200 protein-coding genes, 1 other RNA gene and 4 pseudogenes (2 of these 205 running past the window's edge) are annotated in these 230,686 nt (G+C 55.9%); 95 read left to right on the forward strand and 110 right to left on the reverse strand.

The window, feature by feature from the left end; all coding sequences use genetic code 11:
• Positions 1-663, forward strand: the 3' portion of a protein-coding gene (locus PGH32_RS12140; protein ID WP_337894148.1) for a bile acid:sodium symporter family protein. It extends 351 nt beyond the left edge of the window; the window shows 663 of its 1,014 coding nt (coding positions 352-1,014); its start codon lies beyond the left edge, outside the window; it ends in the stop codon at positions 661-663.
• Positions 664-1,717: 1,054 nt separating this feature from the next.
• Here PGH32_RS12140 and PGH32_RS12145 read toward each other — a convergent pair.
• The 3 genes from PGH32_RS12145 to zipA all read right to left on the reverse strand — a co-directional run bounded on the left by PGH32_RS12145 (position 1,718) and on the right by zipA (position 4,996).
• Positions 1,718-1,933 carry a DUF3820 family protein gene (locus PGH32_RS12145; protein ID WP_314423126.1) on the reverse strand — a complete coding sequence of 72 codons (216 nt, stop codon included), beginning with the start codon at positions 1,931-1,933 and terminating at the stop codon, positions 1,718-1,720.
• A 1-nt stretch (position 1,934) separates the two neighbouring features.
• Positions 1,935-3,947, reverse strand: coding sequence for an NAD-dependent DNA ligase LigA (ligA, locus tag PGH32_RS12150; protein ID WP_337894149.1), 2,013 nt, complete (start codon positions 3,945-3,947; stop codon positions 1,935-1,937).
• A 68-nt stretch (positions 3,948-4,015) separates the two neighbouring features.
• Entirely contained in the window at positions 4,016-4,996 is a 981-nt protein-coding gene (gene zipA, locus PGH32_RS12155) for a cell division protein ZipA (protein WP_337894150.1), read from the reverse strand.
• Between the two features lie 221 nt (positions 4,997-5,217).
• Between zipA and cysZ the strand changes: the two genes are divergently transcribed.
• The 5 genes from cysZ to crr all read left to right on the forward strand — a co-directional run bounded on the left by cysZ (position 5,218) and on the right by crr (position 10,340).
• The gene (gene cysZ / locus PGH32_RS12160; RefSeq protein ID WP_337894151.1) at positions 5,218-5,979 is read left to right on the forward strand and encodes a sulfate transporter CysZ; all 762 of its coding nucleotides are present in this window, start codon (positions 5,218-5,220) and stop codon (positions 5,977-5,979) included.
• A 194-nt stretch (positions 5,980-6,173) separates the two neighbouring features.
• Entirely contained in the window at positions 6,174-7,145 is a 972-nt protein-coding gene (gene cysK / locus PGH32_RS12165) for a cysteine synthase A (RefSeq protein ID WP_105593309.1), read from the forward strand.
• A 393-nt stretch (positions 7,146-7,538) separates the two neighbouring features.
• The gene (gene ptsH, locus PGH32_RS12170) at positions 7,539-7,796 is read left to right on the forward strand and encodes a phosphocarrier protein Hpr (protein ID WP_048915267.1); all 258 of its coding nucleotides are present in this window, start codon (positions 7,539-7,541) and stop codon (positions 7,794-7,796) included.
• 268 nt (positions 7,797-8,064) lie between these two features.
• Entirely contained in the window at positions 8,065-9,792 is a 1,728-nt protein-coding gene (gene ptsI / locus PGH32_RS12175) for a phosphoenolpyruvate-protein phosphotransferase PtsI (protein ID WP_337894152.1), read from the forward strand.
• A gap of 44 nt (positions 9,793-9,836) precedes the next feature.
• On the forward strand, positions 9,837-10,340 hold the full coding sequence (gene crr, locus PGH32_RS12180; RefSeq protein WP_105593306.1) for a PTS glucose transporter subunit IIA: 504 nt from the start codon (positions 9,837-9,839) through the stop codon (positions 10,338-10,340).
• A 47-nt stretch (positions 10,341-10,387) separates the two neighbouring features.
• Here the strand turns inward: crr and PGH32_RS12185 are convergent, their stop codons facing one another.
• From PGH32_RS12185 to PGH32_RS12240, 12 genes are all read right to left on the reverse strand, one after another.
• The gene (locus PGH32_RS12185; protein ID WP_337894153.1) at positions 10,388-11,086 is read right to left on the reverse strand and encodes a GntR family transcriptional regulator; all 699 of its coding nucleotides are present in this window, start codon (positions 11,084-11,086) and stop codon (positions 10,388-10,390) included.
• Between the two features lie 56 nt (positions 11,087-11,142).
• Complete coding sequence (locus PGH32_RS12190; RefSeq protein ID WP_314423101.1) at positions 11,143-12,492, reverse strand: ATP-binding protein; 1,350 nt, start codon at positions 12,490-12,492, stop codon at positions 11,143-11,145.
• On the reverse strand, positions 12,489-13,169 hold the full coding sequence (locus PGH32_RS12195) for a response regulator transcription factor (protein ID WP_314423099.1): 681 nt from the start codon (positions 13,167-13,169) through the stop codon (positions 12,489-12,491). The genes PGH32_RS12190 and PGH32_RS12195 overlap by 4 nt, the downstream gene beginning before the upstream one ends.
• A 166-nt stretch (positions 13,170-13,335) precedes the next feature.
• A complete protein-coding gene (cysM, locus tag PGH32_RS12200; RefSeq protein ID WP_314423096.1) occupies positions 13,336-14,214 on the reverse strand; it encodes a cysteine synthase CysM in 879 nt (292 codons plus the stop codon).
• 78 nt (positions 14,215-14,292) lie between these two features.
• A complete protein-coding gene (cysA, locus tag PGH32_RS12205) occupies positions 14,293-15,381 on the reverse strand; it encodes a sulfate/thiosulfate ABC transporter ATP-binding protein CysA (protein ID WP_314423094.1) in 1,089 nt (362 codons plus the stop codon).
• Positions 15,371-16,246, reverse strand: coding sequence for a sulfate/thiosulfate ABC transporter permease CysW (gene cysW / locus PGH32_RS12210; protein ID WP_123337667.1), 876 nt, complete (start codon positions 16,244-16,246; stop codon positions 15,371-15,373). The genes cysA and cysW overlap by 11 nt, the downstream gene beginning before the upstream one ends.
• On the reverse strand, positions 16,246-17,076 hold the full coding sequence (cysT, locus tag PGH32_RS12215; RefSeq protein WP_314423090.1) for a sulfate/thiosulfate ABC transporter permease CysT: 831 nt from the start codon (positions 17,074-17,076) through the stop codon (positions 16,246-16,248). Before cysT ends, cysW begins: the two co-directional genes overlap by 1 nt.
• A gap of 4 nt (positions 17,077-17,080) precedes the next feature.
• On the reverse strand, positions 17,081-18,094 hold the full coding sequence (locus tag PGH32_RS12220; RefSeq protein WP_314423087.1) for a sulfate ABC transporter substrate-binding protein: 1,014 nt from the start codon (positions 18,092-18,094) through the stop codon (positions 17,081-17,083).
• A gap of 347 nt (positions 18,095-18,441) precedes the next feature.
• A complete protein-coding gene (locus PGH32_RS12225) occupies positions 18,442-19,338 on the reverse strand; it encodes a Dyp-type peroxidase (RefSeq protein WP_337894154.1) in 897 nt (298 codons plus the stop codon).
• 105 nt (positions 19,339-19,443) lie between these two features.
• Positions 19,444-20,076, reverse strand: a complete 633-nt coding sequence (locus tag PGH32_RS12230) for an RpoE-regulated lipoprotein (protein WP_337894155.1) — start codon at positions 20,074-20,076, stop codon at positions 19,444-19,446.
• A gap of 85 nt (positions 20,077-20,161) precedes the next feature.
• Positions 20,162-20,611: a DUF2919 domain-containing protein gene (locus PGH32_RS12235; protein ID WP_337894156.1), complete on the reverse strand. Its 450-nt coding sequence runs from the start codon at positions 20,609-20,611 to the stop codon at positions 20,162-20,164.
• Between the two features lie 14 nt (positions 20,612-20,625).
• A complete protein-coding gene (locus PGH32_RS12240) occupies positions 20,626-21,051 on the reverse strand; it encodes a GNAT family acetyltransferase (RefSeq protein WP_314423075.1) in 426 nt (141 codons plus the stop codon).
• A 207-nt stretch (positions 21,052-21,258) separates the two neighbouring features.
• On the opposite strand from PGH32_RS12240, the gene amiA reads away from it, so the two are divergent.
• Both amiA and hemF read left to right on the forward strand, forming a co-directional pair.
• Positions 21,259-22,140 (forward strand): N-acetylmuramoyl-L-alanine amidase AmiA, encoded by an 882-nt coding sequence (gene amiA, locus PGH32_RS12245; RefSeq protein WP_314423072.1) that lies wholly within the window; start codon positions 21,259-21,261, stop codon positions 22,138-22,140.
• 38 nt (positions 22,141-22,178) lie between these two features.
• Entirely contained in the window at positions 22,179-23,096 is a 918-nt protein-coding gene (gene hemF, locus PGH32_RS12250; protein ID WP_337894157.1) for an oxygen-dependent coproporphyrinogen oxidase, read from the forward strand.
• Between the two features lie 109 nt (positions 23,097-23,205).
• Here the strand turns inward: hemF and maeB are convergent, their stop codons facing one another.
• The 7 genes from maeB to PGH32_RS12285 form a co-directional block, all read right to left on the reverse strand.
• Positions 23,206-25,485: an NADP-dependent oxaloacetate-decarboxylating malate dehydrogenase gene (gene maeB, locus PGH32_RS12255; RefSeq protein ID WP_314423066.1), complete on the reverse strand. Its 2,280-nt coding sequence runs from the start codon at positions 25,483-25,485 to the stop codon at positions 23,206-23,208.
• A gap of 174 nt (positions 25,486-25,659) precedes the next feature.
• On the reverse strand, positions 25,660-26,622 hold the full coding sequence (locus tag PGH32_RS12260) for a sugar-binding transcriptional regulator (RefSeq protein ID WP_314423065.1): 963 nt from the start codon (positions 26,620-26,622) through the stop codon (positions 25,660-25,662).
• A 174-nt stretch (positions 26,623-26,796) separates the two neighbouring features.
• Positions 26,797-27,444: a dihydroxyacetone kinase subunit DhaL gene (dhaL, locus tag PGH32_RS12265; protein WP_337894158.1), complete on the reverse strand. Its 648-nt coding sequence runs from the start codon at positions 27,442-27,444 to the stop codon at positions 26,797-26,799.
• 1 nt (position 27,445) lies between these two features.
• Positions 27,446-28,447: a dihydroxyacetone kinase subunit DhaK gene (locus tag PGH32_RS12270; protein WP_337894159.1), complete on the reverse strand. Its 1,002-nt coding sequence runs from the start codon at positions 28,445-28,447 to the stop codon at positions 27,446-27,448.
• Positions 28,448-28,476: 29 nt separating this feature from the next.
• Entirely contained in the window at positions 28,477-29,223 is a 747-nt protein-coding gene (locus tag PGH32_RS12275) for an SDR family oxidoreductase (protein ID WP_443112754.1), read from the reverse strand.
• Positions 29,220-30,491, reverse strand: coding sequence for an MFS transporter (locus PGH32_RS12280; RefSeq protein ID WP_337894161.1), 1,272 nt, complete (start codon positions 30,489-30,491; stop codon positions 29,220-29,222). Before PGH32_RS12280 ends, PGH32_RS12275 begins: the two co-directional genes overlap by 4 nt.
• Before the next feature lie 73 nt (positions 30,492-30,564).
• A complete protein-coding gene (locus PGH32_RS12285; protein WP_314423052.1) occupies positions 30,565-31,677 on the reverse strand; it encodes an MDR/zinc-dependent alcohol dehydrogenase-like family protein in 1,113 nt (370 codons plus the stop codon).
• A 314-nt stretch (positions 31,678-31,991) separates the two neighbouring features.
• Between PGH32_RS12285 and rpiB the strand changes: the two genes are divergently transcribed.
• The 3 genes from rpiB (at position 31,992) to tkt (ending at position 35,703) form a co-directional block, all read left to right on the forward strand.
• Positions 31,992-32,450 (forward strand): ribose 5-phosphate isomerase B, encoded by a 459-nt coding sequence (gene rpiB / locus PGH32_RS12290; protein WP_314423049.1) that lies wholly within the window; start codon positions 31,992-31,994, stop codon positions 32,448-32,450.
• 233 nt (positions 32,451-32,683) lie between these two features.
• Positions 32,684-33,634 carry a transaldolase gene (gene tal / locus PGH32_RS12295; protein WP_314423046.1) on the forward strand — a complete coding sequence of 317 codons (951 nt, stop codon included), beginning with the start codon at positions 32,684-32,686 and terminating at the stop codon, positions 33,632-33,634.
• 68 nt (positions 33,635-33,702) lie between these two features.
• Positions 33,703-35,703: a transketolase gene (gene tkt, locus PGH32_RS12300; RefSeq protein ID WP_314423042.1), complete on the forward strand. Its 2,001-nt coding sequence runs from the start codon at positions 33,703-33,705 to the stop codon at positions 35,701-35,703.
• Positions 35,704-36,350: 647 nt separating this feature from the next.
• Here tkt and PGH32_RS12305 read toward each other — a convergent pair.
• Positions 36,351-37,439, reverse strand: coding sequence for a DUF1176 domain-containing protein (locus tag PGH32_RS12305; protein WP_337894162.1), 1,089 nt, complete (start codon positions 37,437-37,439; stop codon positions 36,351-36,353).
• 898 nt (positions 37,440-38,337) lie between these two features.
• On the opposite strand from PGH32_RS12305, the gene PGH32_RS12310 reads away from it, so the two are divergent.
• Genes PGH32_RS12310 through PGH32_RS12335 form a run of 6 tightly spaced genes read left to right on the forward strand, consistent with a single transcriptional unit; the run spans position 38,338 to position 44,158 of the window.
• Positions 38,338-38,904 (forward strand): response regulator transcription factor, encoded by a 567-nt coding sequence (locus tag PGH32_RS12310; protein ID WP_337894163.1) that lies wholly within the window; start codon positions 38,338-38,340, stop codon positions 38,902-38,904.
• 50 nt (positions 38,905-38,954) lie between these two features.
• Entirely contained in the window at positions 38,955-39,518 is a 564-nt protein-coding gene (locus tag PGH32_RS12315) for a Csu type fimbrial protein (RefSeq protein WP_314423036.1), read from the forward strand.
• Positions 39,519-39,523: 5 nt separating this feature from the next.
• Positions 39,524-40,033, forward strand: a complete 510-nt coding sequence (locus PGH32_RS12320; protein ID WP_337894164.1) for a Csu type fimbrial protein — start codon at positions 39,524-39,526, stop codon at positions 40,031-40,033.
• A gap of 5 nt (positions 40,034-40,038) precedes the next feature.
• Positions 40,039-40,824: a fimbrial biogenesis chaperone gene (locus tag PGH32_RS12325; RefSeq protein WP_337894165.1), complete on the forward strand. Its 786-nt coding sequence runs from the start codon at positions 40,039-40,041 to the stop codon at positions 40,822-40,824.
• 2 nt (positions 40,825-40,826) lie between these two features.
• A complete protein-coding gene (locus PGH32_RS12330; protein ID WP_337894166.1) occupies positions 40,827-43,211 on the forward strand; it encodes a fimbria/pilus outer membrane usher protein in 2,385 nt (794 codons plus the stop codon).
• Positions 43,208-44,158 (forward strand): Csu type fimbrial protein, encoded by a 951-nt coding sequence (locus PGH32_RS12335; protein WP_314423024.1) that lies wholly within the window; start codon positions 43,208-43,210, stop codon positions 44,156-44,158. The genes PGH32_RS12330 and PGH32_RS12335 overlap by 4 nt, the downstream gene beginning before the upstream one ends.
• 27 nt (positions 44,159-44,185) lie before the next feature.
• On the opposite strand, the gene nudK is transcribed toward PGH32_RS12335, so the two are convergent.
• The 3 genes from nudK to PGH32_RS12350 form a co-directional block, all read right to left on the reverse strand.
• A complete protein-coding gene (nudK, locus tag PGH32_RS12340) occupies positions 44,186-44,764 on the reverse strand; it encodes a GDP-mannose pyrophosphatase NudK (protein ID WP_314423021.1) in 579 nt (192 codons plus the stop codon).
• 110 nt (positions 44,765-44,874) lie between these two features.
• A complete protein-coding gene (ansP, locus tag PGH32_RS12345) occupies positions 44,875-46,341 on the reverse strand; it encodes an L-asparagine permease (RefSeq protein ID WP_314423018.1) in 1,467 nt (488 codons plus the stop codon).
• Positions 46,342-46,689: 348 nt separating this feature from the next.
• Positions 46,690-46,965: a DUF1471 domain-containing protein gene (locus PGH32_RS12350; RefSeq protein WP_123337623.1), complete on the reverse strand. Its 276-nt coding sequence runs from the start codon at positions 46,963-46,965 to the stop codon at positions 46,690-46,692.
• 245 nt (positions 46,966-47,210) lie between these two features.
• Here PGH32_RS12350 and narQ point away from each other — a divergent pair, with 245 nt between their 5' ends.
• The 3 genes from narQ to acrD all read left to right on the forward strand — a co-directional run bounded on the left by narQ (position 47,211) and on the right by acrD (position 52,934).
• Positions 47,211-48,962 carry a nitrate/nitrite two-component system sensor histidine kinase NarQ gene (narQ, locus tag PGH32_RS12355; protein WP_337894167.1) on the forward strand — a complete coding sequence of 584 codons (1,752 nt, stop codon included), beginning with the start codon at positions 47,211-47,213 and terminating at the stop codon, positions 48,960-48,962.
• Positions 48,959-49,588 (forward strand): response regulator, encoded by a 630-nt coding sequence (locus tag PGH32_RS12360; RefSeq protein ID WP_314423009.1) that lies wholly within the window; start codon positions 48,959-48,961, stop codon positions 49,586-49,588. The genes narQ and PGH32_RS12360 overlap by 4 nt, the downstream gene beginning before the upstream one ends.
• A 232-nt stretch (positions 49,589-49,820) precedes the next feature.
• Complete coding sequence (gene acrD / locus PGH32_RS12365) at positions 49,821-52,934, forward strand: multidrug efflux RND transporter permease AcrD (protein WP_314423006.1); 3,114 nt, start codon at positions 49,821-49,823, stop codon at positions 52,932-52,934.
• 93 nt (positions 52,935-53,027) lie between these two features.
• Here acrD and ypfM read toward each other — a convergent pair whose 3' ends face one another.
• Positions 53,028-53,087, reverse strand: a complete 60-nt coding sequence (ypfM, locus tag PGH32_RS12370) for a protein YpfM (protein ID WP_101505280.1) — start codon at positions 53,085-53,087, stop codon at positions 53,028-53,030.
• 175 nt (positions 53,088-53,262) lie between these two features.
• On the reverse strand, positions 53,263-53,457 hold the full coding sequence (locus PGH32_RS12375; protein WP_314423004.1) for a hypothetical protein: 195 nt from the start codon (positions 53,455-53,457) through the stop codon (positions 53,263-53,265).
• A 390-nt stretch (positions 53,458-53,847) separates the two neighbouring features.
• On the opposite strand from PGH32_RS12375, the gene PGH32_RS12380 reads away from it, so the two are divergent.
• From PGH32_RS12380 to PGH32_RS12400, 5 genes are all read left to right on the forward strand, one after another.
• A complete protein-coding gene (locus tag PGH32_RS12380; RefSeq protein WP_314423001.1) occupies positions 53,848-54,231 on the forward strand; it encodes an ArsC family reductase in 384 nt (127 codons plus the stop codon).
• A 2-nt stretch (positions 54,232-54,233) separates the two neighbouring features.
• Positions 54,234-55,361, forward strand: coding sequence for a succinyl-diaminopimelate desuccinylase (gene dapE, locus PGH32_RS12385; RefSeq protein WP_337894168.1), 1,128 nt, complete (start codon positions 54,234-54,236; stop codon positions 55,359-55,361).
• An 18-nt stretch (positions 55,362-55,379) separates the two neighbouring features.
• Positions 55,380-55,568: a YpfN family protein gene (locus tag PGH32_RS12390; protein WP_314422995.1), complete on the forward strand. Its 189-nt coding sequence runs from the start codon at positions 55,380-55,382 to the stop codon at positions 55,566-55,568.
• Between the two features lie 129 nt (positions 55,569-55,697).
• Positions 55,698-55,997 (forward strand): BrnT family toxin, encoded by a 300-nt coding sequence (locus PGH32_RS12395; protein ID WP_337894169.1) that lies wholly within the window; start codon positions 55,698-55,700, stop codon positions 55,995-55,997.
• Positions 55,991-56,245 carry a BrnA antitoxin family protein gene (locus PGH32_RS12400; RefSeq protein WP_314422989.1) on the forward strand — a complete coding sequence of 85 codons (255 nt, stop codon included), beginning with the start codon at positions 55,991-55,993 and terminating at the stop codon, positions 56,243-56,245. Before PGH32_RS12395 ends, PGH32_RS12400 begins: the two co-directional genes overlap by 7 nt.
• 37 nt (positions 56,246-56,282) lie before the next feature.
• On the opposite strand, the gene ypfH is transcribed toward PGH32_RS12400, so the two are convergent.
• The 6 genes from ypfH to dapA all read right to left on the reverse strand — a co-directional run bounded on the left by ypfH (position 56,283) and on the right by dapA (position 62,889).
• Positions 56,283-56,957, reverse strand: coding sequence for an esterase (ypfH, locus tag PGH32_RS12405; RefSeq protein WP_337894170.1), 675 nt, complete (start codon positions 56,955-56,957; stop codon positions 56,283-56,285).
• An 81-nt stretch (positions 56,958-57,038) separates the two neighbouring features.
• Positions 57,039-59,030 carry a tRNA(Met) cytidine acetyltransferase TmcA gene (locus PGH32_RS12410; protein WP_337894171.1) on the reverse strand — a complete coding sequence of 664 codons (1,992 nt, stop codon included), beginning with the start codon at positions 59,028-59,030 and terminating at the stop codon, positions 57,039-57,041.
• A 6-nt stretch (positions 59,031-59,036) separates the two neighbouring features.
• Positions 59,037-59,894 carry a KPN_02809 family neutral zinc metallopeptidase gene (gene ypfJ / locus PGH32_RS12415; RefSeq protein WP_314422980.1) on the reverse strand — a complete coding sequence of 286 codons (858 nt, stop codon included), beginning with the start codon at positions 59,892-59,894 and terminating at the stop codon, positions 59,037-59,039.
• Positions 59,895-60,063: 169 nt separating this feature from the next.
• The gene (gene purC, locus PGH32_RS12420; protein WP_314422978.1) at positions 60,064-60,777 is read right to left on the reverse strand and encodes a phosphoribosylaminoimidazolesuccinocarboxamide synthase; all 714 of its coding nucleotides are present in this window, start codon (positions 60,775-60,777) and stop codon (positions 60,064-60,066) included.
• Positions 60,778-60,966: 189 nt separating this feature from the next.
• Positions 60,967-61,995 (reverse strand): outer membrane protein assembly factor BamC, encoded by a 1,029-nt coding sequence (bamC, locus tag PGH32_RS12425; protein ID WP_337894172.1) that lies wholly within the window; start codon positions 61,993-61,995, stop codon positions 60,967-60,969.
• Positions 61,996-62,010: 15 nt separating this feature from the next.
• Positions 62,011-62,889 carry a 4-hydroxy-tetrahydrodipicolinate synthase gene (dapA, locus tag PGH32_RS12430; RefSeq protein ID WP_314422973.1) on the reverse strand — a complete coding sequence of 293 codons (879 nt, stop codon included), beginning with the start codon at positions 62,887-62,889 and terminating at the stop codon, positions 62,011-62,013.
• A 137-nt stretch (positions 62,890-63,026) separates the two neighbouring features.
• Between dapA and PGH32_RS12435 the strand changes: the two genes are divergently transcribed.
• Positions 63,027-63,584, forward strand: a complete 558-nt coding sequence (locus PGH32_RS12435; protein ID WP_314422970.1) for a glycine cleavage system transcriptional repressor — start codon at positions 63,027-63,029, stop codon at positions 63,582-63,584.
• A gap of 76 nt (positions 63,585-63,660) precedes the next feature.
• Positions 63,661-64,128 (forward strand): thioredoxin-dependent thiol peroxidase, encoded by a 468-nt coding sequence (gene bcp / locus PGH32_RS12440; protein ID WP_314422967.1) that lies wholly within the window; start codon positions 63,661-63,663, stop codon positions 64,126-64,128.
• A gap of 75 nt (positions 64,129-64,203) precedes the next feature.
• Here bcp and PGH32_RS12445 read toward each other — a convergent pair whose 3' ends face one another.
• Complete coding sequence (locus tag PGH32_RS12445) at positions 64,204-65,262, reverse strand: AI-2E family transporter (RefSeq protein WP_337894173.1); 1,059 nt, start codon at positions 65,260-65,262, stop codon at positions 64,204-64,206.
• A gap of 81 nt (positions 65,263-65,343) precedes the next feature.
• The gene (locus PGH32_RS12450) at positions 65,344-66,951 is read right to left on the reverse strand and encodes a sensor domain-containing diguanylate cyclase (protein ID WP_337894174.1); all 1,608 of its coding nucleotides are present in this window, start codon (positions 66,949-66,951) and stop codon (positions 65,344-65,346) included.
• Positions 66,952-67,295: 344 nt separating this feature from the next.
• Between PGH32_RS12450 and PGH32_RS12455 the strand changes: the two genes are divergently transcribed.
• Both PGH32_RS12455 and arsC read left to right on the forward strand, forming a co-directional pair.
• Positions 67,296-68,759 (forward strand): beta-barrel assembly-enhancing protease, encoded by a 1,464-nt coding sequence (locus PGH32_RS12455; RefSeq protein WP_337894175.1) that lies wholly within the window; start codon positions 67,296-67,298, stop codon positions 68,757-68,759.
• A 37-nt stretch (positions 68,760-68,796) separates the two neighbouring features.
• Positions 68,797-69,150: an arsenate reductase (glutaredoxin) gene (gene arsC / locus PGH32_RS12460; RefSeq protein WP_337894176.1), complete on the forward strand. Its 354-nt coding sequence runs from the start codon at positions 68,797-68,799 to the stop codon at positions 69,148-69,150.
• A gap of 102 nt (positions 69,151-69,252) precedes the next feature.
• On the opposite strand, the gene hda is transcribed toward arsC, so the two are convergent.
• Positions 69,253-69,960, reverse strand: coding sequence for a DnaA inactivator Hda (gene hda / locus PGH32_RS12465; protein WP_123335939.1), 708 nt, complete (start codon positions 69,958-69,960; stop codon positions 69,253-69,255).
• A gap of 186 nt (positions 69,961-70,146) precedes the next feature.
• Here hda and PGH32_RS12470 point away from each other — a divergent pair, with 186 nt between their 5' ends.
• Entirely contained in the window at positions 70,147-71,214 is a 1,068-nt protein-coding gene (locus tag PGH32_RS12470) for a haloacid dehalogenase-like hydrolase (protein WP_337894177.1), read from the forward strand.
• Positions 71,215-71,291: 77 nt separating this feature from the next.
• Here the strand turns inward: PGH32_RS12470 and uraA are convergent, their stop codons facing one another.
• Positions 71,292-72,581 carry a uracil permease gene (gene uraA, locus PGH32_RS12475; RefSeq protein WP_314422948.1) on the reverse strand — a complete coding sequence of 430 codons (1,290 nt, stop codon included), beginning with the start codon at positions 72,579-72,581 and terminating at the stop codon, positions 71,292-71,294.
• 61 nt (positions 72,582-72,642) lie between these two features.
• Positions 72,643-73,269, reverse strand: a complete 627-nt coding sequence (gene upp, locus PGH32_RS12480) for a uracil phosphoribosyltransferase (RefSeq protein ID WP_314422946.1) — start codon at positions 73,267-73,269, stop codon at positions 72,643-72,645.
• Between the two features lie 248 nt (positions 73,270-73,517).
• Here upp and purM point away from each other — a divergent pair, with 248 nt between their 5' ends.
• Positions 73,518-74,558 (forward strand): phosphoribosylformylglycinamidine cyclo-ligase, encoded by a 1,041-nt coding sequence (gene purM / locus PGH32_RS12485; RefSeq protein WP_200545580.1) that lies wholly within the window; start codon positions 73,518-73,520, stop codon positions 74,556-74,558.
• Positions 74,555-75,193, forward strand: a complete 639-nt coding sequence (gene purN, locus PGH32_RS12490) for a phosphoribosylglycinamide formyltransferase (protein WP_337894178.1) — start codon at positions 74,555-74,557, stop codon at positions 75,191-75,193. The genes purM and purN overlap by 4 nt, the downstream gene beginning before the upstream one ends.
• Before the next feature lie 34 nt (positions 75,194-75,227).
• Here the strand turns inward: purN and pstB are convergent, their stop codons facing one another.
• Genes pstB through PGH32_RS12505 form a run of 3 tightly spaced genes read right to left on the reverse strand, consistent with a single transcriptional unit; the run spans position 75,228 to position 79,885 of the window.
• Positions 75,228-76,004 carry a phosphate ABC transporter ATP-binding protein PstB gene (pstB, locus tag PGH32_RS12495; RefSeq protein WP_314422938.1) on the reverse strand — a complete coding sequence of 259 codons (777 nt, stop codon included), beginning with the start codon at positions 76,002-76,004 and terminating at the stop codon, positions 75,228-75,230.
• 12 nt (positions 76,005-76,016) lie between these two features.
• Positions 76,017-77,663 carry a phosphate ABC transporter permease PstA gene (pstA, locus tag PGH32_RS12500; protein WP_337894293.1) on the reverse strand — a complete coding sequence of 549 codons (1,647 nt, stop codon included), beginning with the start codon at positions 77,661-77,663 and terminating at the stop codon, positions 76,017-76,019.
• Complete coding sequence (locus tag PGH32_RS12505; RefSeq protein WP_443112755.1) at positions 77,663-79,885, reverse strand: ABC transporter permease subunit; 2,223 nt, start codon at positions 79,883-79,885, stop codon at positions 77,663-77,665. The genes pstA and PGH32_RS12505 overlap by 1 nt, the downstream gene beginning before the upstream one ends.
• A 212-nt stretch (positions 79,886-80,097) precedes the next feature.
• Between PGH32_RS12505 and ppk1 the strand changes: the two genes are divergently transcribed.
• The 3 genes from ppk1 to tehB all read left to right on the forward strand — a co-directional run bounded on the left by ppk1 (position 80,098) and on the right by tehB (position 84,369).
• Entirely contained in the window at positions 80,098-82,158 is a 2,061-nt protein-coding gene (ppk1, locus tag PGH32_RS12510) for a polyphosphate kinase 1 (RefSeq protein ID WP_314422932.1), read from the forward strand.
• A 9-nt stretch (positions 82,159-82,167) separates the two neighbouring features.
• Entirely contained in the window at positions 82,168-83,694 is a 1,527-nt protein-coding gene (gene ppx / locus PGH32_RS12515) for an exopolyphosphatase (protein ID WP_105593246.1), read from the forward strand.
• Positions 83,695-83,766: 72 nt separating this feature from the next.
• Positions 83,767-84,369 (forward strand): tellurite resistance methyltransferase TehB, encoded by a 603-nt coding sequence (gene tehB, locus PGH32_RS12520; protein WP_337894180.1) that lies wholly within the window; start codon positions 83,767-83,769, stop codon positions 84,367-84,369.
• Here the strand turns inward: tehB and PGH32_RS12525 are convergent, their stop codons facing one another.
• Positions 84,370-86,601: an EAL domain-containing protein gene (locus PGH32_RS12525; protein ID WP_314422922.1), complete on the reverse strand. Its 2,232-nt coding sequence runs from the start codon at positions 86,599-86,601 to the stop codon at positions 84,370-84,372. It lies immediately after the preceding gene.
• Positions 86,602-87,204: 603 nt separating this feature from the next.
• On the opposite strand from PGH32_RS12525, the gene mgtE reads away from it, so the two are divergent.
• The 3 genes from mgtE (at position 87,205) to denD (ending at position 91,215) form a co-directional block, all read left to right on the forward strand.
• Complete coding sequence (gene mgtE, locus PGH32_RS12535; protein ID WP_314422919.1) at positions 87,205-88,638, forward strand: magnesium transporter; 1,434 nt, start codon at positions 87,205-87,207, stop codon at positions 88,636-88,638.
• Between the two features lie 268 nt (positions 88,639-88,906).
• Positions 88,907-90,220, forward strand: a complete 1,314-nt coding sequence (locus PGH32_RS12540) for an MFS transporter (RefSeq protein WP_443112775.1) — start codon at positions 88,907-88,909, stop codon at positions 90,218-90,220.
• A gap of 17 nt (positions 90,221-90,237) precedes the next feature.
• Entirely contained in the window at positions 90,238-91,215 is a 978-nt protein-coding gene (denD, locus tag PGH32_RS12545; RefSeq protein ID WP_337894182.1) for a D-erythronate dehydrogenase, read from the forward strand.
• 37 nt (positions 91,216-91,252) lie between these two features.
• Here the strand turns inward: denD and PGH32_RS12550 are convergent, their stop codons facing one another.
• The gene (locus tag PGH32_RS12550; RefSeq protein ID WP_337894183.1) at positions 91,253-91,747 is read right to left on the reverse strand and encodes a helix-turn-helix transcriptional regulator; all 495 of its coding nucleotides are present in this window, start codon (positions 91,745-91,747) and stop codon (positions 91,253-91,255) included.
• 496 nt (positions 91,748-92,243) lie between these two features.
• A complete protein-coding gene (locus PGH32_RS12560; RefSeq protein ID WP_314422907.1) occupies positions 92,244-93,020 on the reverse strand; it encodes a DUF3750 domain-containing protein in 777 nt (258 codons plus the stop codon).
• Positions 93,021-93,346: 326 nt separating this feature from the next.
• On the opposite strand from PGH32_RS12560, the gene PGH32_RS12565 reads away from it, so the two are divergent.
• Positions 93,347-94,216 carry an AraC family transcriptional regulator gene (locus tag PGH32_RS12565; protein ID WP_314422904.1) on the forward strand — a complete coding sequence of 290 codons (870 nt, stop codon included), beginning with the start codon at positions 93,347-93,349 and terminating at the stop codon, positions 94,214-94,216.
• A 41-nt stretch (positions 94,217-94,257) separates the two neighbouring features.
• Entirely contained in the window at positions 94,258-94,665 is a 408-nt protein-coding gene (locus PGH32_RS12570; protein ID WP_314422902.1) for a DUF2000 domain-containing protein, read from the forward strand.
• Positions 94,666-94,875: 210 nt separating this feature from the next.
• Here the strand turns inward: PGH32_RS12570 and PGH32_RS12575 are convergent, their stop codons facing one another.
• Positions 94,876-96,291 carry an NAD(P)/FAD-dependent oxidoreductase gene (locus PGH32_RS12575; protein ID WP_314422899.1) on the reverse strand — a complete coding sequence of 472 codons (1,416 nt, stop codon included), beginning with the start codon at positions 96,289-96,291 and terminating at the stop codon, positions 94,876-94,878.
• Between the two features lie 1,199 nt (positions 96,292-97,490).
• Here PGH32_RS12575 and murP point away from each other — a divergent pair.
• The 3 genes from murP to PGH32_RS12590 all read left to right on the forward strand — a co-directional run bounded on the left by murP (position 97,491) and on the right by PGH32_RS12590 (position 99,680).
• Positions 97,491-98,933 carry a PTS N-acetylmuramic acid transporter subunit IIBC gene (gene murP, locus PGH32_RS12580; RefSeq protein WP_337894184.1) on the forward strand — a complete coding sequence of 481 codons (1,443 nt, stop codon included), beginning with the start codon at positions 97,491-97,493 and terminating at the stop codon, positions 98,931-98,933.
• A 131-nt stretch (positions 98,934-99,064) separates the two neighbouring features.
• Positions 99,065-99,328 carry a type II toxin-antitoxin system RelE/ParE family toxin gene (locus PGH32_RS12585; RefSeq protein WP_337894185.1) on the forward strand — a complete coding sequence of 88 codons (264 nt, stop codon included), beginning with the start codon at positions 99,065-99,067 and terminating at the stop codon, positions 99,326-99,328.
• A 4-nt stretch (positions 99,329-99,332) separates the two neighbouring features.
• On the forward strand, positions 99,333-99,680 hold the full coding sequence (locus PGH32_RS12590; protein ID WP_314422892.1) for an addiction module antidote protein: 348 nt from the start codon (positions 99,333-99,335) through the stop codon (positions 99,678-99,680).
• Between the two features lie 225 nt (positions 99,681-99,905).
• Here the strand turns inward: PGH32_RS12590 and guaA are convergent, their stop codons facing one another.
• Together guaA and guaB are read right to left on the reverse strand one after the other, a co-directional pair.
• Complete coding sequence (gene guaA / locus PGH32_RS12595; protein WP_314422889.1) at positions 99,906-101,486, reverse strand: glutamine-hydrolyzing GMP synthase; 1,581 nt, start codon at positions 101,484-101,486, stop codon at positions 99,906-99,908.
• 78 nt (positions 101,487-101,564) lie between these two features.
• Positions 101,565-103,031 carry an IMP dehydrogenase gene (gene guaB / locus PGH32_RS12600; protein WP_314422887.1) on the reverse strand — a complete coding sequence of 489 codons (1,467 nt, stop codon included), beginning with the start codon at positions 103,029-103,031 and terminating at the stop codon, positions 101,565-101,567.
• Positions 103,032-103,201: 170 nt separating this feature from the next.
• On the opposite strand from guaB, the gene xseA reads away from it, so the two are divergent.
• Positions 103,202-104,584, forward strand: coding sequence for an exodeoxyribonuclease VII large subunit (gene xseA / locus PGH32_RS12605; protein ID WP_314422884.1), 1,383 nt, complete (start codon positions 103,202-103,204; stop codon positions 104,582-104,584).
• Positions 104,585-105,442: 858 nt separating this feature from the next.
• Here xseA and PGH32_RS12610 read toward each other — a convergent pair.
• On the reverse strand, positions 105,443-107,875 hold the full coding sequence (locus PGH32_RS12610) for a glucose/quinate/shikimate family membrane-bound PQQ-dependent dehydrogenase (protein ID WP_314422881.1): 2,433 nt from the start codon (positions 107,873-107,875) through the stop codon (positions 105,443-105,445).
• A 305-nt stretch (positions 107,876-108,180) separates the two neighbouring features.
• A complete protein-coding gene (locus PGH32_RS12615) occupies positions 108,181-110,076 on the reverse strand; it encodes an ATP phosphoribosyltransferase regulatory subunit (protein WP_337894186.1) in 1,896 nt (631 codons plus the stop codon).
• Between the two features lie 369 nt (positions 110,077-110,445).
• Between PGH32_RS12615 and hdcC the strand changes: the two genes are divergently transcribed.
• The 3 genes from hdcC to hisS (PGH32_RS12630) are packed head-to-tail and all read left to right on the forward strand — an operon-like array spanning position 110,446 to position 114,275.
• Entirely contained in the window at positions 110,446-111,798 is a 1,353-nt protein-coding gene (gene hdcC / locus PGH32_RS12620) for a histidine-histamine antiporter (RefSeq protein WP_314422876.1), read from the forward strand.
• A 38-nt stretch (positions 111,799-111,836) separates the two neighbouring features.
• Entirely contained in the window at positions 111,837-112,973 is a 1,137-nt protein-coding gene (locus PGH32_RS12625) for a histidine decarboxylase (protein ID WP_314422874.1), read from the forward strand.
• 27 nt (positions 112,974-113,000) lie between these two features.
• Positions 113,001-114,275 (forward strand): histidine--tRNA ligase, encoded by a 1,275-nt coding sequence (gene hisS / locus PGH32_RS12630; protein WP_314422871.1) that lies wholly within the window; start codon positions 113,001-113,003, stop codon positions 114,273-114,275.
• A 30-nt stretch (positions 114,276-114,305) separates the two neighbouring features.
• Here the strand turns inward: hisS (PGH32_RS12630) and der are convergent, their stop codons facing one another.
• The 11 genes from der to PGH32_RS12685 form a co-directional block, all read right to left on the reverse strand.
• Complete coding sequence (gene der, locus PGH32_RS12635) at positions 114,306-115,811, reverse strand: ribosome biogenesis GTPase Der (RefSeq protein ID WP_314422870.1); 1,506 nt, start codon at positions 115,809-115,811, stop codon at positions 114,306-114,308.
• Between the two features lie 171 nt (positions 115,812-115,982).
• A complete protein-coding gene (bamB, locus tag PGH32_RS12640; protein WP_314422869.1) occupies positions 115,983-117,164 on the reverse strand; it encodes an outer membrane protein assembly factor BamB in 1,182 nt (393 codons plus the stop codon).
• A 103-nt stretch (positions 117,165-117,267) separates the two neighbouring features.
• Positions 117,268-117,888 (reverse strand): YfgM family protein, encoded by a 621-nt coding sequence (locus PGH32_RS12645; RefSeq protein WP_314422866.1) that lies wholly within the window; start codon positions 117,886-117,888, stop codon positions 117,268-117,270.
• Positions 117,889-117,925: 37 nt separating this feature from the next.
• On the reverse strand, positions 117,926-119,203 hold the full coding sequence (hisS, locus tag PGH32_RS12650) for a histidine--tRNA ligase (RefSeq protein WP_337894187.1): 1,278 nt from the start codon (positions 119,201-119,203) through the stop codon (positions 117,926-117,928).
• 84 nt (positions 119,204-119,287) lie between these two features.
• A complete protein-coding gene (gene ispG, locus PGH32_RS12655) occupies positions 119,288-120,409 on the reverse strand; it encodes a flavodoxin-dependent (E)-4-hydroxy-3-methylbut-2-enyl-diphosphate synthase (RefSeq protein ID WP_314422860.1) in 1,122 nt (373 codons plus the stop codon).
• 39 nt (positions 120,410-120,448) lie between these two features.
• Entirely contained in the window at positions 120,449-121,462 is a 1,014-nt protein-coding gene (rodZ, locus tag PGH32_RS12660) for a cytoskeleton protein RodZ (RefSeq protein WP_314422857.1), read from the reverse strand.
• Entirely contained in the window at positions 121,452-122,180 is a 729-nt protein-coding gene (gene pilW, locus PGH32_RS12665) for a type IV pilus biogenesis/stability protein PilW (RefSeq protein ID WP_314422854.1), read from the reverse strand. The genes rodZ and pilW overlap by 11 nt, the downstream gene beginning before the upstream one ends.
• A gap of 98 nt (positions 122,181-122,278) precedes the next feature.
• Entirely contained in the window at positions 122,279-123,448 is a 1,170-nt protein-coding gene (locus tag PGH32_RS12670) for a bifunctional tRNA (adenosine(37)-C2)-methyltransferase TrmG/ribosomal RNA large subunit methyltransferase RlmN (protein ID WP_314422852.1), read from the reverse strand.
• 203 nt (positions 123,449-123,651) lie between these two features.
• Positions 123,652-124,083: a nucleoside-diphosphate kinase gene (gene ndk / locus PGH32_RS12675; RefSeq protein ID WP_062744669.1), complete on the reverse strand. Its 432-nt coding sequence runs from the start codon at positions 124,081-124,083 to the stop codon at positions 123,652-123,654.
• A gap of 216 nt (positions 124,084-124,299) precedes the next feature.
• Positions 124,300-126,639: a penicillin-binding protein 1C gene (gene pbpC / locus PGH32_RS12680; RefSeq protein WP_337894188.1), complete on the reverse strand. Its 2,340-nt coding sequence runs from the start codon at positions 126,637-126,639 to the stop codon at positions 124,300-124,302.
• 8 nt (positions 126,640-126,647) lie between these two features.
• Positions 126,648-132,617, reverse strand: a complete 5,970-nt coding sequence (locus PGH32_RS12685; RefSeq protein ID WP_337894189.1) for an alpha-2-macroglobulin family protein — start codon at positions 132,615-132,617, stop codon at positions 126,648-126,650.
• A gap of 240 nt (positions 132,618-132,857) precedes the next feature.
• On the opposite strand from PGH32_RS12685, the gene sseA reads away from it, so the two are divergent.
• The gene (gene sseA / locus PGH32_RS12690; protein ID WP_314422841.1) at positions 132,858-133,715 is read left to right on the forward strand and encodes a 3-mercaptopyruvate sulfurtransferase; all 858 of its coding nucleotides are present in this window, start codon (positions 132,858-132,860) and stop codon (positions 133,713-133,715) included.
• Positions 133,716-133,772: 57 nt separating this feature from the next.
• Here sseA and sseB read toward each other — a convergent pair whose 3' ends face one another.
• From sseB to trmJ, 5 genes are all read right to left on the reverse strand, one after another.
• Positions 133,773-134,549, reverse strand: a complete 777-nt coding sequence (gene sseB, locus PGH32_RS12695) for an enhanced serine sensitivity protein SseB (RefSeq protein WP_337894190.1) — start codon at positions 134,547-134,549, stop codon at positions 133,773-133,775.
• Positions 134,550-134,616: 67 nt separating this feature from the next.
• The gene (gene pepB, locus PGH32_RS12700) at positions 134,617-135,909 is read right to left on the reverse strand and encodes an aminopeptidase PepB (RefSeq protein WP_314422835.1); all 1,293 of its coding nucleotides are present in this window, start codon (positions 135,907-135,909) and stop codon (positions 134,617-134,619) included.
• 221 nt (positions 135,910-136,130) lie between these two features.
• Positions 136,131-137,330 (reverse strand): IscS subfamily cysteine desulfurase, encoded by a 1,200-nt coding sequence (locus PGH32_RS12705; RefSeq protein WP_337894191.1) that lies wholly within the window; start codon positions 137,328-137,330, stop codon positions 136,131-136,133.
• A gap of 121 nt (positions 137,331-137,451) precedes the next feature.
• The gene (gene iscR, locus PGH32_RS12710) at positions 137,452-137,949 is read right to left on the reverse strand and encodes a Fe-S cluster assembly transcriptional regulator IscR (protein WP_123336820.1); all 498 of its coding nucleotides are present in this window, start codon (positions 137,947-137,949) and stop codon (positions 137,452-137,454) included.
• Between the two features lie 162 nt (positions 137,950-138,111).
• On the reverse strand, positions 138,112-138,837 hold the full coding sequence (gene trmJ / locus PGH32_RS12715; RefSeq protein WP_314422828.1) for a tRNA (cytosine(32)/uridine(32)-2'-O)-methyltransferase TrmJ: 726 nt from the start codon (positions 138,835-138,837) through the stop codon (positions 138,112-138,114).
• A gap of 174 nt (positions 138,838-139,011) precedes the next feature.
• Between trmJ and suhB the strand changes: the two genes are divergently transcribed.
• On the forward strand, positions 139,012-139,815 hold the full coding sequence (gene suhB / locus PGH32_RS12720) for an inositol-1-monophosphatase (protein ID WP_123336824.1): 804 nt from the start codon (positions 139,012-139,014) through the stop codon (positions 139,813-139,815).
• Between the two features lie 54 nt (positions 139,816-139,869).
• Here suhB and PGH32_RS12725 read toward each other — a convergent pair whose 3' ends face one another.
• Entirely contained in the window at positions 139,870-140,880 is a 1,011-nt protein-coding gene (locus PGH32_RS12725) for a nickel/cobalt transporter (protein ID WP_337894192.1), read from the reverse strand.
• Positions 140,871-141,512, reverse strand: coding sequence for a DUF1007 family protein (locus tag PGH32_RS12730; protein WP_443112756.1), 642 nt, complete (start codon positions 141,510-141,512; stop codon positions 140,871-140,873). The genes PGH32_RS12725 and PGH32_RS12730 overlap by 10 nt, the downstream gene beginning before the upstream one ends.
• Positions 141,513-141,648: 136 nt before the next feature.
• Between PGH32_RS12730 and csiE the strand changes: the two genes are divergently transcribed.
• Positions 141,649-142,920 carry a stationary phase inducible protein CsiE gene (gene csiE / locus PGH32_RS12735; RefSeq protein ID WP_337894194.1) on the forward strand — a complete coding sequence of 424 codons (1,272 nt, stop codon included), beginning with the start codon at positions 141,649-141,651 and terminating at the stop codon, positions 142,918-142,920.
• On the opposite strand, the gene PGH32_RS12740 is transcribed toward csiE, so the two are convergent.
• Together PGH32_RS12740 and glyA are read right to left on the reverse strand one after the other, a co-directional pair.
• Positions 142,921-144,057, reverse strand: a complete 1,137-nt coding sequence (locus tag PGH32_RS12740; RefSeq protein ID WP_337894195.1) for a 3-phenylpropionate MFS transporter — start codon at positions 144,055-144,057, stop codon at positions 142,921-142,923. It abuts the gene before it with no gap.
• A 122-nt stretch (positions 144,058-144,179) separates the two neighbouring features.
• Positions 144,180-145,433 (reverse strand): serine hydroxymethyltransferase, encoded by a 1,254-nt coding sequence (gene glyA / locus PGH32_RS12745; RefSeq protein ID WP_314422812.1) that lies wholly within the window; start codon positions 145,431-145,433, stop codon positions 144,180-144,182.
• Between the two features lie 9 nt (positions 145,434-145,442).
• On the opposite strand from glyA, the gene PGH32_RS24705 reads away from it, so the two are divergent.
• Positions 145,443-145,514 carry a hypothetical protein gene (locus tag PGH32_RS24705; RefSeq protein ID WP_370348342.1) on the forward strand — a complete coding sequence of 24 codons (72 nt, stop codon included), beginning with the start codon at positions 145,443-145,445 and terminating at the stop codon, positions 145,512-145,514.
• Here PGH32_RS24705 and PGH32_RS12750 read toward each other — a convergent pair.
• On the reverse strand, positions 145,492-145,635 hold the full coding sequence (locus tag PGH32_RS12750; RefSeq protein WP_314422808.1) for a hypothetical protein: 144 nt from the start codon (positions 145,633-145,635) through the stop codon (positions 145,492-145,494). The genes PGH32_RS24705 and PGH32_RS12750 overlap by 23 nt on opposite strands.
• 117 nt (positions 145,636-145,752) lie before the next feature.
• On the opposite strand from PGH32_RS12750, the gene hmpA reads away from it, so the two are divergent.
• On the forward strand, positions 145,753-146,934 hold the full coding sequence (gene hmpA / locus PGH32_RS12755) for an NO-inducible flavohemoprotein (protein WP_337894196.1): 1,182 nt from the start codon (positions 145,753-145,755) through the stop codon (positions 146,932-146,934).
• Between the two features lie 80 nt (positions 146,935-147,014).
• Here the strand turns inward: hmpA and glnB are convergent, their stop codons facing one another.
• The 4 genes from glnB to PGH32_RS12775 form a co-directional block, all read right to left on the reverse strand.
• A complete protein-coding gene (gene glnB, locus PGH32_RS12760) occupies positions 147,015-147,353 on the reverse strand; it encodes a nitrogen regulatory protein P-II (protein ID WP_056238873.1) in 339 nt (112 codons plus the stop codon).
• Positions 147,354-147,490: 137 nt separating this feature from the next.
• On the reverse strand, positions 147,491-148,825 hold the full coding sequence (gene glrR / locus PGH32_RS12765) for a two-component system response regulator GlrR (protein ID WP_314422799.1): 1,335 nt from the start codon (positions 148,823-148,825) through the stop codon (positions 147,491-147,493).
• Entirely contained in the window at positions 148,822-149,562 is a 741-nt protein-coding gene (qseG, locus tag PGH32_RS12770; RefSeq protein WP_337894198.1) for a two-component system QseEF-associated lipoprotein QseG, read from the reverse strand. The genes glrR and qseG overlap by 4 nt, the downstream gene beginning before the upstream one ends.
• A 2-nt stretch (positions 149,563-149,564) precedes the next feature.
• Complete coding sequence (locus PGH32_RS12775) at positions 149,565-150,992, reverse strand: sensor histidine kinase (protein WP_314422793.1); 1,428 nt, start codon at positions 150,990-150,992, stop codon at positions 149,565-149,567.
• Positions 150,993-152,020: 1,028 nt separating this feature from the next.
• Here PGH32_RS12775 and PGH32_RS12780 point away from each other — a divergent pair.
• Entirely contained in the window at positions 152,021-152,476 is a 456-nt protein-coding gene (locus PGH32_RS12780; RefSeq protein ID WP_337894199.1) for a hypothetical protein, read from the forward strand.
• A gap of 26 nt (positions 152,477-152,502) precedes the next feature.
• On the opposite strand, the gene purL is transcribed toward PGH32_RS12780, so the two are convergent.
• A complete protein-coding gene (gene purL / locus PGH32_RS12785) occupies positions 152,503-156,387 on the reverse strand; it encodes a phosphoribosylformylglycinamidine synthase (RefSeq protein ID WP_314422790.1) in 3,885 nt (1,294 codons plus the stop codon).
• 269 nt (positions 156,388-156,656) lie between these two features.
• Here purL and mltF point away from each other — a divergent pair, with 269 nt between their 5' ends.
• Complete coding sequence (gene mltF / locus PGH32_RS12790) at positions 156,657-158,114, forward strand: membrane-bound lytic murein transglycosylase MltF (RefSeq protein ID WP_337894200.1); 1,458 nt, start codon at positions 156,657-156,659, stop codon at positions 158,112-158,114.
• 2 nt (positions 158,115-158,116) lie between these two features.
• Here mltF and tadA read toward each other — a convergent pair whose 3' ends face one another.
• From tadA to murQ, 3 genes are all read right to left on the reverse strand, one after another.
• A complete protein-coding gene (tadA, locus tag PGH32_RS12795; protein WP_314422785.1) occupies positions 158,117-158,611 on the reverse strand; it encodes a tRNA adenosine(34) deaminase TadA in 495 nt (164 codons plus the stop codon).
• Positions 158,612-158,671: 60 nt separating this feature from the next.
• Positions 158,672-159,310 carry a phosphatidylglycerophosphatase C gene (gene yfhb / locus PGH32_RS12800; protein ID WP_337894201.1) on the reverse strand — a complete coding sequence of 213 codons (639 nt, stop codon included), beginning with the start codon at positions 159,308-159,310 and terminating at the stop codon, positions 158,672-158,674.
• Between the two features lie 183 nt (positions 159,311-159,493).
• Positions 159,494-160,393: an N-acetylmuramic acid 6-phosphate etherase gene (gene murQ / locus PGH32_RS12805; protein WP_337894202.1), complete on the reverse strand. Its 900-nt coding sequence runs from the start codon at positions 160,391-160,393 to the stop codon at positions 159,494-159,496.
• Between the two features lie 276 nt (positions 160,394-160,669).
• Here murQ and PGH32_RS12810 point away from each other — a divergent pair, with 276 nt between their 5' ends.
• Together PGH32_RS12810 and PGH32_RS12815 are read left to right on the forward strand one after the other, a co-directional pair.
• Complete coding sequence (locus PGH32_RS12810) at positions 160,670-161,509, forward strand: MurR/RpiR family transcriptional regulator (protein ID WP_314422779.1); 840 nt, start codon at positions 160,670-160,672, stop codon at positions 161,507-161,509.
• A 187-nt stretch (positions 161,510-161,696) separates the two neighbouring features.
• Positions 161,697-161,945: a YfhL family 4Fe-4S dicluster ferredoxin gene (locus tag PGH32_RS12815; RefSeq protein ID WP_314422776.1), complete on the forward strand. Its 249-nt coding sequence runs from the start codon at positions 161,697-161,699 to the stop codon at positions 161,943-161,945.
• Between the two features lie 95 nt (positions 161,946-162,040).
• On the opposite strand, the gene acpS is transcribed toward PGH32_RS12815, so the two are convergent.
• The 11 genes from acpS to rpoE all read right to left on the reverse strand — a co-directional run bounded on the left by acpS (position 162,041) and on the right by rpoE (position 171,381).
• Positions 162,041-162,421, reverse strand: coding sequence for a holo-ACP synthase (gene acpS, locus PGH32_RS12820; RefSeq protein ID WP_337894203.1), 381 nt, complete (start codon positions 162,419-162,421; stop codon positions 162,041-162,043).
• Positions 162,421-163,152: a pyridoxine 5'-phosphate synthase gene (pdxJ, locus tag PGH32_RS12825; protein ID WP_337894204.1), complete on the reverse strand. Its 732-nt coding sequence runs from the start codon at positions 163,150-163,152 to the stop codon at positions 162,421-162,423. Before pdxJ ends, acpS begins: the two co-directional genes overlap by 1 nt.
• Before the next feature lie 72 nt (positions 163,153-163,224).
• The gene (gene recO, locus PGH32_RS12830; protein WP_337894205.1) at positions 163,225-163,962 is read right to left on the reverse strand and encodes a DNA repair protein RecO; all 738 of its coding nucleotides are present in this window, start codon (positions 163,960-163,962) and stop codon (positions 163,225-163,227) included.
• Positions 163,963-163,967: 5 nt separating this feature from the next.
• Complete coding sequence (gene era / locus PGH32_RS12835) at positions 163,968-164,873, reverse strand: GTPase Era (protein ID WP_314422767.1); 906 nt, start codon at positions 164,871-164,873, stop codon at positions 163,968-163,970.
• On the reverse strand, positions 164,870-165,550 hold the full coding sequence (rnc, locus tag PGH32_RS12840) for a ribonuclease III (RefSeq protein WP_123336864.1): 681 nt from the start codon (positions 165,548-165,550) through the stop codon (positions 164,870-164,872). The genes era and rnc overlap by 4 nt, the downstream gene beginning before the upstream one ends.
• A gap of 139 nt (positions 165,551-165,689) precedes the next feature.
• Entirely contained in the window at positions 165,690-166,643 is a 954-nt protein-coding gene (gene lepB, locus PGH32_RS12845; protein ID WP_314422764.1) for a signal peptidase I, read from the reverse strand.
• A gap of 29 nt (positions 166,644-166,672) precedes the next feature.
• Entirely contained in the window at positions 166,673-168,472 is a 1,800-nt protein-coding gene (gene lepA, locus PGH32_RS12850; RefSeq protein ID WP_314422762.1) for a translation elongation factor 4, read from the reverse strand.
• Positions 168,473-168,710: 238 nt separating this feature from the next.
• Positions 168,711-169,175 carry a SoxR-reducing system protein RseC gene (gene rseC, locus PGH32_RS12855; protein WP_314422760.1) on the reverse strand — a complete coding sequence of 155 codons (465 nt, stop codon included), beginning with the start codon at positions 169,173-169,175 and terminating at the stop codon, positions 168,711-168,713.
• Positions 169,172-170,125 carry a sigma-E factor regulatory protein RseB gene (gene rseB / locus PGH32_RS12860; protein ID WP_314422759.1) on the reverse strand — a complete coding sequence of 318 codons (954 nt, stop codon included), beginning with the start codon at positions 170,123-170,125 and terminating at the stop codon, positions 169,172-169,174. Before rseB ends, rseC begins: the two co-directional genes overlap by 4 nt.
• A complete protein-coding gene (rseA, locus tag PGH32_RS12865) occupies positions 170,125-170,775 on the reverse strand; it encodes an anti-sigma-E factor RseA (RefSeq protein ID WP_337894206.1) in 651 nt (216 codons plus the stop codon). Before rseA ends, rseB begins: the two co-directional genes overlap by 1 nt.
• A 30-nt stretch (positions 170,776-170,805) precedes the next feature.
• A complete protein-coding gene (gene rpoE, locus PGH32_RS12870) occupies positions 170,806-171,381 on the reverse strand; it encodes an RNA polymerase sigma factor RpoE (RefSeq protein WP_105593184.1) in 576 nt (191 codons plus the stop codon).
• A gap of 472 nt (positions 171,382-171,853) precedes the next feature.
• Here rpoE and nadB point away from each other — a divergent pair, with 472 nt between their 5' ends.
• Entirely contained in the window at positions 171,854-173,467 is a 1,614-nt protein-coding gene (gene nadB / locus PGH32_RS12875; protein ID WP_337894207.1) for an L-aspartate oxidase, read from the forward strand.
• Here the strand turns inward: nadB and trmN are convergent.
• Positions 173,456-174,193 carry a tRNA(1)(Val) (adenine(37)-N(6))-methyltransferase TrmN gene (gene trmN / locus PGH32_RS12880; protein WP_337894208.1) on the reverse strand — a complete coding sequence of 246 codons (738 nt, stop codon included), beginning with the start codon at positions 174,191-174,193 and terminating at the stop codon, positions 173,456-173,458. The genes nadB and trmN overlap by 12 nt on opposite strands.
• 132 nt (positions 174,194-174,325) lie before the next feature.
• Between trmN and srmB the strand changes: the two genes are divergently transcribed.
• Positions 174,326-175,654, forward strand: coding sequence for an ATP-dependent RNA helicase SrmB (gene srmB / locus PGH32_RS12885; protein ID WP_314422752.1), 1,329 nt, complete (start codon positions 174,326-174,328; stop codon positions 175,652-175,654).
• A 228-nt stretch (positions 175,655-175,882) separates the two neighbouring features.
• Here srmB and grcA read toward each other — a convergent pair whose 3' ends face one another.
• Entirely contained in the window at positions 175,883-176,266 is a 384-nt protein-coding gene (gene grcA / locus PGH32_RS12890; protein ID WP_200561566.1) for an autonomous glycyl radical cofactor GrcA, read from the reverse strand.
• Between the two features lie 276 nt (positions 176,267-176,542).
• Between grcA and ung the strand changes: the two genes are divergently transcribed.
• Positions 176,543-177,223 (forward strand): uracil-DNA glycosylase, encoded by a 681-nt coding sequence (gene ung, locus PGH32_RS12895; RefSeq protein ID WP_337894209.1) that lies wholly within the window; start codon positions 176,543-176,545, stop codon positions 177,221-177,223.
• A 48-nt stretch (positions 177,224-177,271) separates the two neighbouring features.
• On the opposite strand, the gene grpE is transcribed toward ung, so the two are convergent.
• On the reverse strand, positions 177,272-177,853 hold the full coding sequence (grpE, locus tag PGH32_RS12900) for a nucleotide exchange factor GrpE (protein ID WP_337894210.1): 582 nt from the start codon (positions 177,851-177,853) through the stop codon (positions 177,272-177,274).
• A 122-nt stretch (positions 177,854-177,975) separates the two neighbouring features.
• Here grpE and nadK point away from each other — a divergent pair, with 122 nt between their 5' ends.
• The 3 genes from nadK to bamE all read left to right on the forward strand — a co-directional run bounded on the left by nadK (position 177,976) and on the right by bamE (position 181,136).
• Entirely contained in the window at positions 177,976-178,854 is an 879-nt protein-coding gene (gene nadK, locus PGH32_RS12905) for an NAD(+) kinase (protein WP_314422744.1), read from the forward strand.
• A gap of 86 nt (positions 178,855-178,940) precedes the next feature.
• Entirely contained in the window at positions 178,941-180,602 is a 1,662-nt protein-coding gene (recN, locus tag PGH32_RS12910; protein ID WP_337894211.1) for a DNA repair protein RecN, read from the forward strand.
• Positions 180,603-180,788: 186 nt separating this feature from the next.
• Positions 180,789-181,136 (forward strand): outer membrane protein assembly factor BamE, encoded by a 348-nt coding sequence (bamE, locus tag PGH32_RS12915; RefSeq protein WP_314422739.1) that lies wholly within the window; start codon positions 180,789-180,791, stop codon positions 181,134-181,136.
• 54 nt (positions 181,137-181,190) lie between these two features.
• On the opposite strand, the gene PGH32_RS12920 is transcribed toward bamE, so the two are convergent.
• Positions 181,191-181,478 carry an RnfH family protein gene (locus tag PGH32_RS12920; RefSeq protein ID WP_337894212.1) on the reverse strand — a complete coding sequence of 96 codons (288 nt, stop codon included), beginning with the start codon at positions 181,476-181,478 and terminating at the stop codon, positions 181,191-181,193.
• The gene (locus PGH32_RS12925; protein ID WP_314422734.1) at positions 181,471-181,905 is read right to left on the reverse strand and encodes a type II toxin-antitoxin system RatA family toxin; all 435 of its coding nucleotides are present in this window, start codon (positions 181,903-181,905) and stop codon (positions 181,471-181,473) included. Before PGH32_RS12925 ends, PGH32_RS12920 begins: the two co-directional genes overlap by 8 nt.
• A 160-nt stretch (positions 181,906-182,065) precedes the next feature.
• Between PGH32_RS12925 and smpB the strand changes: the two genes are divergently transcribed.
• The 5 genes and pseudogenes from smpB (at position 182,066) to PGH32_RS12950 (ending at position 185,463) form a co-directional block, all read left to right on the forward strand.
• Complete coding sequence (smpB, locus tag PGH32_RS12930; protein ID WP_200545635.1) at positions 182,066-182,548, forward strand: SsrA-binding protein SmpB; 483 nt, start codon at positions 182,066-182,068, stop codon at positions 182,546-182,548.
• Between the two features lie 47 nt (positions 182,549-182,595).
• Positions 182,596-182,960: a transfer-messenger RNA gene (gene ssrA, locus PGH32_RS12935) on the forward strand.
• 204 nt (positions 182,961-183,164) lie between these two features.
• A pseudogene (locus PGH32_RS12940) lies at positions 183,165-183,362 on the forward strand (integrase); the annotation flags it as partial.
• 46 nt (positions 183,363-183,408) lie between these two features.
• On the forward strand, positions 183,409-184,698 hold the full coding sequence (locus PGH32_RS12945) for a hypothetical protein (RefSeq protein ID WP_337894213.1): 1,290 nt from the start codon (positions 183,409-183,411) through the stop codon (positions 184,696-184,698).
• A 48-nt stretch (positions 184,699-184,746) separates the two neighbouring features.
• Entirely contained in the window at positions 184,747-185,463 is a 717-nt protein-coding gene (locus PGH32_RS12950) for a hypothetical protein (protein ID WP_337894214.1), read from the forward strand.
• 153 nt (positions 185,464-185,616) lie between these two features.
• Here the strand turns inward: PGH32_RS12950 and PGH32_RS12955 are convergent.
• Positions 185,617-186,728 (reverse strand): annotated as a pseudogene (locus PGH32_RS12955) (IS3 family transposase).
• 111 nt (positions 186,729-186,839) lie between these two features.
• Positions 186,840-187,096 (reverse strand): annotated as a pseudogene (locus tag PGH32_RS12960) (transposase); the annotation flags it as partial.
• A gap of 68 nt (positions 187,097-187,164) precedes the next feature.
• Here PGH32_RS12960 and PGH32_RS12965 point away from each other — a divergent pair.
• A pseudogene (locus PGH32_RS12965) lies at positions 187,165-187,560 on the forward strand (tyrosine-type recombinase/integrase); the annotation flags it as partial.
• Between the two features lie 139 nt (positions 187,561-187,699).
• Positions 187,700-189,661, forward strand: a complete 1,962-nt coding sequence (locus PGH32_RS12970) for an AAA family ATPase (RefSeq protein WP_337894215.1) — start codon at positions 187,700-187,702, stop codon at positions 189,659-189,661.
• A gap of 482 nt (positions 189,662-190,143) precedes the next feature.
• Here PGH32_RS12970 and PGH32_RS24710 read toward each other — a convergent pair whose 3' ends face one another.
• The 4 genes from PGH32_RS24710 to PGH32_RS12985 form a co-directional block, all read right to left on the reverse strand.
• Complete coding sequence (locus PGH32_RS24710) at positions 190,144-190,275, reverse strand: ogr/Delta-like zinc finger family protein (protein WP_443112776.1); 132 nt, start codon at positions 190,273-190,275, stop codon at positions 190,144-190,146.
• A 91-nt stretch (positions 190,276-190,366) separates the two neighbouring features.
• A complete protein-coding gene (locus PGH32_RS12975; RefSeq protein ID WP_314422723.1) occupies positions 190,367-190,714 on the reverse strand; it encodes a DUF6404 family protein in 348 nt (115 codons plus the stop codon).
• A 107-nt stretch (positions 190,715-190,821) separates the two neighbouring features.
• Positions 190,822-191,526, reverse strand: coding sequence for an MBL fold metallo-hydrolase (locus PGH32_RS12980; RefSeq protein WP_337894216.1), 705 nt, complete (start codon positions 191,524-191,526; stop codon positions 190,822-190,824).
• Between the two features lie 5 nt (positions 191,527-191,531).
• The gene (locus tag PGH32_RS12985) at positions 191,532-193,142 is read right to left on the reverse strand and encodes a PTS transporter subunit EIIC (protein ID WP_337894217.1); all 1,611 of its coding nucleotides are present in this window, start codon (positions 193,140-193,142) and stop codon (positions 191,532-191,534) included.
• Positions 193,143-193,315: 173 nt separating this feature from the next.
• Here PGH32_RS12985 and PGH32_RS12990 point away from each other — a divergent pair, with 173 nt between their 5' ends.
• The 6 genes from PGH32_RS12990 (at position 193,316) to PGH32_RS13015 (ending at position 199,745) form a co-directional block, all read left to right on the forward strand.
• Positions 193,316-194,083 carry a DeoR/GlpR family DNA-binding transcription regulator gene (locus PGH32_RS12990; RefSeq protein ID WP_337894218.1) on the forward strand — a complete coding sequence of 256 codons (768 nt, stop codon included), beginning with the start codon at positions 193,316-193,318 and terminating at the stop codon, positions 194,081-194,083.
• Positions 194,084-194,091: 8 nt separating this feature from the next.
• Positions 194,092-195,480: a M24 family metallopeptidase gene (locus tag PGH32_RS12995; RefSeq protein ID WP_337894219.1), complete on the forward strand. Its 1,389-nt coding sequence runs from the start codon at positions 194,092-194,094 to the stop codon at positions 195,478-195,480.
• A gap of 275 nt (positions 195,481-195,755) precedes the next feature.
• Positions 195,756-196,706, forward strand: a complete 951-nt coding sequence (locus PGH32_RS13000; RefSeq protein WP_337894220.1) for a 2-keto-3-deoxygluconate permease — start codon at positions 195,756-195,758, stop codon at positions 196,704-196,706.
• A complete protein-coding gene (dtnK, locus tag PGH32_RS13005) occupies positions 196,703-197,980 on the forward strand; it encodes a D-threonate kinase (RefSeq protein ID WP_337894221.1) in 1,278 nt (425 codons plus the stop codon). The genes PGH32_RS13000 and dtnK overlap by 4 nt, the downstream gene beginning before the upstream one ends.
• A 19-nt stretch (positions 197,981-197,999) precedes the next feature.
• Positions 198,000-198,956 (forward strand): D-threonate 4-phosphate dehydrogenase, encoded by a 957-nt coding sequence (locus tag PGH32_RS13010; RefSeq protein ID WP_443112777.1) that lies wholly within the window; start codon positions 198,000-198,002, stop codon positions 198,954-198,956.
• A gap of 9 nt (positions 198,957-198,965) precedes the next feature.
• The gene (locus tag PGH32_RS13015) at positions 198,966-199,745 is read left to right on the forward strand and encodes a DeoR/GlpR family DNA-binding transcription regulator (protein ID WP_314423146.1); all 780 of its coding nucleotides are present in this window, start codon (positions 198,966-198,968) and stop codon (positions 199,743-199,745) included.
• 1 nt (position 199,746) lies between these two features.
• Here PGH32_RS13015 and PGH32_RS13020 read toward each other — a convergent pair whose 3' ends face one another.
• The 3 genes from PGH32_RS13020 to PGH32_RS13030 all read right to left on the reverse strand — a co-directional run bounded on the left by PGH32_RS13020 (position 199,747) and on the right by PGH32_RS13030 (position 203,151).
• Positions 199,747-200,418, reverse strand: a complete 672-nt coding sequence (locus PGH32_RS13020) for a GntR family transcriptional regulator (RefSeq protein ID WP_337894223.1) — start codon at positions 200,416-200,418, stop codon at positions 199,747-199,749.
• A gap of 327 nt (positions 200,419-200,745) precedes the next feature.
• A complete protein-coding gene (locus PGH32_RS13025) occupies positions 200,746-202,242 on the reverse strand; it encodes an aldehyde dehydrogenase (protein ID WP_337894224.1) in 1,497 nt (498 codons plus the stop codon).
• Positions 202,243-202,251: 9 nt separating this feature from the next.
• On the reverse strand, positions 202,252-203,151 hold the full coding sequence (locus tag PGH32_RS13030; RefSeq protein ID WP_314422701.1) for a dihydrodipicolinate synthase family protein: 900 nt from the start codon (positions 203,149-203,151) through the stop codon (positions 202,252-202,254).
• 391 nt (positions 203,152-203,542) lie between these two features.
• Here PGH32_RS13030 and yddG point away from each other — a divergent pair, with 391 nt between their 5' ends.
• Positions 203,543-204,454, forward strand: a complete 912-nt coding sequence (gene yddG / locus PGH32_RS13035) for an aromatic amino acid DMT transporter YddG (RefSeq protein WP_337894225.1) — start codon at positions 203,543-203,545, stop codon at positions 204,452-204,454.
• A gap of 328 nt (positions 204,455-204,782) precedes the next feature.
• The gene (locus PGH32_RS13040; protein WP_337894226.1) at positions 204,783-206,162 is read left to right on the forward strand and encodes an MFS transporter; all 1,380 of its coding nucleotides are present in this window, start codon (positions 204,783-204,785) and stop codon (positions 206,160-206,162) included.
• Between the two features lie 36 nt (positions 206,163-206,198).
• On the opposite strand, the gene PGH32_RS13045 is transcribed toward PGH32_RS13040, so the two are convergent.
• Positions 206,199-207,227, reverse strand: coding sequence for a GlxA family transcriptional regulator (locus PGH32_RS13045; RefSeq protein ID WP_314422683.1), 1,029 nt, complete (start codon positions 207,225-207,227; stop codon positions 206,199-206,201).
• A 5-nt stretch (positions 207,228-207,232) separates the two neighbouring features.
• Positions 207,233-207,694, reverse strand: a complete 462-nt coding sequence (locus PGH32_RS13050; RefSeq protein WP_314422681.1) for a MarR family winged helix-turn-helix transcriptional regulator — start codon at positions 207,692-207,694, stop codon at positions 207,233-207,235.
• Between the two features lie 96 nt (positions 207,695-207,790).
• Here PGH32_RS13050 and PGH32_RS13055 point away from each other — a divergent pair, with 96 nt between their 5' ends.
• Together PGH32_RS13055 and PGH32_RS13060 are read left to right on the forward strand one after the other, a co-directional pair.
• Complete coding sequence (locus PGH32_RS13055; protein WP_314422674.1) at positions 207,791-208,342, forward strand: non-oxidative hydroxyarylic acid decarboxylases subunit B; 552 nt, start codon at positions 207,791-207,793, stop codon at positions 208,340-208,342.
• Between the two features lie 36 nt (positions 208,343-208,378).
• Positions 208,379-209,833, forward strand: a complete 1,455-nt coding sequence (locus tag PGH32_RS13060; protein WP_337894227.1) for a UbiD family decarboxylase — start codon at positions 208,379-208,381, stop codon at positions 209,831-209,833.
• A gap of 93 nt (positions 209,834-209,926) precedes the next feature.
• Here PGH32_RS13060 and PGH32_RS13065 read toward each other — a convergent pair whose 3' ends face one another.
• The 3 genes from PGH32_RS13065 to PGH32_RS13075 form a co-directional block, all read right to left on the reverse strand.
• Positions 209,927-212,041: a peptidase domain-containing ABC transporter gene (locus tag PGH32_RS13065; protein ID WP_337894228.1), complete on the reverse strand. Its 2,115-nt coding sequence runs from the start codon at positions 212,039-212,041 to the stop codon at positions 209,927-209,929.
• The gene (locus PGH32_RS13070; RefSeq protein WP_314422654.1) at positions 212,034-213,317 is read right to left on the reverse strand and encodes an HlyD family secretion protein; all 1,284 of its coding nucleotides are present in this window, start codon (positions 213,315-213,317) and stop codon (positions 212,034-212,036) included. Before PGH32_RS13070 ends, PGH32_RS13065 begins: the two co-directional genes overlap by 8 nt.
• Positions 213,318-213,613: 296 nt before the next feature.
• A complete protein-coding gene (locus tag PGH32_RS13075) occupies positions 213,614-215,050 on the reverse strand; it encodes a VasL domain-containing protein (protein WP_337894229.1) in 1,437 nt (478 codons plus the stop codon).
• A 403-nt stretch (positions 215,051-215,453) separates the two neighbouring features.
• On the opposite strand from PGH32_RS13075, the gene PGH32_RS13080 reads away from it, so the two are divergent.
• From PGH32_RS13080 to speG, 10 genes are all read left to right on the forward strand, one after another.
• Positions 215,454-216,119 (forward strand): haloacid dehalogenase type II, encoded by a 666-nt coding sequence (locus PGH32_RS13080; RefSeq protein WP_337894230.1) that lies wholly within the window; start codon positions 215,454-215,456, stop codon positions 216,117-216,119.
• A 37-nt stretch (positions 216,120-216,156) separates the two neighbouring features.
• Positions 216,157-217,221, forward strand: a complete 1,065-nt coding sequence (locus tag PGH32_RS13085; RefSeq protein ID WP_337894231.1) for a phosphotransferase — start codon at positions 216,157-216,159, stop codon at positions 217,219-217,221.
• Positions 217,218-218,588 (forward strand): aspartate aminotransferase family protein, encoded by a 1,371-nt coding sequence (locus tag PGH32_RS13090; RefSeq protein WP_337894232.1) that lies wholly within the window; start codon positions 217,218-217,220, stop codon positions 218,586-218,588. The genes PGH32_RS13085 and PGH32_RS13090 overlap by 4 nt, the downstream gene beginning before the upstream one ends.
• Before the next feature lie 7 nt (positions 218,589-218,595).
• Positions 218,596-219,099 carry an Lrp/AsnC family transcriptional regulator gene (locus PGH32_RS13095; RefSeq protein WP_314422628.1) on the forward strand — a complete coding sequence of 168 codons (504 nt, stop codon included), beginning with the start codon at positions 218,596-218,598 and terminating at the stop codon, positions 219,097-219,099.
• A gap of 60 nt (positions 219,100-219,159) precedes the next feature.
• Positions 219,160-219,726: an RBBP9/YdeN family alpha/beta hydrolase gene (locus tag PGH32_RS13100; RefSeq protein WP_337894233.1), complete on the forward strand. Its 567-nt coding sequence runs from the start codon at positions 219,160-219,162 to the stop codon at positions 219,724-219,726.
• 325 nt (positions 219,727-220,051) lie between these two features.
• Positions 220,052-221,038, forward strand: coding sequence for a hypothetical protein (locus PGH32_RS13105; RefSeq protein WP_314422616.1), 987 nt, complete (start codon positions 220,052-220,054; stop codon positions 221,036-221,038).
• Between the two features lie 50 nt (positions 221,039-221,088).
• The gene (locus PGH32_RS13110) at positions 221,089-222,177 is read left to right on the forward strand and encodes a BamA/TamA family outer membrane protein (protein ID WP_337894234.1); all 1,089 of its coding nucleotides are present in this window, start codon (positions 221,089-221,091) and stop codon (positions 222,175-222,177) included.
• Between the two features lie 20 nt (positions 222,178-222,197).
• The gene (locus PGH32_RS13115) at positions 222,198-223,331 is read left to right on the forward strand and encodes a DUF4056 domain-containing protein (RefSeq protein WP_337894235.1); all 1,134 of its coding nucleotides are present in this window, start codon (positions 222,198-222,200) and stop codon (positions 223,329-223,331) included.
• Between the two features lie 413 nt (positions 223,332-223,744).
• The gene (locus PGH32_RS13120) at positions 223,745-224,614 is read left to right on the forward strand and encodes a nucleoside-specific channel-forming protein Tsx (RefSeq protein WP_314422593.1); all 870 of its coding nucleotides are present in this window, start codon (positions 223,745-223,747) and stop codon (positions 224,612-224,614) included.
• 119 nt (positions 224,615-224,733) lie between these two features.
• Complete coding sequence (gene speG / locus PGH32_RS13125) at positions 224,734-225,297, forward strand: spermidine N1-acetyltransferase (RefSeq protein ID WP_314423144.1); 564 nt, start codon at positions 224,734-224,736, stop codon at positions 225,295-225,297.
• Between the two features lie 27 nt (positions 225,298-225,324).
• Here the strand turns inward: speG and PGH32_RS13130 are convergent, their stop codons facing one another.
• A complete protein-coding gene (locus tag PGH32_RS13130) occupies positions 225,325-225,660 on the reverse strand; it encodes a DUF2002 family protein (protein WP_314422590.1) in 336 nt (111 codons plus the stop codon).
• A 149-nt stretch (positions 225,661-225,809) separates the two neighbouring features.
• Here PGH32_RS13130 and PGH32_RS13135 point away from each other — a divergent pair, with 149 nt between their 5' ends.
• The 6 genes from PGH32_RS13135 to proV all read left to right on the forward strand — a co-directional run.
• The gene (locus tag PGH32_RS13135; protein WP_337894236.1) at positions 225,810-226,133 is read left to right on the forward strand and encodes a DUF883 family protein; all 324 of its coding nucleotides are present in this window, start codon (positions 225,810-225,812) and stop codon (positions 226,131-226,133) included.
• Between the two features lie 267 nt (positions 226,134-226,400).
• Entirely contained in the window at positions 226,401-226,643 is a 243-nt protein-coding gene (nrdH, locus tag PGH32_RS13140; RefSeq protein WP_105593143.1) for a glutaredoxin-like protein NrdH, read from the forward strand.
• A gap of 4 nt (positions 226,644-226,647) precedes the next feature.
• Positions 226,648-227,058: a class Ib ribonucleoside-diphosphate reductase assembly flavoprotein NrdI gene (nrdI, locus tag PGH32_RS13145; RefSeq protein ID WP_314422573.1), complete on the forward strand. Its 411-nt coding sequence runs from the start codon at positions 226,648-226,650 to the stop codon at positions 227,056-227,058.
• Positions 227,055-229,181, forward strand: a complete 2,127-nt coding sequence (gene nrdE / locus PGH32_RS13150; protein ID WP_443112778.1) for a class 1b ribonucleoside-diphosphate reductase subunit alpha — start codon at positions 227,055-227,057, stop codon at positions 229,179-229,181. Before nrdI ends, nrdE begins: the two co-directional genes overlap by 4 nt.
• A gap of 90 nt (positions 229,182-229,271) precedes the next feature.
• Positions 229,272-230,231, forward strand: a complete 960-nt coding sequence (nrdF, locus tag PGH32_RS13155) for a class 1b ribonucleoside-diphosphate reductase subunit beta (RefSeq protein WP_314422556.1) — start codon at positions 229,272-229,274, stop codon at positions 230,229-230,231.
• A gap of 391 nt (positions 230,232-230,622) precedes the next feature.
• On the forward strand, positions 230,623-230,686 hold the beginning of the coding sequence (proV, locus tag PGH32_RS13160) for a glycine betaine/L-proline ABC transporter ATP-binding protein ProV (protein WP_314422553.1). The gene runs 1,133 nt beyond the window's last position; 64 of the gene's 1,197 nt are visible here — the first part of the coding sequence; the start codon lies at positions 230,623-230,625; its stop codon lies beyond the right edge, outside the window.

A 230,686-nucleotide genomic window follows, 5' to 3' on the forward strand; every position in this document is an offset into this window, starting at 1 on the left:
ACCTCACTGGCGGGCGGCAACGTGGCCGCTGCCGTCTGTAGCGCGTCGGCATCCAGCCTGCTGGGGGTGTTTATCTCTCCGCTGCTGGTTGGTCTGCTGATGAATGTTCACAGCGATGCCGCGACCGGTCATTTTGAGCAGATCGGTAAGATTATGCTGCAGCTGCTGGTGCCGTTTATTGTCGGGCATATTTCCCGCCGCTGGATTGGCGCATGGGTGGAGAGAAACCGTAAGCTCATCGGCCAGACGGATCAGGCATCGATTCTGCTGGTTGTCTATTCCGCATTCAGCGAAGCGGTGGTAAACGGCATCTGGACACGCGTTGGGGTCAGCACCCTGCTGTGGATCGTGGTCGGCAGCCTGGTTCTGCTGTTCCTGATTCTGGCTATCAACCTTGCGGCTGCACGTCTGTTTGGCTTTAACCGGGCGGATGAAATTACCATTCTGTTCTGCGGCTCGAAAAAGAGCCTGGCGAACGGGGTACCGATGGCGAACATCCTGTTCCCGTCATCGGCGGTGGGGATTATCGTACTGCCGTTGATGATTTTCCACCAGGTGCAGCTGATGGTGTGTTCGATGCTGGCGCAGCGTTATAAAAAGTCTGGCGAGAAGCTGGCTGCGCAGCCTGCAGCGGGTAAGACGCTGGTGGAGTCGCAGAAGTAAATCCATAGGACAGTGCCTGGGGAACAGCCTCTGCGGCTGCCGGGCGGTCCTCGCGCCGCTTTGCGGTACCTTCGGTATCGGCATCGGGTCGATGATACTGACTTTTTGCTTGATGGCTGGCGCATCGAGGACAGGGGAACAGCCTCTGCGGCTGCCGGGCGGTCCTCGCGCCGCTTTGCGGTGCCTTCGGTTTCGGCATCGGGCCTTTCGGACCGGCCTGGAGCGGGCGTCCTGCCCGCGCCACGCCTGATGTCAGCATCCCTGCTGCCATCTCCGGCCCCGCTGCCTACTCCTCAGCGCTGCGGATTGCCCTTCAGCCGCAGAGGCTGTTCCCCGTTAAGCATTGTGCTCGCTGTTTCTCACAGGCAGGTAAGCTGAAAGGCAGGTAAGCTGAAAGTTTTTCAACAGACAGAAAAGTTTCTTGTGCGGATAATCGGCAAAGGTGGTCGCAAAGAGTAATTCAGTCAAAGCCCAGGCTTCGCGCTCTAATCATCAATCATCGCGCTCGCTTTCAACAATTCAGAACTGAATAATCATCCGTGTGGAATCGCACATCTCAAATCAGGGCGTTTGACAGACGACACAAATATTCGGCAGCGGGCTGGCTGTTCCCCCGATTGAGTCATCCGCAGCGCTGAACGCAGAAAGGAAGCCAGGATTCGCCAGCAGGGAAGCTGGCGAAAGGCACAGCCGGGCAGGACGCCCGTCTGTGTCGGTCCGCCCGGCTGACGCACGTAGTGAGGGTACCGCAAAGCGGCGCGAGGACCAGACCGAACGGGGGAACGGCCAGCCAGCGCATTCTCCGAACCTGCAGGCAACAGACATGACCCGCCATCCATACCGCAATTTCGGTCTGTAAACAGCGAAGCCGATAATCGCCAGTAGGGAAGCTGGCGAAAGGCACAGCCGGGCAGGACGCCCGTCTGTGTCGGTCCGCCCGGCTGACGCACGTAGTGAGGGTACCGCAAAGCGGCGCGAGGACCAGACCGAACGGGGGAACGGCCAGCCAGCGCATTCACCGAACCCGCGGGCAACAGACATCACTCCCCAACCGTTATCCCCGCTTCAGCGGCTTAACCAGCCCTTCCAGCCCCTCAATCTTGATCGCCAGCGTAATCTGCATCAGCTCGCCGAGCTTGCCCTGCGGAAACTCATCCTTGCGGGCAAACCACAGCAGATACTCCTCGGGCAGGTCGATCAGCACCCGCCCTTTGTACTTGCCAAACGGCATCACCGTATTGGCAATCTCAACCAGCTGTTCCTTTTCCATATTACTCACCGAGTAGACGAATCATTTCCGCTTCGTCGATCACCGCAATGCCCAGCTCGATCGCCTTGGCCAGCTTGGAGCCTGCGGCCTCGCCGGCAATCACCAGATCGGTTTTCTTCGACACGCTGCCGCTTACCTTCGCGCCCAGCGCCGTTAAGCGATCTTTGGCTTCATCGCGCGACAGCACGCTCAACGACCCGGTCAGCACCACGGTTTTACCGGCGAACGGGCTGTCTATCTCTTCTGCCTTCACCACCACCACTTCGGGCCAGTGAATGCCGGCTTTCTCAACCAGCAGGCGGATAACCTCGCGGTTGCTTTCTTCATCCATAAAATTGCGCACGTGGCTGGCCACCACTTTACCTACGTCCGGCACGGCAATCAGCGCGTCGATATCGGCCGCCATCAGCGCCTCCAGCGTACCGAAATGCGCGGCGAGGTTAGCGGCGGTGGCTTCACCCACTTCGCTGATCCCCAGCGAGTAGAGGAAGCGGGCAAAGGTGGTTTGCTTCGCTTTCGCCAGCGCATCAACCACATTCTGCGCCGATTTCGGCCCCATGCGATCCAGCCCGGTGAGCTTTCCGGCGGTAAGATCGAAGAGATCCGCCGCGTTAAGCACGTACTCTTTATCGACCAGCTGATCGATGATTTTCTCGCCCATGCCGTCGATATCCATCGCCCGGCGGGAGACGAAATGCTTCAGCGCGCCTTTTCGCTGCGCACCGCAGATCAGACCGCCGGTACAGCGCGCCACCACCTCGCCCTCTACGCGCTCAACGTCCGAGCCGCAGACCGGGCAGTGGGTAGGGAACGCGATGTCTCGCGCATCTTCAGCGGATTCGACAACGCTGACCACCTGCGGGATAACGTCCCCGGCACGGCGGATCACCACGCGGTCGCCAATTTTCAGGCCCAGACGCTCGATTTCATCGGCATTATGCAGCGTGGCATTGCTGACCATCACGCCGGCAACCAGCACCGGCTCCAGCCGCGCGACGGGCGTGATAGCACCGGTACGCCCCACCTGGAACTCAACGTCACGCACGGTGGTGATCTGCTCCTGCGCCGGGAATTTAAAGGCCACCGCCCAGCGCGGCGCGCGGGCAACGAAGCCGAGCTGCTCCTGCAGATCCAGTGAATCCACCTTGATAACCACGCCGTCGATATCAAATCCCAGCGCAGGACGATCGGCCTCGACCTGACGGTAGAAGGCCAGCACCTCGTCGGCGCTGTGGCAAAGACGGACGCGATCGCTGACCGGCAGCCCCCAGGCTTTAAACTGCTTCAGGCGCTCAATATGACTGCGCGGCATGTCACCGCCTTCCAGCAGCCCCACACCGTAGCAGAAAAAGGTCAGCGGGCGTTTTGCGGTAATGCGGGGGTCCAGCTGGCGCAGCGATCCCGCCGCGGCGTTGCGCGGATTGGCAAACACTTTCCCGCCGGTGCGCCGCGCTTCGTCATTCATTTTTTCGAAACCGGCCTGCGGCATAAAGACTTCGCCACGCACTTCCACTCTGGCCGGGATATTGTCCCCCTTCAGCCGCAGCGGAATGGCATGAATGGTACGCACGTTAGAAGTGATGTTCTCGCCGGTGGTGCCATCGCCGCGGGTTGCCGCGCGGACCAGCAGCCCGTCTTCATACAGCAGGCTGACCGCCAGACCGTCCAGCTTGAGCTCACAGCAGAAGAGAATTTCATCGCTGCTTTTCAGACGATCCTGCACGCGCTTGTTAAAGGCCAGGTAGCTCTCTTCATCAAAGGCGTTATCCAGAGACAGCATCGGCACTTCGTGGCGAACCTGCTCGAACGCCGCCAGCGGGGCGGCGCCCACGCGCTGGGTCGGCGAATCGGAAGTAATCAGCTCCGGATGTTCGGTTTCCAGTTCGCGCAGTTCACGCATCAGGCGGTCGTACTCCGCATCCGGGATTTCCGGTGCGTCCAGCACGTGATACTGGTACTCATGGTGGTGAAGCAGCGCTTTCAGATGGGTGAGTTTGTCTTGTACGGATTGCATTGGCGGCACCATCAGAGATAAAAAACCCCCGAAATCGGGGGTCAGGTAAGCAGGATTAGGAAAAAATTTTAGTGGCTGTTGGCGTCGACGACTTCGCGGATGCGCCCTTTGTACGATTCCAGCTTCTGCGGCGTCATCATACGGCGTTCATCGTCCAGAACCACGCCGCCCACGTCATCGGCAATGCGCTGCGCGGATTGCAGCATCAGCTTAAAGTTCTGATTCGCATCGCCATAGGAAGGCACCATCATAAAGATGGAAACGCCAGGGGTTGAGAAGTCCGACATGTTATCCGGATTAAAGGAACCCGGTTTCACCATGTTTGCCAGACTGAACAACACCGGGCCGCTGCCCGCCGGATTAAGGTGGCGGTGGAAAATATTCATCTCGCCGAACTGGAAACCGGCCTGCAGAACGCCCTGCAGCAGGGCTTCTCCGCTGATGCTGCCGCCGGCGTGAGCCGATACGTGCAGAACCAGAACGGTTTCCTTCGGTGCCGCTTCACGCGGTGCCTCAACGTGCGTATGAGCAGGTGCCTGCTGCTGCGCGGGTTCGGCTCTGTGCGGCTCGTCGGCAGAAGCAGAGTGCGGTTTGATTACCGGCTCTGCAGCCCGTTCCACCGGTTCGGGCACCAGTACTGGCTCAGCCCGACGTGGCGGAACCTCGTCCTGGTGTGGCTCAGGCTGAACGCTCTGGCGCACATCACCGCCGAACAACGGATCCTGTTCAGGCTGCTCCTCATTGACCGAAGGCGCGTGACGAACCGGCTCCGGACGAGGTTTAGGCTGACGCGGCGGTTCATCCCCGGCATGGAATCCACCCAGGGAAGGGTCCGACGGTTCAGGAGGGCTGCGCGTGGCACGCACGTCATCCATACCTTCTTCGTCATCCTCGAAAGCTTCTTCTCTGTCCTGCTTTAAACGCTTGTGCGGACGGTCGCGAAAAACTGATGAACGCTCTTTACGGCTGGTCCACAGGCCGTGCAGTAATAGCGCTATAATTGCGACCGCGCCAACAACGATTAATATCAGACGCAAATCCTGCATCATTGTATTCTCTGTTGTTCCAATACCTTGCCACCGCGGCAAACTTTATCCTCTAACTGTATTTGCCCAAGTACACAAGTGCAAGTCTGTGCAGTATTTTCTGACAAATATCCCGAGTCGAGGACGCTTTTTTGCTGTATTTTCGCGCAATCTTGCCCTGGAAAGCGCAAACAGCTGGGTTATGATAGCCGAAACCGGCATGTGAATAGGAGATAAAGCATTACATGGTACTAAATAATTCCAACAATGGTCATAACGGTGCCCACTACTTTGCGCGGGGTTGGCAGCTGATCCGCCTGCCCGGCATTCGCCGCTACGTCATTTTACCGCTGCTGGTCAATATCCTCCTGATGGGAGGCGCTTTTATCTGGCTGTTCACCCGTCTGAGTCACTGGATACCCGAGCTAATGGCCATGGTACCCGGCTGGCTGCAGTGGCTAAGCTACCTGCTGTGGCCACTGACCGTTCTCTCTATTATTCTAGTCTTTAGCTATTTTTTCTCCACTATCGCCAACTGGATAGCGGCACCTTTTTGCGGCCTGCTGGCGGAGCAGCTTGAAGCGCGCCTGACCGGTCAACCGCTTCCCGATAGCGGCTGGTCAGCCATCGTGAAGGACTTACCGCGCATCATGAAGCGCGAGTGGCAGAAGCTGGCTTACTATCTGCCGCGCGCCATCGTGCTGCTGCTGCTTTATTTTATCCCGGGCTTTGGCCAGACGGTGGCCCCCGTGCTGTGGTTCCTGTTCAGCGCCTGGATGCTGTCTATTCAGTACTGCGACTATCCTTTTGATAATCACAAGGTCAGCTTCGCCCGGATGCGTTCGGCGCTGCGCCAGAACAGAACGGATAATTTACAATTCGGTGCGCTGATCAGTTTGTTTACGCTAATCCCCATCCTTAATCTGGCCATCATGCCGGTGGCCGTCTGCGGCGCAACGGCGATGTGGGTGGACCGCTACCGCGCCACGCTGGGACTGCATCGCTAAAATCAGGGCTGGCTCACCTGCCGCTGCGCAAGGATGTGAACCCGTCCTGCGCAGCGGCGGTTTTGTCTATATGCCGTTTCGACAGGGCTTATTTCGGCAGAACATATATATATACGATTTCTTCACTTCCTTGATAAATTGAACACGGTATGCTCTAAACCGTTCCCAATATTTCATACAGTTAAGGACAGGCTATGAGTAAGATCTATGAAGACAACTCGTTAACAATCGGTCATACGCCGCTGGTTCGACTGAACCGCATCGGTAATGGACGCATTCTGGCGAAAGTTGAGTCACGCAACCCAAGCTTCAGCGTCAAATGCCGTATCGGTGCCAATATGATTTGGGACGCAGAAAAACGTGGCATTCTTAAACCCGGCATTGAACTGGTTGAACCTACCAGCGGCAATACCGGTATTGCTCTGGCCTATGTCGCCGCGGCGCGCGGTTACAAGCTGACGCTGACCATGCCGGAAACCATGAGCGTGGAGCGCCGCAAGCTGCTGAAGGCTCTGGGTGCTAACCTTGTGCTGACCGAAGGCGCGAAAGGCATGAAAGGGGCTATTGCTAAAGCCGAAGAGATTGTCGCCAGCAACCCGGACAAGTTCGTGCTGCTGCAGCAGTTCAGCAACCCGGCCAACCCGGAAATTCACGAAAAAACCACCGGCCCGGAAATCTGGGAAGATACCGATGGTGAAGTCGATGTGTTTATCGCGGGCGTGGGTACCGGCGGTACGCTGACCGGCGTCAGCCGCTACATCAAAAACACCAAAGGCAAGAAAGAGCTGATTACCGTTGCGGTTGAGCCAACCGACTCCCCGGTAATCGCTCAGGCGCTGGCCGGTGATGAAATCAAACCCGGCCCGCACAAGATTCAGGGTATCGGTGCAGGTTTCATTCCGGGCAACCTCGATCTGAACCTGGTTGACCGCGTTGTTGCCATCTCCAATGAAGAAGCGATTTCTACCGCACGTCGCCTGATGGAAGACGAAGGTATTCTGGCCGGAATCTCCTCCGGTGCTGCGGTGGCCGCGGCGCTGAAACTGCAGGAAGATGAAGCCTTCGCCAATAAAAACATTGTGGTGATCCTGCCGTCTTCCGGCGAGCGTTATCTCTCCACCGCGCTGTTCGCCGATCTGTTCACTGAAAAAGAGCTGCAACAGTAACCAGCGACGTGCAGATTTGCTTAAAAAAGCACCCGATCGGGTGCTTTTTTGTGGAGTCCGTCAAACTTTTACCATCCTGCAGATTGCTTTTACCCTCCAGTGTCTGGTATTTAAGCTGCCAATTATTTTGATCCGTAAAATTAATCGCCGCGTGACCTGGATCGTGCTGAATCGTTTTACTGATTTGGCGCACTGCGGTAAATAGCGGCATAATGTAACGTGGAAAGGCGAGATGTGAATCGCGGATTTTCTCTCTGTCTGGCTTCCACTTTACCAGCGCATTTTTTGGCGAGTCTTTGTACCAGGCCAGCGCGACTCATACCGGCTAAGGTTCCGGCTTTCGCCTGAACTTTAGGCCTACAACACCAAACCAAATTAAGTTGGGGAAATATAATGTTCCAGCAAGAAGTTACCATCACTGCACCAAACGGCCTTCACACCCGCCCTGCTGCTCAGTTCGTTAAAGAAGCGAAAGCGTTCTCTTCTGAGATCACCGTGACCTCTAACGGCAAATCTGCCAGCGCGAAAAGCCTGTTCAAGCTGCAGACTCTGGGTCTGACTCAGGGTACTGTTGTAACCCTGTCTGCTGAAGGTGAAGATGAGCAGAAAGCGGTTGAGCATCTGGTTAAACTGATGGCCGAGCTCGAGTAATCACGGTCGTTTTTCCATCATCCAGCGTAACGCTCTGGCTGAATATATCCGCGTTGCTCCCTGCCACACAGCGGCAGGATAAAAGTAAACGGATATACTGTAGGTATCTTGATCGCGGACAGCATGTCCGCGTTATCGCTTTAATAAAATATCCAGAAGCTGACAAGACAGGCCACAGGCACAGCCAGGCTCGCTGAGTGAATTAACCGATGCAGTCATCAGCGGTTCATCGCCTTCGATGATTATCAGAGACAGGAAAGGTAGGGTTATGATTTCAGGCATTTTAGCATCACCGGGTATCGCTTTCGGCAAGGCTCTTCTGTTGAAAGAAAATGAAATTGTCATCAACCGGAAAAAGATTTCTGCCGATCAGTGCGATCAGGAAGTTCAGCGTTTTCTTGATGGTCGTAAAAAAGCTGCCGTGCAGCTGGAAGCGATCAAAATCAAAGCCGGGGAAACCTTCGGTGAAGAGAAAGAAGCGATCTTCGAAGGCCACATTATGTTGCTGGAAGATGAAGAGCTTGAGCAGGAAATCATTACCCTGATCAAAGACGAGCACGCTACCGCTGATGCTGCCGCCTATTCCGTCATTGAAGGCCAGGCTAAAGCCCTGGAAGAGCTCGACGATGAATACCTGAAAGAGCGTGCCGCAGACGTCCGCGACATCGGTAAACGCCTGCTGCAGAATATCCTGGGCCTGCACATCGTTGATCTGAGTGCAATCAATGAAGAAGTGCTGCTGATTGCCAAAGATCTGACCCCGTCAGAAACCGCACAGCTGAACCTGAACAAGGTGCTGGGCTTTATCACCGATATCGGTGGCCGTACCTCACACACCTCCATCATGGCGCGCTCTCTGGAGCTGCCGGCCATCGTGGGTACCGGTGATGTGACCAGCCAGATTAAAAACGACGACTTCGTGATTCTGGATGGTGTAAACAACAAAGTTTACATCAACCCAACGGCTGACGTGATTGATGAACTGAAGGCGGTTGCCCATCAGTACACGTCTGAAAAGAACGAGCTGGCCAAGCTGAAAGACCTGCCGGCGATCACCCTTGATGGTCATCAGGTTGAAGTCTGCGCCAACATCGGGACCGTGCGTGACGTTGCCGGTGCCGAGCGTAACGGTGCTGAAGGCGTGGGCCTGTACCGTACCGAATTCCTGTTTATGGACCGCGACTCGCTGCCGTCTGAAGACGAGCAGTTCCAGGCGTACAAAGCCGTAGCCGAAGCCGTCGGCGCGCAGGCGGTGATTGTGCGTACCATGGATATCGGCGGTGACAAAGATCTGCCGTATATGAACCTGCCGAAAGAGGACAACCCGTTCCTCGGCTGGCGCGCGATCCGTATCGCCATGGACCGTACCGAAATTCTGCATGCGCAGCTGCGTGCCATTCTGCGGGCTTCCGCGTTTGGTAAACTGCGCATCATGTTCCCGATGGTGATTTCCGTTGAGGAAGTGCGCTTCCTGAAGAACGAACTGGAAACCCTGAAAGCCCAGCTGCGTGAAGAAGGCAAAGCCTTCGACGAGAGCATTGAAGTGGGTATCATGGTGGAAACACCAGCGTCCGCGGTGATTGCGCACCATCTGGCAAAAGAAGTTGATTTCTTTAGTATTGGGACAAACGATCTGACGCAGTATACTCTGGCTGTCGATCGTGGTAACGATCTAATCTCCCATCTCTACAATCCGATGTCTCCATCCGTTCTGACGCTGATCAAGCAGGTTATTGATGCTTCTCACGCAGAAGGTAAGTGGACCGGTATGTGCGGTGAGCTGGCAGGCGATGAACGTGCTACACTACTGCTATTGGGAATGGGGCTGGATGAATTCAGCATGAGTTCCATTTCTATTCCACGCATCAAAAAAATTATTCGTAATACGAATTTTGAAGACGCGAAGGCGCTAGCAGAGCAGGCTCTGGCACAACCAACAGCGGACGAGTTGATGAACCTGGTCAACAAGTTCATTGAAGAAAAGACACTCTGCTAAGGCCCGGAGACGGCTGGCCCAATATTACTGCTTAGGAGAAGAACATGGGTTTGTTTTCAAAACTTTTTGGCGATAAGTCAGATTCTGCATCCGGCGCGATTGAAATCGTTGCCCCCCTGTCAGGTGAAATCGTCAATATCGAAGACGTACCGGACGTAGTGTTTGCAGAGAAAATTGTTGGCGACGGTATCGCTATCAAACCTTCTGGCAATAAAATGGTGGCTCCCGTTGATGGCACCATCGGTAAAATTTTCGAAACCAATCATGCGTTTTCCATCGAGTCCGACAGCGGTATTGAGCTGTTCGTTCACTTTGGTATTGATACGGTAGAGCTGAAAGGCGAAGGCTTTAAGCGCATCGCTGAAGAAGGTCAGAAAGTGAAGAAAGGTGACGTGGTCATCGAATTCGACCTGCCTTTACTGGAAGAGAAAGCGAAATCAACGCTGACCCCGGTTGTCATCTCAAACATGGACGAAATCAAAGAGCTGACCAAGCTGACCGGCAGCGTGACCGTCGGTGAGACACCGGTTATCCGTATCAAGAAGTAAGACACAGATACCACCAGAAAGCCCCCTGAGCAATCAGGGGGCTTTTTTTATGGCTGGCTGTCGGTGAGTGCGTCGCGCAGCGTCAGCGACACGGCAGGTGAATCCATTAAGTCCAGCTGCTGCTCCAGATGGAGTAAGTGTTCTAGCATCAGCGCGCGGGCAGCATCACCCTGCCCCGCCCTCAGCGCATCCAGCACGGCACAGTGCTCATCACACTGCGATGCCGGCGTGTCATTGCGCTGATAAAGCGCGACAATCAGTGAACTGCGCACCATCAGGTTCGCCAGAATTTCACTCAGTACCTGGTTATCGCTGATTTTTGCCAGCAGCAGATGAAAAGCGCTCAGCTCGCGAATGATATTGCGGCGATCTCCGCTGACCAGCGCACGCTGTTCCGCCTGCTGATGCGCCTCAATCTCCGCACTGAACTGCGCCAGTTTCTCCACGCTGATCCCGGCGATAATCGCATCCTCTACCGCCCGACGGGCGATAAACACCTCACGCGCCTCTCTGGCACAGGGCTGCGACACCTTTGCACCGCGATTCGGCGAGATCGTGACGATATGCTGCAGGGCCAGGCGCTGCAGCGCCGCCTGAACATGATTACGGTTTGCTGAAAGGACCTCGACAATCTGGGCCTCAATCAACCGTGTACCGGGCCTGAGCCGGTGCTGGGCGATAGCAATCGATAATGCGTCAACGATACGTTGAACTTCCTGCTGCCTGCCGCTGGCCAAACTGCTCATGCCTTAACCTCAAATCTGAAATATCATCCATCGCCGTCACGAAACAGGCGCAGGGTTTAAACCACCCAGTGCGGCAGCCGAAGCGTCAGCTCCAGCCCCCCTTCGCGGGCATTGATGGCTTTGACTTCGCCCTGATGCGCCATCACCACCTTGCGGACAATCGACAGGCCAAGGCCATATCCCTTACCGGAAAGCGGCGAACTGACGCGCACAAACGGGTCGAAAATACTGGAAAGCTTATCCGGCTCCACGCCTGGCCCCTGATCGCGCACGATAATCGTCAGCCATGCCCCCTCCTGGCGCAGCGTAATGGTCACCTGCTGCCCCTGAATGGAGAAGCGCAGCGCGTTACGCACTACGTTCTCGACGGCAGAGCGAATCAGGTTCGCATCCCCTTTCACCGTGTAATCCTGCTGCGAATCCGCATTGAGCAGAATTTCCACGCCGGGGACCTGGGCCTCATAGCGCGCATCGTTGGTGACCGCTTCCAGCAGGCCGAGCAGGTCAAAATACTGCTCATCGGGGATCTTCTGCTGCTCGGCGCGGGAGAGCGACAGCAGCTCGCCGATCATTTTGTCCAGCCGCCGGGCCTCTTCATCAATGCGGTCCAGCGAGCTTTCCACCGAGGCGGGCGTCTGCCGCGCCAGTCCGGTTGCCAGCTGCAGTCTGGCCAGCGGCGATCTCAGCTCGTGGGAGACATCATGCAGCAGCTCCTCGCGGGCGCTGACCAGCACCGACAGGCGTTCAACCATTGCATCAAAATCGCTGGCCACCGCCGACAGTTCATCGTGACGGCGGCGCATTTTAGGGTACAGCCGCACCGAAAGATCGCCGGTCGATACCCGGGCAAAACCCTCCCGCAGCTGTCGCATCGGGCGCGTCAGGTTCCAGGCAAGAAACAGGCTGAACAGCAGCCCGCAGAAACCACCGACGATAAACAGCGGCTCGGGCATATTGAGAATACTGCGGGGATGGCGGTTCATCTGGCTGTCGCGGCGCAGCCCGGCCACGTCGTAACGTAGCTGGTAGTAGTTGCCGTCGGCTCCGGTTACCCATTCCACCACCTGCTGGGGAAACTCACGGGAGGCCATATCGCGGCTCAGCTCATCCTTGGGCACATTCAGCGGCAGGGCGTCGACCTGCTGAACCGAGAAGAAGCGGCGATCGCTGTCGGGCCAGTCGATCATCATATCCCGCAATGCCTCCGGCCCGCCGTTTTGCAGCACCGATACAGCCGAGGTCATTTGCAGATTAACGATGCGGCGGGCTGCCAGGTTTTCCGGCGGCTCGCGATGATTGCCATACAGGCTGAAACCCAGCCACATCAGCTGGGTAATCGCAATGTAGGTCAGCCAGAAACCCAGCAGGATCTTCCAGAACAGGAAACCGCGAAATCGCGAGGTCATCGGATGCGGTAGCCGATGCTGCGTACCGTTTCGATATTGATCGTATCGTTAGTCAGTGCAGCCAGCTTCTGGCGAATATTGCTGATATGAACGTCCACGCTGCGGTCATAGGCTTCACGCGGGCGGCCCAGGCCTTTCTCAGACAGCTCATCTTTTGACACCACGCGGTCCGGCGCACGCAGCAGTAAATCAAGCAGGTTGAATTCAGAGGCGGTGAGATCGAACGGCTTATTCTGCCATTCGCTGATGCGGGTGGCCGGATTGAGCGTCAGCGCTCCCCAGCTAATCACGTCCTTGTTTTCCACCGCGGCGGGCTGCTCTTCAACGCGGCGCAGTACCGCGCGCAGGCGGGCGACCAGCTCACGGGGATAGCAGGGCTTCGGCATGTAGTCATCGGCACCCATTTCCAGGCCGATCACGCGATCGATGTTGTCCCCTTTCGCCGTCAGCATAATCACCGGCAGGCGGCTGTTCTGCCGCACCTGGCGCAGCACGTCAATCCCGCTCATATCGGGCAGCATAATATCGAGGATCATCGCGCTGTATTCGCCGGACAGCGCACCGGTTACGCCCGCTTTACCGGTCAGCACCAGCGAGGCATCAAACCCTTCGGCAATAAGATACTGACTGAGCATGGTGCCCAGCTCAAGGTCGTCATCAACGAGTAAAATTTTCATCGGGGATCTCTTAGTGATACAGCCGCTATTTTCGCCTGTCCGAAAATAATCCGCAGCCGGTTTTACCTAATCCTTACAGTATGGCAAATCCGGCAGTGAACGTACGGCGGGTTTTGAGCCCCCGAATGGCAAAAAATTCCGCACGGTGAAAAAAATCGTCGCGAAATCAGTACACGCCGGTGGAGAGATAACGGTCGCCGCGATCGCAAACGATCGCCACCACCACACTGCCGGGGTTCGCCTGAGCAATACGCAGCGCACCAGCCACCGCGCCGCCGGAGCTGACGCCGCAGAATACACCCTCGCGCCGGGCCAGCTGCCGCATGGTATCTTCCGCTTCCCGCTGCGACATATCCATGACGTCATCGACCAGCTCCGGGCGAAAAATACCGGGTAAATAGGCCTGCGGCCAGCGGCGGATACCGGGGATACTGCTGCCCTCGGAAGGCTGCAGGCCGATGATTTGTACACTTTCACTCTGCTCTTTCAGGAAGCGGCTGACGCCGGTAATCGTACCGGTGGTCCCCATGCTGGAGACGAAATGCGTGACCCGGCCTTCAGTCTGCTGCCAGATTTCCGGGCCGGTGGTGCGATAGTGGCCCAGCGGATTATCGGCGTTATTAAACTGATCGAGCACCTTACCCTCGCCGCGTGCCGCCATTTCACTGGCGAGATCGCGTGCGCCCTCCATGCCCTGCTCGCGGCTGACCAGAATCAGCTCGGCGCCGTAGGCGCGCATCGCCGCCTGGCGCTCAATGCTCATATTATCCGGCATCAGCAGCTTGAGAACGTAGCCTTTCATCGCCGCGATCATCGCCAGCGCAATGCCGGTATTGCCGCTGGTCGCTTCAATCAGCACATCGCCTGGCTGGATCTCCCCGCGCAGCTCGGCCTGCTGGATCATCGACAGCGCCGCACGATCCTTCACCGATCCGGCGGGATTATTGCCTTCCAGCTTCAGCCAGATTTCGCTGCCGTTATCCGGGCCAAGGCGCTGAAGCTTAATCAGCGGAGTGTTACCAATGGTCTGTTCGAGAGTGGTCAATGTCCGGTTCCAGGCATGAAATGACAGGGGCCGGAAAAATCCAGCCCCTGTGGGTAAAAGAGTCAGCTAAGAAAAATATCAGGCGCTTTGCGCAAAGGCAACGGGTCTCAGCGGCGTATCACCATTATACAGGCGCGCCTGCTGCAGTCCGACAAACAGGCGCTCGCCGCGAACGGGCGTCGACTGCTCGCCTTCCAGCACCACGGTGACCGGCTCGCTGCTCCAGCCCGCAGGCTGAACCACCAACTGCCAGTAGTGGCCGCGCGGGCTGACTTCCAGAATCTGCACCGGCAGCGGCGTTTGCAGGCTGCTCTGGCGGCTGACGTCGATTTCCCACGGGCGCAGGAACAGCTCCACTTTGCCCTGATGCGCAGAGGCGTAGCCCAGCGGCCACTGATGTGCGCCGACGTGGAACTGCGAACCGTGAATTTCACCGTCAAAGCGGTTCACTTCGCCGAGGAACTCCAGCACAAAGCGGGTGGCAGGGTCGCGCCACACTTCGTCCGGCGTGCCCACCTGCTCGATATTGCCCTGGCTCATCACCACCACGCGATCGGCGACTTCCATCGCTTCTTCCTGGTCGTGGGTCACAAAGACGCTGGTGAACTTCAGCTCTTCATGCAGCTGACGCAGCCAGCGGCGCAGCTCTTTACGTACCTGCGCATCCAGCGCGCCGAACGGCTCATCCAGCAGCAGAATCTGTGGTTCAACCGCCAGCGCACGGGCCAGCGCCACGCGCTGTTTCTGACCGCCGGAGAGCTGTGCCGGGAAGCGCCCGGCAAGATGGGACAGCTGCACCATCTCCAGCAGGCGGGTGACTTTCTGTTTAATTTCCGCCGCCGACGGGCGCTCGCGGCGTGGCAGCACCGTCAGGCCAAAGGCGATGTTGTCGAACACCGTCATATGGCGGAACAGCGCGTAGTGCTGGAAAACGAAGCCTACCTGGCGATCGCGCGCGTGTACGCGGCTGACGTCTTTGCCGTGGAAGCTCAGGCGGCCGCTGTTCTGATTCTCCAGCCCGGCGATAATGCGCAGCAGGGTGGTTTTTCCCGAGCCGGACGGCCCCAACAGCGCCACCATCTGCCCGGAAGGGATATCCAGGGAAATATCGTTCAGGACTTTCGTCTTACCGAAGGATTTATTGATGTTACCGATTTCAATGCTCATTATTCCCCTCCTGTTGCAGGCGGTGCTGCTGGCTTTCTAAGCGCCACTGCAGCGCACCTTTCAGAAACAGTGTGACTATCGCCATCAGGGTCAGCAGTCCGGCGGCGGTAAATGCCCCCACGGTGTTGTAATCCTGATGCAGTAATTCTACCTGTAGCGGCAGCGTGTAGGTTTCGCCGCGCACAGAGCCCGAGACGACCGACACGGCACCAAATTCACCGATGGCGCGGGCGTTGGTCAGCACCACGCCGTAGAGCAGCGCCCAGCGGATATTGGGTAGTGTGACGCGCCAGAACATTTTCCAGCCGGATGCGCCCAGCAGCACCGCCGCCTCATCTTCATGGCTGCCCTGGCTCAGCATTACCGGCACCAGCTCGCGAACCACGAATGGACAGGTGACAAAAATGGTGACCATTGCCATCCCCTGCCAGGAGAACATCAGCTGAATGCTGTGAGCATCCAGCCAGCCGCCGACGGGGCCGTTCACGCCCCAGAACAGCAGATACATCAGACCGGCAACCACCGGCGAAACGGCAAACGGGATATCAAACAGCGTCAGCAGCAGCTGGCGGCCCGGGAAGTTAAAACGCGTCACCAGCCAGGCCAGCAGCGTGCCGAATACCAGGTTGACCGGCACGACGATCAGCGCAATCAGCACCGTCAGCCAGATCGAGTGCAGCATATCGCTATCCTGCAGGTTGCTGAACGTCGCCATCAGCCCGCTGGAGAGCGCTTCGGTAAAGATGGCAATCAGCGGCACCACCAGCAGCAGCAGAGAAATCAGCATGCCGAGGCCAATCAGGATCCACTTGCCCCACTGAATGCGTGCGCGACCCACGCCTTTAAATTCGCTGACATCCGCCATTAGTGGCCTCCCAGACGACGGCCAAAGCGGCTTTGTAAGGTGTTAATCGCAAACAGCAGCAGCAGCGACGCGGCAAGGATCACCGAGGCGATGGCGCTGGCCGCCGGATAATCAAATTCCTGCAGGCGGACAAAAATCATCAGCGAGGTCACTTCCGTTTTCCACGCGATGTTGCCGGCGATAAAGATCACCGCGCCAAACTCGCCGAGGCTGCGGGTAAATGACAGCGCGGTTCCCGCCAGCAGTGCCGGAGCGACCTCCGGCAGCACCACGCGGCGGAAGCTCTGCCACGGGGTTGCGCCCAGCGTTTCGGCCGCCTCTTCGTATTCCGGGCCTAACTCTTCCAGCACCGGCTGCACCGTGCGCACCACAAACGGGATGCTGGTAAAGGCCATCGCCACCGCGATACCCAGCCAGGTATAAGAGACTTTAATTCCAAACTGCCCGAGCCACTCGCCGTACCAGCCGTTCACCGAGAACAGGCCCGCCAGCGTCAGGCCCGCCACCGCCGTCGGCAGCGCAAACGGTAAATCCATCAGGCCGTCGAGAATGGCACGCCCCGGAAAGCGATAGCGCGTCAGGATCCACGCCATCAGCATGCCAAAGGCGGCATTGAAAAGGGATGCGACCCCCGCGGCAAGCAGCGTCACTTCATAGGCCGCCACCACCTGGGGATTGGTGATCACTTCCCAGTACTGTGCCAGCGTCATCTGCGACAGCTGCATCAGCAGCGCGCTGATGGGCAGCAGCAAAATTAAACAGGTGAAAAACAGGCTGCTGCCGAGGCTGATGCCAAATCCGGGCAGCACGCGCTTACTGGTTGCAAACATCCGGTTACCGCCCTGCCGCTAACAGCTTGTCCAGCTCGCCGCCGTTGGCGAAGTGAACTTTCATCACCTCTTCCCAGCTGCCGAACGCATCGGAGACGCGGAACAGATCGGTTTGCGGGAAGCGGTCTTTATGCTCGGCCATCAGCTGCGGATTGTTCACCCGATAGTAGAACTGGGTAATAATCTGCTGCGCCGCAGGCGTGTAGAGATAGTTCAGATAGGCTTTCGCCGCATCGGTGGTTTTGTTGCTTTCGGTATTTTTATCGACCCACGCCACCGGGAATTCAGCCAGGATATTGGTTTTTGGCACGATCACTTCGTAACCGTCCTTTTCGTACTGATTACGGATAGTGTTCACTTCCGACTCAAAGCTGATCAGCACGTCACCCAGGCCGCGATCGACGAAGCTGGTCGTGGCTCCACGGCCGCCGGTATCAAACACCTCGACGTTTTTCAGGAACTGGGTCATGAATTTTTCGGTTTTGGCTTTATCTTTGCCGTCGGCACGATCCGCCGCGCCCCATGCCGCCAGATAGGTATAGCGTGCATTACCCGAGGTTTTCGGATTAGGGAAGATCAGCTTAACGTCGTCACGCACCAGATCGTTCCAGTCGTGGATATTCTTAGGGTTTCCCTTACGCACCAGGAAGGCCATGGTGGAATAGAACGGTGAGCTACTGTTCGGCAGGCGCTGCTGCCAGTCAGCCGGGATCAGCTTGCCTTTATCGTGCAGTACCTGCACGTCGGTCACCTGGTTGTAGGTCACCACATCGGCTTTCAGCCCCTGCAGGATAGCCAGCGCCTGGCGGGAAGAACCGGCGTGGGACTGCTTGATGGTCAGCTTGTCGCCCGGATGCTGTTCATCCCACTGTTTTTCAAACGGTGCATTCAGGGCGGTAAACAACTCGCGAGAGACATCATAAGAGCTGTTCAACAGCTCCGTGGCCTGCGCGGCACCGGCAAGCAGTAACGAGAAAGCAGTCGCGCTGACTAATTTTTTCACCGTCGGTAACGTCATGTAGCACCCTGAAGAGAGATGGAAAGGCTTACGCCTGAAGTGCCTTCAGTTTATTTATAACCCGGGTAAAAGCTGTAACGGTTTTATATACCGTTTGGTGATTTGCAAGCAGAAAACGCTATAAGGGTGTGGAATTGATTATGCAGTGGGCGGGAATGCTCTGCCGAAAATGAGACTGGTGAGCACTGCGGTGAGTTGCATAAGCTCCTGCTTTAAAACGCCGGGACAGGAATCTCCCCGGCATCTGATAAAACGCGGTAGCCGATGCTTGCGCGGCGGCTGCAAACAACATGACAACAGTCTTTATCCGGCCCAGCGGAAAGCAACAGCGCCGGAGGCAACACGGCTTACAGCGCGGCCAGCTGCGACAGCGACGGCGCGTAAAAGTAGCTGCCGGTGAGGGGTTTAGTAAAGCGCAGCATCGCATCATATTTGCCGTCCGCTTCCCCAAACATGCTCAGCAGCTGCTGCTCGATGTTATACAGCGTCGCGCAGTAGGCGAGGAAGAACAGGCCGTTAACGCCGCTGGCGGTGCCGTAAGGCAGACTCTGGCGCAAAATCTTCAGCCCTTTCCCCTCTTCTTTCAGATCGACGCGGGCCACGTGCGAGGTGGCCGGGCGGGCATCGCCTTCCAGCTCTTCGTTGCTCTCTTTGGTGCGGCCCATAATCTGCTCCTGCTTTTCCACCGCCAGGCGGTTAAACATTTTCAGATTGTGCTGCCAGCGCTGGCTGAGCACATAGCTGCCGCCCGCGTTCTCGCCGCTGGCAATAATCGCTACCGCTTCACGCTGCTCGCCCTGCGGATTTTCCGTGCCGTCAACGAAGCCGCTGAGATCGCGTTCCTCCACCCAGCGGAAGCCGTGAGTTTCCTCTTCAATACGGATGGCGTCGCCAAAGGCAGCCAGCGCGGCCTGAGCCAGGCTGAAATTCACATCGTGGCGCAATGACTGAATATGAATAAGCAGATCGCGCTGGGTAGCGGGGGCGATGCCTTTGCCCAGCGGCTGGAAGTCTTTCAGCTCTGCGGTGCTGTTAGCCGGGCTGAGGTCGTTCCACAGGCCGCTGCCGAAGGCAATCACCGCGCCCAGCCCCGCATCGGAATAACGCTCCTGCAGCAGTGAAAGCTGCTGAAGGAAAAGGTGGCAGCCGCTACGTATCGCGGCAATATCACCCTGGCACATGGCTTCAAGATAAATAGCAAAACGGCGGTGTTCTAACAAAATCCCGCTCTGGAAATCTGACATGCTGTTAGCTCCTGGCTTTCAGGTTATATCTGGTCGGTTTTTAGGCCAGTATGATACCTGAAGGCAGCGCCAGGAGCCTGCTTAAGCGCAAGATAAATGTGGTTTTTAGTCGGCGTTCTGGCTGTGCCAGATAATTTTACTCACCGTCCAGTTTTTCAGCGTGTCATCCGCCGGCATCAGCCCCTCAGGCCCGTGCCAGTCGCCGCTGAACACATAGCTGATATGCTGGCTGTTCGGTGCGCGGCACTCTACGTTCTGGCGATCCGAGCCGGTGCCCTTTTTACAGGACTCAAACGCCTTGCTGAACAGATCGCTGAAGCGGGTGCCAATTTTCACGCCGCTGTCGGTTGCCACATCCTTATCCATTACCTCAATGCGGCTGACGGTAGTGCGACCGCTCAGCTCCATCTGAACCTGCTTGCTGTCATCCAGCGCCTGCCAGAAGGAAACTACGCTACCGTCGACCATGCGCATACCGTTACGCAGCGTATACTGTCCCTTCAGCCCCTCCTCGATCGCTTTCTGCTGCAGCGGCGTGCTGCCGTTTACGCCGCCCACGCCCTGCTCGGTCACCTGAAGCGAGGAGCCAAACCAGTTAACGGGATTCAGGCCGGACCAGGACCAGGATACCGGGTTCCACCAGGTGGACTGGCTGGCGCCGCCCGTCTGACTGCCGGATCCGGCGCAGCCCGCCAGTAAAAGAGTGGCGATCAGTAGCGCCGGGCGAAGATTATTCATTACAACTCCTGGATTCAGTAGCAAAACGTCCGAACTGCTTTGAGTCGCGGATTGCCAAAAAGTTTAACCGGCGGGACGGATGTCGCTAGTGATTTTGCGTTGGATCAAAACAATCCGCCAGCCGCCGCTGACGCCACAGGGCAAGCAGGCCCAGCACATCAAGCAGAGAGACAAACATCACCAGCGGTGAGCTGAGATCGTCCTGCTGCCAAAGCGACACGCCCTGCAGAAGCAGCATCACCGCCAGCGTGGCCATCAGCACCCAGCGCAACGCCTGCCAGAGCCGAGGCAGCCGCTGGCGATAGCCGGTCAGCAACAGGCCGACTGCCGCCGGCACACCCAGCCCCAGGCCGAGCCAGAAGGTGTGCGTATCGGGATAGAACAGCTCAAGCAGCGCAGTACCCTGCTGACGCGAAGCGCCGGCCATCACGAACAGCACCCAGGTGCGCGCCTGCAATAATAGAATCGCCCAGAAGCTCAGCGGCAGGCGCAGCTGGCCACGAGCGTCGTAGTCATCGGGGGTGTATTTCAGCATAAAGATCGGGGGAATCAGTACTCGCGATCTTCAATAAGCCGCTTACCCAGCAGCACGCTGTCAACGGTTTCATAGTCCAGCTTCTCGTAAAAGCCCTGCACCGCGTCGTTCTCTTCCCGCACCATCACGTGGATCTTCGGGCAACCCCGTGCAATCAGCTTTTTCTCCAGCCGGTTAATCAGCGCGTTGGCAAAGCCACGGCCCTGATAGTCGGGATGAACGCCAAGATAATAGGCCGAACCGCGGTGACCATCGTAGCCGCCCATAATCGAGCCAACGATTTCGCCACCGACGACAGCCACCAGGAACAGGTCAGGATCGTGGTTCTGTTTGCGTTCAATATCCATCTCAGGATCGTTCCAGGGACGTAACAAATCGCAACGCTCCCAAAGGGTAATCACTTCTTCAAAATCATCCTGCCGAAATACGCGGATTTCCATGGGAATAGACCTAAGGTTAAGCATAATCTGCTGATTATCACGCATTCTTCTGCTGGTGCAAGCCTGACGATTGCGTACGGATAAAAAAATAATAAAAACGTCATTAGCATGCTGAAATAAAAAGTAAAAAGATGAAATAGCTCACTTCTCGCCGCCCGGGCATTGTTACGATATAACAATAAGCACTTTTTGCTTCAGGATTATCTTATGAAAAAGATTGTTCAGCTCCGGCCACTCAGCTCGCGTCGGCAGTTTATCCTTTCCAGCCTGGCACTGATGCTGATGGCACGCAAATCAGTACAGGCTAAGGAGGAGGATGTCACCCTCAGGGTCACCTCCCACCCGCAGCAGGCGCCAGTTTCACCGCATCCTCCGCGCCCTGCCAGCGGCAAAAAAATTGTGATGATCGATCCCGGGCACGGCGGTATTGATTCCGGTGCGGTGGGGCAGGAAGGATCGGAAGAGAAGCATATCGTTCTGGAAATCGCTAACCATATCCGCCATCTGCTGAGCGAGCATCCGCATATTGATGTGCGCCTGACGCGTGAGACCGACCATTTCATCCCGCTCGGCGAGCGCGTGGAGATTGCCCACCAGCACGGCGCGGATCTGTTTATGTCAGTACATGCCGACGGCTTTACCAGCCCCGCCGCTAACGGCGCTTCGGTGTTTGCGCTTTCCAATCGCGGCGCCAGCAGCACCATGGCGAAGTATCTGTCAGAAAAAGAGAATGCCGCCGATAACGTGGGCGGCGTGGAAGTGGCCACCAAAGACCGCTATTTGCAGCAGGTGCTGTTCGATCTGGTGCAGACCGACACCATTAAAAACAGCCTGACGTTGGGCAGGCACGTGCTCAATCAGATCCGTCCGATGCATCACCTGCACAGCCAGCACACCGAACAGGCGGCATTTGCCGTGCTGAAGTCGCCCTCCATTCCTTCCGTACTGGTTGAAACCTCGTTTATTACCAATCCGCAGGAGGAAAAGCTGCTGGGAACCACCGCGTTTCGTCAGAAGATAGCCGGGGCGATCGCTGACGGCATTGTCAGCTTTTTTAATGAGTATGATACGGGCAGGCGCATGGGCTGAGGTATACTCCGTCGGTCTTTATGCTAAAAGGTTAACTCATGAACGTACCTGATATCGCCGTGGTCAAACGGTTCCTGCTGGAACTGCAGGATAACATTTGCCAGCAGCTGTCCCTGGCGGACGGCAGCGCCAGCTTTACCGAAGACGGCTGGGAGCGCCCCGGCGGCGGCGGCGGGCGCAGTCGTGTTCTGCGTAACGGCAGCGTTTTTGAGCAGGCCGGGGTCAACTTTTCACACGTTCATGGCGACGCGATGCCCGCTTCGGCCACCGCCCATCGTCCCGAGCTGGCCGGCCGCAGCTTCCAGGCGTTAGGCGTGTCGCTGGTGATCCACCCTGAAAATCCTTATGTACCGACCAGCCACGCCAACGTGCGCTTCTTTATTGCCGAAAAACCCGGCGCGGATCCGGTCTGGTGGTTTGGCGGCGGTTTCGATCTGACACCGTTCTACGGTTTCGAAGAGGATGCGGTGCACTGGCATCAGACCGCTTTCGATCTGTGCCAGCCGTTCGGCAAAGACGTCTATCCCCGCTACAAGAAGTGGTGTGACGATTACTTCTATCTGAAGCACCGCGACGAACAACGCGGCATCGGCGGCCTGTTTTTTGACGATCTCAATACGCCGGACTTTGACAACGGCTTCTGCTTTATGCAGGCGGTGGGCAACGGCTTCCTGGACGCCTATCTGCCGATTGTCGCACGCCGTAAAGCGCTGGTATGGGGCGATCGCGAGCGTCAGTTCCAGCTTTATCGCCGTGGCCGCTATGTTGAATTTAATCTGGTGTGGGATCGCGGCACGCTGTTTGGCCTGCAAACCGGTGGCCGTACCGAATCCATTCTGATGTCGATGCCGCCGCTGGTCCGCTGGGAATATGATTACCAGCCGGAAGAAGGCAGCCCGGAAGCCGCGCTTTATCGCGACTTCCTGCCGGTGAAAGACTGGCTTAAACGTGATTGAATGACTGAGTGATTGCGATAGTGGAAGGCCGACAGAATTACCGCGAATTCCATCGGCCTCCACTTTTGCTCCGCAACTAAATGAACCTACGGACGCCCTGATTTACCACTTACAGCGGTGCCGTCTGCGCTTCCACTACCGCCAGCGCCACCATATTCACAATGCGCCGCACCGATGAGATAGGCGTCAGCACGTGTACCGGTTTGGCAATGCCCATCAGTACCGGCCCCACCGTCACCCCGTCCGAGCAGGAAACGCGCAGCAGGTTATAGCTGATCCGCGCCGCCTCGACGTTCGGCATAATCAGAATATTGGCCGCCCCTTTCAGCGGGCTGTCCGGCATCAGGTCATTGCGGATACTCTCCACCAGTGCCGCATCACCGTGCATTTCCCCATCGATTTCCAGATCGGGCGCACGCGCCTTCACCAGCGCAAGGGTTTGACGCATTTTGCAGGCCGCCGGCGCGTCAGAAGCCCCGAAGCTGGAGTGGGACAGCAATGCCACCTTAGGCTCAATACCGAAGCGGCGCACGGTTTCCGCCGCCATCAGCGTCAGTTCGGCAAGCTGCTCCGGCGTCGGGTCTTCATTGACGTAGGTATCGGCAATAAACGTGTTTCCGCTCGGCAGCTCCAGCGCGTTCATCGCCCCGGCAACCTTTACGTCACCGCGGAAGCCAAAAATCTTCTCAACCACGGCATAATGCTCTTTATAGTCGCCGATGGTGCCGCAGATCATCGCGTCCGCCTCGCCGCGGTGAACCATAATGGCCCCGATCAGCGTTGGATTACCGATAACCGCGCGCTGTGCCTGCTGAGGGGAGACACCGCGGCGTTTCATAATCTGATAATACTCGCCCCAGTACTCTTTAAAGCGCGGATCCGATTCATTGTTGACCACCTCAAAATCTTTCCCCAGCTCGATTTTCAGCCCCAGCTTCTGCAGGCGCATTTCGATCACGCTCGGGCGACCAATCAGAATCGGTTTCGCCAGCCCCAGCGTGACCAGCTCCTGGGTCGCGTGCAGCACCCGGGCTTCTTCACCTTCGGCCAGCACCACGCGTTTGGGATCCTTGCGCGCCTGTGAGAACACCGGCTTCATAAACAGATTGGTTTTATAGACAAACTCGGTGAGTTTTTCGCGATAGGCGTCAAAGTCGGTAATCGGCCTGCGCGCCACGCCGGAATCCATCGCCGCTTTGGCCACTGCCGGTGCAATCTGCACAATCAGGCGCGGGTCGAACGGTTTTGGGATCAGATATTCCGGCCCGAAGGAGAGTTCCTGATCGCCGTAGGCTGACGCCACGACATCGCTTTGCTCGGCCAGCGCCAGGTCGGCAATGGCGTGCACTGCCGCCAGCTTCATCTCTTCATTAATCGCCGTGGCACCCACATCCAGCGCACCGCGGAAGATAAACGGGAAGCATAAAACGTTGTTCACCTGGTTTGGGTAATCAGAACGACCGGTGCAGATGATCGCGTCCGGACGCACTTCCTTCGCCAGCGGCGGCAGAATTTCCGGCTCCGGGTTAGCCAGCGCGAGGATCAGCGGATCGCGCGCCATTTTTTTCACCATCTCCGGGGTCATCACTTTCGGCCCGGAGCAGCCAAGGAAAATATCGGCATCGGCAATCACATCATCCAGCGTGCGCTTGCCGCTATCCACCACCGCATAGGCCGCTTTGGTTTCTGCCATATTGGCTTCGCGCCCCTGATAGATCACGCCTTTCGAATCACAGACCACGATATTGTGCTTCTGCATCCCCAGCGCCACCAGCAGGTTCATACAGGCAATAGCCGATGCACCGGCACCGGAAACCACCAGCCGCACGTCGGAAATTGTCTTCTTCACCACGCGCAGGCCGTTCAGCACTGCAGCGGTACAGATAATCGCGGTGCCGTGCTGATCGTCATGGAACACCGGAATTTTCATCCGCTCGCGTAGCTTCTGCTCAATATAGAAACACTCCGGCGCTTTAATGTCTTCCAGGTTAATGCCGCCAAAAGTGGGTTCCAGCGCCGCCACAACATCGATAAGCTTGTCCGGATCCAGCTCATCGACTTCGATATCAAACACATCAATCCCGGCGAACTTTTTAAACAGCACGCCTTTGCCTTCCATCACCGGCTTACTGGCCAGCGCGCCAATATTACCCAGCCCCAGCACCGCGGTACCGTTAGAAATTACCGCAACCAGGTTCGCACGGGCGGTGTATTTATCCGCCGCCTGCGGATCCTCAGCGATTTCAAGGCAGGGTGCCGCCACGCCGGGAGAATAGGCCAGGGCCAAATCGCGCTGCGTGGCCAGCGGCTTGGTAGGGGAAACCTGAATTTTGCCCGGAACGGGAAACTGATGAAAATCGAGCGCACTCTGTTTTAACTGGTCGTCCATTAACGCGTTCCTTTTTCTGTAGGTACAAACGTCCCAGTATAGAAGTGGCAAAGCAGTGAAAAACTTGAGGCAGCCCACATCGTTGATACCGCGTGGGCGGAAAAACAGGCAGTTCGTGCGTTAAATGTGATGAGTGAGAGCGGACCGTCTGGTTCAGTCCGCCAGAGCAGCAGGTTATTTGGTCATATTCAACAGGGTACGGATATTCTGCGCTGTGGTGGCGATAATATCGATAGCACCGGTTCGCAGCGCGCCGAGGATCGCCATCGCCTTGGTGTTTTCAGAAGCAACAGCAATAACGCAGGGGATTTTGCGCAGCTCGTCGATGCTCAGGCCAATCACCCGATCGTTCATCACCGTATCCACATGCTGCCCCTGGGCGTTGAAGAAGTCGTAGCCCGCCACATCGCCAATGACGCCCTGATTCAGGCTGGCATCGATAATCTCGTGAGGCGTAAACCAGCCCAGTTTCACCATATAGCTGTTTTCGTTCATGTCGCCAATGCCCACCAGCGCCACGTCAGCCTTGCGGGCGCGGTCCAACGTCTCTTTGATGGTGCCGTTTTGCATGAAGGCATCTTTAAGCGCCCGATTTTCGACATAGGCCGGGGCATACAGCGTTTCGCTGATACCGCCGAACTTTTTCGCCAGCCGGCGGCTGATATGGTCAGCATTAATCGCATCGCCGGGCCGGTGAGTTCCGCCGATACCGCTGATGAAATGGCAGTTGCGATTGGGTACGCTACCGGGATGATCGGCTACGGCGGCCACATTGCGCCCCTGACCCACTGCCACGACCGCGTTATCTTTTAAGGTCTGCGAAAGATGCATCGCCACCAGCGCCGCAACCTGCCGCCGCTGCTCTTCATCGTCGTGATGGTCAAGCGCAATGAGCGCACGCTGCAGCGAAAAACGTTCGAGCAGCTGCTGCTCCAGCCGGGTACTGAATACCGGATGATAACGCACGTTGATTTCAACGATGCCCTCTTCCTTCGCACGCTTTAACAGACGCCCGACTTTGATGCGGGAGATACCGAACTTTCGCGCAATCTCTTCCTGGGTAATCTCGTCCTGATAGTAAGCGACAGCGATTTCTGTCAGCAGCTCGGTATCCTGAGATAGCGTGTTTTTTTCCATCCGGGCAGTCGTCTCTCTGTCTGAGTCGTGCTGTTTGCGCAGGGGTATTCCTGCCGCGATCAACGTCAATTATCACACAAAGAGCGGCATTCAGCCGCTCCTGATGCGCGTGACGGGCTGCTAATTTATACCATTTTACGGCCCGCACAGATCGGATTTTTCTTGCCCTGCCGCTCAGGCCACTTCAGCCAGCAGCTGCTGCCGGGCGGTGGCCGCCATCTGTTCCAGCAGCAGGCAGCAGGATACCGCTCCGGCATCCAGCACGCCGCGTGAACGTTCGCCCAGCCGGCTGGCGCGTCCGATCTTCGCCACCAGTTCTTTCGTGGAGTCACGGCCCTCACGGGCGGCTTCACGCATCGCCTGCAGCATCGCCGGATAGCCTTCAGCCGCTCGGCGTTCGGCCGTCTCAACCGCCGGGATCAGGGTATCCATCAGGCATTTGTCGCCTACGCCCGCCTCGCTGATATCCTGCAGCTCCGTCAGCCCCGCCCGCAGCATAGCGGCAAAATCATCAACGGTCAGAGAGGATTTGCTGCGAATATTATCCGCCATCCCCATAAAAAAACTGCCGTACAGCGGCCCCATCGAGCCGCCAATGCCTTCCATCAGCGCGTCGGACAGCGTATCAAATGCCTCAGCCAGCGACTGCCGTTCGTTAAGCTTTTCACCACAAAGACTGAAACCTTTCGCCATATTGATACCGTGATCGCCATCGCCGATAGCCCCGTCAATCTCACTGAGATAGTCACGATTATTTTTAATCACCTTCACCAGTTCGCTGACCAGCAGGCTGCCGTGCTGCGTTGAAAGTTGCGTCATCATTTTATTCTCCCAGCGTCAGACCGGGTGCCTGTGTTGGCAGGTCAACCAGCTTTTTCAGTTCATCATCAAGGGTCATCAGCGTCAGCGTGACGCCCATCATTTCCAGTGAGGTAAAGTAGTTACCCACCAGCGCGCGGTGAACGCGAATGCCTTTTTCGGCCAGCAGCTTTTCCACCTCCGCATAGTAAATATACAGTTCCATTACCGGAGTCGCCCCCAGGCCAGAGACCAGTACCACTACTTCCGGCGGGGGTGAAGCGGCCTGCTCGGCAAGCACAAAGTTAAGCATGGTCGCGGCCATCTCTTTTGCGCTCTGGGTCGGGATCACTTCAATGCCCGGCTCACCGTGGTGGCCAATGCCGATCTCCATCGTGCCGGGTTCGATATGAAAGTTAGGTTTCCCCACCGCCGGGATAGTACAGGAGCTCAGACCCGCACCAATCGAGCGGCAGCGGTCGATGGCTTTCTGCGCTACGGCGATCACCCCATCCAGATCGTATCCCTGCGCTGCGGCGGCCGCGCCTACTTTCCACATCAGGATCTCGCCCGCCACGCCGCGACGCCGCTCAATTTCGCCGATCGGCGCGGATGCCACATCGTCATTCGCCACCACGGTTCTCACGGTAATCCTGGCGGCGGTGGCTTTTTTAATTGCCATTTTCACGTTCATATTATCGCCGGCGTAGTTGCCGTACAGGCAGGCCACGCCCGCGCCGCCGTCCGCCGCTTTGAACGCATCAAGGAAAGCCCCTGCCGTCGGCGAAGAAAACACTTCACCAATGGCTACAGCATCCAGCATGTTTTTTCCCACGTAGCCGAGAAATGCCGGTTCATGGCCGGATCCGCCGCCGGTCACTACGCCGACTTTACCTGCAACCGGTGCCTGCGGGCGTTTGAGCACTCTTGGATTGTCGGTGGCCTGATAGATGTCTGGATGGGCTTTCAGGTATCCCCGGATAGCGTCCTCTACAACATAATCAGGATCGTTAATAATGCGATTCATCTGTCACTCCTGTTAGCAAAATTCTGACTTCAGCAAATGGTAAAACCGCCATCAACCACCACGTTGGCACCGTTCATCATTGCCGCACCGGGGCTGGCAAGGAACAGCGCCGTGGCAGCAATGTGCGCTGGCTCCGCAAACCGACGCAGTGGGATCTGCTTTTTATGCGCCTCGCCGGCTTCCCCTGCCCAGGCTTTCGCCCCCAGCTCGGTCAACACCACCGTTGGCGAAATCGCATTGACGTTAATGTTGTGCGGTCCCCACTCCAGCGCCAGCACCTGGGTCAGCCCGACCACCGCCGCTTTGCTCGCGCAGTAGGCCAGATGCTGGGGCAGAGCCACCACGCTGGCCTGCGAGGCCATATTGATAATGTTGCCGCTTTTCTGCCGCAGGAAGTGCCGCCCCACCGCCTGTGAAACGAGGAAGGTGCCCTTCAAATTGATGTCCAGGGTACGGTCCCATGCCTCCTCGCTTAAAGATTCCGCGGGTGCCAACAGGGCAACGCCCGCACAGTTCACCGCAATGTCCAGCCGACCAAAATGCCCGACGACCCGATCGACGGCCCGATCAACCTCCTGCCGCTGAGTGACATCCACCGCCAGGCCAATTGCGCGATCCGCATCCAGCGCTCTGGCAATGTCGGCTACCGCCGGGTCACGGTCGAACAGCGCCACGCGTGCGCCATGCTGTAAAAAACATTCGGCAATCGCATGACCAATTCCCGCAGCACCGCCGGTAATGAGGGCCACTTTGCCCGCTAATTCTGTGCTCATCATAGTGCTCCTTTCTGTTTGATTAACCCGGTATCGGGGGCGGCCGCAGGGGCTTCCCCCGCAGGCAGGGTGACGAATTTCATCAGTACCGCCGCCAGCAGATAAAGACCGGTGTAAATCCAGATCACCCCGCTGGCGCCAAACGGCCCGATAAACAGGCCGACCACGGCCGGGCCAACGAAGGTGCTTAACCCGGCACCAAGATTAAGAATCGACATTGCTGCACCCTTATTTTCCGGCGCCAGTGACGGCATCAGCGCGGAAAGGGGGACGAAAGCGGCCAGGCAGGCGCCAAACAATCCGGCGATAGCGATAGTGGCCAGATAGTTTGCACCCAGCCACTGTGGCATATAGAAGAACAGCACCGTGGTGATGGCACAGCCGATGCAGCCGAACCACATCACCACGTTGCGCCAGCCAAGGCCGTCGCTGATGATGCCGAAGAGCAGGTTAAAGATGATATTGACGCCCCACAGCGCGGCATACATATGCAGCCAGTCGGTGCGGGTGAAGCCGAAATCCATCATGTAGGTCGGCATAAACACTACGAAGCCGTATGCCGCAGAGGTGTTTATGGTGCGGACAATACCGCCGAGGCCGATTTTGGGCTTTTCAAAGGCAATGGTGATGCCCTTCAGCACGTAAGCCAGCGAGGGCTTCTCGCGCCGTGCTTCCGCCTCGTCTTTCCCACGATTAAGGAACAGCGCAATCATCGCGCCCAGCAGGACAAAGATCAGCGCGCTCCACAGCGTATGGATCTCTCCCAGTATCGGCAGCGCGATACTGGAGTACAGCACACCAAGCACGCTCAGCCCGCCGCTGTAAACGAACCAGAAGATGCCCACCGCCGAACCCAGCCGATCGCGCGGTGCCTCATAGGCCACCCAGACCAGGAAGCCGTAGGCAAACAGGGGGTAACCCAGTCCGCGGAGCGCATAGGTCGGGATCATGGTCATCAGATGATTACTGGGCAGACCGATGGTCAGGAACATGACCGAACCGATCATAAACAGCACCAGCCCCGCCAGCATCACCCGCTTTGCGGTATAGATTTCGGCCAGCACGCCGGAAAACCACGCGGCAATGGCGGCAGCGAAGCCGTAAACGCTGAACAGCAGCGCGGACTGCTGAACGGTCAATCCTTTTTCAATCAGGTAAGGCGAAAGCCAGCCCTGCTCAAGCCCCTCCCCCATCATAAAAATCAGTACGCCCGCGTAGCCCAGCATCAGCCTGGGTGACAGCCCCGTACGCGCAATCATTCGTTGTAACATTGTATCCTCCCGGTGTTGCCTTCAGGAGATGCGCCCGGAGTGGCCCAGGACTGCCGCACCCGCCAGGCCTGGATCAGAGATTTGGATTGAGAACCACTTTGATCGAATCGACGCCGCGCTTCATCAGATCGAACCCCTCGGCGAAACGCGCCAGCGGCAGCGTATGGGTGACCACCCCTTCGGTCGGCAGCGATCCGTCAGCGATGCCGCTAATGACCAGCGGGTAGCAGTAAGGTCCAAGGTGCGAGCCGAGCAGGTCCAGCTCCTTGCGGTCGCTGATGATGCTCCAGTCCACGCTGACCGGCTCTTTAAACACCGAGAACTCCACAAAGGTGCCGAGCTTGCGGATCATCGTCAGCCCCTGCTCTACCGACTTCGCCGCGCCGGTTGCTTCGATGTAGATATCGCAGCCGTAGCCTTCGGTCATCTCCTTAACGATTTTGACAGCATCCTCACGGGCGGGATTAATCACCCGGTCGGCACCAAAGGTTTTCGCCAGCTCAAGGCGGCGGTCGGAGAGGTCAAGCACCACCAGTTTCTCCGCGCCAGATTTCTTAATCGCACCGATCATTCCCAGCCCCAGCGTACCCGCCCCGGCCAGTACCACCACGTCGCCCAGCTTGATACTGGCGCGCTGTACCGCGTGGAGCGAGCAGGCGTATGGCTCGATCAGAATGGCTTTTTCAATCGGCAGGTCCGCCGGGACCGCATAATTGATCGCCTCTTTGGTAAACTTCATATACTGGGCCATGCCGCCGTTGACGTTGTTCTGGAAGCCGTAAAGGTCGTGTTTTTCGCACATCCAGTACTGCCCGCGATTGCAGAAGCGGCATTCCCAGCACGGCACGATCTGCTCGGAGATCACCCGGTCGCCCAGGTTAAATTCCGTTACCTCATCCCCCAGCGCCACCACATGAGCAATAAACTCATGCCCCGGGATCATCGGTGCCTTGATATAGGCTGGCTGCTTTTCATCCCCCCAGAAGCTCGGTGCGCCCTCATAGGCCTTAACGTCCCCGGCGCAGATGCCGCAGGCTTCCACTTTTACCAGTATTTCCTCAGGCCCGATGGCGGGAACATCCACTTCCTCAAGCCGGTAGTCGCCCGGCGCATAGGCAACCACCGCCTTCATTCGCTGTGGTATATCCGCAACACGTCGGTTTTTTTCTGAACATGTCTGGCACATAATTCGTCTCCGCTTATTGATCATTTGAACATTAATTGAATAAATGAACAGTACGCACAGCTCACCAGGAAGCCAACAGCCGAAGATAAAAACTGTGACAAACCTCGTACAACCGAGTTTTTGGGAGTAGAACAGCGCTGACGATCTTAATTAATGTGATCGGTCCCTCTTTTAATTTTAAATACCGATGAAAACACATCAATCATATGAACATTCATTGAACATTTGTTATTTTGCGCATAGGGTAAGCACAGCGGTGGGTACGATCTGTGGGATCGCCGACCACTTTCATCACCTTCTTTTGGAGATCTGCTATGCTTTCTATTGCAATTGGCGCTGATGATGCCGCCATTGAGTTGAAAAATGTCCTGGTTGACTATCTTCACCAGTCCGGCTTTACCACCGCGGATTACAGTGCGGATGCACAGCACGACGGCGGCTGTGCCTATCCCGACATTGCGTGGACGGTGGCACAGGCCATCAAAAATGGTCGTCATCAGCGTGGCATTCTGGTCTGCGGCACCGGTATTGGCATGAGCATCACGGCAAATAAAGTACCCGGCATTCGCGCCGCGCAGTGCCACGATACTTACTCCGCAGAACGCGCTCGCAAAAGTAACGACGCGCAGATCATTACCTTAGGTGCCCGGGTGATCGGGGCCGAACTGGCAAAATCTATTCTTGCTGCATGGCTTAATGCGGAATTTGAAGGCGGACGTTCAGCGCCAAAAGTTGAAAAAATCGGCTATTACGAGCAGCTCGACCGCCCCTGAATGAAGGGTGAATCCTCCTGACCCCCCGGTATCGCTGGGCTGGAGGCGAACCATCGGGCAGGCCCATTGCAACAATCAGAAAAAGCGCATTCCAGTTCATTCCAGCCTGATGCACTGTGATCCGACTGTGATTAATTCGCAACAACCGCAGTACCCCCGCGGTGCAGAAACGTATTGGGCGCTTCTGTAACCGGCAATCGGGTACAAGATTGCTTATCAAGGAGCTTAGAGAGATGAACCAGCTAGACGCACTGAAACAGTTCACCACGGTAGTGGCAGACAGCGGCGACATTGAATCGATCCGCAACTATCACCCGGAAGATGCTACTACCAATCCGTCTCTTATTCTCAAAGCCGCCGGTCTGGATTCTTACAAACATCTGATTACCGACGCTATCGACTACGCCAAAAAACAGGGCGGCAGTAAAGAAACCCAGATTATTAATGCCAGCGATAAAGTTGCCGTTAATCTTGGGCTGGAAATTCTGAAAAGCGTGCCTGGCCGCGTGTCCACCGAGGTCGATGCGCGCCTGTCGTTCGATCGCGGCATGTGCGTTACTAAAGCTGAAAAGCTGGTGAGAATGTACGAGGAACACGGCATCGATCGTTCGCGCATTCTGATCAAGCTCGCCTCCACCTGGGAGGGCATCAAAGCCGCTGAGGAACTGGAGAAAAACGGTATTCAGTGCAATCTGACGCTACTGTTCTCATTCGCCCAGGCACGGGCCTGCGCCGAAGCCGGCGTATTCCTGATCTCCCCGTTTGTCGGCCGTATTTACGACTGGTACAACAGCCGCAAGCCGCTGGATCCGTATGTGGTTGATGAAGATCCGGGCGTTAAATCCGTTCGCAGCATTTATGAGTATTACAAACAGCACCGCTATCACACGGTGATTATGGGAGCCAGCTTCCGTAAAACCGAACAGATTCTGGCGCTGGCGGGCTGCGATCGCCTGACAATTTCGCCTAATCTGCTGGAAGAGTTACAGGCCAGCAGCGCGCCGGTTGAGCGCAAGCTGACGCCGTCTACCGAAGCCTTCCATCAGCCAGCTCCACTTTCCGAAGCGGAATTCCGCTGGCAGCACAATCAGGATCCAATGGCCGTCGAGAAGCTGGCCGAAGGCATCCGCCAGTTCGCCGTTGACCAGCAGAAGCTGGAAGATGTGCTGGCAGCAAAACTGTAGTTCCTCAGCCAATCCTTTTCATCATCAGGGCGGATTACCGATCCGCCCTCTGCATTTCGGGAGAATATATGTCTTCACGTCGAGAACTGGCAAACGCCATCCGCGCCCTGAGTATGGACGCCGTACAAAAAGCAAAATCCGGCCACCCCGGCGCGCCGATGGGCATGGCGGATATTGCAGAAGTGCTGTGGCGCGACTTCCTGCATCACAACCCCACCAATCCGGCCTGGGCAGACCGTGACCGCTTCATTCTCTCCAACGGTCACGCCTCTATGCTGCTTTACAGCCTGCTGCATCTCACCGGCTACGATCTCCCGATGGAGGAGTTGAAAAACTTCCGCCAGCTGCATTCAAAAACGCCGGGGCATCCGGAAATCGGTTACACGCCGGGCGTAGAAACCACCACCGGCCCGCTGGGCCAGGGCCTGGCCAATGCGGTGGGGATGGCTATCGCCGAACGCACGCTGGCGGCGCAGTTTAACCGCCCGGATCATCAGATCGTTGACCACTTCACCTATGTGTTTATGGGCGATGGCTGCCTGATGGAAGGCATCTCCCATGAAGTCAGTTCTCTGGCCGGTACGCTGGGGCTGGGCAAGCTGATTGGCTTCTACGATCACAACGGTATTTCGATTGACGGTGAGACGGACGGCTGGTTTACCGATGATACGGCGAAGCGTTTCGAAGCCTATCACTGGCACGTGATCCACGATATTGACGGACACAACCCGGAAGCGATTGCCACCGCCATTAAAGAAGCACAAAGCGTCACCGATAAACCGTCACTGATCATCTGCAAAACGATTATCGGCTTCGGTTCACCGAATAAAGCCGGCAAGGAAGAGTCCCACGGTTCGGCGCTGGGTGATGAAGAAGTTGCGCTGACCCGCAAGGAGCTGGGCTGGAAATATCCCCCTTTCGAGATCCCAAAAGATATTTATGCTCAGTGGGATGCTAAACAGGCCGGTGCAGAGCGTGAAAAAGCCTGGAATACAAAGTTCAACGCCTATAAATCCGCGCACCCGGAACTGGCGGCGGAATACAGCCGTCGTATGAGCGGTGGCATGCCGGAAAACTGGGAAGCCGAAACGCAGAAGTATATTCAGCAGCTGCAGGATAATCCCCAGAAAATTGCCAGCCGCAAGGCCTCGCAGAATGCACTGGAAGCCTATGGCCCGCTGCTGAAGGAATTTTTAGGCGGCTCCGCCGATCTGGCGCCGAGCAATCTGACCATCTGGTCGGGTTCAAAATCCATTAAGGACGACAGCGCAGGCAACTATATTCACTACGGCGTGCGTGAATTCGGCATGACGGCAATAGCGAACGGCATTGCCCACCACGGCGGTTTTATTCCCTATACCGCCACCTTCCTGATGTTTGTGGAATATGCCCGAAATGCGGTGCGCATGGCGGCATTAATGAAAGCCCGTCAGATCATGGTTTATACCCACGACTCTATCGGACTGGGTGAAGATGGCCCAACCCACCAGCCGGTTGAGCAACTGGCCAGCCTGCGCGTAACGCCAAATATGAGCGTCTGGCGTCCCTGCGATCAGGTTGAGACGGCGGTGGCGTGGAAGCACGCCGTTGAGCGCCATCACGGCCCGACCGCGCTGATCCTGTCACGTCAAAATCTGGCTCAGCCTGCGCGCAGCAAGGCCCAGCTGGAGAATATTTCGCGCGGAGGGTACATCCTGAAAGACAGCGACGGTACGCCTGAGGTGATCCTGATTGCCACCGGTTCCGAAGTGGAGATCACCCTGGGTGCGGCCGATAAGCTGACCGCCAGCGGGCATAAGGTACGGGTCGTTTCCCTGCCCTCCACCGATCTGTTCGATGCGCAGGATGCGGCCTATCGTGAATCGGTACTGCCGTCGAATGTCACCGCCCGCGTGGCGGTAGAGGCCGGTATTGCCGATTACTGGTTTAAGTATGTCGGTCTGAACGGGGCGATTGTCGGGATGACCGGTTTTGGCGAGTCGGCACCGGCTGAGAAGCTGTTTGCTGAGTTTGGTTTCACGGTGGAGAACATCGTCAGCCATGCTGAGGCGCTGCTGAAACCGCATTGATTTGACGCTGCGGTGGCGCTGGGGTCGAAGGGTGACAGTTGCCTGGGGGTTCCAGTGCCTGCATCTGACCGGCACAAAGTGGCGTTTGTGCCGGGGCGTTTGCACAGTCTGAAGTGAGTGCAGGCGAGTTGTGCCCCCAGGTGGGCTGGTCCTCGCGCCGCTACGCGGTGCCCTCACTTCGTTCGTCAGCCTTAACGGACCGGCCCAGACGCGCGTCCTGCGCGGCTGGGCCTTTCGCTCACTTCCCTGTAAGCGAATCCTGGCTTATTCGCTGCGTTCAACTCGTTTGGCGATGTCGCCCGACCGGCCAACTCAATTACCAATCGAGATCCTATGAAAAGCGACTTCGATATTTGAACGGGTTCAGCCTCTGCGGCGGGCGGGCAATCCACAGCGCTGAGGAGCAGGCAGCGGGACCGGAGAGGGCAGCAGGGATGCTGCACTCAGGTGTGGCGCGGGCAGGACGCCCGCTCCACGCCGGTCCGACAGGCCCGCAGCCTAAACCGAAGGCACCACGCAAAGCGTGGCGCGAGGACGCACGCCCGCCGCAGAGGCTGAACCCGAGGCACAACAACTACAGCAACAAAAGCTCAAATCGCAAATCTCAGAAGCTGAACCCGTGGAAAACGATACTGCATCAACAAAATTTATGGCTCAATCTCAACGCTTCCGCCGGGCTGATTCTCCACCCGGCTCACCCACAGCGTCGGCCAGCGATCGCTGCTGTTCCAGGCATCGCAGGTACTCTCCTGCGCGTATTCAGCCAGCATAAATTCCCGGCCGTTGAACTGCCAGCGCGTGGCCACCCCGCAGTCGCCCAGGCCGCGCGTTTTACTGAACGTCAGCAGCTCACCGCTCACCGCATCATATTCTGCATTGATCGGCTCCAGCTGCCTGTCGCTGCGGCCGGGAGGAACAAACGGCAGCGTCAGCGTAATGTAGTGCGGAATGTACGGCGGCTGGCGTGAGATCTCCAAAGCCAGATCGATAATGTTATAGGCTCCCATCTCGCAGCCCACCAGCAGCAGCGCCTTATCATCGGTCAGCGGCGATACCGACACCTCACGCCGCTGCATATCCAGCGAACAGCTCTCACTGTTGATATGCAGGCTGCCAAAATCGAGCAGCCCACGGGTTTCATCAGGCGTTAACGGCAGCGGCGGGCGCTCCGGTTGATAAACCTGAGGTATTGCGGGTGCGGCGGGCACATCCCAGGCAGGGCGTTCGCCGCGGCGAACCCAGGCGCTGTCGCCATTTACCCGCCCCTGCACGTCATCCATCAGTAATAATGCCGCCTTTAAACCCTTCAGTGGGATCGCGGTATCGGCACTGTAGAGAAGCTGCAGCGCGTCGGCGTTCATTATCTGGGCAAGGAATTCATTAATTGAGATGCGGTGGTCGGTGATGAGGTGATGGGGCGTCGTTTGCCAGTGTTTCAGATCCAGCCTGAGGCGCTGGCCATCCAGCAGCAGATTATCCTGCAAAGCTCCGCCGGGAAGTTCGCCCGTATAGCGATTGCCGTAATCAATTCGCAGCAGCGGACTGTCATCCTGACCGGCATGGCGCGCGATGGTCATAGCCAGGCCATTATTATCAGCGAGGCTGCGGGCTTCACAGCTGTTAAGATTGTTACAGGTAATCTGCCAGCTATCGAAGGTCCTTTGCAAAGGCTGTGCGTACAGCATGGTTGTGAAGACCAGAGGAGCCAGCGACAACCATTTTATACAGTAAAACATTGAGGGGGTCCCTGGTAAGGTGGGATATCAAGGATCGCGTAACCTCGCACAATCAGCGTATGAGAATATGATGGTAGGTGTTAAGCCGTACCTCAATCAGATTTATCGGACTGTGAAAGCGGTAAGATTAACCCGTTAAATCCCTGCAACGATGTCATAAATGCCGATCGTTCCCTCATCGAGGGCAGAAAAATGAAAAACCGCCACTCGACCCGTTAAATAATGAATTAATTTGTGAACCACCTCACTATTGCTCCTCACTAACGATATCAATTCACCAATATCGGGAGCACGTTCGCCTTAACGCAACCCGCTTTCGACTACTTTTTAGACAGCGGGGAGTGCATCCGTGCAGACCGTCCTGCCCTCTCCGTGAAGAACCACACATAAACACATCAATAAAAAAAACCAACGCAACAAATTAGTAACGGAAATTAATTAATTATTTATATGAATGACTGGATCTAATTCAGAATATGCTTAATAATTATTCCTGTCGCCACCTCCTTCAGCGTCACTGACACGTTGTTTTTACCTACCGCACACTGCCATTGCTATATCTAGGAACATTCCTATCGCTTTAAATGTAAAGTTTTCTTTAAATTTACGTTAACCGTATTGCTAGCAAACGCCCCGCAGGCCACCACCTGGTTTTTTAATCCGAACAAAGATCTTTCCCCAGGATTTTCTCACTTAAAATACGCAACAAACCTTCACAAACCTCCGTTTTGTAATTTTTACTGATGAAGGCTGTTAAAGAAAATTTTTTATAACTAAATTGTTCTTATAAATAGAAGCCAAGTCAGCACGCCAGTGCTTAACCTGTTGTCGGCGGTATGATGAAAAAAAAGTAGCCCTACTGGACCCCGATGCATTCGTCACCGCGGGGTTACGCGAAATGGTAAGTCAATCTTCAAACTATTTATTGTTGGCAAATCTGAAATCATTTTCAGCTTTACAACTGTTGTTGGAGATAGGTGACGTCGATATTGTTTTCACAGAACTTTATGACAGCGGCATGGATATTATTGCCGGAATAGAATTCATTCGAAATAATCGTCATCACTGGAAAAAAGTTAAGCTTATTATCTTCACCAACGTAGAAGAGCCGGGGCTGGTTAAATACCTGAGCGGCATGGGAGTTCAGTGCTATTTATCGAAGCGCGATAAGCTGACTGAAATCACATCGGCATTAAATCAACAAGATCGCATTAAAAACAGGATCAGCCCGCGTCTGGGGACGCAAATTAATAGCGAATTCCCCTGCCGCACCCCATTAACCATGGCGGAACTGAATGTTGCCTGGCTACTGGCAAGAAACAAGACGGTTATCACTATTTCCAGGCAGATGAACGTAAGTTATAAAACGATTCATACCCATAAAACGAATTTAATGAAAAAGCTTAACGTCGCTGATATGCCGCAGCTGATGAAGTATTTATCTGTCCAGCATCATTCCTTTTAATTGTTACACACAGCACGCCTATGGGCATCACTACGATAATGAGGATAGTTATGAAAAAGAACCAACTGTTATTATCAGCGTTAACTGCGGCATTATTAAGCAGCGCGGCTATTCAACCGGTATCCGCAGCAACCACCGGTTCATTAACCGGTGAAATAGGAGTTCAGGTTATTATTGGTTCCGCCTGTACCGTCGGGAATGGTGATGGTTCTACCGGAACGAATAAATGGGGCACCCTGGATTTCGGTACGTATGCCGATTTGAAATATACCATTGACGGTAGCGTGACGGGTGCTGACGGCAGCGGAGCCGTGACGGTGACCTGTAGCGCAGGCTTAAGTCCAACGCTGACGCTGGATGGTGGCCTGTACGGTGACGGTACGGTGCGCAGCGTGTCATCCGACAGCGGCACCACGCGGGTCCCTTATCGCCTCTACTCCGACAGCGCGCGCACAACCGAGATTGATGTCGGCGATACCATTAGCCTTACCGCTAACGGCACCGCGCAAAATATCCCGATTTACGGTCGTATCCTGCCTTCCGATCAGGGTTCCAATACCTCACCGGCAGCGGGAACCTATGTTGATACTGTGATCGCCACTCTGGCCTGGTAATCAACGTGCGACTCTGTAGCGTTCTGCTACTGGTGACAACCTGTAGCACTGCCAGCACCGTTACCGATACCTTCACCGTTTCAGCCACCATCACCAGCGGCTGCATACTCGGGAGCTCCTCGGCCAGCAGTACCCAGTTGGGAACTGTCGATTTCGGCACCGTCGGGGATCTCAGCAGCAATGTGGATGTGGTCAGCAGCAGCGGGGCCGGTTCGGTGGTGGTGACCTGTACGCCGGGCACTTCCATGTCGATGGCTCTCGACTACGGCCTGAACGGCGGCACCAGCAGCGCTCGCTATCTGAGTAACAGCACAAGCAGCAATAAGCTGGCATACCAGCTCTATCGGGATGCCAGCCACAGCAGCGTATGGGGGACCGGGGCACTGGCATGGAGCATTGCCTCGTTCCCGGCAACAACCCAGACCTTCCCGGTATATGCACGACTCTTTACCTCCGGCACCGTTCCGGCCGCCGGCACCTATAACGATACGGTTACCGTGACTTTAACGTGGTAAAAAACATGAAGCTCAAAACAGGGTTGTTATTTTGCGCGCTCTGGCTGACCGCGCTGTGTTCACAATTTGCTCTGGCAGCCAGCTCGGTGCTGGTATGGCCGGTGTACCAGGTTATCGAAGCTGACCAGCAGGGTTCGGCACTGTGGCTGGAAAATCGCGGCAGCTATCCCGTCAGCCTGCAGGTTCGCGTACTGGGCTGGCAGCAGCAGGATCAGCGCGACCGCTATGCCGATCAGCAGGATGTTATTGCCAGTCCGCCTTTTGCCACCGTAGAGCCGGGAAAGCGCCAGCTCATTCGCCTGATGCGCACCGTCACCGTTCCGGCCGGTCGGGAACAATCCTACCGTATCGTCATCGATGAACTGCCCGGCTCGCTGCCGAAAGAGATGCAGGAGCATGCCGGACTTCAGCTGCAGATGCGCTACCTTCTGCCGCTATTCCTTGACGGCGACGGGCTCTGGACGCAGGAGCGCACGGACCGTAAACGCGATGCCAGCACGGCCACTCGCCCACAGCTAAGCTGGACGTTAAGCCAGCGCGAGGGAAAAACCTGGCTTACCGTGCGTAATCAGGGCGTGGTTCACGCCCGGCTGAGCAACGTCTTTTGGGGAAGCAGCAGTAAACCGGAACAGGCCTCGCTGCGGCTGGCCGAGGGCTTCCTGGGGTACGTACTGCCGGGTCAAAAGATGTCGTTCCCGCTCCCCGCAAAACGCCAGCCTTCCGGCGGGCAAACCCTCTACGCTCAGCTGGCGGATAATACAACCCCGGTGGCCATTCAGGCCGCGAACTGAGTATGAAAAAACGCACCCCTGCCGCCCTGAAATTGACCCGGCTGACGGTGGCGATAGCAATCATCCTGATGCCGGATGCCCGCGGCCTGTATGCCGCCGAATATGATGCCATCCCCGCCGCACCGCGGGCGATGAGCAATACCGACAGCTATTCGCTCTACCTGACGCTGGTGGTGAACGGCCAGCCAGACGACCAGATCGTTCCGGTGCAGGTTCGCGGCGGGCACTATCTGGTCGAGGCCGGCGCCCTGACGCGCAACCATGTTCGTGTTGGCAACCAGAGCGGGCTGATTGACGTCACCCGACTGCCCGAGGTGAAAACCGACTATGACAGCATGCAGCAGCAGCTGGCGCTGAAAGTGCCTGACGACTGGCTGCCGCTGCAGAATATATCGGGTAAAAATCTGCTCGGCTTTACCCCTGCGCAAAGCTCTACCGGCCTGCTGTTGAACTACGACAGCTACAGCCTGCACGGTGAAAATGGCCAGAGCTACACCGCCACGTGGCTTGAACAGCGCCTGTTCGGCAGCGCCGGCGCGCTGTCGAATACCGGAACCTGGCGCAGCTGGTGGTCGGGAAAAAGCGACGATGCCGCCGAGGGTTATCTGCGCTATGACACGCAGTGGAAGTACAACGACGAAGCCAATATGATTGCCTGGCAGGCCGGTGACGTGATCAATAACTCGCTGACCTGGAGCAATTCAACCCGACTTGGCGGCGTGCGCGTGGCGCGTAACTTCAGCGTGCGCCCCGATCTGGTGACCTACCCGCTGATTAACTGGTCAGGCAACGCCGCCCTGCCCGGCACCGTCGATCTGTTTATTAACGGCTACAAGGCCAGCAGCAGCAGTGTTAACGCCGGGCCATTCACCCTCACCAACGTGCCTTATATTAACGGCGCCGGGGAAGCCACGGTGGTCACCACCGATGCGCTGGGCCGTCAGGTTTCCACCAGCGTGCCGTTCTATGTCTCCAACCAGCTGCTGCGCGAGGGGCTGAGTGATTTCGATTTCACGGCGGGTGCTCTGCGGCAGAACTACGGCATCCGCAGCGCGGACTACGGCGATGCGGCGGCCAGCGGCATCTGGCGCTACGGCCTGAACAACAGTTTCACCCTGTCTCTGCATGCGGAGGGCCGCCCGGGGCTTCAACTGGGCGGTATCGGGGGGGATGTGGCGGTTGGCCGCTGGGGCACGCTGAGCAGCGCGGTCAGCCAGAGCCGGGCGGACGAAAACGGCGCCCAGTACGTTGTCGGCTACTCCTGGTACTCTTCCTCGTTTGGCCTGGCGATGCAGCACCTGCAGCGCACTGAAAACTACAGCGATATCAGCACCTGGGACACCGCCACCCAGCTCAGTCGTCAGGCGGATCAGGCCACGCTGAGCTTTGCGCCACTGGGCGCGGGCGGCGGCACCGTGGGCCTTGGCTATTTCGATATTCGCGCCAGCGATAACAGCCGCACCCGGCTGGCTAACCTGTCATGGAGCCGCAGTCTGTGGGGCTCAAGCAGCCTTTATCTGGCGCTGAATAAAACGCTGGGCGAACAGGGCTATAACGCCCAGGTACAGGTGATCGTACCGCTCGATTCGGGGGCCAGCCTCAGCACCGGCGTTCAGCGCAGCACCAACGGCGACTACAGCGAGCGAGTGAACTTCAATCGCAGCGCGCCGGTCAGCGGCGGCCTGGGATGGAACCTGGCCTATGCCAACGGCAGCAGCGATTACTACCAGGCCGATGCCAGCTGGAAGTTCAGCCAGGCCACGCTGAGCGGCGGCGTCTACGGGGAATCAAACAATAACAGCCAGTGGGCCGATCTCAGCGGTTCACTTATCTGGATGGATAACGCGCTGTTTGCCACCAATAAAGTCAACGATGCCTTCATTCTGGTCAGCACCGACGGCTATCCCGACGTGCCGGTGACCTTTGAAAATCAGCTGACCGGTAAAACCGACGATCGCGGCCACTTACTGATCCCCTGGGTCAGCGCCTGGTATCCGTCGAAAGTGGCTATCGATCCGCTGGATCTGCCGCTGGATACGTCGATTCCACAGATTGAGTCACGCGTGGCGGTACGGGAAGGCAGCGGAACGCTGGTGAAATTCCCGGTGACGACGGTACGTTCAGCCAGCCTGACGCTGCTCGACGGACAACGGCAGCCGCTGCCAGTGGGTACACCGGTGACGGAAACCCACAGCGGGCAAACCACCATGGTCGGCTACGGCGGCAAAGTCTGGCTCAGCGGTCTGGCGGCCAGCAATGAGATCGTCGTTCAGCGGCCTCAGGGAAGCTGCCGTCACGGATTTACGATAGATGCGGCGGGAAAAACCGCCCCCCTGTTTGCCACCTTTGTCTGCCCGGACATTTCTTCAGCGGAAAAACAGCCATGAAAATGCACCCGATCCTGCGCCTTGTGCTTGCCGGCCTGCTTTTGCTGATAAGCGCTCAGAGCTATGCGGCCTGCAGCGCTTCATCAAGCACCTCGACCTTTGGCGGCATCAGCGCCTTTACCTTTGCCAGCAGCGCGCAAACCATTACCACCGGCAGCGGCTTCGCCTGCACCAGCGGCAGCCTGGTTTCACTGCTGGCGGAGAATACCGTTACCGCCACCATTAGCAGCTCGCAGCACCCGGTTGGGACATCGCCGCAGCTGTACAGCGCCACCGGTGCTTCGATCCCCTATTCGTTGTGTAAAGATGCCGCCTGCGGGACCACCTATAACGTTGGCAGCACCATTACCTGGACCGAACGTTCGCTGCTGGGCCTGCTTGGTCTGTTTAATGCCCCGGACAGCACGCTGCCGCTGTATCTGAGGTCGAGCGCCGGGATCAACATTCCGGCGGGGGTGTACACCGACACGTTGACGATAAACTGGCATTACAGTATCTGTTTTCTTGGCGTGCTGGGCCTGTGCGCCTACACCACCGGTGATGCCACCTCAACCATCACCGTGACGGTGACGGTGATTAATGACTGCTACATCGACAGCGCCCCGGATGTGGAATTTGCTTCCGCCGCGCTGCCGTCCGAGTTTAAAACCGTCAGCAGCGCACTGAGCGTTCGCTGCACGCTGAATGCCAGCTACAGCGTCAATCTGGCCAGCGCCACTCCCACCAGCGGTGACTGGCGTCAGATGGTCAGCACCAGCGGAAATAACTATTTGCAGTACCAGCTTTATCAGGCTGGAGGGGCGGCCTGGACCAGCACCAATAATCTCAGCCAGACCGGCAGCGGCACATCGCAAACCATCAACTATACGGCGACGATTAACCCAACCCAGGCCAGCCCGCCGGCGGGATCCTACAGCGATGTGGTCACCGTCACGGTGACCTATTGAGGAATATGCGCGTTCAGGGGAGTCGCATTAAAGGTGGAGCCAGCCCGCAATCAGCGCGTGCTGGAGCAGCGTGACGGTTTTACCGTCTTTAATACGCCCGTCTTTGATCATCGCCCAGGCGTCGGGGAAAGGGATTTCCATCACGTCGATATCTTCATCCTCAACGCCGCCCCCGGCATTGTCGCGCTGGGATTCACTGTATTGTGCCGCGAAGAAATGGATAAGCTCCGTGACGCCTCCGGGTGACATAAACAGCTCAAACAGCTTTTCGACTTCGCCGACTGCGTAGCCGGTTTCTTCAATGGCTTCTTTTCGGATGCAGTCCTCGGGGGAGTCGTTATCCAGCAGCCCGGCGCAGGTTTCAACCAGCATGCCGTCGGGATTACCGTTCACCCAGGTCGCAATTCGGAACTGGCGGGTCAGCACTACGCTGTTTTTCTCACGGTTGTAGAGCAGGATCGTCGCACCGTTGCCGCGATCGTAAACTTCGCGCTTATGGCGGATCACCGCGCCGTCTTTTGCGGTCAAATCGTAGGTAAAATTACGCAGGACGAACCAGTTTTCTGACAGGATTTTGTTTTTGATAATGTCGATCTTGGCTGACATACAGGCTCCGTGAAGGTATCGGGAGCCTGTCATCATAGAACGGGTACGGAGGGAAAACTATCTGAAACGCCGACCGGGCTAAAATCGGCACCGGCCGGGAAACAACGGAATTACTTCATCAATTTTTCCGCTGCGGAATGCTGCTCTTCTGACAGAGACTGGGCGCGCTTGCGCACGAAGAACCAGCCTGCGGTCAGCCAGATGGCAATCAGCGGAATCGACGCGATGGTGTAGGTCCCGTTCGGGTAGTCGAACGCCATCAGCACCAGCACGCTGAGCAGGAACAGCAGCGTCAGCCAGGACGTGAACGGCGCACCCGGCAGCTTGAAGCTGACGTCATCCGCTTTACCTTCCTTGATGGCTTTGCGCAGGCGCATCTGACAGACCACGATAAAGGCCCAGGAGGAGATAATCCCCAGCGCCGCTACGTTCAGCACGATCTCAAACACGCTGGCAGGAACGATGTAGTTCAGGTACACGCCAACGATGTAAACGCAGACGGTCACCAGGATACCGGCATACGGCACCTGAGAACGGCTCATTTTAGACAGGAACTGCGGCGCAGAACCGCCCATCGACATGGAGCGCAGAATACGGCCGGTAGCGTACAGGCCCGAGTTCAGGCTCGACAGCGCGGCGGTCAGGACCACGATGTTCATGATGCTGCCTACGTAAGGCACGCCCAGCTTGCTGAAGAAGGTCACGAACGGGCTCTGCCCTGCCTGATAGGCATTCCACGGCAGCAGCAGCACCAGCAGCACGACGGAGCCCACGTAGAACAGGCCGATACGCCAGATCACGCTGTTGATGGCTTTAGGCAGCATGGTTTTCGGGTCTTTACATTCCCCTGCTGCGGTGCCCACCAGCTCGATAGAGGCGAAGGCAAAGACCACACCCTGCACCAGCACCAGCGCCGGCATCAGGCCGTTAGGGAACATCCCGCCGTTGTCGGTGATCAGGTGGAAACCGGTCGCGTTGCCGTCCAGCGGCTTGCCGCTGCCGAGGAACACCACGCCCACCACCAGGAAGATGGCAATCGCCAGGACTTTAATCAGCGCAAACCAGAATTCCATTTCAGCGAACCAGCGAACGCCGATCATGTTCATGGTGCCCACGATGGCCAGTGCGCCAAGAGCAAAGACCCACTGCGGCACATCACCGAACGCGCCCCAGTAGTGCATGTAAAGGGCCACGGCGGTGATATCGACGATACCGGTCATGGCCCAGTTAACGAAGTACATCCAGCCGGCGACATAGGACGCTTTTTCGCCAAGGAATTCGCGGGAGTAAGAAACGAAGCTGCCGCTCGACGGGCGGTGTAATACCAGCTCACCCAGGGCGCGTAAAATGAAGAAGGAGAAGATACCACAGACTAAATAAACGATGGCCAGCGCGGGACCGGCGGCCTGTAAACGTGCGCCGGCGCCGAGAAACAGGCCCGTACCGATCGCACCACCGATAGCAATCATCTGAACGTGACGATTGTCCATCGCCTTGTTATAACCCGAATCCTGCGAATTTAACCAACGTCTTTTGGCGGCGCGCTTTTCTGCGCCCGATACTTTATCAGCTTTCATTTTCTGTCCTATTGTCCTGTCCACAAGTGATGCGGTTACCCGTCCTGGTATCCTGTTATTTTTTTATGCACCGACCAAACGATTGCGTCGGTTGCCGCAACTTTGATACTTACCCGGTGAACTGTAGTTATATTTAAAGACACTCGGGAAATTGTGGCGATGCATCCTAACCGTTCTGTCAGAACGACGCAAAAAATCCGCGGACGAAATCGTGAGGTTTTGTAATTTTTGTCGAGTGGCGCATAAAAAAACCGGTCACAATTTGCGACCGGCTAGTGATGGCACTAAGGACTACACAGGGACTACACAGGGACTACACAGGGACAGGGTTGCTACAGGGTAAAAATATTAACGATAAATCTCTGCGGTACCGCTCCACAGGCTGGAGTCACCCGGGGTATCAGCACGAACGACGCGATAGTGGCTGGCTCCAAGCTCCTCCGCTTTTTTTGCCAGCTGATGGGTTGCATCATCCAGCGAACCGCGGACACCGGAAACGGAAACGCTACCGATACTTTGCATATTCATGGCCTGGCTACCGTCAACCGGTGTGGCAGCCAGCGTAGAGAACGAGGTCGCAGCTAATAAGGTCGCCGCGATCAGTGCGGGTAATGTCTTGTTCATTATGGTGCTCCTCAAACTGTACGGGTTAGTTACGGGATTTATTATTACCAATACAATGAAAAGCAGAGTGAGGCGTGGGTAAAAGCATTAAAGCATTGTCAGCGCTGCGTAGCCTTACGCCAGCTAGTGTCAGGGAATGTACCGGAATAAGACGGATGTAACAGAAAATGCACCCCACACCCGGCTGACTTCAGATACCGCAGCGCTTTGGGTACAATACCCTTATTCAGATTAAGGACAACCGCATGCCGTCAGTAAAACGCTCCGTCACCCACAGCATTGCGCGCACGCTGTTCGCTATCGTGCTGCTGTCGGTTTTCTCCAGCGGGCTGGCGCTGCTGACGCTGTCGGGTAGCCTGCGCGATGCGGAAGCCATCAATCTTGCCGGTTCGCTGCGCATGCAAAGCTACCGGCTGGCGTGGGACATCACCTCGCGATCGTCTCAGCAGGCTGAGCATATCAGCCAGTATCAGCAGACGCTGATGGCCCCCGCATTACACTCGCTCGACCGGTTTTATGTTCCCGATGCCGTTCGCCAGCGCTATCACGATCTGCTTTCTTCCTGGCAGCGGCTTCAGCCTTCACTGATTTCCGACCAAACGGAGATAAATGCCGATCGTGTTACGCAGATAATCCATTCGGTAACGCAGATTGACCACTTTGTTCTGGCGCTGCAGCACTGGGCAGAGCTGAAAATGCGCATTGTGGCGCTGACCTGCCTGCTGGGGTTCACCGCTATCGCCCTGCTGGTGATCCTCACGCTGCGCCATATTCGCCTGAAAATCGTCGGGCCGCTCAGGCAGCTGCTGAGCGCCAGCGAAGCCGTTGAACAGACACATTTTACCCTGCCGCCGCTGAGTACCGATCTCGACAATGAGCTTGGCGTGCTGGCCCGGGCCTTTACCCGCATGTCCGGCGAGCTGGAGAAGTCGTGGACGGCAATGTCGCAAACCGTGCGGGCGAAAACGGAAAGCCTGACCCAGGCCAACCGCCGTCTGACCCTGCTTTACGCCTGCTCCCAGCGGCTCAGCCGCAGCGTGGAGGGCCGCGAAGCGTTTCAGCTGACTCTGGCTCTGGTGCGGCGCCATGAACGACTGAACAGTATTGCGTTTTCCGTACCTGACTTTGGCGAACTGAGCGCCGGGCACAGCGATCCGCAGCTGCCGTGGCATTCCATTCCACTTTACCTCAGCCACCAGCCGCAGCCCTGTGGCGTTCTGCGCTGGCAGGCGCACAGCAGCGAGCCGCGCCTGATGCAGGGTGTGGCTTCCCTGCTGATCCACGCACTGGAACTGTGGCAGGCACAGCAGCAGGTACAGACGTTGCTGCTGCTTGAGGAGCGGGCGACGATTGCCCGCGAGCTGCACGATTCGCTGGCGCAGTCGCTAACGTATCTGCGCATTCAGATTGCCCGACTGAAAAGAACGCTGGACCCGGACGCCGCGCAGGCGCAGTCGGTGGTGGCCGAGTTTGAACAGGCCCTGGTCGCCGCGAATCAGCAGCTGCGCGAACTGCTGACCACCTTCCGGCTGACCATCGAACCCGCCAGCCTGGCACGGGCGCTGGAACAGGTGGTGCTGCCTTTACGCCAGCAAAGCGACGCGCGCATTTTACTGCAGTGCGATAGTGACGGACAGCTGCAGGCCCAGCAGCAGATTCACGTGCTGCAGATCGTTCGCGAAGCGCTGTTGAATGCCATTCGCCACGCGCACGCAGAGGAAATTACCGTCAGCACCCGTCGCGGCGAACAGGGAGAGCTGACCCTCACCGTCGCTGACGATGGCGTGGGTATCGCCAGCCAGCAGGAGCCGCCGGATCATTACGGGCTGACCATCATGCGCGAGCGTGCGGCACGGCTGAACGGCACGCTGAGCATCACCCGCAGCGAAACCGGGGGCACCTGCGTGTCATTACATTTTATGCCGGTCACGGAAACCGTTTTTCCCGCTGCGGTCATCGCCGTTCCACCGTCCACACGCTCAGGGAGTGAAGCATGACCGGGACTATTTTTCGCGTATTGATTGTTGACGATCATCCGCTGATGCGCCGCGGGTTACATCAGCTTTTGCAGTTAGACAGCCGGTTTCAGGTGGTCGCAGAAGCGAGCAACGGCGCGGAGGCGGTGACGCTGGCGCGGCAAATGCAGCCGGACCTGGTCCTGCTGGATCTCAATATGAAGGGGCTTTCCGGGCTGGAAACCCTGCAGATACTGCGCAGTGAATCGATCCCCTGCCGGGTGGTGATCCTGACCGTTTCCGACAGCCGCAGCGACTTCTTCAGCCTGCTGGATGCGGGCGTTGACGGCTACCTGCTCAAGGACAGCGAGCCGGAGCAGATGCTGGCGCAGATTATTCACGTTGCCGAAGGCGGCCAGGCCTTCAGCGACACCCTGCAGCCCTGGCGCGAAGGCCGCGACTGGCAGGACAATCCTTTTGCTATTCTCACCGCCCGCGAACTGGACGTGCTGAAGGAGGTGGCGCGCGGCCTGTCGAATAAAGAAGTGTCGGAGAACCTGTCCATTTCCGAGCAAACGGTAAAAGTGCACATCCGCAGCCTGCTGCGCAAACTGAACGTGCGTTCCCGGGTAGCCGCCACGGTGCTCTGGCTGGAGTCTCAACCGTGACATAATGCGTCAGGCAGTAAATAAACCCCTGTAATTTTCCACGGTAATTTACACTTTCTCCTCAATTTCTCCACGATTTAGATCGGCCAGGCAGGTAAAGTGGTGAATCGATGGAGCCTGTTGAATCGGTTAATAAATCCGCTCCGCACCGGACGCCTCATTTCAGCGCCAAACGGATCTGGCTGGTGAATTCTTTTTCTTTCTATTCCGATAATCAGCTGCGGAGCTTGCAATGGCGAACTTTTTTATCGACCGCCCCATTTTTGCCTGGGTGCTGGCGATTATTCTCTGCCTTACCGGCGGCCTGGCGATTATGTCGCTACCGGTAGAACAGTATCCCGATCTGGCCCCGCCTAACGTTCGTATCACCGCAAACTACCCCGGAGCGTCTGCCGAAACGCTGGAAAATACCGTCACTCAGGTTATCGAGCAGAACATGACCGGCATCGACAACCTGATGTATATGTCGTCGCAGAGCAGCAATACCGGCCAGGCCACCATTACGCTGACCTTTGAAGCGGGCACCAATCCCGATGAAGCGCGCCAGCAGGTGCAGAACCAGCTGCAGACCGCGCTGCGAAAACTGCCTCAGGATGTGCAGTCCCAGGGCGTCACGGTGAATAAAACCGGGGACACCAATATTCTGATGGTGGCCTTCGTGTCCACCGACGGCAGTATGGACAAGCAGGATATCTCTGACTACGTGGCCAGTAATATCCAGGATCCGCTGAGCCGTATTGACGGCGTCGGCCAGGTGGATGCCTACGGATCTCAGTACGCGATGCGTATCTGGCTCGATCCCAACAAATTGATTAACTACTCGCTGACCACCGGCGATGTGGTCAGCGCCATTGAATCACAAAACAGTCAGGTCGCCGTGGGCCAGCTGGGCGGGCTGCCGTCCGTTGACCGGCAGGCGCTGAACGCCACCGTGAATTCCCAGTCGCTGCTGCAAACCCCACAGCAGTTCCGCGACATCACCCTGCGCGTTAATACCGACGGTTCCGTGGTCACCCTGGGCGATGTGGCCCAGGTGGAGCTGGGTGCCGAGAAATATGATTACCTCAGCCGCTATAACGGCATGGCCGCATCCGGGCTGGGCGTGAAGCTGGCTTCCGGCGCGAATGAACTGCAGACGGATACGCTGGTTCGCGCCCGCCTTGATGAACTGTCGCACTACTTCCCGCACGGGCTGGAAGCCAAAATCGCATTCGAAACCACGCCGTTCGTTAAGGCGTCGATTGAGGACGTGGTGAAAACGCTGTTTGAGGCGGTCCTGCTGGTGTTCCTGGTGATGTATCTGTTCCTGCAGAATTTCCGCGCCACGCTGATCCCGACCATTGCCGTGCCGGTGGTGCTGTTTGGCACCTTCGGCGTGCTCTATGCCTTCGGCTACAGCATCAACACCCTGACCATGTTTGCCATGGTGCTGGCAATCGGCCTGCTGGTGGATGATGCCATTGTGGTAGTGGAAAACGTTGAACGAATAATGAGTGAAGAAGGGCTCTCGCCGCGAGAGGCCACGCGTAAGTCGATGGGCCAGATTCAGGGCGCGCTGGTCGGTATTGCGCTGGTGCTGTCGGCGGTCTTTATCCCGATGGCCTTCTTCGGCGGCACCACTGGAGCAATTTACCGCCAGTTCTCGGTCACCATCGTGTCGGCCATGGTGCTGTCGGTGCTGGTGGCGATGATCCTCACCCCCGCCCTGTGCGCCACCCTGCTCAAGCCGCTCGAACAGGGGCATCATCACGGTCGCCGTGGATTCTTCGGCTGGTTTAACCGCATGTTTAATCGCAACGCGGAACGCTACGAGCGCGGCGTCGGGCGCATTCTGGCGAAGGGCGGCCGCTGGCTGGTGCTCTATCTGGCACTGATGGCTATTATGGCCTTCCTGTTCCTGCGCCTGCCAACCTCGTTCCTGCCGCTGGAAGATCGCGGGATTTTCACCACTCAGGTTCAGCTTCCGTCCGGTTCCACGCTGCAGCAGACCATGAAGGTGGTGCAGAAAGTTGAACACTACTATCTGACCTCAGAGAAAAATAACGTGGTGTCGGTATTTGCCACCGTCGGTGCCGGACCCGGCGGTAACGGGCAGAATGTGGCGCGTCTTTTCGTTCGTCTGAAAGACTGGAAGGAACGTACAGCCAGCGATAACTCCTCGTTTGCGATCATTGAACGGGCAACCAAAGCGTTTGAGAACATCACTGAAGCCCGCGTGATCGCCAGCAGCCCGTCCGCCATTACCGGGCTGGGCAACTCGGCCGGTTTTGATATGGAATTGCAGGATCACGCCGGGCTGGGTCATGCCGCCCTGATGAATGCCCGCGATACGCTGCTGGAAAAAGCCAAAAACAATGCGTCGCTGACCCGCGTGCGCCACAACGGACTGGACGACAGCCCGCAGCTGCGCATCGATATCGACCAGCGCAAAGCGCAGGCGCTGGGCGTGTCGCTCGACGATATTAACAGCACGCTGCAAACCGGCTGGGGGTCCACCTACGTCAACGACTTCCTCGATCGCGGCAGGGTGAAAAAAGTCTACGTTCAGGCGGCGGCGAAATACCGCATGCTGCCGGACGACATCAACAAATGGTACGTCAGAAACACCAGCGGGCAGATGGTGCCGTTCAGCGCCTTCGCCAGCTCGCGCTGGGAAACCGGTTCGCCGCGTCTGGAACGCTACAACGGCTATTCGGCGGTGGAGATCGTCGGGGAATCCGCAGCGGGCGTCAGCAACGGAACGGCAATGGACATTATGGAAAATCTGGTCAGTCAGTTGCCCACCGGCATCGGCCTGCAGTGGACGGGTGCCTCACTGCAGGAGCGTATGACCGGGGCACAGGCACCGGCACTGTATGCCCTCTCGCTGCTGGTGGTCTTCCTCTGCCTGGCCGCCCTCTATGAGAGCTGGTCTATTCCCTTCTCGGTGATGCTGGTGGTGCCGCTGGGGGTGATCGGCGCGCTGGTGGCCACCTGGCTGCGCGGGCTGGAAAATGACGTTTACTTCCAGGTCGGGCTGCTGACGGTGATCGGGCTGTCGGCGAAGAACGCCATTCTGATCGTTGAATTTGCCAATGAACTGAACACGCGTGGCCACGATTTAATTGAGGCGACACTTGAAGCATCCCGGCAGCGTCTGCGGCCTATCCTGATGACCTCGCTGGCGTTTATCTTCGGCGTGCTGCCGATGGCAACCAGCAGCGGTGCAGGCTCCAGCAGCCAGCATGCAGTAGGAACGGGGGTAATGGGAGGGATGATTTCAGCCACGGTGCTGGCCATCTTCTTTGTGCCGCTGTTCTTTATGCTGGTGCGGCGGCGCTTCCCACTAAAAGAAAAGCTTAAATAAACAAAAGGCAGCCGGATGGCTGCCTTTTTTAATACGGGTTACTGAAGATAAAGCTACCTGGTTTGCCACCGCGCTTTTCTCTAGCAGAACGAATTACTTACGTAACATCGCTTCGATAAAGTCTTTCCAGTTCCCTAGTTCTAAGTCGATCATCATTGCCTCTCTTTTTTGTGGGGCTATTTTAGAAGCAATATGGCGAGAAGAACAGACGGAGATCTCATTTACAGCAATTGAAGAAACCGTTCAGGATGGAATTTTGCAAGATATGTGCTATTGCGCACAATTTGTACAAGAGCAGACATTGGCCCCGCCGGGGGCCTCAGCCCGGTTACTTGAGGATGATGATTTTGTCGTAACCGCCGCTCTCGCTGTCGATATGCGTTTTGGCATCAGGATAGTCACGCATCACGGCTTCAACGACATGCGCAAAGTCGTCACAGCGGCTCTTTTTCTTCCGTGTGAGAATAATTGTGGACTGGGTCTCTTCCACCGTATGTACGGCAGACTCTTTCAAATAGTTCATGGTTCCCCTCCTCCTGAATAATGGGCCTTCACCCTGAAGATTTTTTGCTCGCAGCTATTATCCTGCTTTGCCTTCTTCCGAATATAGATGAATCCCACAAAAAACAGAAGGGTACGAGTGTCTGAGTTTTGCCCCGGGGCATCAAAAGTTCTGCCCTCTCTGCGATCTGTGATAACGGGCTGATTAATCGGCAAAGAAAACCACCGATAAACCTGCCGGTGGCCTGCCCGGCATCCGCGCCTCATTCCGCAAATTGTTCATCCGTTAATCACCACCCGATGGCGTTTTCGGACGCCAATCTGAGATGCACAAGGCGATCTGGCCCTCCCAACAGTGTGATTCTGTGGAATAATACCTCTCTGAACGTTTCCCGATGACAGGTAGAGCTTTATGACATCTGAAAATACGCAAAACACGCTGACCATGTACGGCATCAAAAACTGCGACACCATCAAAAAGGCACGCAGGTATCTGGAAGCCAGTAATACGGATTATCAATTCCACGATTATCGCGCCGACGGACTGGACGCGGCGCTGCTCGGCAAGTTTATTGCCGTTCTCGGCTGGGAGCCGTTGCTGAACACGCGCGGCACCACCTGGCGCAAACTGGACGAGGCGACGCGTGAAGCGGTGAATAATGCAGCAGCCGCACAGGAACTGATGCTGGCAATGCCCGCAATCATCAAACGCCCGTTGCTCTGCGCCGCGGACGGCTCTATGCTGCTGGGCTTCAGTGAAGCCACCTATCAGCAGTTTATTCAGGAGAAGTGTTAATTATGTATTGTCCGGTCATTGAGTTGACGCAGCAGCTTATTCGTCGCCCTTCCCTCAGCCCGGATGATGCCGGTTGCCAGGCCATTCTGATTGCGCGCCTTCAGGCGCTGGGTTTTACCGTTGAGCCAATGAACTTTGGCGATACCCTGAATTTCTGGGCATGGCGCGGTCAGGGCGAAACGCTGGCCTTTGCCGGACACACCGACGTGGTGCCAACCGGCGATGCCAACCGCTGGATCAACCCGCCGTTTGAACCCACCATCCGCGACGGCATGCTGTTTGGTCGCGGCGCGGCGGATATGAAAGGGTCGCTGGCAGCGATGGTGGTTGCCGCCGAGCGCTTTGTTGCCGCCCACCCGCAGCATAAAGGTCGCCTGGCCTTCCTGATCACCTCCGACGAAGAGGCCTCCGCCACAAACGGAACGGTCAAAGTGGTTGAAGCGCTGATGGCGCGCAACGAGCGCCTGGACTACTGCCTGGTCGGTGAGCCTTCCAGCACCGAAGTGGTCGGCGACGTGGTGAAAAACGGTCGTCGCGGTTCGATTACCGCCAATCTGACGCTTCACGGCGTACAGGGGCACGTGGCCTATCCGCACCTCGCCGATAACCCGGTGCATCGTGCGCTGCCCGCGCTGAACGAACTGGTCGCTACCGAATGGGATCGCGGCAACGAGTTCTTCCCCCCTACCAGCATGCAGATTGCCAACGTGCAGGCGGGGACCGGCAGCAACAACGTGATTCCGGGCGATTTCTTCGTGCAGTTTAACTTCCGCTTCAGCACCGAACTGACCGATGCGCTGATCAAACAGCGGGTACAGGAGCTGCTCGATCGCCACCAGCTGCGCTACAGCATTGAGTGGAAGCTTTCCGGCCAGCCGTTCCTGACTTCACGCGGCAAGCTGGTGGATGCGGTGGTTAACGCGGTTGAGCACTATAATGAGATCAGGCCGCAGCTTGAAACGACCGGCGGTACCTCTGACGGGCGCTTTATTGCCCGTATGGGCGCGCAGGTGGTAGAGCTTGGACCGGTGAACGCCAGCATTCACAAGATCAACGAGTGCGTGAAGGCCGCCGATCTCCAGCTGCTGAGCCGCATGTACCAGCGCATTATGGAACAGCTGATCGCGTAAGCGTTCTGAGGTGAGGATATGGAATTTTTTAAAGAGTACTGGTGGATCCTGGTGATCCTGCTGATGGTCGGCATTCTGATGAACGTCTATAAAGACCTGAAGCGCATCGATCATAAAAAGTTTCTGGATAACAAGCCGGAGCTGCCGCCTCATCGCGACTTCAACCACAAGTGGGATGATGAAGACGACTGGCCGAAGAAGAAGTAACCTGCCCTTCACTCAAATCTGCATCTGAAAAACGCCAAACGGCTCTGGAATCGCTTCCAGAGCCGCTATTGACATGCTCATAATTCAACCTATCCTGTAGTTACAGGAATGTTGTTACATGGAGCAAGGATGTCCATTTTACACATGCACAATGGGTACCCCTATGAGTGGGATATCGAAAAAGCCAGACAGAATTTGCACAAACATAGCGTCAGTTTTGAATTGGCCTGCGAAGTTTTTGACGACCGAGATATCCTTTCGGTCAGGGATTACACGGAGAACTACCAAGAAGAAAGATGGCAGCATCTTGGAAGGGTCAGAGGCTGCACGCTGCTGTTGGTTGTCAGCACCGACCGTGAAAATCGCATTCGAATCATCTCCGCCCGCAAAGCCGTGTCAAAAGAGATTAAGAGGTACGAGCAATGGTAACCAAGCAGCATCAAATTGATCGATTACTGCAGCTCAAAGATGAGGATATTAACTGCCAGGATGCTCCCGTTCTCTCGGATAATGAGTGGGCTACAGCGGAACGCGGTAGATTTTACCGTCCTCGTAAAGTGCAGAAAACAATACGCATTGATGCCGATGTAATTCACTGGCTTGAAAGCCAGGGTCCCGGCTACCAAACCCGTATTAATAAAATTCTTCGTGAAGCCATGATAAGTGACATTAAATGAAAAATTTCAGGCAGGTCTTTAACCTGCCTGAATAGCATCACATCAGCGCAATCACCTCATCACCCGGCCGGCCGCCGCCAAGCGCTTCATCAAAGTAGCGGCGCGGTACGGTAAACTGCAGCCGCTCAATCGCCAGATGCATGGCCCGGTCGTCAACCGCATGCGGCAAATCGTCAATGATATCCAGCGTAACGTCGCCGCCAATGGCCGTTAATCGCTCCTGAGCATCGACCGCATGCGTCAGCGGAATGGCTACGTCATTATCACCGTGGATCAGGTGGATGGTGGTGCGGGTGCTCGCTTTCTGCGGTAAAGCCGCATAGCGACCGCTGAAGGCCACCACCCGACCGGCCAGATCCGGGTGCCGGGCAACGGCCTCCAGGATCATCGTGCTGCCCTGGGCGAAACCGATCAGCGCGGTAGCTTCGGCACGGACGCCGCTCTGCTGCTGGCATTGACGCACGGCGTCGATAACCCCCGGCAGGGCTTCGGCAACGCTGCTCTGCTCCTCTTCGCTGCCCGATGCGCGATACCACTCATGGTCCGGCTCGGGGGCGCCAATACTGACCACCTGCGCCCGCGGGAAGGCTTTAGCAAACTCGGTACCGATCTGTGCCATCGCCGCCGGTTTATCCCCGGCTGCGTGAAACAGTAAAAACAGCTGAGTGGCCGGAAGCGACGGGCTATGTACTACAACGTGGTCGTATTTCATGGTGCTCTCCTTATTCGATAAGGCGATCATACGCCTCTTCACGCTGGAGAAAACGGCAGATTTTTGACAGAGATGTTGGATTTATTGCAACAAGATAACCCGCTGCTGCCAGCGCTGCGCCCGGTCAGCATCCGCTACCGCCAGCGCGGAGCGGGCTTCAGAACGCCACGCCAACAGCAGCGCTTTACGCCCGGCAAGGCGATGATGGCGGCAGATTTCAGCGGAGGACTGCCGCTGTAGCAGCGCGGCAGAGAGCAGCGGCGCGCGTTCCGGCATCAGCTGCGCCAGTCGCCCCAGCGCGGCCAGGCTGGCGTCAAACGGCCGGTGGGCCCAGGCAAACCCTGCCAGCTCGCGCCAGTCGTCCTCATCCAGATGGCAGTCGCCCGGCTGCGCGTTGAGCGGCAGCGCCTCGTCGTTCAACTGCTGACTTAACCAGTAGCCCTCTCGCTCCAGCCTTCGTTCTGCACGCGCCGTCAGCGCCCGACCGGCCTCGCTGAGCGGCAGGATCGCCATCGCCGTATAGCAGCCGCTGCTGGCTTCACGCTGGGTACCAAAGCGCACCAGCTGGAAGCCGCAGCGCTGCCAGAATCGCCACAGCTCGGCGGTGAAACCAAAGCTTACCGAGAGAAAATCCAGCCCCTCGCCCCGCTCGCGGCAGAGTGCGATCAGCCGCTGGCCGCAGCCCTGCCCGCGCCGCGGGGCGGCAACGGCAATCCGGCTGATGCGCCGCGATCGCAGCATTGCCGCCTCGGGCAGACCGGCATGCGCCGCCAGCGACTGCGCCACCAGATTGCCGCGCGGCCGACGATATCCGCCCCATACCGCCCAGGCCAGATCCGCCGACAGGCCGCCCTCATCGACGGCCCACAGCGCGCCCTGCACGGAGTTATTCTCTTCGGCTGCGGTAAAATGCATGCCCGGCGCGTCCATCATCCGGCGCAGATCCAGCGGCGAGGTACGATAGTGGGCACTGGTCAGCAGCCGATAGACGGCGGCCATGCGATCGGGCTGGTGCGTCCAGTCGTCCTGCTCCAGCGCCTGATAGCGCATGTCACCCGTAACAGCCGAAGGAGCGCCGTCGTCAAACAGCAGCGCCTCGGCTATCAGTTCTTCCAGCGGATCGTTTTCCGCCCAGCGCAGCGGCGCATCGAGCTTATAGTGCTTCACCCGCGGCAGCGCGGCGCAGAACTTGAGCAGGAAACCGCGCCCGGTCCCTTCATAGCCCTGTACGGTGGTGGTGAGCAGCACGCGGGGAAACAGGGCGACCAGCTGCCGCAGCAGCGGTGCGGGAATGGCGGCGGCTTCATCAATCAGCAGCCAGTCGGCCTGATGCAGCCCGGCTTCGGCCAGCAGGCGATCCGGGGCAATAAAGGCATAGTTTTCACCGGCAAATCCGGCCAGCACCGCCGTCGAAACTTTGGCAGGTGCAGTGACCAGACAGCGCCCCGGCCAGCGGGCAGCCAGCATCCCCGCCAGCGCGGATTTCCCGCGCCCGCGCGGTGCCGTCAGCACGGAGATGCCCGGTTCGCTGTGTAGTAATGCGCTGAGGATCCGCTGCTGCTGATGGCTGTCGGTGCGCCAGTCGGGAGTGTCAGGCAGCCGTGAGAGGCTCAGTGTCTGCTGCTGATGCCAGACCGCAACGCGGTCATCGGCCAACAGAAGATGCTGCAGGCGTCGCACAAAGCGCGTGCTGGCGAGGGGAGCGTCACTCTCGCTCCAGCGCTGTGCGTCGGCGTCCGCCTGAAGCGGCCAGCGTTGCCACTCCGGCACCAGCAGCAGCAGCCAGCTCCCCGCTTTCAGGGTGCCTGCCAGCGCGGCCAGCGCTTCCGCGTGAAATCCTGCGCGTGCATCAAAAACCGCGTGCTGAAATTCCCGCCCGAGCAGCGTGCGCATCGCGCCCGGCAGGCAGTTCAGTTCGCTACGCGGCGTTTCGCCCACCCACAGCCAGTCGCCGGGGAGCGAGTCAATCCAGACTGCCGCCTGCTGATCTGCCCACTCTGCCTCGCCGCTGAGCACCAGCAAGCGTCGCCAGCCCTGCCGCAGCAGCTGTGCGGTGGCTTCCGTTGCCGTCACCCGCGATCAGCCCGCAAAGGTGTTGCACTGGCCGGGATCGCCACTGTCGAAGCCCTTTTTAAACCAGCTGTAGCGCTGCTTCGACGTCCCGTGGGTGAAGCTGTCCGGCACCACGCGGCCCTGGCTTTGCTGCTGCAGGCGATCGTCACCAATGGCCTCGGCGGCGTTCAGTGCAGACTCCAGATCGCCGGTTTCCAGTACGTTTTCCTGCTGCATATAGTGGCCCCAGACGCCCGCGAAACAGTCGGCCTGCAGTTCCATTTTCACCGAAAGCTGGTTGACGGTTTTCTGGCTGGCACCCTGCTGCATCTGGCGCACTTTGCTGTCGATGCCCAGCAGGTGCTGAACGTGGTGACCCACCTCATGGGCAATCACATAGCCCTGGGCGAATTCACCCCCCGCGTGCAGTTTTGTTTTCATCTCATCGTAGAAAGAGAGGTCGATATAAACTTTGCTGTCGGCCGGGCAGTAGAACGGCCCCATCGCCGACTGGCCGCGCCCGCAGGAGGTGGACGTCTGGCCACGGTACATCACCAGCGTCGGTGGACGCCAGGTTTCGCCCATCTGTTTAAACAGCTGCTGCCAGGTGTCTTCGGTCAGTGCAAAAATGGTGCGGCTGAATTTTGCGGCTTCATCATCGTTAGCGCCTACCCGCTGCTGGCTGGCTGGCTGCGTTAATGAACTGCCGTCACCGGTGATTAACGGCGTTAAATCGTAGCCAAAGAAGCCCGCGCCCACCACGACCACCAGCAGGATAATACCGGCCTTGCCGCGCGGAAGCCGGATCCCGCCACCGCCTGCCGAACCGGACTGGTTACGGCGATCTTCCACATTGTCGCTCTCGCGACGTCCCTGCCAACGCATAGGCGGCCTCTTGTCTGTTAAGGGTCAACATACTGAATAAGTCGATTTTAGTCGGGCGGCAGGCGGAAAACCAGAAAAGTGAAGTTCAGGCAGGGATCATACAAAAGGCCAGGTAAACCTGGCCTTAAAGGACACTACGTTTTCAGGGGCTATCTTCCCCCGATGAGGCTTAGTCGAGCTTAACGCCCAGACGGGTTGCCACTTCTTCATACGCTTCGATCAGGCCACCCAGGCTCTGACGGTAGCGGTCTTTGTCCATCTTGTTCAGGGTGTCTTTATCCCACAGGCGCGCACCGTCCGGTGAGAACTCATCACCCAGCACCACTTCGCCTTTATACAGGCCGAACTCCAGCTTGAAGTCCACGAGGATCAGGCCCGCATCCGCAAACAGCTTGCTCAGCACGTCGTTGGCTTTGTAAGTCAGATCGCGCATCTTCGCCAGGTTTTCTTTGCTGACCCAGCCGAAGGTTTCGCAGTAGGATTCGTTGATCATCGGATCGTGTTTGGCATCGTTCTTCAGGAACAGGTCAAACAATGGCGGATTGAGGATCAGACCCTCTTCCACGCCCAGACGCTTCACCAGTGAACCGGCAGCACGGTTACGCACTACGCATTCAACCGGCACCATATCCAGTTTTTTCACCAGCGCTTCGTTATCCGACAGCAGGGCTTCCATCTGGGTTGGGATTCCGGCTTCCTGCAGTTTGGTCATAATGAAATAATTGAACTTGTTGTTAATCATTCCTTTACGATCAAACTGTTCGATACGCTCACCGTCCAGCGCTGACGTATCGTTACGGAATTCGAGTACCAACAGATCCGGGTTTTCGGTGCTGTAAACGGTTTTCGCTTTGCCGCGATACAACTCAGCTTTCTTTTGCATCTTGTTTAACTCCAACGTGTATCCCCTGAAAAATCGACGGGGTAGAGATCGGTTACTGTCCGGGCCGCCTGCGGCAACCCGCTAAAAATTTTCTGCCGGGCGAATTATATGTTCTGCGCGTAAAAAATCGAAGCAATCGTTTACGCAGCAGCAAATAAAAAGGCCGGGAGCGATTCCCGGCCTTCGGATTTACTTAAATGCCGCCTGGAAAACGGCGACCAGCGCGTCGTTTTGCGACTGCGTGAGCGGATGTCCTTTCGGATCGAGGAACTGCAGGCTGCTGCGGTTATCCAGGTCACCGACCTGAAGTTTGTAGCTACCGTTAACCAGCCCAGGATCTTTCGCACCCAAATCATCCCAGGTGCTACTGCCAGGCGCTTTATACGTCACGTTCAGGCTACCCTGCGAGCGGTTGCTGTCGGTCACTTCCATGCCTACACGCTTCAGCGTTGCCGGCAGGCGCTGCCATACGGCGTTGAATGGAGCACGAACGATCAGGTTTGGCAGGCCGGTATCATCGGCACCGCTCTGCACATCGATCTGAGTCACGCTGCGGTTTGCAGCGGCATCTTCACGCGTGGTTTCGATTTTATCCAGTTTGGTACTGATGTCGTTCAGCATCTGCGCGGTGTAGCGCTGAAGCTGGATCGGCGCAGTGACGCTTTTGCCTTCCTGCTCAAGCTCCAGCAGCTTGACGTTCAGCACCTGCTGATAGCCCTGCTGCTGCACGCTCAGCTGGTAACGGCCACGGTACTGATTATCTTCATCAGCACGGTTCCACTGTACCCAGTCGGTGGTCAACGTCTGGTTAGCGTCCTGACGATCGACAATCGGATAGTTGTAGGACTGCACGGCACTGACAATCTGTGGCCAGATCGAACCGGTGCGTGAATCCAGCAGCAGCGTTCCGGTATTACCGGCGAACTGGGTGCGGGTGCCGTTCATCAACGCCAGAGTCTGCGCCGGTGGACGAATATCCAGTTGCTTACCCACCTGCCCTTTATCGCTGACGTTCGGGATATCAAATTCACCGTTTTGCAGCGGCAGGATCATGCCAGCAGGTGCGTGCAGATCGCTAAGATCGGCTGCCTGCAGGTAGGATTCGTCACCGCTAACCTGACGCTTGTAACGCTGATCGTTAGAACATGCTGCCAGCAGCATCACTAACGACAGTCCCACCACTTTCGCGACCGTGGACTTTTGTACTGAGTAAGCCATCAATTCTCCCTAGATTTACAGCAGGCCGGCGTTTTTAAGAGCCTGCTCTACAACCGGACGACCGGCATCGGTCAGCGGCGTCATTGGCAGACGCAGCGTATCGGTTGCTATTAATCCTAACTTTTTCGCGGCCCATTTGACCGGAATAGGATTGGGTTCAACAAACAGCTTCTGATGCAGCTGCATCAGGCGCTGGTTAAGGCGGCGCGCTTCAGCAAAGTTACCCTGCTGAGCCAGAGCACAAAGCTCTGCCATTTCGCGCGCGGCGATATTCGCCGTTACGGAGATTATGCCGTGTCCGCCCAGATGCATGAAGTCCAGCGCTGTTGCGTCATCACCGCTCACCAGCACGAAATCTTCATCAACCAGCTCTTGGATCTGACTTACCCGTGATAAGTTCCCGGTCGCCTCTTTGATTCCGATAATATTTTTTATTTTCGCCAGGCGGCCAACGGTTTCCGGCAGCAGATCGCTACCCGTGCGCGACGGCACGTTATACAGCATCTGCGGCAGATCGGTGCTTTCAGCAATCGTTTTGAAGTGCTGATACAACCCTTCCTGCGTAGGACGGTTGTAATACGGCGTCACGGTCAGGCAGCCGACAACGCCGGATTTTTCGAAACGTTTAGTCAGAGAGACGCCTTCCGAAGTGGCGTTCGCGCCGGTTCCGGCGATGATTGGGATGCGGCCATCGGCCAGCTCCAGCGTCATCAGTACCACGTCGCCATGTTCGTCATGGCTCAGCGTGGCGGACTCACCGGTGGTTCCTACAGAAACAATTGCCGAAGTACCGCTGGCAACATGATAATCAATCAGTTTTTTCAGACTCGAACGGCAGACATTACCTTTGTCATCCATTGGCGTAACGAGTGCTACAAGACTTCCCGTAAACATTGGCGATCCCCTCGACAAACAAGTGCTTCATGGTACGTTTGACCGAGCATTAAAAGCAAGCGGACAAGGCGGCTCAAGCCCTTGTCAGCAGTTTTTTTTATGTTTACCTTATGGTTATTAGCATTTAGACAGGAAGCATGATTTTGCCGCAGCTACCCGAGCACCACCTGGTTATCACCGCACTTGGGGTTGACCGTCCCGGGATCGTTAATACCATTACCCGCCACGTCAGCAGCTGCGGTTGCAACATTGAGGACAGCAGGCTGGCGATGCTCGGCGAAGAGTTCACCTTTATTATGTTGCTCTCCGGCAGCTGGAACGCAATTACGCTGATTGAATCCACGCTGCCGCTCAAGGGAGCCGAGCTGGAATTATTGATTGTCATGAAGCGCACCGGTGCCGGTGCTCGGCCGCCGATGCCGGCCACCGTGTGGGTTCAGGTTGAGGTGGCGGATTCGCCCCATATTATTGAGCGCTTCACCGATTTGTTCGATACGCACCAAATGAATATTGCGGAACTGGCCTCGCGCACCCAACCGGCGCAGGATAATCAGCCACCGTTGCTCTATATTCAGATGACGGCACACAGTCCTGCCAGCCAGGATGCTTCACTTATCGAGCAGGCGTTTAACCGCCTGTGTACAGAACTTCATGCTCAGGGCACTATTAAGGCGGTTTCAAACCTCGGAGCCTGAATGGTCCGTCCACCACCGGGGAAAGAAACTGTTCTAATTAGCCCACAGCATAAATGATAAAAAACGGAGTGTAGTGATGAATCCACTGAAAGCCGGTGATATTGCACCGAAATTTAGCCTGCCCGATCAGGATGGCGAGCAAGTAAATTTGGCCGACTTCCAGGGGCAGCGCGTTCTGGTTTATTTCTACCCGAAAGCGATGACGCCGGGCTGTACCGTACAGGCGTGCGGACTGCGTGACAGCATGGATGAGCTGAAAAAAGCCGGCGTTGAAGTTTTGGGTATCAGCACGGATAAACCCGAGAAGCTCTCCCGCTTTGTTGAAAAAGAGATGCTTAATTTCACCCTGTTGTCCGACGAAGACCACGCGGTCTGCGAGCAGTTTGGTATCTGGGGCGAGAAAACCTTCATGGGGAAAACCTATGACGGGATCCACCGCATCAGCTTCCTGATTGGCGCTGACGGCAAGGTTGAGAAGGTCTTTGACGACTTCAAAACCAGCAACCACCACGATATCGTGATGGACTATCTGAAAACCGCGTGATTTACCGCGGCTGAAAATAGCAGATTATACGGGCGGGCCGTCATCACAAGGCCCGCCCGATCGCGGCTCTTACTCTTACTCTTTATAAAGCTCGTCCGGCCAGGCATGAACGACCGCTTTAATCAGCGTCGCCAGCGGAATAGCGAAGAAGACGCCCCAGAAGCCCCACAGCCCGCCAAAAATCACCACCGACAGAATGATCACCAGCGGATGCAGGTTCACCGCCTCGGAGAACAGCACCGGCACCAGAATATTGCCGTCCAGCCCCTGAATAATCAGATAGATGATCATCATGGTCCAGAAATCACCGGTCAGCCCCCACTGCCCCAGCCCCACGCCAATCACCGGGATGGTAACCACCATCGCGCCGATATAGGGGATCAGCACCGAGACGCCAACCAGCACCGCCAGCAGGAGCGCATAGTTCATGCCTATTGCCAGGAAGCCTATCCAGCTGGCAATACCGACCACCACCATTTCCAGCACTTTACCGCGAATATAATTAGAAACCTGCTGGTTCATCTCCAGCCACACCTGCCCGGCCAGCCCGCGGTTGCGCGGCAGCACCCGACGAATGGCGTTCAGCATCTGCTCTTTATCCTTAAGCAGGAAGAAGACCATCAGCGGCACCAGCACCAGATAGATTGCCAGCGTCATCAGCCCCACCAGCGAGGCCAGCGAATACTTCACCACCTGATCGCCCAGCCCGCTCAGCCGGCTGCGCAGGTTTTCCACCACGATATCAATGATGCCAACGTCCATCAGCGTCGGGAACCGCTCCGGCAGACGGGTCGCAAACTGGTAGAGCCGGGTCAGCATACTGGGCAGTTCGTGAGTCAGATTGATCCCCTGCTGCCAGGCAACCGGCACCACCACCAGCAGTAAAATCAGCAGCAGAGCGGCAAAGACAATCAGTACCAGCGTGGTCGCCCAGGTGCGGGAACATCCCAGTCGTTCGAGCCGAACCGTCGGCCACTCCAGCAGATAGGCCAGCACAATGGCCACCAGCAGCGGGGCCAGCAGGCCGTTAAAGAAAAACAGGATGCAGAACGTCGCCAGCAGAATGGCCAGCAGGGCAATGGCCTGCGGGTCGGTAAAACGACGGCGATACCACTGCAGTAAAAGTTCCAGCATAAGGAGTCCTTGCCTGGGAAAGATGAGGTGAGTGTAACTGAAACTCACCGCCCTCGCTGCTGAGCGGGGCGGGAGTCAATATCAGAACGAGGGAGAATGAACGACTTCCTGCTGCACGGCCGCTTTTTGCAGGGCTATGACCCGGTTACGACCGGCGTTTTTGGCCTGATACAGCGCTTCATCAGCCTGCTTAAAAGTATGTTCCATGGTTTTCATTTCCGGCGTCCAGAAGGCAATGCCAATCGAGATGGTAATACTGCCCACCCTGTCCAGCGCCAGGACTTCAATGCGCTGGCGTACCCGTTCGGCGATGGCCAGCGCGGTTTCACGATCGGTGGCGGGCAGGATCATCAGAAACTCCTCGCCGCCGTTACGGCAGATAACATCGGTCTGCCGCGCGCCGACTTCCAGCTGACGGGCGACGTTTTCAATCACATCGTCACCCACATCGTGGCCGAACGTATCGTTCACCCGTTTAAAATAGTCGATATCCAGCGCCAGTACGGCAAACGGCTGCTGCGTCGCGAGAAAATACTCCAGAACGGCATTCAGACCACGGCGGTTCAACAGTCCGGTCAGCGGATCGGTCTGAACTTCGCTCTTCAGCCGCCCAATTTTATCCTGCATCACGCCGATACCGGCCAGCATCGCCCGTTTAATCTGCGAAGCTTCATAATACCAGGAGCGGATGCCGCTAATTTCACGCGAGGCTTCGCTGGTATCCATGTGGCTGGCTTTACGGGCCAGCTGCCAGAGCGGCAGTGCGATGCGCTGTGCGAGGACCAGCGCGAGGATCAGCGTCAGCAGCGCAAACGGCACGGAGTGTTTCAGTACCTGCAACAGCAGGCTGTTAAGCGGAGCCAGCGTTGCGCCCTTGGGTTTCATCGCCACGATCATCCAGCCCGACGCCGGAACGATGGCGTAACCCGCCAGCATTGCCGGGCCGCCCTCATCGTTCAGCTGCAGGAAACCGTTGCTCTCTTTTTTCCGCCGATCGTCATCAATAATCGGCGGCAGGGTTTTACCAATCAGATTATGATCCTGATGATAGAGCACCTGATTCCCGGCATCCACCACGTAAAGCGAGGAGCCATCGCGGTAGAACTGTTCCCCCAGCAGGGCGTTAAGAATGCTTTTCTTTTTCAGATAAATAGAGCCGCCAACGTAGCCGAGATAGCCACCGGTTTTCGACCACACCGGCCAGGAGATAAACACCAGCAGATTATTGGCGGCGGAAATCGTCGGATCGCTGATCGTCGGCTTGCGCTGGGTCAGCGCCTGTCGGGCTGCGGAAGAGGTCAGCTTCATGCCTTTCAGCATCAGTGATTCCGGGGAGATGGCCTTCACCCAGCCGTTCGCATCAACAATCACCACCGAGTTGAAGCTGCTGGTTTGTTCACGCAGGCGATCGACTTCCTTCTGCAGCAGCGCGTCATTATCCAGCCCCCCTTCCAGCATTTTTGCGCTGTAGGAAAGCTGCGACTGAGCCAGCTGAAAAAACACTTCGGAAGTGGCGGCCAGCTTGGTGGCATAAACCCGGTTTGATTCCAGCGTATTCCCGATCAGCACATCACGCTGCACGCGCCAGCTGGCATACAGAGAATTCGCCAGCGTAATGACAATACTTGCCACGGCCAGCAGCGTGATCAGCGTGCGCAAATCCGTCTTAGGGCGCAATTGCCTTAACATGGATTCACCTTAGTGAATAATTTCATTTTTTTAGCGCCTTGTAGTTTTTATGCGCGTTTGTTAGAAAGTGCGAGATATGCCCTGGTAAAGCACGCTTCGATTGTACACCTCCCAGCTGTTTTGGGAATATTCTAACGCCCATGGCTTAAATTAATTGTTGGTAACGTCGTAGAGGATCCCGCACATCAGGCATTCCGAGCTCTGCCCAACACTTCACCCGGTTTTACCATTTCATTCGCCCCGGTCACTGGTTAAGATGTCGATGGGTGCGGAGTTTTCACCCCTTGCAGAACATTTCGGCATCCTGCCGGTCAAAAACTGGACGTCCTTGTTAGGGTTTACCTATGTTCAACCGATTGAAGAAAAGCCTGCTGACTTCGCTAATTCTCTCTCTGCTGGCTGGCGGTGTTACGCCGGTCTGGGCCGATGTCACTGACAATCTGCCGGATATTGGTACGACCGCCGGGGGTACGCTGTCGGTTAATCAGGAGCTGGCGATGGGGGATTTTTATGTTCGCCAGCTGCGGGCCAGCGCGCCAATCATCAACGATCCGTTAATGAATCAATATATCAATCAGCTCGGTCAGCGGCTGGTTGCCCATGCCTGGTCGGTAAAAACGCCTTTCCATTTCTTCCTGATCCGCAACGATGAGATCAACGCCTTCGCGTTCTTTGGCGGTAACGTGGTGCTGCATTCCGCCCTGTTCCGCTACAGCGATAACGAAAGCCAGCTCGCCTCGGTCATGGCGCACGAAATCTCGCACGTCACCCAGCGCCATCTGGCCCGGGCGATGGAGGAACAGCAGAAAAACGCGCCGCTGACGTGGGTCGGCGCGCTGGGTTCCATTCTGCTGGCAATGGCCAGCCCGCAGGCCGGTATGGCGGCGCTGAGCGGCACCCTGGCGGGTACTCAGCAGGGGATTATCAGCTTCACCCAGCAAAATGAGCAGGAGGCCGATCGCATCGGCATTCAGGTACTGCAGCGGGCAGGATTCGACCCGGAGGCGATGCCCGCTTTCCTGCAGAAGCTGGCCGACGAGTCGCGTTTCTCCTCCAAGCCGCCGGAAATCCTGCTGACCCACCCGCTCCCCGACAGCCGCCTGGCCGACGCCCGTAACCGCGCCAACCAGATGAAGCCGGTGGTGGTGCAGTCATCGCAGGACTTTTATATGGCCAAAGTCAGGGCGCTGGGGATGTTTTCTACCGGGCAAAATCAGCTGACCGAAGATTTGCTGGATTCACTGTCGAAGGGGAACAGCCGCGAGCAGGCCGCCGCGCAGTACGGCAAAGCGGTGCAGATGCTGGACGCCAAAAACTACGCCGGAGCGAAAAACATCATCGCCCCCCTGCTGGCGAAGCAGCCGGACAACGTCTGGTATCTGGACATCATTACCGATATCGATATCGGTCTGAACCAGCCGCAGCAGGCCATTAACCGTCTGGTGGCGATTAAAGCCAGCAACAGTAATCCGGTGCTGCAGCTCAACCTGGCGAACGCCTATGTCGAAGCGAAGCAGCCCGCCAACGCCAGCAAGGTGCTGTATCGCTATACCTGGGCCAATAAAGACGACCCGAACGGCTGGGATTTACTGGCCCAGGCGTCGGCGGCTCAGGGGCTGGCAGATGAAGAGCAGGCCGCACGCGCCGAAGGGCTGGCCCTTGCCGGTCAGCTGGATCAGGCCATTCGCAGCCTGAGCAGCGCCAGTTCTCAGGTGCCGCTCGGCAGCCTGAAGCAGGCGCGCTACGATGCCCGCATCGATCAGCTCAGGCAGCTGCAGGAACGTTTCCGTCAGTATCAAAAAAGATAATCAGGCAGGCCGACGCTGAAAGGCCGGGGGAATATCAATGAGTGAAGTTCAGATTTACCACAATCCGCGCTGTTCGAAGAGCCGTGAAACCCTGGCACTGCTGGAGGATCGCGGCATCAAACCGCAGGTGATTCGCTATCTGGAAACGCCGCCGGATGCCGCAACGCTGAAAGCGCTGATCGCGCAGCTGGGTTTCAGCAGCGCACGCCAGCTGATGCGCCATAAGGAAGAGGAGTACAGGGCCGCGGGGCTGGACGATCCGGCGCTGAGTGAAGACCAGCTGCTGGCCGCGATGATTGCCCAGCCGAAGCTGATTGAACGCCCGATCGTGGTAGCTAACGGCCAGGCACGAATCGGCAGGCCGCCGGAGCAGGTGCTGGAGATTATGTAACAGCGGGCATGATTACGTGCATTCAGGTGCTGGAGATCCTTCAATCGTCCGCCTCATTATGTGCACCGATGAGGCCGGCGAAGAAGGCCTCCGTCAAAAAGATCAGAGATCCAGCGCTTCCTTAACGAACGGAATGGTCAGCTTGCGCTGGGCGCTTATCGAGGCGCGATCGAGCTGATCCAGGGTCAGAAACAGCGTTCGCATCTCGCGATCCAGCCGCTTCAGCAGGAAGCGACCCACATCTTCCGGCAGCTCAAAGCCGCGCAGGCGAGCACGCAGCTGCAGTGCCTGCAGCTTATCTTCGTCTGACAAAGGCTGGAGCTTATAGATCTGTCCCCAGTCGAGGCGCGAAGCCAGATCGGGCAGTTTGAGATTGAGCTGGCGAGGGGGGCGATCTCCGGTGATCAGCAGGCGCGTTTTCCCGGTTTCAAGAATGCGGTTGTAGAGGTCGAAAATCGCCATTTCCCACGGCTCATCCCCGGCAATGCATTCGATATTATCGATGCAGATCAGCGCCAGCTGCTCCATGCCATCGAGTACCTCAGGGACAAACCAGGTGCGTTTATCCAGCGGGACGTAACCGACGGCTTCTCCGGCTGCGGAAAGTTCAGCGCAGGCCGCATGCAGCAGGTGACTTCGCCCTCCCCCTTCCCGCGACCAGAAGTAGAAGTAACTGCCGTGTTCCTGATGCAGAGCACTCTGCAGCGCGGCCAGCAGGGACGGATTCTCACCAGGCCAGAAGCTGGCAAAAGTCTCGTCATCGGGCAGATAAAGTGGCAGTGAAAGCTGTGCCGGCGTGTTCAGAATCACCTCAGGGTTTACGCTTGCAAAAATCACGAAAAGTTTAACACAACTCATCGACGATCATGAAACGTAAAGCCATTTGCCGGATCGGCTCCTTTTGGCTGGATCGACGGTTGCCGCTGCGGACGATCAAAATATACTGGGAATTGGTGTTATCCGTTATCGATCCCGATAGTCAACATGGAGCGTTTTATGTGTCTAATCACCCCGCTGCGCCGCGGCATCATCCTGTCCGGCATTCTGTTTTCCCTTCTCGGCACCGCCCAGGCCACCGATCTCAAACACTGGCCTGCACCCCAGGCGAAGCAGCTGAACCGGCTGATTGAACAGCATGCCAGTCAACATGAGTTCGCCGTTTTTGATCTCGACAACACCACCTGGCAGCACGATCTGGAAGAATCGCTGCTGCCCTGGATGGAAAACCACGGTTACCTGACGCGCGAACAGCTGGATCCTTCACTTAAACTGATCCCCTTTGACGACCTGCCCGGCGCGCCGGAGAGCCTCTACAGCTACTATCATCGACTGTGCGAAATGGACGATCTGGTTTGCTATCCGTGGGCCGCGCAGGTTTTTTCAGGCTTCACCGTCGGCAAGCTGAAAGGCTATGTTGATGCGATGATGAAGGAGCAAAAACCGGTGCCGGTGGTTAAAATGCACCACCAGCGGCCGATTTCGGCAGTGGTCTATCCCCCCAAAGTGCTACCCGGCATGCAGGAGCTGTTCAGCAAACTGCAGGAAAACGGCATCCGCGTGTATGTCATCAGCGCCGCGCAGGAAGAGCTGGCGCGCGCCATCGCCAGCGATCCGCAATATGGCTACAACGTGAAGCCTGAAAACGTGCTTGGCGTGAATCTGCTGCTGCGCGATCCCAAAACGGGCCAGCTGACAACATCACGCAGGCAGATCCGTGAAGGGCACTACCGGCCTGAGGCCAATAACAACCTGGTACTGACTCCGTACGTCGTGGCACCAACCACCTGGTTCGAGGGCAAAGCGGCCACCGTTCTGGCGTATATCGATCAGTGGCGTAAACCGATTCTGGCCGGTGGCGATACCCTGTATTCCGATACCTATATGCTACTGAACAGCGTGGACGTGGAGAAATCGGGGATGCGGCTGTGGATTAACCGCAGCGAGGAAACGCACACTCGCCTGCAGGCGCTGTTGAAAAATGCCGTGGTCGATCAGAAGGCGGCAGGCGTTACGCCGAATGCCGATATGAACTGGGTCGTCGTGCAGCAGAGCGAGCTGCAGTAGATCGTCAGAGGAAAAGCGCCCCTTCAACGGCCCGGACAGCCGGGATCCGTTAAAGGGGCTGAACTCGCGGAGCAGCGCTACTTCACGTCGCTGCGTTCGTCCACGACGTCAATAATCTCTTCATCCTTGCGGGTCAGGCTGATGACTTTGAAGATCAGGCTGAGCGCAACGCCAACGATCGTCGCCAGCGCCATGCCTTTCAGTTCGGCGGCACCGATATGCACCTTCGCCCCGCTGACGCCGATAATCAGGATCACCGAGGTCAGGATCAGGTTTTGCGCCTTGTTGTAATCCACTTTCGATTCAATCAGCACGCGGATACCTGATGCGCCAATCACCCCGTACAGCAGCAGTGACACGCCGCCCATCACCGGCACCGGCACGGCCTGAATAGCCGCCGCCAGTTTACCCACGCAGGAGAGCAGGATCGCCAGAATCGCCGCGCCGCCGATCACCCAGGTACTGTACACGCGAGTAATCGCCATCACGCCGATATTCTCACCGTAGGTGGTGTTGGGCGTTGAACCGAAGAAACCGGAGAAAACGGTCGAGATACCGTTGGCAAACATTGAACGGTGCAGGCCCGGATCTTTCAGCAGGTCTTTCTTCACGATATTCGCCGTCACCACCAGATGGCCGACGTGCTCGGCAATCACTACCAGCGCCGCAGGCAGGATAGTAAAGATGGCATACCATTCGAAGCGCGGGGTGTAGAACGTTGGCAGCGCAAACCAGTGCGCTTCACGCACCGGCGTCCAGTCAACGATGCCCATAAAGAAGGATAACGCGTAGCCTGCCAGCACCCCGACCAGAATCGGAATAATGGCGAGAAATCCGCGGAACAGGACGGAGCCGAACACCGTCACGCCCAGCGTCACCATCGAGATGATGATGGTTTTACTGTCGGGAGAGGTGCCGTCGGCGGGCAGCAGGCCGGCCATATTCGCCGCCACGCCCGCCAGCTCCAGGCCGATCACCGCAACAATCGCCCCCATCGCGGCCGGAGGGAACATCACGTCCAGCCAGCCGGTGCCGGCTTTCTTCACAATCAACGCCACCAGGCAGAACAGCACGCCGCACATAATAAAGCCGCCCAGCGCCACTTCATACCCCAGCGGCAGCAGCAGCAGTACCGGAGAGATAAAGGCAAAACTAGAGCCGAGGTAGGCCGGAATTTTTCCCTTACAGATAAACAGGTACAGCAGCGTACCGATACCGTTAAACAGCAACACCGTGGCCGGGTTGATGTGGAACAGAATCGGCACCAGCACCGTGGCACCGAACATCGCGAACAGGTGCTGGAAGCTGAGTGGAATGGTTTGCAGCAGCGGTGGCCGCTCGTGTACGCCTATTGCGCGACGCGTCATGTTTCATTACCCCTTGATATGTGTGCCATAAAAAAGCCGACTCTGCGGTCGGCTTGATAATTTACTTAGTACCAAAAATCTTATCGCCGGCGTCGCCGAGGCCAGGGATAATGTACCCCTTGTCGTTCAGCCCCTGATCCACCGATGCGGTGTACAGTTCCACATCCGGATGCGCTTTCTCCAGCGCGGCGATCCCTTCCGGGGCCGCAACCAGTACCAGCACCTTAATGCTGCTGCAGCCCGCTTTTTTCAGCAGGTCGATAGTGGCGATCATTGAGCCACCGGTGGCCAGCATCGGGTCAACCACCAGCGCCATGCGCTCTTCAATATTGGAAACCAGCTTCTGGAAATACGGTACCGGCTCCAGGGTTTCTTCGTCGCGGTACACGCCCACCACGCTGATGCGCGCGCTTGGTACGTGTTCCAGTACGCCTTCCATCATGCCCAGACCGGCACGCAGGATTGGCACGACGGTAATCTTCTTACCTTTGATCTGTTCGATCTGCACCGGGCCATTCCAGCCCTCGATGGTCACTGTTTCAGTTTCCAGATCGGCAGTCGCTTCATAGGTCAGCAGGCTTCCCACTTCTGACGCGAGCTCACGAAAACGCTTGGTGCTTACGTCGTTCTCACGCATCAGACCCAGTTTATGTTTGACCAGCGGGTGTTTGACTTCCACGATCTTCATTGTTGTACTCCCGGAGTGTTAAGCAGCAAAAAAAAATCGCGAGATTATAGCGCCATTTACCGGCAGCGCCATATGACTTAGTACAATAGTTTAGTTAATCGCGGCAATCGGTGTCAGGATTAGCTAAAATTCACCTATCCGCAATGTGCGTTAAGATGGCACTCGCAAACGTTTGCCTCCACTGGTAGAATTGCGGCGCTTTATTTTTACCACCACACCACCAACCGCAAACGCGTGGGGATTTCGCAGTGACCGACAAAACCTCTCTCAGCTATAAAGACGCCGGCGTAGATATCGATGCTGGTAATGCTTTAGTCGACCGTATCAAAGGCGTAGTGAAAAAGACCCGCCGCCCTGAAGTGATGGGTGGACTGGGCGGTTTCGGTGCCCTTTGTGCGCTGCCGCAAAAATACCGTGAACCTGTACTGGTTTCCGGCACTGACGGCGTTGGCACCAAGCTGCGTCTGGCGATGGACCTGAAGCGCCACGATACGATCGGTATCGATCTGGTCGCCATGTGCGTTAACGATCTGGTGGTACAGGGCGCAGAGCCTCTGTTTTTCCTCGACTACTACGCCACCGGTAAACTGGATGTGGATACCGCAGCCAGCGTGATCACCGGCATCGCAGAAGGCTGTTCGCAGTCTGGCTGTGCGCTGGTCGGCGGCGAAACCGCTGAAATGCCGGGTATGTACCACGGTGAAGATTACGACGTGGCGGGCTTCTGCGTCGGCGTGGTCGAGAAATCTGAAATCATCGACGGCAGCAAAGTGACCGACGGTGACGTGCTGATCGCGCTGGGTTCCAGCGGCCCGCACTCAAACGGCTACTCGCTGGTGCGCAAAATTCTGGAAGTCAGCAAAACCGACCCGGAAACCACCCAGCTGGAAGGCAAATCCCTTTCCGACCACCTGCTGGCCCCTACCCGCATCTACGTGAAAAACATCCTCAGCCTGATTGAGCAGGTTGACGTGCACGCGATTGCCCACCTGACCGGCGGCGGCTTCTGGGAAAACATCCCGCGCGTTCTGCCGGACAACACCCAGGCCGTGCTTGAAGAGTCAAGCTGGGAATGGCCAGCGGTATTTGGCTGGATGCAGCAGGCAGGCAACGTCAGCCGTCACGAAATGTACCGCACCTTTAACTGTGGCGTGGGCATGGTGATTGCACTGAGCGCGGCAGAAGCGGATAAAGCCGTTCAGCTGATGAACGACGCGGGTGAAAAAGCCTGGAAAATTGGTACCATTAAAGCCTCCGATTCTGAAGAGCGTGTGGTCATCAATTCATGAAACGTATAGTCGTGCTGGTTTCCGGGAATGGAAGCAACCTACAGGCAATTCTGGACGCCTGTCAGCAGGGGCGGATTAACGGCAGCGTGGCTGCCGTGTTCAGCAACAAAGCCGATGCCTTTGGCCTGGAGCGCGCGCGTGAAGCGGGCGTACCGGCTCATGCGCTGGCCGCTTCTCAGTTTGCCGATCGTGAAGCGTTCGATCGTCAGCTGATGCTGGAAATCGATGCTTACGCCCCTGATCTGGTGGTACTGGCCGGCTATATGCGTATTCTCAGCCCAGCGTTCGTGCAGCGTTACGCCGGACGTATGCTGAATATCCACCCTTCCCTGCTGCCAAAATATCCGGGGCTGCACACTCACCGCCAGGCGATTGAGAATGGCGATGACGAGCACGGCACCTCCGTTCATTTTGTCACCGAGGAGCTGGACGGCGGCCCGGTCATTTTACAGGCGAAAGTTCCGGTCTTTCGTGAAGACACCGAGGCGGACGTCACCGCGCGCGTTCAGCATCAGGAACACGCGATTTATCCGCTGGTGGTCAGTTGGTTCATTGAAGGCCGTCTGGCCATGCGCGAGGAAAGCGCCTGGCTGGATGGACAGCCGCTACCTGCCGAAGGGCATGCGTTTGAATGATTGATACAGGGCGGAATATTTTCCGCCCTTATTTTTAGCCAAATCGGCCGGTAATATAGTCTTCGGTTTTGCGCTGACGCGGTGCGGTAAACAGATCGTCGGTCAGGCCAAACTCCACCACGCTCCCCTGATGCATAAACGCGGTATAGTCAGATACGCGTGCGGCCTGCTGCATGTTGTGCGTGACCAGCACCAGCGTGAAGTGCTGTTTCAGCGTACTCATCAGCTCTTCAATCACCAGCGTTGAAATCGGATCCAGCGCCGAGGTGGGCTCATCCAGCAGCAGGATTTCTGGCTCAATGGCGATGGCGCGCGCAATCACCAAACGCTGCTGCTGCCCGCTGGAAAGCGTCAGCGCATTCTGCCACAGGTTATCCTTCACCTCGCTCCACAGCGCCGCGGCACGCAGCGCTCGCTCTACCGTTTCATCCAGCACCCGCCGATCGCGGATGCCCTGCAGGCGCAGGCCGTAAACCACATTGTCATAGATGGTCTTGGGAAACGGATTAGGCCGCTGGAACACCATCCCAACGCGGCGACGCAGCACCGACAGATCGCGATCGTGGCCGAGGATCGACTGCTGGTGCAGACGAATGTCACCCTCTACCCGGCAGTTATCGATCAGATCGTTCATGCGGTTAAAGCAGCGCAGCAGCGTCGATTTACCGCAGCCGGAGGGGCCGATCAGCGCGGTGATGCGATTTTTCGGTATCCGCAGACTGATGTTGTTCAGGGCCGGTTTATCCCCGTACCACAAACTCAGATTATCCAGCTCAAGCGCGGTTTCCGCTTCTTCAAATATAACAGCCATAACAATCCCGTATCAGTGCATCAGCGCACGGTAGCGCTCGCGAAGACGATGGCGCAGTATCATTGCCATCAGGTTTAATCCCAGGATCAGCAGAACCAGCAGCAGCGCCGTGGCAAAGACCAGCGGACGATCGGCCTCCGCGTTCGGGCTCTGGAATGCCAGATCGTAAATCTGAAAGCCGAGGTGCATAAATTTACGGTCAAGATGCAGATAAGGGAACAAAGAATCAATCGGCAGTTCGGGCACCATTTTCACCACTCCAACCAGCATCAGCGGCGCGGTTTCTCCGGCGGCACGCGCCACGGCCAGGATCAGCCCGGTCAGCATCGCCGGAACCGCCAGCGGCAGGGTCACATGCCACAGCGTTTCGGCCTGCGTGGCGCCCAGCGCCAGCGAACCCTGCCGCAGCGCGGGCGGAATACGCGAAAGCCCTTCTTCAGTGGCCACAATCACCACCGGCAGCGTCAGCAGCGCCAGCGTCAGCGAGGCCCACAGCAGCCCCGGCGTACCGAAGGTGGGATTAGGCAGTGAGCCGGCGAAGAACAGCCGATCGATACTTCCCCCCATCAGCCAGACAAAGAAGCCGAGGCCAAACACGCCGTAAACGATTGACGGCACGCCCGCCAGATTGACGACGGCAATGCGCACCAGCCGGGTGAGCATGTTGCGCCCCGCGTACTCGTGCAGCCAGATTGCCGCAATGACCCCCAGCGGCATCACTACCACTGACATCAGCAGCACCATCAGTATGGTGCCGAAGATCGCCGGAAATACCCCGCCGTCGCGCTGGCCGTCACCGCTGCTGTCGCTGACAAAATGCCAGATTTGCTGGCCGAAGTGCTGCCATTTCTGCCACAGGCTGAGGGTATTTGGCTGCCAGGCGGATATAATCTGCCCCAGCGGAATACGGTGGGTCGCGCCGGCGGCATCGCGCAGCAGCAATACCGTGTTGTTGCTTTCAATATGCAGGGCTGAAAGGCGCGATGCGTAGCGCGCAAACTGCCGCTGTAGCTCCGCCCGGTCAGCCTCGTAAACCGACTGCGCCTGGGGGGTAAAACTCTGGCGGGCAATCTGTTTTCTGCGCTGTTTTTCCAGCGCTTCCAGCTGGGTATTCACCCGCGCCATCGATACCCGGCGGAGTTTTTCCGCTTCGGCAATATGCTGACGTGCCTGCACCAGCCGCTGCTGCAGGGTTTGGTTTAAGTCACGCGCCATCAGCATCTGGCCGCCTTCCTGCAGGCCATCAAACCAGCCATAGGCATTACCACCGCTAAGGCGCTGCAGCACAATGGCCGCGCCTGGCGTTGACCGTCTGACGATTTCCGCGGACAAAATGGTACGGAAATCCGGCGCGGCGAAGTCGCGATTGCCGGTTTTGATCAGATAGCGGGTGACGTTCTCCGGCAGGTCAGGCGGCAACGGTTGGCCGCTGGCCTCCAGCTGCTGGCGCGATACCTGCTGCTGCCCGGCCACTTCCCCCAGCAGCTGTTGCTCCCCCGACGGTGTACTGACGGTAAACAGCGCCACCGGCTGCGGCCAGAAATAGCGCAGCCCCTGCCAGCCCAGCAGGGCAATCAGCAGCATAAACACCAGCAGGCTGACGGCGACGGCACCGCCGGTCAGCCAGCGCCAGCGATGGTTGTTGCGTTCCGCGTTCATCATCCCTGCACCTCCTGCTGGCTGTAGCGCTGCCGCAGACGCTGGCGGACCATTTCAGCAATCGTATTCACCACCAGGGTGAACACCAGCAGCACCAGGGCAGAAAGGAACAGAATACGGTAGTGCGCGCTGCCGGCCGCCGCTTCGGGCATCTCCACGGCCACATTCGCCGCCAGCGAACGCAGGCCCTGCAGCAGGCCACCATCGGTGACCGGGGTATTGCCGGTGGCCATCAGCACAATCATGGTCTCGCCCAGCGCCCGGCCAAAGCCGATCATCAGCGCGGCAAAAATGCCTGACGATGCCCCGGGCAGTACCACGCGGGTCAGGGTCTGCCACTGTGTGGCACCCAGCGCCAGCGATCCCTGCCCCTGCGAGGCGGGAACGCTGAAGATCGCATCTTCCGCCAGCGTGAAGATCAGGGGGACCAGCGCAAAGCCCATCGCCACCCCGGCCACCAGCAGATTACGCTGCTGATAGCCCGAGCTGAGGCGTTCGGCCCAGACCTGCCCCCAGATGGCCTGCTCGACCAGCGGCACAAACCACAGGCAGAAACAGGCGGTCAGCAGCAGCAGCGGCAGCAGGATCACCACCTCGCGGCCCTCTGTCAGCCAGCGTCTGCGCCAGCGCGGCGGCAGTTTCTGCCGCCCCCAGCTGCACAGCAGCAGCACGGCAGCCAGCATCAGCGGCAGCAGGATAACGCCCGACAGCCTGTCGCCAAGCCTGGGGGCCAGCCACAGCCCGGCAATCAGCCCGATGACCACGCTGGGCAGCGCGCCCATCATTTCGATGCCGGGTTTCACCCAGCGACGCAGGCTGGGTGACATAAACCACGCGGTATACATTGCCGCCGCCAGCGCCAGCGGAGTGGCAAACAGCATCGCCAGCGCGGCCGCTTTCAGCGTCCCCACCACCATTGGCACCAGGCTGTATTTCCCCTGGTAGTAGTCATTTGCGGACGTTGACTGCCAGACATAGTCCGGCTCAGGATAGTTTTCATACCAGACTTTTTGCCACAGGCTGCGCCAGCTGATATCCGGCCACGGGTTGCTCAGGCGGAAGTGCTGCCAGCCGCCGTCGTGCTCCACCAGCAGTCCGTCACCTTCCGGTGAGAACTGCGCGTGCTGAATCCCCGCCGACAGCTGGCGCGTCAGAATTGCCCCCTGCTGCTTGCTGGCATACATTTTCAGTTCACCCTGCGGGCTGAGGGTGGCAAAGACCCGGCGATGGGCCTCAGTAAACAGCAGCGGCTGCCAGCGTGCGCCGTCGAAGGCGCGGATGTGCCGAAGATGGGGACCGTCGGCGCTGGCAATATCAAACCACTGCGAAATCCCCTGCTCATCGGCGACCAGCAGAGAACTGCCGCCGCTGAGCAGCGCCAGGGTTTTTGCCGGTCTGGGCAGCGTAACCGCATCGCGCAGCGCTGGCGCGCCCTCACCCAGCGTCCAGACGCGCAGCTGCGAGCCGGAAAGCGTGAACAGCAGCGCGCCATCGGGCGACAGCAGCAGCTGATTCACGTTGCTGACCGCGAGACGGGTGTTCTGTGCCGGCTGCTGCGGCTGCAGTTGCCACAGAGAAACGCCATCGTTCTCTGCCAGCGCCACCACCCAGCGGTTTTCTGCGCTCTGCGCCACGCTGATTTGCCCTACCCGCGCATCACCGGACGCAATGGGGAGTTCACCCAGTGGAAACGTCCAGTGCGGCTTCTGCGGAAGACTGAAATCGGGGCGGACAAGCAGCATATTGCCGCCGTTATCCAGCAGGAGCGTCGTCAGGTTATCCGCGCTGGAGGCAGCACGGACCGGCCCTGCCAGCAGCGTCCGGGGCTGAAGTTGAAGCTGCTGCTCAGACTGCGGTTGAGGGTGCTGCTCCGACTTTGACGGTGGCGGCGGCAGAGTCGCATTTTGCGCCTCCAGCTCAATAAACTGGCCGCGGCCGTCTTCATCAATACGCCAGCCCCAGCGCTGGGCCTTATCGGTACCCAGCGCCACCGAATGGCTGGGTGAATCCAGCTTGATCTCACCCGCTTTTTCGAAGCCCGGTGCCGAAAATAACGGTATCACCACCCAAATAAGCCAGAAAAACAGCAACAGCATCACCAGCAGGATGGCTACCCCGCACGCGGTCACCACGCGCCGGGTCAGACGATCGGCAAATCGTCTGCTGCGGGCGTTGTCGTGTACGGGGATTGGGTTATCGATCATGCCTGGTCTGGTTTCCATTATGCGGTAAAGTCGCTATGTTGCCCGTATGCGGCTAATAAGACAATTACACAGTGCGATACAATGACATATGCCCACCGACGCGGGGGCGCTTTCTGCGTCTCTGTCACAAAAATGTCATACATCTGCCGTTGGACATTGTTGCCATACTCTCGCCATAATGTTGCAGAACAATGGATATCTTCATCCTGAATCAGTCGAACGGAGTAAAAATGGGTCAGGAAAAGCTTTACATAGAAAAAGAATTAAGCTGGCTGTCCTTTAACGAGCGAGTGCTACAGGAAGCGGCAGACAAAACCAACCCGCTGATTGAGCGCATGCGTTTTCTGGGGATCTATTCCAATAACCTGGAAGAATTTTATAAAGTTCGCTTTGCCGATTTGAAACGTCGCATCCTGATCGGTGAAGAACAGGGTTCCCCCAGCACGCCGCGCCATTTGCTAAAAAAAATCCAGGCGCGCGTTCTCAAGGCCGATCAGGAGTTCGACAGCCTGTATAACGACCTGCTGCTGGAAATGGCGCGTAATCAGATCTTCCTGATTAACGAACGCCAGCTTTCCCCCAATCAGCAGAGCTGGCTGCGCCACTACTTCAAACACCATCTTCGCCAGCATATTACGCCCATTCTAATCAACGAAGACACCGACCTGATTGAATTCCTCAAGGATGATTACACCTATCTGGCGGTGGAAATTATTCGCGGCGAAGACTTCCGTTATGCCCTGCTGGAAATCCCGTCGGACAAGGTACCGCGCTTCGTTAACCTGCCGCCGGAAACACCGCGCCGCCGCAAGCCAATGATCCTGCTGGATAACATCCTGCGCTACTGCCTGGGTGATATCTTCCGCGGTTTCTTTGACTACGATGCGCTGAACGCTTACTCGATGAAGATGACCCGCGATGCGGAATACGATCTGGTCAACGAGATGGAGTCCAGCCTGCTGGAGCTGATGTCTTCCAGCCTGAAGCAGCGTCTGACCGCCGAGCCGGTGCGCTTTGTCTATCAGCGCGACATGCCCGATGCGATGGTTGAGCTGCTGCGTAAAAAGCTGAACATCTCCAACTACGATTCGATCGTTCCCGGCGGGCGCTATCATAACTTTAAGGACTTCATCGGCTTCCCTAACGTCGGTAAAGCGAACCTGGTCAATAAACCGCTGCCGCAGCTGCGTCATATCTGGTTTGACCGCTTCCGTAACGGCTTTGATGCCATTCGCAATCGCGATGTACTGCTCTACTATCCGTACCACACCTTTGAGCACGTACTGGAGCTGCTGCGCCAGGCCTCGTTTGACCCGTCGGTTTTAGCCATCAAGATCAACATCTACCGCGTGGCTAAGCACTCGCGCATTATGGACGCGATGATTCATGCGGCCTATAACGGCAAGAAAGTCACGGTAGTGGTGGAACTGCAGGCCCGCTTCGATGAAGAGGCGAATATTCACTGGGCGAAGCGCCTGACCGAGGCCGGCGTGCACGTTATCTTCTCCGCGCCGGGCCTGAAGATCCACGCCAAGCTGTTCCTGATTTCACGCCGCGAAAACGGCGAGATCGTCCGCTACGCCCACATCGGTACCGGTAACTTTAACGAAAAAACCGCGCGGATCTACACCGACTATTCGCTGCTGACTGCCGATGCGCGTATCACAAATGAAGTTCGCCGGGTCTTCAACTTTATTGAAAACCCGTATCGTCCGGTAAGTTTTGAACATCTGATGGTGTCGCCGCAGAACTCACGCAAAATGCTGTATCAGCTGATTGATGCCGAGATTGCCAACGCGCAGAACGGCATTCAGGCTGGGATCACCCTCAAGATTAACAACCTGGTCGATAAAGGCCTGGTCGATCGCCTGTATACGGCCTCCAGCGTGGGCGTAAAAGTGAACCTGCTGGTGCGCGGGATGTGCTCGCTGATCCCGGATCTGGAAGGTATCAGCGAAAATATTCGCGTGATCAGCATCGTTGACCGCTATCTGGAACACGATCGCGTCTATATTTTTGATAACGGCGGCGATAAAAAGGTCTTCCTCTCCTCCGCTGACTGGATGACGCGAAATATTGACTACCGTATTGAAGTAGCCGTCGCCATTCTCGATCCTATTCTGAAACAGCGTGTGCTGGATATTATCGCCATTCTGTTAAGTGATACGCTGAAGGCCCGTTATGTCGATAAAGAACTGAGCAACCGCTATGTACCCCGCGGCAACCGCCGTAAGGTTCGCGCGCAGCTGGCTATTTACGATTATATTAAATCTCTTGAGCAACCTGACTGACACACAACTATGCCAATATCCCATAAAAGTACGCCTAAACCGCAGGAACTTGCCGCTATCGACCTCGGTTCGAACAGTTTTCACATGGTGATTGCCCGCGTAGTGGACGGTGCCATGCAGGTTCTGGGTCGCCTGAAGCAGCGGGTCCATCTGGCCGATGGCCTGGACAGCAATAACGTGCTGAGTGAAGAGGCGATCCAGCGTGGCCTGAGCTGCCTCGCGCTGTTTGCAGAACGCCTGCAGGGTTTCAGCCCGAGCAACGTGACCATTGTTGGCACGCATACGCTGCGCCAGGCGGTTAACGCCGAGGATTTCCTGCAGCGCGCGGCGGAAGTGATCCCCTACCCGATTGAAGTCATTTCGGGCCATGAAGAAGCCCGCCTGATCTTTATGGGTGTGGAACACACCCAGCCGGAAAAAGGCCGCAAGCTGGTCATCGACATCGGCGGCGGCTCAACCGAGATGGTCATTGGTGAAGACTTTGAGCCAAAGCTGGTAGAAAGCCGCCGTATGGGCTGCGTCAGCTTTGCCAACCTCTATTTCCCCGGTGGCACCATCAGCAAAGAGGCCTTCCGCCGCGCGCGGCTGGCAGCGGCGCAGAAGCTGGAAACCCTGGCCTGGCAGTATCGCCTGATGGGCTGGCAGTATGCGCTGGGCGCATCCGGCACCATTAAAGCCGCCTGCGAAGTGCTGGTGGCGATGGGCGAGAAGGACAAGCTGATCACCCCTGAACGGCTGGAAAAGCTGTATGACGAGGTCATCAAGCATAAATCTTTCGATGCTCTGAGCCTGCCGGGGCTGTCAGAAGAACGCAAAGGGGTCTTCGTTCCCGGCCTGGCAATCCTCTGCGGCGTCTTTGACGCGCTGGCGATCCGTGAACTACGGCTTTCCGACGGTGCGCTGCGTGAAGGCGTGCTGTACGAGATGGAAGGCCGCTTCCGCCATCAGGATATTCGCAGCCGCACGGCGCAGAGCCTGGCCAACCATTATGCTATCGACAGCGATCAGGCCCGTCGTGTGCTGGAAACCACGGAGCAGCTGTTTGAACAGTGGCGCGAACAGAACCCGAAGCTGGAAAATCCTCAGCTGGCCGCGCTGCTGAAGTGGGCTGCGATGCTGCACGAGGTGGGGCTGACCATTAACCACAGCGGTATGCATCGCCATTCGGCGTATATCCTGCAAAATACCAATATGCCCGGGTTTAACCAGGATCAACAATCGTTGCTGGCAACGCTGGTACGCTTCCACCGCAAGGCGGTTAAAGTGGACGAAATGCCACGCCTGACGCTGTTCAAACGCAAACAGTTCCTGCCGCTGGTCTTCCTGCTGCGCCTTGGGACATTGTTGAACAATCAGCGCCAGGCCACCACCCGCCCCAGCGATCTGCAGTTACAAACTGATGACGGTCACTGGACGCTGACGTTCCCGCGTGATTACTTCAGCCAGAACAACCTGGTTCAGCTGGATCTTGAGCGCGAGCAGAGCTACTGGAACGACGTTACCGGCTGGCAGCTGACGATCCAGGAAGAGCAGTAACCCACCCGGTTACAGCTTTTGTGGGGTTCAGGCTGGCCTGAACCCTTTTTTACGGATAGAAGAATCAACACGATGACAAGACCCGATAATTTCTTTACGGAAACGTACCAGCTTACCCCGCCCCACTCTGAGGTCGTTGCCGCTCTGCCGTATCTTGACGGCGGATCCGCGCTGGATGTGGGCTGCGGCAACGGTCGCAACAGTCTGTACCTCAACAATCGCGGCTTTGACGTCACAGCATGGGATAAAAACCCCGCCAGCCTGGCGCGTTTAAATGAGATTATTACCGCTGAAAATCTGACCGGCATCCTCACCGCCGAGCACGATCTCAACACCCTGCGTTTCAACGGTTCCTACAACATGGTGCTGTCGACGGTGGTGATGATGTTTTTACAGCCGGAAACCATCCCGCAGCTGATTGCGGATATGCAGGCCAGCACGACGCGGGACGGTTTTAACCTGATCGTCGCCGCCATGGATACCCCTGATTATCCCTGCACCCTCGGTTTTCCGTTCGCCTTCAAATCCGGTGAGCTGAGCGACTACTACCGTAAATGGCACATCATCAAGTACAACGAAAACGTCGGTCAGCTGCATAAAACCGACGAAAACGGCCAGCGTATTTCGCTGCGCTTTGCGACCATCCTGGCGCAGAAAGCGAGCGTGAAAGACTGATTACCGCGCATCATCCGGGGCCGTGACCAGATTGTCCAACGGCTCCGGAATGCCAATAACAAACCCCTGCAGATAATCCACGCCAAGCTTACGCAGCGCCATGGCAACTTCATGCGTTTCCACATATTCAGCGACGATCTGCATACGTTTTAAGCGCGCGACCACGCAGATTGACTCAATGATTTGGTAATCCAGGCTGCTCTGCAGCATATTGCGCACAAAGCTGCCGTCGATTTTCAGCATATCCACCTGTACCTGCTTCAGACGGGAGTAGCTGGCATAGCCGGTACCAAAATCATCGATCGCCACCCGGCATCCCAGCTGGCGTAGCTGCGCAATACTGCGATTCCCCCAGCTGTAGTCACTGAGCATCGGCGACTCGGCAACTTCAATAATCAACTGCCAGGGTTCGATGTTGCTGGCCTTGAGGCGTGCGGAGATTTCTGCCGCCAGCTGAGGTCGGCACAGCGTGGCCGCAAACAGGTTCACCGCAAAGCGGATCCCGGGTAACTGCACGCGATGCCGATCGATAAATGCCAGTACCTGATCCAGGACCAGCTGATCGACCTCCCACGTCAGGCCGAATTCCTGTATCACCGGGATAAACTGCGCGGGTTTAAGATGCTCCCCCTGCGAATTCACCATCCGCAGCAGAATTTCATGGTAGTCGTCGCCTCGCATCCCGCGGATTTTCTGCGTCATCAGATAAAATCGGCCGTTCTGCATCGCCAGCTGAATATCCTGCAGCATCGCCAGTTTTTCCGTGAGCTGGCGCTGTACCGGCACCGTGTCCTTTTGCTGCAGATTTTCCGCGTGCCCGCTGTGCAGCGCGACTTCCGCCATCGCGCTCATTTCGCCCAGCAGCTCATAGAGGAAGTTGACCGGTGGCATCACGCTGCAGTAACTGATGCCCACATCAGGGTGAATAGGCAGGCCGTCCCAGCTCAGATGATAATCTTTCAGCCGGGTTTCCAGGCTTTCGATACGCGCCAGGCTCGCGGCGTGTTCCAGCCTCAGCGCGAGGTCAAACCCGGGAAGCTGGTAGACGTTTTCCGAAGCCAGCAGCCAGGGTTTTAAATGCTCAGCAAGACTGCGCTTGTATTGAATGCGCAGCTGCAGGCCATAGGTCCGGCTCAGGCGATCGAGGTCGGGGATGCGCAGAAAACACAGCACGGCCCCGGTATTGTGGGCCAGATCCTGACTGAGGGCGCGCACGTTCGGTAAGCCAATCACCGGATCGGTCAGCGCCATACGGCGGGCTTTGTCCAGCAGCCGCCGCTGTCGCGTGCTGATGGCCGACATCAGCATAATGGTCAGCGTAAAGACCAGCAGATTCGCGGAGATGACGGCAAGATGATATCCCTCCGTGCTCGGGCTTAGATAGCGGTCGCGAAGCTGATAAAGCACGATAAGCAGGACGCCCCAGCTTAGCGAGGTAAACAGATAGCCGAATCGCGTGGCGGCCCACAGCATCAGGGGAAGCAGCAGTGGAATGCCGTAATCGGTGGTTAACAGATTTTCCTGCGTGTTGTGAAACTGGGTCAGCATCAGCAGCAAAAACAGAACCAGGCTCAGCCAGAGCATCCACTCCCTGAAGGTGACGCTGGAAGCAAACTGATTGCGGCAGCGTCGGCGGAGCGTGTAAAAGAAAAGGGGATTACGCACCATACGCAGCGCAAAATAAAACAGCTGTGCGGTGGCCAGCAGAGCCAGCATCGCAGACTGATAATTCAGCAATGTATGGATGGAAAACAGGTTGTTGGAGAATATCGAATTATTCAACGGCAAAATATTCATCGGCGTGACGATTTGCATCAGCACGATAAACAGCGTGGGCATGGCAAATGCCAGCCAGAAAAGCCGTACCGCCACCGTCCGCATTTCCCCAATCTCTCCCCGCCAGCGGCGGTTTGACTGCAGGGTGTATCCCCCCCAGCACATGGACAGCGTGATCAGAAAAACGGAAATAATAGTGACCGCCTGCAGCGGCGTGTAGCGATGAAAATAGTGCCAGCACAGGGCAATGGCGATGCCGGGCAGGGCTGCCCAATTGAAGACCATCAGTAACGCTATCATCAACGCCAGAGGCAGATATATCAGGTAGACATACCCTTCCGGAAGCCATAAACGAACGGAAAGCGCAGAGGCCAGAGGCAGCGTGACCAGTGATAACAGCAGAGGTAATCCCCAAAATCGGGCGGAAAAATTTTTAATAAAAACGGATTTCTTCATTTATGTAAGATGCTTTTTAACGTGCTGTGCAGGTTTTAAAAGTTTCGATAACAATAAGACACGTCGATGATAATGAATAATGTCCTGATGCTATTGTAGGTTGAAATACTCATTCCTGGTTGATGGCTGTCAATCTTACTACAACTCCCCTTCCGGATAGTTGATTCTGTCCATGAATTCGTATGCAAATGCCTGAAATTTTTTTACCGGCCTCACTGCGGTGCCCGCAGTCATTGACGTTAACGTCCCGCTGTGTCTAAATTAATCATCGCCCGTCAGGGGCATTACTGGATCAACTGCGTGCATAACGCTATGTCATTTCGAAAACGTCAAAAAACCGGAACAATGACCCGTATCATCCTGTTTGTCAGCTTTATCATTTTGATAGGCCGGCTGATATACGTGGTGCCTGGTGCGATTGAACACCATCAGCAGAAAAAAGCGGCGCCTGCCACGTCCGTCAGCGCCGTAAAAGATAATTAGCCGCATCCGGGCGGTAAACCCGGCAGGCTGCCGTTTGCGTCTGCCGCTTCCTCAGCGCCTTATATCGACTAAGCTGTAACCTCACATTGCCTGTTCATCCGCCAGATTAAAGGACGTTGTATGTCAGCCCTTTCTCATGTTCAACAACTGGCTGAAATTCGTGGCCGCCTTTTAAACCTGCTGCTTAACGATAAAGATCTGGTTGATACGCTGCTGGGCCACCCCCTGCAGGAGTCAGCGGCCGAAGCCGAAGCTCACCGCGAACAAATCAACGAAATCAAGCACACCCTGCCCCTGCTCCACGCCGCCGATATTGCCGACCTGCTGGAAGCCCTGCCGGGGGAAGAGCGTCTGGCCCTGTGGAGCCTGATTGGCAATGACCGGCGCGGTCAGGTGCTGGTTGAAGTCTCTGAAAGCGTCTGGGAAAGCCTGATTGAGGAGATGAGCGACCGCGATCTCCTGCGGGCTATTGAACCGCTGGATATTGACGATCAGGCCTATCTGGCGCGATATCTGTCCCGCGACTTAACCGGCCGCCTGCTGACCTCGCTTAACCCCAGCCTGCGCTCGCGGGTGCTGGACGTTATGCACTTCGATCGCGATCGCGTTGGCCGGATTATGGACTTTAATCTGGTCACGGTGCGTTCGGATATCACCCTTGCCACCGTACAGCGATTCTTACGGCGAAGGAAAATCATCCCTGAAGGCACGGATAAGCTTTTTGTTACCGACAAAAATAACACCCTGCAGGGCGAGCTGCCGCTCACCGAAATTTTGCTTAACACGCCGGATAAAAAAGTGCTTGAGGTGATGAACGACAGTCCGACCACCTTCCTGATTGATGACAAGGCCGAAGATGCGGCGGGCGCCTTCGAGCGATATAACCTGATTTCCGCCGCCGTCATTGATGCGAAAGGCAAACTCATCGGGCGCGTTACCGTTGAAGATGTGATTGACCTGGTCAACGATGAAAACGACAGCAATATTCGTAAAATGGGGGGCGTTAACCCGGATGAGGATGTCTTTGCGCCGGTAAGAAAAGCCGTGCGTAACCGCTGGACCTGGCTGGCAGTCAACCTGTGTACTGCATTTATCGCCTCGCGGGTGATTGGCCTGTTCGAGGACACCATTTCCCAGCTGGTAGCGCTGGCCACGCTGATGCCTATCGTCGCCGGGATCGGCGGTAATACCGGTAATCAGACGATAACCATGATCGTCCGCGCCCTGGCGCTACACCAGGTTGAACCCGGCAACTTCTCCTTCCTGATTGGTCGTGAACTGGGCGTCGCGCTGATTAACGGCGTGTTCTGGGGCGGGATTATGGGCGGCGTCACCTGGGCCATGTACGGCAATGCGGCGCTGGGCGGGGTGATGATGCTGGCGATGGTGCTGAATCTGCTGCTTGCGGCACTGATGGGCGTTCTGATCCCGCTGCTGATGACCAAACTCAAACGCGATCCCGCCGTGGGTTCCAGCGTGCTGATTACCGCACTGACCGACACCGGCGGCTTCTTTATCTTCCTCGGACTCGCCACCCTCTTTCTTCTGCATTAAGCCTTCGCCCCCGGTTCTCTCTCGGGGGCAGTCCCATTTCTCACCTTAAAACTGTTATAAAATGATAATTAATGGTCTGTAATGTGACATATCACGCAGATCAAATTCATCTTCGCCGTTAATCTAACAAAAAATAACAAAGCTTCACCATTATTAACGTTCCCGCTCGCCGGACAGAAGATGCGCCGCCGCTGTTGTAACGTCGTTTCATTACCTGAAGAACGGATTTTCCTCTGACTCTTCCCTACACGAAGGATGAATTATGAATATGCATACATCGGCACCGCCGCTCAGCAGCCATATCAGCGATCGGGAGGAAAATGCGTGGAAACGAGCGGTCTGGCGTATTCTGCCCATCCTGATGATCAGCTATATCTTTGCTTATCTCGATCGTATCAACGTCGGCATTGCCAAGCTGCAAATGTCGAACGACCTGTCATTCTCTGAAACCGTTTACGGTTTAGGCGCCGGGATCTTCTTTATCGGCTTCTTTTTCTTCCAGGTACCCAGCAATATTGTGCTGCAGCGCTTTGGCGCGCGCCGCCTGCTGGCCGCGCTGCTGGCCTGCTGGGCTCTGATTGCTCCGCTTACTGCACTGGTCACCACGCCGTTTCAGTTTTATGCCGTGCGCTTTATGCTGGGCCTGACGGAATCGGGATTCTACCCTGGCGTTATCCTGTACCTCTCTTTCTGGTTCCCGTCTTACCGTCGCGGGAAAATGTTCGCGCTGTTTGCGGCTGCCGTTCCGCTTTCCGGTCTGCTGGGCGGTCCGATTTCGGGCTGGATTATGGAACATTTCCACAATATGCACGGGCTTGCAGGCTGGAAATGGCTGTTTATCCTGCAGGGCACCCCGTCGCTGCTGGTGGGCCTGCTGGTATTAAAACTGCTGCCCGATCGCATTAACGATGCCAAATGGCTCAGTGCGGAGGAGAAAGCCATCATGAACGCCCGCGTGCAGGAAGACGCGGTGGAGGATTCACCCGTTGAGCAGGCCAGCCTTGGCGCGGTGCTGCGCAACGGCAAACTGTGGCTGCTGACGCTGATCTACTTCTGCCTGATCGCCGGTTTCTATACCGTCAGTTTCTGGCTGCCAACGCTGGTGCGCAACGCCGGGGTTGAGGACGTCTTCACGGTTGGCCTGCTGACGGCGATCCCCTACGCCGCCGCCATTGTCACCATGATTGTCGCCTCCCGCAGTGCCGATAAGCACCGTGAACGCCGCTGGCATCTGGCCGTGATTGCCATTATGAGCGGCGTGGGGATGGTCATTTCCGCGCTGTACGCCGACAACCTGTGGATAGCCATGTTCGGCCTGACCCTGGGGGCGGCCGGTGGCCTGAGTACGCTGCCGCTGTTCTGGAGCCTGCCGACGGCCTTCCTCGGCGGTACGATGGCAGCCGTGGGCATCGCCCTGATTAACTCCTTTGGTAACCTGGCGGGCTTTGTTGCGCCTTACCTGATGGGATTCCTGACCGACCTGACTCATTCGACCCTGACCGGCATGCTGATTATCTCCTGCACGCTGTTTGTTGGCGCTGCGGCGATCTTCCTGATCCCCGGCCGTGTTGTTAACCGCTAATTTTAACGAGGCAAATTATGAATATCGTCATCACCGGTGCCGCCGGGTTCCTGGGAAAAAAACTGGTTAAGGCGCTGCTGGCGAAAGGCTCACTGCTTAACCGTCAGGGGCAGCCGCAGGACATTACACGGATCACCGCTTTTGATATCACCCCGCTGACCGGCATTAACGATCCGCGCCTGCACGTTGTCTGCGGCGATATCAGTAACCCGACCGAGCTGGCTAACCTGATAGGTGAGCAGACCGACAGCGTGTTCCATCTGGCGGCCATTGTTTCCGGCCAGGCCGAACAGGACTTCGATCTCGGCATGAAAATCAACGTCGACGCCGCTCGTCAGATTATGGAACGCCTGCGCGCTTTACCGCAGCGTATTCGCCTGGTCACCACCAGTTCAGTGGCGGTGTTCGGGGGCAAACTGCCGGAAAAAGTTCCAGATGAGCAGGTATGGATGCCGCAAAGCTCCTACGGTACGCAGAAAGCGATGAACGACCTGCTGCTGTCAGACTACAGCCGTCGGGGTTTCCTGGATGGTCGCAGCCTGCGTATGCCCACCATCGTCGTTCGCCCAGGTAAACCGAACGCCGCTGCATCCAGCTTTGCCAGCGGTATTATCCGTGAGCCGCTGAACGGTGAAGCGGCAAACTGCCCGGTCAGTACCGATACCCGCCTGTGGCTGATGTCGCCGGATAAAGCCGTTGCTGCGCTCATTCGCGGTCATGAACTGGACGGCGACAGGCTGGACCAGGGCCGCGTCATCAATCTGTGCGGCCTGTCGGTCACCGTCGAAACGATGATCGGTTCCCTGCGCAATATTGCCGGCGATGAGGTTGTGTCCCGCATCAGCTATCAGCCAGACCAGGCGATTATTAACATCGTTAACTCCTGGCCCGGCGATTTCCATGCCGACTACGCCCGCCGCCTCGGCTTCGAAGCGAACGCCTCTTTTGACGAAATGGTCAGGGAATATCTGGCCGAAAAAGAAGCCACCGCCTGATCGCATCGGGGCCGGTATTGACCGGCCCCCTGCGGACTTATTCCGGCCGGTAACGCCGCTTCTGGTTAAGCAGATTGATGCTTAGTGCCACCAGAGCGGTCTCCTGTACCCCCGCAGGCAAGCGATAACTTCCCCGCCCTTCCAGCCATGACAGCACATCAGCAAGATGCCAGAAGGCCGTTGACCCTTCATGTACCGGAACAGGAAAAGTCAGATGATGGGCCAGCATCAATTTCCGCATGTTCTGCCGGGAGACGCCGATAAGGTCAGCGATATCGGTCAAGCCAACATAATCCGGTGAAACTTCAAACAGAATCGCATCTGCCATAACAGAGGCAATCTGCTGCATGGCGCTGTGAATTGCCTGCTGTGCCGAGTCCGCCTCGCGGATAAACTCCAGCGCGATACGACCCGGGATCCCCAGCCCAATCAACGCATCATTACAGCCTGCCTGTGCCAGTCTTTCAACCAGATCGTCCGTGTCAGAGAGCGTCTGTGACAGCCGATACTTCAATGTAAATGTGTATTCCATGGCGTTCCTCTTCCTGATTCAGCCTCGTACTGTTGACGGAAAGTACAATGTTCAACGACTCGCCTGAGCTGCCTGGCATGATTGACGGCATTCCCAGGCGCACTCCAGATGCAGCAAATGCAAAACTCGCCACATCGACAGGTAACGCTGTTCCACGGACAGTACATTTTCCCCCAGGCATGGCCACCTCTGCTCACGACTCGCCACCCCTGGTCTTCGGCGTACCTGAGTACCGCTTCAATTTCTTTTATAGCATGGCAATGTCGCCCCATCTGTTCCTCCATACTGTAACCTGAGATTAAAGTTGTCAATCGACAACCTGGTTATTCTTTCTCCTACTCTGCCAGGCCAGAAGCGAAAGAACCAGAATGAACAGGCAACGCCTGGAGCGCTGCCGTAAAAATGATGGTGGATTTACACTGAAGAGAATGATGCTGTGGGCTGGCTCGCAAAATGTCGCCAGCCACGGCAAGAAGGGGTAAAAAATACAGCGTCCTTAGTTTTGCAGGCGCTGGCTTTGCAGGTTATCCCCGCCGATACCGCCAATAAAAGGCAGTCTCGGGCGCAACGGGGCAAACTCCAGCCCCAGGTTCAAGCCCAGAATGTTGATTTCAACCCCCTCTTCAGCCCCCAGCGTAACGCCGGCAATACCCAGCAGAGACACCTGCAGCCCCCGTCCGGAGGGCGGCAGCCCCACCGGATTCAGCAGGGATCGAAAATCTTTACCCACCGCATTCGCCGGCATATCCAGCTTCAGAGCAGGCACTTCACGCCCGATATGGGCCATGAAGGTATTGCTGTTAGGACCGGGCCAGGCGTGATAGGTCTGCGGCCAGGGATAAGAGGCAATGGCCGCCTGAATTTGCGGGATCATGGCCTCCGCCGCCGGGCCACGATGCTCAACCAGCAGGCGGGGCTTTGCCCCATACCAGTAGCCATCCGGCGCGTTGGCATTAAGCCGCACTTTGTCGCCATTCCCCCAGCCAATCACTTCATAGCGGCTAAAGTGGGTTTCACCTGCGCGCTTGAAGATGATCCACGGATGAACGGCTACCTTGCCTTTCCAGCCGTAGGTTGGTGCCACATAGACCTGCACGATGGCCAGATTTGCCAGTCTTGACGGATCGGGTGCCATTCCGGAAGAATCGCGTCGCGCTGACCACCAGCCCTGCCCGGCCGATTCCGGGTGATGCGTAGCCTTCGCCAGGCTGGCTCCCAGCGACAGCAGCATGATGCAGAGAATAATCAAACTCAGCGCTTTTAATGGCAGCATAGCCAACTCCTGTATCAGTTTTCAGTTCAGGGTGAATACCGCACAAAAATTCACATTTCACTCCTGCCTTTCTCCGGGCGTGGGAAACACACTGCATCTGACCGGGAATATTCGGGAGGGGGTGCTGAAGGTTTGCGGATTGATGCAGGCAAGATGTACGGCATCTGTCGCTAAATTGACATAAAAGGCGCAGCCCGTCTATTGCAGACCGGCGCTTATTACATACCTTGACAGTCGGTAGACGATTTCCCCGAACGGTGGCACGATGTGACGCTATCTTCTCTTTTCTTCCTGCTCGCGGCGGGCACGGTACGAGGAATTATCTGATGAATACGACGGGCAGTACGGGTGCCGGCAGGGACTGGGTTCATTTCCGTCGTGATGAAGAAAGCGGGATTGAAAGCATCAATGCACATTTTCGTGGTCATGCCTACGATCCCCACGATCATGACGAACTGCTGGTGGGGGTGACGATGCAGGGGCTGCAGCGGTTTCACTGCCACCGCACCCTGCACACCAGCCAGCCGGGTCGGGCAATCCTGATCGAACCCGGTGCCGTTCACGACGGTCATGCGCCTGATATCGAAGGGTTCACCTATGTGATGCTGTATCTGCCGCAAAGCTGGGTCACAGACATGATGCAGCGCCGCGGACTGGGGGACGTATCCGTTCTTGAGGCGGCGTTTTGCCACACCCTGACCGATGATTCACAATTAATCACGGCCATCCAGCAGGCATTTTTCGCCATACATCATCAGGAAGGTCGCCTGGCCCGCGATCAAACCCTCGATCAACTGCTGTCGCTGCTCTCCCGCCATATTAACAGCAGGCCGTCTTTCATCCTGGACGACGCTCTGGCACGGATCTATCAGCTGCGGGATTATCTGCACGACCAGATGCACCAGGATATCGGGCTGGATGAGCTTTCCCGCCACGCCGGGATCGACCGTTTTCGCCTCAGCCGCCAGTTCAAGAAGGCGTTCGGCCAGTCACCTCATGCTTATCTCGTGCGGCTCAGGCTGCGCACGGCGCGGATGCTGCTGGCTCGGGGTATTGAGCCTGCACAGGTTGCCTTGCAGGTGGGCTTTTCCGACCAGAGCCATATGGGCCGCTGGTTCCAGCGCGCTTATCGTCTTTCTCCTGCCGCTTATCAACACCGCTGCACAAACGTTCTAGACCGATCTGCCCCTCGCTGACGATGATGTGACTTCTTTTAGCGATCCGAGAAGGCTGACCGATGTTTGATACAAAAATTGCGTTTATCGTGCGTAATGATTTGCCCACCTGGCAACGTTTAAATGTTGTGGCGTTTCTGGCGACGGGGATCGCCGCCGCCGCACCTGAAATCATGGGTGCGCCCTACGTTGATGCCAAAGGCCGGCAGTATGGCAAGATATCCGGGCAGCCCATGCTGATTTTTGAAGCGGATATCGGTGGATTACAGACGGCGCATCGGAAAGGACTTGAGCGTGAATTAACGCTGATCCCCTATGTCCACGCGATGTTTTCGACCGGGCACGATGAGGCGAACCGCGAAGTCTTTATGGCCGAGGAGGCGGATAGTTTGAATCTGGTTGGGCTGGGGGTTCGCGGGCCGAAAAAGATCGTGGATAAGGTCATTAAAGGTCTGGGCCTGCACGGTTGATGGCAGATGGCAGAGCGTGACGATAAGGCCTTATCCCGGCTGTGATGCATGTTTAGTGAGGCCGGCGCGTTAACTCGCGTGACGCCGGACACTTCCCGAAAAGGAACGACTTACCATGACCGGAACAGTCCCCGGTCATGTCGCGTTGGCTTACTGCGTCATCCCGGAAACGTGTCCGGCTTCATAAAGCCCTGGGGCCAACCCGCGCCGTCAGAAACGATCGAGGCTGAATGCCGCAGGATTCAGAACCGGCGTTTTGCCCAACAGCAGATCGGCCGTGATTTCTGCCGAAACCGGGCTTTCCGTCATGCCCCAGCCCGTTGCAGTGTTGATAACCATACCCGGATACTCTTTCACCACGGAGATGATTGGATCCTCATCCGGCGCAATCGACATCGCTCCACTCCAGCGGTCGATCAGTTTGGAGTCTTTGAACGCCGGGAACTCCGCCTTCAGTTTCTCCAGCGAGCTTTCCAGCTCAGGAACGTCCGGGGCTGCGGTCATATCGCGATATTTCTCGAACGGCGAAACCTCATTCAGCGCCCAGTGTTTTGGCTGCATAAAGGTGTTGATTAGCTGCTCGTTGAGTGAAATATGCACCGGGAAGTCAGGCTGGGACATCAGCGGCAGATACTTGTAGCCGTACATGAAGGATTCCTGCACAACCGGAGCAACAATCACACGCGGTGAGGTTGCATAGCTGCCGTCGGCCTGTTCACGGAAGTAGATATTCCCCGGCAGGGCAACGTTACCGCCCGGCGCACCCGGAGCACCGCTGATCAACTGCTGCGACTGATAGGCTGGCAGCGTTGGCACATTCACATTCAGATTCTGCATAAACAGACGTGACCAGGCTCCACCAGCAACGACAACCTGTGACGTTCTGATTGCGCCCTTTTCGGTCACCACATCTGAGATGGCACCGGCCTGGGTTTCAATGCCTCTGGCGGCGCAGTTGGTGTAAATTTTTACACCGATCTTCATGGCGTATTCAGCCATCACGAAGGCGGCGATTTCAGGGTCAAGGCTGCCTGAGTCTTCCTCAAATCCGGCGATTTTCCAGCTGGAAGTGGCGCCTTTCAGGCGCTGGCTCAGTTCATCACCTTCAATGATTCTGGTTTTGAAGGGGATATCGGCACCCACTTCTTTATGTTTGGTATCGATCCACTGTCTGACGTGTGCTAAATCTTCATCATCCAGTGGAACTTCAACCCTGCCCTGCGTGCGATAGCTGGTATCGGCACCCACTTTGGCATTCATTTCGCGCCAGCGCTGCTTCGCCATGTGGTGCAGCTGGAATGTGGCATCCGGCATTTTATAGGTCATCACCTGACCATAAAAACGGCTTGACTGCTCACCGGCAATATTGCCTTTTTCAACGACCACAACCGACAGGCCGCGCTCAGCAAGGTTGATTGCGGTCATAATCCCCTGGATACCCCCGCCCACCACCACCACATCGGCCTGCTTTGGCAACGATCCGTTCAGACCGTCAACAAAGCCAACACGCGGTTTACCCGGGATCAGTCGCCCTTCGCGAGTCAGCATCGGAGTCAGGATCCCGGCACCACCCACAGCAACAACGGCTGCACCGCCAATCAAAAATTTTCTTCTTGTGATATTCATTTTGAAACGTTCCTTATAAATAACAGGTATTCAGCTTTTCCCTGAGTTGTTACCTGCGAAATTCATCTGACATGGGTGATACGCAGCGAATATCCTCATATCACCCGGTACTTTTTCGTACATATAGATATCTGAAGGTTTTTCTTTTTTCAGCCAGGCAGCAGGGGGCCTTCCCAGATAAATAGAGAAAACGGATCCGAGGCAATGATTGATATAATCAACATTCGCTTCTTAGAAATTTAAATTGATTTTCCGGCTATCTTTTCCCGTGCGGATCTGGCCGACGCCCATTCAAATCATGGACGGAATAAAGGATATTGGCGGAATCTCTGTCGTGAAAAAATCAACTTCCAGGATCGCGTATGTGAGTACACATTCCTAATCATCTCCTGCCTGTCTGCCTCTGGCAGCGCAGCATTTTGGGCTATGAAAACATCCATTGGCGCGCACATTAACAAAGTTGACACATAAAAACACCCTTTTATGCACTTAATGATAACGACCAACCCCCTGAAAATCCGGGTAAAGCGCCATTTTTATTCACATATGTGAATAGAAACTGCATAAAGCAACGTAAATCAGTGTAAATGCATTGATTAATTATTCATTAAAATAAATACAAAAATAATCAAAAAAAGGTGACTGGTTAGATTAACCCTAAATATTTAAGCACTCACTTTAAGCAGTGATAAGGACTTTCAGATAACATGCATGGCGTAAATTTCATCACTCCACTTTAAGCTGGCCGTTTATACACAGAAATTGCGGGGTAATTTACGCCTATTATTTAACTAAAGTTATCAATTACTGATGACGCTGCCCTATATAACCGGAATCTGTTTCGGGTTATCCCGCTTATTCGGCTGAACCCATCTGATACTTTGTGCGACGGTCTTTCAACCCTATAACCCCGTACGCTTTCTGGCGTCGTTTGCTATCGTTACGCTGACCGCCCCGGCTCGTCGCCCCGCTGACCTGTCGCTGCACCATCGCACATCACATTTTACTGACAGGCCGATTATCCGTCCCTTTATCTGTAGAGGAGCACAAAGAAGAGTGCGTAGAAAGCTGCAATACTTAAGCGAAACGATGAGGTTCTCACAGCAGGAATGGGAGCCGGTCATCCTGAAAAGTCGACATCCTCTTATTGTGGAGTCACCGGCCTGGGCCTTAGTGCGAGTTAATACGGAGAACGATTCATGGCAAAGATTACGGAAAAGCTGATTGCTGAGATCCTGCAGCAGGTTGGCGGTAAAAATAATGTAGTGGCCTGTGGAAACTGCATGACCCGCCTGCGCCTGACGTTAAACGATGACCGGCTGGTAGAACATGACGGGCTGAAGGCGCTGCCCGGTGTTCTCGGCGTGATTACTACCCAGGACCAGCTGCAAATCGTTCTCGGCGCCGGGAAAGCGCAAACCGCCGCTGAAATGATGAACAGGTTACTTGCCAGCGGTGCCTTTATGGATCCTCAAGAGCCGGGAGTCGGCTCGCTGGCCCGCGATAATAAGCAGAAGATAAAAGCCGGACAAACCAGCGCCGTGCATCAGTTTCTGGCTAAGTTCGCCACTATTTTTACGCCGCTGATACCCGGCTTTATCGCCGCCGGTATGCTGCTGGGTTTCGCGACGTTAATCGAACAAAGCCTTCTGACAAACGCCGCTGAGAAGAATGCAACCCTTGTGCAGGTCGTGGGTTACATGAAGATTTTCGGCAAGGGGCTGTTTACCTTCCTGCCGATACTGATTGGCTACAACGCGCAGAAGGCCTTCGGCGGGACCGGCGTTAACGGAGCCATCATTGCCTCCCTGTTCGTGCTGGGCTATAGCCCGGATGCGACGGTGGGCTATTTTTCCGGGATTGATAACTTCTTTGGCATGGCCATCGATCCCCGGGGGAATATTATCGGCGTGCTGATTGCCTCAATTCTCGGCGCGTGGATTGAACGGCAGTTCCGCCGGATCGTCCCCGATAATCTCGACATGATCCTCACCTCACTGCTGACGCTGATCGTGACCGGCGCGATCGCCTTTACCCTGATTATGCCGATTGGCGGTGAGCTGTTTAAAGGCATGTCGTGGCTGTTCCTGCATCTGAACGGTAACCCGTTTGGCTGCGCCATCCTGGCGGGACTGTTCCTGATTGCGGTGGTTTTCGGCGTGCATCAGGGCTTTATCCCGGTTTATTTTGCGCTGATGGATGCACAGGGCTTCAACTCTCTGTTCCCGATACTGGCGATGGCCGGCGGTGGCCAGGTGGGTGCCGCACTGGCGCTGTACTTCCGCTCGGCCAGAGACTCGGCCACGCGCATTCAGGTTAAAGGTGCGATTATTCCGGGCCTGCTCGGCATCGGTGAACCGCTGATTTACGCCGTCACGCTGCCCCGGGTGAAGCCGTTTGTCACCGCCTGCCTGGGCGGTGCCTGCGGCGGATTCTTTATTGGCCTCGTGGCGTGGCTTGGCCTGCCAATTGGCATGAACACCGTGTTCGGCCCTTCCGGGCTGGTGACACTGCCGCTGATGACCTCAAACGAGGGGATTTATACCGGCATGGCGGTTTACGCGGCGGGGCTGCTTATCGCCTACGTGAGCGGGTTTATTATTACCTGGTGCTTTGGCTGGAAGAATGTGGATTTGAACTGAAGGCCTACGTGATATGCATAAAAAAAACGGTAAATCCGTATCAGATGACTCAACATCCAAAATCGGGCTTGCTGACCTGTCTTTTTTAAGCGACAATTATTTAAGGGAGAAGGACTCGTGAGGACACTGAGTTGTACACAATAAAACGTTACCAGGACGGAAACGGCAACGTCCCTTACAGTGAATGGATCCAGAAGCTACGAAAGAAAGATCCTCGAGCGGCATCAAGAATAGATATCCGTACAGATCGTGCAGAAAGCGGAAACTTTGGTGACCATAAGTTTGCAAGGGACGGAGTCTGGGAATTTTTGCTGCTAATTGGTGGCAATAAATCAACTCAGAATAGTGATGTAGATAAAGCAGTGAATTACTGGCGTGACTATCAACAGGAGTAGGATTATGAAAATGATTAATCAACCTGCAAAAATAACTAAATCCGTAAGCCATGATGATGCAATGGTCACCGAGTTACGTGAGAATCCTGAGTACGCAGAAATCTACCTTCAAACAGCACTGGAAGAGATCTATGAGGAAGGTGGTGTGTCGGCTTTCCTGACGGCATTACGGCGTATCGTCGAATCGCGTGGTGGGATTGGTGAGATAGCGAAGAAATCAGGATTGTCGCGCCAGCAGCTTTACAGGACGCTGTCTGAGAATGGTAATCCAACACTTACTACGCTTACCGAGATTACCCGGGCTGCTGGGATTCGGCTGACCCCCCCTGTTTCTTCTAACCAGGACCGTTAAAATTTACCCGAGTATGAAGGCTTAAGTCCTTTCAAAAAATATCGTGTATAAGACATAAAGCTCGTACAAAATACGATTCTGCCTCATTTTTTCCCGCGCTGCCGCCGTCAAGACCCCTCAAACAAACGTGTGCTGAAAATTATAATAAACCGCTATAAAAAAGCCCCTGTAAAACAGAGGCTTTTTGCAGCATTGGAAAAGTGATTCGCTAAAACTAGCCTAAAATCATTCCCACTCGATCGTCGCTGGTGGTTTACCGGAAATATCGTAAACCACGCGGGAGATGCCGTTCACTTCGTTGATGATGCGGTTGGAAACGCGGCCAAGGAAGTCATACGGCAGGTGCGCCCAGTGTGCGGTCATAAAGTCGATGGTTTCCACTGCACGCAGGGAGACAACCCAGTCGTATTTGCGGCCATCGCCCATCACGCCCACGGAACGAACCGGCAGGAAGACGGTGAAGGCCTGGCTGACTTTGTTGTACAGATCGGCTTTGTGCAGCTCTTCAATGAAGATAGCATCCGCACGACGCAGCAGGTCACAGTACTCTTTCTTCACTTCACCCAGTACACGCACACCCAGACCCGGGCCCGGGAACGGATGACGGAACAGCATCGCGTGCGGCAGGCCCAGCTCCAGGCCGATTTTGCGCACTTCGTCTTTGAACAGCTCGCGCAGCGGTTCAACCAGACCCATCTTCATCTCTTTCGGCAGGCCGCCCACGTTGTGGTGAGATTTGATGACGTGCGCTTTGCCGGTGGCAGATGCCGCCGACTCAATCACGTCCGGGTAGATGGTGCCCTGTGCCAGCCACTTCACGTCTTCCAGCTTCAAAGCTTCTTCATCGAACACTTCAACGAATACGCGACCGATGATCTTACGCTTAGCTTCCGGATCGTTCTCACCCGCCAGCGCGTCCAGGAAGCGCTTTTCGCCTTCAACGTGGATGATGTTCAGACCAAAGTGATCGCCGAACATTTCCATTACCTGCTCTGCTTCGTTCAGGCGCAGCAGGCCGTTATCCACGAATACGCAGGTCAGGCGATCGCCAATGGCACGGTGCAGCAGCATCGCAGTGACGGAGGAGTCAACGCCGCCGGACAGGCCGAGGATAACTTTATCTTCGCCCACCTGCTCGCGCAGGCGCTCAACGGCATCTTCGATAATCTTCGCCGGGGTCCACAGTGCTTCACACTCACAGATATCGCGCACAAAGCGCTCCAGCAGGCGCTGGCCCTGGCGGGTGTGGGTCACTTCCGGATGGAACTGCACACCGTAGAAACGCTTCTCTTCGTTGGCCATAATGGCAAACGGACAGGTATCGGTGCTGGCAACGGTCACGAAGTCGGACGGGATCGCGGTGACTTTGTCGCCGTGGCTCATCCAGACGTCCAGCAGCGGCTTACCGGCGGCGCTCAGGGCGTCTTCGATATCGCGGGTCAGCGCGCTCTGGGTTTTCACTTCTACCTGCGCATAGCCAAACTCACGCTCGTTAGAACCTTCAACCGCGCCGCCCAGCTGCATTGCCATGGTCTGCATGCCGTAGCATACGCCCAGCACCGGTACACCGGCGTTGAACACGTATTCCGGCGCACGCGGGCTGCCGTGTTCGGTGGTGCTTTCCGGACCGCCGGAGAGGATGATGCCGCTTGGTTTAAAACCGCGGATCTGCTCTTCGGTTACGTCCCACGCCCACAGTTCACAGTACACGCCCAGCTCGCGCACGCGGCGCGCAACCAGCTGAGTATACTGTGAACCGAAATCGAGGATCAGAATGCGGTGTTTATGAATGTTTTCCGTCGTCATTGGCTATTCCAGGGCGATGTAATTCAAAATACGGGAGGTAAAACGCCCGGCTAAACCGGGCGCACAGTACAGGGTTTATCAGGAACCCATACGGTAGTTCGGGGACTCTTTAGTAATGGTCACGTCGTGAACGTGGCTTTCCTGGATCCCGGCACCGCTGATGCGAACAAATTCCGCTTTAGTACGCAGGTCGTCGATAGTACCACAGCCGGTCAGGCCCATACAGGAACGCAGGCCGCCCATTTGCTGGTGCACGATCGCTTTCAGGAAACCTTTGTAGGCCACGCGGCCTTCGATCCCTTCCGGTACCAGTTTGTCCGCCGCGTTATCGGTCTGGAAGTAACGGTCAGAAGAGCCTTTAGACATCGCGCCCAGGGAACCCATACCGCGGTAGGATTTGAATGAACGGCCCTGGTAGAGTTCGATTTCGCCAGGTGCTTCATCGGTACCCGCCAGCATAGAACCCACCATCACCGCAGAGGCACCGGCGGCGATAGCTTTAGCGATGTCGCCGGAGAAGCGGATACCGCCGTCGGCGATAACCGGAATACCGGTTCCTTCCAGCGCGGCTACCGCGTCGGAGACGGCAGTGATCTGCGGTACGCCTACGCCAGTTACGATACGGGTGGTACAGATAGAGCCAGGGCCGATACCCACTTTCACCGCGCTCACGCCGGCTTCAGCCAGCGCCAGTGCACCGGCACCGGTCGCTACATTGCCGCCGACGATTTGCAGGTCAGGGTATTTTGCACGGGTGTCGCGAATACGCTGCAGAACGCCTTCAGAGTGGCCGTGAGAGGAGTCAATCAGCAGGACGTCAACGCCCGCCGCCACCAGCGCATCAACACGCTCTTCGTTACCGGCACCGGCACCCACGGCAGCACCGACGCGCAGGCGACCGTGCTCGTCTTTACAGGCGTTAGGTTTACGCTCGGCTTTCTGGAAATCTTTAACGGTGATCATGCCCAGCAGGTGGAAGCTGTCGTCCACTACCAGCGCTTTTTCAACGCGCTTTTCGTGCATTTTTTGCAGAACGATCTCGCGAGCTTCACCCTCTTTCACCGTCACCAGACGCTCTTTTGGCGTCATCACGGCAGAAACCGGCAGAGACAGATCGGTGACGAAGCGAACGTCGCGGCCGGTGATGATGCCCACCAGTTCGTTTTCGCCGTTAACAACCGGGTAGCCGGCAAAACCGTTACGTTCGGTCAGCGCTTTCACTTCGCTCAGCGCGGTGGTTGGCAGCACGGTCTGCGGTTCAGTCACAACGCCGCTTTCGTGTTTTTTCACCTTGCGAACTTCGTCCGCCTGGCGCTCGATAGACATGTTTTTGTGGATAAAGCCCAGGCCACCTTCCTGTGCCAGCGCAATGGCCAGACCGGCTTCGGTCACGGTATCCATAGCAGCGGACAGCATCGGAATATTCAAACGAATAGTTTTGGTTAGCTGGGTGCTGAGGTCGGCAGTGTTCGGTAACACTGTGGAGTGAGCAGGAACGAGCAGAACGTCGTCGAATGTCAGGGCTTCTTTAGCGATTCTTAGCATGGCAATATCTCAACCTCAGGGTGAATGAGAACTTGTAAAATATTGCCGCGGCATTATACAGGCCGTAATCGATTGCCTCCAGTACTTTTTAATAAAAACTCTTGAAACCTTCGTTCAGCCATGTAGTATCGGTTGATTAACCTCCTGATTTGAAATTTGATCTTCATCACATGTCGCTACCGCCAACCGCCAATATTTTTACCGTCAGCCGTCTCAATACGACAGTGCGCAAGCTGCTGGAAATGGAGATGGGTCAGGTGTGGCTGAGCGCTGAGATCTCGAATTTTTCCCAGCCCTCTTCCGGCCACTGGTACTTCACGCTGAAGGATGACGGCGCCCAGGTACGCTGTGCGATGTTTCGTAACAGCAACCGCCGCGTTGATTTCCGGCCGCAGAACGGTCAGCAGGTGCTGGTGCGTGCCACCATCACGCTGTATGAACCGCGCGGCGACTATCAGCTGATTGCAGAGAGCATGCAGCCTGCCGGTGACGGGCTTCTGCAGCAGCAGTTTGAGCAGATGAAGCAGCGCCTGATGGCGGAAGGGCTTTTCGAACAGATTCACAAGCAGCCGCTGCCCGACCCGGCCCGCCAGGTTGGGGTGATTACCTCCGCCAGCGGTGCCGCATTGCACGATGTGCTGCGCGTGCTGCATCGCCGCGATCCCTCCCTGCCGGTGGTAATTTATCCGACACAGGTTCAGGGTGCGGAAGCGCCTGCCGGTATTGTCCGTGCGATTGAGCTGGCGAATGCCCGTGGCGAGTGTGATGTGCTGATCGTTGGCCGCGGCGGCGGTTCGCTGGAAGATCTGTGGAGCTTTAACGACGAGCGCGTGGCGCGGGCGATTTTTGCCAGCCGCATTCCCATTGTCAGCGCCGTCGGCCATGAGACCGACGTCACCATCGCCGATTTTGTCGCGGATCTGCGTGCGCCAACGCCTTCGGCGGCTGCAGAACTGGTCAGCCGCAATCAGATCGAGCTGCTGCGGCAGCTTCAGTCCCAGCAGCAGCGGCTGGAGATGGCGATGGATTACTATCTTGCGCAGCAGCAGCGCAGCTTCACACGCCTGAACCACCGCCTTCAGCAGCAGCATCCCCAGCTACAGCTTGCGCGGCAGCAGACCGCGCTGATTAAGCTGCGCCGTCGCCTTGATGATGCCGTGCAGCTGCAGGTTCGTCAGGCCGTTCGCCTGCAGGAGCGCGCGGAGCAGCGCCTGAATGCCATTCGCCCTGAGCTGCGCGTGGAGCGTCTGCGCCAGCAGCTTCAGCAGTGGCAGTATCGCCTGCAGCAGTCAATGCAGCAGCAGCTTAACGGCAATAAGCAGCGCTTCAGCAATCTTGCGGCTCAGCTTGAGGGCGTCAGCCCGCTGGCCACGCTGGCACGCGGCTTTAGCGTCACCACCGCGGCCGATGGTCAGGTGGTGAAGAAAACGCAGCAGCTGCACCCTGGCGATACCCTGAAAACCCGGCTGGACGACGGCTGGGTGGAGAGTGAAGTCACGGTGGTTACGCCGATAGCACCGGTTAAGAAACCGCGTAGGCGTTCTGCTTCCTGAGACCTCAGACATCACTTGCACGATATGGCTGGATTTAGTCATGCCGCTTGCAGCCTGAGAGGCTGGCGCTGGCTGGCTGTGCCCCCGGTCGGGCGGTCCTCGCGCCGCGTTGCGGTTCCCTCACTTCGTTCATCAGCCTTCCGGACCGCCACAGACGGGCCGTCCTGGCCCGGCTGTGACTTTTGGCCGCGTCCATGCGGCCAAATCCTGGCTTCCTCTCTCCGTTCAGCGCTGTGGATTACCCGCTCGGGGGCACAGCCAGCCTGCGTTCAAACTTTTGTGCTGCCTGAAAACTCAAAAGCAAGGGCTGCCCTGAAGCAACAGAGGCTGAACCCCTGCCCCCATTTCACAGCAACTTTTACTTATTTAAAAAGCGAAATGCGATGAAATTGCCTGAAAGGGGCAGCCTCTGCTGATGCGTAAGGGCATCCGCAGCGCTGAGGTGGAGCCATTGCGCCAGGAGACGACAGCAGGGATGCTGGCGTCAGGCCGGGCTTGAACAGGGAAGTTCAATCCTGGCCGATCCGTCGGCGAAATGGCGTAACCGATGGCACCGTGCCATGCACGGCGCGAGGACCGCCCTGGAGCAGCAGCAGAGGCTGCCCCCCCCACCCCCTCTCACAGCGCCATCTTCCCTAACACATCGAGAATTTCTGCACGTCGACTGCCCAAAAGATGGGCTGAACCCGTCCCCTTCTCTCTGTAGTCCGCAAAGCAGGATCGCAGCCAGGAATTCTATGCATAAAAAAACCGCCCTCTCAGAGAGATAGCGGTTTTTAGTGTTCCCCTCCGGCCAGCATGATGCTTTACGGAAAGGAGGGTGCGTTACTCTACGCTCAGGCTACTCAGTCGCTCGACTTATTTATCCAGCGCGTAGGCAATCACGTAGTCACCGCGATCCGGAGACTGACGCGCACCGCCCGCAGAAATCAGGATGTACTGCTTACCTGTTTTCGGCGATTTGTAGCTCATTGGGCCACCCTGGCTGCCCACTGGCAGACGGGCTTTCCACACTTCTTTACCGGTTGAGGTATCGAAAGCACGCAGATAGTAGTCCTGAGTACCGGCGATAAACACCAGGCCGCCCTGAGTCGCCAGCGTACCGCCCAGCGTAGGCATGCCCACCGGCATCTGTGCCTTCATCTTGATACCAAACGGACCGGTATCCTGCACCGTACCTACCGGCACCTGCCACACAACTTTCTGCGTTTTCAGGTCGATAGCTGACAGCGTACCGAACGGTGGTTTCTGGCAAGGAATGCCCAGCGGCGACATGAAGCGGTTTTTGTTTACCGCATACGGGGTGCCTTTCAGCGGTACTGCGCCCATACCGGTATTCACTGCTTCGCCGCCGTTGCTGGCAGGACCAGAGGTGGTTTTCGCCGGGATCATCTGCACCCACAGGCCCAGACGCATATCGTTAGCGAAGATGTAATGGTTGTTCGGATCGGTCGACAGGCTGCCCCAGTTCATACCGCCCAGGGAGCCCGGGAAGCTGAGGGACAGGTCGGTACCCGGAACGGTAAACAGACCATCGTAACGCATAGATTTGAAGCCGATACGGCAGGCCAGCTGATCGAACGGCGTTGCGCCCCACATATCAGACTCGGTCATCGTATCCGCGCCGATCTGCGGCATACCCACGGACTTCGGCTGGGTTGGCGTGTACTGCTCGTTAGGAATGTTGCCAGGCTTAACCGGCACTTCTTTCACTTCGGTCAGCGGCTGGCCGGTCAGGCGGTCCAGTACGAAGATCTGGCCCGCTTTGGTACCAAACACCACGGCGGGTTTGCTGCTGCCGTCTTTTTGCGGGAAGTCGATCAGACTTGGCTGCATTGGGATATCAAAATCCCACAGATCGTTATGAACGGTCTGATACACCCATTTCTCTTTACCGGTGGTCGCATCCAGCGCCAGGATAGAGGCACCATATTTATGGTCCAGCGCATTACGGTTTGCCCCCCACAGGTCAACGGATGAGCTACCCATCGGCAGGAACACGGTGTTCATTGCCGGATCGTAGGACATCGGAGCCCAGGAGTTAGGCGTGCTGCGAACAAAGGTTTTACCCGCTTCCAGCTTCGCCGTTGGATCCGGGTTGCCCGGGTCAAACGCCCAGCGCATTTCACCGGTGATCACGTCAAAACCACGCAGTACGCCGCCAGGCATATCGGTCTGTACGTTATCGGCCACGCGGCCACCCACGACAACGGTGGTACCCGCCAGCGTTGGCGCTGAGGTCAGCTGATATTTTGGATCGCCTGCATCACCCAGTCCGGCTTTGAGGTCAACGAAGCCTTTATCACCGAAGTTCTGGCACATTTCACCGTTATCGGCGTTGATTGCCACCAGACGCGCATCGATGGTGTTCATCAGCAGACGGCGTTGACAGGTGTCACCGGCAGCCAGAGCCACCGCGGTTACCGGCGTTGAATCCGGCACGCTTGGCTGCTGCAGCGGCTTAGTGGCATCAAAGTAGGCCAGACCACGGCAGCGGTTCCACACCTGGGACTGCGCGTTGATTTCGGTTTTCCAGATCTGTTTACCGGTATCCGCATCGACGGCAATCACGTTGTTATGCGGAGTACACAGGTACAGACGATCGCCGACCTGCAGCGGAGTTTGCTGATCTTCAGCACCGTTACCGGTTGGGCTTTCAGGGATATCGCCGGTGTGGAAGGTCCAGACGGGCTTCAGATCCTTCACGTTGTCACGCGTGATCTGGTCCAGCGCCACAAAGCGGCTGCCACCGGCAGTGTTGCCGTAGTTATCCCAGTTTTTCTGTTCGGTTGCTTTATCAACCGGCACCAGCGGCAGTTCCTGACCACTGGATGCAACCGGAGGATGCGGCTGGAACATTTCGAATGCAGTAACCAGCAGTCCAGCCACGGTCACCGCGCTCAGGCCGTAGGACAGCTTAGCGGCAGAGACTTTACCTTCGCGCTTACGCAGCGCCGGGTAAGTCACCAGCGCCAGCAGCAGCATACCGGCAAAGAACACCACGCGGGAAACTAGCGGCCAGAAATCAATACCGGCATCCTGAATGGCCCAGATAACGGTACCAATAAACACCAGAGCAAAAATGACTACTGCGGATGACTTACGGCGGAAGAACTGAATCGCAGAGATTGCGGTAAAAATACCGGCAATAGCGAAATACCAGCTACCGCCGAGTGAAATCAGTTTTACACCACCAATGATGAAATACAGGCCTGCTGCCAGCAGAATTAACCCTAGCAGGAAACACCACAAGCCCAGCCATTTTGATGACCCGGCATTTGTATGAGGCATACAAAAACACTCCTGGAGAGAATAAGACGTCAATATTGCTGGCAGATACCGCCGAGTGCGGCGAGTGCCATCCCGCTCATAACGATGAGCTACAATAATTATAGATGTCTTATTTTTATTAACATTATTACGCGGGACCAGCCCGTCCGGTGTTAACCGCTGAAGCTCACACACCCGTCAGATCTGGCCTGACGGACATAAGCTCCCGCAACTAACGCCAAAATTGTACCACCAGGTTCATTCTGTGATAAACAAAAAGTTAACATCCCACTAAAAAATTATCCATATGGTTCATTTTTCGCACCTCAACAAACCGGTAACGCATTGAGGCTGCGGCTCAATATGCTTATCGCCTTAGCGATGTTGACCGTTTGTTCTTCCCCGCTGTCGCGATCGTAAAGGGCAACTTCTGTGGCCGCTCCGTCAGGAGGAACCACAATAATAAACCGCCCGCCCAGCCGTCTGGCATTTCGCACGCAGGCATTGACCCGCATGTGGGAAAAATCATTGGCGATACTCATCTGCGGGAATGTTTTCCTGAGCGACCGACCGATGCTTAACGCCTCGGTACTGGCAGCCGGTGAACCGGGGATAATGACCACATCCGTAACCTGTTGCTTTAAGAGATGTTTATCCGTCAGGCGCAGCAAGCGCATAATCGGATCGAGCATCAGCGCAAAGCCGCAGGCCTGAATCGGGGTTTCAAGAACGGTACTGGCGCAGTCGTCATAGCGGCCACCACGGCAGAGCAGGCTGTGTTCCATCAGTTTATCGCAGTGCCATTCGAAATGGGTCTGGCAGTAGGCATTGGACGGGTAAAGCCACCGATCCACCTCGAAGGGGACGTGGATTTTTGTCAGGGATTCCAGCAGGCAATCAAAACGCCTGCGTGATTCCTCCCCAAGGAAATCGCCGACTGCCGGCGCGATGGAACGTAGCTTTGCCAGGAGGGGATTGTCTGAGCGAAGCAGGTTTTCCGGCTGCATTGCCAGGCACTCCGCCCATTCCGGTTCGAAAATACTCGTAAAAGGCTGATAAAAAGCGCGTAAGGCTGCGCGAAAAGCAGCAAACTCCTGCTGAGTTCCAGTACTGCTGATTTTCAACTCAACGTTTTCCTGCAGGCCCAGCGATTTGAAAAAATCATACTGCAAGACCAGCTGCTCCAGTTCGATATCCACTCCCGCAAAACCAAAGGCTTCAACGCCCAGCTGCTGATACTGTTCGATATGTTCGCCCGTATTTTCTGTACTACGGAACATGACCCCCTGGTACCATAGTTTGCTCGTGGACTGCAGATGCGGATGCTGATTAATCATTTGCAAACATCCCATCGTTCCCTCTCCGCGCAGCAGAGCACTGTGGCCACCCGCGAGGGGGAACGGCTCATTTGTGGCAGTAAATGCGGCGTTATTTCCTTCGCTTTCAAGGAGCGGCAGCCGAACCTCCTGGTAGCAGTAGCGTGACAGCAGGCAGGCCGCCTGATTTTCCAGCCATGCCCAGTCGGTGACCTGATTATGAAAATACTTACGCGGTCGCCCGGCCTGCCTCGGCTGCACAGGTCTGTGAAGCTGCCTCTCTAACCGCTGACAGTACTGCGGTGTACCCAGCAGTCGATTCTGATTCAGACAATCCTGCAGGCGTTTTTCAATAGAGGGGCTAAGGGGCGACTGAATAAAGCGCGCATACTGGATGGCGCGTTCCTGGGGAGTATTACCTAAACGCAAATACTGTTCATGCGGAGTAATCATTTGCTGTTGCCGCTCGCCAATATTATTCCAGTAGCTGCTCCACGCGGGCCGTTCCCCCCTGACGGCTTGCCGCTCCCCAAGGCGGGTATCAACAAATTTTTGCGCAATAAGCAGGTAGGCTTCAGGTTCAATCAGGGAACTATTATATCGGCCTTCCCACAGGCTACCGCTGCGATGATACTTTTGATTAAACCAGGGAACGTAGCGCCTGCCGATATGCTGAACCAGCCGACTAAGATCTTCTTTTGTCCCGGGTGTTAATAACATCATCAGCTGATTTGGCAACAGAGTCCATGCGTGCAAAGCGAAGTCAAAAGTTTCGCCTGCTTTCCTTAAACAGTTAAGGAAAGTTAAATAATCCTCATCATCATGAAACACAATATCATTATTATGCCCGTTAAGCTGAATAAGTTGTGGCAACCCCTGAACATAAACCCTCGACGTTCTGGACATGGGCAGCTCCCATTTATTTTATAAAATTGAATTAAAAAATATTAACCATGAAACTCTTAACCCGAAAATCTCATGCAGGAATAATCCATCATCTTCACAATCATTGTCAAGCGCCCAAAAAACACCCCGCTGCAATTCATCCGTTTTTATAAGCCCCGCGCCATCAGGAGGTAAATAAAAAATGGGACAGATCGAGTTTTTAATGTTTTCAGAAAGAAATTCCGCGCTGTCTCACAGAAAAAAAACAAAGACAGAAAATAAATGATCTAAATCATCATTCCAGCCACCTCTGTTTTTAAACTCCGTGCATCACTTTAATTTCAAGCCGCCTTCTTAATATTAATGGCACCACGTTACAGGATATTTAAAATGGATAAAATCAGCGCAAAATCCGCCCATAAAATGGGCGTCGTGGCCCTGACACTTGTCACCGCATCGAACATGATGGGGTCAGGGGTATTTATGTTACCCACCAACCTTGCCGGTATTGGGTACATCTCTCTGTGGGGATGGTTGTTCACCATTATCGGGGTTATTGCCATCGCGCTGGTTTTCGCGAAAACCAGCCTGCTGACGCCGCGCAACGGCGGCATTGTCGCTTACGCCAGCGATGCTTTTGGCCCCTTTGTCGGGTTTCAAACCACCGTCTGCTACTGGATAAGCGCCTGGATTGGCAACGTCGCCCTGCTGGTGGCCGGTATTGGCTATCTCAGCTACTTCTTCCCACAGCTTAAAGATCCCACGGTGGGCTGCATAACGGCTATCGTGATCCTCTGGGCTTTTATCGCACTCGGCAGCTTTGGCGCGCGCGTGGCCGGCCGTGCCCAGTCCTTTACTGCCAGCTGCATGCTGGTTGTGGTTCTGGGCATCGGCGTTGTCGGCTGGTTCTGGTTCGACCCGGCAATGTTCAGCCAGGTCTATAACGGCACGGGAAGAAGTGACAGCTCAGCGATTATCTCTGCGGCATCTATTGCCCTGTGGGGATTCCTGGGCGTGGAATCAGCGGTCGTTTCAACCGGTCAGGTTGATTGCCCGGAACGGACGGTACCCAAAGCAACGGTCATGGGTTTGCTGATTGCCTCAGTCTGCTACGTCGGCAGCTGTACGGTTATTATGGGTCTGGTTCCACATGCGGAGCTGGTCAATTCATCCGCACCTTTTGCCGATGCTGCCCGCTATATGTTCGGTAATACCGCAGGCAATATTGCGTCTGCGCTCAGCATCATCGCCTGCTTTGGTTCAATTTCCGGCTGGCTGATTCTGCAGTCCGAAGGCCCGCGTGCCGGCGCCCAGCAGGGACTGTTCCCGCAGTTCTTTGCCGATGTGAATAAAAATGATGTACCGATGAAGAGCCTGATTTTTACCGGCGTATTGATGAGTGCCGTCCTGATGATGACCGCCTCACCTAACCTGGCAAAACAGTTTGAAGTGGTCATATTAATGTCCGTCTTCGCCTCCCTTTTACCTTACATGTACGCGTTAATCTCTCTGCCGATCATTATGATGTCGAAAAAAATAAATCGGGGACCGTCTTTTATGTTTTACAGCGTAATGGTGGTTATCGGGATGATTTACAGCATCTTCGCATTACTTGGCTCGGGCACTGATTCAATGTTTTGGGGAATAGTCATGATGATGTTCACCATCCCCTTATTCTGCTTCGTTGCCGCCGGTCGTAATAAAAAAGGCGATGACATTCTTTATCTTGATAAAAAATCCTGATTTACACACCGTTCTCAACCAAAAAAGGAATGAATACTATGACTCTGTCAATTGAAAATCAAAACAAACTGGATGCATTCTGGTCACACTGCGTTAAGAACCAGTATTTCAACCTGGGATACCCGGAGTCCGCGGATTTTAATTACACTAACCTTGAACGTTTTATGCGTTTCTCTATTAATAACTGCGGCGACTGGGGTGAGTATTGCAACTACCTGTTGAACTCTTTCGAATTTGAAAAAGAGGTAATGGAATACTTCGCTAATCTGTTCAAAATTCCTTTTGCAGAAAGCTGGGGTTATATCACCAATGGGGGAACCGAGAGCAATATGTTCGGCTGTTATCTTGGACGCGAAATTTTCCCGGACGGCACGCTTTATTACTCTAAGGATACGCACTATTCCGTAGCGAAAATCGTCAAGCTGTTAAGAATTAAATCCAGCGTTGTGGAATCGCTGCCGAATGGCGAAGTAGATTACGACGATCTGATGAGTAAGATCGCCCGCGATAATGAAAAACATCCGATTATTTTTGCCAATGTCGGGACGACCGTGCGCGGGGCAATTGATGATATCGCACTGATCCAGCAGCGGCTCAAGGAAGCGGGCTTCAGGCGTGAGGATTATTACCTGCACGCAGACGCCGCGCTGAGCGGCATGATCCTGCCTTTTGTTGACGACCCACAGGCCTATTCTTTTGCTGACGGTATTGATTCCATTGGCGTTTCTGGCCACAAAATGATCGGTTCACCGATCCCCTGCGGCATCGTGGTCGCCAAGAAGAAAAACGTTGACCGTATATCCGTTGAGATCGATTACATTTCTGCCCACGATAAGACCATTTCTGGCTCCCGCAACGGACACACCCCGCTGATGATGTGGGAAGCCGTTCGCAGCCACAGCCATGAGAGCTGGGTGCGCCGAATTGAACGCTGTCTGAACCTGGCCGAGTACGCCGTTGAACGCTTCCAGAAAGCGGGAATCAATGCCTGGCGAAACAGGAACTCAATTACCGTTGTGTTCCCCTGCCCTTCAGAAGACGTCTGGAAAAAACACTGCCTGGCAACCTCCGGCGATGTCGCTCACCTGATCGTCACCGCCCATCATCTGGACTCCAGCCAAATTGACCGGCTGATTGACGATGTTATCGCCGACCGGCAGGCCAACGCCGCTTAAAAGACCGTTGCCATGTAAGGAAAGAAAATGAGCAAGATTCAGGCAATCAGGGGAATGCGAACCATTCTTCCCGAAGAAGCGCCCGTCTGGCAATGGCTGGAGAGTAAAGTCAGGAGCATCACCTGGCGCTACGGATATCAGGAAATCCGGCTGCCAATCCTGGAACCCGTTTCGCTCTTTGAACGTGCAATCGGTGAATCTACCGATATCGTGTCGAAGGAAATGTATAACTTCCTCGACAAAAGCGGCGAACATATTACCCTCCGGCCGGAGGGCACCAGCGGCTGCGTTAGGACCATCATTGAAAACAATATGTGTTACAACAATACGCAACGTTTGTGGTACCAGGGGCCGATGTTCCGCTATGAGAGGCCGCAAAAAGGCAGGTTACGTCAGTTTACCCAGTTCGGAGTGGAAACCTTTGGCATGCCCGGGGCAGACATTGACGCCGAGCTGATCTATATGGCTAACGATATTTTTAAGGCGCTGAAGGTAGAACGCTACGTTCGGCTGGAGATTAATTCACTCGGCACCCTGCCGGAACGTCATGAGCACCGTAAGCAGCTGGTCAGCTATTTTGAGCAGCACCGCGACATACTGGATGAGGATAGCCTGCTGCGTTTGCAGAGTAATCCATTACGGATCCTCGACAGTAAAAATCCGGATATGCAGAGTATGATCGAAGGTGCGCCAAAACTCCTCGACTATCTTGGTGATGAATCACATCAGCACTTTGACGAGCTGTGTCGACTGCTGGATAGCGCCGGTATCTGCTATACCATCAATCCCCGCCTTGTTCGGGGGCTGGACTACTACACGCGCACGGTTTTTGAGTGGATAACCGATGAGCTGGGGTCACAGGGTACGCTCTGCGGCGGGGGGCGATATGACGGACTGGTTGAGCTGTTCAGCAATAAAGCACTACCCGCTTCCGGTTTCGCCATTGGCGTTGAACGCCTGCTACTCCTGCTGGAAGCCGTAGGAGTTACGGATAATGTCAGCAATCATCCCGATATTGTGGTCACCTTTGAGGAACCTGGGCAGAACATCGACGCGCTGCTTCTGGCAGACCAGCTGCGACGCCATCTTCCGGAATTTAAAGTTTTGAGTGACTTCACGGGAGCCAAAATCAAACGTCAGCACTCGAATGCCCTGAAAACGGGTTGCCGCTATATTGTTACGTTGAACGGTGACAACCGAACGGGGCTTTGGGACCTTAAGGCTAACTTACAGGAAACTATGCGGCCAGATGATATCTGGAAAAAACTGTCCCACAGGCCAGCTAAAGCCGCGGTGGACTGAAAAAAAAGGGGGCCGATGGCCCCCTTTTCATTAACGCTTGTTCTTCTTCAAATGGCTGAGCAGGCGTTTACGCTTGCGAAGCTGATTTGGCGTCAGCAGGTTGCGTTTCCCTTCAAACGGGTTCTCACCCTCTTTGAACTGAATGCGGATTGGCGTACCCATCACTTCCAGTGAACGACGGAAGTAGTTCATCAGGTAGCGCTTATACGAGTCCGGCAGATCCTTCACCTGGTTACCGTGAATGACCACGATAGGCGGGTTATAGCCACCGGCGTGGGCATACTTCAGCTTAACGCGACGGCCGCGCACCATCGGCGGCTGGTGATCGTCAGCGGCCATATTCATAATGCGCGTCAGCATCGAGGTGTTGACGCGACGGGTTGAGCAGTCATAGGCTTCGGTGACTGATTCAAACAGATTACCGACTCCGCTGCCGTGCAGCGCGGAAATGAAGTGAATGCGGGCGAAATCGATAAAGCCCAGACGGAAGTCCAGGGTCTCTTTCACCTCGTCACGAACTTCCTGGCTCAGGCCGTCCCACTTATTCACCACGATCACCAGCGAACGACCGCTGTTCAGGATAAAGCCCAGCAGCGACAGGTCCTGATCGGAGATCCCCAGATGGGCATCAATCACCAGCATCACGACGTTGGCATCTTCAATAGCCTGCAGCGTTTTGATAACCGAGAACTTCTCAACCGTATCGGTCACTTTCCCGCGCTTGCGCACGCCGGCGGTGTCGATCAGGATGTATTCGCGACCGTCGCGCTCCATTGGGATATAGATACTGTCACGGGTGGTGCCCGGCATATCGTAAACCACAACGCGATCTTCGCCGAGGATGCGGTTAGTCAGCGTTGACTTACCGACGTTTGGACGACCAACGATTGCCAGCTTGATCGGCAGATCCAGCGGGTTGAAGTCATCTTCCTCTTCTTTTTCGTCTTCTATAACTTCGCCGCGCGCTTTTGCTTCTTTGCGCTCCAGCTCGGCCCAGTAGGCGGCATTTTCTTCTTCTTCGGTGACTTCGCGCGGATCGACTTTATCCATCCACGGCAGCAGTACCATCTCAAGCAGGCTGGTCACACCGCGACCGTGCGAGGCGGCGATCGGATGAATTTCACCCAGACCCAGCGACCAGAAATCGAGCACCGCAGCGTCAGCGTCCAGGCCATCGGTTTTATTAGCGACGAGGAATGTCGGCTTTTCACGCGAACGCAGATGGTTAGCGATAGCCGTGTCCGCAGGCATCAGCCCGGCGCGGGCATCGACCATAAACAATACTACGTCAGCTTCTTCAATCGCCAGCAGCGACTGTTCCGCCATACGCGTTTCCACGCCCTCTTCGGTACCATCAATACCACCGGTATCGATGCAAATATACTCGCGGCCTTCGATTTCGGCACGACCGTATTTGCGATCCCGGGTAAGTCCGGGGAAATCCGCCACCAGCGCATCTCGCGTGCGCGTTAAACGGTTAAAAAGGGTGGATTTTCCCACATTGGGACGCCCGACCAGCGCGACCACAGGTACCATATTGAAGCCTCATAACTGAAAATTACGCCTGGCTGCGAATACTATTCTCTGCGTCAGACAGATTTTTCCGCCGCAGGGCTCAGGACAATGGCGTAAGGATAACACGCCAGGAGAAAAACGAAACGGCCCCTGAATCATCAGGAGCCGCTATATAACGTAAACCGGAAGGAATTAACGCGTAAACGCGTAAACCTCACCGTCTTTGGTCTGGATCAGCAGTTTATCGCTGGCCACTACCGGCTCCGTCTGGAAGCCCGAGCTGTCCACTTTCTGCTGAGCAACAAAGCGACCGTCGTCGGTATTCAGCCAGTGCAGGTAGCCTTCGCTGTCACCGACCACCAGATAGCCGTTATACAGAACCGGTGCGGTCAGGTTACGGTGCAGCAGATCGCTCTGACGCCAGATAGAAACGCCGCCGTCGGTGCTCAGTGCAATAACGCGATCGTCCTGATCGACCAGGTAGATACGACCACCGTCAACGATCATATCATGAACGGATCCGATTTCGCGTTTCCACAGGATCTGTCCGGAGCGGAGATCCAGCGCGGTCAGGTTGCCGTTGTAAGCCAGCGCATAGACTACGCCGTTAACGATGACCGGAGTGGTATCCACATCAGACAGGCGATCGATCTCGGTCGCCCCGCTCGGCTGGGAGATACGCTGCTGCCAGATAATCTGGCCCTGATTCATGATAACCGCGCTGACGCGACCGTTATCACCGCCAACAATTGCGGCACCAAACGCGGTAGCCGGGGCAGATTCGCCACGCAGGCTCAGCGCCGGTACATCAAGGTTAACCGACCATTTCACCACGCCGCTGGACTGTTCCAGACCCTGCAGCATACCGTTACTGGTATGCACCAGGACCAGACCATCGCTGATAACCGGACGGGAGAGGACTTCTCCGGCGGCTTTAGTCTGCCAGGCAACGCTGCCGTCGTTGGTATTTAATGCGTAAACCTGACCACGTTCGCTACCCACATAAACGTGGGCGCCATCAACGGTCAGACCACCGGAGAGAAGCGCAGGGATGTTGCTGGAGAAGAAACCGGTCTTCTCAGACAGGTCAACTTTCCACTGCTCTTTACCATCGCCCGAATTCAACGCCTTAACAATACCGTGGCGGTCGGCCGCATAAACGGTGCTGTCAGCCCAGGCCGGGTGCAGGTTCGAATAGAAATCACCAACGCCATCACCCACCGATGTGCTCCAGACTTTTTCCGGAGTGAACTGGTTTTGTACGGTGGGTAGCGGTGACATTTTAACCACGTCTTCTTCGCCGCTAAACCATGAACATCCGCTGAGTAAAGTGACTGAAATCAGTCCCGGCAGAAGTATCTTACGCAATTCCATGAAGTCCCTCTTGTGCCCTGTTCAGGCCAAATATTGGAGCCTTATACACTTACAACCAGATCGCGGCCGCGCAAAACGCAGCCAGCGGCGGTCCTAAACGAGATTAACCCGGCAGATTATTCATTTTCATTTGCAGCATTTCTTTCAGCGTCGAAGACGCATCAGAAGCAACACCCTTGCTCCACGCTTCGCGTGCGCCCTGGGTATCGCCTTTGCTTAACAGCGCTTCGCCGCGGATATCCGCCACGATCGCCGTCCAGCCATCACCTTTGATGCTTTCCAGCGTTTTCAACGCCACATCAGGCTGCTTCTGCTGCAGCTGAATACGCGCAAGGCGCAGATTCAGGACAGCCTGAAGATTGGCATCTTTCGCATCCTGCAGGCCGCTCTGCAGCTGAGTCGCCGCTTTATCCAGCTGATTGTTATCAACATAACGCTTCGCCAGATCGAGCGATGCCAGAGCACCGTAGGTATTGTTGTTTTCGCTGGCAAACTTCGCAGCCGCTTCAAGCGTTGCGGGTTTGCTGGCGTCCAGCGCGGACGAAACCTGCTGATAAGCAGCAGAGACTTCACGCGATGCGCCATCCTGATGGTTATTCCAGTAACGCCAGCCGACCAGAGCACCTACACCCAGTACGACGCCCACAACCAGAGCTTTGCCGTTCTGGGCAAAAAAATTCTTCAGCGCGTCTACCTGTTCGTTTTCGTTGCTATACACTTCCACGCGGTCCTACTCCTTAAAATCGTGCTTTTGCTCGGGCTTAGCGCTGTAACATTGACGCCAGCGTGGTTGCAGCATCACGCTGCGCCAGAGTTTGTTGTTCGCCGTTACGTAAATCTTTAACCACGACCTGACCATTGGCGACTTCATCTTCACCGAGAACCAGCGCAATGCGGGCTCCCCACTTGTCTGCCCGGGCAAACTGCTTCTTGAAGTTGCCGCCGCCAAAGTTGGTCATTAGCTTCAGTTCAGGCAGCGCATCACGCAGCTGTTCAGCCATCAGCATAGCGGCTGACTGCACGCCCTGACCCGAAGCGATAACATAGACATCAACAATTCGCGTCGGTTCAAATTCTGGGTTAACTGCCTGTACCAGCAGAACAAGGCGTTCCAGACCCATTGCGAAGCCCACCGCCGGCGTAGCACGCCCGCCCAGCTGCTCGACCAGTCCGTCATAGCGGCCACCGGCGCAGACCGTGCCCTGTGAACCGAGGCTGGTGGTCACCCACTCGAAGACGGTGCGGTTATAGTAATCCAGACCGCGCACCAGGCGCTGATTGACAGTATAAGCGATACCGGCCGCATTCAGCAGCGCACACAGGCCGTTGAAATGCTCGCGTGAATCCTCGTCCAGATAGTCGCCCAGCGTCGGCGCATCGTTCAACAGCGCCTGCACGTCCGGGTTTTTACTGTCCAGCACACGCAGTGGGTTAGTATACATACGGCGTTTGCAGTCTTCATCGAGCACATCGATATGCTGCTCAAGGAATGCGACCAGGGCATCACGGTAGTTAGCACGCGCTTCCAGCGACCCAATCGAGTTCAGCTCAAGCGAGACGTGATCGGCAATACCCAGCGCTTTCCACCAGCGTGCGGTCATCATAATCAGTTCCGCATCGATATCCGGCCCCTGCAGTCCAAAGACTTCGGCACCAATCTGATGGAACTGACGGTAGCGACCCTTCTGAGGGCGCTCATAGCGGAACATCGGGCCGATGTACCACAGACGCTGTTCCTGGTTGTACAGCAAACCGTGTTCGATACCGGCACGCACGCAGCCTGCGGTCCCTTCCGGGCGCAGGGTCAGGCTTTCGCCGTTGCGATCGTCGAAGGTATACATCTCTTTTTCAACCACGTCGGTCACTTCACCGATGGCGCGTTTGAACAACGGGGTTTGCTCTACAATCGGCAGACGTATTTCGCTGAAGCCATAGCTGCCCAGCACCTGCTTCAGGATCTGCTCAATGCGCTGCCACACCACGGTGTCAGCAGGCAGGTAATCATTCATGCCACGGATGGCCTGGATATTCTTCGCCACTGTTTCTTCCATTATTTTTGTGTCTGGCAGTCTGCTGACCAGCGGGCTGTTCCGCTTTACCGGCAACGGCCAGACGCGATAAATTTATTTCTCGACCTGATGAACATTGATACGGCGTGATTCATCCAGAATTGTCGCCTTGGCACGAATACGCGCCTCCAGCTGGTCGATCATATTATTGTTGTCCAGGCGGTCGCGCTGGCGTACACCGTCTTCATAAAAGCCGCTTTTCTTATTGCCGCCGGTCACACCCATAGTGGAAACCGTGGCCTCACCCGGGCCGTTAACCACGCAGCCGATAATGGAGATATCCATCGGCGTGATGATATCTTCCAGCCGCTCTTCCAGCGCATTCACCGTACCGATCACGTCAAACTCCTGACGGGAACAGGTCGGGCAGGCGATGAAGTTGATGCCGCGTGAGCGAATACGCAGGGATTTCAGAATATCGAAACCGACTTTAACTTCTTCAATCGGATCGGCCGCCAGCGAAATACGCAGCGTATCGCCAATCCCCTCGGACAGCAGCAGGCCGAGGCCTATCGCCGATTTAACCGCGCCGGCACGTGCACCACCTGCTTCGGTGATGCCAAGATGCAGGGGCTGATCGATCTGCTTAGCCAGCAGGCGATAAGATTCAACGGCCAGGAAAACGTCAGAGGCTTTAACGCTGACTTTAAACTGATCAAAGTTAAGACGATCGAGATGATCCACATGACGCATCGCCGATTCCAGCAGCGCCTGCGGCGTTGGCTCGCCGTACTTTTCCTGCAGATCTTTTTCCAGCGATCCACCGTTTACGCCGATACGAATCGGAATATTGTAGTGGCGAGCGCAGTCAACCACCTGGCGGATACGTTCTTCGTTACCGATGTTGCCCGGGTTAATACGCAGGCAGTCCACGCCATATTCAGCGACTTTCAATGCGATACGGTAGTCAAAATGAATATCGGCAACCAGAGGGACATTAACCTGCTGTTTGATCAGCCGAAAAGCTTCAGCGGCATCCATGGTCGGCACGGACACGCGAACGATATCAACACCAACGCGCTCCAGCGCTTTAATTTGCGCAACTGTCGCTGCAACGTCGGTGGTCTTGGTGTTGGTCATAGACTGGACGGCGATAGGTGCTCCGTCGCCCACGGGCACCTTGCCGACGTAAATACGCTTCGATTTGCGACGGGTAATGGGTGCTTCATTATGCATATTCTTTCTCCACAATTGCTCGCGCCCAGAGAAGATGCGTTATGGCGCACCAACTGTCAGACGAGCAACCTGGTTAGTACGGATAAAACGACTCAGATCGACAGGATTGCCCTGATACTGGATCTGTACTGCGGCTGGCGCACCAATTTTCAAACGGTATGGCGCGGTGCCAGCAAGGCTGAGTTTACCACCGCTGCGCTGAATACCGCTGAACAGTTTTTTGCCTGCGGAATCGGTCACTTCCAGCCAGCAGTCTTTGGTGAAGTTCATCACCAGCGCATTCGGATCGACGGCAGGCTGGCTGACGGCAGCGCTACCGGTTGGCAGCGGGCTACCGGCAGTGTTATCAACCGTAGCCTGGCTTGGAGAGACAACGGCTGACTGGTTCTGGCTGGTTTGCGCAGAGGCAGCGGGTGCAGAAGCTGCGGATGAGGGGGTGGCAGGCGCCACCGCGTTTCCACTATTTTCTGCCGGCTCGGCTGGCGCAGTCTGAGCCGAAGCCCCCTCTTCAGGGGACTGAGGCTGAACGGCGGCATCCGGAGCAACGCTGTCACTGCTGCCTTCCAGTTGAATAGACTGGCTGTTGTCATCGCTGACTGAGCTGTTCTGGTCGGACAGGGAAACCAGGTCGTCCTGTGCGGCTTTATGGTTCTGCCACCACCAGGCTCCGGTCAGGCCGACCACCACGAACACCACCAGCCAGGTGAAGATCATTAGCCAGCCGTCACGCTTTTTACGACGTTTTCCCAAAGCAAAGCTCTGCATCGGCTCAACTTTAGCCGCCCTGATCGGAGCCTGCTTAGCCATCATCGGCAGCAGCTCTTCTTCAGGGATATGCACCAGACGGGCATAAGAGCGGATATAGCCGCGTAAGAAGGTCGATGCCAGGTCAGCCGGCGTCTTGTCTTCCTCGAGGTCGCGAACGGTGGAAAGTTTCAGGCAGAGGCGCTCAGCAATATTCTGCTGAGTCAGGCCCATTTGTTCACGGGCGCTACGCAGGCGCTCGCCTGTTGAATTTACGTTAGATTTTTCTTGAGTGGCTTCAGTATTCATTAGCTAAAAAATGCTGGTACTGTATCGATTGTGGAAAAATTCGCGCAAGTTGGCCCCCGTAATGTTTAACGTCAGCAGTGCGGCCTTCCTGCACGGCGAAGCGAATCTCTAGCCACAAACTTTCCGCTGAGACTGGAAAGTTGTGTTGATAAATTTCTAACAGGATCCGTGAATCATCACGTTTCCCCTTTCCAAATCGCCTTTCGGCTTCTGCCAGCATGGGCATTCCCTTGGCAGGATCGGCTGTGACCGCTTCCACCAGCGCATCATGCGCTTTGTTTCGCTCTCCGGCATTCAGATAACAGTAGCCTGAATTTTCAACACTGTCGGCTCGCGCCGCATTTGCTGAATCTTCCGCAGCCTGAATGAAATACCGTTGCGCCGCATCATACTGCCCTAATCTGCAAAGAAACGCACCGTAATTATTAAGCACATACCCGTTTTGCGGCGCAAGCGTCAGCGCGCGATGATAGTACTCCGCGGCCAGCGTATTGTCGCCGACCTGCTGCTGAAAGCGGGCTTCCGCCAGCTGAGTACGATAATCATTCGGTGCCATCGCCAGCGCCCGCTGCAGATTCCTTTGCGCGGCATCCAACTCACCGCGCGCCAGATAGGCCAGGCCAAGCTGCAGCCGGGTTTCAACCAGTGCATCATTCCGCTGCGCCGACTGGCATCCCGCCAGCAGCAGTACCGCCGCCGCCATCATCCTGATGTGCATTCCGCCTCTCCATGGGGTGTGATATACCTTCAGGGTACGTCAATCATTCCCGTGTCGACAGCCCACAGCGGCGGTTATCCGGCAGAAAAAACCGGCTTTCAGAGCGCCTTCACAGATATGGCTTCACCGGCCATTTTCTTTTTCAGCGTGCGTTTGGTTCTGTCGATAACATCACCGGCCAGCTGTCCGCAGGCGGCATCGATATCGTCACCGCGCGTTTTACGCACAATAGTGGTAAACCCGTATTCCATCAGTACCTTAGAGAAGCGGTCGATACGGCTGTTTGAGCTACGGCCATACGGCGCTCCCGGGAAGGGGTTCCATGGGATCAGGTTAATTTTGCACGGCGTGTCTTTCAGCAACGCGGCCAGTTCATGGGCGTTATCGGTGCTGTCATTGATGTGATCGAGCATCACGTACTCAATGGTTACGCGACCCTGGTTGGCGTTTGATTTACCGATATAGCGGCTGACGGCGCCCAGGAACGTCTCAATATTGTACTTTTTATTGATCGGAACAATTTCGTCACGAATTGTGTCATTCGGGGCGTGAAGCGAAATCGCCAGCGCCACGTCGATCATATCGCCGAGCTTATCCAGCGCGGGAACCACGCCCGACGTCGAAAGCGTCACGCGGCGTTTGGACAGACCGAAACCAAAATCGTCCAGCATGATTTCCATCGCCGGAACAACGTTAGTCAGGTTCAGCAGCGGTTCACCCATCCCCATCATCACCACGTTGGTGATAGGACGCGAGCCGGTCACTTTTGTCGCGCCGATAATTTTAGCGGCACGCCAGACCTGGCCAATAATTTCCGAAACGCGCAGATTGCGGTTGAAGCCCTGCTGCGCGGTAGAGCAGAATTTACATTCAAGCGCGCAGCCTACCTGTGAGGAGACACACAGCGTGGCGCGATCTTTTTCAGGAATATAAACGGTTTCAACCTGCTGACCGCCTACCTGAATGGCCCACTTAATGGTGCCATCCGCAGAGCGCTGTTCCTGGGCAACTTCAGGCGCGCGGATTTCCGCCAGCTCTTTCAGCTTGTTGCGAAAGACCTTATTGATATCGGTCATTTCATCAAAATCATCGCAGCAGTAGTGGTAGATCCACTTCATGACCTGATCGGCACGGAACGGCTTTTCACCGAGGCTGGCGAAAAACTCGCGCATTTGCTGGCGATTCAGATCGAGCAGGTTGATTTTGTCTTTTTTTGGCAGGACGGTTACAGGCGATGCGGACGACGGCGTCACAATAGTATCTGACATAATGTTCTCTGGCCTCGTTATTACACGTTATGGCGCTGTTTTGGTGAATTCAGGTGAATAGAATAAGAAGCGCCCCGGAGAGCAAGCTCAGCCGGGGCGCATAATTGTACTCGTGACTAACGTAAGGTTAAAGCGGCTGACAAAAATAAATTGTAAACCGCAGGGTTATTCACCGTACCTGACGTTGGTCCGGCAGCCGCCTGTTAGCGAGTGCGTGGGCAGATTTCGCCTTCGCCGAAGAAGTAGGCGATTTCACGTGCAGCAGATTCAGCAGAGTCAGAACCGTGGGTTGCGTTCTCGGTGAAGCTGTCAGCGTAGTCAGCGCGCAGAGTGCCTGCCAGTGCGTTCGCCGGGTTAGTTGCACCCATCAGGTCGCGGTGACGCTGAACGGCGTTTTCACCTTCCAGTACGGAAACAACAACCGGACCAGAAGTCATGAACTCTACCAGACCATCAAAGAACGGCTTACCCTGGTGCTCAGCATAGAAACCTTCGGCCTGTTCTTTGCTCAGGTGCAGCATTTTGCTGCCAACGATTTTGAAGCCAGCGCTTTCAAAACGGTTGAAGATGGCACCGATCACATTTTTTGCCACAGCGTTAGGTTTTACGATGGAGAAGGTACGCTCAATAGTCATGTTGACCCCTGTTTTATACGTCGAATTTAGCCGTGAAAAGTGTCCCGGCCGGGAAAATGGCCGCAGATTATAAGGGTGCATAAGCGGAAATGCCTATCGGAGTTTCAAGAAAATGTTGAAAAACACGATCGACGTCGCGGCTTTTTTCGCCACCTGCCGTCATTTTACCCAGCAGGCGGGTGATTAACCACCCGACGACGGTAAAACCGCATGAAATCAGCGAATGGTTTCCACCCTCACCGCGCGGCTGTCGGCGCGGCCACGATCGTCAACCGCGCGAATTCTGTACATTCCGGAGCGTGTGGGCTGCCAGTCCAGCGGTGCTTTACCGGCGCTGCTGCCCAGATAGATGTCATCAACGAACCAGTATACGGTACGGCTGTCGGCGTCGGTTACCGCGCTAAAACTGATATGCTCGCGCCCGCGCTGCGACTGGCGAAGCGTGTAGGTGGTATTTTTCAGCGGTGAGGTAATCCGCGGGGCAGAGCCGCTCTGCGCATCCGGCTGGCATTCTCCGACCGGCGGCGGCCGCTTCGGCAGGCCCGCGCTGGCGAAGACATTCGCCAGATCGGAAGGCCAGAACTCGTAAATCTCAACGTGGCTGCTGCTTTCATCCCACGGGGCACAGGCCACCTTACCGGTCAGATTATCAATCCGCACCGGACGATACACCGTATCGACGGTAATCGGAGATTTACCCGGAATAAACCAGCTGCTGCCCCGCTGCTGGCACCAGCGGGTCGGCAGATTCCCGCTGGGCAGACAGATTTCCACCTTTCTGAGCTGAGGAGGAAAACGATGCCGCGGTTCCTGCAGCCGGGGATAGCTGGCAACGACACTGTCAATAATGTTGAAGAACAGCGGCGCGGCGGCCTCGACGCCGATGAATGCGTTATTCCCCTGCCCGGAAAAATTACCTTCCCAGACGACCAGCACGTAAGGACCGAAAATCCCCACGCTCCAGGCATCCCGAAATCCCCATGAGGTACCGGTTTTCCAGTACACCGGCAGCGAGGAGGGACGCTGTGCCAGCGTATCGCCGGGGCGACGATGCTGACGCAGAATATCGAGGGTCATAAAGCTGGCTTCTTCACTCAGTAATCTGGCTCCGGTTTCAGCCGGGTCGCCTTCACGCATCCGCAGCGAGCGCAGTTCACCGCGATTTGCCAGCATGGCATACAGCCTTGCCAGCTCCTGAACCGTGACCTCGCCTCCGCCCAGCACCAGCGACAGACCGTAATGCTTTTCACTGGCCATATTACTGATACCGGCCAGCCGTAAAAACTGATAAAAGCCGGGCTGATGCAGCTGTGCTGCAATCGCCACCGCGGGGATATTGCGGCTGAAGTTCAGCGCATCGGTTGCGGTTACCGGGCCAAGAAAACGTCGGTCAAAGTTTTCCGGCGCGTAGCTGCCGAAGGTGGACGGCACATCCTTCAGCACGGTCATCGGATGCAGGACGCCCTGCTCCATGCCCAGCGCGTAAATAAACGGCTTCAGCGTGGAGCCGGGGGACCGTTTTGCCGTTGTGCCATTGACCTGCCCCTGGATCAGCCGGTTGAAATAATCCGCCGAGCCTACCAGCGCCCGCACGCCCATATCGCGGCTGTCCACCAGCATCACCGCAGCATTATGAATGCCCCGATTCTGATTGCGTAAAATAAAGGCACGCACCTGCCGCTCAACCAGCGTTTGCAGCGTGGCATCCAGCGTCGTATCAACCCGGGCCGCTCGCTCACCCGGCTGAAGCTGCTCGATAAAATGCGGCGCAATGAACGGCAGCGCCTGTGGCTGCCGCAGCGCCAGCGGCAGGCGAAACAGCGCGCGCTGCCCCTCATCGGTGGGATACGTTTTTTGCCAGCGGGCAAACAGGCGATTGCGCGCCTGCATCAGCACCGGGCTGAGTTCCCCGCTGCGCGGATCGATGCGCAGACTGGGTGACTGCGGCAGCACGGCCAGCGTCAGAGCCTCCGGCAGCGTCAGCTGCGCGGGGGGCTTATTAAAGTAGATCAGGCTGGCAGCCCCCAGGCTTTCAATGTTACGGCCATACGGGGCGTAGTTCAGATAGGCTTCCAGAATATCGTGCTTAGAGTAGCTCAGCTCAAGCTGCACGGCGCGCAGCAGCTGCACCAGCTTCCCGCCGGGCGTTCGCGTATTCAGCTGCCATTTCATCCGCGCCAGCTGCATGGTGATGGTCGACCCGCCCTGCTTTCTGCCGCCGGTAATATAGCTGCGCCAGAACCCGCGCAGCAGGCCGACCGGATTAAAGCCGGGGTTGGCGTAAAACCACCGATCCTCATGCAGCAGAATTCCGTCGATCGCCAGCGGTGACATCTCTGCCAGCGGCGTCCACTGGCGATAACGGTCGTCACGGGCCAGCTGTAAACGCAGCAGCTGGCCATGGCGATCGTACCAGGCCGTAGACAGCGGCACCCCCTGCGACAGCGGCGGGTGTGGCCACAGCCGCCAGCCCAGCAGAAACAGAGCTACCAGCAGCAGCACCGCTGCGATATTTTGCAGCAGCCGCTTTATGCCAGGCCAGTCCGGTAGCTTCATCTGCCGCGTTACGGCGCGGCTGACGGTTCAGCCGCCACCACCTGAATTTTCCCCTGTGCGGCGGACATGGCCTGGATATCGCGATCGTACATCGCCTCACCGTAGGCCGGTGGGATCACGAAGCTGCCGGTATTGGTGGCTTTGATCTGATAGACAAACTCCTGCACCTCTCGCGTTGCGCTGCCATAAACGATCACCCGATCTTCGCGGATGTCGCTGTAATCCACCGACCAGGTTGAGCCATCGGCAGCCAGCGGCGAGCTCCACCCGCCACGGTTTCCGCTATCGCCCTCCTCCTCACTGCTTTCCGGCGGCGGTGGGGTCTGCTGGACGACTTCAAAGCCACCCGGCAGCAGATCGACGACGGCAAGATTGCTCAGCGCCTGCTGGGAATTTGCCCGGACCTTAAGGTGAACCCAGAGGGTCTGACCCAGCGCCACTTTATCAACGGGTTTCCCGGCCGCATCGGTATAGTCACGGGTAATTTCCAGCCCGCGCGCGATCGCTTTCTGCGGCGCGGCAAGGTCATATCCGGCCTGCGTCACCACGTACCACGCCGCCGCTTTGTTCGCATTGCTGAACTGAACCGAGCGGGTAGCGGCGCTGAACTCACCCTGGCTGAACTGGCCTTTAATCGAAGAAATGAGCTGCGGAACCTTATCGCCGCCGCTCAGTTGATTAATCTTCAGGCCATGCACATCATTCTGCTGTGCGACCTGCCCGGCATAGCTTTCCAGCGCCAGAATACTCATCGCCGAGGAGAAGGTGGTGTAGCGCTCTTCACGCAGCGCCTGCACCATATTTTCCAGCACCTGTGGCGGAATAGCGGCCACTTTTTCCGGGAAATGACGAGCGATCAGATAAAGCCGCGTGGCGTCCGTCACCAGCGGATCGTAATAGTTCTGCGTCCACCAGCTCTTGTCATACGCCTTACTCAGCGCCTGCCAGCCCGGCTGCAGCAGCCGTTCTGCTTCATCATCCGCCTTAAGGAGCTTCCACGAAGATGCAAGATACAGCGCAGCAAGATCGGTTTTCCAGCTATCCGGGAAGCGGTTTTGCAGCGTTTGCTGTACCGAAGCCAGCGCATTAGTGGTGATTTCACCCTGTCGCGTCAGCAGATAAACAGCCCAGGCACGCAGGCGCAGATGATACAGATCTTCATCGCCGCTGCTGGCCAGCGTGCGGAGCGCCACGTTGGCTTCCTCCAGCATATCGGCAGGCAGCGGATAGCCTGCCGCTCTGGCCTCCAGCAGATACTGCACGACGTAAGGGGTGACGAACGGATCGGCCTGTGGTGAAGCCGTCCACAGCCCGAAAGCGCCGTCGCCGTTCTGCCGCGAGCGCAGCACGTCCAGAATGCCTTTTAGCTGCTGGCGCACTTTATCGTTCGACAGGCTGCCTCTTAGCTCAGGATGTTCGCTCTGCAGCAGCAGCGGGATAGACTGGCTGACAATCTGTTCAGAGCAGTAGTAAGGGTAATCCGCCAGATAGCGCGCGAGGCCGCTGGTCAGCACCAGCGGTGAATAAGACACCGCCGCCTGACGCTGCGCATAGGCATCAAACATCTGGCGCAGGTTATCCACCTGCTGCTGGCTGCCGTTCATGCGCCCCATCACCGACTGGGTACGATACGGCATTGCCGGACGAACGGATGTGCTCAGCGTTCGCTGACTGGTTTTATCGCCGTAGCCGGCACGGAACACCAGCGGGGCATCACCCAGGGCATTTTTCGCCCTCAGGCGGAAGGTCACCACGCCTTCATGCTTCGCGGCCAGCGGCAGAGATTGTTCAGCGCTACCGACGACCTCCAGCTGCGGTGGCGGCGTCACGCTGAGCATCACGGGCAGCGCTTCACTGCCCTGCCCTTCAAGGTTATTGCTGACGCCCACGCTGACGTCAAATTCATCCCCCGGGGCCACCATCGCCGGCACGTTCGGCGTCAGGATAAAGTCGTCCCTGACGGTCGTTGAGGTCTGTGCCTTGCCGATTTTTCCGGCGGTGGCGGAAATCGCCATCACGCGGATTTTACCGTTAAAATAGTCCGGGACCGGCCAGGTGAACTGTGCCTTGCCGTTCACCTCGGTAATGCCGGACCAGAACGCCACCGGCTTATCGCGTTTGCGTTTAAACGGATTCAGATGCAGATCCAGGCTTTCGCCGCCGTCACCGCCCGGCGCGGAAGTCAGCGACATCAGCTTGCTGAACTCCGGCAGGATCAGGTCGAGGATCTGTGAACTTTCCACGTTCAGCTCGCGCTTACGGAAGAAGTAGTCCAGCGGATCGGTCAGTCGGTAGCGCGCCACCTGCAGGATCCCTTCGTCGACGGCAAAGACGGCGACCTGCTGCGGGCCGTCGGTAGTCACCGATATCGAAAGATCGTTCCCCGGTTTGATTACTTCCGGCACGCTCAGCGCCAGGGCATTTTTTCGCGCCTGGTTGCTGATTTTAAACGGCATCACGCCGTAGCTGAGCGGGCTCATAAAGATTTCATCGGAGTTGATATCGCGCACAAACTGCACGTTGATATAGGCATTGCCTTCCAGCCCGGCAGGAATGCGGATCTTCTGCACGGAACTGGTGGTCGTGGTATGGAACCATTGCCAGCTGTAGACTTTTTCGCGCTCGACAGTGATCAGCCCGCTGCCGGTGTACGGCGCATTGATGGCCACTTCAATTTCGTCGCCCTGCTGATACTCAGCGCGATCGAGTTTCAGCTTCAGCTCGGCATTACGATCCAGAGAGCGGCTGATATTGGCGTCGCCGGTGACGCTGTAGGCTATGCGGTTGAGCACATCGCCTTTGGCATTTTTCACCACCAGCACGTAGTCACCCGGCTGGCTGGTCATCAGCGGTAAGGTGGTGCCTGAGGCCGCCAGTTCAAGTCTGTTCTCACTAACCGGGATTTCCTTCAGCTTCGACTGATATTTGTATACGCCGGACTCCTGTCGCGTCAGCACCGACAGGTATTTTTGCTCCAGCAGTTCCAGCTTCAGGTCACCAAGCGCTATCGGTTCAAGCGACGGATCGATCGCCAGCAGATTTACGCTGCGCTGTGTGCCGAGGCGGATAAAGCTGAGATCGCCGTCCGGCTTAAAGCCCACCAGATAGTCCCATGGCGAAACCAGCGTGCGCGCCGTGGCGGCAACCGAACGCCCGCCTCCGGCAACAAAGGCTTCCGACAGCAGCTGCAGCTGCCAGGTGGCATCTTCCCATCCGCTGAGATCCAGCGCGATATCTGCCGCGCCCTGGTCGTCCGTGGTGCTGTCCTGTAGCTCGGTTTCAAACCCTTCTCCTGCCGGTCGCGCTTCATAGAAGGCATAGTCAGGATAGCGATCGAAGGCCGGATAGACCGGCCGCAGCGTCAGTTTTGACGCCACGCGCCGCCCCTGCGCCGGGGTGCCGAAGAGGTTCTGCACATCAATACTGGCCTTAAGCTCAGCGGGTTTGACCCAGCCCGCCTGTCTGTCAGGCGTCAGCGACAGTTTCACCTTGAGCTGGTCCGGCTCGAACTCTTTGATATTCACCGACGTGCTGCCCAGCAGGCGAGTGGAATCATCATCCTTACCGGGAAGGTAGAGGTAGATCATCCATTCACCGGTCGGTGCGTTTTCGTCAGTGGTAAAGCTCAGTTCATTAAAGCCGCTGGCGTTGAGGGTTAGCGGCACGGTGCGCATCAGCTTGTCGCGCGGGTCATGAATTTCTGCCCGCACCGGAATGCCTTTCAGCGGCACCGACCAGTCCGCCGCACGGGTGATCAGGCCAATATTGAAGGTATCACCCGGGCGATACACTCCGCGATCGGAGAACAGGTAGCTGCTGAGGGTGCGGGTATCTTCCGGCGTGGCCTCGCCGTACACATCAAACCGCGAGAAGTCGAGGCCCCGATCGTTGTCCCGTCCGCTGGGCAGGAACGACACGTCGCCGTCTTTTTCGACCAGGAACATCACCGGCTGGCGCTCGTTGGTGTAGGTTTCAAGCGCCGGGAAACTGACGTGGCCGTCACCGCCCGTCCGGCGGGTCAGCAGCTTCTCACCGTTTTTGGCTACTACGGATACCTGCGCATCCGCCACCGGCTGACCGCTGCTGATGGACTGTACAAACAGATCGCGGGATTTGTCCTGCGCGCGTTTGGCAATGATGCCGAGATCGGTCACCACCACGAAACGAGAGTCGCCCGCGCTTTGCTGTTCTTCCTCTTCTTCCTGGTAGGACTCTTCCCCCGGCTGCGGATCCTTTTGCTCCGGCGACCACGGAGACAGTGAAAGCAGGAACACACCGCGATGGGAGGCGCTGTCGGTGGAGAGGTAGCGTGAAAGATCGATCCCCTGATAGCTGACTTCACCCGGGCGCTGATTGCCGATCGCCGTCTGATAACGGAAGTGTTCGGTGAAATACTCATCGTTCAGGCGGTTGAAGTCCGCTGAGGCGTATTCACGGCTCTTGAAGGAGACAATATGCTGCAGCTGGCTTGGGATCACCCGCTTGATATCCAGCCTCATTCCCGGGACGTTACGCGCCGCCACGCTGATGTGCTTATCGCCGTTCACCGGCAGCAGCGCCCCCTGGGCGGCGAAACTCAGCATCTGCGGATAGTCAGGAACCTGGACCACCTGCCAGACTTTTTGCGGCATTTTGTAGCCGCCGCTGGATGTCACTACCGCATCAACCTGCACCAGCAGATAGCGCTGGGCCGGCGCATCAAATTTAAAGCTGAACTGCGGCTGATAATCCTCTTCGGCCTCGTTGAGGCTCAACGGCAGCAGCGTCGATTTTTGCAAAACGGCGCGATCGATATTATCGATGTTCCATTCGGTGAACTCACTGTCGTCCGCGTTCTTTGCCTCAGCACGCGGATCGCGCTGCGGCAGCAGCCAGACCCTGACCGCTTTGCCAACGTCTTTATCCGCCACCGCGTCGCTGAAGCCGACGATTAATGCCCTTTCGCTCGGGCTGCCCGGCTTATCCACCACCTGAGCGCTGACGTCGCTGACGCTGAGGCTGTAAAGGTTTGGCACGCTGACCCAGCTTTCCCCTTTACGCTCAATGGGGTTACCCGGCAAGGAGGATTTCAGCGGTTCGCCGACTTTCAGATGCACGACGCCACCGTGATCCATCGCCACCAGCGGTTCAGATCGAACCCAGGCATTCAGTTTTTTATCATCCCAGTTGACGGTGAATTTGAGCGGCTTTTCGGCCTGCCCCTTCGCGCTGGCCACGCCCATGGAAAGCTGTTTCTCCACGCTGGCCACGTCGACCGGGGCCGTAAAGCGCAGGTTAAAAATGGCGCTGTGCTGGCCGCGATTCTGCGGATCCTGGTAATACTCCGCTTCACCAAACTGGTAGTCGAAGGCAGGGACGCTGAAGTTATAGCGGGTTTGCTCCAGCTGGATCTGTGGTGCCAGCAGCGTCTTCGGATTGAGGTCTGCCTGATAGCTGGCCCCCAGCGGCAGCGGGGCTTTTGGCGTAAAGAGGAGCGTCTGCGCATCCGCCCATTTCCACTCCCCCTCCAGCGCGGGCTTGAGGGTAATGCCGCTATCGACCCGTTTACCCACCCGCTCTATCGGGGCAGCGGAGGTGTCAAAAGTGAGGGTAAGATGCTGCTGAGGACGGGTTGTTGCCTGGTAATCCAGCGCCTGCGGATTGGTCGCCTCCGCGTGAGTCTGCTGGATCGCCAGGGGCGCAACGTCTATCGGCTTCGGACGGTTTTGCCACAGATTCCAGCCGTACCAGCCCGCCGCCGCGCAGCCCAGCAATAAAATGAGGATCAGGCTGATGATTTTTGGATGACGGCTCACGCCCTGTTCCAGTCGGTTAAAACCCCGACCAAAGGCCGCAGCCCAGCCCGGCGCCTGCCAGTTAATTTCACCGAGCAGCGGACGCAGAATGCGGCCAAGCAGCCACAGCACGCGGGAAATCAGCCAGCAAAATCCTTTAAGCAGCAGAAAAGGGAGACGCAGTAGCAGCCTGAGCACATCCATCAGAACCAACCTTATATTCCATTACGCATTTATTCTGACAGTATCCCCTGCCCCACCGCGGCATCCGGGTGACCGTCAACTCGTGTTACAATTTCTCTAAAATAGTAATCGGTAATCTGCACAATATCTATTCCCCGGCGTACGCATTTTGCCAGCCGTCTCGCAGTACCGGGATTTACCCTTGTGATAGCGGATAAAATCGCTGACACTCAGCAAAACACTGTCAACGATGAGGACGCTATGACCACGCCTTCCCTGTTTGTGACCGCCGAGTGGCTGGCGGAGCATATTGCCGATGAAAACGTTCAGGTGCTGGATGCGCGAATGCTGCCGCCGGGCCAGGAATTAACGCGTGATGTGACAGCTGAATATCAGACTGCTCATCTTCCCGGCGCCCCCTTCTTCAATATTGAAGCGCTTTCCGATCACAGCTCCGCCCTGCCCCATATGCTGCCGCGTGCGGAAGCCTTTGCCGTGGCCATGCGCGAGCTGGGCGTGAGTGCGGATACGCATCTGGTGGTTTACGACGAAGGCAATCTGTTTTCTGCCCCGCGCGCCTGGTGGATGCTGAACTACTTCGGTGCGGAGCAGGTATCGATTCTGGCTGGCGGACTGGCCGGCTGGCAGAAAGCGAATTTACCGCTGGAAAGCGGTGAAGTCGATTTACCTGAAGGGGATTTCCAAGCGAACGTCACCGACGGCGAGCGGGTTAAACGCGTGACCGACGTGCTGCTGGTCAGCCACGAAGGCGGCGCGCAGATTATCGATGCCCGTGCGGCAAACCGCTTCCACGGTGAGGTTGATGAACCTCGCCCCGGACTGCACCGTGGCCGTATCCCCGGCAGCCTGAACGTGCCGTGGAACAGCCTGGTCACCGAAGGTCAGCTGAAGCCGGCGTCAGAACTGCGCGCTATTTTCAGTCAGCAGGGTGTTGATCTGGCCCAGCCGGTTATCGCCAGCTGCGGTTCCGGCGTGACGGCGGTGGTGGTTATTCTGGCCCTCACCAGCCTGGGTGCAAAAGACGTCACGCTGTACGACGGTTCCTGGGGTGAATGGGGCAGCCGCAACGATCTGCCGATCGTCAACGACGCACTGTAAACTGCGCTCCGCTTGATAAAAAGGCGACCCGTGCGGTCGCCTTTTTCATATCAGAACTCAGAGATTGACGACTTTGAAATCGCGCAGGAAACTGCCCCAGCGGCGTTCGTAGAAGGGCTTGATATGGGCGATAAAGAAGTGGCTGATGCCCTTATCACCTTCAACAACATGGCAGATATCGATTGGTTCATCTTCCAGCTGGGTATCGGTCGCTACGCTTCCCGCCGCCTGAATAATCGCGTCAACGTCGCCGTCGGCTTCAATGCCAATCAGCAGATTCGCCGGCTGGTCGGCACTCTCTTTGATGTGGGCCACGTAAGCGCGGCGCACCGATTTGTATTTGGCAAACAGCTGGGTCAGCGAGTCGACCATCTGCGCAGGCGGCTCGGCGATTTCCGACAGCAACAGGGATGTTCCCCCTTCCAGTACGGTCTGCTGGCTGAGTGCGCTACCGTTTTCGCCCAGTAAATCGGCAATTTCACGCGGTGAAAACTCTTTCCCTTCCGGCAGCTTCGGGTTCAGGAACAGCGTTTCACCCAGCGTCATTTCAAACAGCGTACGCACCGGCATCACCAGGTAAGCCTGTTCGCCACTGACCGCCTGTTCCAGTGCGCTGACCGAGGTGAAGCAGGGAATAATGCTGGTGCCGTCATCTTTTTCCCAGTGCTGCAAATCCACCGGCGTGCTGGCATCAATACCAGAATCGGCGTGGGCGCTTTCGCCGGGTACCACCACGCTGGCATCCATCAGCAGGGAGAAAAATTCGGGACGGTGCGCCGGTTCACCGGCGGCCAGCTTGAGCACCTCTTCAAGGCGCGGATTCAGTTCGTTCATCGTGATGTTCTTTTCGTTACGGGCCATGTTTCAACGAGCGCTCCGCCTCGGAGCGCCCGGTTTGCCACTATTCGTGGCTGAGCAGCAGGTTGGCGACGGTACGGACACCCAGGCCGGTTGCGCCCGCAGACCACTGATCCACCGCGCCTTTACGGTAGGTGGCAGAGCAGTCAATGTGCAGCCAGCCGGTCTTATACTCGCTGACGAAGTGCGACAGGAAAGCCGCAGCGGTGCTGGCACCGGCGGAGTGGGCCGGGCTGGCGATGTTGTTAAGATCGGCAAAGTTTGACGGCAGATGGCCGCGGTGGAATTCCGCCAGCGGCAGGCGCCAGAACGGCTCGCTCTCTTGTTCTGCGCAGCCCAGCAGCGACTGTGCCAGCGCGTCGTCAAAGCTGAACAGCGCGTGATAATCGTTGCCCAGCGCGGTTTTCGCCGCGCCGGTCAGGGTCGCGGCATCAACGATCAGTTTTGGCTTCAGCGCGCTGGCGTCAATCAGACCATCGGCCAGAACCAGACGGCCTTCCGCATCGGTATTCATCACTTCAACGGTTTTGCCGTTGCGATAGTGGATGATGTCGCCAAGCTTAAAGGCATTGCCGCTGACCATGTTATCCGCGCAGCAGAGGATCAGCTTCACGCGCTTGTCCAGGCCTCGGGCAACCGCCAGCGCCAGCGCGCCGGTCAGGGTAGCAGCGCCGCCCATATCCGATTTCATGGAGTCCATGAAACCGCTCTGCTTCAGGCTGTAACCGCCGGTATCGAAGGTAATGCCTTTGCCCACCAGGCAGGCGAAGACCGGGGCATCCTCTTTGCCAGACGGATTATAATCCAGCGTCAGCAGCACCGGGCTGCGGGAAGAACCGCGCCCGACGGTGTGCAGACCGGCATAATTTTGCAGGCGCAGATCCTCGCCTTTGGTGATGCGGTAGCTGACGCTGTCACAGGCGACATCGCAAAGCAGATCAATCGCACGGGTCGCCAGCTGTTCCGGCCCCAGCTCTTCCGCCGGCATATTGATGGTGTCACGCACCCAGTCAATAATCTTGAGGCGGCTGTTCAGTTCTTTGCTGTCGGCCTCATTCAGCGCGGCCCATTCAACCTGACGGGAACCTTTCGGCGCGCGATAGCCCTGCCAGAATGCCCAGCTGTTCTCCAGATCCCAGCCGTCGCCGCTCAGGCTGATATTACGGATCCCCTGCCCGCCAATTTTTCTCGCGGCGCGCTGGATAGTGTTCTGCGCATCTTTGCCGGTGAGATGGATAGTCATTCCGCTGTCGTTACTGGTGAGGATCGCTTTTTCGCCCCAGCGCGGGTCGGCTGCAGTCGTTGACAGGGTAATGTTCATTACAGAGGTGGTCATCGCATGGCTCCTTATCATTTTTCACGTCGTGGACCGGAGATCCCCGGCCTCTGCGATTTGCCGCAGGACAGATGCTATTCAAATTCGACGCACCAGACTAACAGAAATGTGCAAAAGATGTTTTCACCGCATGCTTTCGGCCGTGCTTTTATGCGGAATGTGAAACGGGCCGGATTATTCATCCGGCCCGCTGGCAAATACCGTTATCCGATCGCTGTCGCTTAGCTGGCTGCGGCAACGCCTGCCGCTTTAAACTCGGCCCACTGCGGTGAAACCTCACGCATCCGCGCAATCGACTTCACGATCAGGGCGATCGCATAGTCAATCTCTTCCACGGTGGTAAAACGGCCCAGCGAGAAGCGCAGGGAACTGTAGGCGAGATCGTCACTCAGGCCCATTGCACGCAGCACGTAGGAGGGTTCCAGGCTGGCCGAAGTGCAGGCCGAGCCGGAGGAAACGGCGAGATCTTTCAGCGCCATAATCAGCGATTCGCCATCCACATAGCCAAAGCTGACGTTAAGGATATTCTGCGCGCCGTTCTCAAACGAGCCGTTGAGATGTACCTGCTCAATCGCGCCGATCCCCGCCCAGAAGCGCGCGCGCAGAGAGGAAAGGCGCGCCATTTCTTCAGCCATCTCGGCCTTAGCAATACGATACGCTTCGCCCATGCCAACAATCTGATGCACCGGTAGCGTACCGGAACGCATGCCGCGTTCGTGCCCACCGCCGTGGATCTGCGCCTCAATACGCACCTTCGGCTTACGGCGAACGTACAGTGCACCAATGCCTTTGGGGCCATAAATTTTATGCGCGGAAACCGACATTAAATCGACGCTCAGCGTGTTGAGATCGATCGGCAGTTTGCCCACGCTTTGGGTGGCATCAACATGGAAAACGATCCCGCGGGAACGGCACAGTTCACCGATGGCGGCGATATTCTGAATCACACCGGTTTCGTTGTTAACGTGCATAATCGACACCAGCACCGTGTCATCACGCAGCGCGGATTCCAGCTGGGTAAGATCGATAACACCATCCGACTGCGGATTAAGCCAGGTCACGCTGTAGCCTTCGCGCTCAAGCTCGGCGCAGGTATCCAGCACGGCTTTATGTTCCGTGGTGCAGGTAACGATATGGCGGCCTTTATCCTGATTCGCCTCGGCCGCCCCTTTGATCGCCAGGTTATTGGCTTCGGTGGCACCGGAGGTAAACACGATTTCACGGGGGTCGGCACCGATCAGTTCGGCGACCTGATTGCGGGCAACATCAACGGCTTCTTCTGCCTGCCAGCCAAAACGGTGGGAGCGGGAGGCCGGATTACCGAAGGTTCCATCAAGGGTGAGGCACTGCATCATCTTCGCGGCAACGCGGGGGTCGGCCGGAGTGGTGGCGGAGTAATCGAGGTAAATCGGTAATTTCATTGCGAGTCAGGCTCCGTACAGGTTTTCCCTGAGCTTTCAGCCCGCTGTCACCGGGACGACAATCTGAAAGCTCAGGGATACATAATCTGCACGACGCTTAAAAGACTCGGTTAAATGAGGATCAGGCGCGCAGATTAACGTTAATGGTTTCGAGCACGCGACCGTTGGGTACGCGGCGAATTTCGTTACTGTTCTGGCGGTCGGCAACTTCCAGGATTTCCTGATTGTTAACCAGCTCGGCCAGGGTAATGTTGTTCAGGAAGTCGCTGATGCGTTCGCTCAGGTCGCGCCACAGTACGTGGGTCAGGCAACGCTCGCCGCCCTGGCAGCCTTCTTTGCCCTGGCATTTGGTGGCATCAACGGATTCGTCAACGGCAGTAATCACTGCACCAACCGCGATCGCATCAGAACCTTTACCCAGCAGATAACCGCCACCCGGACCACGTACGCTGGCAACCAGACCATGCTTGCGCAGACGAGAGAACAGCTGCTCAAGGTAAGAAAGGGAGATGCCCTGACGCTCTGAAATATCAGCTAAAGGTACCGGACCTTCGTGAGAGTGCAGTGCAACATCAAGCATAGCGGTAACAGCATAACGGCCTTTGGATGTCAGTCTCATGGCTTACGACCTCGGTTATAACCCTGGATGGGTGTTAACAAAATATGGACGCAAGTCTGCCATTCCCGAGTAAATTGGTCAAGTATTTAACCGAGTAAAACACTCAACTATTTAACCAAGTGTTTTACTCAAGTATTAAACATTTAATTTTAATGAGAAAAATCAGTTTTCCCGCTTTTTTTCAAGGGATGAAAGCATGCCGCGAAGGATGTTTAGCTCATCTTTTTCGGGCCGCGCACGGGTAAACAGACGACGCATTTTGCTCATAACCTGCCCCGGAGTCGCCTCGCGAATGAAGCCGCTGGCTACCATCATCTTCTCCATGTGCTGGTAAAAACGCTCAAGATCGTCCACCAGAGGATAAGGCGATTCGGTTACTCCGGCAGCATCGGTTTCCTGCGATTGCAGCCAGGCCATCCGTACCTCATAGGTAATCACCTGAACGGCCATCGCCAGGTTCAGCGAGCTGTATTCCGGGTTCGCGGCAATCGCCACGTGATAATGGCACTTCTGCAGCTCTTCGTTGGTCAGGCCAACGCGTTCGCGGCCAAAGACCAGTGCAACCGGTGCCTGCTGCCCCTCTTCCACGCTTTTCAGACCGCATTCGCGCGGGTCGAGCATCGGCCACGGCAGCGAACGGGAACGTGCGCTGGTGCCCACCACCAGGCCGCAGCCGGCAATCGCTTCATCAAAGGTATCGACGATGGTGGCATTGCCAATCACATCGCTGGCGCCGGCGGCCAGGGCGATGGCCTGCGAATCCGGTTTAACCAGCGGATTAACCAGATAAAGATTTGTTAAACCCATCGTTTTCATAGCGCGGGCAACGGAGCCCATATTGCCGGTGTGGGACGTTTCAACCAGTACGATTCGGATATTTTGCAGCATGAGAGTGTCAGGTGTGAGGAATAATTTAACGATGCTATCATATTTTCAGGACATTTGCCGTTCTCCCTGCTATAGTACGCGCCGTTTTATATCCAACTACGGCGGCGGCCACTAAGCGGCAGGCTGGCGGTAGTAAGAGATACCGTTCTTTAACATCCAGTGAGACGACACTACATGCATCCGATGCTCAACATCGCCGTGCGCGCTGCGCGCAAGGCCGGAAACGTAATTGCTAAGAACTATGAAACCCCGGACGCAGTCGAAGCCAGCCAGAAAGGCAGCAACGACTTCGTAACTAATGTTGACCGCGAAGCGGAACGCCAGATTATCGAGGTGATTCGCAAGTCTTACCCGAAACACACCATTATTACTGAAGAAAGTGGTGAGTTAGCCGGTGAAGACCAGGATATACAGTGGATTATCGACCCTCTGGATGGCACCACCAACTTCATCAAACGCCTGCCCCACTTCTCTGTTTCTATCGCCGTGCGCATCAAAGGCCGCACCGAAGTAGCGGTAGTTTATGACCCAATGCGTAATGAACTGTTCAGCGCCGTTCGCGGCCAGGGCGCACAGCTTAACGGCTATCGTCTGCGCGGCAGCACCGCTCGCGACCTGGATGGCACCATCCTGGCGACCGGTTTCCCGTTCAAGCTGAAACAGCACGCTACCCCGTATATCAACATCGTCGGCAAACTGTTTACCCAGTGTGCAGATTTCCGCCGTACCGGTTCCGCCGCGCTGGACCTGGCCTACACCGCGGCCGGCCGCGTTGACGGTTACTTTGAAATAGGCCTGAAGCCGTGGGATTTCGCCGCCGGTGAACTGCTGGTGCGTGAAGCCGGTGGTCTGGTTACCGATTTTGTTGGCGCACACGGTTACATGCTTTCAGGAAACATCGTTGCCGGTAACCCGCGCGTGGTGAAATCTATCCTGGCCAGCATTCGCGATGAGCTGAGTGAAGCGCTGAAGCGTTAATTTTACCCGTCTCACTAAGGCCGACCTGATGTCGGCCTTTTTTTATGCCTGAAGCTAGCGGGCAAACAGCGGACGGATCCCCCCGGAAATAGCGGGCTGCGCGCTCAGCCACAGCACGATCCCCGCCGCCAGCAGCAGTATGCCGCCGCTGAGCGCCAGGCAGTTCAGCGCCACCTTCTGCCACTCCGCCACCGGACGATCCCGGCTGAGGCGCAGCGCCAGTATCCGTGATATCTGCACCAGCAGCGCCATGCCGGAGACAGTCAGCGCCGTCCCCAGCGCCATCGCTATCGCCGACAGCACGCCCCAGCCGTACACGCCGATCACCTTTGAGAACAGCAGCATCATAATCGCCCCGGAACAGGGACGCATCCCCATCGACAGGACCACCAGACTTTTGGTTTTCCAGCCCACGACCGCCGCCAGCTGAGCACTGTCCGGTACGTGCTGATGCCCGCAGCCACAGCTTTCACTGTGCTGATGGCCGGCCGGCAGGATCCGCTGGATAGTCATGCCGCGCCCTTTGCCGGCCGCGCGCAGCGTAAGCAGCAGCCTCCGACCCGCGCGCCAGCACAGCCACAGACCCAGGCCTGCCACCAGCAGATAGCTGCTCTTCTCCAGCCAGTAGCTGCTGAGATGCATCTGCCGGGAAGAGAGTTTCAGCACCACCAGCATCACCGTCACCAGGGCAATCGCCACGCCGCCCTGCACCACCGCCGCCATCAGGGTTAACTGCAGGCTGGTTTTGACCCGCGTGGGGTGCGTGGCAAGGAAGGTGGCAATCACCACTTTGCCATGCCCGGGTCCAAGCGCATGAAGAATGCCGTACAGCAGGCTGAACCCCATCAGCGTCAGTCCTGCCCGGTGAGGATGGCTGGCAACCTGCTGCAGCAGCCCGGTCATCTGCTGGTGCAGATTTTTTTGCCACAGAACGCTTTGCAGCAGGATCTGCGGCCAGTATTGCCACACCAGCAGCGCACAGGCCAACAGCGCCGCTATCAGCAGATACAGCGGCCAGAACTGGCGCCAGCCGCGCGCAGGCGTCGGCAGGCTGTTTACTGACATGCCAGCGTCACCGTCTGAGCAAACTGACGGCCCAGATCCATCTCTTCCGCCGGTGCATCCGCTTTATCCAGCGACAGCGCATAGGCCTGCATCGAGGCATTGGGCTTTGGCGTTTTCAGCTCAAATTTGCACTCTTTCGCCAGCTCTTCGGGGATTTTCAAAGATTTTTCCGAGTCATAATACATATCAACAAAGTAGGTTGGGTCAAAGGTAGAGAAGACATAACGCTGGCCCTTAAGCGGCTGAGGATGCGCCAGCGGCATGATAAATTCCAGCACCGCCTGATGGCCCTGCCGGGACAGGTGATACTCCGTCGGCAGATTTTCAAACTTCACCGGCTGTTTCTGATGCCAGAACTCAGTGAAATAGTGCTGCCCCAGTACGTTAGCCATCACTTCAGCAGCCAGTTTCTTCCAGATTACCGAGTCGGGTTTGGCGTCCCCGGCATCGTACAGCAGGTCGGCTGAGGTAATTTCATCCATCACCCAGCGCATCTTTAAGCCGGTAATAGTGTCATCCTGATGGACCAGAGTGGTCTGCATATCGATAAAGCTGTGCGGATGCGACCATGCCGAAGGTACAGAACCCACCACGAGCACCAGCCCAACAATGTAACTGTTATAACGTAACAAATTCAACCCCATTTCAGGATTTCCCGATTATTTTTGTGACCTGCCTTTAAAAGCGCTGAATAAGTATAACTGCACTCTCCACAGCGGCGGTGAGTCAGGCTACGCTTAGTTAAATCAATGATGACCGGGAGCGCAGATGACGAGTGAGTACTCACCAGACACCTCTGTTTTTTCCCGTCAGCAACGGCGCTGCCATCTCATTCTGATGCTTTTCCTCCCTGAACCTGTGGTGACGCTGAAACTTTTCTGCCAGCTCAACGGCGTGGAAGAAGCGGTAGCCCGGCAAGATATAGCGGAGGTGACGCAGGAGATCCAGCGTTATCACCAGCTGATTATCGAGCAGGATCAACAGGGGACTTTACGGCTGAATGGCACGCAGCTCAATCAGCGGCTTTGTCTGCTGCACGGTTTGCGCCGGGCACTGCGGCTATCCCCTGATTTTGTCTGCCATTATTTTACCCCGAGAATCAAACAGCGCCTGCAGGAGTATGAGGTCAGCAAAGCCCTGTATGACGAGCATAATTTACAGGCGCTGATCCTGCACTGCTCCCGGCAGCTTATGCGGGAATTCAACGAACGCGATCGCCACTTTTTGCAGATTTACCTGCAGTATTCCCTCGCCCATGACGGCCTGGTGGATTTCAATCCTGAGCAGGCTCGCTGGCTGAGTGCCAAAACAGAGTATGCGCTGGCGCAGGAAATCCTCCACTGCTGGCATCGGCAGGGCTACCGGCAAACCTCTGCGGATGATGCCATTCCGCTGGCGCTGCTGTTCAGCCAGCTGCATATCCCCAGCGTCGGCCAGCCGGTCGGCGATCACGAAGCTCGTTTACTGGTGGCAATCAACCAGCTTATTCTGCGCTTTCAGCAGCTGTCGGGTATGCAGTTCAGCCGCCATGATGAACTGTGCGCCCAGCTTTTCAGCCATCTGGCACAGGCGCTGGAGCGCGTGCAGTTTGCGGTGGGGATTGACCATTCCCTGGTGGAGGACGTGGCGCGGCAATACCCCCGCCTGCTGCGGACAACGCGCGCCGCTCTGGTCGAGTTTGAGCAGCACTTCTCTCTACGATTCTCTGAAGAGGAGCTGGGGCTGATTGCCATTATCTTCGGTGCCTGGCTGATGCAGGAAAACGCCCTGCATGAAAAACAGGTGCTGCTGCTGACCGGTTACGACACCGAGCTGGAGCGCTGCGTCGAACAGCAGCTGCGCGAACTGACGCTGCTGCCGCTGAACATCAAATACCTGACGGTGGATGACTATCAGCGCAACAGTGCACCAAAGGGAATCTCACTGGTGATCACCCCGTATATCACCACGCTGCCGCTGTTTTCCCCTCCGCTGATCCATGCCGAACTGCCGCTGGGCGAACACCAGCAGCGCAGTATCCGGGCGCTGCTGGAATCCTGACTAGCGCACTTTTGGCCGCAGGAACAGGGCCGGAACCACCAGCAGCGCCATCACCCAGAAGACGCCGCCGTGCAGATGCTGATACAGCACGCCGCAAACCATGGTCATAATGGCAATACCGCCCCCCATCGCCAGGGCCGAGTAAAGGGACTGCAGGCGGATCACCTCTGCGCCCTCCCGGGAGGCAATAAAACGCATCGCCGCCAGGTGACAAACGGTGAAACTGCCGCAGTGAAGGATCTGCGCCACAATCAGCCATCCCAGATCGGTGGTGGTTGCCATCAGGCTCCAGCGAATAATGGCCGCAGCGCCCGAGAGCAGCAGCAGATCCCGGGCACGCCAGCGACGGAACAGCCGGTTGCTTGAGGCAAAAATGACGATTTCAGCCACCACGCCCAGCGACCACAGATAGCCCACCACGCTGGCCGAATAGCCCGCCTGCTGCCAGTAGATTGCGCTGAAGCCATAGTAGGCGGCATGCGCCCCCTGCATCAGCGTCACGCACAGCATAAAGCGCCAGACGGCATTCTCCCGCAGCATCTGCAGCCATACCCGCCATCCGGCGTGCGTGCCGTGCTTCGCCGTGCCCTGCGGCATCACCGCCGGTCGCAGCAGCATTCCGGCCAGCATCGCGCCGCAGCCTGCACACAGCAGCATCAGGATAGCCTGGTGGGAGAACTGATTGACCAGCACGCCGGTCAGCGCCGAGCTGATAACAAACGCCAGCGAGCCCCACAGCCGCACCGGCCCGTAAGGCAGCGCGATTTGCCGCTGCCAGGTCGCCGCCAGCGCATCGCTCAGCGGCACCAGCGGTGAGAACACCAGGTTAAAGCCCACCATCACCATCAGCAGCCAGAGCCACTGCGATCCGAAGCAGAAGCCCAGGGCAAACAGCAGGCTGAACAGCGCCAGCAGGCGCAGCGCATTGACCAGCTGAGAGGGATTGGTGACGCGGGAGGCAATCAGCAGGCTGCCGGTGAAGCGGGCAATCATGCCACAGCCCAGCAGCAGACCTATCTGTTCGGGCTTCATGCCGCTGCCTTCCAGCCACACTCCCCAGAAGGGCAGATAAACACCGTAGGCAAAGAAGTAAGTGAAGTAGCCCAGCCCCAGCCAGTACGTCGATCGTATCGTCATGTTCCATCCGACAGAATAAGTTTCGGCGGTACTCTACACCGTGCGGACAGATAAAAAAATAACGGGGCACTATGTGCCCCGTTATCTGTGCAACGGCTCGCAGTTAAGGAGCTGTCAGCGGATTATGCGTATACCGGGAAGCGTGCGCAGATATCCAGAACCTGCTTCTTCACGCGCTCGCTCACGCCTTCGTCATTGATATTGTCAAGAATATCGCTGATCCAGCCAGCCAGCTCGCGAACTTCAGCTTCTTTGAAGCCACGACGGGTGACGGCCGGAGAACCAATACGGATACCGGAAGTGACGAACGGGCTCTTAGGATCGTTAGGCACGCTGTTCTTGTTCACGGTGATGTTAGCACGGCCCAGCGCGGCGTCGGCTTCTTTACCGGTCAGGTTTTTATCAACCAGATCCAGCAGGAACAGGTGGTTATGGGTACCGCCGGAAACCACGTTATAGCCGCGCTCCAGGAACACTTCAACCATCGCCTTAGCGTTTTTAGCAACCTGCTGCTGGTAGGTTTTGAACTCTGGCTCCATCGCTTCTTTGAACGCCACCGCTTTACCGGCGATAACGTGCATCAGAGGACCACCCTGGCCGCCAGGGAAGACCGCGGAGTTCAGTTTCTTGTACAGATCTTCGTCGCCGCCCTGCGCCAGGATCAGACCACCACGTGGACCCGCCAGGGTTTTGTGGGTGGTAGAGGTGACGATATGCGCATGAGGAACCGGGTTAGGGTAAACGTCGGCCGCGATCAGACCCGCAACGTGGGCCATATCAACGAACAGGTAAGCGCCAACGCTGTCAGCGATTTCACGCATTTTAGCCCAGTCGCACACGCCGGAGTAGGCAGAGAAGCCGCCTACGATCATTTTTGGCTGATGCTGTTTAGCCAGTTCGGCCAGCTCGTTGTAGTCAATTTTGCCGGTTTCGTCGATACCGTAAGGGATCACGTTATACAGCTTACCGGACAGGTTTACCGGTGAACCGTGAGTCAGGTGGCCACCGTGCGCCAGGTTCATACCGAGGATGGTGTCACCCGGCTGCAGCAGCGCGGTATAAACCGCGAAGTTCGCCTGCGAACCCGAGTGCGGCTGCACGTTGGCATAGTCAGCACCGAACAGCGCTTTCGCACGATCGATAGCCAGCTGCTCAACGATATCCACGTACTCACAGCCGCCGTAGTAGCGTTTACCCGGATACCCTTCGGCATATTTGTTAGTCAGCTGGGATCCCTGAGCCTGCATTACACGTGGGCTGGTATAGTTTTCTGAAGCAATCAGTTCGATGTGCTCTTCCTGACGCACTTTCTCCTGCTCCATCGCCTGCCATAAATCGGCATCGTAATCGGCAATATTCATATCACGCTTTAACATCTGCATCTCCTGACTCAACTGACTTTTAATAAGGAACTTGGGGGTGTTGGGCAACAGTTTAAACTGTTACCCAGCCGTTGAATAGCACCACGACCGCCTTTTTGCGCAAACGATTGGCTTCAGAGCCAGCAAGGCTTAGATATGGATTTTGCAAGCGGTTGATCGTGGAGTTTTCTTCATCATCATGCTGCAGCTTATTCATTAAGCCCTTTTCATCCGCACGGATAAATAACCCTGAAGCCTGAAGGAGTATTTACAATGCCCTCAGGCGTCAATGAGATGCATTTAAAATACTTGTTATAAGATCAGGGGGTTTACCATGTTAGATAATCAAACCATTGCCACCGTCAAATCGACTATTCCCGCGATCCTCGAACTCGGACCACGTCTGACTGCCCACTTTTACGATCGAATGTTCAGCCACAACCCTGAGCTGAAGGATATTTTCAATATGAGCAATCAGCGCAACGGCCACCAGCGGGAAGCGCTGTTTAATGCCGTCTGCGCCTATGCCAGCAATATCGACAATCTGGCCGCCCTCGGCCCGGCCGTTGAAAAAATCGCCCAGAAACATACCAGCTTTGCTATCCGCCCTGAGCAATACAATATTGTGGGTACGCATTTGCTGGCCAGCATTGATGAGATGCTGCATCCCGGCGCTGAGGTGCTGGAGGCCTGGGAAAAAGCCTATGGCGTGCTGGCGGGTATTTTCATTCAGCGTGAAGAACAGATTTACGAGCAGTCTGAGCATAAGACCGGGGGCTGGAGGGGAACGCGTGAATTCGTCATCAGCGAGATCGCCCCACAAAGCTCAGTGATCAAGAGCTTTGTGCTGACCCCCGCCGACGGCCAGCCGGTGGCCGGGTATCGCGCCGGGCAGTATCTTGCCCTGTGGGTTGACGATCCCTCTTTTGAAAACAAAGAGATCCGCCAGTATTCGCTGACCCGCTCTCCCAACGGTAAAAACTATCGCCTTGCCATACGCCATGAAGAGGGCGGAACGATGTCCAGCTGGCTGCATCAGCAGAAGGTGGGGACGCATCTGCGCGCTGCGCCACCGGCGGGCGATTTCTTCCTTGATGTGAAGCCGGAAACGCCGGTTACGCTGATTTCTGCCGGCGTGGGGCTGACACCGATGCTGGCGATGCTGCATCAGCTGGCGGAGAACCGACACCCGTCGACGGTACAGTGGTTCCACGCCGCCGATAATGGCAACACGCACGCATTTGCCGATGAAGTGACGAAAACCGGAAGCGGCCTGGCGCGGTTCTCGCAGCATATCTGGTACAGCCATCCTCGCGGGCAGGATAAAGGCAAATTCAACACCCATGGGCTGATTGACCTGCTGCCGCTGGAGTCTCAGCTCAGCGATCCGGCGATGCAGTATTATCTTTGCGGGCCGGTGGGCTTTATGGAGACGGTGGAGCAGCAGCTGCAGGAACTGGGCATCGCGCATGACCGCATTCATTATGAAGTTTTTGGCCCGCACAAAGCGCTGTAAGCAGCAACGCTGCCGACCGTAACGCAGAAATGAACAGGGCCTGAATATTCAGGCCCTGTTTGGCGCGTGAAGGGCAGCGATTAAATCGCCTCTTCGTCCTCTTCACCGGTGCGGATACGCACAACGCGCGCCACATCAAACACGAAGATTTTCCCGTCGCCGATTTTACCGGTCTGCGCGGTGTTCATGATGGTATCGACACAGGTATCAACAATGTCATCCGCCACAACAATCTCAATTTTTACCTTAGGTAAAAAGTCGACCATGTACTCGGCACCGCGGTACAGCTCGGTGTGCCCTTTCTGACGACCAAAACCTTTCACTTCCGTTACCGTCATACCGGTGATGCCGACTTCCGCCAGCGCTTCGCGCACGTCATCCAGTTTGAACGGCTTAATAATTGCATCGATCTTTTTCATAGCAGACCCTTATTTCTCCCTCCGGTATCGGACGGGTAATCAACGATTAACTTCACCGGACAGGTCACGCGGCGCGGTCTGTCTCTTTTTTCAGGCAGCTAAACTACCATAATTGATAGTGAAAACGGCACTGAAAATTACTCTTTAAAATCGGCAGCATCCAGTTCATGCCGCGACAGCAGCTTATAAAATTCGGTGCGATTGCGCCCCGCCATTCGGGCGGCATTGGTCACGTTGCCTTTGGTCATCTGCAGCAGCTTGCGCAGATAGTTAAGCTCAAACTGATTACGCGCCTCCGCAAACGTCGGCAGCGCGGTATTTTCTCCGGCCAGCGCCTGCTCAACCAGCGCTTCACCGATCACCGGCGCCGACGTCAGCGCCACGCACTGCTCAATCACATTCACCAGCTGGCGCACGTTCCCCGGCCAGCTGGCGGCCATCAGGCGGTGCATGGCATCGCTGGAGAAACTGCGGACAAACGGCTTGTGCCGCGCGGCCGACTGCTTGAGTAGATGATTGGCCAGCAGCGGTATATCTTCAGCCCGTTCATGCAGGGCCGGGATTTTCAGATTGACCACATTTAAACGATAGAACAGATCTTCGCGAAACTCTTTTTTCTCCATCGCTTTTGGCAGGTCGCGGTGGGTGGCGGAGATAATACGCACGTCAATGTCCAGATCGCGATTGCTGCCCAGCGGGCGGACTTTACGCTCCTGCAGCACGCGCAGCAGTTTTACCTGCAGCGCCGGGGGCATATCGCCGATTTCGTCCAGAAATAATGTCCCCCCTTCCGCGGCCTGGAACAGCCCTTCCCGGCTGCTTACCGCACCGGTAAAGGCCCCTTTCGCATGACCAAACAGTTCGGATTCCAGCAGCTGTTCCGGCAGCGCGCCGCAGTTGATGGCGATAAACGCTTTGCCCGCACGCGGGCTGGCGGCGTGGATCGCCTGTGCCAGGATCTCCTTCCCCGTCCCGCTCTGACCATTGATCAACACGCTGACGTCCGAATGCGCCACCATGCGTGCCTGTTCCAGCAGGCGCAGCATCAGCGGGCTGCGGGTTACGATATTTTCGCTCCACGCTTCGTCGGCGTTGGGTGCGCGGTGCGCCAGCGCTTCATCAATGGCCTTATACAGCGCATCGCGATCTACCGGTTTGGTCAGGAAACTGAAAACGCCCTGCTGCGTCGCGGCGACGGCATCGGGGATGGAACCGTGGGCGGTCAGAATGATCACCGGCATACCGGGGTGGCGTTTCTGGATTTCGGCAAACAGTGCCATCCCATCCATTTCGTCCATACGCAGGTCGCTGATCGCCAGATCGATAGTTTCACGATCCAGCACCCGCAGCGCTTCCGGCCCGCTTTCAGCGGTGGTGACGGCAAAACCCTCACTGCTGAGGCGCATGCCGAGAAGTTTAAGCAGGCTGGGATCGTCATCCACCAGCAGCAGGCGGGCTGATTTTTTCATCATGGCGTGGCATCGTCCTCTGATTTAGTGTCGGGTATTGTTGCCTCATCCGGCGCGGATTTATCCGCTGCGTGGCTGCTGTCAGACGCATCAGGCGAACGCCGTGATGAGAGCTGACGCTCAATATCGGTCAGGGAATCCAGCTTGCGGCGGGTTACCGCCAGTTCCTGATTCAGCGCGATCTCCTGCTGGCGGAGTGCATCAAGCTGCGCATCGCTGGTCTGCTGCAGGGTGGCGTAGCGCGTGCGCTCCGCTGACAGCTGCAGCAGCGATCCCTGCCCTTCCCGCCACATAGCCAGCAGCGGGCGAACGGCGGCAGGATAGTCGTAGCCGTAGTCATCAAGACGCTGCAGGTACTGACGGCGTTCCATCGGCGTGACGTTACCGTTACTCAGCAGAACGGCCTGTTTAAAACGGCTCTGCCAGTTATCCGCCGGCCAGCGGCGTGCTTCGGCGCGGGCATCGGCAGGCGACAGGCGCTGGGCACAGTCCATCGCCCGCAGCCAGTAAAGCGGATTATTGACTACCAGCCCGGTATTAAAGGCCCAGATCTGCCCGCAGGATACCGTCTGGAAATCCACAACGTGGTGTTCGGATTCGCTGAGGGAATCGTGCGTCAGACTGCTGCTTTTTTCCGGCACCTGGCTACAGCCCAGTACCAGTGAAACCAGCAGTGACACCGCAGCGAGTTTGCCGGTTCGATCCAGAGACAACAGAGCAGATAAAGGTGAAAAGCGCATGACTAGTCATTCCCGGCGGTGGTATTTAATTCGATACGAAAGCAGACATCCGCTTCCTTACTGTCAACCAGCTGTAAATCGCCCTGCAGACGCTGCAGGCAATCCCTGGCGATGCTCAACCCCAGCCCACTGCCTTTGACCGCCCCCTTTCGCTGCATGTTGCCCTGAAAGAAGGGTTCGAAGATCATTGCCCGCTCTGCGGCCGGGATGGGCGTGCCGGTATTGGCAACTTCAATGATTGCCCGGTCCCCCTGCTGGCGGCTGCGGACCCAGATCTGGCCTGATTCTGCGCCGTAGTGTACAGCATTGGAATAGAGATTATCGATCGCCCGCAGCAACAACGTGGGTTCAGCCCGACAGCTTGCAAGCTGAAGATCGATGTTGGTATGCATCATCTTGGCGCGAGCGGTCAGATTGTGGCTGGCAACCAGCGTTTCTACCAGCGGGGCCAGCGGCACATCTTCGAGCGGTAGCGGGCCATCGGCCAGCCGGCGGTTATATTCCAGCAGCTGTTCAATCAGCGTTTGCAGGCGGCGGCTGCTGTCATTAAGAATGCTGACCACCTCTTTCTGGTCCGCGGTTAACGGGCCAGCTATCTGATCGGCCAGCAGTTCCGTCCCTTCGCGCATGCTGGCCAGTGGCGTTTTCAGCTCGTGAGAGATGTGGCGCAGGAATTCATGGCGCTGAGACTCAAGCCAGGTCAGGCGCTCGCTCAGCCACAGAATACGCTGCCCGAGGGAGCGTATTTCTCGCGGCCCTTTAAACATCAGGTCCTGCTCAAGGTGCTGCCCTTCGCCCAGGCGGTTAATCATCCGCTCAACGGCTTTGACCGGCCCGATGATCATACGGGTAAACAGCACCACCAGCCCGAGGCTGAGCAGGAACAGCGTCAGAGCCTGCCAGCCAAAGTACTGGCCCCGATCGGCAATTTCACGCTGCAGCTGTAAACCACGCGAGAACACCACTTCACGGGTGGTCTGCACCAGCTGCGCATTGGCGGAGGAGAATGCCTCCAGCTGTTCGGCGGCCGCTTTTACCGGCGTGCTGTTGTCGCATTTTATCTGGCTTAACTGAGTCAGACTTTGACGCAGCGCCTGGTAGGTGCGGATGTCCGGTAGCACCGGCGCGTGGGCATCGAGCATTTGCGAATAGCGGCTGTGCTGGGTTTGATACAGCTTTTGCAGCATCGGGTTATCCAGTACGCAGTACTGACGGTAGCTGCGCTCCAGTTCCAGCGCGGTACGCGCCATCGCCTCACTGCGCCGCACATCGGTCAGGGTGGTGCGGTTGGTATCCGCCGCACGGTCGCTCAGCGCAGACAGGCTTTCCCAGGCCTGCCATGCCAGCACCAGCAGCGGCAACAGCACCAGTAAAAACGCCATCAGCACCAGCTGACGCAGGGATCGTGGAAACAGACGCCATTTCTTCACGGAAGGATCTCTTGTTCAGGTTATCTGTGATGCTAGCGGAGAGTGGGCGACGAGGAAAGCGAAGCGATGAAATGAAAATGGCCGGTTCACTGAACCGGCCATTGGGCGACGCTGCAGGTGAGCAGCGAGGCTGAATAGGTGGAGCCTAACTCAACGTTGCGTCCGATGTTTGATAACGTCACAGAGTGAACGATTATCGGTGGGGTGGACGACAGGCTCCGTTTTGTGCGTCATTCTGGGCGTTATGGGCACTTGACCGCTTGCGCAGGGCTGTCATAACCAGGTGAATGAGCCGCTGAATAGATTATAGCAATCATCGTGCCAGTTTTACAATTCATGTTTTAACTTATTATAAAACGGTGATTTTTAGGGTGGAGCTAAGTTTTATTGTGGACCATTTTGACCAGTCGGTCCGGCGAAGTGTCGCTGAAAAGTAACACTTTTGGCGATGTGCGAAACGTGCCATCTAAATCAATGAGTTAAATGTCGCCGTTTGGAGACAGTGATTTGGGGCGATTGTCGGGGAAATGCAACAGAGGGAGATGGGGATAGCGGCGGCGCTGGTTAATGGGGTGCAGAAGGCTTAGGTGCTGGTGATTATGATGCTGACGATCTCGGGGCAGGCGCGAACGGGGTGGGGCTGGGAAACGGGCGGGTCCTCGCGCCACGCGTTGCGTGGTGCCTTCTCTTCAGTCGGGAGCCTTTGCGGACCGCCGCAGACGGGGCGTCCTGCCCCGGCTGCGCCTTTTGCTATCGAAGTCGCTGCTTAACAGATCGTCTTTCGACATTCTGATGAAACCTGTGCGCATTTTACGATTGGCTTTATTAAACGACTTATCATCAAATTCCGTTCGCTGGACTTTCTGACAGAATGGCATTCAGGCTTCGTAGCAGACGATGAGCATCGGTTATCTTTTCAATACCAGTGAACAAATCCAACTCGGACAAAGAGACAGAAACCGGCAGAGACACCCACTAGCCATTCAGCTAATGAAAGCGAAATCAACTTGCCGACCAGGTTAATACTCATGACTAACCCCGTCTCAATTCAGATAAGAAGCGACGGCGATTTCTGGAAGAGGGCCAGCCTGGGCAGCTGCCGGGCAATCCGCAGCGCTGAGGTGCAGGCAGCGGGACCGGAGAGACCGGCAGGGATGCCGGGCTCAGGCGCGGCGCGGGCAGGACGCCCGCTCCACGCCGATCCGCAAGGCCCGATGCCGAAACCGAAGGCACCGCAAAGCGGCGCGAGGACCGCCCGGCAGCTGCCCAGGCTGGCCCTCGTTCACCGTAACGCCAGCAACGCCAGCAACGCCAGCAACGCCAGCAACGCCAGCAACGCCAGCAACGCCAGCAACGCCAGCAACGCCAGATATTCCAGCACAGCCCGTAATCATGCCACCAGCCCCAGTACCGGAAATTTCACTAAAAAAAAGCCACCATCCCAAAGGATAGTGGCTTTTTCAAACCTGCCATTAGCCCGCTGATTTACAGCAGGCTACTCACACAGATATCAGCCCAGCTGCTTACGCGCATTGCGGAAGATACGCATCCACGGGCTGTCCTCGCCCCACTCTTCCGGGTGCCAGGAGTTGCTGACGGTACGGAACACGCGCTCCGGATGCGGCATCATAATCGTTACGCGACCGCTTTCGTTCGTCACTGCCGTAATCCCGTTTGGAGAACCGTTCGGGTTCGCAGGATACTGCTGGGTCACGTTGCCGAAGTTATCGACAAAGCGCAGCGCCACCAGACCTTTCTGCTCAAGCTGTGCCAGGTGCGCATCGCTACGCACTTCAACAAAGCCTTCACCGTGCGAAACCGCAATCGGCATACGGGAACCAACCATGCCGTCCAGCAGCAGTGACGGGCTGGCCGCCACTTCGACCAGGCTGAAGCGCGCTTCAAAACGCTCGGACTGGTTGCGCACAAAGCGTGGCCACTCTTCGCTACCCGGGATCAGCTCGCGCAGATTAGACATCATCTGGCAGCCGTTACAAACGCCCAGCGCCAGCGTCTGCGGACGGTGGAAGAAGGTTTCGAACTCGTCACGCACGCGGCTGTTGAACAGAATCGATTTTGCCCAGCCTTCACCCGCACCCAGCACATCGCCGTAGGAGAAGCCGCCGCAGGCAACCAGAGCCTGGACGTCGGTCAGACCGCGACGGCCCGCCAGCAGATCGCTCATATGCACGTCAACCGCGTCAAAACCGGCACGATGGAAGGCAGCCGCCATCTCAACGTGGGAGTTAACGCCCTGCTCACGCAGTACGGCAACCTTTGGACGCGCGCCGGTGGCGATAAACGGTGCGGCGATATCCTCTTCCGGCTTGAAGGTCAGTTTGACGTTCAGGCCCGGATCGCTGTTGTCTTTCTTGGCTTCGTGTTCCTGGTCGGCACAGGCCGGGTTATCGCGCAGGCGCTGCATCTGCCAGGTGGTTTCTGCCCACCAGGTACGCAGCGTGGTACGGCTTTCGCTGTACACCGCAGAATCACCGGAGGTAATCACAAAACGGTCGCCCTCGACCGCACGGCCCAGCACGTGAACGCACTCGGCCAGTCCGTTGGCAGCAAACACCTGCTCAACCGCGGCGCAGTCTGCGGCAGCAACCTGAATAACCGCACCCAGCTCTTCGTTAAACAGCGCAGCCAGGCTGTCGCTGCCCAGCGCGGCAATGTCTGCCTCAACGCCGCAGTGGCCGGTAAAGGCCATCTCCGCCAGCGTGACCAGCAGGCCGCCGTCTGAACGGTCGTGGTAAGCCAGCAGTTTGTCATCGGCCACCAGCGTCTGGATGGCATTCCAGAATCCGGCCAGCTGTTTCGCATCGCGCACATCGGCAGGTTTGTCACCCAGCTGACGATAAACCTGGGACAGCGCCGTTGCGCCCAGCGCGTTAACGCCGTTACCAAGGTCAATCAGCAGCAGGCGGTTATCCACGGTTTGCAGCTGTGGCGTGGCGGTTTTGCGCACGTCTTCCACGCGGGCAAAGGCGGTGATCACCAGCGACAGCGGAGAGGTCATCTCGCGCTGCTCGCTGCCTTCCTGCCAGCGGGTTTTCATCGACATGGAGTCTTTGCCCACCGGGATAGTGATACCCAGCGCCGGGCACAGCTCTTCGCCGACCGCTTTCACCGCTTCATACAGGCCCGCATCTTCACCCGGGTGACCGGCTGCGGCCATCCAGTTAGCGGAGAGTTTAATACGCGTCAGCGGACCAATCTGGGTCGCGGCGATATTGGTCAGTGCTTCACCCACGGCCAGACGACCGGATGCCGCGAAGTCCAGCAGTGCCACCGGGGCACGTTCGCCCAGCGCCATTGCTTCACCGTAGTAGCTGTCGAGGCTGGCGGTGGTGATCGCGCTGTTGGCGACCGGGATCTGCCACGGTCCCACCATCTGATCGCGCGCCACCATGCCGGTGACGGAGCGGTCACCGATAGTCACGAGGAAGGTCTTCTCCGCAACGGTCGGCAGGTGCAGGACGCGGTTTACCGCATCGGCAATGGAAATGTTGTCGCGAACCAGCGCGTCGCCTTTCGCTTTAAGGGTAGCAACATCGCGGGTCATTTTTGGCGTTTTGCCCAGCAGCACGTCCAGCGGCAGATCGATTGGCGTGTTGTCGAAATGAGTATCGGCCAGCGACAGGTGCATCTCTTCGGTAGCTTCCCCGATTACCGCATACGGAGCGCGTTCGCGTTTGCACAGCTCGTCAAACAGCGCGACGCTTTCCGGCGCGACCGCCAGAACGTAACGTTCCTGGGATTCGTTACACCAGACTTCCAGCGGGCTCATGCCCGGTTCGTCATTCAGGATATCGCGCAGATTGAAACGACCACCGCGCTCACCGTCGCTGACCAGCTCCGGCATGGCGTTGGACAGGCCGCCCGCGCCGACGTCGTGGATAAACAGAATCGGGTTCGCTTCACCCATCTGCCAGCAGCGGTCGATCACTTCCTGGCAGCGGCGTTCCATTTCCGGGTTATCGCGCTGTACCGAAGCGAAGTCCAGATCGGCATCCGACTGTCCGGAAGCCATCGAGGAGGCTGCTCCGCCGCCAAGGCCGATATTCATCGCCGGGCCACCCAGTACGATCAGTTTGGCACCGACGGTGATTTCGCCTTTCTGCACGTGATCGGCGCGGATGTTACCAATACCACCGGCCAGCATGATCGGCTTGTGGTAGCCGCGCAGCTCTTCGCCATTGTGGCTATTGACGCGCTCTTCATAGGTACGGAAGTAGCCGTTCAGCGCCGGGCGACCAAATTCGTTGTTAAACGCCGCGCCACCCAGTGGGCCTTCGGTCATGATATCCAGCGCGGTCACGATGCGATCCGGCTTGCCGAAATCTTCTTCCCACGGCTGTTCAAAGCCCGGGATGCGCAGGTTTGACACGGAGAAACCGACCAGGCCGGCTTTCGGCTTCGCGCCGCGCCCGGTGGCGCCTTCATCACGGATTTCACCACCGGAACCGGTCGCCGCACCCGGCCACGGCGAAATCGCCGTCGGGTGGTTGTGCGTTTCAACCTTCATCAGGATGTGCGTGTCTTCCTGGTGGAAGTCATACGCGCCCTGGCGGTCAGCGTAGAAGCGGCCAACCTGAGAACCTTCCATCACCGCGGCATTGTCTTTATAGGCAGACAGCACGTGGTCCGGGGTTTTCTCGAAGGTGTTTTTGATCATCTTGAACAGCGACTTTGGCTGCTGCTCACCGTCAATCACCCAGTCGGCGTTGAAAATTTTGTGACGGCAGTGCTCTGAGTTTGCCTGGGCAAACATGTAGAGCTCGATGTCGTTCGGGTTGCGCCCCAGTTTTTCAAACGCGGCCAGCAGGTAGTCGATCTCATCCTCGGCGAGTGCCAGACCCAGCTTGATATTAGCCTGAACCAGCGCATCACGACCTTCACCCAGCACGTCCACGCTCTGAACCGGCGCGGGCTGATGGTGTGCGAACAGCTGCTCGGCCTGATTCAGGTCCGTAAACACGGTTTCCATCATGCGATCGTGCAGCAGAGCGGCCAGCGCGCCCCACTGTGCATCGGTCAGCTGTGGCGCCTGAATATAGAAGGCCAGGCCGCGCTCAAGGCGCAGAACCTGAGGCAGGTCGCAGTTGTGGGCGATATCGGTCGCTTTGGATGACCACGGGGAGATCGTGCCGGGACGCGGGGTCACCAGCAGCAGGCGGCCTTCCGGGGTATGCTCAGCGAGAGAAGGACCGTATTTCAGCAGGCGCTGCAGACGCGCTTTCGCATCCGCATCAAGCGGTGCGCTGACATCGGCGAAATGGACGTACTCGGCGTAAATATCACTCACCGGCAGGTGAGCGTCCTGAAAGCGGGTCAGCAGTTTGTTAATACGAAATGCCGACAGGGCGGGCGAACCACGCAGAATTTCCATCATTAAAGATCTCTCGTCTCGAAGCGCCGGGCGACGCTTCATTGGGCGCAACAGGGAAAACGGGCGCTATTATAGAGAATCCCCACCGGTTACGAAACCGTTTGCGCAGAATTAATCGACATCCAGAATTGGCTGAAAATCACACGATTCAGGTTGATTTAGGTTGCGATGCCACGCGGAGTTGCGCAAAATGCTCCACGCTCAGGAGCAATTATAGCCAATAAATACTGCCATTAAAGACAGATACCTGAGAGCCACCGAGAGATAACTATTTGAAACGCCTAAAATTAAACTACCTGCTCATCGGGCTGGTTATGGTGCTGCTCGCGCTTGCACTGTGGCCGTCGATACCCTGGTACGGCGGGGCAACCGACCGCGTCGCGCAGATAAAATCGCGAGGAGTTTTACGTGTCAGCACGATAAATTCTCCTCTGACCTATTACACCGTCAATAAATCACCGGCCGGTATGGACTACGAGCTGGCAAAACGCTTCGCCGATTATCTGGGTGTGAAGCTTGAAGTAACCGTGCGCCCGAACCTGAGCGATCTGTTTGACGATCTGGAAGATGACAAAGCTGATGTGCTGGCGGCCGGTTTAATTTACAACGATGAACGCCTGGCGCATTTCCGCGCCGGGCCGACCTACTATTCCGTTTCGCAGCAGCTGGTGTACCGCATCGGCGCAGCGAGGCCGAAAAACCTCGGCGATCTGAAAGGACGGCTGATTGTGGCTTCCGGCTCGGCCTATCTTTCCACCCTGCGCGGATCGAAAGAGAACCAGTACCCGGACCTCGACTGGGCGATTTCGACCGACCAGACGCCGCAGACGCTGCTGCAGGCGGTAGCCGACGGTAAGATCGATTATACGGTGGGGGATTCGGTGACCATCGGCCTGATGCAGCGCATTCACCCGCAGCTGGCGGTGGCGTTTGATATCACCGATGAAGAGCCGGTGACCTGGTATATCCCGCGTGAGCAGGACGACAGCCTGAATGCGGCGATGCTCGACTTCTATAACCAGATGGGCGAAGAAGGTGCGATGGCGCGGCTGGATGAGAAATACCTCGGCCACGTCGGCACCTTCGACTACGTTGACACCCGGACCTTCCTGCGCGCCATCGACGGCACGCTGCCGGGGATCCAGCCGCTGTTTGAAAAGTATGCGCAAAGCATCGACTGGCGGCTGCTGGCGGCCATTTCTTACCAGGAATCACACTGGAACCCGCAGGCCACTTCGCCTACCGGAGTACGTGGGATGATGATGCTGACGCGAAATACCGCCGACAGCCTTAACGTTACGGACCGTACCGATCCGGAGCAGAGCGTGCGCGGCGGCAGCGAGTATCTGGTGAGGATGATGGAAAAAGTGCCGGCGGGGATCCCCGATGACGAACGCATCTGGTTCGCCCTCGCCGCCTACAACATGGGCTACGCCCATATGCTGGACGCGCGTAAGCTGACGGAAAAGCAGCAGGGTAACCCTGACAGCTGGGCAGATGTTAAACTGCGCCTGCCGATGCTGAGCCAGAAGCGCTATTACAGCCAGACCACCTATGGTTACGCGCGCGGGCACGAAGCCTACGCCTACGTAGAAAATATCCGTAAGTATCAGATAAGCCTGGTGGGGTATCTGGACGATCAGGAAAGGAAGCTGGCGCAGAAGGCGGCGACGGAAGCCGAACTGGGCAACGCCTATCCCGCCGTACCGCCGCAGCTGGCAATGAACTGAGGCTAAAGCGGCTTTCCCGCCTGGCGCTGCGCTTTTTTTTCCGCGCGGCGATGGCGGAAAAAGTCGCTGAGCATCGCGGCACACTCCACCGCCAGAATGCCTTCATCTATCTGCACCTGATGATTCATGCCCGGATGCCCCAGCACGTCAAGCAGTGAGCCTGCCGCCCCGGTTTTTTCGTCACGCGCGCCGAACACCAGTCGACCGATACGGCTGTGGACCATCGCCCCCGCACACATCACGCACGGCTCCAGCGTCACGTACAGCGTGGTGTTGAGCAGCCGGTAGTTCTCAATGACTTTCCCCCCCTGGCGCAGCGCCATGATTTCGGCATGTGCGGTAGGATCGTGGTGACCGATAGGCCGGTTCCAGCCCTCGCCGATCACCCGCCCTTCATGAACCAGCACCGCGCCTACCGGAACCTCCCCTTCGTCCCAGGCTCGGCGTGCCAGCATCAGCGCGTGGCGCATCCAGTATTCATCGTTATTGTCGCTCACCTGAGTCTCCAGCGGAAAAAAAGCGCGACATTATACACTGATTACGCCCGGGGGCCGCGCTTATTCAAGCTGTTGCAGCTCGCCCACCGGAGTCACGCGGAAACGATGCTGGCAGAAGAACAGCAGCGGGTTGTCCTGATTACTGTCGCTGTAGCCGCTGTAAAGCTGCAGGGGCGTGCCAATCTGCTCCTCCAGCTGCGCGACCTTTTCATGACCCAGGCAGCGCAGCGCCAGCACCCGTCCGCCCCGGGCGCGGGACATCTGGCTGGCGATCAGTTTCACCTTTGGCAGAAAGGCGGAATCGAAATAGACCTGTTCCACCAGCGGCTGCGGTGAACCGGTGATCAGCCAGACATCGGCATTATCGCTGTTCAGGTAGTCCGTCAGGCGCTGCTGCACCACAGGAAAAGCTTTTACCCGCTGACGAAACCAGCGGGCGAACTCTTTTTCCCGCTGCAGCAGACGCTGTTCACTGTGACCAAAGGTGATTGACCACAGCAGCAGGCTCATAGGCCAGCGCGCAGCGCGGCCCCGCAGCAGCAGGCCCGCAGCCACCACCGGCAGCAGCGGTAAAACCAGCAGCAGGTTTAACGGCTGGCGCCGCAGCAACCAGCGCATGTAGGTACCAAACATATCCTGCTGGTGCAGCGTCCCGTCGAGGTCAAAAAAAATTACGCGTCGTTCCTGACTGGTTGTCAAACCTTACTCCTCGCAGTCAATGAATCTTAAAATTGGGTGAAGAGGAAGCTGTTTTTCAGCCTCATCGATCGGCCCACTACTCACATTCTTCGCCGTCGGGCTTAGTTCACCAACAGCAGAGCGACGCCACATCCGCAGCGCACAACGGTTAAGTGTAGTCAGAAGTCGGTGGAGAACCTGCTTTTACCGTTCTTCGTTAAGCGCAGCGCGTAAAAAACCACCGTGCCGGGCGAGACGCTCACGTGCCTCTGAACCTGACAGATCGGCCAGGATCATCAGTATGGCCGTTTTGACCTCGTATTCGACCTGCCCTAGCGCCTCCTCGGCCTGCTGCGGGGTGCAGCCCGTCGCTTCACAAACCATACGACGGGCACGATCCACCAGTTTGATATTGGTGGCTTTCATGTCGACCATCAGGTTTTGCCAGACTTTACCAATTTTCACCATCGCCCCGGTGGAAATCATATTCAGCACCAGTTTTTGTGCGGTACCTGATTTGAGGCGGGTCGAGCCGGTCAGCGCCTCCGGCCCCACCACCGGTGAAATAGCGATTTCGGCTTCACGGGCAATCGGCGATCCGGGATTGCAGGAAACGGCTGCCGTCCGGCATCCCAGCTGACGGGCATAGCGCAGCGCACCAATCACGTAAGGCGTGCGGCCGGAAGCGGCCAGACCGATCACCATATCATTCGGGCTGAGATCCAGCGCCTGCAAATCCCTGGCGCCCAGTGCTTCATCGTCTTCAGCGCCCTCAACGGCCTTAAACATGGCACCCTGCCCGCCGGCAATCAGGCCGATCACCCGGTCATGCGGCACGCCAAAGGTTGGCGGGCATTCGGAAGCATCCAGCACGCCGAGGCGTCCACTGGTACCGGCGCCCGTATAGATGATGCGCCCGCCGGCCGACAGGGCGGCGGCGGCGGCATCCACGGCCTGTGCAACCTGCGGCAGCGTAAGACTGACGGCAGAGGCGACGGTGGCGTCCTGCTGATTAAACCGGGTGACCATCTCCAGCGTTGACAGGCTGTCGAGATCGAGCGTGTCTGCATTGCGGCTTTCTGACACCAGTGACCCCAGATCCATATTTCCCCCTGACTGAATTTTTAATTCGAACAGATATTTCATTTACTGAATATTTTATTCAAAATAAACCGTTTTTACACTAAGATCATTGTAAACGTTACTCTGACGGCGAGAAGCAGAAAAATCCGGCACGTACCGCGGTTAAAGCGCCGGTCGCGCGCATTTTGCCCACCAGCCGCGTAGAAACTGTTAATCAGGGGGTTAGACTTTGCGTCACGCCTGTTATCATTGCCGTTAATTCAACGTGATGAATTCGAATTGGCAAGAGGAAAAGAGATGAGTTCACTGCTGCGCATTCGTCAGCTGTATCCCAGCCTGGCACTGAATGAGCGCCGCCTGGCTGACTACCTGCTGTCGCAGCCGGACCGCGCGCGCCACCTGAGTTCACAAAAGCTGGCGGATGAATCCGGGGTCAGCCAGTCCAGCGTCGTAAAGTTTGCCCAAAAGCTGGGCTATAAAGGGTTCCCTGCGCTGAAGCTGGCGCTGAGTGAATCGCTGGCGGATAAAGACGCGATAACCGTTCACAATCTGATCCTCAGTGACGATCCGCTTAAAACCGTGGGCGAGAAGCTGTTTACGGAAAAGATGTCGGCTATCCGCGCCACGCTGGATATCAACAGCGAAGAGATGCTGCTGGAGACGCTGCGCCTGCTGCGAAACGCCAAGCGGATTGTTCTGGTGGGTATCGGGGCTTCCGGGCTGGTGGCGAAAGACTTCTCGTGGAAGCTGATGAAGATCGGCATCAGCGCCGTGGCAGAGCAGGATATGCATGCATTACTGGCCAGCGTACAGGCAATGAGCCCCGGCGACGTGCTGCTGGCCGTTTCCTACACCGGCGAACGGCGTGAAATAAACCTCGCGGCGCAGGAAGCACAGCGAATCGGCGCAACGGTGCTGGCCTTTACCGGCTTCACGCCGAATACGCTGCAGCAGGCGGCTTCGCACTGTTTATATACGGTGGCGGAAGAGCAAACCACCCGCAGTGCGGCCATTTCTTCGACGATGGCGCAGCTGGCGCTGACCGATCTGCTGTTTATGGCACTGATCCAGCGCGATCCTGAACGCGCAACCAGCCATATCCGGCACAGTGAGGCACTGGTTAAGAAGTTGACCTGATGATGGCCGTCTGAAGGTTCGCGAACGAAGAGTGTTTTTATACGATTAAAAAATCGTCGTTATTGGGGCTGTTGGCCAGTTGTGGTACAGTGCACGGCATTGAATCTGCAGCAGTAAGTTGATGCGTTTTCGACTTAACGAGTTGTTAACTTACTGATTGAATTAATTTAACGGCACCTCATCCAAGATGGCACTACTGATCACCAAACGCTGTATCAACTGCGATATGTGCGAACCCGAATGCCCCAACGAAGCGATTTCGATGGGGATGGAATATTACGAGATCGACACCGATCGCTGCACCGAGTGCGTAGGCCATTACGATGCGCCCACCTGCCAGCAGGTCTGTCCGATTGATAACACAATTATTACAAACCCGCAGCATATTGAAACTAATGACCAACTGTGGGACAAGTTTGTTATTTTACATCCCTGACAGATCTGACACTCATTTTATGCCCTGTTCCCGGCACAAATTAAAATTCCTTAGCGGGTATTATTCATAAACCTGCCCACAAACGGGCAGGTTTATTAACTTTCTATAATCACCGTTGCGCAGGCGTAATGGCGCTCATCGGCCAGGGTGACGTGAACGTGCATCACGCCCAGCTTCTTCGCGACTTCCTCAGCATGCTGGAAAAATCTCAACCCCGGCTTGCCTAACGCGTCGTTGTACACTTCAAACTGATTAAACGCCAGACCGCCGCGAATGCCGGTTCCGAAGGCTTTTGCCGCCGCCTCCTTCACCGCAAAGCGCTTGGCCAGAAACCGCACCGGCTGCTGGTGCGCCTGATACTGCGCCCACTCGTTGGGGCTGAGCACCCGCTTCGCCAGCCGGTCACCCGAACGGGAGATCACCCCTTCGATGCGGGCAATCTCCACTATGTCGGTACCGAGGCCGAGGATAGCCATTAGCGACGCGCTTCCCGCATCAGCTGCTTCATCTCTTTAACCGCGTCCGCCAGCCCGCTGAACACCGCACGGCCAATAATCGCATGACCGATGTTCAGCTCGTACATTTCCGGCAGCACGGCAATCGGCTGGACGTTATGATAGGTTAGACCATGACCGGCATTGACCTTCAGCCCCTTGCCTGCCGCATAGGTTGCCGCTTCGGCAATACGCGCCAGCTCGGCATCGCGCGCCGGACCTTCTGCTGCTTCGGCATAGGCACCGGTATGGATTTCAATATAAGGCGCACCGGAAGCCACGGCGGCATCAATCTGCTCGCGATCGGCGTCAATAAACAGAGAAACCAGAATCCCGGCATCGTTCAGGCGCTTAACCGCTGCGGTCACTTTATCCAGCTGACCGGCCACATCCAGTCCGCCCTCGGTGGTCACCTCTTCGCGCTTTTCCGGCACCAGGCAGCAAAAATGCGGTACGACTTCGCAGGCGATATCGATCATTTCATCCGTGACGGCCATTTCGAGGTTCATGCGGGTCTGAATGGTCTGGCGCAGGATGCGTACGTCACGATCGGTGATGTGGCGGCGGTCTTCACGCAGATGGACGGTAATGCCGTCAGCGCCCGCCTGTTCAGAGACAAAGGCGGCCTGAACCGGATCGGGATAGTGGGTGCCGCGAGCGTTGCGTACGGTAGCAACGTGATCGATATTGACGCCTAACAGTAACTCAGCCATGGATTCCTCGGAAAATCACGAATGTTTTATCGAGTGTACAACGTTCGGCGGGCGCAGGGGTATGACCTGTCGCTATTCGTCTGCCGCAGGCGCGGCGTCCGCTCGTTTTCTCGGCAAAAATTGGCGAAACAGCTCGGTGCTTTTCAGCGGTCTGCCGCCAAGATAGGGTTTCAGCGCCATGCGGGTAAAACGCTTGGCCGCCCGCAGGGTATCCGCATCGGGGAACTCCCGCTGCCAGAGCGCGCGGAGCTGTCGTCCGGTAAAGCTGCGGTTGTTCACCACCAGGCTGGCGATAAACCCCTTCTCTTCCCGGTAGCTGTAGGTCATCTCATCGGCGACCTCTTCCCCGCTGCCGGCGCAGTGCATGAAATCCACGCCGTAGCCAAGATGGCCCAGCATCGCCAGTTCGAAGCGGCGCAGGGCAGGTTCCGGCGAGCCGGATGCAGCCGCCAGGGCCTGAATACAGTGCAGGTAGTCAAAGAAGAGTTCGTTAAAGGCGGTTTCGTGTTCCAGTACGCGCGAAAGCAGTTCGTTGACGTACAGGCCACAGTAGAGGGTGGTGCCGCTGAGCGGAAGCGCCAGCGAAACGGGTTCAGCGCCGCGCAGGGTTTTCACCTCGCCACGCCCTCCCCAGCGTACCAGCAGAGGCGTGAAGGGTTGCAGAGCACCCTTGAGGCTGGAACGTTTGGAGCGGGCACCTTTCGCCAGAACCCGCACCCTGCCGTACTGTTCAGAGAACAGATCGAGCAGCAGGCTGGTTTCGCTCCACGGTCGCGCGTGCAGAACAAAAGCGCGTTGCCAGCCTTCCATCAAAATCAGAGGTCGTCAGTATAGCCCAGGCTGCGTAGGGCGCGTTCATCATCCGCCCAGCCGGACTTCACTTTAACCCACAGCTCAAGGTGCACTTTCGCCTCGAACATCTCTTCCATATCTTTACGCGCTTCCGTACCGATCACTTTGATCTTGGCGCCTTTATTGCCGATGACCATCTTCTTCTGACCTTCACGCTCAACGAGGATCAGGCCGTTGATATCATAACCACCGCGCGCATTGGAGACGAACTGCTCGATCTCAACGGTCACCGAGTACGGCAGTTCCGCACCGAGGAAACGCATCAGCTTTTCGCGGATGATTTCGGAGGCCATAAAGCGCTGGGAACGATCGGTAACGTACTCTTCCGGGAAGTGGTGTTCCGCTTCCGGCAGCAGCTTGTGCACGATGTTGGCAATGGTATCAACATTATTGCCTTTTTCGGCCGAGATCGGCACCACGTCCATAAAGTTCATCTGCTCGCTGAGGAACTGCAGATGCGGCAGCAGGATGCTTTTATCGGTGATGTTGTCGACCTTGTTGATCGCCAGCAGCACCGGCACCTTGTTGTCTTTCAGCTTGTTCAGCACCATTTCGTCGTCGGCGGTCCATTTGGTGCCTTCAACAACAAAGATCACCAGCTCAACGTCACCGATTGAACTGCTGGCCGCACGGTTCATCAGGCGGTTGATCGCCCGCTTTTCTTCCATATGCAGGCCAGGGGTATCCACGTAGATCGCCTGATAGGCGCCTTCGGTATGGATGCCCATAATACGGTGACGGGTGGTTTGCGGTTTACGCGAGGTAATGGAAACCTTCTGCCCCAGGAGCTGGTTCAGTAGGGTCGATTTACCGACGTTCGGGCGGCCTACAATAGCAATAAAGCCGCAATGGGTGGTTTGTTCGTTCATTCAATTCCCAGCTTAATCAGCGCCTGTTCGGCCGCTGCCTGCTCAGCTTTGCGACGGCTTGAACCGGTTCCCACAACCGGATCTGCCATGCCGCTTACCTGGCAGTGAATAGTAAATTCCTGATCGTGCGCTTCGCCACGAACCTGCACTACCAGATAAGATGGCAGCGGCAGATGGCGACCCTGCAGAAACTCCTGCAGGCGCGTCTTTGGATCCTTTTGTTTATCGCCCGGGCTGATCTGTTCAAGACGGCTGGCGTACCAGCTGAGGATCAGCTGTTCAACCGTCCCGATATCGCTGTCGAGGAACACGCCACCGATCAGCGCTTCAACCGTATCAGCCAGGATCGATTCACGGCGATAACCGCCGCTTTTCAGTTCACCCGGCCCAAGGCGCAGGCATTCACCGAGGTCAAACTCTCGTGCCATTTCCGCCAGCGTATTACCGCGAACCAGCGTGGCTCGCATGCGGCTCATATCCCCTTCGTCCACGCGCGGGAAGCGATGATAAAGGGCATTGGCGATGACATAGCTCAGAATAGAGTCGCCCAGAAATTCCAGTCGCTCGTTATGTTTGCTGCTGGCGCTGCGGTGAGTCAGTGCCTGCTGTAACAATTCCTGATGAGTAAAAGTGTAGCCCAACTTACGCTGGAGCTTGTTAATTACGATGGGGTTCATGCTTTACCAATTTCTGAATGCGTCAATTATGCTGCACACGGAACAGGGCTGAGCCTGAACACCAGCACGATCTGTTTCGTGTGCAGTGGCTCCCCAGGCGGGAAGCCAACCGTTAAATATACTCACCCAATGATGAGTATTAGTGAATGCCACCAATCCGGCTCAGACGAACGCCGGTCGGCCATTCGCCTTCCTGTTTTTCAAAGCTCATCCAGATAGCCGTCGCTTTACCTACCAGATTACGCTCCGGGACAAAGCCCCAGTAACGACTGTCAGCGCTGTTATCGCGGTTATCGCCCATCATAAAGTACATGCCCTGCGGCACGACCCAGGTGGACTGCTCCTGGCCTGGTTGCTGATAATAGGAGGCGGCCTGGCTTGGCATCTGCGTCACCAGCAAAATTCGGTGAGTCACCTCACCCAGGGTTTCATTCCGCGTGGCTAAGCGCAGGCCACCCGGCATCGATTCACCCTGCGGCACCTGGAAGAAACCGTTTCCGGCTTCATTGCCGTTAAAGCCGCTGAAGGTCTGGATAAAATCACTCGGCTCAACGTCGGAGTAGGTAACCGGCACCGCGGTTTCACACTTGCCACCGCCGCAGCCTGGGGTGATGGAAACCGTTTTGCTCAGCGCATCGTAGGTGACCCGATCGCCCGGGACGCCAACGGCACGCTTAATATAGTCCAGACTCGGATCTTTCGGGTATTTAAATACCACCACGTCACCGCGCTTAGGATGCCCGGTGGGGATCAGCGTGGTCTGGGTGATCGGGTCTTTAATCCCGTAGGCATACTTTTCCACAAGGATAAAATCCCCGATCAGCAGCGTCGGCATCATCGATCCGGAAGGGATCTGGAACGGCTCAAAAATAAATGAACGCACCACAAACACCACCAGCAGTACCGGGAATACCGACGCCGTGGTTTCCACCCAGCCCGGCTGTTTATCCGCTTTGGTTTCTGGCTGGCCTTCGGCTTTTGCCGCTGCGCGTTTTGCCCGGCGGGCCGGTGCCCATTTATACTTGTCGATACACCAGATAATCCCGGTGACCAGCGTTGCTATCGCCAGAATCAGGGCGAACATATTAGCCATTCCAGTTCCCTCAAAGCCCTAAGTCGGCCTTATTTACTGTCTTTACCTACGTGGAGAATGGCGAGGAACGCTTCCTGCGGCAGCTCAACGTTACCCACCTGCTTCATGCGTTTCTTACCGTCTTTCTGTTTCTGCAGCAGCTTTTTCTTACGGCTGACGTCACCGCCGTAACACTTGGCGAGAACGTTTTTACGCAGCTGTTTCACGGTTGAGCGGGCGATAATATGGGTACCAATCGCCGCCTGAATCGCAATATCAAACTGCTGACGTGGGATCAGATCTTTCATCTTCTCGACCAGGTCACGGCCACGGTACTGCGAGTTATCACGGTGGGTGATCAGCGCCAGCGCATCTACACGCTCGCCGTTGATCAGCACGTCCACGCGCACCATGTCAGAAGTCTGGAAACGCTTGAAGTTATAATCCAGTGACGCATAGCCACGAGACGTCGACTTCAGGCGGTCGAAGAAATCGAGCACCACTTCCGCCATCGGAATTTCATAGGTCAGCGCAACCTGGTTACCGTGGTAAACCATGTTGGTCTGCACGCCGCGTTTTTCGATGCACAGCGTAATGACGTTGCCGAGATACTCCTGCGGCAGCAGCATGTGACATTCCGCAATCGGCTCACGCAGCTCTTCAATGTTGTTCAGCGGCGGCAGTTTACCCGGGCTGTCAACGTAGACGGTCTCATTATCCGTGGTTTGTACTTCATAGACTACGGTTGGCGCCGTGGTAATCAGTTCGAGATCGTACTCACGCTCCAGACGCTCCTGGATAATTTCCATGTGCAGCAGGCCAAGGAAGCCGCAGCGGAAACCGAAGCCCAGCGCCGTTGAGCTTTCTGGCTCATAGAACAGGGAGGCGTCGTTAAGGCTCAGCTTGCCCAGCGCGTCGCGGAAGGCTTCATAGTCGTCGGAGCTGATCGGGAACAGACCGGCGTAAACCTGCGGCTTAACTTTTTTGAAGCCGGGCAGCGCTTTATCCGCCGGGTTACGTGCCAGCGTCAGGGTATCACCCACCGGCGCACCGAGGATGTCTTTGATCGCGCAGACCAGCCAGCCCACTTCACCGCAGTTCAGCACGTCGGTATCTTCACGTTTTGGCGTGAAAATCCCCAGACGGTCGGCGTTATAAACCTGACCGGTGCTCATTACCTTAATCTTGTCGCCCTTGCGCATGGTGCCGTTCTTGATACGCACCAGCGAGACAACGCCCAGATAGTTATCGAACCAGGAGTCGATGATCAGCGCCTGCAGCGGGCCTTCCGGGTCGCCTTCCGGCGGCGGAATGTCGCGCACCAGACGTTCCAGCACGTCCGGCACGCCCACGCCGGTTTTCGCCGAGCAGCGCACCGCGTCGGTGGCGTCGATGCCAACGATATCTTCAATTTCCTGGGCTACACGCTCAGGATCGGCCGCAGGCAGGTCGATCTTATTCAGAACCGGCACCACTTCCAGATCCATTTCCATCGCGGTATAGCAGTTTGCCAGCGTCTGGGCTTCCACACCCTGACCGGCGTCGACCACCAGCAGCGCACCCTCACACGCCGCCAGAGAACGAGAAACTTCGTAGGAGAAGTCAACGTGTCCTGGGGTGTCGATGAAGTTCAGCTGATAGGTCTGACCATCAGGAGCATGATAATCGAGGGTTACGCTCTGCGCTTTAATGGTAATGCCGCGCTCACGTTCTAAATCCATGGAATCCAGAACCTGTGCAGCCATTTCACGTTCGGTCAGGCCACCGCAAATCTGAATCAGACGGTCAGAGAGCGTCGATTTACCGTGGTCAATGTGGGCGATGATCGAAAAGTTTCTTATGTGCTTCATTATTGAGGTTTTTCTGCCTTACAAATTCTGGAACTCTCGCGATATAAAATCAGGAGAGCGTGATATCACAGGCGAACAGAGGCCCGAAAGGCTGCATTCTACACTACATATCAAAGGGGTGGAATCATCGCGGGGTGCCAATAGTACCAGCAACGGCGTGGAAACAAAGAATTGGATAAATATTATGCAGAAGTTCGCTCTGCCCGCCGTGTGATGGCTGGGGCAGAGGCGATGAGGATCAGGCATCGGTGGTAACGTGCAGTGCGTCCGGCGGGAGCGCAACGCTAAGGATCACCGGCTGGTAAGACGCCGAACGGCCCAGCACGCTGGAAATTCCGCGGGCCATGATAAAACCGCCAATGCCGCCCAGCAGTGCGCCGCAGGCGGCGGCCAGATCGCTGTGGAAAAGCATCTGGAACAGCCCGGCGAGAATAAACAGGCCCACCAGCGGCGACATGTAAACCAGCAGCGCTGAGCTGAGCAGGCTGGATTCAGCAATACCCAGCTCAATGCGCTGCCCCGGGATCAGCCGGTCGGGGCTGGCAATTTTCATTACGTGGGCATTTTTAGGACCCAGTTTGTTCAGCATGTGGCTGCCGCAGCCCTTACGGGCAGAGCAGCTGCTGCAGGAGGTTTTAATTTCCGAATGCAGCGTTGCCACGCCGTTTTGCCACGAGACAACCGTAGCCCATTCTCTCATCATGGTGTGGTACCTAAAGTTATGCCGTCAGCAATGCGTTTGGCCGTGGCAGGAGGCAGTTCACCCACTACGGTAATTTCCGCATTATTACGCACTTCAGTCTGCACCGTACGACGCCCAGTGCGCAACAGCTGGGATGTGCTGTTTTTATCCGCAAGGGTAATGTTGACAGAGAAGCTGAACAGGCCATCGGAATAAAGGCGCGACTCGACCGGGCGATTAAGCGACGGGATCTGGCGGCGGCTCTGGGCCACTTCCTTCATTCCCGCAGGCAGCCAGCCGGCTTTCCAGTTAAACGTGGCCTTATTACCCGCCGGCACTGACAATGTTGGCGGCAGCTTGGCGGTTTCCAGCCCCTGCATCAGCTTACTGACGCCCTGATCGACGGCAAAGCTGACCACGCGATATTGCTCCAGCGTTTCGCCGTCGCGGTCCAGTAAATCGACGCGCAGCGGCAGTTTCGTTTCACTGTCCAGCCAGACTACGTAGCCATAGCGGGTGCCATCGCGTGAGACGATACGAATGACCTCGCAGAGCTGATCGGCAATGCGCGTGCGGCCAACCGAGACAAAATCGTAGCTGCTGGCAAGGTGCTCAAAATCGGCGTAAACCAGCGCAGGCAGCGAATCAACGATATGATCGCCAGCCATAGTAAACGGCTCAAGCCCCGGTTCGAAATAGCTGATCTCATTGCCGCGCTGAATGATCTCTCGACGAGGTCCATCCATTTGCAGCAGCTGCGCATAGGTTTTGTTATCAATGACCGCATGACGATAGCGTAGGGATTCGATCCCCAGTCTGGAGACATTGATATAGGCGAGTTCATAACTGAGAGACTGGCTTGCCTGCTCCATCTGTTGTAACAGCGCCCCGGACGGTGATTGTGCCGGGGCGACAGAGGAGTACATCAGGCTGCCAGCCAGAAGGCTGACGGCACACCAAAGCTGCTTCATTACTGCTGTTGCATTCCTAAGGACTGATTACCGGGAACCTGAGCAGCAGCCTGCTGGTCAGGATTTTGATCGAACTGCAGCTGTTCAGCATGCAGACGACGCTGGAGCTCATAATCCTGCAGCAGCGCATTAACGCGACGACGCTGATCCTGCACCTGCTGATTGACTTTGCTGGTGCTGGTGGCGTTTTCAGACGGCACACCAAGGCTGACCTGCGAAGCCTGCCCCATCATCGGCAGCGTGTTAAACGCCGGGGAGTCAGAAGACTGGCCTGCAACGGGCTTGTTGTACTGCTGAACGCCAACAATCACGGCCAGCGACACACACGCTGCCAGACCAACCTGAGTAATCTGAGCGGCCCAGGGGCGTACTTTGCCCCAGAACGGCATCGCTACAGCTTCTTCGGGCTTCGGCTGAGCTTCCGGAATCAATCGGGTGACAGATTTAGCTGGCTCATCTTCGATAGCCGCAGCCACGCGGGCAGCGATATCAAAATCCAGCAGCTGTGGGACATCGCCACGCAGCGTATCGCGGATCAGATGATAGCTTTCCCAGTTTTTCTGTAGTGCTGCATCGGAATTGAGCGCCGACATCAGCTCGGTATCCAGTGCTTCACCATCCATTAAAGCGGAAAGTTGTTCTTTCTGCATGCCTCAATACCCTTCCTGTGTACGTTATTGCTAACGTTGGATAAGCGGTTGAATTTTATTATCAATAGCTTCTCGTGCACGAAAAATTCGTGAACGAACCGTACCCACCGGACAGTCCATAATGACCGCTATCTCTTCATAGCTCAGGCCATCCAGCTCGCGCAGCGTAATCGCCATGCGCAGGTCTTCGGGTAACGTTTCGATAGTACGAAAAACTATCTGTTTCAGTTCTTCTGACAACATTAAGTTCTCAGGGTTCGAAATTTCTTTCAGTGCTCCCGCACTTTCAAAGTTTTCTGCGTCGATAGCGTCCACATCGCTGGACGGCGGACGACGCCCCTGAGCCACCAGATAATTTTTAGCCGTATTGACGGCAATTCGGTAGAGCCAGGTATAGAAAGCACTATCCCCCCGGAACGATTCCAGCGCACGATAGGCCTTAATAAATGATTCCTGCACTACGTCAGGAACATCTCCTGATGGTACATAGCGGGAAACCAGACTCGCCACTTTATGCTGGTAGCGCACCACCAGTAAATTGAATGACTTCTGATCGCCCTTCTGCACGCGCTCAACGAGAATCTGATCCGTTAACTGCTCGCTCATCCGAGGTAAAATCTCCCCAAATCTGTTTCCACGCGTAACCAAACTCCCAGTGATAACCCAATATTATTTTCGAGCAAGCACGCGATTTGAGTGGTTTTCATTGGAGAAGTTCCATTACGCCATTATTTTTGTGGTGTCATCGCAGCATATTTACAAATCAGCACGCCTTTTTGTGCATTTTTACCGATTTGTGAGCCACTGCCTTTCTTCTGATTCTGAAATCATTGTTCATCACCCCGACGACGCCCGCAGAGTAACGCATGGGGCCAGGATTTTCACCCTCTAATCGCTTCAAAAAGCTTCGGTTCACACTATTAACAGCCCTGACCTGCGCATGAAGGCTGCCGTGGCGGGGAGGATCGCCGCCTCTTTATTCCACACCCACTCTGCATACTGGTCGATAAAAAGCCTTTTTGCCTGGTTAATTTGAGTGCTATGCTCAGCAAACAACCTGTTTAGTAAATTAAACACCATGACGCATTCTTCCGATTACAGCTGTGACGTCTTAATTATTGGCAGCGGCGCAGCGGGCCTTTCGCTGGCGCTGCGACTGGCGGAAAAACACCGCGTGACCGTGCTAAGCAAGGGTCCGGTCAGTGAAGGCTCCACGTTTTATGCGCAGGGCGGGATAGCTGCGGTGTTTGATGAAACTGACAGCATCGAGTCCCATATTGAAGATACGCTGATCGCCGGCGGTGGCTTATGCGAACGCGACGCCGTATCGTTTATCGCCAGCAATGCCCGCCACTGCGTGCAGTGGCTAATCGATAACGGCGTGCTTTTCGATAAAGAAACCCCGGAAAATAGCGCAGAGCGCTATCATCTGACCCGCGAAGGCGGGCACAGTCATCGGCGTATCCTGCACAGCGCAGACGCCACCGGCAGAGCGGTGGAAACCACGCTGGTCAGCCAGGCGCTCAGCCACCCCAATATTACGCTGATTGAACGCAGCAACGCCGTTGACCTGATCGTCTCCGACAAAATCGGCCTGCCGGGCGAACGCCGGGTGGTCGGCGCCTATATCTGGAACCGCAAACGTGAAAAGGTTGAGTCCTGCCGCGCACGGTCCGTGGTGCTGGCAACCGGCGGCGCAGCCAAAGTCTATCAATACACCACCAATCCGGATGTGGCTTCCGGTGACGGGATCGCCATGGCCTGGCGCGCCGGCTGTCGGGTAGCCAACCTGGAGTTTAACCAGTTCCATCCCACCTGCCTGTTCCACCCCGATGCCCGCAACTTCCTGCTGACCGAAGCGCTGCGCGGTGAAGGAGCGCTGCTCAAACGCCCGGATGGTTCCCGGTTTATGCCGGACTTCGATCCGCGCGGCGAGCTGGCACCGCGAGACATTGTCGCCCGCGCCATCGACCACGAGATGAAGCGGCTGGGTGCCGACTGCATGTACCTGGATATCAGCCATCAGCCGCCGGAGTTTATCCGCGCCCACTTCCCCACCATTTTCGAAAAGCTGCTGACGCTGGGCTTCGACCTGACGCGCCAGCCGATCCCCATTGTGCCGGCGGCGCACTATACCTGCGGCGGCGTGATGGTCAACCAGCAGGGGCAAACCGATCTCCCCGGGCTGTACGCCATCGGGGAAGTCAGCTACACCGGCCTGCACGGGGCGAACCGGCTGGCGTCTAATTCGCTGCTGGAGTGCCTGGTTTACGGCTGGTCGGCGGCGGAAGATATCGACCGTCGTCTTGCCGACGTTGAGCCGGTGGCGGCGCTTCCGGTATGGGACGAAAGCCGGGTGGATGATTCCGATGAGCGGGTGGTTATCCAGCATAACTGGCATGAACTGCGGCTGTTTATGTGGGACTACGTGGGGATTGTCCGCACCACCAAGCGGCTGGAGCGTGCGCTGCGGCGCATCAACACCCTGCAGCAGGAAATTGACGAGTATTACGCCAATTTCCGCATTTCAAACAACCTGCTGGAACTGCGCAATCTGGTACAGGTTGCTGAACTGATGGTGCGGTGCGCCCTCGACCGCAAAGAGAGCCGCGGCCTGCACTTTACGCTTGATTATCCCGAAGCGCAGGGAGAAGCCAGACCGACGATCCTGGCTCCCCGACTAGCGGAATAAATAGAAGTCGCGGGTCAGGCTGCAGTGCGCTTCCGAGTAGCGCTGATCCGGCCCGCGAATGGTCATGCGATCCAGCATCTGCTCACCCGCTTTCGGCGACAGCGCCAGCATCACCCGGTTCGGTGGCCGGGTATCGTTATCCGCCACATCGGTGCGAAAACGCAGATGCCAGCCGCGCTGCAGGGCGATTTCCACCAGCGCACTGCCCGCGGATTCCGGCAGGATCACGCAGAAAAAACCGTCTTCAGTAATGACCTGCTCGGCGCAGCCCAGCAGGGCTTCATGCGTGAGCGCGCCGGTGTAACGAGCGGAGGCGCGCTCCGGGGTGGCACAGTCAGAGCCGGGGGAAAAATACGGCGGGTTGCTGACAATCAGCGAATAACGCTGTTCACAGTCCGGTGCCCATTGCAGGATATCGGCCTGATGGATCTGGATCCGCCCGGGCCACGGCGACGCGGCCACGTTTTCCAGCGCCTGATCCGCCGCCGCCACATCCAGCTCAACGGCATCTATCTGCACCGTCTCCGCCGTGCGCTGGGCCAGCATCAACGCGATCAGGCCACTCCCGGTGCCGATATCCAGCACACGGCGCACGTTGGCAACCGGCGCCCAGGCTCCGAGCAGTACACCGTCCGTGCCCACTTTCATGGCGCAACGATCGTGAGCGACAAAAAATTGTTTAAAGGTAAACCCGTTGGCACGGAGAATGGCTTTCTGTTGCGACATTTGACTGACCTGAAAGAGAAACGGCGCTAGCATAGGGCAAACCGTGACGAAGGAAAAGTCATTAACCCGATACAAACAGATGAAGATCGCGTTCAATCTGTCTATAATCAGCGCCCCAAACTGAGGTAGACCATGACTGTAACCACTTTTTCCGAACTCGAACTAGACGAAAGCCTGCTGGAAGCCCTGCAGGAAAAAGGCTTCACGCGCCCCACAGCCATTCAGGCCGCGGCGATCCCGCCAGCACTGGAGGGTCGCGACGTTCTGGGTTCGGCACCAACCGGTACAGGCAAAACTGCGGCCTACCTGCTGCCCGTTCTGCAGCACCTGCTCGACTTCCCGCGTAAGAAGTCCGGCCCGCCGCGTGTTCTGATCCTGACGCCTACCCGCGAGCTGGCGATGCAGGTGGCCGATCAGGCGCGCGAACTGGCTAAGCATACCCATCTGGACATTGCGACCATCACCGGCGGCGTGGCCTTTATGAACCACGCGGAAGTGTTCAGCGAAAACCAGGATCTGGTGGTGGCCACCACCGGCCGTCTGCTGCAGTACATTAAAGAAGAGAACTTCGACTGCCGCGCGGTTGAAACCCTGATCCTTGATGAAGCCGACCGCATGCTGGACATGGGCTTCGCGCAGGATATTGAGACGATTAGTGCCGAAACGCGCTGGCGCAAGCAGACGCTGCTGTTCTCCGCCACCCTGGAAGGTGAAGCCATCAAGGACTTCGCCGAGCGTATCCTGAATGAGCCGGTTGAAGTTGAAGCCGACCCGGCGCGTCGCGAACGCAAAAAAATCCAGCAGTGGTATTACCGTGCGGATGATACGCAGCACAAAACCGCCCTGCTTATCCACCTGCTCAAGCAGCCGGAAGTGACCCGTGCGGTGATCTTCGTGCGTAAGCGCGAGCGCGTTCATGAAGTCTGCGCGTGGCTGCGTGAAGCCGGGATCAATACCAGCTACCTTGAGGGTGAGCTGGTGCAGGCCAAGCGTAACGAAGCGATTAAGCGCGTTGTTGAAGGCCGGGTGAACGTACTGGTTGCCACCGATATCGCCGCGCGCGGCATTGATATCGATGATGTCAGTCACGTGTTCAACTTTGATATGCCGGTAACGGCGGATACCTACCTGCACCGCATTGGCCGTACCGGTCGCGCCGGTAAGAAAGGTATCGCTATCTCGCTGGTTGAAGCGCACGACAACCTGCTGCTGGGTAAAATCAGCCGCTATATTCAGGAACCGCTGAAGTCGCGCATCATCGAAGAACTGCGTCCGACCACCCGCCCGCCAAACGAGAAGCTAAAAGGCAAACCGTCGAAGAAGGTGCTGGCGAAGCGCAAAGAGAAGAAAGAAAAGGCGAAAGAAGACGAGAAGCCACGCGCTAAAGTCCGCCACCGCGACGCCAAAAATGTCGGTAAGCGCCGTAAGCCAAGCGCAGCAAAAACCGACGGTGCTGAATAATCGCACTGCATGATAAGAAACCGCCTTCGATGGGCGGTTTTTTTTCGCCCCCGAGCGGTAAAAACGGGCCGTTGGCGCTAATTCCTGCTGATAGATAAATTATCGGCTGACGCCGGATTACCCGATCGTTCCTGAAATCCATAAAAACGCCAGCAATCAGTGAATTAAACTGATTGCCGGCGTGATGCGTTTATCGACAGGTCACCCAATGAAAGCGGTGATTATGGCTTATAAACTCTCAGTAAAGGTACGGGTAATCACATCGCGCTGCTGTTCTGGCGTCAGTGAGTTAAAACGTACCGCATAGCCGGAAACGCGGATGGTTAACTGCGGGTATTTTTCCGGATGCTTCACCGCTTCTTCCAGCGTTTCACGGCTCAATACGTTCACATTCAGGTGCTGGCCACCTTCGACACGGACCTCGGGTTTAACCTCCAGCGGAATTTCGCGATATTCGATTTGACCCAGATCGCTGACCGGCACAACCTGATCTTCGCTGTAGCCCGATTTCGCGCACACGCAGCGTGCTTCTGCTTTCTCGCTATCCAGCAGCCAGAATGAATTCAGCAGCGCGCTGTTTTTTGCTTGAGTAATTTGGATTCCGGTAATCATGGTGTTGCCTCCCAGGCAGTGGCGCAGGGTGAAACTGCGCCCGGATGAATGGATAAACCAGTCTTCTGTATATCAGTCCCGGAACTCGCCCTCTTTGACCCAAATCAACTACGGAAAAACCTGAAAACCCGTTCTGGAAGTAACTTTATGTTTTATATCAATTTTACCCAATCATTAATTTCTAAAAATTTTGTAAATATTCAATTATTTTTTAAGGTTTAACCCCATTCCAAACCACGTTAAGCTACGCGCTCTACAGACTTAAAGGAGTTGGCGATGGTCAATACCATGACCTGGCACGATGTGCTGGCTGAGGAAAAAGAGAAACCGTACTTCAGGGAAACGCTGGCGGCGGTCGCCGCAGAGCGTGCGGCCGGCAAAACGGTTTATCCGCCACAGAAAGACGTCTTTAACGCCTTTCGCCTGACCGAGCTGGGGCAGGTGAAGGTGGTGATCCTCGGACAGGATCCCTATCACGGCCCGAATCAGGCACACGGCCTGGCTTTTTCCGTCCTGCCCGGCGTGGCGGTTCCCCCTTCGCTGGTGAATATGTATAAAGAGCTGGTGACGGACATTCCCGGATTTGAGCGGCCCGGCCACGGTTTTCTGGAAAGCTGGGCGCGCCAGGGCGTGATGCTGCTGAACACCGTGCTGACCGTTGAAGGCGGCAAGGCGCATTCCCACGCTAAGTTTGGCTGGGAAACGTTTACCGATAACGTGATTGCCGCGATCAATCAGCATCGCGAGGGCGTGGTCTTTCTGCTGTGGGGTTCCCATGCGCAGAAGAAAGGCAGCATTATCGACCGCCAGCGCCACCACGTTTTACAGGCACCCCACCCTTCCCCGCTGTCGGCCCATCGCGGTTTCTTCGGCTCCGCCCACTTCTCCAAAACCAATCAGTGGTTAGCAGAACGGAATGAAGCGCCGATCGACTGGACGCCGCACCTTCCTGAATAACGGCGAAAAAAAAAGCACCTTTCGGTGCTTTTTTTTACATTCGGTGCATCAGCCTTTGGCTTTTGCCACCGCAACCATCGCCGGACGTAGCAGGCGACCGTTCAGGGTGTAGCCGCGCTGCATCACCATCATCACGTGATTTGGCGCAACGTCTTCTGATTCCATCATCGACATCGCCTGATGAACGTCCGGGTTGAACGGCACGTTGGTTTCACCCACCACTTCAACGCCGAATTTACCCACCGCGTTCAGCAGTGATTTCATCGTCAGATCGATACCTTCGATCATGGAAGCCAGTTCCGGGTTGGTTTTGTCTGCTACTTCCAGCGCGCGTTCAAGGCTGTCGATCACCGGCAGCAGCTCGTTGGCGAATTTTTCCAGCGCAAATTTATGCGCCTTTTCAACGTCCAGTTCCGCACGGCGGCGAATATTTTCAATCTCGGCCTGAGCGCGCAGCTGTGCATCACGCACGCCGCCCAGAGATTCAGCCAGCTGAGCTTCCAGCTGCGCAATGCGTTCATCGCGCGGGTCTACCCCACCTGCTGCCTCTGCGTCCTGGTTTTTCGCCTGCTCGATCTCAATTTCGTCTGAGACTTGCTCGTTTGGTGTGTTCTGTTCTTTACTACTCATGAATTTCTCCGCGTTTGTGCATATTCCATCGCTGGTTCGCTTATTATGGGGATCAGAATCGCGGTTTCAAGGGAACCAGTCACATTGTCGGGGGAGTTTACCTCGTAAGGAATGCCAGAATCATGAACAGCCACTTCAACTGCATCGGGATTGTCGGTCATCCCCGGCATCCTACCGCGCTGACCACGCATGAAATGCTGTACCGCTGGCTGACCGCGCGCGGCTATCAGGTGATTATTGAGCGCCAGATTGCCCGGGAGTTGAAACTGGACGGAGTGGAAACCGGTACGCTGGCTGAAATTGGCCAGAAGGCGGACCTCGCGGTGGTGGTCGGCGGGGATGGCAACATGCTCGGCGCCGCGCGCGTGCTGGCGCGCTACGACATTAAGGTCATCGGCATCAACCGCGGTAATCTCGGTTTTCTGACCGACCTGGACCCGGATAACGCCCAGCAGCAGCTGGCGGACGTGCTGGAAGGCGAATACTTTGTTGAAAGCCGTTTCCTGCTGGAAGCGCAGGTTTGCCGCCAGTCGGGCGCGCCGCGCATCGGCACCGCCATCAATGAAGTGGTTCTGCATCCGGGCAAAGTGGCCCATATGATTGAGTTTGAAGTTTATATCGATGAGAGCTTCGCCTTTTCGCAGCGTTCCGACGGCCTGATCATCTCCACGCCAACCGGCTCCACCGCCTATTCTCTTTCAGCGGGGGGCCCGATCCTGACCCCGTCGCTGGACGCGATTGCCATCGTGCCGATGTTCCCCCACACCCTGTCGGCGCGGCCGCTGGTGATAAACAGCAGCAGTACGATCCGCCTGCGCTTTTCCTCCCTGCGCAGCGATCTGGAAATCAGCTGCGACAGCCAGATCGCCCTGCCGATTCAGGAAGGGGAAGATGTGCTGATCCGCCGCAGTGACTATCACCTGAATCTGATTCACCCTAAAAATTATAACTATTTCAATACGCTAAGTTCAAAACTCGGCTGGTCAAAAAAATTGTTCTAAAACTGCACCTGGCTACTTTACTGGTCATAAAACCAGTATATACTGTATGAAAAACCATATATGTGTTTTCATACAGGAAGGCAACTATGCTGGCACAACTGACCATCAGTAACTTTGCTATCGTTCGTGAACTGGAGATCGACTTTCAGCACGGCATGACGGCAATCACCGGCGAAACCGGTGCGGGTAAGTCCATCGCTATCGATGCGCTGGGGCTTTGTCTGGGTGGTCGTGCCGAAGCGGATATGGTTCGCCAGGGCGCCCCGCGTGCGGACATCTGCGCCCGCTTCTCGTTGAAGGATACGCCTTCCGCCCAGCGCTGGCTGAGCGAAAACCAGCTTGATGACGGCAACGAATGCCTGCTGCGCCGCGTGATCGGCAGCGACGGCCGTTCGCGTGGCTTTATCAACGGCACTTCGGTGCCGCTCTCCCAGCTGCGTGAGCTGGGCCAGGCGCTGATTCAGATCCACGGCCAGCACGCACATCAGCTGCTGCTGAAACCCGAACATCAGAAAGCCCTGCTGGACGCCTATGCCGGCGAAACGCTGCTGCTGCAAAACATGGCGCAGCGCTATCGCCAGTGGCACCAGAGCTGCCGTAACCTCGCCCATCATCAGCAGCAGACCCAGGAGCGTGAAGCGCGCCGTGAACTGCTGCAGTACCAGCTGAAAGAGCTGAACGAGTTCGCGCCGGTACAGGGCGAATACGAGCAGATCGATGAAGAGTACAAGCGCCAGGCCAACAGCGGTCATCTGCTTTCCGTCAGCCAGCAGGCGCTGCTGGTGCTGGCGGATGGCGAAGACCACAACCTGCAAAGCCAGCTGTATACCGTTCGCCAGCTGATGGCCGAGCTGACCGAGATGGATGATAAACTCAGCGGCGTGTTCGGCATGCTGGAAGAGGCCGCCATCCAGATTAGCGAAGCCAGCGACGAACTGCGCCACTACTGCGACCGTCTGGATCTGGATCCGAACCGTCTGCACGAGCTGGAACAACGCCTTTCACGGCAGATTAGCCTCGCCCGCAAGCACCATATCGCGCCGGAAGAACTGCCCGGCTTCCATCAGCAATTGCTGGCGGAACAGCTGCTGCTGGAACAGCAGGAAAGCGATCAGGATGAACTGATGCAGGCGGTGGCGCAGCATCATGCCGCAGCCCTCCACTGCGCGGAACAGCTGCACGAGCGCCGCGCTCACTTTGCTGAAGAGCTGAGCCGCCTGATTACCGAAAGCATGCACGCGCTGTCGATGCCGCACGGGCGCTTCGCCATCGACCTGCAGTTCAATCCTGAGCATCTGACCGCCGAAGGCGGCGACCGGATTGATTTCCGGGTCAGCACCAACCCCGGGCAGCCGCTGCAGCCGCTGGCGAAAGTAGCCTCCGGCGGTGAGCTGTCGCGCATTGCGCTGGCCATTCAGGTGATTACCGCCCGGAAGATGGATACGCCGGCCCTGATCTTCGATGAGGTTGACGTCGGCATCAGCGGCCCGACCGCCGCCGTAGTGGGTAAAATGCTGCGCCAGCTGGGGGAATCCACCCAGGTGATGTGCGTGACCCACCTGCCGCAGGTGGCAGGCTGTGGACATCAGCACTTCTTTGTCAGCAAAGAAACCGACGGCGAGATGACCGAAACCCATATGCAGTGCCTGGACAAACGTTCTCGCCTGCAGGAACTGGCGCGTTTACTGGGCGGCAGCGAAGTCACCCGCAACACGCTGGCGAACGCAAAAGAACTTTTAGCCGCCTGAACATTGCACTTTTTTATCGGTTTGTGGTCATATCCTTGCTTCGCAGAGGTTTCAAACTGCGTAAAGGTTTATTATCATCGGCAACTTACGCTGGTATCGTAGTTGTACTCTGATAGACCCAGATTGCCGGGGCGGCTGCTTCAGGTGGGTGGGGATACAAATAGCCACAAAGGAATAAACATACTTATGCGCTGTAAAACGCTGACTGCTGCTGCGGTGGTTCTTCTGATGATGACCGCTGGATGTTCCACTCTGGAGCGAGTGGTTTACCGGCCTGATATCAACCAGGGTAACTACCTGGTTGCCAATGATGTTGCCAAGATCCACACCGGTATGACGCAACAGCAGGTTGCTTACACTCTGGGTACCCCGATGATGCACGATCCGTTTGGCAGCAACGTCTGGTATTACGTATTCCGCCAGCAGCCTGGCCATGAGCCCGTCAAGCAGCAGACTCTGACGCTGACCTTTGACAGCAACGGAACGCTGACCAACATTGATAATAAACCGGCTCTGACAAAGTCTGAGGGTTAATCCGCTGCGCCATCACCGGCGTAGAAGGGAAATAAAATAAGGCGCTGATGCGCCTTATTTTTTTGCCGCGCGTTCAGCCCGCTGGCGGCGCAGTTCTTTCGGGTCAGCAATCAGCGGCCGGTAGATCTCAATACGATCGCCGCTCTGCACCTCATCATGCAGCTTGACCGGACGGCTGAAGATGCCGACCTTATTTGCACTGAGATCGATATCGCTGCGCAGGTCGAGCAGGCCCGACGCTTTAATCGCCTGTTCAACCGTGCTCCCCTCCGCCACCTTCACGCTGTAGAGATACTGCTTTTCCGGCAGGGCATAAACCACTTCAACCGCGATATCAGGCACTGTAGACCTCTTTGGCACGCAGAGTGAATGCCTGAACCATGCTGCTGGCCAGCTCTTTAAAGATGCGGCCGAATGCCAGTTCAACCAGCATATTGGTGAACTCGAAGTCCAGGTTCAGTTCAACCTTACAGGCTTCTTCACTCAGTGGCGTAAAGCGCCAGCCGCCGCTCAGCTTGCGGAACGGCCCATCGACCAGTTGCATATGGATGCTCTGGTTATCCGTCAGGGTATTGCGGGTAACAAAGGTTTTACTGATGCCGGCCTTAGAAACATCTACGGACGCGGTCATCTGATCGTTGCTGGCATCCAGCACGCGGCTGCCGGTGCAGCCCGGCAAAAATTCCGGATAGCTGTTAACATCATTGACTAACCGGTACATTTGCTCAGCACTGTACGGCACCAGCGCCGAACGACTAATCTGGGACATAACCATTCCTGTCTAATCTTAGAACTTATAAATAATACCATTGCCGGGATTCAAACAAAAATTCTCTCCTGCCTGGCTTCTGCTAGAATACCCTTTTCCCCTTTCGGTCGCGTTACAGGGGATGCCAAAAATCACCGCTTCATGTACACTAAGTGGCACTATGACAAAGAAAAAAGCAAACAAACCCGGTTCCGCTACCATTGCCATGAACAAGCGCGCCCGCCACGAATACTTCATTGAAGAAGAGTTCGAAGCCGGGCTTTCGCTACAGGGATGGGAAGTCAAATCTCTCCGCGCCGGTAAGGCCAATATCAGCGACAGCTACATTCTGCTGCGCGACGGTGAAGCCTTTCTGTTCGGTTCTACATTCCAGCCGTTGAGCGTGGCCTCTTCGCACGTGGTTTGCGATCCTACTCGTAGCCGCAAGCTGCTGCTGAAGCAGCGCGAACTCGACACCATCTTTGGTAAAGCCAACCGCGACGGATACACTATCGTGGCGCTGTCAATGTACTGGAAAAACGCCTGGGCCAAGCTGAAGATCGGCGTGGCGAAAGGTAAGAAAGAGCACGACAAGCGTGATGACATCAAAGAGCGCGAATGGAAATTAGACAAATCGCGCATTATGAAGCACGCTAATCGCTAAGCTACTGGCACAGCGGCAGGTTTTTCTGATATACTGATTTTCTACTTGGGGCTGATTCTGGATTCGACGGGATTTGCGAAGCCCTAGGAGCATGCCGAGGGGCGGTTTGCCTCGTAAAAAGCCGCAAAAAAATAGTCGCAAACGACGAAAACTACGCTTTAGCAGCTTAATAACCTGCTAATAGCCCTCTCTCCCTAGCTTCCGCTCTTAAGACGGGGATCAAAGAGAGGTCAAACCCAAAAGAGATCGCGTGGAAGCCCTGCCTGGGGTTGAAGCGTTAAAACTAATCAGGCTAGTTTGTTAGTAGCGTGTCCGTCCGCAGCTAACCGGCGAATGTAAAGACTGGACTAAGCATGTAGTGCCGACGGTGTAGTAATTTCGGACGCGGGTTCAACTCCCGCCAGCTCCACCAAATTCTTCAGCGGCGATACCAGAATTGTCCGCCGAAGTCCTGAAAGCCCGCAAAGTGAAAGCTTTGCGGGCTTTTTTGTGCGTGAGATTTTCCGTGAGGTCTGAAGTAAACTAATTAATTCCGAACATTCCCAACATCTCTAAGCACCTTGATCGGCTCAATTAAAAGCTTTATTGTTTTCGTTGGGTCTAAACGTATAGGGACTTGCTTTGGCTAAAGAAAAAACCTCTATCCGCGAAGGAAACCGAATTCACCAAACCTAAAGATGCCGATTACCAGTTGTATGATGGTGACGGGCTTACTCAGCTAATCAAGTCCAGCGATTGTAAACTCTGGCAGTTCCGCTACTATCGGCCTCTGACAAAGTTGCGAGCCAAACAGAGCTTCGGTGCCTACACTGCCGGCGTCTATGCCATAACAGATATCTAATTGCAAGAGCTTGAGTGTCATGCCAAACAATGAAAAATATCGTTCTGTAAAACAAAGAACGACAAAAAAGAATAGGACAAACGAATTGTGTATATCCTATCTTCAAACTAAGTGGAGGACTATCTTAACTACAAGATTCGCATATTTTTTTGAGAAGTCCCCCCAAAGTGGTAAGCGCATGGAGCTGATAATAGACTGTATGATAAAAAGTCTAGAGTCCCTCTACTTGCAGTTTTCGGACTTGAAGGATACTCAGTTCAACACGCAAGTAATGCTTCCTGATATAGGTGTATATTCCCAGCGAATTGCAGAGATGCTGTTTTACTACAGGCTTTTGGGGATGGGCTTCGTCGATATTAAAAGTAAAGATGCTGGGCCAGACTTTGTCGCTAAGAAAGATGGTGAGATTTTTTGTTTTGAAGTGGTCACGCCAACACCGCAAGATTCTATCAGAGAGCTTATTAGGCGAAGCAATCTAGTGCCTGAAGAGCGTGATTTAGTGTTTCGTGAGCGTTTGTTGTCAGTCACTTCAGCTATCAAGGCGAAATTGAACCAGTTCGAAACTCACAAATCGTCACGACACGTACCAGAAGGTGCCCACTACATAGTTGTTGTTAATGATTCAATGCTACTACCCTATGACCAGCCCTGGTATGGAGCGATGGCTGAGCTCTGCTTTGGTGACAGTACTTTACCGATTGCCGTGGATGCTACGCTAGGTTCTGGGGACATCGATTTCACTGACCTTCTGGGTGAAGCATCTGCGAAGAATGAAAGTGACGAGTTTCAAAATCTCGTAATCAGGAGCAATTTTGGCGTTTCTATTAATGGAGGGAAGCAAGTTACTCCAGATAACTCTATGCTACTTATGAAAATTAGGAAGACAATCCTAAGCCGAAAGAGCACCGACACTGTCATGGTCGATATTGTAGAGTCTATAGGTGTTGCGGGGATTTATCAGATAACATTGCGGGAGGACCTGATGTTCTACCATTGTTTTAAATCTGGTCAGACTATAATGCCTGCTTCCGCATTGATTAGCTCGGTAAAGAATAAAAATTTGGTCAGAAACTCAATATTTTCCACATCAACATATGCCAAGGATGAGGATCTAATTCAACCCCCCATGTCACCTGCGCGTACGATTGGTTACGAGCCACAAGATTTTAATAACCAAGCTGCTTATAACACTTTTTTCAGACCTTTTTTGGAAGGTGGAGAGTTTTATACGCCACCTGAACCTCAAGGTTATTCGATAATTGAAGCTCTCGGCAGCGTTTTTGTTGGAGTGACAGGGGCCGGGTTGTAGCTATGGCATTCGCTAGCTAATTACTAGCATTCACAGATGGAGTACTTTATGCAGATGCATATCGCTCGGCGCCTTTCCGAGGCAATTGGTAGTTGGCTACATATGGAATTTTGCTGTTATAGAGCAGGACTATTTTCTGAAAATTCATTAAAGGCCGCAGTGGGTCAGGTTCTTAGCTCATTCCCAATTCTAGCAAAAGGTGAGCGTATTCACGCTGATTTCCCTCACGATCTCTTAAATCCTAGTGCTAAATCTGGCCGTAAGAAAGAATTAGACTTTGCACTAGTTCTTGCTGGGCGCGGGATACCAAAACGAAATGCCCAAATTGCCGTAGAAACAAAGTGGGCAGGTTCATCGCATTGCACTCCATCGAAAATTTTTCAAGATTTTTTGCGGCTATCGGAAATTAAACGAGGAGATCCAGATACTGTTTGTATTTTCGTGTTAGCAGGATCGCATCTGCAGGTTATTAAACTCTTGAGTGGGATGCCCTTTACGTCGTCTGGCAAAAAAAATACCGGGGTAGGCTCATCCGGTAATGAGAGAAGACTGAGACCCAATAATACAAACATGGATCATCGATGTTACTTCTCTAAACCAATTAAGGAGTTATCCTCTGCAGGCTTTACTCTTCCGGAGTCGTTTGTTTGCCAATCACACGGCATACACCCACGTCAAACAGTTGGCGGCACCGTGGATTTTCAAGCGATAGCGTGGGAAATAAAGTCTGTTTCAGCAGTTAGTCTCAACACAAAAGTTTGGTAGATAAGCGCTACTATTCATTCCCGTAGTTCCCCTATAGAGGGTGCCTTAATGCCAAGGTCAGGAAGCAATCAGCTTTGGCTATTTCTTGCCCTCAACCAAGGATAGGTAGAGGTGGCCTTGTGAGCATCCCGGTTAAATGTAAGCAGACCCATTTTATTTCCACGCACTTTTTGAGATTTCCGGTTTTTCAGCCATCATCCAGTACTCTTCCGGTGTCAGGTTATTCAGGGATTCATGAGGCCGCTCGCTGTTATATTTCGTCAACCAGCGCTCTGTAATTTCTCGTACTTCATTCAGCGTTCTGAACAGATAAAAATCCATTATTTCAGTCCGGTATGTCCGGTTAAAACGCTCGATAAATACGTTCTGTGTCGGTTTGCCTGGCTGGATAAATTCCAGCATCACACCATGCTCTTCTGCCCATTGCGCCAGAGCCAGTGATATCAGTTCCGGTCCGTTATCCACCCGCATCTTCAGCGGATAACCACGGTTTGTCACCATTCTGTCCAGCACCCGCACGACCCGCTGCGCCGGGATATTCAGATCGATTTCGATGGCCAGGGCCTCGCGGTTAAAATCATCAACGACGTTGAACGTCCGAGAATGCAGGCTACATGTCAGCGCATCGTGCATAAAATCAACAGACCAGCTTTGGTTGAGTGCTTCCGGTGTTATCAGTGAGGCCGAGTTGAGCGCTGGCAGGCGTTGTTTACCTTTACGACGAAAATTGAGTTTCAGAAGGCAGTAAATCCTGTGGACACGCTTGTGGTTCCAGACGTTGCTCTGCCTGCGAAGCACCTGAAAAAAATTCTTAAAGCCATAGCGCGGATAGCGTTCGGCCGCCTCAGTCAGCCTTTGGATCACCGGTTCATCACGCCATGTGCCCGGTTGATAGTGAAACACGGTCCTGCTCAGCGATAACATCCTACAGGCATGACGTATGCTCATCGTAAATTGCGCGGTCAGATAGCTGACGATCTCACGTTTTATCGCTGGTTTTAAAGCTTTTTTTCGATGACGTCTCTCAGTGCCCGACATTCAAGACTCAGGTCGGCAAGCATCTGCTTCAGGCGACGATTCTCGTCTTCAAGATCTTTTATCTTTTTGATATCAGCTGCTTCCATCCCGCCTTACTTTGCTTTCCAGTTGTAATAGCCGGCTTCGGAAATAGCGGCCTCACAGCAGACATCTTTGACGGTTCGTCCGAATTCGACGGACTTGAGCACGGCGATAATCTGGTGTTCGGTGAATCGTATCTTACGCATAGCGATCTCCTCAGGGGACATAGTCAGTATGTCGGAAGATCTCTAAAAGTGAATGGGACTTTTTAGCGGGATGCTTACACACGGCTTCCAGCTTCTAGTCTTTCGTCAGTACTTTCGCCCAAGAGCCGCCCGAAGCGCCTCCTTATCCAGCATGACTTCGGCAAGAAGCTTCTTGAGTTTGGCATTCTCTTCCTCATGCGACTTCAGGCGCTTGACCTCAGGAACTTCCATGCCGCGATGCTTCTTACGCCATGTATAAAATGTGGCATCTGAAATGGCGTACATGTTACAGAGTTCACGGGCGATACCCCGGCTTCAGCCTAGCGAAGAATACTGATAATCTGTTGGTCGGAAAAACGCTTTTTCATGGGGATATCCTCACATGGCTTATGAACACTTTACTAACATTGCGGTGTACTAATCAACGGGGAGCAGGTCACGCTGTCTCATTGCGTGGCAGATCCTAACCCTTGTCCACCCTCCTGAGGCCTCCGATGTTCGCTTGACAAAGATTAATTTCAATGCAAAGCACTTGACGATTCCAGGCGAACAGATGGGGGCAAAGCAAGAACATATTATTCATTTGTCATCTCAACCATTAGATATTTTAGATGTAATGACGTCTATCAGTGCTCATAGCGAACATCTTTCTCCAAGTAGAAATGATCTAAGACATTCAATGAATAGCTAGACCGCTAATGCAGCTTTAAAACGAATCGGATATGGTGGTAAATTGGTGGCCCATGGTTTAAGGTCAATAGTAGGTACTGCAATGAACGAAAAAGGATTCACTGCTGATGTGATCGAAGCAGATCTTGCTCATTCAAAAAAAGCGTTGGGATGAGCTTATAACCATACAACATACATGAACAAAGAAAGCGTTTTTGTGAGTTGATGGGGAATTTGTGAAAAAAAATCAAAAGACAAGCATTAGATACTTAGACACATAATTTTCAACCTAAGGAATGATTATGATTTTAACTAACGTTGAACTTGGTCCTTTCCGTTCGATTAACACTGCCCAAAGCTGTGCTATTGACCATAGAATAACTGTTCTAGTAGGCATGAACGAAGCCGGAAAAACAGTCTTTCTTCAGGGAATACATAAAGCAAGCGATGCACTAGGTTCAGAGAGTTTTGATGTTATAGAAGATTATCCTAGAAAAGACCTTACACGTTATAATAAAACACACCAAGATAAACCAGAAATCGCCATCAAGCTGACATATCTTCCTGAAAAAGATGAACTTGATCGCGTAAATAAACTATACAGCACTGATCTCAAGGAAGGGTTTTCTTATTCAATTTCAACGAATTACAAAAACATTAGAACCGTAAATATATCTATCGATGAAAAACCAATAATTGATAAAATACTAAACTCAGGGGACTTTTCCTCTGACACCATATTGCATTTAAGAAATGCAACAACGATTAGAAAGCTCGTTGAATCTTTAGATGACTTAGACTTAAACGAAAGCGAGCAAAAATCCCATCAAAAATTATCAGCAAGAATAAAAGCATGTCATTGGGATAACATAACCAGTCAAGAAGTTTTTAAACACTTGGACTTATCACAGCCAAAAACGTTATATTTCAGTGACTATGACATTCTACCTGGAAAACTAAACATTAAAGACTTGGCGCGTAGATATAAATTATCTGAAAGTGATCCAACTCAATTAACAGCTAAACATAAATCCATTTTAGCACTACTGAGGATGGCAGATGTCAGCATTGATGAGCTTTCTGATACGGATGGTTATGAGTCACTAAAAGCTAAAATAGAAGGCGTATCTAACAGCTTAACTGACCAAATAATGCAGTTCTGGAAACAGAATGAAAATATAGAAGTTGTTGTAGATATTCAGAGTGATTCTAAAGATGAAGCTCCATTTAATGATGGAGCCAACATATACCTTCGCATAAAAAACAGCAGACATAGAGTGACCACGCCTTTCGATAAAAGAAGCCGTGGTTTCATATGGTTCTTTAGCTTTTTAGTGTGGTTTGATAGTGTACAATATCAGTTCAATACAGAAGACGAAGATAGGAAACTTATATTATTGCTCGATGAGCCAGCACTAGCATTACATGCTCTAGCACAATCTGACTTCCTTAATTACATAGATCACCTATCAAAAAATCATCAAGTTATTTATACTACCCACTCTCCCTTCATGGTTCATCCTGATAGATTAAATCAAGTTCGCATGGTTGAAGATAAAGATAAGATTGGGACTATAATAACAGAAAACCTTTCGAGTACTGATCCCAGAACAATATTCCCCCTTCAGGCCGCCCTTGGTTGGGATATTGCACAAAATTTATTTATATCAAAGAGAAATCTTTTAGTTGAAGGGCCATCTGAACTTATTTACCTTAAACAACTATCAGCTTATCTCGAAGCAAAGAACAGAACTGGATTGAATGAAAACATAACTATTGTGCCTACTGGCGGGTTAGATAAAATAATAACATTCATTGCTTTACTTGGCGCAAACAATCTTAATATAGCAGTACTTCATGATTATGATGGAAAAAGCAACCAGAAGTTGGATGAAATGATAAAAAACAAAACAATACATCCAAAATCCATTAAAAACACCTCTATGTACACCGAAAACAAAGACAAACCTAGTGATATAGAGGATCTGTTATCAAACAAAATCTACCTTGATTATTTCAACAAAACATTTGGTAGTCAAATTCAAGAAAAAATAAAACTAACAGATTTACCTTCTGGCACTAGAATTGTAGAGCGGATTAATAGACACCTTAAAGAAAAAAACATATCGCTGAGACCTTCCGGAGGTTTTAATCATTACCTCGTCGCTTCGACATTTGGTACCACACCACCGAAAATAATTGACGATAAAACATTAGATAAATTTGAAATTCTTTTTAAAGATGTCAATAACATACTAAATTAAATCACATTTTTAAGGGAGGGGGGTGCATCCCCTCCTAAAAAAAATTTTAGATTAAGATGCATTAATAACATCTGAATTCTGTATTTTCCTATATGTGATCTGCTCCATAGACGTTTGGGAGTGGCATTAAGGCTAAGGTGATAATCACAGCACCCACTATCCGTATAACATCGCAATGTGCAACGGCGGCATGCGAAACCATTGAAGAATGGTTTTTATCTAGCGCGCAATGATTCCCCCTCTCAGCCTGCTCGTTGTTTCAGGCGCACACTATTCAACTGCATGAAAAAGTTAAAGAAAATGTCATGGCAGCGGCATCTGGCAGGATTAGTGTGACCGGAATGAAGAGCCGTTGAGTCCGGCGTCTGGCGTTCGCGCACCGGCGGCGGACCAGTTGCCTATTCCGGCTGCGGTGATTCTGTAATCACCTTAGTGATGCTCTCGCTGACCTTAAAAGTACCTGAGTAATCCAGATTACTACACTAGTGATCGCGCTCCCTAACCTGCTCCGACATGTAGCGGCTGGACTTGGTGTGAGCGGGGCTTTTGCAGTACGAGCAGTGCGGCAGCCCAAACTCTTCAGCGGCTATGTCAGGCCGATAATTTGCATTTATATAGCTAACTGCTCACGACATGCGCCCACCCAGAGCAACCCCATCACCCACTATTTAAATCATTATGTCTGTCGTTCAGAACCCTGCCCTATCACAGACTCTTCCAGTCAGGCAGTTTGTTTTTCCACCTGCCCCAGTAATGGAATAGTGCCATGGATATACCAAACAGCAAACCGGTCAAGAGGGCGGTAGACACCGCACGCAACACGCTGAAATCCTGATGTTGCCAGTGACTAAACCACATAATAACGCCCCACAGAGGGCCGAACCAGGCGGTATATAACAACGTATTCAGCCAGAAAGGGGCAAACGGTGGGGGCGGTACTTTACCCCCAAGCTTCCAGCACAAGCGCAGGATCGGTGGCGCATAATTGCTCCGCCACATCTTTTTTTCCTCCAGCAGCGCTATTGCCTTTTTCTTCTTGCCTTCAAACGTCATCTGAATCCTTCCATCAGGTATCTTTAAGTAATGTCTGATAATAGGCTTTATCCAGAGTCAGTTAAAGCGTAAATCAATCAACGTTCAGCCCTGCCTGCCCCACCCAACTACCGATTATTCAGCATCCAGTATTTATAAGCCGTTCTGATGCAGTCATGCGCATCGCTGCCTATGCGGGGGATGCCGTGTCCGCCAACGACCACGGTTGGCTTGAGGTCCAACTGCCACAGTCTGGCAAAGCTTTCTCCCAGCTTTTCGCCGCTGTAGGTCATATCCCCTTTCCAGCCGGTAAAGGCGGCAGCGCCGGTTTCGCCGTCCGGGAAAAACATGTCGCCGCTGAACAGCACGCGGTCTTCGCCCAGCGTCAGGTAGTACAGTACGCTGCCGTCGGTATGGCCCGGGGCCAGGTAAACCTGAATCGTCAGGTCGCCGATTTGCAGCACCGTATCGCGGTCAAAGGTTTGATCCGGCGTACAGGGCGGCATCACGTGGTTGGTCTGCGGGCTGTTCAGGCCCAGATGGCCGTCAGTCAGCATCTGCGCGTCTGCCGCCCCCACGCACACTTTCGCCCCTTTCTGCTGAAACCAGGCGGCGCAGCCCGCGTGGTCGTCGTGGCCGTGCGTCATTAAAACGTGGGTGATGCGATCCTCGCTGATGTCCCAGTGGCGGAGGTTCGCCAGAATAGTATCCCGCGCGCCGGGAACGCTGCAGTCAATCAGGATAAAGCCCTCGCTGTGCTCTACGGCGTAGGCGTTGCCCAGCCTGCCGTAGGTGCCGCCTGAAACAAGGTACAGTCTTTTTCTAATCTGCATCGCGGTTAGTCCTTTTGCATTGCATCCATATATTCAACGAGTTCAGTTTTGATATGCCCAACCTTCAGGCCGTATATCACCTGGGCACTGTTCCCTTTCACAAATACACCGGCCGCCCCCGTCTGGCTGAGCAGCGCCTTATCAACCTTCTCACCGTTGAGTAAGGTCACGCGCAGCCGCGTTGCGCAGTTGTCCACCTCTTCGATATTGCCCAGGCCACCCAGTCCGGCAACGATTTGTGCGTTTCGTTCGCTCAGGGTGTCAGCGGGCAGATCCTTACCGGCACCACCGGCATCGCTTTTTTTACTGCTGACGTAGTCCGACCGGCTGTGCAGGCGGACATCGTCCGCACGATCTTCGCGACCGGGCGTTTTCAGTTTCAGTCGGGTAATCGCCACCCGGAACGTAATGTAGTAGAGGAAGGCAAACGCCACGCCGGTCAGCACCAGGGGGATCCAGTGCGTGCGGTCGTTGCCGGGGATCACGCCGTAGATCAGAAAGTCAAAGAACCCGCCCGAGAAGGTATAGCCCACGCCGGCATGAAGCAGGTAAACCACCGCAAAGGCAAAGCCGGAAAGCACACAGTGGATCCCGAAGTAGAGCAGCGGCGAAGCGAACAGGAATGAAAACTCCAGCGGCTCCGTGATCCCGGTGAGGAAGGAGGTAATCGATGCGGAAAACAGCAGTCCTTTGGCTTTGGTTTTATTTTCTTTATACGCCGTGTGGTACATCGCCAGCGCCGCAGCCGGGAAGCCAAACATCATAATGATGTAGTTGCCGGAATAGAATTTCGCCACTTCGGGGCTGATGACGTCGCCGTGGCCGAGTTGAGCAAACAGAATATTCTGCGCGCCCACCACCACTTCGCCGCCCACGGTGGCGGTGCCCCCCAGCGCAGTCTGCCAGAACGGCATATAGAATACGTGGTGCAGGCCGGTGGGGATCAGCGCCCGCAGGATCACCCCGTAGAGGAACACGCCAAACTCCCCCATCCGGGCAATGCCTGCGCCCAGCGAGGCAATGCCTCCGGCAATCCACGGCCAGACAAGGGCAAAGGCGATGCCGATAACGATAGCCGCCACGCAGGAAATTATCGGGATAAAGCGCTCGCCGGAGAAAAAGGCCAGCATGTCCGGCAGAACGATTTTACAGAAGCGGTTATGCAACACCGCAACCGCGATACCGATAACCACCCCACCCAGCACGCTGGTGTTCATGGTGTTCTTAAAGCTCATGAAGTCAGAAATCAGTCCGGGCGTTTTGAGCAGCAGGTCAAGGTCCAGAAAGTTTTTGACGGTGCTGGAAAGTGCGGCGTTCATCACGAAATACGCTATCAACGCCGACAGTGCCGCCACTTCTTTACTGCTTTTCGCCAGGCCAAGCGCCACCCCGACGGCAAACAGCAGTGGTAAGATGCCGAACAGAATACTGCCGCTGTCCGTCAGCACGGAGACCAGCCGGAACGCTAAACTGCCCTCATCAAGCAGCGTGCTGCGTGCCGGGTTGGTCAGGGTTGACCCCACGCCCAGTAATAAACCTGCCAGAGGAAGCACTGCGATAGGCAGAACGAATGACTTACCTACTTTTTGTAGAAAATTGAAGACGTTATTATCCATGTCGCACAACCTCCGGGAGAAACGGAATTGAAATCGAGTCTGACCATGACAGGGTTGACTATAAATCCGCACTGCATCGGAATGCAATAATTTGCATTAAAATGCTTAACTCAGATCAAATAATTGCAGAACAATGCACCCGGTGTTAGGCTGCATGCATCAAGGAGCCAGCCATGCTGATTGAAGACCGTTTAGAGAAGATCAAAAAAATCATTCAGGAAAACAAGAGCGTTTCCATCGAAACGCTGGTCGCCAGAACGGGCGTATCTAAAGACACCGTCCGCCGCGACCTGATCAGGCTTGAGCAGGACAACATCATCAAACGTACGCACGGTGGCGCGGTGTTCAATAACCGCGATGCTCTGATTTTTGATTACACAGAGCGTGCAGGCACCCTGAACCCGGTTAAAGAAAGCATTGCAGAGCAGGCCGCCCGGCTGATTAACGACAATACCAGCGTGATTTTTGATGCCTCGACCACGGTGGAGTCGGTCATCCGTCAACTCGGCGATAAGCCGATGCGGGCGATTACCAACTCACTGACCAATGCCAGCCAGCTGGCAAAAAATAAGGCCTGCGAGGTCAAACTGCTGCCGGGAACCCTGCACAAGGAGCAGCTGTTTTTATTCGGAGGAGAGACGATTCAGAAGCTGGCGGAGTATCACGTTGATTCCGTCCTGCTGGGCATTTTTGCCATCTCTGAAAAAGGCGTTTTCATTCATACCGAAGAAGAAGGCCTGGTGAAAAGGCAGATGGTGCTGCAGGGAACCAAAGTTATTGCCCTGGCCGATCACACAAAAATTAATACCACCGGATTTTTTAAGGTCTGCGATCTCTCGCAGATAGATGTACTGATTACGGACAGTCGTCCCGACGACAATTTTATGAAGGCGTTAAAGGAACATGACGTCGAACTCATTCTGACTACTACGTTAACGTGAGGTTAATTATGAATACCAGAGTTATCCAGCTGAAATCCACAGCGTCTCCCCGCCAGTTCACTGACGTGGTTCCCGTTCCGTTGAGTGATGCAACGATGCTGGAACGTAAAAACAAAGTTCTGGCCCGCATGAAGGATGAAGGTTTTGACGCCATCCTGATCTATGCGGATAAGGAGCACGGGGGTAACTTTGAGTATCTCACGGGATTTTTCCCCCGCTTTGAAGAAGGCCTGCTACTGCTAGAACAAAGCGGTAAGGCTACGCTGATTCTGGGCAATGAAAATCTCAAAATGGCCGGCTATTCCCGCATTCCGGTCACGCTGAAGCACTGCCCGTACTTCTCGCTGCCTAATCAGCCCATGGATAATGAAGTCAGCATCGAGCGGCTGTTTATGGACATCGGCCTTAACGCGTTTACTAAACTCGGGCTGGTTGGCTGGAAAATGTTCACCTCCACCTACGGCAACAACAAAAAGCTGTTTGATTTACCGAGTTTTATTGTCGATGCCGTCAGAAGCACGCTGCCTGCCGCATCCGCGCTGGAAAATGCCGCGCACCTGTTCATTCGTGGCGACGGCGGCGCCCGCACCACCAATAATGAAAATGAAATCGCCCACTATGAATATGGCGCGAATCTGGCGTCCAACTGCGTCCTTAATGCGATGAACGCCGTTACGCCAGGCATTCGTGAAACGGAGCTGGGTAACTATCTGTCGGCAGAGGGGCAGTATCAGACCGTTGTGACCATTGCTGCTACCGGGCAGCGCTTTGATAAGGCCAACTTTTTCCCGACCGACAAGCAGGTTGAACGCGGTCAGCCCGTCTCCCTGACGGCGGGATTTAAGGGCGGACTTTCCAGCCGGACGGGATTCGCCGTGGCGGATGAAAGTGAACTGCCGGCGAACCAGAAAGACTATCTGGACAGAGTGGCGAAACCCTATTTTGCGGCCGTCGCCACCTGGCTTGAGCAGATCCGGATTGGTATGCCCGGCGGCGAGATGTATGCGCTGATTGAAAAGGTGCTGGATAAAGAACGCTACGGCTGGCACCTGAACCCCGGGCATCTGAGCGCGGATGAAGAGTGGATGTCTTCCCCGATTTACAACGGGTCGGCGGAAACGTTAAAAAGCGGCATGATTATGCAGATTGATATTATCCCTACGGTGCCGGGCTATACCGGCGTGAGCGCGGAAGAGAGCATCGCGCTGGCGGACAGCACGCTGCAGGATAAAATCCAGACCGCTTATCCTGCGCTGTGGGAGAGGATCGCTGCCCGGCGCGACTACCTCCGCGATGAATTAAACATTCACCTGTCGGATGATGTCATTCCTTTATCCAACAGCGTCGCCTATCTGCGCCCCTTCCTGCTGGCAAAAGATCGCGCCCTGAGCTGCTAAGATCCTGTTTTCTGCCCGCAAAGCCGTCTTTAAATAAGGAACCGCAGTGGTTCCTTATTTCCTTTCTGACGTACCCTTGCGGACTCTCTTACACCTCATCTCAAAACGCATTGACCATACTAAAATGCTCAATTTCAATCACCACTCTCAAAATCCTGCAGAAAAAAGATTAAGTTCAATCATAGAATCGTACTAAATGTGTGACGAGCGTCGATTAAAAATCTTTTGTGATTAAATAAAATCAAATTGATTTCACTTAATCACAAGGCAACCGCATGAAGATCAAATCAACATTAGAAAAAATACCCGGCGGTATGATGCTGGTCCCTCTGATCATTGCCGCACTACTCAACACGTTTTGTCCAAAGGCACTGGAGATCGGAGGATTTACTACTGCTTTATTTAAACACGGCACCCTGCCTTTAATTGGCGCATTTCTGCTTTGTATGGGCGCGGGAATTAGTTTCAAAGCCGCTCCTCAGGCGCTGCTACAGGGCGCCAGCATTACTTTTACTAAGGTCATTATCGGCGTGATGATTGGCTTTGGTATCGAATTTTTTTTTGGAAACCAGGGGATTTTCGGGCTGAGCAGCCTGGCGGTCATCGCGGCATTTGCTAACGCTAACGGTGGCCTGTATGCCGCACTGGTTGGCGAGTACGGGACAGAGCGCGATGTAGGGGCCATCTCTATCCTCTCTCTTGGCGATGGCCCTTTATTTACGATGATTGCACTGGGTGCCGCGGGTATGGCCAATATCCCGCTAATGGCATTAGTCGCCGTCATCATCCCTATTCTGGTAGGAATGATCCTTGGCAATATCGACCCTGACATGCGTGATTTTCTGACACGAGGGGGGCCGGTACTCATCCCGCTGTTTGCTTTTTCAATTGGTGCCGGCATTGACCTTGATATGCTGTTAAAAGGTGGGATTGCGGGTATTTTCCTCGGCGTGATAACCACCTTTGTGGGCGGGTTTTTCAATATTCGTGTTGACCGCCTGGTAGGCGGCAGTGGCGTGGCTGGCGCAGCAGCCTCCAGTACAGCAGGTAATGCCGTTGCTACCCCGTTTGCTATCGCCCAGGCCGACCCCTCCTTTGCTTCCGTCGCCGCTATTGCGACGCCGCTGGTTGCAACATCCGTCATTACTACAGCGATTCTGGCCCCGCTGTTAACCGCATGGGTAGCCAGGCGCAACCGCAGAACCGAACAGGAAACCAATGTATGAGAGCGCTGATAATCGCCGATGATTTTACCGGCGCTAATGATACGGGCATGCAGTTAGCGAAAAAAGGGGCCAGAACGGAAGTCGTGATGAACCGGTCTGTACGCGCTTCGTCACGTACCGATGTACTGGTACTGAATACCGAGAGCCGGGGATTAAATGCGCAGGATGCCAGGCGTCAGGTTGCACAGGCTATGCAATCCGTAGCAGCTCAGATCGCCCTGACATCGTTGATCCTCTACAAAAAAATCGACTCTACTCTACGCGGTAATCTGGGTGCAGAAATTGATGCCGCCATGCAAATCGGCAACCGTCGTATCGCAATTGTTGCCCCTGCGATTCCCAGCTTGGGCAGAACGACAGAGAACGGTGAATGCTGCGTGTACGGCATCCCACTGCTGGAAACCGAATTCGCCAGCGATCCGAAAACTCCGGTGCTCTCATCACGGATCAAAACGCTGATTGAAGCGCAAAGCCACTGCCCGGTTTCCGAAGTCAGCCTTTTGCAGGTGCAATCCGGCAATCTCGGCAAACATCTGCAGCAGCTGATCCCCGCGCGGGGCGAATGTATCGTCGTCTGCGATGCCCGAACACATGACGATCTTGCCACTATAGCTAAGGCGGCGCTGTCACTCAGCGTAGCCCCTTTGTTGGTGGGAGCTGCGGGTCTGGCCGACGCTTTGCCGCCATCCCGTTACTGCACCCAAAGCATACTGCTACCCGTGCTGGTAGTGGCAGGCTCGATGAGCGAGGCCACGTGGCATCAGGTAGAACAGATTCGCCAGGCTCATCGTGCCGAAGTCGTGGACATTGACGTTCGCAGCCTGCTAGGCGTCGACAACGGTCGACAGCTCTCCGTACTGGTGGATAACAGCTGCCGCATTTTGTCAGCGGGTAAACACTGCATTTTGCGCACCTGTAGAACCCTGGAAGAACGCAACAATATTCATTCCCTGTGCCAGGAATTTCATCTCTCCCAGCGCGAACTGGGTGAAACGCTGAGCCATATACTCGGCGCGCTGACGTTGCGAATAGTTGATGGCGCAAAAGTGGGGGCGCTATTCCTGACCGGTGGGGATATCGCCACTTCAGTGGCGCAGGCGCTGGGAGCCACAGGCTATCGTATTCAGGGGGAGGTCGCCCCCTGTATTCCGTGGGGAACCTTTATCAATAGCGAGATTGAAGACCTGCCCGTTATCACTAAGGCTGGCGGATTCGGTGCTGACAATACCCTCCAGAACGCTCTGGAATTTATCGAGGAAATGTATAGTGAATAAACATGTTATCGCCGTCACAATGGGTGATGCGGCCGGAATTGGCCCGGAAATTATCGTAAAATCTTTAATGGCTCCAGAACTGGACGGCGCACCGATCGTTGTCGTCGGCTGCCTCCGCACGTTTCAGCGTCAGCAGCGTCTGGAAATCGTTCCGACGGCCCATTTTCGTTCAATCGCAAAAGTGAGTGAGGCATGCTTTGAGTCAGGCGTTATTCACGTGATTGATGAACCCGCGGCATCACCCGACACGCTGATTGCGGGAGAGGTGCAGGACCAGGCTGGCGACCTGGCTTTCCGCTGCATTAAACGCGCGACTGAGCTGGCCATGAGCCACGACGTGCAGGCCATTGCCACCGCTCCTCTTAACAAGGAAGCGCTGCACCTTGCGGGGCATATGTATCCTGGCCATACCGAACTCCTGGCCACCCTGACCGGTAGCAAAGACTACGCCATGGTGCTTTACACCGACAGGCTCAAAGTCATTCACGTCACGACCCATATTGCGTTGAGGAAGTTTTTAGATACGCTTAACCAGCAACGTATTGAAACGGTTGTCAATATTGCCGATGAGTTTCTTAAACGCGTTGGCATTGCGCGCCCCCGAATTGCAGTGGCAGGAGTAAACCCCCACGCAGGAGAGAACGGGCTTTTCGGCACGGAAGAGATCGAAATCGTTGCACCCGCTATTTCCGTAATGCAGAAAAAAGGCGTTGATGTCTCCGGTCCCTGCCCGCCGGACACCGTGTTTTTACAGGCATATGAAGGCAAATACGATATGGTCGTGGCCATGTATCACGATCAGGGCCACATTCCACTAAAGCTGCTGGGTTTTTACGATGGCATCAACATTACCGCCGGCCTGCCGTTTCTGCGAACCTCATGCGATCACGGTACGGCCTTTGATATCGCATGGACAGGAAAAGCGAAACCTGAGAGCATGATAGCCTCTATCCAACTTGCGATGAAACTGGCTTAAGTATCTATGATTAAAGGACAAGATCGCCTGGAACGCATTGTCGAATTTATTCGCGGCCATAATCTGGTGACGGTAGAACAGCTGGTTGAGTTTATCGGCTCCTCGCCGGCAACGATTCGACGCGACCTGATCAAGCTTGATAATGTCGGAACGATATCCCGCGTTCATGGGGGGGTTGTCTTTAATCGGCCCATTACCAGCCAGCCGACTACCTATGAAAAACTGGCCATCAATCATGCTGAAAAGCTCTCGATTGCCGCGCAGGCCGCGCAGCTTATTCGAGATGGCGATGCGGTCGTGCTTGATGCCGGTACGACCATGATGGAGCTGGCGCGTAGAATTACCCACCTCTCTCTGCGGGTAATCACCGTTGATCTGCATATCGCGCTATTCCTGTCCGCCTTTAAGAATATTGAGGTCAGCATTATTGGTGGGCGAATTGATGACAGTAGCCAGTCGTGCACCGGACCGCACGGCTGCTTACTGCTGCAGAGCGTTTATCCCGATGTGGCGTTTATGAGCTGTAACTCATGGAGCCTTGAGAAAGGAGTTACCACGCCAACGGAAGACAAAGCCAGGCTTAAACAAAGTGTTATCGCTAATGCACGCCAGAAGATTTTGCTGGCGGACAGCGGAAAATATCATGCCTGGTCGCTCTACAGCGTGGCGCCGCTTGCGGCATTTTCAACCATCATCACCGACAACCACCTACCCGCAGACATCGCCAGTGGGCTGAAGGCGGAAGGCATTTCGTTGACGACGGCCGAGGTAGAAGTACCGCAAGGGTAAATCAGAAATCCGCCTTCAGCCCCTGCGGCGCAATGAAGATTTCCATATTCTCGCGGGATAGCTCCCAGTGTTCGAACACCAGGTCGACCACGGCCTGCTCGTCCCGCGCTTCGATAGCAACGATAAAGGCATCATGATGCTCGGAAGCAAGCTGCAGCCGGCGTTCCATATCGGCGTTCTGCGGGCGGAAGAAGGTGTGGCCAATACGGCAGTGGTCGATCAGCAGTCGGCCGAGGCTCGGCTGAAGATAGGGGTTACCCGCCATCTCGCCCATGATTTCATGAAAACGGTTGTTCTCCAGCGCCAGCGCTTCGGCGTCGCGACTTTGCACCGCTTTACGGAAGCGCTTCTGCGTCTCCTTCAGCGCTTTCATCTGCGAGGGTTTGTAATTCTGCACCGCCAGGCGCCCGGTTGCCGCGTAGATCATCGGCGCAACGAGGAAGAAATTGCGCAGGCTGGAGTGGCTCATCGGGATCACCCGCACGCCGCGTTTTTCAACGATTTCCAGATAGCCTTCACCGGCCAGCCGCTGAAAAACCTCTCTTACCGGCGTGCGTGATAAGCCGTACTGTGCCGTCAGGCTGGCTTCGTCCAGCAGCTCATCGGGATCGAGTTCCATGGTTAAAATGAGACGCTTTAAATCCTCATAAAGTGCGACTTTACCCGATCTCAATGTTGCCTCCTGACGTGACGATCTTCAAATCCTGCACGCGAAATGCGCCGTTCCAATAGTAATTAACCTACAGAAAAAGTGCGTATACAGCAAAAATAATTCAAAAATTTCATGCGATACCTGGATCGACATAACGTTTTCAATAATTTAGTAAGAATAGTGGATTATCAATAAGTAAAGAGATGACGTGTCGGGGGATTTTTACCACATCTGGAATAAAATTCAGGCGGAAAAAGGGGGGAAACGCTGGCGCTAAGGCCAGAGTTTTTGCATGAAATGCTGCCGGTCCATCCGGGCCGGCAGCAGGGAACGGGTTCAACGCGAGCGTTATTCGCCCGGGACGTCAATCCAGATGGTTTTCAGCTCGGTGTACTGATCCAGCGCGAAGGCGGATTTATCACGCCCGCCAAAGCCGGACTGCTTGTAGCCGCCGAACGGCGTGGTGGCATCCCCTTCACCGAAGCAGTTCACCGTGACCGTACCGGCGCGCACGGCGCGGGAGACGCGAATGGCGCGGTTCAGCTTGCCGGTATAGACCGACGCCGCCAGGCCGTAAGGCGTGTCGTTCGCCAGCGCAATCGCTTCGGCTTCGGTTTTGAAGGTGGTGATGCACAGCACCGGCCCGAAGATCTCCTCGCGGAACAGCGCGCTCTGCGGCGTCACGCCGTCGATCACCGTTGGCTGGACGTAAATACCGTTTTCGGTATCGCCGCCCTGCACAATGCGCAGCCCTTCCTGACGCGCCGTTTCCAGATAGCCGCTGACCTTGCTGAAGTGATCGGCAGAGATCATGGTGCCCAGGCGGTTTTCCGGATCGAGCGGGTTGCCCATCGGCCAGCTGCCGATCTGTTCAGCGATCAGCGCCAGCAGACGGTCTTTGACCCCTTCCTGCACCAGCAGGCGCGAGGTGGCCGAGCAGTTTTCACCCATGTTCCAGAACGCACCGTTCAGCACGTGCCCGGCAACGGTCGCCAGATCTTCCGCATCATCAAACACCACCGCCGGGTTTTTACCGCCGCACTCCAGCACCACTTTTTTCAGGTTGGAATCCGCCGAATAGTGCAGGAAGCGGCGTCCGGTGGCGGTGGAGCCGGTGAAGCTCACCATATCGATATCCGCATGCAGGCCAATCGGCTCGCCCACGTCCTTACCGGTGCCGGTAACGATATTCAGTACGCCGGCAGGTACGCCCGCCTCGAAGGCCAGTTCGGCCACGCGCAGCGAGGTCAGTGAGGTCTGTTCAGCGGGTTTCACCACCACCGAGCAGCCTGCGGCCAGCGCCGGGCCGATTTTCCACGCCAGCATCAGCAGCGGGAAGTTCCACGGCAGCACGCAGCCCACCACGCCAATCGGCTCACGCACCACCAGCGCCATCGCGCCGTTGCCCACCGGGGCGGTGTGGTCGTAAAGCTTATCGATCGCTTCCGCGTACCATTTGATGATGTGAATGGTTTCCGGCACGTCTACCGCCAGGCATTCGCTCACCGGCTTACCGCTGTCGAGGCTTTCCAGCACCGCCAGCTCGGTCACTTCCTGCTCCATCAGCGCCGCCAGCTTCAGCAGCACCGCTTTACGTTCGCCCGGCGGCAGCTGGCTCCAGCTTCCGGCGTCAAAGGCGGCGCGTGCGGCATCAACGGCGCTGTTCACGTCGGCGATGTCGCAGGCGGCGAGATCGGCCAGTAATTCACCGGTCGCCGGATTGGTGGTCGGCAGGGTTTTGCCGGAGGCAGCCGCCACAAAGCGGCCGTTGATAAATGCCTTGTCGGCAAATTTCAGGCCCTGAACCACGCCGGCAACATCGTTTAAATTCTGAATCTGAGTCATGCTATCCCCTTACCCGGTAACCGCAGCAACATTGCGTTTCACGCCTTCAATCACAGCCTGCAGCTGCGCTTTCTCTTCTTCATCCAGCGCCAGCAGCGGAGCACGCACCGGGCCTGCGGTCAGGCCGGCCAGATCGCAGCCGTATTTAATGGACTGAACAAACTTACCGCCGTCGAGGAAGTTCATCAGCGGCATCATCGCGGCCATAATCTGACGACCTTTAGCGAAGTCTTTCTCAACCACGCAGGCTTCATACAGGGCAACGTGTTCGCGCGGAATAAAGTTAGAGCCAGCGCAAACCCAGCTGCGCGCGCCCCAGGCGAAGAATTCCAGCGCCAGGTCGTCCCAGCCGCAGGAGAGTGCGATGTTCGGGTACTTAATCGCCAGCAGATGCAGGTTATTCAGATCGCCGGAGCTTTCTTTAATCGCCACCACATTTTTCGATTTGCTGACTTCGGTGAAGTAGGTTTCACCCATGCTGATGCCCATACGGCCCGGGTAGTTGTAAAGCATGATCGGCAGCTGGGCGGCTTTATCCACGGTCAGCGCATGGTGCGCGTTTTCCAGTTCGGTCGGCAGCGCGTAAGGCGGCGAGGTCACCAGAATTGCATCGGCTTTGTGTTCGCGGGCGTGCTGCGCAAAGGCAACGGCATCTTCCGTGCGGATAGCACCGGTTCCCACCACCAGCGGCAGGCGGTTGCCGATCACCTTGCGGGCATGCTCCACCAGCGCCAGGCGCTCTTCGGTGGTTTGCGCGTAGTATTCGCCGGTGGAACCGCCGATGATAATGCCGTGAACGCGGGCTTCAATCAGCGACTCCAGCACGTCGGCAAAGCGAGCAAAATCAATGCTGCCATCGGCTGCGTAAGGGGTGATTGCCGGGGTGAAGATACCATCAAATGTCAACACGTTAACCTCCAGGGGGAAAATCAGTACCAAAATCGCCCGCCGTGCGGCAGAAAATGGCGACGTTTGTTAACAATTTGCACAGCCCGGTTTGGCAGGTCAATGAAGCAGAAGTTTTTGTATACCCATAAAATACAAAAAAAATTCGTATGAATGGTACATTTATACAAAATTATTTTTTAAAAATTATTAATATCAATGCATTAAAACTATTTTTAACAGGGAAAAATTTTCTACATGATTTCCGATAACGATCACATTATGAGATTATTACGCTATCTGGCATATTTACAGCACCGGTCAGGAAGCATAGTTTTGATGCTGCATTTAACCAGGTTTTAACAGATATCCCGCCAGGTTCGCAGGCGAACACAGTAAACAGAGGTAGAAGGCTATGCCCCAGAATAAAGCGACGCTCACAGGACTGATTGCCATCCTGCTCTGGAGTGCGATTGTAGGATTGATCAAGAGCGTCAGTGAGGGATTCGGTGCAGTCGGCGGCGCGGCGCTGATTTACACCTGTAGTGCCGTTCTGCTGCTGTTCACCATCGGCTTCCCCAACATCCGCAAATTTCCACGCAGCTATCTGATCATCGGCAGCGTGCTGTTCGTCTGCTACGAACTTTGCCTGTCGCTGTCGCTGGGATTCACCCACTCCGGCCGCCAGGCGATTGAAGTGGGCATGGTGAATTATTTGTGGCCCAGTATGACCATTGTTTTATCGGTTATTGTTAACCGGCAGAAAACCAGCCTGTTAATTATTCCCGGCGTGATTATTTCCGTAATGGGAATTTGCCGCGTCCTGGGTGGAGACAGCGGTTTCTCGCTCAGCGAGATGGCCAGTAATATCATGGATAACCCGCTTAGTTATGGCCTGGCTTTTAGCGGCGCGATTATCTGGGCCATCTATTGCGTGGTCACCAAAAGAATTGCGCAGGGCAGTAACGGCATTACGCTGTTCTTTATTTTAACCGCCCTGACGCTGTGGGTGAAATTCCTGCTGTCGCCGCAGCCCGAGTTTGTTTTATCGGCGAAGGTGTGGATTAATCTGGCGCTGGCGGCCATGGCGATGGGCTTCGGCTACGCGGCCTGGAACGTGGGGATCCTGCACGGCAACGTGACTATTCTGGCGGCGGCCTCCTACTTTATTCCGATTATCTCCGCGATCCTTGCCGCCTTTATGCTGAACTCGCAGCTGTCGGTCTCCTTCTGGCAGGGAACCGCGATGGTGAGCCTTGGCTCTCTCGCCTGCTGGTGGGCAACCCGCACGGTGGCTGAAAAAAAGCTCTCCTGTAAGGCCTCGTAGCCTCTTTCCGGGGGGAGCCCCCTCCTCCCGGCATCGTACTGACTGAATTAAAAAGAAAAAGCATCCATTCAATCGTCTTTAATCGGAGGGGAATTGATATGCCTTAACCCGCAGAGAATTAAATTTAAATCCAGTGAGTCAATTAATGAAAACAACCTGCTCCGGATAACATTCTGACAAATTTATCTGGTTTAAAATAATCCCGTTAATGCTGTGATTAAAAGTAATAAACCCCGTGACCGTAATAAGCATCCATCGCTTTCATGCTTATTACAGTCATTATGTTGTGCTTTTTATTCAACGGTATCGGAGAAAAACAGGAGTTAAAATGTCCGCTCATATTTCTGTTGAAGACGTGCCGCTCAGCCGCTTCCACCGATTACTTACCGTCCGCTCCGGCGGCGGATCCTTCGTTGATGGCTACGTGCTGAGTATCATCGGCATCGCCATGACCAAAGTCTCGCCGGCTTTAGGGCTGAATGCGTTCTGGGAAGGCCTGATTGCCGCCTCGGCGCTGTTGGGGATTTTCTTTGGCGGCTTTTTAGGCGGCGTACTGACCGACCGCCTGGGCCGACGCCTGATCTATTTCGTTGGCCCCACGCTGTTTATCCTCTGTTCGCTGGCGCAGTACTGGGTTCAGAGCGGTGAAATGCTGTTTATCATGCGCCTGCTCAGCGGCGTAGCGGTAGGAATTGAATACCCGGTGGCCACCGCGTTCCTGGTGGAGTTTCTGCCGAAAAAATACCGGGGACCGTGCCTCGCCACGTTAACCATCCTGTGGTTTGCCGGGGCCGCCACCGCCTACATGACCGGGGAAGCCATTCTTTACTTTGGCGGAGCGGAAGCCTGGCGCATCGCGCTGGCCAGCACCGCCGTCATCGGCGTGGTGCTGTTCGTTATCCGCCTGGGTACGCCGGAATCTCCACGCTGGCTGATCGGTAAAGGCCGCCATGCGGAAGCGGAAGCCGTGATCCGCCGCGTCTACGGCGACGACTTCAGCCTGAAGAATCTTTCGATGCCGTCCGAAAGCAAAAACCTGTCCTTCATGAATCTGCTGCATTCGGGCTACGGCAAGCGCATGGCGTTTGTCACTATTTTCTGGACCTGCTCGGTGATCCCGGTGTTTGCCGTGTACGCCTTTGCGCCGAAAGTGCTGGACGCGCTGCACCTGAGCGGCAACTGGGCCTCCTACGGGTCGGTAGCGATTACGCTGCTGTTTGTGATCGGCTGTGTTATCGCCACCCGACTGGTGAATACGCTGGGCCGCCGCAGGCTGCTGCTGCAAAGCTTCCTGTGGTCAGGCCTGGCGCTGCTGCTGCTCGGCCTGCTGCGCGACGGGCCATCGCCGGTGATCCTGCTGCTGTTCGGCACCTATGCCCTGTTTATCGGCGGTGCGCAGGTGCTGCAGCTGGTGTATCCGAATGAGATTTTCCCCACCGAAATCCGCGCCGCCGCGGTAGGCATTGGTACTTCAATGTCGCGCATTGGCGCGGCTGTCGGTACCTGGCTTATCCCGATTTCGTTACAAACCATCGGCATCGGTTCAACCATGTACATCGCCGCCGGGATCACCGCCGTGGGGCTGATCGTTTCCTGGTTCCTGGCCCCGGAAACCGCCTCACGCAACCTGGAGGATGCCGCCTCCCTGGACGATGGCCGCCCTCAGAAGGCGCGTGGCCGGGGCGATCTGTCGCGGAATAACGCCTGATACCCTGGCTCAGGGGCTGCACTGCAGCCCCTTTTTTTACGGTTTAATTAACTTTTCCACTTCCCGTCGACGCTTGCGGTAAGAGCTGGGTGTTTCACCATACTGCTTGCGGAACCAGGCGATCAGGTGGGAAGCATCGGCAAACCCGGTGGCGGCGGCAATGGCGTTGATGCTGTTGCTGGAGTCGGCCATCAGCTTGCGCGCCTGCTCCAGGCGCATCCTCCGCCAGTACACCGCCGCCGAATAGCTGGTGCATTTCGTAAAGATCAGGTTCAGCTGGCGGAACGTCACTCCGGCAAAGGCAGCCACCTCCGCCAGGGGAACCGGGGAGTCAAGGTGATGCTTCATCAGTTCGATCACCTTGTTAACCACCTCATTTTCATAGACGTCCGGCGGGTTCTGATTCTCTTTCTGCTTTGCCCGACTGGCGGGCACCGCCGTGTCATCCACCAGCAGGTACTTCAGCACCTTCTGAGAACGCACCAGCCCACAGTGCTGGCGGATCAAATCGGCCGCCAGATCGATGGCCGTTCCGCCCGGGCAGGAGATGATGCCACCGTCTTTGATGTAGGTTTTATCGATCACCGGAATCGCTTTCGGAAAGCGCAGCCGGAACTCATCGCGGGTGGTGAAGTGAATGGCACACTGGCGCCCGTCCAGCAGACCGGCGTTGCCCGCCACAAACGCACCGCTGCACAGGGTGATGATGGGGATATTGCGCGCATGGATTTCTCTCAGCGCCTGCAGAAGCCACTGCGGCGGCTGGCGCGTCTCCTCCAGCAGCCCGCCCGCCACCACGAAGTAATCCCAGTTTCGGGAGAAATCCAGCGCCGCCGTGGGTGACACGGGCAGGCCGCAGCTGGCGGTGACCGGCCGATCGTCGCAGGTCATCCATTCCCAGCGGCAGAAAATCTGGCGGCTGGAGAACGACTCATCCGCCGCAAAGCGCAGCGATTCCACCAGCCCCGCCACCGAGGCCAGGGTGAACTGCTTCATCAGCAGAAAGCCAATGGTCAGATCGGGCTTTGATTCCCCGTTTTGTTCAGGCGCTATCTGTTGCTGCATGGTTCTCAGGGTTCCTGTAATCCGCCCAGCTTGCTCAGCAGGCGCTTCAGATCGCGAATATCCTGTTCGTTCAGACCGGAGGTGATGGTTTTTTCGGCGCTTTTTGCCTGCTCCACCATCCTTGCCAGCATCGCTTCGCCGTCAGCCGTCATGGAAACCAGCTTGCGGCGGCGGTTATCCGGATCGATCACCACGTTCAGCAACCCGCTCTTTGTCATGCGATCGATAACATAGGTTCCCGTCGCTTTATCAAATCCGGCGCGATTCCCCAGCGTTTGCTGATCGCAGCGGGTCTCCTCCGCCAGCACCACCAGAATGGCGTACTGCACGGCGGACAGACCGGTATCAACGCACTGTGCCCAACAGGTCGTGGAATGCTGCCCGGCGCGGCGCATCAGGTGCATCAGCGACGAGTCCCCGTGTGGCCACAGGGGGGCAGCAACAATTAAGTCAGGATTTTGTGACATGGACTGTCTTGACTCCTTAAAACGATAATTCTATAGTTCGAACTCAAACTGTTTATACTCAAACTATAACCCAAAAGTTTATCAAAAGAGAACCGCATGAAGCTTGTTGTCGGCATGACCGGTGCTACAGGCGCGGCAATTGGCGTTCGCCTGCTTGCCGCACTGAAAGACCTGGACGTAGAAACCCATCTGGTGATCTCCAAGTGGGCCCGCGCCACCATTCAAATGGAAACGCCCTACAGTGTACAGGACGTTATTGCCCTCGCCTCCAGGACTTACAGTGAACACGATCAGGCGGCCGCCATTTCCAGCGGTTCTTTCCGCGTTGACGGCATGGTCGTGGTGCCCTGCAGTATGAAAACCCTGGCCGCCATCCGCGGCGGCTACGGCGATGGCCTGATTGCCCGTGCCGCCGATGTTACGCTGAAAGAACAGCGAAAACTGGTACTGGTGCCACGGGAATCGCCGCTGAACGTTATCCATCTGGAAAATATGCTGGCGCTTTCACGCGCCGGAGCGATGATGCTGCCGCCCATGCCCGCCTTTTATAACAATCCGGCCAGCATCGATGACATCATCAATCATTTTGTTTCCCGCATTCTCGATCAGTTCGGTCTTGATAACGATCTGACTAAACGCTGGGGCTAACGCCCGCCATCTTCCGCTACGAATCAGGAGAGCCGGATGAAATATTACGACGATTTAAGAAGTTTTATCGATGCGCTGGATACCATGGGCGACATCATGCACGTGACCCGCGAAGTGGACTGCGATTTTGAACCCAGCGCGATCACCCGCCGCAGTTACGAAATTCAGTCCCCGGCCCCGCTGTTCCATCATATTACCGGAATTGAACCCGGTTTCCGCCTGTTTGGCGCACCGGCCTCGCTCTCCTCACGCAGCGATATGCCGTATGCCCGCGTGGCGATGTCGCTGGGACTGGCGCCGGAATCAACCGGCCTCGAAATCGTTGAGGCGCTGTCCGCGGCACGCCACAAGCCGGGTATTCCGCCGGTGCGCGTCGCGTCGGCTGCCGCGCCCTGCCAGCAGAATATTTTACGCGGCGAAGAAGCCACCCTCGATCGCTTCCCGATCCCGTTTGCCCACGACAAAGACGGCGGCCGCTACGCCAATACCTGGGGCACGCTGATTGTGAAAACGCCGGACGGTAAATGGGTGAACTGGTCGATCGCCCGCGTGATGAAAGTTGACGGTAAAAGAATGGTCGGGCTGATTGTGCCGAGCCAGCATATCGGCCAGATCTGGGCAGAATGGGTGAAAATCGGTGAGCCGATGCCCTATGCGCTGGTACAGGGGCCGGCCCCGGCGATCTCCTGCGTTTCCGGCATTCCGATCCCGGCGCACGCCGATGAAGCGGACTATATCGGGACGCTGGCCGGTGCGCCTGTAGAAGTGGTGAAGGCGGTCAGCATCGATCTTGATGTACCGGCAACCGCCGAGATTGTGATCGAGGGGCACGTTTCTATTACCCGTGACTGCCAGGAAGGCCCGTACGGCGAGTACGGCGGCTACCTGGGATCCGGCTCTTCCGCCCAGCCGACCTTCCATGTCGAGGCAATTACCTATCGCGACGATCCGATCTGGCCGATGTCGATTACCGGACGCCCAACGGATGAGTCCCACACGCTGTGGGCGATTGGGCTGGCGGCGGATGCGCTGACTTATCTGAGGGAAGCCGGGCTGCCGGTGAAAGCGGCCTGGATCCCGGAAGATTCCACGGTGCACTGGCTGCTGGTAGTGATGCCGGAAAACTGGCGCGAGCTGCTGCCGGGCGTTTCCAGCGAAGCGCTGTCGCAGCGCATCGGTGAAGTGCTGTTTAAAACCAGCGCGATGGTATTCATTCCCAAGGTGTACGTGGTGGATGACGATTTCGACCCGACCAACTTACGTGAGGTGGTGTGGGTGCTGTCGACTCGCGTACATCCGGTGGGCCGCCGCGCGGTGTTTGAGGATCAGCGCGTAATCCGCCTGCCGCAGTGCTACGAAGAAGAGGAGTACGTCGCGGGGAAAGGCGCGAAGGTGGTGTTTGATACGCTGCAAACCACCCGTCATCTTCACGCCTCGTTCGAACAGGGCTATCCGGAAGACGTTCGCCAGCGCATTCTTGATAACTGGTAAGTTCTGACGCCTGTTTATCCCGTTCCCGGCACCGTTCGCCGGGAACAACCACCTTCCCCCCGGCTGCAGCAAAACCGCCGCTCGCTAAGGCCGTCAGCCGGTTATCGGTTGAGAAAGATCGATAATTCTGTCGGCGCTGGCAATGGTCGACGGTCGGTGCGCAACAATGATGCGGGTAATATTCAGCGCCACGATCGACGCATTGATCATCTTCTCGTTGTGCATATCGAGATGGCTGGTTGCCTCATCCATAAACAGCACGTTGGGTTTCTGATACAGCGCGCGCGCAATCAGCAGGCGCTGTTTTTGACCGCCGGAGATCCCGCCGCCCAGCTCGCCGATCATCGTTTCGTACCCCATCGGCATATGCATAATTTCATCGTGAATATTGCAGCGCTTCGCGCACGCCTGCACCAGATCCATATCCTGCCGATCGTCAAATCCGGCAATGTTGTCGGCTATCGAGCCGGAGAACAGCCGATCTTCCTGCAGCACGCAGGCGGTGCTGGCGCGGAAGTTGTTGATGCCGATTTTTTTGACGTCAAACCCGCCGATAAAGATCTCACCGCTGTCCGGCTGCAGCAGGCCGGACATCACCTTAAGCAGCGTGGTCTTACCAATGCCGGAGGTGCCGATCAGCGCCACCGATTCGCCGGGGGCGATGGTGATATTCACATCAGAGAAGATCGGTTTTGACAGCGCATCATACTGATAGCTCACGCCTTTTATCTCCAGCGATACGCCGGTGTTCTCCTCAAACACCTTACGAAACGGCAGCTCCTTCTCCGGCTCGCTGTAGGCAATTTCGGAGATACGCTCATTGTGAAGCGACAGCATTCTCAGCTGGATAGTCAGGTTAATCAGTGAGGTGGCCCGCTCGGCAAACTGTCCGCGATAGGCGTTAAACGCCATAAACATCCCGAGGGTCATATTGTTATCAATCACCATCATCGCCCCGAGCCACAGAATGACGACCTGATCGAGCGAGTTAATGAAGGTGTTAATCCCACCAAACATCATGTCGAATTTCGTCTGCCGAAGGGTGGCATTGCTGGTATCAATGTTGGTGTTCAGCCAGTGCTGAGATCGCCGGTGCTTCAGGTTGAGTGATTTGATGGTCGCAATACCGTACAGCGACTCCATAAAGTGCGACCCCGCGCGGGCGCGTTTGACGATCAGTTCCTCATTAATCGCACGATAGAATTTGTAGGTCGACAGGCGGATCAGGATGTAGCAGAGCGTGAAGCCCAGCACGACCAGAACCAGCCAGCCGCCGTACAGCGACAGCATCACCAGCAATCCGACCGCCATAATGGTGTCCATAATGCCGGTCACAATGCTGTTGGTGAAGGTCGAACGGATAGTGTCCAGCGAGCTGAAGCGCGACTGAATATCCCCCAGCTTGCGCTTTTCAAAGAACGAGAGCTGCAGGCTGAGCAGATGATCGAAGAAGCTGGTCTTCCACTGAATGTCCGTGTAGGTATCCAGCTTAAGCGATACCCAGGCGCGGATCATACTGACAAAGGTTTTGAAAATGGTGAAGAAGATCAGCCCGATACAGATCACCAGCAGCAGGTTGTGATCGCGCGGGGGGATAACGTGGTCGGTGACCATTTGCGTGCCCATCGGCAGCAGCAGATTAACCATTTCAATGACGATCGACAGCATAAAGATTTTGGTCAACGCAGGCTTGAGGCCCACGATGCTGTGCATCAGATCCCTCAGGCTGATCCTGGACCGCAGCGTCTCTTTCTTAAAGTGGCTGTCGGGCCAGAGCTCCAGGGCGATACCGGAAAAGTTCTCGGACATCTCTTTCTTCTGCACCACCCGCCTGCCCATCGCGGGATCGTTAATCACGTAGCGATGGCCTTTTACCGCCACCAGAACCACAAAGTGATTCAGCGACCAGTGCAGGATGCAGGGCAGCCTGAGCTCGCCGATCTCTTCCAGCTCCAGAGACAGGGCGCGGCTTTTCATGCCGACCTCATGGGCCACCCTGTCCAGTACGTTGAGCGTTGCCCCCTGCGAGGAGGATCCGTAGCGATTACGAAAGTTGAACAGATCGATGTCTTTACCGTAATAACCGCAGACCATCGCCAGACAGGCGTTACCGCATTCGGTGGCTTCGGACTGAATAATCACCGGCACTTTGCTGCGGATGGAAAAATTAATACGTTTAAAAATCTGGTCCAGCACGTTGTTATTCATCACCCGGTCCCTTTAGGCTCTGCACTATTTTATATACGGGTGAAAACAGCCACATGTAGAGCGGTCGCTCCTCCATAAACACCACGCTCCTCGCCTTAAGTCCGTTGGCCAGAACTAATTTCCTTTCCTTGTAGACGAACTCCTTATCTTTAATATCCACAATGGTTTTATACAGCGTCACCGGAGCCTCGGAGTTCGCAGCAGGATGGTTGAGGTCGCTTAACTCCCTGCGGGTTGCGGGCATCGAAGAAATTGAGATGATTTTTCCGGAAAACTGGCCGAATTTATCGGAAGGGAAAGCATCATAGCGGATATTCACCACGTCCCCGGGTTTGACATACGGCAGGCTGGTATCCGGGAGCCACAGCATCAGATAGTACTTTACGCCGTGTATCTGCTTGATTTGCGCCAGGCTGCTCCCGGCTTCAACCATCTGACCCGGCGTAGCGGCGATCGACTCAAGCCGGCCATCAATGGTTGATTTGATCATAATGGTTCCGTTAGCGCTGCTTTCCACCAGCTGGGTGCGATAGTCGTTTAGCTGGTTGTACTGGCTGGAAATCTGGTTATCCATATCGGAAGATTTGGTCGTCAGATCGCTGCTCAGTTGCGTAATTTGCAGCTCCAGCTGCATTTTTTGTGAAGAGAGGGACTGGTAGGTATTTTGCTGCTGTACGTACAGGGAATGCTGGCCGCTGTACTGATCCTTGGTGATTAACCCCTGCTTGAGATAGTCGTTGTACGCGTCCAGCGTGCGCTCCATATCGGACATACCGCGCCTGGCGGCCAGCAGCATATCATCCGTTTCTTTAAGCGAATTTTCATAGCGCGCAATCTGCTGCTGGGTCGTTTTAAGAAAATCGTCCTTGTTCTCTTTCAGCTTGCTGATGATCTCTTCTGCATTACTGATTTTTTCCTGCACCATGGAAATACTGGCATCGCTGACGTTACCCACGCTGGTGGTTTTTGAAACATCCAGCTCAAACAGGAGGGTTCCCTTTGTCACGCTGTCCCCCACCTGAACAAACTGGCGAAGGATGTAGCCCACCTGTGGCGAAGAGATATTGAGCGGATGGGGCAAGGTAATGACCTCACCGTCAACATCAATACGCTGGGTAAAATTAAAGAAGCACAGAATGGCAATGGCAATCGCCAGGAACGTCAGACAACACGCTGAAATAATGAGGGATGAAACACCCCTGAGTAAAATAACCCGCCCGTTCCAGTAACTTTTCTGGTGGTCTACGGCTTCCTGCCGGAATAGTTTTCGACTCATTCACACTCAACCTTGATTTTAAGCAGGACCGAATCCTTCGGCCCGATGTCAATATAGTCTGGAAAATAGCGTTGGTCGGCTATTTGGGGTGGCAAATGATAATTCGCCAGGCGGAGATTTACAAGATATTCACGCCCCCTGTTGAAAACCACTCTGGAAATTAACGGCACATATAATAAAAAATCCAGCCAGCGCAAATTCAATAAAAAATAAGAAACAGAATCCGCCGTCCGGAATTTTTTAGCGAAAAAACGTCAACAATAAAATCGGCATAAACCCCTGCCGATCCTGGCGAATTAATTTTCGGAAGTGACCAGCCTATCCTGCGTATTTATCGCTGACTTATCGCTGAGTAAAACATATCTTTTTTGCAGCTGTTCCAGGGCTGTTTCTATCTGCCTGGGCTGCAGATCCGGCGATTGCGCATCGTAGCGTCGCAGCAGTTCCTCAACGGGAAGCGAACGGTTAAAGGCCTGCGTGATGGCAAACACCTCTGATTTCAGCTCACTGACGGTCATATATTTTCCGCGCTTTTCATCCAGCCCGTTCAGCCGCCCCGCCAGCTTCTGGAGCTTCTGCATGCCCTCGTGCCAGTTAACCAGCGCGCTCGCCGGCTGCGCATTGTCTTCCAGCTCCCGTTGCCATTGCTGCTGCATCTGCCGCACGGCCGGATTATCCGGCCACAGTATCCGGGCCTGGTCAATGAGTTCCCGGCCATAGCGCTCCGGCCAGCCCGGCGGCAGCGACATCAGCCATTTAAGCTGCGCCTGCAGCTTTCCTGCCGGGATTTCCGCGCTGACCGAAGCGTGCCGAAGCTCGCTCAGCTGCTGCGCCGATAGCCGCTCAGGTAACGGCGTCAGCGACGCCGACAGCTGCCGCTGCGCCGGGGAAGGCTGCATCAGCGCGTTGACTCCCCACAGCAGCAGCCCGCCCACCAGCAGCGCACTCCCGGCCCCGAGGAAAAACGCCCGTCGCGCACTCCGCCGGGGCCACTGGCCGGCAGGTCGGGCAGCGAGAGGGAAACCAGCGGCAGCATCGCGATCGGTATCGGCCACCTCCCGCTCGCCGGGCGTCCCCGGGGAGCCGGTAACGCCTGCAGGGTTGGGATGTACGACATAAATACGTGGGCCGGAAGCCGACAGCGATTCCGCAGACTCGGTGGCGACGGCCTGCGGGGGAAGTGTCACTTCCGTCTCAGGTTCCCCGCCATGCGGCGCGTTTTCAAGGCGGGTAATTGCCTGCCCCACCTGCTGCTGGAGCACGTCCAGACGGCTGGCCTGTTTTAGTTCGTGCCGGGTCAGTATCTCAATGAACGTCGCCAGGCTTTTTTCAATCTGATAAAGCAGTGCCAGATCGTCCCGATCTGCCAGCGGCAGCGTACGAAAAGCTTTCTGCAGACGCTGATTCAGGCCAGTAATGATTTCCATTCGTGCAGGCGTGCTGCCGGGCCACATCACTGACCATTGCCAGGTGCTCAGCGCATTAATTAATGCCAGGCCTTCACTGATGCCCGCCAGGCCAGCAATATGCGTACGCGCCAGTAAATACCAGGCGGCGGTTTGCAGTTCAACGCCGTTGTTTTCAAACAGCCTGAGACACAGGGATTCCGTATATTTCCAGTCCACGTCCGGGCGGGCGGGATGAGACAGCTTCATTAATTCTTCGCGCAGCGCGATATAATCCGGTAATGCCCGCGGATCGCCGCCGGTTCTGAGATGTTTGTCCTTTTTCACGCGTATCGTTCCATCAGGTGTACTGTTAAAGGTTTATTTTTTCAGTGACGCTCTTAATTTAGCATCAATAACATCGCAATGCTCGTATTAGCGACTTCGGGATAAAAGTCTTAATTCAGCGCAACATCTTTATAACCAGAAAAGAAAAAATACGGGAAACCGGCTTTCCGTTAATAACTGGAATGATTAAAACAGCAGCCTCCTCTTTATTACGCCTGTATTCCTCCGGGAGACGTCATTCAGTAAATGGCGGGAAAGTGCAAAGCGGTAATTCAGAAAATCAAAAATGCTGAGAGGGGCTGAGAATGGAGAATATCTTGCCCGATTTCCATGAATTTATGAATTTTTGTGTTCGAACGGGGGGATATACTTTTCCTTGTGAAACCCAAAAAGGATTAATTCAATGATTTTTAAGCCAAAATTCATCAGTTTTGATTGCTACGGTACCCTCATCAACTTCGAAATGGGGCCAACGGCCAGGACGCTTTTTGCCGGCCGCGTCGAGGATAAACGGATGTCTGCCTTCCTCGAAAGTTTCCGCTTCTACCGGCTTGATGAAGTGCTGGGTGACTGGAAGCCATTCCTGCAGGTGGTGGAAAACGCGATCCAGCGGGCGTGTCGCGCACACGATGTTGAATACCGCGCTTCCGATGCGCTGGCGCTGTATAACGCGGTGCCGACCTGGCAGCCGCATCCCCACGTGGTCGAAACGCTGGAACAGGTTGCCCGCCACATTCCTTTGGTGATCCTGTCCAATTCAATGGTCGATCTCATTCCACACAGCATCGCCCATCTCAAAGCGCCTTTTCACGCCGTGTACACCGCAGAAGAAGCGCGTGCCTATAAGCCGCGTGCACAGATCTTCGAGTATATGTTCGACCAGCTGGGCTGCGGGCCTGAGCAGATGATGCACTGCTCATCCAGCTTCCGCTATGACCTGATGACGGCCTGCGACCTCGGTTTTATGGCAAAAGCGTTCATCGATCGCGGGCATGAGCCCAGCGTTGATGGTTATGACGTCAGTCGGATCACCGACTTCCGCCAGCTTCCAGGCCTGCTTGGCCTGTAATCCTGACCGGGAAGACGCAGATGAAGCGAGGAAAATGATGCTTAAGGAACACCCGGGCGAGGCGGCTGCACTAAACACCGCGGCCCCCGCCGTCTCTCTTGCAGAGATACGATCGCGGGTCACTGACCTGTACGGAATTGAAGGCACCGTTCGCCTGCTGGCCGGTGAGCGCGACCAGAACTGCTGTATTGAGCAGGCCGACGGTACGCGCTATGTCTTCAAGATCAGCAATCCGTCTGAATCTGCGTCGATCGTTGATTTCCAGATTGCGGCTCTCAACCATATCGCCGGCGCAGCGGCGGATCTGCCTATCCCACGCGTTGTTCGCACGCGGGCCGGTCAGACCCGTGAAAACGTCACGTGGTGCGACGGGTCAAACACTATTGTCCGCATGCTCAGCTATCTGGATGGCGTGCAGATCAAGGAAACGGTACGTACGCCCGAACAGCGCCGAGCCATGGGAGCCTGTCTGGCCAGGCTTAATCTGTCCCTTGAAGGGTTTTCACATCCTGCCGCCAGCCACGACCTGCTGTGGAACGTCTCGGCAGCACACCGCCTGACGGAACAGCTGGACAGTCTGACCGACCCCGCGCGCCGGGCGCTTGCCGGGGAATTTATGACGCGTTTTAAGCAGCATGTTTTGCCGGTTCTTCCCATGCTGCGTGCTCAGGTGATTCACAACGATTTTCACCTCTATAACGTGCTCGTCGCGCCGGAAGACCAGAACCGCCTCACCGGGATCATTGACTTCGGCGACCTGCTGCATGCGCCGCTGGTCGGTGAAGTGGCCACCGCTGCGGCATTCCATATGGCGGGATCTGAGGACCCGTTCGAAGGCCCCGCCCAGTTCGTTGGCGCTTACCACCGGACGCTTGCACTCACTGAACCGGAGCAGGAGATAGTGACCGACCTGATGGCCACCCGCCATCTGATCACCGCCCTGATCTCGGAGTGGCGTGCGGTTCGCTACCCTCACAATCGCGAGTACATCCTGAGACACAATCCCGCAGCCTGGGAAGCCCTGTCACAAATGGCCGATCTCCCCCGCGAAAGCGCGCGCGATCGGCTGTTATCCGAAATTCGAAACGGGAGAAAGTCATGAAAAGCACAACAGATTTGAATATGGTAAACGCCTACATTCCCGGTCGTGCCAACGTCGGGCCATTGACCGCTGAAATGATCCAACGCCGCGATACCCTGCTGGGGCCGGCCTATCGCCTGATGTATGAGCACCCACTGCATATTGTACGCGGTGAAGGTGCGTGGCTGATTGATGCCGATGGACGCCGTTATCTGGACGTTTACAACAATGTGACGTCGCTTGGGCACTGCCACCCGGCGGTCAGTGAAGCGATCTGCCGACAGGTTCAGACCCTGGCGACTAATACCCGCTACCTGCATGACACCATTCTTGAGCTGGCCGAACGGTTACTGGCAACCGTTCCGGAAACTAACCTGGCCCACCTGATGCTGACCTGTACGGGCAGCGAAGCGAACGATCTCGCTTACCGTATCGCCAAGCTGCGTACCGGCGGCACCGGGGTTATCGTGACCGAGACGGCTTATCATGGCATTACCGACGCGGTTTCCCAGTTCTCCCCCTCGCTGGGCACCTCGGTCGATCTGGGGCCGCATGTGCGCCTGGTGCCTGCTCCGTGTGACTATCACGCTGAAGGCAGCGATCTGAACGAACGCTTTACCCGGGATGTTGAAGCCGCCATCGCCGATCTGCAGCGTCACGGCATCAAGCCTGCGATGCTGATTGTCGACTCGTTATTCACCAGCGACGGCATTCTGCCAGGCCCGGTGGGCTTCCTTAAGGGCGCGGTCGAGGCGATCAAACGGGCCGGTGGCCTGTTCATTGCCGATGAAGTGCAGCCCGGCTTTGGCCGGACCGGTGAGCACATGTGGGGCTTCCAGCGCCACGGCGTTATTCCCGATATCGTCACCCTCGGCAAGCCGATGGGTAACGGTCAGCCGATAGCCGGCCTGCTGGCAACGGCCGATGTGCTGGAGGAGTTCGGCCAGCGTTCGCGATACTTCAATACGTTTGCTGGCAATACCGTCTCCTGCGCTGCGGCCCTGGCCGTACTGCAGACCATCGAACGGGATGATGTGATTGCACAGGCGCGACGGGTCGGTAACGTTCTGCTTGAGGGGATTTCCGGGCTGCAGGCACGGCACGATGCCATCGGTGACGTTCGCGGTGCGGGCCTGTTCGTGGGGGTGGAGCTGGTATCCGATCGCGATGCGCGCACCCCGGATCGCTGGCTGACCAGCCAGGTGGTTAACCGGATGCGGCAGAAAGGTATCCTGCTGAGCGCCTGCGCGAAGGGACACAATGTGCTGAAAATCCGCCCGCCGCTGATCCTGACCGAAGAGCAGGCCGGAATGGTGATCGCTGCACTCGACGAGGCGCTGACGGAAGCGATGGCGGCACGTGCCGAGCCGTTAACGCCTGTGGTATAGTCAGTTTATGCCAAATTCAAAATCCCTTGATCACGCAGACCTCAGAATACTCGAGCATCTTCAGCGCGAGGGCCGCTGCTCAAACCTGGAACTGGCTGAGGCGATAAGCCTCAGTCCCAGCCCGTGTCTGACGCGAACCAAACGCCTGGAGCAGAGCGGCGTCATCGCGGGCTACAGTGCCAAAATCGCGCTGGACAAGCTGGGCAGCAACGTCGTGGTGTTTTCTGAAATAACCCTCAGCAGCCACTACCCCGCTGATTTTCGCAAGTTTGAGATGGGTGCAAGCAAGTACCGTGAAATCGTCGAATGCTACAACGTCAGCGGTGGCTACGATTATCTGCTGAAAATTATCGCGCCGAATGTGTCTATGTTTCAGGATCTGATGGATCGCCTTTTGGAAGATGAGATCGGTATTGATAAATTCGCCAGCCGCATCGTATTACGCCAACCTTACCAGCAGCGGGCGGAGCCTCTGCTGGTCATTGCGAAGGGCCAGCCCAGTTGGAAGTGAGATCGCCGCGTTATCCCGCTATGCTGTTGGGCAATTCCCCTTCACTGGAGCTAAAACGTCATGGCAGCACCTCGCTTGTTTATCGTTCACGGCTATACGGCCGGCCCGCACCATCACTGGTTTGACTGGCTGAAGCGTGAAGCCCAGGCGCTGGGTTTCACGGTCACCGTCCCTGCACTGCCGGACTCACAGCATCCCGAGGACCAGGCATGGCAGGCCGCGCTGGCGGAATGCGTTGGCGAAGTGGACAGCCAGACCTGGTTTGTTGGCCACAGTCTCGGCTGCATCACCGCTCTGCGTTATCTGAACCGACAGCCCGCCGGGCAGGATGCCGCCGGGGTGATTATGGTGGCAGGCTTCAGCGAGGCGGTGCCCCCGCTGCCCGAGCTGGACACGTTTATGTCGTTGCCGTTTGAGTCATCCCGCGTTGTGCAGCAGGTACCGCACCGTGCGGTTATTGCGTCGCTCAACGACGATATTGTTCCCCCCGTACTCTCGCTACGCTTCAGTCAGCAGCTCAACGCCCCTTTCTACGCGCTGCCCGACTGTGGGCATTTCCTCAGCCGTAACGGTATGAACGAACTGCCGTTGGTTTTGCAACTTTTGCGCCGCTTTATTTCGGCGTAATGCCCCCCTATGCCGGAAGTACCGCTCGTCGGTTTATTCCGGCTTTATTTCCCTGAAATTGAGCGCCCCGCCTTACAATTTATATTTAAGATTCAGCCTAATCATTTAGAATTAAAAAAAGCGAAGAAATAAACCCAAAACAATTTATTATTCATAAAAATCATAATCTTATAATTACCCGCATTTTCTGTTTTAATAAAACACACATTATTAAATTATGATGCATTCTTTATGGCATAGCCTCAAATGGAATGGAACTATGAGAAAGGTTTACTGCAGGGAAGCGTATACGCTTTGCGGTATTTTGTTGTGCTCAGCGCCCGTCATGGTCACACAAGCCGCCGTACCCATTATGGAAAAAGATGCACCTTCTTACGATTATCACAGCGACCCACTGACCCCCTCGGTGGCAACCACCACGCCGCCCAGGGAGCGAGCCCCGGATCTTTTTGGTGAAACAACCGGCCCTCTGCCCTTCTTTGGCAAGGAGCTACGGGATCGAGGCTACGATCTGCCGGATCCGTATGGTATTGGTTACAACCATATGAATATTCACCAGAATATCAAAGTTAAGAGTATCGATTTCTCCAATCTGAAAATCCCCAGCCTGTTCCCCGGAATGAGCCCGATCCCGGTCGATAATATGTTTAATATTCTCGTCGGGCACACTCGTGAAAAAAGTAAAACCGATACGGCCAGGCTGGACACGTGGCTGTTTCCCTTTATGAATGTTTACGGCATTGTCGGGCACACCAAAGGGCGCTCCGTTTCCAGCGTCAGTGCCTGCATTACGGATGCAGGCTGCCCGCCAGAGCTGAAGGATCTGGATTTTACGCTGAAATTTAAAGGAACCACCTGGGGCGGCGGTACCACGCTGGCCTACGGTTATCATGACTGGTTCGGTACCATGGACTTCAACTATACCGAAACGCATTTTGACATTCTGGACGGTAATATTTCTGCGTTTACCTTTACTCCACGCGTCGGTTATCGCTTTACCGTGCCCGGCGTAGAGAGATTCTCCATTCCGGTTACCCATGCCAGCCTGTGGGTGGGCACGATGTATCAGGATGTCGATCAGGACTTCAGAGGTAATATCAGCGATCTGCATATGCCAACGCAGCTCAGCAGCCTGGTGAATTTTGTTAACGCAGACGATAAAGGACGTTTCCGGGTGAAGCAGCATCTTAAATCTCCGTGGAATATCCTGGTCGGTGGACAGTATGAGCTGACCCGTAACTTTAATATCACCAGTGAAGTGGGCTTTTCCAACCGTAACAGCTTTATGGTCGGCGGAGAGTTTCGTTTCTGAACATGCGGTTTAACACCTTCCTTCTCTGTGGCCTGATGACCCTCTCCCCGATGAGTCAGGCCACCGTCATTCCCAGCCGGGAAAAAATCGATCGCTTTCTGAATAAGCTCGGTGCGGATCGTAAGGCCGATACGCGTAAAACCATTGACTGGGGTATTGTTCCCGGCCCTTTTTATACGCCAGAGCTGGGCGTCGGCGTCGGGGTGGCGGCCGTCGGGCTGTACCGGCCGGACGATCGCCAGCGCGATACGCCGCTCTCCTCACTGTCTTTTACCGGCTTTGCCAGCTCCACCGGTGCCTTTGGCGTCGGCTATGAGAATTATACGTTTATCAACAATGACCGCTGGCGCTTTTACCTGTCAGGCGATCTCAGCCGCAGGCCGCTGCACTACTGGGGAGAGGGGTATCGGGCTGGCCGGGGGCAGCGGGGCAAGCAGTCCTACGACTCAACCAAACTCAGCGGCGTACCAAGGATCCTCTATCAGCTGGCTAACCACACCTACGCCGGCGTGGGCTGGTCTTTCTCGTATGAGGGTGCGTCCTCGCTGCAGCATAAACCCAACGGCAGCTTCTACCATCAGGATGAGTCGCGGCATATTCTGAGTTCAGGTGCCAGCCTGCTCTTCAGCTATGATTCGCGGGATTTTGTCGCGAACCCATCGCGCGGGCAGGCGCTGAATCTTGCCTGGACCTGGTACACTCCGGCGCTGGCCAGCGACAATCGCTTTGATGCTTTCGACGCGCAGTACGATGTTTACCATGCCATTAACGATACCAGCCTCATAGCCTGGGAAGTCTACAGCCGTTTTACCCAGGGGCACGTCCCCTGGACCATGCAATCGCTGCTCGGTGACAGCCATCATCTGCGCGGCTATTACGAAGGCCGCTATCGCGACCGTAATATGCTGAGCAGTCAGCTTGAATGGCGTAAAAAACTCAGCTGGCGTCACGGAGTGGTGGCGTGGATTGGCGCAGGGAATATGTCAGACAAACCCAGTGAAGTCCTGGACGGGCACTGGCTGCCGTCGATAGGTGCCGGGTACCGCTTCGAATTCAAGAAAAACATGAACGTTCGGCTCGATTATGGCCTGGGGCAGCACAGTTCCGGCTTTTACTTTCAGGTTGGGGAGGCATTTTGATTGTCCCCTGGTGGCGTCTTATGCTGCTGTTACCTGCGCTTCTCCTTACCCACTGCCAGGCTCATCATGTTAACCGCACGCGCCTTCCGCTGGCGGATCTCAGCCTTCCGGCAGGCGAGTCACCGCGAGTGTGGCTGTTGCCCCGCCCCCTGCCGCAGCCGGGGGGTCTGCGACCCTGCTGCGCTTTTGGCTATCATCTTCGGGCAAAGCTGTTTGGCATCCCGGTGCCGTGGTATCAGCTGGATAATGTTGTGGCCGCCGCGGATACCGGACAGCATCACTTCAATCCAAGCTTTCTGGATACGCTGAGCACCCTGCTCGGCATTAACGGCGAGCATAACGGCCTGATCTACACCCGCCGGGGAGGGTTTATCGATCTGGCGCATCTGCGCGACAGCGCCGATAACACGCTCTGGCTGTTCAGCCACATCTGGCCGCGGATGGGCCTGGATACCACACTTAAACTTGACGACGAGCTGGGACAGCGCGAAATTCGCCTGTTTACTTACACTCCACCGGCCAGCGCGACCGACCGCTATCGTCTGGCGGTTTACCTCGCCGCCCATCTGGCCTTCGAACTTGCCGCATGGCATGAGGTGGCGCAGTGGTATGGCTTTGAATCGGTGCCGGGCTTCTCTGAGGGCGTGTCGGCATTTTCTCCGGAAGATCTCTACTCCAACCTGCTCGGTACCCGCGTGGCGATTGACTTACTCAACGCCGGTGGGGGCGCGTCCGTGTCGCGCTACCAGCAGGCCATGAGCACACTGATCCCTCAGGCGCTGGCGCAGCTTGGGGCAAAATCCCCTGCCGGTACGCGCTTTAACTTTGATATGCTGGACCGCCTGTGGTGGAACAGCCGCTGCCGCCTGCCGGATAAATTTCTGCTGCGCTACCGAAACTATGATGTCAGTGAACGGCGGATGCCCTCACGAGCGTGGGAAGGGGTTCCGGCTCTGAGACTGACACTGCCCGCCCACTTTCACGGTATTCCACTTGCCCGCTATGGCCGCCTGGAAATCCGGCGGGGACGGGCGATGGCCCACCTGCCTCCACCGGAATCACACTACCTTTTCACCGATTTCCCCGCGCTGGCTCAGCGAGCTAAGTCTGCCGACCTCCGCCATCTGGCCAGCCTGCGCTACCGCTGTAACTGAGCAGGCATTCACCCGTCCAATCCGAAAAACCATAATAAAAAGTTATCTTTGATTACGTTTACTCACACCGCCATCGCCCTCTTTTCGTCAGATTCCTCCCCTTCCTGAAGGCGCTTACCGCAGGCAAACGTTTAGCTGCTGACTTAATCACCACATTGACGTAAAGCGGAAAGTTCCCTTACTGAACGACTATTAATGTGACACACATCACATTTTAGCTGATTTGAAATGAAACAGAATTTGACAAGTGTGAGCAATCTCTATTTCCTTAGAGCCGGATAGCGGCACACTGCCGCAACATTACTGACGGGTGCTTTTATCAATCTTTTTAGCCCCGGATTAGGTGTCTTAATCAACCCAACCTGACCCTCGCGCTGGCTGCAGAGGATGGTCTTTGAGCATGTGGTAAAATAATGAAATATAAAATTATGATGGCTGGCGCGCTGGCAGCGCTCTCTTATACCCATTCCTCTTTCGCAGATACGAGCAGCAGCCCTGAATACGTTTCCGACTGGTGGCACCAGAGCGTCAACGTAGTAGGAAGCTACCACACCCGTTTCGGACCTCAGCTGAACAACGATGTTTACCTGGAATATGAAGCCTTCGCGAAAAAAGACTGGTTTGATTTCTACGGTTACATCGATGTGCCTAAATTCTTCGGCGTGGGCAACGGTAACGATAAGGGCGCATGGGATAACGGTTCCCCGTTCTTTATGGAAATTGAACCCCGCTTCTCTATCGATAAACTGACCGGCACTAACCTGGGCTTTGGTCCGTTCAAAGAGTGGTATTTCGCCAACAACTATATCTACGATATGGGTGACAACCGCGCTAACCGCCAGAACACCTGGTACATGGGTCTGGGTACCGATATCGATACGCATTCGGACGTTGGCCTGTCGCTGAACGTTTATGCGAAGTATCAGTGGGCGAACTACGGTGCCGCTAACGAAAATGAGTGGGATGGCTATCGCTTCAAGGTGAAATACTTTGTGCCGATCACCAGCCTGTGGGGCGGTAACCTGAGCTATATCGGCTTCACCAACTTTGACTGGGGTTCCGATCTGGGCGACAACTCCGCGCCAGCGCGCACCAGCAACTCTATCGCCTCCAGTCATATTCTGTCACTGGGCTACGATCACTGGCACTACTCGTTCGTGGCGCGTTACTTCCACAACGGCGGCCAGTGGAACGATGGCACCGAGCTGAACTTCGGCAACGGTCCGTTCCACGTCAAATCTAACGGTTTTGGTTACTACCTGGTTGTCGGCTACAACTTCTGATAGCGGTACAACCTTGCTGAATTCTTAATGCGCCTGCGGGCGCATTTTTTTTGCCTGCCCGCAGCAGGTATACTGGCCGGGGCAATACTGCCTTAGCTAAAGGAATTTTTATGTCTGCGATGTCTGCCGATCACAGCATTAAGCTGCGGCCTCTGGAACGTGAGGATCTGCGTTTTGTTCATCAGCTTGATAATAACGCCAGCGTGATGCGTTACTGGTTTGAAGAACCGTATGAAGCTTTTGTTGAACTCTCCGATCTTTATGACAAGCATATTCACGATCAGAGCGAACGGCGGTTTGTGGTAGAGCATAAAGGGGTCAGCGCCGGGCTGGTTGAACTGGTGGAGATCGATCACATCCACCGCCGGGCGGAGTTTCAGATTATTATCGCGCCCAGCCATCAGGGTAAAGGGCTGGCCAGCAGAGCGGCAAAAATGGCGATGGAGTACGGTTTCTCAGTACTGAATCTGTACAAGCTCTATCTGATCGTCGACAAAGAAAACGAGAAGGCTATCCATATTTACCGCAAGCTGGGCTTTATCGTGGAAGGGGAACTCATTCACGAATTCTTTATTAACGGGGAGTACCGCAACACCATCCGTATGTGCATTTTCCAGCATCAGTATCTGGAAAAATTCAGGCCGGTAAACGGCAGTGGGATGGTCAGCCCAACGGCCCAGTAACGCCCTCCCCGCTCATCGGGCGGGGAATCAGTCGAACATGCGTTCCAGATAGCGTTCCAGCGCGGCACGTGAGCTGAATCCGTAAGGAATACCGTAGTGATCGTTCGAATCCCCAACCAGATACATCGGGAAGCGGACATAGTGTTCACAGGTTTTAATATCTGAAGCCGGTACCGCAATGGCCTGGCTCCTCTCTTTCAATGTCGGATGGATCACCAGCGCCGTACGACCCAATCGCGCCTCACGATTAACATAGACGTAGTTTTCACCCCGACTGTAACCGTAGCTTTTAGCGGTAACCGTATCCATCTCAAATCCCGCCTTTTCCAGTACGCGAGCTACCTCATCAGGTCGTAAATACATGCTTTTTCCTCTGTGTCTGCAAACCCCGCAACCTTACCTCAGGCCACATAGTCGAGGCTTTCGGAATAATCCATAAACGCAGGTTTTCAGCGTCACGGATTTTTAGCCTGTCTATACTTAATAGTACATTTCAAAACCAGGGAGCGAAAATGTTCAACCGGACAGCGAAAAATAATGATATTGACCTGAGTGAAGATGTTTCACTGCTGGCAGATACGCTTGATGACCTGCTGAAATCCTACGGCAGTAAAGCGAAGGATGACGTGGAAGGGGCCAGAAACCGTGCAGAAAGCCTGTTGAAAGAGACCCGCGCCAGACTGCAGGGCAATAACCGGGTAACTCAGGCAGCCAGGGATGCGGGCGCGCAGGTGGACACCTATGTTCGTGACAAACCCTGGCACGGCGTTGGGATCGGCGCCGCCCTCGGCGTCGTCATCGGGGCACTCATCGCCACCACCACAACCCGCCGTTAGTACCGTTTATTTTTTGAACAAATGCTCGCCGATCACAGTGCGGGCATTTTTTTTATCTGCGCAAAACCTTGTGGCATAAGGCTTGTGAGCAAGCTGGCTAAATAAATACGCTTTTCCTATATCTTGTGTGGTTGCTTTTTATGGCCACTATATCTAGTATTCACTTCATCAAGACCACGCAACATGGTGTGGCAGTGGCGGCGCGAGTCGGGCAGTAATTTCCGCGCCAGAGACTAAGTTAACCAGCCCGTAAGGTGAATACGAATCATGCGCATTATTATTTACACTAAAAATAATTGTGTCCAGTGCAACGCGACAAAAAATGCGATGGATAAGAAAGGGATCGACTATCAGCTGATCAACCTCGATAGCGAACCTGCTCACGTTGAAACTCTCAAGTCTCTTGGTTATCGCCAGGTCCCGGTCGTCATGGCCGAACAGGATCACTGGAGCGGTTTCCGCCCGGATAAAATTCAGGCGTTAAGCCATCTGGCTGCCGTCCGGGGTTAAGGCGATGACTACGCTGGTATATTTCTCCAGCCTGTCGGAAAACACCCACCGTTTTGTTACCCGCTTAAACCTGCCGGCGCGACGCATTCCGTTAGACAGCGCTCAGCGCCTGCAGGTAGACCAGCCCTATATTCTGATCGTGCCCAGCTACGGCGGCGGCACGAGTCATGGCGCGGTGCCTAAGCAGGTCATTCAGTTTCTTAATGATACCAATAATCGTCAGCTGATCCGCGGCGTTATCGCTGCCGGAAACCGTAACTTCGGTGAGGCCTACTGCCTCGCTGGCGACATTATTGCGCGTAAATGTCAGGTGCCGTACCTCTATCGCTTTGAGCTGATGGGCACCGCCGACGATATCGCTAACGTTTACAAGGGAGTAACCGAATTTTGGCAGCGACAGACAGCACCCTCATAGAGGCCGCAGCGGCCGCACCTGATTATCACGCGCTCAATGCGATGCTGAATCTGTATGATGCCGAGGGCAACATCCAGTTCGAAAAAGATCGCGAAGCCACGCGTCAGTACTTTATCCAGCACGTTATTCCTAACAGCGTGCAGTTCGCTTCCGTGGCCGAGCGTTTACAATATCTGGTCGCGGAAGGCTATTACGAAGCCGATGTGCTGAACGCCTATCCGTTCGACTTCGTTTGCGCGCTGTTCGAGCAGGCCTACTCGCGCCGCTTCCGCTTCCAGACGTTTTTGGGTGCCTGGAAATTTTATACCAGCTACACGCTGAAAACCTTCGATGGCAAACGCTATCTGGAAGGCTTTACCGAGCGCGTATGCATGGTGGCGCTGACCCTGGCGAAAGGTGACCAGGCGCTGGCGCTGTCGCTGACCGATGAGATCCTCGCCGGGCGCTTCCAGCCTGCGACCCCCACCTTCCTGAACTGCGGCAAACAGCAGCGCGGCGAGCTGGTGTCCTGCTTCCTGCTGCGTATTGAAGACAATATGGAGTCGATTGGTCGTGCGGTAAACTCGGCGCTGCAGCTTTCCAAGCGCGGCGGCGGCGTAGCGTTCCTGCTTTCGAACCTGCGCGAATCCGGCGCACCGATCAAGCGCATTGAAAACCAGTCATCCGGCGTGATCCCGGTGATGAAGATGCTGGAAGATGCCTTCTCTTATGCCAATCAGCTGGGCGCACGCCAGGGTGCCGGTGCCGTTTATCTGAACGCCCACCACCCGGATATTCTGCGCTTCCTGGATACCAAGCGCGAAAACGCCGATGAAAAAATTCGCATAAAAACGCTGTCGCTCGGCGTGGTCATTCCTGATGTGACTTTCCAGCTGGCGAAAGACAATCAGCCGATGGCGCTGTTCTCCCCGTATGACGTGGAGCGCCTCTACGGCCTGCCGTTTGCCGATATCAGCATCAGCGAGAAGTATGACGAGATGCTGGCCGACGAGCGCATCCGCCGAACGTTTATTAATCCGCGCGAATTCTTCCAGACGCTGGCAGAAATCCAGTTTGAATCGGGCTATCCGTACATCATGTTTGAAGATACGGTTAATCGCGCCAACCCGATCCACGGGCGGATTAATATGAGCAACCTGTGCTCGGAGATCCTGCAGGTTAACACCCCGACCGAGTACAACGACGATCTCAGCTATCGCCGCATCGGCAAGGATATTTCCTGCAACCTCGGTTCGCTGAATATTGCCCACGCCATGGATTCAGAAGACTTTGCCCGCACGGTAGAAATCGCGATACGCGGTCTGACCGCGGTTTCCGATCAGAGCCACATCAGCTCGGTGCCGTCCGTTGAGGAGGGTAATGCGCAGTCGCACGCTATCGGCCTGGGTCAGATGAACCTGCACGGCTATCTGGCACGCGAACGCATTCAGTACGGCAGCGAAGAGGGTCTGGATTTCACCAATATTTACTTCTATACGATCACCTATCACGCACTGAGGACTTCGAACCTGCTGGCGCGTGAACGCGGTACTACCTTCAGCGGCTTTAGCGATTCACGCTATGCCAGCGGTGAGTATTTTAATCAGTACGTTGAGCAGAGCTGGCAGCCGCGCACTGCCCGCGTCGCCGCACTGTTTGCCGATGCCGGGATTGAGATCCCGACCCGCGAGCAGTGGCAGACGCTGAAAGCGGCGGTGATGAAAGACGGTCTGTATAACCAGAACCTGCAGGCTATCCCACCGACCGGTTCGATTTCGTATATCAACCACGCGACATCGAGCATTCATCCGATCGTCTCGCGGATTGAGATCCGTAAAGAGGGCAAAACCGGGCGCGTTTACTACCCGGCCCCGTTTATGAATAACGATAATCAGGACTTCTACCGCGATGCCTACGACATCGGACCGGAAGCGATTATTGATACCTATGCTGAAGCCACCCGCCATGTCGATCAGGGCCTGTCGCTGACGCTGTTCTTCCGCGATACCGCCACCACCCGCGATATCAATAAAGCGCAGATCTATGCGTGGAAGAAAGGCATCAAGACGCTGTACTACATCCGTCTGCGTCAGATGGCCCTGCAGGGAACCGAAGTGGAAGGCTGCGTTTCCTGTTCGCTGTAACAGCACATTCAACCGTGGGCCGGCGTCGCGCCGGCCCCGTCTACATTTTTCGCGGCCGGCCGCTGCCGGATCGGAACTAAAGATATCACTATGAAACTGAAGAAAGTTCACGCTATTAACTGGAATAAAATCGAAGACGAAAAGGACCTGGAAGTGTGGAACCGCCTGACCAGCAACTTCTGGCTGCCGGAAAAGGTACCGTTGTCGAACGATATTCCGGCGTGGAACGGTCTCAATGCCGATGAACAGCAGCTGACCATCCGCGTGTTCACCGGCCTGACGCTGCTGGATACCATCCAGAACACCCTGGGCGCTCCGGCGCTGATGGCCGATGCGCTCACCCCGCATGAAGAGGCGGTGATGTCCAACATCAGCTTTATGGAGGCGGTGCATGCCCGCTCCTACAGCTCGATCTTCTCTACGCTTTGCCACACCAGCGATGTCGATGCCGCCTACGCGTGGAGCGAAGAGAACGCGCCGCTGCAGCGCAAGGCCGACATCATCCTGCAGCACTACTATGAAAACGACCCGCTGAAAAAGAAAATTGCCAGCGTGTTCCTGGAATCGTTCCTGTTCTACTCCGGTTTTTATCTGCCGATGTACTGGTCCAGCCGCGGTAAGCTGACCAACACCGCCGACCTTATCCGCCTGATTATTAAAGATGAAGCGGTACACGGCTACTACATTGGCTATAAGTACCAGAAAGCGCTGGAAAGCCAGAGTGCCGAGCGTAAAGAGGATCTGCAGCAGTTCGCCGTAGGGCTGCTGCTGGAGCTGTATGAGAACGAAGTGGAATATACCGATGCGCTTTACCAGGGCGTCGGCTGGCAGGAAGATGTGAAAAAATTCCTGCACTACAACGCCAATAAGGCGCTGATGAACCTGGGCTATGAGGCGCTGTTCCCGGCGGAAATGACCGATGTGAACCCGGCAATTCTTTCCGCACTGTCACCGAACGCGGATGAAAACCACGACTTCTTCTCCGGTTCCGGTTCATCCTACGTCATGGGTAAAGCGGTCGATACCGAAGACGAAGACTGGGACTTTTAATTGCTTTACGGGGGGATTCTTATCGGACCCCCGCTTATAATAGTTCCCTACGAAATTAGTAATTAAAATCAGCCAATCGGCTGATTTTTTGCTTTCAATAATCGATTGCCAACCCTGCCCGATTATCCCTATTTTCACCTCTGGTGCGTTCATATTTCCGCAACACAGGGATATTTCTTAGGTAAATATCGTTTTTTTTCATCCCTGCTCAGCACCGCGCAATCCCTTACCAGCACTGGTATTCTTTGATACTGACATCTCCCCTGGCATTTTCAAATGCCGCCTCAAGGGTTGCCTCTGAGTCTCAGTGTGCTACGGTATATATCGTTAATAACTAAACTGAAAGAAGAACCCCTATAAGAAAATTAATCAACCAGGAATTAATTAATGCATGGCAATTAAATTAGAAGTTAAGAATTTATATAAAGTTTTTGGGGAACATCCCGAGCGGGCAT

The organism is Erwinia sp. SLM-02, from assembly GCF_037450285.1.
Taxonomy (GTDB): domain Bacteria; phylum Pseudomonadota; class Gammaproteobacteria; order Enterobacterales; family Enterobacteriaceae; genus Erwinia.

Excerpts from the sequence above, each read along its gene's own strand:
- PGH32_RS12145 (WP_314423126.1), bottom strand. The coding sequence starts at position 1,933 with ATGGAAAAGGAACAGCTGGTTGAGATTGCCAATACGGTGATGCCGTTT.
- ligA (WP_337894149.1), bottom strand. The coding sequence starts at position 3,947 with ATGCAATCCGTACAAGACAAACTCACCCATCTGAAAGCGCTGCTTCAC.
- zipA (WP_337894150.1), bottom strand. The coding sequence starts at position 4,996 with ATGATGCAGGATTTGCGTCTGATATTAATCGTTGTTGGCGCGGTCGCA.
- cysZ (WP_337894151.1), top strand. The coding sequence starts at position 5,218 with ATGGTACTAAATAATTCCAACAATGGTCATAACGGTGCCCACTACTTT.
- cysK (WP_105593309.1), top strand. The coding sequence starts at position 6,174 with ATGAGTAAGATCTATGAAGACAACTCGTTAACAATCGGTCATACGCCG.
- ptsH (WP_048915267.1), top strand. The coding sequence starts at position 7,539 with ATGTTCCAGCAAGAAGTTACCATCACTGCACCAAACGGCCTTCACACC.
- ptsI (WP_337894152.1), top strand. The coding sequence starts at position 8,065 with ATGATTTCAGGCATTTTAGCATCACCGGGTATCGCTTTCGGCAAGGCT.
- crr (WP_105593306.1), top strand. The coding sequence starts at position 9,837 with ATGGGTTTGTTTTCAAAACTTTTTGGCGATAAGTCAGATTCTGCATCC.
- PGH32_RS12185 (WP_337894153.1), bottom strand. The coding sequence starts at position 11,086 with ATGAGCAGTTTGGCCAGCGGCAGGCAGCAGGAAGTTCAACGTATCGTT.
- PGH32_RS12190 (WP_314423101.1), bottom strand. The coding sequence starts at position 12,492 with ATGACCTCGCGATTTCGCGGTTTCCTGTTCTGGAAGATCCTGCTGGGT.
- PGH32_RS12195 (WP_314423099.1), bottom strand. The coding sequence starts at position 13,169 with ATGAAAATTTTACTCGTTGATGACGACCTTGAGCTGGGCACCATGCTC.
- cysA (WP_314423094.1), bottom strand. The coding sequence starts at position 15,381 with ATGAGCATTGAAATCGGTAACATCAATAAATCCTTCGGTAAGACGAAA.
- cysW (WP_123337667.1), bottom strand. The coding sequence starts at position 16,246 with ATGGCGGATGTCAGCGAATTTAAAGGCGTGGGTCGCGCACGCATTCAG.
- cysT (WP_314423090.1), bottom strand. The coding sequence starts at position 17,076 with ATGTTTGCAACCAGTAAGCGCGTGCTGCCCGGATTTGGCATCAGCCTC.
- PGH32_RS12220 (WP_314423087.1), bottom strand. The coding sequence starts at position 18,094 with ATGACGTTACCGACGGTGAAAAAATTAGTCAGCGCGACTGCTTTCTCG.
- PGH32_RS12225 (WP_337894154.1), bottom strand. The coding sequence starts at position 19,338 with ATGTCAGATTTCCAGAGCGGGATTTTGTTAGAACACCGCCGTTTTGCT.
- PGH32_RS12230 (WP_337894155.1), bottom strand. The coding sequence starts at position 20,076 with ATGAATAATCTTCGCCCGGCGCTACTGATCGCCACTCTTTTACTGGCG.
- PGH32_RS12235 (WP_337894156.1), bottom strand. The coding sequence starts at position 20,611 with ATGCTGAAATACACCCCCGATGACTACGACGCTCGTGGCCAGCTGCGC.
- PGH32_RS12240 (WP_314423075.1), bottom strand. The coding sequence starts at position 21,051 with ATGGAAATCCGCGTATTTCGGCAGGATGATTTTGAAGAAGTGATTACC.
- amiA (WP_314423072.1), top strand. The coding sequence starts at position 21,259 with ATGAAAAAGATTGTTCAGCTCCGGCCACTCAGCTCGCGTCGGCAGTTT.
- hemF (WP_337894157.1), top strand. The coding sequence starts at position 22,179 with ATGAACGTACCTGATATCGCCGTGGTCAAACGGTTCCTGCTGGAACTG.
- maeB (WP_314423066.1), bottom strand. The coding sequence starts at position 25,485 with ATGGACGACCAGTTAAAACAGAGTGCGCTCGATTTTCATCAGTTTCCC.
- PGH32_RS12260 (WP_314423065.1), bottom strand. The coding sequence starts at position 26,622 with ATGGAAAAAAACACGCTATCTCAGGATACCGAGCTGCTGACAGAAATC.
- dhaL (WP_337894158.1), bottom strand. The coding sequence starts at position 27,444 with ATGATGACGCAACTTTCAACGCAGCACGGCAGCCTGCTGGTCAGCGAA.
- PGH32_RS12270 (WP_337894159.1), bottom strand. The coding sequence starts at position 28,447 with ATGAATCGCATTATTAACGATCCTGATTATGTTGTAGAGGACGCTATC.
- PGH32_RS12275 (WP_443112754.1), bottom strand. The coding sequence starts at position 29,223 with ATGATGAGCACAGAATTAGCGGGCAAAGTGGCCCTCATTACCGGCGGT.
- PGH32_RS12280 (WP_337894161.1), bottom strand. The coding sequence starts at position 30,491 with ATGTTACAACGAATGATTGCGCGTACGGGGCTGTCACCCAGGCTGATG.
- PGH32_RS12285 (WP_314423052.1), bottom strand. The coding sequence starts at position 31,677 with ATGTGCCAGACATGTTCAGAAAAAAACCGACGTGTTGCGGATATACCA.
- rpiB (WP_314423049.1), top strand. The coding sequence starts at position 31,992 with ATGCTTTCTATTGCAATTGGCGCTGATGATGCCGCCATTGAGTTGAAA.
- tal (WP_314423046.1), top strand. The coding sequence starts at position 32,684 with ATGAACCAGCTAGACGCACTGAAACAGTTCACCACGGTAGTGGCAGAC.
- tkt (WP_314423042.1), top strand. The coding sequence starts at position 33,703 with ATGTCTTCACGTCGAGAACTGGCAAACGCCATCCGCGCCCTGAGTATG.
- PGH32_RS12305 (WP_337894162.1), bottom strand. The coding sequence starts at position 37,439 with ATGTTTTACTGTATAAAATGGTTGTCGCTGGCTCCTCTGGTCTTCACA.
- PGH32_RS12310 (WP_337894163.1), top strand. The coding sequence starts at position 38,338 with ATGGTAAGTCAATCTTCAAACTATTTATTGTTGGCAAATCTGAAATCA.
- PGH32_RS12315 (WP_314423036.1), top strand. The coding sequence starts at position 38,955 with ATGAAAAAGAACCAACTGTTATTATCAGCGTTAACTGCGGCATTATTA.
- PGH32_RS12325 (WP_337894165.1), top strand. The coding sequence starts at position 40,039 with ATGAAGCTCAAAACAGGGTTGTTATTTTGCGCGCTCTGGCTGACCGCG.
- PGH32_RS12330 (WP_337894166.1), top strand. The coding sequence starts at position 40,827 with ATGAAAAAACGCACCCCTGCCGCCCTGAAATTGACCCGGCTGACGGTG.
- PGH32_RS12335 (WP_314423024.1), top strand. The coding sequence starts at position 43,208 with ATGAAAATGCACCCGATCCTGCGCCTTGTGCTTGCCGGCCTGCTTTTG.
- nudK (WP_314423021.1), bottom strand. The coding sequence starts at position 44,764 with ATGTCAGCCAAGATCGACATTATCAAAAACAAAATCCTGTCAGAAAAC.
- ansP (WP_314423018.1), bottom strand. The coding sequence starts at position 46,341 with ATGAAAGCTGATAAAGTATCGGGCGCAGAAAAGCGCGCCGCCAAAAGA.
- PGH32_RS12350 (WP_123337623.1), bottom strand. The coding sequence starts at position 46,965 with ATGAACAAGACATTACCCGCACTGATCGCGGCGACCTTATTAGCTGCG.
- narQ (WP_337894167.1), top strand. The coding sequence starts at position 47,211 with ATGCCGTCAGTAAAACGCTCCGTCACCCACAGCATTGCGCGCACGCTG.
- PGH32_RS12360 (WP_314423009.1), top strand. The coding sequence starts at position 48,959 with ATGACCGGGACTATTTTTCGCGTATTGATTGTTGACGATCATCCGCTG.
- acrD (WP_314423006.1), top strand. The coding sequence starts at position 49,821 with ATGGCGAACTTTTTTATCGACCGCCCCATTTTTGCCTGGGTGCTGGCG.
- PGH32_RS12375 (WP_314423004.1), bottom strand. The coding sequence starts at position 53,457 with ATGAACTATTTGAAAGAGTCTGCCGTACATACGGTGGAAGAGACCCAG.
- PGH32_RS12380 (WP_314423001.1), top strand. The coding sequence starts at position 53,848 with ATGACATCTGAAAATACGCAAAACACGCTGACCATGTACGGCATCAAA.
- dapE (WP_337894168.1), top strand. The coding sequence starts at position 54,234 with ATGTATTGTCCGGTCATTGAGTTGACGCAGCAGCTTATTCGTCGCCCT.
- PGH32_RS12390 (WP_314422995.1), top strand. The coding sequence starts at position 55,380 with ATGGAATTTTTTAAAGAGTACTGGTGGATCCTGGTGATCCTGCTGATG.
- PGH32_RS12395 (WP_337894169.1), top strand. The coding sequence starts at position 55,698 with ATGTCCATTTTACACATGCACAATGGGTACCCCTATGAGTGGGATATC.
- PGH32_RS12400 (WP_314422989.1), top strand. The coding sequence starts at position 55,991 with ATGGTAACCAAGCAGCATCAAATTGATCGATTACTGCAGCTCAAAGAT.
- ypfH (WP_337894170.1), bottom strand. The coding sequence starts at position 56,957 with ATGAAATACGACCACGTTGTAGTACATAGCCCGTCGCTTCCGGCCACT.
- ypfJ (WP_314422980.1), bottom strand. The coding sequence starts at position 59,894 with ATGCGTTGGCAGGGACGTCGCGAGAGCGACAATGTGGAAGATCGCCGT.
- purC (WP_314422978.1), bottom strand. The coding sequence starts at position 60,777 with ATGCAAAAGAAAGCTGAGTTGTATCGCGGCAAAGCGAAAACCGTTTAC.
- bamC (WP_337894172.1), bottom strand. The coding sequence starts at position 61,995 with ATGGCTTACTCAGTACAAAAGTCCACGGTCGCGAAAGTGGTGGGACTG.
- dapA (WP_314422973.1), bottom strand. The coding sequence starts at position 62,889 with ATGTTTACGGGAAGTCTTGTAGCACTCGTTACGCCAATGGATGACAAA.
- PGH32_RS12435 (WP_314422970.1), top strand. The coding sequence starts at position 63,027 with ATGATTTTGCCGCAGCTACCCGAGCACCACCTGGTTATCACCGCACTT.
- bcp (WP_314422967.1), top strand. The coding sequence starts at position 63,661 with ATGAATCCACTGAAAGCCGGTGATATTGCACCGAAATTTAGCCTGCCC.
- PGH32_RS12445 (WP_337894173.1), bottom strand. The coding sequence starts at position 65,262 with ATGCTGGAACTTTTACTGCAGTGGTATCGCCGTCGTTTTACCGACCCG.
- PGH32_RS12450 (WP_337894174.1), bottom strand. The coding sequence starts at position 66,951 with ATGTTAAGGCAATTGCGCCCTAAGACGGATTTGCGCACGCTGATCACG.
- PGH32_RS12455 (WP_337894175.1), top strand. The coding sequence starts at position 67,296 with ATGTTCAACCGATTGAAGAAAAGCCTGCTGACTTCGCTAATTCTCTCT.
- arsC (WP_337894176.1), top strand. The coding sequence starts at position 68,797 with ATGAGTGAAGTTCAGATTTACCACAATCCGCGCTGTTCGAAGAGCCGT.
- PGH32_RS12470 (WP_337894177.1), top strand. The coding sequence starts at position 70,147 with ATGTGTCTAATCACCCCGCTGCGCCGCGGCATCATCCTGTCCGGCATT.
- uraA (WP_314422948.1), bottom strand. The coding sequence starts at position 72,581 with ATGACGCGTCGCGCAATAGGCGTACACGAGCGGCCACCGCTGCTGCAA.
- upp (WP_314422946.1), bottom strand. The coding sequence starts at position 73,269 with ATGAAGATCGTGGAAGTCAAACACCCGCTGGTCAAACATAAACTGGGT.
- purN (WP_337894178.1), top strand. The coding sequence starts at position 74,555 with ATGAAACGTATAGTCGTGCTGGTTTCCGGGAATGGAAGCAACCTACAG.
- pstB (WP_314422938.1), bottom strand. The coding sequence starts at position 76,004 with ATGGCTGTTATATTTGAAGAAGCGGAAACCGCGCTTGAGCTGGATAAT.
- pstA (WP_337894293.1), bottom strand. The coding sequence starts at position 77,663 with ATGAACGCGGAACGCAACAACCATCGCTGGCGCTGGCTGACCGGCGGT.
- PGH32_RS12505 (WP_443112755.1), bottom strand. The coding sequence starts at position 79,885 with ATGGAAACCAGACCAGGCATGATCGATAACCCAATCCCCGTACACGAC.
- ppk1 (WP_314422932.1), top strand. The coding sequence starts at position 80,098 with ATGGGTCAGGAAAAGCTTTACATAGAAAAAGAATTAAGCTGGCTGTCC.
- ppx (WP_105593246.1), top strand. The coding sequence starts at position 82,168 with ATGCCAATATCCCATAAAAGTACGCCTAAACCGCAGGAACTTGCCGCT.
- tehB (WP_337894180.1), top strand. The coding sequence starts at position 83,767 with ATGACAAGACCCGATAATTTCTTTACGGAAACGTACCAGCTTACCCCG.
- PGH32_RS12525 (WP_314422922.1), bottom strand. The coding sequence starts at position 86,601 with ATGAAGAAATCCGTTTTTATTAAAAATTTTTCCGCCCGATTTTGGGGA.
- mgtE (WP_314422919.1), top strand. The coding sequence starts at position 87,205 with ATGTCAGCCCTTTCTCATGTTCAACAACTGGCTGAAATTCGTGGCCGC.
- PGH32_RS12540 (WP_443112775.1), top strand. The coding sequence starts at position 88,907 with ATGCATACATCGGCACCGCCGCTCAGCAGCCATATCAGCGATCGGGAG.
- denD (WP_337894182.1), top strand. The coding sequence starts at position 90,238 with ATGAATATCGTCATCACCGGTGCCGCCGGGTTCCTGGGAAAAAAACTG.
- PGH32_RS12550 (WP_337894183.1), bottom strand. The coding sequence starts at position 91,747 with ATGGAATACACATTTACATTGAAGTATCGGCTGTCACAGACGCTCTCT.
- PGH32_RS12560 (WP_314422907.1), bottom strand. The coding sequence starts at position 93,020 with ATGCTGCCATTAAAAGCGCTGAGTTTGATTATTCTCTGCATCATGCTG.
- PGH32_RS12565 (WP_314422904.1), top strand. The coding sequence starts at position 93,347 with ATGAATACGACGGGCAGTACGGGTGCCGGCAGGGACTGGGTTCATTTC.
- PGH32_RS12570 (WP_314422902.1), top strand. The coding sequence starts at position 94,258 with ATGTTTGATACAAAAATTGCGTTTATCGTGCGTAATGATTTGCCCACC.
- PGH32_RS12575 (WP_314422899.1), bottom strand. The coding sequence starts at position 96,291 with ATGAATATCACAAGAAGAAAATTTTTGATTGGCGGTGCAGCCGTTGTT.
- murP (WP_337894184.1), top strand. The coding sequence starts at position 97,491 with ATGGCAAAGATTACGGAAAAGCTGATTGCTGAGATCCTGCAGCAGGTT.
- PGH32_RS12590 (WP_314422892.1), top strand. The coding sequence starts at position 99,333 with ATGAAAATGATTAATCAACCTGCAAAAATAACTAAATCCGTAAGCCAT.
- guaA (WP_314422889.1), bottom strand. The coding sequence starts at position 101,486 with ATGACGACGGAAAACATTCATAAACACCGCATTCTGATCCTCGATTTC.
- guaB (WP_314422887.1), bottom strand. The coding sequence starts at position 103,031 with ATGCTAAGAATCGCTAAAGAAGCCCTGACATTCGACGACGTTCTGCTC.
- xseA (WP_314422884.1), top strand. The coding sequence starts at position 103,202 with ATGTCGCTACCGCCAACCGCCAATATTTTTACCGTCAGCCGTCTCAAT.
- PGH32_RS12610 (WP_314422881.1), bottom strand. The coding sequence starts at position 107,875 with ATGCCTCATACAAATGCCGGGTCATCAAAATGGCTGGGCTTGTGGTGT.
- PGH32_RS12615 (WP_337894186.1), bottom strand. The coding sequence starts at position 110,076 with ATGTCCAGAACGTCGAGGGTTTATGTTCAGGGGTTGCCACAACTTATT.
- hdcC (WP_314422876.1), top strand. The coding sequence starts at position 110,446 with ATGGATAAAATCAGCGCAAAATCCGCCCATAAAATGGGCGTCGTGGCC.
- PGH32_RS12625 (WP_314422874.1), top strand. The coding sequence starts at position 111,837 with ATGACTCTGTCAATTGAAAATCAAAACAAACTGGATGCATTCTGGTCA.
- hisS (WP_314422871.1), top strand. The coding sequence starts at position 113,001 with ATGAGCAAGATTCAGGCAATCAGGGGAATGCGAACCATTCTTCCCGAA.
- der (WP_314422870.1), bottom strand. The coding sequence starts at position 115,811 with ATGGTACCTGTGGTCGCGCTGGTCGGGCGTCCCAATGTGGGAAAATCC.
- bamB (WP_314422869.1), bottom strand. The coding sequence starts at position 117,164 with ATGGAATTGCGTAAGATACTTCTGCCGGGACTGATTTCAGTCACTTTA.
- ispG (WP_314422860.1), bottom strand. The coding sequence starts at position 120,409 with ATGCATAATGAAGCACCCATTACCCGTCGCAAATCGAAGCGTATTTAC.
- rodZ (WP_314422857.1), bottom strand. The coding sequence starts at position 121,462 with ATGAATACTGAAGCCACTCAAGAAAAATCTAACGTAAATTCAACAGGC.
- pilW (WP_314422854.1), bottom strand. The coding sequence starts at position 122,180 with ATGCACATCAGGATGATGGCGGCGGCGGTACTGCTGCTGGCGGGATGC.
- PGH32_RS12670 (WP_314422852.1), bottom strand. The coding sequence starts at position 123,448 with ATGTCAGATACTATTGTGACGCCGTCGTCCGCATCGCCTGTAACCGTC.
- ndk (WP_062744669.1), bottom strand. The coding sequence starts at position 124,083 with ATGACTATTGAGCGTACCTTCTCCATCGTAAAACCTAACGCTGTGGCA.
- pbpC (WP_337894188.1), bottom strand. The coding sequence starts at position 126,639 with ATGAAGCTACCGGACTGGCCTGGCATAAAGCGGCTGCTGCAAAATATC.
- PGH32_RS12685 (WP_337894189.1), bottom strand. The coding sequence starts at position 132,617 with ATGGATGTGCTCAGGCTGCTACTGCGTCTCCCTTTTCTGCTGCTTAAA.
- sseA (WP_314422841.1), top strand. The coding sequence starts at position 132,858 with ATGACCACGCCTTCCCTGTTTGTGACCGCCGAGTGGCTGGCGGAGCAT.
- sseB (WP_337894190.1), bottom strand. The coding sequence starts at position 134,549 with ATGAACGAACTGAATCCGCGCCTTGAAGAGGTGCTCAAGCTGGCCGCC.
- pepB (WP_314422835.1), bottom strand. The coding sequence starts at position 135,909 with ATGACCACCTCTGTAATGAACATTACCCTGTCAACGACTGCAGCCGAC.
- PGH32_RS12705 (WP_337894191.1), bottom strand. The coding sequence starts at position 137,330 with ATGAAATTACCGATTTACCTCGATTACTCCGCCACCACTCCGGCCGAC.
- iscR (WP_123336820.1), bottom strand. The coding sequence starts at position 137,949 with ATGAGACTGACATCCAAAGGCCGTTATGCTGTTACCGCTATGCTTGAT.
- trmJ (WP_314422828.1), bottom strand. The coding sequence starts at position 138,837 with ATGCTGCAAAATATCCGAATCGTACTGGTTGAAACGTCCCACACCGGC.
- suhB (WP_123336824.1), top strand. The coding sequence starts at position 139,012 with ATGCATCCGATGCTCAACATCGCCGTGCGCGCTGCGCGCAAGGCCGGA.
- PGH32_RS12725 (WP_337894192.1), bottom strand. The coding sequence starts at position 140,880 with ATGTCAGTAAACAGCCTGCCGACGCCTGCGCGCGGCTGGCGCCAGTTC.
- csiE (WP_337894194.1), top strand. The coding sequence starts at position 141,649 with ATGACGAGTGAGTACTCACCAGACACCTCTGTTTTTTCCCGTCAGCAA.
- PGH32_RS12740 (WP_337894195.1), bottom strand. The coding sequence starts at position 144,057 with ATGACGATACGATCGACGTACTGGCTGGGGCTGGGCTACTTCACTTAC.
- glyA (WP_314422812.1), bottom strand. The coding sequence starts at position 145,433 with ATGTTAAAGCGTGATATGAATATTGCCGATTACGATGCCGATTTATGG.
- PGH32_RS12750 (WP_314422808.1), bottom strand. The coding sequence starts at position 145,635 with ATGAATAAGCTGCAGCATGATGATGAAGAAAACTCCACGATCAACCGC.
- hmpA (WP_337894196.1), top strand. The coding sequence starts at position 145,753 with ATGTTAGATAATCAAACCATTGCCACCGTCAAATCGACTATTCCCGCG.
- glnB (WP_056238873.1), bottom strand. The coding sequence starts at position 147,353 with ATGAAAAAGATCGATGCAATTATTAAGCCGTTCAAACTGGATGACGTG.
- glrR (WP_314422799.1), bottom strand. The coding sequence starts at position 148,825 with ATGATGAAAAAATCAGCCCGCCTGCTGCTGGTGGATGACGATCCCAGC.
- qseG (WP_337894198.1), bottom strand. The coding sequence starts at position 149,562 with ATGCGCTTTTCACCTTTATCTGCTCTGTTGTCTCTGGATCGAACCGGC.
- PGH32_RS12780 (WP_337894199.1), top strand. The coding sequence starts at position 152,021 with ATGACTAACCCCGTCTCAATTCAGATAAGAAGCGACGGCGATTTCTGG.
- purL (WP_314422790.1), bottom strand. The coding sequence starts at position 156,387 with ATGATGGAAATTCTGCGTGGTTCGCCCGCCCTGTCGGCATTTCGTATT.
- murQ (WP_337894202.1), bottom strand. The coding sequence starts at position 160,393 with ATGGATCTGGGGTCACTGGTGTCAGAAAGCCGCAATGCAGACACGCTC.
- PGH32_RS12810 (WP_314422779.1), top strand. The coding sequence starts at position 160,670 with ATGAGTTCACTGCTGCGCATTCGTCAGCTGTATCCCAGCCTGGCACTG.
- PGH32_RS12815 (WP_314422776.1), top strand. The coding sequence starts at position 161,697 with ATGGCACTACTGATCACCAAACGCTGTATCAACTGCGATATGTGCGAA.
- acpS (WP_337894203.1), bottom strand. The coding sequence starts at position 162,421 with ATGGCTATCCTCGGCCTCGGTACCGACATAGTGGAGATTGCCCGCATC.
- pdxJ (WP_337894204.1), bottom strand. The coding sequence starts at position 163,152 with ATGGCTGAGTTACTGTTAGGCGTCAATATCGATCACGTTGCTACCGTA.
- recO (WP_337894205.1), bottom strand. The coding sequence starts at position 163,962 with ATGGAAGGCTGGCAACGCGCTTTTGTTCTGCACGCGCGACCGTGGAGC.
- era (WP_314422767.1), bottom strand. The coding sequence starts at position 164,873 with ATGAACGAACAAACCACCCATTGCGGCTTTATTGCTATTGTAGGCCGC.
- rnc (WP_123336864.1), bottom strand. The coding sequence starts at position 165,550 with ATGAACCCCATCGTAATTAACAAGCTCCAGCGTAAGTTGGGCTACACT.
- lepB (WP_314422764.1), bottom strand. The coding sequence starts at position 166,643 with ATGGCTAATATGTTCGCCCTGATTCTGGCGATAGCAACGCTGGTCACC.
- lepA (WP_314422762.1), bottom strand. The coding sequence starts at position 168,472 with ATGAAGCACATAAGAAACTTTTCGATCATCGCCCACATTGACCACGGT.
- rseC (WP_314422760.1), bottom strand. The coding sequence starts at position 169,175 with ATGATGAGAGAATGGGCTACGGTTGTCTCGTGGCAAAACGGCGTGGCA.
- rseB (WP_314422759.1), bottom strand. The coding sequence starts at position 170,125 with ATGAAGCAGCTTTGGTGTGCCGTCAGCCTTCTGGCTGGCAGCCTGATG.
- rseA (WP_337894206.1), bottom strand. The coding sequence starts at position 170,775 with ATGCAGAAAGAACAACTTTCCGCTTTAATGGATGGTGAAGCACTGGAT.
- rpoE (WP_105593184.1), bottom strand. The coding sequence starts at position 171,381 with ATGAGCGAGCAGTTAACGGATCAGATTCTCGTTGAGCGCGTGCAGAAG.
- nadB (WP_337894207.1), top strand. The coding sequence starts at position 171,854 with ATGACGCATTCTTCCGATTACAGCTGTGACGTCTTAATTATTGGCAGC.
- trmN (WP_337894208.1), bottom strand. The coding sequence starts at position 174,193 with ATGTCGCAACAGAAAGCCATTCTCCGTGCCAACGGGTTTACCTTTAAA.
- srmB (WP_314422752.1), top strand. The coding sequence starts at position 174,326 with ATGACTGTAACCACTTTTTCCGAACTCGAACTAGACGAAAGCCTGCTG.
- grcA (WP_200561566.1), bottom strand. The coding sequence starts at position 176,266 with ATGATTACCGGAATCCAAATTACTCAAGCAAAAAACAGCGCGCTGCTG.
- ung (WP_337894209.1), top strand. The coding sequence starts at position 176,543 with ATGGTCAATACCATGACCTGGCACGATGTGCTGGCTGAGGAAAAAGAG.
- grpE (WP_337894210.1), bottom strand. The coding sequence starts at position 177,853 with ATGAGTAGTAAAGAACAGAACACACCAAACGAGCAAGTCTCAGACGAA.
- nadK (WP_314422744.1), top strand. The coding sequence starts at position 177,976 with ATGAACAGCCACTTCAACTGCATCGGGATTGTCGGTCATCCCCGGCAT.
- recN (WP_337894211.1), top strand. The coding sequence starts at position 178,941 with ATGCTGGCACAACTGACCATCAGTAACTTTGCTATCGTTCGTGAACTG.
- bamE (WP_314422739.1), top strand. The coding sequence starts at position 180,789 with ATGCGCTGTAAAACGCTGACTGCTGCTGCGGTGGTTCTTCTGATGATG.
- PGH32_RS12925 (WP_314422734.1), bottom strand. The coding sequence starts at position 181,905 with ATGTCCCAGATTAGTCGTTCGGCGCTGGTGCCGTACAGTGCTGAGCAA.
- smpB (WP_200545635.1), top strand. The coding sequence starts at position 182,066 with ATGACAAAGAAAAAAGCAAACAAACCCGGTTCCGCTACCATTGCCATG.
- PGH32_RS12945 (WP_337894213.1), top strand. The coding sequence starts at position 183,409 with ATGCCAAACAATGAAAAATATCGTTCTGTAAAACAAAGAACGACAAAA.
- PGH32_RS12950 (WP_337894214.1), top strand. The coding sequence starts at position 184,747 with ATGCAGATGCATATCGCTCGGCGCCTTTCCGAGGCAATTGGTAGTTGG.
- PGH32_RS12970 (WP_337894215.1), top strand. The coding sequence starts at position 187,700 with ATGATTTTAACTAACGTTGAACTTGGTCCTTTCCGTTCGATTAACACT.
- PGH32_RS12975 (WP_314422723.1), bottom strand. The coding sequence starts at position 190,714 with ATGACGTTTGAAGGCAAGAAGAAAAAGGCAATAGCGCTGCTGGAGGAA.
- PGH32_RS12980 (WP_337894216.1), bottom strand. The coding sequence starts at position 191,526 with ATGCAGATTAGAAAAAGACTGTACCTTGTTTCAGGCGGCACCTACGGC.
- PGH32_RS12985 (WP_337894217.1), bottom strand. The coding sequence starts at position 193,142 with ATGGATAATAACGTCTTCAATTTTCTACAAAAAGTAGGTAAGTCATTC.
- PGH32_RS12990 (WP_337894218.1), top strand. The coding sequence starts at position 193,316 with ATGCTGATTGAAGACCGTTTAGAGAAGATCAAAAAAATCATTCAGGAA.
- PGH32_RS12995 (WP_337894219.1), top strand. The coding sequence starts at position 194,092 with ATGAATACCAGAGTTATCCAGCTGAAATCCACAGCGTCTCCCCGCCAG.
- PGH32_RS13000 (WP_337894220.1), top strand. The coding sequence starts at position 195,756 with ATGAAGATCAAATCAACATTAGAAAAAATACCCGGCGGTATGATGCTG.
- dtnK (WP_337894221.1), top strand. The coding sequence starts at position 196,703 with ATGAGAGCGCTGATAATCGCCGATGATTTTACCGGCGCTAATGATACG.
- PGH32_RS13010 (WP_443112777.1), top strand. The coding sequence starts at position 198,000 with ATGGGTGATGCGGCCGGAATTGGCCCGGAAATTATCGTAAAATCTTTA.
- PGH32_RS13025 (WP_337894224.1), bottom strand. The coding sequence starts at position 202,242 with ATGACTCAGATTCAGAATTTAAACGATGTTGCCGGCGTGGTTCAGGGC.
- yddG (WP_337894225.1), top strand. The coding sequence starts at position 203,543 with ATGCCCCAGAATAAAGCGACGCTCACAGGACTGATTGCCATCCTGCTC.
- PGH32_RS13040 (WP_337894226.1), top strand. The coding sequence starts at position 204,783 with ATGTCCGCTCATATTTCTGTTGAAGACGTGCCGCTCAGCCGCTTCCAC.
- PGH32_RS13045 (WP_314422683.1), bottom strand. The coding sequence starts at position 207,227 with ATGCAGCAACAGATAGCGCCTGAACAAAACGGGGAATCAAAGCCCGAT.
- PGH32_RS13050 (WP_314422681.1), bottom strand. The coding sequence starts at position 207,694 with ATGTCACAAAATCCTGACTTAATTGTTGCTGCCCCCCTGTGGCCACAC.
- PGH32_RS13055 (WP_314422674.1), top strand. The coding sequence starts at position 207,791 with ATGAAGCTTGTTGTCGGCATGACCGGTGCTACAGGCGCGGCAATTGGC.
- PGH32_RS13060 (WP_337894227.1), top strand. The coding sequence starts at position 208,379 with ATGAAATATTACGACGATTTAAGAAGTTTTATCGATGCGCTGGATACC.
- PGH32_RS13065 (WP_337894228.1), bottom strand. The coding sequence starts at position 212,041 with ATGAATAACAACGTGCTGGACCAGATTTTTAAACGTATTAATTTTTCC.
- PGH32_RS13070 (WP_314422654.1), bottom strand. The coding sequence starts at position 213,317 with ATGAGTCGAAAACTATTCCGGCAGGAAGCCGTAGACCACCAGAAAAGT.
- PGH32_RS13080 (WP_337894230.1), top strand. The coding sequence starts at position 215,454 with ATGATTTTTAAGCCAAAATTCATCAGTTTTGATTGCTACGGTACCCTC.
- PGH32_RS13085 (WP_337894231.1), top strand. The coding sequence starts at position 216,157 with ATGCTTAAGGAACACCCGGGCGAGGCGGCTGCACTAAACACCGCGGCC.
- PGH32_RS13090 (WP_337894232.1), top strand. The coding sequence starts at position 217,218 with ATGAAAAGCACAACAGATTTGAATATGGTAAACGCCTACATTCCCGGT.
- PGH32_RS13095 (WP_314422628.1), top strand. The coding sequence starts at position 218,596 with ATGCCAAATTCAAAATCCCTTGATCACGCAGACCTCAGAATACTCGAG.
- PGH32_RS13100 (WP_337894233.1), top strand. The coding sequence starts at position 219,160 with ATGGCAGCACCTCGCTTGTTTATCGTTCACGGCTATACGGCCGGCCCG.
- PGH32_RS13105 (WP_314422616.1), top strand. The coding sequence starts at position 220,052 with ATGGTCACACAAGCCGCCGTACCCATTATGGAAAAAGATGCACCTTCT.
- PGH32_RS13110 (WP_337894234.1), top strand. The coding sequence starts at position 221,089 with ATGAGTCAGGCCACCGTCATTCCCAGCCGGGAAAAAATCGATCGCTTT.
- PGH32_RS13115 (WP_337894235.1), top strand. The coding sequence starts at position 222,198 with ATGCTGCTGTTACCTGCGCTTCTCCTTACCCACTGCCAGGCTCATCAT.
- PGH32_RS13120 (WP_314422593.1), top strand. The coding sequence starts at position 223,745 with ATGAAATATAAAATTATGATGGCTGGCGCGCTGGCAGCGCTCTCTTAT.
- speG (WP_314423144.1), top strand. The coding sequence starts at position 224,734 with ATGTCTGCCGATCACAGCATTAAGCTGCGGCCTCTGGAACGTGAGGAT.
- PGH32_RS13130 (WP_314422590.1), bottom strand. The coding sequence starts at position 225,660 with ATGTATTTACGACCTGATGAGGTAGCTCGCGTACTGGAAAAGGCGGGA.
- PGH32_RS13135 (WP_337894236.1), top strand. The coding sequence starts at position 225,810 with ATGTTCAACCGGACAGCGAAAAATAATGATATTGACCTGAGTGAAGAT.
- nrdH (WP_105593143.1), top strand. The coding sequence starts at position 226,401 with ATGCGCATTATTATTTACACTAAAAATAATTGTGTCCAGTGCAACGCG.
- nrdI (WP_314422573.1), top strand. The coding sequence starts at position 226,648 with ATGACTACGCTGGTATATTTCTCCAGCCTGTCGGAAAACACCCACCGT.
- nrdF (WP_314422556.1), top strand. The coding sequence starts at position 229,272 with ATGAAACTGAAGAAAGTTCACGCTATTAACTGGAATAAAATCGAAGAC.